The sequence below is a fragment of the Sphingomonas sp. RIT328 genome (assembly GCF_000632225.1).
GTDB classification, from domain to species: domain Bacteria; phylum Pseudomonadota; class Alphaproteobacteria; order Sphingomonadales; family Sphingomonadaceae; genus Sphingomonas; species Sphingomonas kyungheensis.
Genome location: NZ_JFYV01000012.1, coordinates 112,181 through 331,094, shown reverse-complemented (window position 1 = coordinate 331,094; position 218,914 = coordinate 112,181). Strand labels below are relative to the sequence as shown.

Sequence of the window (218,914 nt, the reverse complement as noted above, 5' to 3'; positions counted from 1 at the left end):
GGTGATTGGTGGCTGGCCGCTGGCCGCTGGCAGTTAGCAGTTAGCAGGAGGAGGCGCAGTGCGACGAACGGGAGGCAGGAGCCAGAAGGCGAAGACGAGCGGCGGCGGCGCGGCGGGCGGAAAGCCGCTTGCAGCCGTTGAGAGACGCGGGCCTTCGCCTACGTCAGCCCGCCTCCCGTCCTGTCGCTCTTTGCCACCCAGTCCCCCACTCTCGTCATCCCGGCGCAAGCCGGGATCCATGGAGGCGGGACGCGAATGCCAGCGCGCCGACGCCGGTCCACCGTGTCCATGGATCCGGGCTTGCGCCGGGATGACGAATGGGGGTGAGGGAAAGATCACTCAACGAGGCGGTGGACGCGCCTGCACGATCGCAGCGAGGTCCCGTCGAGCCGTCCGCCCCTCATCGCATCGGGCTGCCCAGCACGCTGCGCGGCACTCCCATCACCGCATCAGATTGCCCAGCACGCTGCGCAGCACCGTCCCCATCAGACCGCCGCCGGCCGACCCGCGGCGCGAGCCGCTGCCGAACACCTGTTTGCCGATCTCATTGGCGACCTGCCGACCGATCGAGGCGCTCGCGGCGCGGGTGGCGGAGGTCATCGCCTTGGCCCAGGGCGAGTTGGCGGCCTCGCGCGCCTGCGCCGCCTGGGCGCGCGCGGCCTCCTTGGCCGCCTGCGCGTCGGCCTTGGCCTGGACCGCGGCAGCCTTGGCGGCATCGTCCTGCGCGCGCGTCGCGGCCGCCGCCGCGGCGGCCTCCTGCGTCTTGGCGGCGAGGATCTCTTCCGCCGATTCGCGGTCGACCGCGGTGTCGTAGCGGTCGCCGATCGCATCGGTCTGGATCATCACGCCGCGCTCCTGCGGCGTCACCGGCCCGACGCGGCTCGCCGGCGGCTTGATCAGCGTGCGTTCGACCGGCGACGGCGCGCCGTCCGCCTGCAACAGCGACACCAGCGCCTCGCCGACCTTGAGCTCGGTGATCGCGGTGGCGACGTCGACGCCGGGATTGGCGCGGAACGTCTCCGCCGCCGACCGCACCGCCGCCTGATCGCGCGGGGTGAAGGCGCGCAGGGCATGCTGCACCCGGTTGCCGAGCTGCCCGGCGATCGTATCGGGCACGTCGATCGGGTTCTGCGTGATGAAATAGATGCCGACCCCCTTCGACCGGATCAGCCGCACCACCTGTTCGATCTTGTCGAGCAGCGCCTTGGGCGCGTCGTCGAACAGCAAATGCGCCTCGTCGAAGAAGAAGACGAGCTTGGGTTTGTCGGGATCGCCGACCTCGGGCAGATGCTCGAACAATTCGCTCATCAGCCAGAGCAGGAAGGTGCTGTAGAGCTTGGGCGCCGCCATCAATTTGTCGGCGGCGAGGATGTTGACGATCCCCCTGCCCTTGTCGTCGGTGGCGATCAGATCGGCGATGTCGAGCGCCGGCTCGCCGAAGAAATGATCGCCGCCCTGCGTGCGCAATTGCAGCAGCGCGCGCTGGATCGCACCGATCGACTGTTTGGAGACATTGCCGTAGCTGGTGGTGAGCTCGTCGGCGCGGGTCGCGCAATGCGCCAGCATCGCCTGCAGGTCGTCGAGGTCGAGGAGCAGCAGCCCCTCCGTGTCGGCGACATGGAAGGCGATCGTCATCACGCCCTCCTGCACCGTATTGAGGTCCATCAGCCGCGACAGCAGCAGCGGCCCCATCTCGCTCACCGTGGTGCGGATCGGATGGCCCTGCTCGCCGTACAGGTCCCAGAATTGCACCGGCGTGTCGGCATAGGCCCAGTCGCTCTCGCCGATCTCGGCGGCGCGGGCGGCGAAGGCCGCGTGCGTCTTCGCCTGCGGCGATCCGGCCATGGCGAGGCCGGACAGATCGCCCTTCACGTCGGCGACGAAACTCGGCACGCCGGCCCTCGAAAAGCTTTCGATGATCCCCTGCACCGTCACCGTCTTGCCGGTGCCGGTCGCGCCGGCGATCAGCCCGTGGCGGTTGGCGCGCCTCAGATCGAGGGTCTGCGGCTTGCCACCGCCCAGTCCGATGAAGATGCCGTCGCTCATGTCCGTTCCTGTCCCTTGTCCCGAGCAGACCTACCGCGGCTGACCGGGAAAAGGAAAGGGCCGCCGCTCCGATGGGAGCGACGGCCCTGACGGCGTCCGGATGGCGGCTTACTTGACCTTCAGCGCCAGGAACTGCGGCACGCCGCGGCCGCGCTGCACCAGCAGCAGCACCTGCGGGCGACCCGCCGCCTTGGCCTGCGCGACCAGTCGCGCCATGTCCGCAGTGGTGCGGACCGGCGTACCGTTGATCGCCTGGATCACGTCACCGCGCTTCAGCTTGCCGGCCGCGTCGCTGTTCGAATCGACGGTGGCGATCACCAGCCCCTGCACGCTCGAATCGACGCCGATCGCGCGCGCGATCCCCGGCGTCAGCGGCTGGACGTTGAGCCCGAGCGGGGCGGTGCTGCCCTGCGTCGTGCCGTCGCTGTCGTCGTCGCCGTCCGTCTGCGGATCGTTCGGCCCGAAGCCGCCCGAATCCTCGCCGCCGTTCGCCAGCGCGCGGATCTGATCGTTCGACGGGCGGGTCGCGACCGAGATGTTGACCGACACCGGCTGACCGGCACGCAGCACCTCGAACCGGGCGGTGGTGCCCGGCTGGAGGTTCGAGACGAGGCGCGTCAGCGTCTGGTCGGGGGTCACCTGCTGGCCGTTGATCTTGGTGACGACGTCGCCGGCGCGCAGGCCGCCCTTCGCCGCCGGACCGGCCGGCTCGACGCGGGCGATCAGCTCGCCCTGGTTCTTGGGGATGCCCAGTGCCGCGGCGGCATCGTCGTTGACCGCGCCGCCGATCGTCACGCCGATATAGCCGCGGGTGATCTTGCCGCCCTTCATGAACGTCTCGATGATCGGCTTGGCGGTCGCCGCCGGGATGGCGAAACCGATACCGATATTGCCGCCCGACTGGCTGAAGATCTGCGAATTGACGCCGATCACATTGCCGTTGAGGTCGAACATCGGGCCGCCCGAATTGCCCTGGTTGATTGAGGCGTCGGTCTGGATGAACTGATCATAGGCGCCGCCCTGGCCGGTGACGCGGTTGATCGCCGAGATGATGCCCGCCGTGACGGTGCCGCCGAGACCGAACGGCTCGCCGATCGCCAGCACCCAGTCGCCGACGCGCGCACGGCTCGAATCGCCCCATTTGACGAAGGGCAGGCCGGCGGCGTCGATCTTGAGCAGCGCTAGATCGGAATCCTGGTCCTTGCCGATCACCCGCGCGGTATATTCCTTGTTGTTGCTCAGGGTGACGGTGATCGAATTGACCGTCGCCCCCTCCGCACCCGGCGCGATGACGTGGTTGTTGGTGACGACATAGCCATCGGGCGAGATCAGGAAGCCCGACCCCAGCGACGCGCCCTCGCGCTTGACCGGCGCACCGCCCTGCCCGCCGCCCATGCCGCCGAACAGATCGCCGAACGGCGTGCCCGAGAAGGGGTTGGCCGGCTGGCGCTGGACGATCGTCTGCTTGGTCGAGATGTTGACCACCGCCGGCTGCAACTTGGCGACCATGTCGGCGAAGCTCATCGGCGCGCCGGCGCGCGGCACCGCCGCCTGGATCGCGCCGGGCTCGTTCTGCGCCTGCTGCGCGGTGCTCGGCTGGAGCGCCAGGGTGGCGGTCGCGCCGCCGAGGAGAAGCGCACTGGTGATGGCGTAAGCGTAGCGCACTAGGAGAAGATCCTCTTGATAAGGGGCATTCGGACGTGGTGCCTTACTGCGACCAAACGCCTGAACGCCGCTTGAATGTTCATACTGCCGAAAGTTGGGGGCTCATTTCCCGCGGATCAACGCCCCCGCCCTTCGAACTCACGCAAGTAACTGTTTCCGGGCGACAGGATGATCGACGTCGACCCGCTCGGCGGGGTGCCGCCATCCGCGCCGAAGGTGTGGCGGTAGGACTGCATCGCCCGGTAGAAATCGTAGAAGTCGGCGTCCTTGGTGAAGCTTTGCGCATAGATGCGCGCCGCCGCGGCATCCGCCTCGCCACGGATGATCTGCGCTTCCTTCTGCCCCTGCGCGCGGATGGTCGTCGCCTGCTGCTGGCGCGCGGTCGCCATCCGGGCGAGCGCGCGGTCGAGCGGGCTGCCGTCGGGCAGGTCGGCATGTTTGATCCGCACGTCGACGATCTGCACGCCATATTGGCTGGCGAGCCGCTGCATCCGCGTCTGGATATTGTCCATCACCTGATCGCGCTCGGGGCTGAGCAGCGTCGCGAACGGCTGGTTGCCGAGCTCGTTGCGGATCGAGCTGCCGAGCAGCGGGCGCAGCGCCTCGGTGATCGCGCTTTCCGTCTGCGAGGTGCTGCCGGTGGCGTTCACCGCCTTCAGCGGATCGATGATGCGGAAGCGCGCATAGGCGTCCACCTCCAGCCGCAGCTGGTCGGAGGACAGCACCTGCTGATTGTCGTAATCGACGTCGAGCACGCGCTTGTTGAGCCAGACCAGTCGGTCGATGAACGGGATGCGCAGGATCGGCCCGGCGCCGGTGCGGCCGAACTGCTCGTTGGGCCGCCACGCGTTGACGGTGCGCACCGGCTGTTCGAAGCGCAGGATCACCGCCTGCTGCGTCTCCGGCACGATGGTGATCGTCGCCGACAGCAGGATGACGAGGATCAGCGCGCCGAGGCCGAGCGCGATCGGATGCCGCCAGAGGCCGGTCACTGGCCGCCTCCCGCTGCCGAGACGGTCGGCTCGGTGGCCTGCACCTGCGGCGGCTGCGTCGCGTCGGGCAGGCGACGCGCATTGCCCATCGGCAGATAGGGTACGACGCCGTTCGGCTCGACGATCGTCTTGTCGGACTTGGCCAGCACGGCCTCCATGGTCTCGTAATACATGCGGCGGCGGGTCACCTCGGGGGCGAGGCGATATTGTTCGTACACCTTGTCGAACTGCGACGCTTCGCCTTCGGCGCGGGCGACGACCTGCTTGGCATAGGATTGCGCCTGGTTGCGCAGGCCCTGCGCATCCTGTTGCGCGGCGGTGACGTCCTTGAACGCATCGTTGACGCGCGCGGGCGGATCGGCCTGTTTGATGCCGACGCCGACGACGACGATCCCCGACTTATAATCGTCGAGCACCTTCTGCATCCGCTCCTGCACCTGATTCTCGATCAGCGCGCGGCCCGGCCCGAGCGCCGAATCGAGGCTGACGTTCGCCACCACCTCGCGCATCGCGCTCTCCGCGGTGGCGCGCACCGTGTCGCGCGGGCGATCGATCTGGAAGACGTAATTCTGCGGGTTCGAGATCTTCCAGCGCACCGCATAGGCCAGATCGATGATGTTCTGGTCGCGGGTCAGCATCAGATTCTCGGTGCCGCTCTCGGGGAAGTTCTCGATGCGGATATTCTGGACGTCGACCTTGACGACGCGGGCGATCGGCGCGGGCATCGTCATCGCGATGCCGGGATCGAGCGTCCCCGAATAGCGGCCGAGATAGGTGACGACGCCGCGTTCCTGCGGCGCGATCGGGTGGATCGAGGTGTAGAGGATCCATACCAGCAGGATGATCCCCGCCCCGATCAGCCACAGCGCGCGCGGGTTGGACGATCCGGGCAGGCCGCCGAGCCCGCCGCCATTGTCCCCGCCGCCGCCGCCGCGCGCCTTCTTGAGGAACTCGTCGAGCGCGGTCGGTTTCACGCCGGGCTTGCGTGCGCCGGGGGGCAGCGACCAGGGATTGCGCGGGCCGCCGCCGTTGGCGTCATCACCCTGTCCCCAGGGCCCCTTGGGCGTTTCGGTGGCGAGAATGGGAGGGCGCGATCGGCGACCCGGCAGAATTGTCATCCGTTCCTTATAAGAAGGCGAACGCGGAAAAACAGTGGCAAGCCGCCGCCGCGGGCCTATCTGGTGCGCGATGACACAAGACGTAACGAAAGCCGCGGTGCGCGCCGCCGCGGGCGACCGCGCGACGCTCCGCTTCGACGGAACGCGCGCCGGCATCGTCCTCGACGCGACCGGGCTCGGCGGCGCGGAACGCGACGCGCTCGAGGCGAAGGTGCGCGCGGCGGCGGAAGCGGCCTGGTCGGGCGAGGTGCGGCTGGTCGTCACCGCCGAGCGGATCAACCGCCGCATCATCGCGGTGGCGAGCGGCAAGGGCGGTGTCGGCAAGTCGACGCTCGCCGCCAATCTCGCCATCGCGCTCAAGGCGCGTGGTCGCCGCGTCGGATTGGTCGACGCCGATATCTACGGCCCGTCGCAGCCGCGGCTGATGGCGGCGGAGGACGAACGGCCGACCGCCAAGGACAAGGTGCTCGATCCGGTCGCCACCCCGTTCGGCGTGCCGATGCTGTCGATGGGCCAGCTGATCGCGCCCGGCAAGGCGATCGCCTGGCGCGGCCCGATGGCGGCGGGCGCGCTGACCCAGCTGGTCGACGCCGACTGGGGCGCGACCGACACGCTGGTGCTCGACCTGCCGCCGGGCACCGGCGACGTCCAGCTGACCATGGTGCAGAAGCACAAGCCGGCGGGCGCGGTGATCGTCTCGACGCCGCAGGATCTCGCGCTGATCGACGCGACCCGCGCGATCGACCTGTTCGACAAGGCCGGCATCCCGATCATCGGACTGGTCGAGAATATGGCGGGCTATATCTGCCCGCATTGCGGCGAAGCCTCCGATCCGTTCGGCAACGGCGGCGCGCAGGAGACGGCGGCGCGGCTCGGCCTGCCCTTCCTTGGCCGGGTACCGCTGGCGATCGGCATCCGCACCGCCTCCGACGCGGGCGCACCGCCGGCGGCGGGGAACGGCGCGGACGGCGTGGCGTTCCACACGATAGCCGCAGCGGTCGACGACTGGCTGCATCAGCATTGAGGAGACGGGCATGCCGCTGACCGACGACGCCGCGATCAAGGCGCTGCTCGAAGGCGCGCGTACGATCGCGATGGTCGGCGCCTCCGATCGTCCGGACCGCCCATCCTATGGCGTGATGGCGATGCTGCAACGGCACGGCTATCGCGTCATCCCGGTCAATCCGCAGATCACCGGCGAGCACGTCCATGGCGAATTCGTCTTCCGCGACCTGCACCAGCTCGGCGACCCGATCGACATCGTCGACATCTTCCGCCGTCCGGAGGCCGCCGGCGAGGCGGTCGACGAGGCGATTGCGATCGGCGCCAAGGCGGTGTGGCTGCAGCTCGGCGTCGTCAACACGGCCGCGGCGGCGCGGGCCGAGGCGGCAGGCTTGCAGGTGGTGATGGACCGCTGTCCAGCGATCGAGATCCCGCGGCTGGGGGTCGCACCGATCGCGGCTTGATTCGCGCCGGCGGCTGGACGACACTGGCGGCATCACCCGTCGTGGGAGCCGATGCCGATGCTTGCGCTGCTGTTGCTCCTGACCGCCGCCGACGACGATGCCGCGACGATGCTCGCCCGCTCCCAGTCGATGATCGCCGGCGAGCGCTGCGCCGCGGACCGCGACCATACCGACATCACCGTCTGCGGCCGTCGCCGCGCCGACCGCTTCCGCGTGCCGTTCGTCGGCTACGAGCCCGGCGATCCCAAACATGAGGCGGTGGCGGTCGAACGCGATCGGTTGCTCCACCGCACCAACCCCGTCGAGGAGCTGACGCCGTTCCTCGTCGGCGGCGGCATGGCCGGCGCGACGATCAGCAGCCGCACCGGCGTCGGCGGGATCCGCGACCGGCCGCTCGCGCCATGATCGGGCTGGCGCTGCTGATCCAGGCCGCGACGGCCGCGGCGACTCCGGCACCGGGGTCCGAACGCTGGTCGATCCTCGCCCCGCAACCCTGCCCGACCCGCGACGACAGGAGCGACATCGTCGTCTGCGGCAACGGCAGGAGCGCGCAGCGGCTGCCGCTTCCCGACGAGGTCGATCCGCCGGCGGGCCGCGGCGCCAATCCCGACCGGTCCACCACCAAGGTCTTCGCGCTCCAGGCGCCACCCTGCGCCGCCCGCCTTGAGGGCTGCACCGTCGGCGTCGCGCCACCGATCGTGCCGATCGTGACCGCGTTGGTGAAGGTCACGCGAGCCACCTTTGCCAAGAAGCCCGATACGCGCGGCCGGGTGCCGATCGATCTCGGCGAGCCGGCGCGGTGACCGGCTGGAAGGAACGCCAACGGTCGCCCGACCAACTGCGCACCACCCCGGCGCAGGCCGGGGTCCAGTTGGGTAAGATGCAGCGATAAGACGCGACGATCTCCCAACTGGACCCCGGCCTCCGCCGGGGTGGTAAGGGAGATATCTGTCACACGTAATTGCACAGGGAGGTGTCTCGGCCACGCTCGGCAGGCGCGCAGGGCGTCGGACCATGCCCCCCGCCTGCACGGGAGCACGGAACCAATTCTGGCGACTGACCCGGCGGCCGACAATCTCAGCGACAATCGTCGACGGGCCACCCGACACGCCCCTCACCCCAGGATCGGCATCCACAACGGCTGTCCCGACAGGCTCTGCGAACCGCGTAGTTTCTCCAGCGCCTGCGCGACCGACCGCTCCGGCCCCTCGTGGGTGACGATCGCGACGATCGCGCCGCCCTCGGCGGTGACGCCGCGCTGGATCAGGCTCTCGATCGAGACGCCGGCGTCGCGCATCGCCGCGGCGATCTCGGCGAGCACGCCGACGCGATCCTGCACGGTGAAGCGCAGATAGGCGCGCGAGCGGCGTTCGCCAGTGTCGGCGGCGGGCTCGGCGGTGAGCGCCGCGGCGGGCATCGCATAAGGCGCGCCATATTCGCCGCGCGCGATATCGATCAGGTCGGCGACCACCGCGCTCGCGGTCGGCCCCTCGCCCGCGCCGGCGCCCTGGAAGAACAGGCGGCCGACATAATTGCCCTCCGCGACCACCGCGTTGAGCGAACCGGTGACATGCGCGAGCGGATGGTCGATCGGCACCAGATGCGGGTGGACGCGCTGGAACAGGCCATGCGCATCCGCCTCGGCGACACCGACCAGCCGCACCCGATAGCCGAGCGCCGCCGCCTCCGCGATATCTGCGGCGATGACGTGGCGGATGCCGGTCGCCGACACGTCGCCGAACGCGGGCCGCGTGCCGAAGGCGAGGCTGGCGAGGATCGACAATTTGTGCGCCGCATCGACGCCGTCGATGTCGAAGCTCGGATCGGATTCGGCATAGCCGAGCGCCTGCGCCTCGGCGAGCACCTCCGCGAAATCGCGGCCTTCGGCCTCCATCTTGGACAGGATGAAATTGCAGGTGCCGTTGAGAATGCCGTAGACGCGGCCGATGCGGTTGGCGGCGGCGCCCTCGCGCAGCCCCTTGATCACCGGCACGCCGCCCGCCACCGCCGCCTCGAACTTGAGCGGCACGCCCGCCGCTTCCGCCGCGGTCGCGAGCTCCAGGCCGTGATGCGCGATCATCGCCTTGTTGGCGGTGACCAGCCCCTTGCCCGCGGCGATCGTCTGCCGCGCCAGCGTCAGCGCCGGGCCGTCCGAACCGCCGATCAGCTCGACGACGATATCGGCGGCGGCATGGCCGGCGAGATCGCGCATATCGTCGACCCAGGCGAAGCGCGTCGCGTCGAAGCCCCGATCCTTGCTGCGATCGCGCGCGGAAATCGCAACGATTCCAATCGGACGGCCGGCGCGGCGGGTGATCAGATCGCGGTTGCCGTCGAGCAGACGGACGACGCCGCCGCCGACCGTACCGAGCCCGGCGAGGGCGACGCGCAAGGGAGTGTTGGTCTTCATGGCTGCCGCCTAGCGGAAAGCCGCGTCATCTGTCGAGCCGGCGCAGCTTTATGTCGTTCACGCCGCAAGCATTGCCCGACCGGTTCGCCTCGTGCCACAACCCGCCGCCTGTTCCCTTTGCCAGCGAGCGCATTACCCCCATGGCCACCGCCCCCAGCCCCGCCGCGCGGCCCGTCGCCGAACTCACCGTTCGCGGCATCCTGCTCGGCGGGCTCATCACCTTGCTGTTCACCGCCGCCAACGTCTATCTCGGACTCAAGGTCGGGCTGACCTTCGCCACCTCGATCCCCGCCGCGGTGATCTCGATGGCGATCCTGCGCTATCTGCCCGGCGCGACGATCCTCGAAAACAATATCGTCCAGACGGTGGCGTCGGCGGCGGGCACGCTCGCGGCGATCATCTTCGTGCTGCCGGGGCTGGTGATGATCGGCTGGTGGCAGGGCTTCCCCTATCTGCTCACCGCCGGGATCACGATGACCGGCGGCATCCTCGGCGTGATGTTCTCGGTGCCGCTGCGCCGCGCGCTCGTCGTCGATACCGATCTGCCCTATCCCGAAGGCCGTGCCGCCGCCGAGGTGCTGATGGTCGGCGCGGGCAGCCGCGCCGGTGAGGCGGAAAGCAGCCGCGGATTGCGGCTGATCGTCGTCAACGCCCTGGTTTCAGCCGGCTTCGCGATCCTCACCCAGACCAAGCTGGTGGTCGCCGAGGCGGCGCATTTCTTCCGCGTCGGCGGCGGTGCCACCGCGATTTCGGGCGGGCTCTCCTTCGCGCTGATCGGCGCCGGCCATCTCGTCGGCCTGTCGGTCGGGCTGGCGATGTTCGCCGGTGTGATCATCGGCTGGTGGATTGCGCTGCCGATCCTCACCGGCCTGTCGCCCGCCGCCGCGGGTGTGGGCCTCGAGGACTGGGTCGGCGGCGTGTTCCGCACCGACGTCCGCTTCCTTGGCGCGGGCGTGATCGGCGTCGCGGCGATCTGGACCTTGCTCAAGATCATCGGCCCGGTGCTCGGCGGCATCCGCTCGTCGATCGCGGCGAGCAAGGCGAAGCGTGGCGGCGCGGTGCTCGAACTCGGCGAGCGCGACCTGTCGATCGGCCTCGTCGTCGCGGTGACGCTGGCGACGCTGGTGCCGATCGCCGGGCTGCTCTGGTCGGTGATCGCGGGCGGGCCGCTGGCCGGCTCGGCACTGGTGCTGATCGCCGGTGCTTTGGTCTTCGTGCTGGTGCTCGGCCTGATCATCGCCGCGGTCTGCGGCTATATGGCGGGCCTGATCGGCGCGTCGAACAGCCCGGTGTCGGGGATCGGCATCCTGTCGGTGCTCGCCGCCAGCCTGATGCTGGTCGGCCTGTTCGGCCGCGGCGCGGGCGCGGACACGACGCAGGCGCTGGTCGCCTATGCGCTGATCGTCACCGGCATCGTCTTCGGCGTCGCGACCATCTCCAACGACAATCTGCAGGACCTCAAGACCGGCCAGCTGGTCGGCGCGACGCCGTGGAAGCAGCAGGTGGCGCTGATCTTCGGCGTCATCTTCGGCAGCCTGGTGGTGCCGCCGGTGCTCGAACTGCTCGCGACGACGCTCGGCTTCCAGGGCGCGCCGGGCGCCGGCCCCAATGCGCTCGCCGCGCCGCAGGCGGCGCTGATCTCGGCGCTCGCCAAGGGCGTGCTCGGCGGTGATCTCAACTGGGCGATGATCGGCTATGGCGCGCTCGTCGGCGTCGCGGTGATCGCGCTCGACGAGGCGCTCGGTCGGGCGGGCAAGCTGCGGCTGCCGCCGCTCGGCATCGGCCTCGGCGTCTATCTGCCGATGGCGGTGACGCTGCCGGTGGTGATCGGCGCGGTGATCGGCGCGATCTACGATCGCTGGGCGGAGCGGACGGCGGATGTCGAACTCGCCAAGCGGATGGGCGTGCTGACCGCGACGGGCATGATCGTCGGCGAAAGCCTGTGGGGCGTCGGCTTCGCGGTGATCGTCTACCTCACCAATTCGGACGCGCCGCTGGCGATCGCGCCGGCCGGCTTCGCGCCCGCCGCGCTGATCGGCGGCACGATCGCCTTCCTCGCGCTGATCGCAGGCCTGTATCGCTACACCCGGCGCTCCGTCGCGGCGTGAAATGCGGCCAACCGTTGGTCGCGGTGGGAACGCGGTCGGACATCGTCCGTTTGACCGACTGAACCCGGTGATCGCCCCGCCATCCCCCCCCTCGGCCGGCGATTGCCGGGTTTGCCGTTTGCGTCTTGTAGGGTCAGTCGTGACATCGTCAGCAAAAGAGCAGCGTGACCGCCTGTCGCGCGTCGGCGAGGCGTTACAGTCGAGCGTCGCGGTGCCGACCGATACCTTCATCACCGACGACATCCCGCTGCTGTTGACGAAATTGTCGCGGATACCGGCGAAGCGGAAGGGCAAGGGCAAGACGGACGAAGGCAAGGGCTAGACCCGCCGCGGCGCAGTCGGGGTCGTCACTCGTGCGACTGTCATCCCCGCCTGCGCGGGGATGACATTAATAGGTTATACCAAAGCGGCCGATGCCGAGCCGCAGGACTGGGCGCCCGCCGGACGCCCGCCTCCTCACACCATCGCGGCCAGCAGATCCGTGATCTTGACGAAGGCAAAGCCCACCGAACTGTCGGCGATGCCATAGGGCAGGAACAGCGTGTCGCCATGGCGGATCGCGCCGCAGCTGTAGACGACGTTGGGCACATAGCCCTCGCGATCCTGGTCCTTCGCGGCGAGGATCGGCTCGCGCGTCCGCCCGAGCACCTTGGAGGGATCGTTCTTGTCGAGCAGTGCCGCGCCGATCGAATATTTGCGCATCGCGCCGACGCCATGGGTCAGCAGCAGCCAGCCCTCGTCGAGCTCGATCGGCGGTCCGCAATTGCCGATCTGCACCAGCTCCCAGGGGAAGACCGGCGTCAGGATCTTCTCGCCCTCGTCCCAATGTTCGAGGCTGTCCGACTTGAGCAGGAACAGGTTTTCGCCGTCCTGCCGGCCGATCATCATATACTGGCCGGCGACCTTGCGCGGGAACAGCGCCATGCCCTTGTTGCGCGCCGCCGGGCCCGACATCGGCACGAGATCGAATGCGCGGAAATCGCGCGTGCGCAGCAGCTCGGACTGGATCACCGAGCCGTTATAGGCGGTGTAGGTGCCGATCCACTCGATGGTGCCGTCGTCATGCTGGAAATGGACGATGCGCAGATCCTCCAGCCCCTTCGACTGCGCCTGGGTGATCGGGAAGATCACCGTGCCCGACAAGGTCGAATCGCGATGTCGCCAGACCGTCACCGGCCCTTCCGGCATCTCGTCCTCGCCGGCGCCGACGACGTCGGTCGCGGTGGCGAAGGGCGGCTCGGGCGCGAGTTTCAGTTCATGGTCGCTGGTGATGATCCCCTCGCGGAAGGCGACCGAGGAGATATGCCCCTCACCCACCGACCGCAGGCTCATCAGGATGCGCATCGATCCTTCCGGCATGCCGGTCTGGTCGAAATGCGGCACCGCGCTGGGATTCATCAGCGCCGCGGCGGCATAGCTGTATTCGTGGCAGAAATAGGCGCCGATCAGCTGGCGCTTCTCGTCGCTGATCTCCGCCCCGTCGAGGCCGAGCAGATCCTCGATCTCGTCATAGCGGGTCATGAACACGCGCCGCGTCTGCCAGTGGCGCGCCTCGAAGTCCTTGAGCACCTCGGACAGCTGCTCGCGCGCTTCGCTCGTCGACATGGCGAGCACCTCGCCGACCAGTCGCTCGGTACGGTTGGGCGGGCCGCCCTTGCCGCCCCACGCAATGTGGAACGGCCGGACGACGACGCGGGACGGATCGGCATGAAGCCGCAAGCGGTGGGTGAACAGATCCATCGCGATTGTTAAGCCTCGCCGGTCGGGTCGTTGACTGAGCGGTCGCCCGAACCGATCAGGCGACGCGGGTCGTCCCTGCCACGCCTTGGACCGACTTTGAAAGCCCCGAAATCGCGCAGCTGGCGAGTTGCAGCGCCAAAATCGACTCGGCGCCCTGATTGCGGTTGAGCCCGGTCGGCATCAGACCGTCGAAACAGCCGCCGTCCGCCGGGCTGGCGAGCGGCAGATCGAGGTCGTTCTGACCGAGATACCAGGCATAGGCACGCTCCGCCTCGGCGACCCAGCGCGCATCGCCCGTCGCCTGCCACGCGGACAGGCAGGCATCGACCGTCGCCTGCGCCTCGAGCGGCTGCTGGTCGAACTGCAGCGGATCGGCATAGGGCCGACCGAAGCTCTCGGTCCCCACCGCGCGGAACCGCCCCTCGGGCGAGGTCTGCTTGGCGACGATCCAGTCGAGCGTCTCCAGCCCGCAGTCGATCAGGTCCTTGCGGCCCAGCGCCTTGCCGGCGACGATCAGCGCCTGCGGCAGGCGCGCATTGTCATAGGCGAGGACGATCTCGAACCACTTCCACTCCGGCCGGCGCGCCTCGGCGAGCAGCGCGAGCTGGTCGTCGGGAAACCGCTCGAGGATCGACCGCGCGAGATCGTGGCCGGGCGAGGCTTCGAGCATCGCCGCCGCGCCGAGCATCGCGAACGACTGCGCGCGCAGCGAGCCGAGGTCGAGCGCGAGGCTCGCCGTCGCGTCGAACATGTTGCGCGCCCAGTCGCGATGCTTGGCATCCTTGCCGTCACGTGCGGTGACACCGAGCGCCCAGATCGCGCGGCCGTTCGAATCCTCCGAACCGACGTCCTCGCACCAGGTGCGATCGAAGTTCATGAAGTTGCGGAAGCGGCGCTCGTCCGGGTTCCACGCATATTGCACGAAGGACGCATAGATCGTCGTCCATTTGTCGCGCTCGACCGGGTCGAGATCATCCATCGCGCTCATCAGCATCAGCGCGCGGGCGTTGTCGTCGATACAATAGCCGTGGCGTCGATCCGGCACCGAATAGATCGAATGCTGGAGCATGCCGGTGGCATCGCTCATCCGCTCGACCGCGGCGAAATTGGGCTTGAGCGCCCGCACCCCCTGCGGCTGCGCCTGCGCCAGCCGCCTAGGGCGGGCGGCGACGGCGACCTCGGTCTCGTGCAGCGTCGCTTCGGCGAGGCGCGGCCAGATCATCGTGCGGCCGCGGTCATAGGCCCGCTGCGCCAGCCGGTTGCGATCGCGCGCGCTGGTCAGCAGCCGGTCGATCTCGCGCGCGAAGGCGGCGACGTCGCGGAAGTCGACGAGCACGCCGTGCCCGTCGGCAAGGATCTCGGTGGCGTGAACATAGGGGGTGGAAATCACCGCCTTGCCGACGCCGACCGCATAGGACAGCGTGCCCGAGGTGATCTGCGCCGGGTTGAGATAGGGCGTCGCGTAGATATCCGCCGCCTGCAGATAATCGATCAGCTCGTTATGCTCGACGAAGGCGTCGATGAAGGCGACATTATCGGCGACGCCGCGCTCGGCGGCAAGCGCCTTGAGCCGGTCGCGATACGCCTCGCCCTCATGCGCGACGAGATTGGGGTGCGTCGCGCCGAGCACGACGTAGAGCAGATTGGGGTGCCGTTCGGCGACCGCGGGCAGCGCGTCGATGATCGTCTCGATCCCCTTGTTCGGGGCGAGCAGGCCGAAGGTCAGCACGACGTCGCGCCCCTCCCAGCCGAAGCGCGGCTTGAGCGTCTCGGGATCGACGAACAGACGGTCGGGCACACCATGCGGGATCATCGCGATCTGGCGCGGCGCGGCGCCATAGACGCGGCGGAGGATATCGCGGCCACGCTCGGCCATCACCACGACCTTGGCGGCGCGGCGCAGCAGGCCTTCAAGCACGCGGCGTTCGTCGGCATTGGGCTTTTCGAGCACGGTGTGCAGCGTCACGATCACCGGCAGCGTCGTGCGGTCGAGCAAGGCGAGCAGATGCTCGCCCGCCGGGCCGCCGTAGATGCCATATTCGTGCTGCACCCAGATCGCCTGCGCGCCGCTCGCCTCGATCGTCCGGGCGGTCGACAGATAGGCGGACAGCTCGTTCTGCGGGATCGTACCGGTCACCGCCGGCGGATAGTCGTAGCGCCCGGGATGATCGTCCATCGCATAGACGTCGACCTGCACGCCGGGGAAGCGATCGCGCATCGCCTGATACACGTCCGTGGTGAAGGTCGCGAGACCGCACTGGCGCGGCAGGAAGTTGCCGATCATCGCCAGATGCTGGATTGCGTCGCCATTCCCCGCCGTCGTGACCATGCCCGTCCCTTCATTGATGCCGATCAGGGCGCACCCATGACCTTGCAACAGGATGAACACGCGCCCGGCCCAAAGGTTGCATGGTTGTTGCAGTGCAACCAAAGGATCGGGCTGATTTGGATCAACCTCGCCCGCGGTACGGCGCAACCCCCTGATCGGGCAGCCAGAGGTCAGCGGGCGGCGCGCCCGATTGCCAGAAGACGTCGATCGGGATGCCGCCGCGCGGATACCAATAGCCGCCGATGCGCAGCCACAGCGGCTTCATCTCGCTGAACAGCCGCTGGCCGATGCCGACGGTGCAATCCTCGTGGAAGCCGGCATGGTTGCGGAACGCGCCGAGGAACAGCTTGAGCGACTTCGATTCGACGATCGTCTCGCCGGGCGCATAGTCGATGACGAGATGCGCGAAGTCGGGCTGACCGGTCACCGGACAGAGCGAGGTGAACTCCGGCACCGCGAAACGGACGAGATAGGTCGTGCCGACGCGCGGATTGGGAACATAATCGAGCACCGCCTCTTCGGGAGAAGCGGGCAGCTGGCTGGTCTGGCCGAGATGCTTGGGGGTCATGCCCCGCCATGTAGGACGTCGACCCCGATATGAAAACGCTCGTTCCCGTACTCGGCGATCAGCTCACCATGACGCTGTCGTCGCTGCGCGACGCCGATCCGGCGGAGACGGTCGTGCTGATGATGGAAGTCGGCGACGAGACGACCTATGTCCGCCATCACAAGCAGAAGATCGCCTTCATCCTTTCGGCGATGCGGCATCACGCCGCGGCACTGCAAAACGCCGGCTGGACGGTCGATTACGTTCGCCTCGACGATCCCGCCAACAGCGGCTCCTTCACCGGCGAGATCGCCCGCGCGGTGCAGCGCCACGCCCCCGACCGGATCGTCGTCACCGAGGCGGGCGAATGGCGCGTCGTCGCGATGATCGACGGCTGGCAGACGCTGTTCGGCATCCCGGTCGAGATCCGCGGCGACGACCGCTTCGTCTGCGACCATGCCGAGTTCGAGGCCTGGGCCAAGGACCGCAAGCAGCTGACGATGGAATTCTTCTATCGCGTCATGCGGCGCAAGACCGGGCTGTTGATGGACGGCAAGGACCCGGTCGGCGGCCGCTGGAACTTCGACAAGGAGAATCGCAAGCCCGCCAAGGCCGACCTGTTCATGCCGCACCCGCATGTCGTCAAGCCCGACGTGACCACCCGCGAGGTGCTCGCGCTGGTCGCCGAGCATTTTGCAGATCATCCCGGCACGCTCGACGGCTTCGGCTATGCCGTCACCGCCGCGCAGGCGGAAAAACAGGCCGCCTATTTCCTGGACCAGGCGCTGCCCAGGTTCGGCGACTATGAGGATGCGATGCTGACCGGCGAGCGCTATCTGTGGCACTCGATCCTGTCGCCTTATATCAACGCCGGCCTGCTCGATCCGCTCGACCTCTGCCGCCGTGCCGTCGCCGAATATGAGGCGGGCCGCGCGCCGCTCAATTCGGTCGAGGGCTATGTCCGCCAGATCATCGGCTGGCGCGAATATATGCGCGGCATCTATTGGCGCGAGGGGCCGGACTATGTCAGCCGCAATTTCCTCGACCATCATCGGCAGCTGCCCGGCTGGTATTGGACCGGCGACACCGACATGCATTGCCTGAAAGAGGCGATCGGCCAAACGATCGCCACCGCGCATGCCCATCATATCCAGCGGCTGATGGTCACCGGCAATTTCGCGCTGCTGATCGGTGCCGACCCCGCCGAAGTGCATCGCTGGTATCTCGAAGTCTATATCGACGCCTATGAATGGGTCGAGCTGCCCAATACGCTCGGCATGAGCCAGTTCGGCGACGGCGGCCTGCTCGGGTCGAAGCCCTATATCTCGTCGGGCGCCTATATCGACCGGATGAGCGACTATTGCGGCCATTGCCGCTACGACGTGCGCAAGCGGGTCGGCGAGAACGCCTGCCCCTATAACGCGCTCTACTGGGATTTCCTGCACCGCCACCGCGACAAGCTCGGCGACAACATGCGGCTGCGGATGCCCTACAGCACGTGGGACAAGCAATCTGCGCAATCTCGTAACGAAACGCTAGGTCAGGCCGAAACATTCTTGCAAGCACTGGACGCATCGGGTCCGGCCGGCTATTGACCGGCGGCGGGCATTCCTCCCCAGTCGTTCGCCCGGTCAAGCTATGTGCAGGAGGAATGCTATGGACGCGTTGGTGACCACCGAATGGCTGGCGACGGAGATGGGCGCAAGCGATCTGCGGATCGTCGATGCCACCTATTTCGCCAACTTCCCCGGCGAAGCGCCGCGCGACGCCGCCGCCGAATATGAGGCGGCGCATATCCCCGGCGCGGTGTTCCTCAACCTCGGCGAGTTGCGCGATACCGACAGCGACCTGCCGATGATGCTGCCCAGCGCCGAGAAATTCGCCAGCCGCATGCAGAGCCTCGGCCTCGGCGACGGCAGCCGCATCGTCCTCTACGACAATTCGCCGCATCACACGGCGGCGCGCGCCTGGTGGATGCTGCGCACCTTCGGCGCGCACGACGTCGCGATCCTCGACGGCGGCCTCGCCAAATGGCAGGCGGAGGGCCGGCCGACGGCGAGCGGCCGGGAGACGCTGCGCCACCGCCATTTCACCGTCTGGTCGGATCGCGGCAACGTCCGCACGCTCGACCAGATGAAGGCCAATATCGACAGCGGCGCCGAACAGGTGGTCGACGCCCGCTCGGCCGCGCGCTTCACCGGCGAGGAGCCCGATCCGCGCCCCGCGACTCACGCCGGCCATATCCCCGGTTCGCGCAACCTGCCGCAGGGCAAGCTGTTCAATGCCGACGGCACGTGGAAACAGGGCGACGCCCTGCGCGAGGCGTTCGCCGCGGCGGGGGTCGATCTCGACCGGCCGATGGTCGCGACCTGCGGCTCGGGCATCACCGCGGCGGTGCTCGCCTTCGGCGCGCATCTGGTCGGCAAGGCGATGCCGATCTATGACGGCAGCTGGTCGGAATGGGGCGCCGATCGCTCGACCCCCAAGGCCATGGGAGCCAGAGAGACAGTTGACGGATAAAGCGAGCAAGGACCGTGACCTGGCCGACGCGACCCGCGTCGTCCAGGCCGGGCGACGCGCCGAATGGACGCAGGGCATCGTCAATCCACCGGTGTGGCGCGCCTCGACGATCCTCTACGACAGCATCGCCGATCTGCGCGCCAATGCCGGGCGCGACACGCATCACCGCCTGTACTACGGCCGCCGCGGCACGCCGACGCAGTGGAGCCTCGCCGATGCGCTGACCAGCCTCGAACCCGGTGCGGAGGCGACCTTCCTCTATCCGTCGGGCGTGGCGGCGATCGCCGCGGCATTGCTGTCGGTGCTGTCGCCCGGCGACGAGCTGCTGCTGGTCGACAGCGCCTATGACCCGACCCGCGGGCAGGCGATGCAATTGCTCAAGCGCTTCGGCATCACCACGCGCTTCTACGATCCGCTGATCGGCGCGGGGATCGAATCGCTGATCGGCCCGGCGACCCGGGCGATCTTCATGGAAAGCCCGGGCAGCCTGACCTTCGAGGTGCAGGACGTGCCGGCGATCGTCGCCGTCGCCAAGCGCCACGGGCTGGTCACCCTGCTCGACAACACCTGGGCGACGCCGCTGTTCTTCCCCGCGATCGAACAGGGCGTCGACCTCACCATCCTCGCCGCGACCAAATATGTCGTCGGCCACAGCGATGCGATGCTCGGCTCGGTCACCGCCGCGCCCGGCCATTTCGCGCGGCTGCGCGACATGAGCTTCCAGCTCGGCCAGGTCGCCTCGCCCGACGACAGCTGGCTCGGCAGCCGCGGCCTGCGGACGATGGCGGTGCGGCTCGCCCAGCATCAGCGCAGCGCGCTGGCCGTCGCGCGCTGGCTGGAAACGCGGCCCGAGGTCGCGCAGGTGCTCCATCCGGCGCTGCCCGCCTGCCCCGGTCACGCGACATGGGTGCGCGACTTCAAGGGATCGAGCGGCCTCTTCTCCTTCGTGCTCGACGGCGGCGGCGAGGCGCCACGCGCGGCGCTGATCGACGCGTTGGAGCTGTTCGGCATCGGCTACAGCTGGGGCGGGTTCGAAAGCCTCGCCATCCCCGCCGACCCGGCGCGCATCCGCACCGCCGCACCGCGCGACTATGCCGGCCCGCTGGTCCGCCTGCAGATCGGCCTGGAGGATGCGGACGACCTCATCGCCGACCTCGACCGCGGCCTGGCGGCGTTCCGCGCAGCCTTGTAGAGGGGGCCTTCGTCAGACCCGGCGGGGGTTCCTGCGGACGCAGGAGCCCAGGGTCGCGGAGCGTCCGGCTTCGCTCTGCTGCGATGTGGCCCTATCTTCGCAGATCGTCGGACACGACAATCCTTTGTGCTATCCTGAGCCCCACCCCGGTGAAGGCCGGGGTTCGGTTGGATCAAGCTCCGTGACAGCTCGCGACTGCTTTCCCACCTAGACCCCGGCCTCCGCCGGGGTGGGGATAAGAAATCGGCAGCGGCTTCGTGCCCGCCGAAATGCACGCCAACCTACCACCAAGCTCAGTCGGTTATCCCGCCCGCGGCGTTACTGCGCAGACGCGCGGGCGTCCTGACCGTCGCCCTCGGGCGCCGCGACGATGTCGCGCGTCGTCGTGCCCTTGTCGACGACGTTGGTCGCCGGATCGCCGACCGACGAGCGGATGCCGGTATCGGCGACGTCGCCGCCGGCCTGGTTGACGACGCCATTCTCGGCGGCGCTGCGCTGCGTGTTGCCGCCGAACAGCGCGTCGAGAGTCTGGGCGCTGTTGGCATTGTCCTGCGGGCGGGCGGCGCCCGGCTGCGGCGGGACCAGCGCATAATCGGGCGGGATCACCAGCGGCGCCTGACGGGCGACGGCGAATTCGTCGGGACGCGCCCGGTCATAGCCACGCTTGCCGCAGCCCGAGAGGAGGACGACGCAGGCGAGGCCGGCGAGAATCGGAACTGACTTACGCATGGGGATTCTCCGAGGGAATGTCGCGCTTGTCGCGCATCAGGAGCGCGCGGACAAGCAGCACCAGCACGCCGAGGGTGATCGCCGCATCGGCGACGTTGAAGACGAGGAACGGCCGCCAGTCACCGAAATGCAGGTCGGCAAAGTCGACGACATAGCCGAACCGCACCCGGTCGACGATATTGCCGAGCGCGCCGCCGAGCACCGCGCCCAGCGCCATCTGATCGCCGCGCTGCGGCTCGCGCGTCATCCAGATCGCCACCGCCAGCGCGATCGCCCCGGTCATCGCGACCAGCCCCCAGCGCATCGTGTTGCTGTCGGCATGGAGCAGCCCCAGCGAAATGCCGTGATTGGCGACGAAGCGCAGGTTGAAGAACGACGTCACCGTCCGCTCCGCGGTCAGCTCGTTGAGCTGCAACACGTCGGTGATCGTCACCTTGGTCAGCTGGTCGACGACGAACAACACGGCGGCGGTGGCAAGGCCTGCGATCGGCAGCTTACGCATGCTGGACGACCTCGGCGCAGCGGTCGCACAAGGCGCCGTCCACCGTCACCTCGGGCAGGTGCCGCCAGCAGCGCCCGCATTTGTGGTAATCGGTCCGCGTCACGGTGACGTCCTCGCCCTGCGCGACATCGGCGACGATGAACGTCTCGGCGAGCGCGGCGGCGGACAGCGGCAGCGCCGGCACCGTCACCTCCGCCTCCAGGCTGGAGCGCACCGTCTTCGCACGGCGCAGCGGCTCGATCGCCTCGGTCACGGTCGCGCGCAGCCGGCGGACGTCGGCCCAGTCGGTGGCGAGCGGCTGATCGCCGGGCAGCGCCGGCAGCTCGGGCCATTCGAGGAAATGGACCGATCCGTCCTCGCTCGGGAAGCGCGCCTGCCACACCTCTTCCGCGGTGAAGCAGAGGATCGGCGCGGCATAGCGGACGAGCGCGTGGAACAGCGTGTCGAGCACCGTCCGATACGCCCGCCGCTTGGGATCGTCCGCGGCGTCGCAATAGAGCGAATCCTTGCGGATATCGAAGAAGAAGGCCGACAGATCTTCGTTGGCGAAATCGGTCAGCCGGCGCAGATAGCGGTTGAACTCATAACCGTCCGCCGCCTCGCGCAGGTCCATGTCGAGCTGGCCGAGCAGGGTCAACACATAGCGTTCCAGCTCCGGCATCGCCGCGACCGGCACCCGCTCCGCCTCGGTGAATCCGTCGAGTGCGCCGAGCAGATAGCGGAAGGTGTTGCGCAGCTTGCGATAGGCGTCGGACGCGGTGCCGAGGACCTCCTTGCCGATCCGCACGTCGTCGAAATAGTCGGTCGATGCGACCCACATGCGCAGGATGTCGGCGCCGCTCTCGCCGATCACCTTGAGCGGATCGACGACATTGCCGAGGCTCTTCGACATCTTGCGCCCCTGCCCGTCGAGCGCGAAGCCGTGGGTCAGCACCGCATCATAGGGCGCGCGGCCGCGCGTGCCGCAGCTTTCGAGCAGCGACGACTGGAACCAGCCGCGATGCTGGTCGCTGCCTTCGAGGTACAGATTGGCGCGGACGTCCGCGCCATAGCGCGCCTCGACGGTAAAGACGTGCGTCGAGCCGCTGTCGAACCAGACGTCGAGAATGTCGTTCTGCGGCTCGTAATCGGCGAGGTCATGATCCGCGCCGAGCAACGTCTGGTGATCGGCGGTGAACCACGCATCCGCCCCGCCGTCGCGGAAGGCGGCGATGATGCGCGCGTTGACCGCGGGATCGTTGAGATAGTCGCCGGTGGCGCGATCGACGTAGAGCGCGATCGGCACGCCCCAGGCGCGCTGGCGGCTGATCACCCAGTCGGGCCGCCCCTCGACCATCGAGCGGATGCGGTTCTGCGAGCGCGCCGGCACCCAGCGCGTATGTTCGATCGCGTCGAGCGCGGTCTCGCGCAGCGTCGCGCCGTTGCTTGCCCCCTCGCCGCCGTTGAGGACCGGCCGGTCCATCGGGATGAACCATTGCGGCGTCGCGCGGAAGATCACCTTCGCCTTCGACCGCCACGAATGCGGATAGCTGTGCGCGAAATCGTCCGACGCCGCGAGCAGCGCGCCGACCTCGCGCAGGTCCGAACAGATCGGCCCGTCGCTGCCGACGAACTTCTTGTTGATGACGCTGCCCTGCCCGCCCAGCCACGGCCAGTCGGCGCGGTACATGCCGGCGCCGTCGACCGCGAACACGGGTTCGAGCCCGTTCGCCTTGCACAGCAGGAAATCGTCCTCGCCATGGTCGGGCGCCATATGGACGAGGCCGGTGCCCGCGTCGCTGGTGACGAAGTCGCCGCTGAGGAACGGCCGCGGCCGCGCGAAGAAGCCGCCGCGCGCGTGCATCGGATGCCGTGCGGTCGCGCCCTCCAGCGCGCTGCCCTTGACCAGCGCGACGACGCTGTCGACCGTAAGGCCGGTGCGCTTGCCGAACGCCGGCAGCAGGTTTTCCTCGACGAGGAAGCGCCGCCCGCCGCTCTCGAACAGCACGTAATCGAGCGCCGGATTATAGGCGAGCGCCTGGTTGACCGGGATCGTCCACGGCGTCGTCGTCCAGATCACCGCGGTCGCGCCGACCAGCAGCTCGGCCTCCGGCGCGGAGGCGATCTCGAAGCCGACGTCGATCTGCGTCGAGACGACGTCCTCATATTCGACCTCCGCCTCGGCGAGCGCGGTCTTCTCGACCGGCGACCACATCACCGGCTTGGCGCCGCGATAGAGCTGGCCGCTCTCGGCGAATTTGAGCAATTCGCCGACGATCGCCGCCTCGGCGTCATAATTCATCGTCAGATAGGGATCGGCCCAGTCGCCCATCACGCCGAGCCGGGCGAACTGGTCGCGCTGCACGCCGACCCACCGGTCGGCATAGGCGCGGCATTCGGCGCGGAACTGCGCGACCGGCACCTCGTCCTTGTTCTGCTTCTTGGCGCGATACGCCTCCTCGACCTTCCATTCGATCGGCAGGCCGTGGCAGTCCCAGCCGGGGACGTAGGGCGCATCCTTGCCCATCAGCGACTGGCTGCGGACGATGATGTCCTTCAGCACCTTGTTCATCGCATGGCCCATATGGATGTCGCCATTGGCATAGGGCGGGCCGTCGTGGAGGATGAACCGCTCGCGCCCGGCGCGCTGCTCGCGCAGCCGGTCGTAGACGCCGATCCGCGCCCAGCGTTCGAGGATCGCCGGCTCCTTGGCGGCGAGGCCCGCCTTCATCGGGAAGTCGGTCTTCGGCAGGAAGACGGTGTCGCGCCAGTCTGGCGCGGTTGTTGGGGCGTCGGTCATACGGGGCGCGTCTTATCGTGAGTGTCGGTCAGCACAAAGCGCATAAACGCGAACGGTTAACCGCCCAGCAACGCCCGTGCCGCGGCGCAATCGCGCGCCATTTGCCGGGTGAGCGCGTCGAGGCTGTCGAATTTCGCCTCCGCGCGCAGATAGTCGATCAGTGCGACCTCGATCGGCTGGCCATAAAGATCACCTGAGAAATCAAAGAAATACGGCTCGAGCAGCTCTTTCGGCGGATCGAAGGTCGGCCGGATGCCGAGATTCGCGGCCCCGTTCAGCCGCCGCCCGTCGGCGAGCGTCGCCGTCACCGCATAGATGCCGTACGCCGGGCGGAGATATTTGCCCATGTCGAGATTGGCGGTCGGATAGCCGATCGTCCTGCCGACCTTGTCGCCGTGCTGGACGATTCCCTCGACCGCGAAGGGCCGGGTCAGCAGCCGCGCCGCCTCGCGCGGCTTGCCCGCGCGCAGCAACGTGCGGATGCGCGTCGACGAGACCGGCTCGCCGTCGAGCGTCACCGCCGCCACCGTCTCCGCAGTGAAGCCGTGCGCGCTGCCACGCGCGGCGAGCAGGGCGACATTGCCGCTCTTGCGATGGCCGAAGGTGAAATCCTCGCCGGTCACCACCCCCGCCGCGGCGAGGTTGCGGTGCAGCCCGGTCGCGATGAAGTCTTCCGCCGACAGGGCGGCGAGCGCCGCGTCGAAGTGGAAGACGACCATCGCATCGACGCCGGCCGCGGCGAACAGCCGCTGGCGCTGGTCGAGCGTGGTCAGCCGGAACGGCGGCGCGTCGGGCCGGAAGTGGCGCACCGGGTGCGGATCGAAGGTCGCGACCAGCGCCGGCCGCCCCTCGGCGCGCGCACGCGCGACCGCCCGACCGACCACCGCCTGGTGCCCGAGGTGAAAGCCATCGAAATTGCCGAGCGCGACGATCCCGCCCGCCAGATGCGACGGCACCGCCGAGCCACCGTCCAGCCGCTCCATCGCCCGCGCCTTAGGCCGCGCGCGGCGATCGGGCAACAGGGTGCAAACGCCCTCTTTCCGCCACCTCCCCGGCGCGGGTAGAAGGGCGGGCATGACGACCCTCCCCTCCCTCGGCAACGGCCTCGCCGCAGAGCCGATCGTCGCGCGGCTGCTCGCCCAGCCCGGCCTGCAGAAGGTGCCGAGCCCCAAGCTCGACCTGTTCATCGCGCGCGACTTCATCGGCGCCCTGCTGTGCGAGGCGCTGATCGAGCGGATCGACGCGGTGCGTCGTCCGTCGACGATCGCCGATGCGAACGGCGACGCCAGCTTCCGCACCAGCGAGACGGGCGACCTCTCCGCCACCGATCCGGTGGTGCAGGCGGTCGAGGCGCGCCTCGCCGCCTTCACCGGTCTCGACCCCGCTTATGGCGAGCCGTTGCAGGGCCAGCGCTACGCGGTCGGCCAGGAATTCAAGGGCCACACCGACTATTTCGACCCGCAGGGCGCCGACTTCGCGCAATATTGCTCGGTGGCGGGCAACCGCACCTGGACGGTAATGGTCTATCTCAACCAGCCCGAGGCGGGCGGCGCCACCCGCTTCAAGGCGGTCGACAAGATCATCCAGCCGGAAACCGGCAAGCTCGTCGCCTGGAACAACCGCCGTCCCGACGGCTCGCTCAACCCCGCAACCCTCCACCAGGGGATGAAGGTGCGCACCGGCGTCAAATACGTCATCACCAAATGGTATCGCGAGCGGGAGTGGGCGTGACGCGGGCGGCGTGACCGCAGGTACTTCCGACCGGCACGCCCCAAACCGAAGGGCCGCGACGCGGATCGCCTGATCGCATCCTAAAAGACAGATGGTCTCATCCTCATCTGCGCGGTCCTTTCATGATTGTCGGCATCGACCTCGGCACGACCAACAGTGCCGTCGCCTGCTTCCGGAACGGAGCGCCCGAGCTCATTCCGAACGCGCTCGGCGAGCTGTTGACGCCCTCCGCCGTCAGCCTTGCCGACGATGGGCAGCTGCTGGTCGGGCGGCCGGCGCGGGATCGCCAGTCGACGCACCCCGCGCAGACCGCGACCGTCTTCAAACGCCTGATGGGCACCGGCAGGACGACGCAGCTCGGCCGCCACACCTATCTGCCCGAGGATCTTTCGGCGCTGGTGCTCGCCAGTCTCAAACGCGATGCCGAGGCGTATCTCGGCGCAGCGGTCACGCATGCGGTGATTACCGTTCCGGCCTATTTCAACGATCGCCAGCGCAAGGCGACACGCCGCGCGGGCGAGATCGCGGGGTTCACGGTCGACCGGCTGATCAACGAACCCACTGCCGCGGCCCTCGCCTATGGCATTCACGACCGGCAGGATCGCGAGCCGTTCCTCGTCTTCGACCTGGGCGGTGGCACCTTCGACGTGTCGGTGGTCGAGGTGTTCGACGGGGTGGTCGAGGTGCGCGCCTCCGCCGGCGACAACCGGCTGGGTGGCGAGGACTTCAACGATGTCGTCATGCGGCTCGCGCGCGAGACGATCGATCCTGCCGACGGCTTGGCGGGCGGCGCGCGCGCCGATCGGTTCGAGGCGGTGTGGCGCGCGGCAGCCGAACGGTGTCGCCGCACGCTCAGCGAAGCCGAGGAGGCGCTCTTCCGGATCGTCTGGGACGGGAAGGAGCATGTCGCCACCCTCACCGCGCACGCCTTCGAGGCGGCGGCCGAGCCGCTGCTGCACCGCCTGCGCGATCCGGTGCTGCGCTCGCTCCGCGACGGCGGCCTGCGCAGCGACAGCCTGTCGGACATCGTCCTGGTCGGCGGCGCGACCCGCATGCCGATCGTCCGCCGCGCGGTGACGCGCCTGTTCGGCCGCTTTCCCAATGCGTCGCTCCACCCCGATCATGCCGTCGCGCTGGGGGCGGCGGTACAGGCCGGGCTGAAAGCACGCGATGCCGCCTTGGAGGAGGTGCGGCTGACCGACGTTTGCCCCTTCACGCTGGGTGTCGCCGCCGCCGACCACGATACCTTCGGCAACCTCCACCATGACGTCTTCGTGCCGATCATCGAGCGCAACAGCGTCGTGCCGCTCAGCCGGTCGCACGGGTTCCAGACGATCGTCGACCGGCAAACGAAGATCCAGTTCCAGATCTATCAGGGTGAGGCGCGACGGGCATCGGACAACGTCCTGCTCGATACCGTGGAGGTCGTCGTCCCACCCCGGCCCGCCGGCGAGGTGCGGGCGGACGTCCGCTTCTCCTATGATGCAAGCGGCCTGCTTGAGGTCGATGTCACGATCCCGATCACCCAGCAGACGTTCCAACGGGTGGTGAGCGAAGGGGATGGCGACGCCGACACGCTCGATGCGCGGCGGAGCGCACTGGCGGCGCTCAAGATCCATCCCCGCGAGGCGGCGCCCAATGCGGCGGCCATGGCCCGCGCCGAACGCTGCTACGAATCGTTCCTCGGCGACCAGCGCGAGCGGATCGGACAGATGGTCATGGCCTTCCAGGCCGTGCTCGACCGGCAGGAGCCACATGCGATCGCCGATCTGCGCCGGGAGCTTGAGGCGATGCTCGACGCCATGGAAGGCGAGCGCTTCCTATGAACGACGCGATCTGGGATCGCCTGCAGATCGCCGCCACGCGCGACGAGGCGAGCATCCGTCGCGCCTATGCCGTGCAGCTGAAGCGGATCGATCCCGAGGCGGAGCCGGCGCGCTTCATCGCCCTCCGCCACGCCTTCGAACAGGCGCGCGCCTTCGCCAGAGCATGGCCGGACGATGATGAGGCGGCGCCGTTCGATGCGTCGGACACCGACGCCGAGATCGCACCCGACGGGCCCGCCATCGCCACGGAGGTGCCGGATCGCATTCCGGAGCCTGCCTGGGCCCCGGCGCCGCTCGTCGCCGCAGCGCCGACCTGGATGGCGGACGTCGATGCCATCGAACGGCTCATCTGGAGCGATACGCCCGCGGCAGACATACGCGACGAACTGATCGCACGAACGACGCAGATCCTGCACGACCCCGCGATGCTCTCGATCGCTCATGCCGCCGAGATCGAACGCTGGGCGATAGACATCGCGATCGACGGCATGCCGCGATCGGACGCCCTGCTGATCCTCGCCGCCGACCATTTCGACTGGGTCGCCACGGCCGAGCGCTGGGATTGCCCGCCGCGCATCCGCGAGGTGATGAAACGCTATTGGGACATCGGCTGGGTCCAGTCGCTCGAGCGCGACGGCCGTGCGGACGAACGCTTTGACGAAGTCTATGCGCTCGCGCTGCTGCGGGATCCGAGCCTGCCGCCTCGGAGCGGCCCGGCCGCGATGGTCGCGGCGCTGCTGGGGGTCATCCGGCGCCATCACCCGACCGCGCTCCACGATGTGTCACCGGCCGCCGTGACGGCGTGGGACGCCTATCTCACCCGCCGCGACGCCCGCTGGTATCGCCGCGCCGGCCGGTGGCTGCTGAGCCTGTCGCCTGCCGCCTGGTACGACCGACGCCAGCCCGGCACGCAGGCGATCCTTGCCCGCATCTGGCAGTATCTGGTGTGGACGATCGGTGGCGCCGCTTTCCTGTTCCTGTGCCTGGTCCTCATCGCCATTGGGCCGATTGGCTGGGTGGCGGCCTATAATATGATGTCCCACCGGTCCGGCTATCGATCGTAGGACAAGCTGTCCGACCGGGGATAGCTCCGGACGCCGGGCGGGTGCCGGCCAGACGCCGCCCCCGCCCTGCCCCCATCAGAACGTCGTGCTCACCCCGAGGCTGAACACCCGCCCGAGGTTATAGCGGTTGATATAGACCTCGTTGCCGTTGCTGAACGTCTGGCTCTCGCGATAGCGGGTTCGCGTCAGGTTGCGCGCCTCCGCCTTGATCTCGAACTTGCCACCGATCAGCTCGAATCCCTGGCGCGCGACGAGGTCGAGCCGGATGCCGGGATATTCGACGATGTCGGGCTGGAAGCCGGTACCGCTGAGCAGCGACGGCCCGCGATTGGTGACGCGCTTGCTCGCATAGTTGAACAACAGCGTGATCTGCGACAGCGCCGCGCTGTCCTCGATGCCGAGTTGCAGGTTGACGAGATGATCCGACTGGCCGGTCAGCGGCGCGCCATCGCGGAACAGCGACGAGGCCGGCGCGAAGCCGACCGGGCAGCCGCCGACCGCCTGCGTCGACGAGGCGACCGAGGGGGCGCATTCGCCGTTCGCGGTGATCCGCGACTTGGTATAGGTGTAATTGGCGATCAGCAGCGCCCGCCGCGTCGCAAAGAAGTCGCCGCCGAAGACATTGGCGAGCGGGAAATATTTCTGCACCTCGACCTCGCCGCCGTATAGCGTCGCCTTCGGCAGATAGGTGAAGCCGGTCTGCAGCCGGTCGTCGGCGCCGGTGTAGAAGCCGACCTGCTCGATCGGATTGTCGATCCGCTTGTAGAAGCCCGCGAGCGTGAAGCGCTGGTCGCGCTTGAAGAACCATTCGTAGCGCGCTTCGAGATTGTAGAGCTTCGAATCGCGGAGCAGCGGGTTGCCGAAGAACAGCCGGTCCGAATCGGGGTCGCGGAACTGCTGCGGCGCGAGCTCGCGGAACTGCGGGCGCGAGATCGTCTTGGCGGCGCTGGCGCGCAGCTGCATGTCGGCGGCGAAATTCCAGGTCAGCGTCGACGCCGGCAGGAAATAATCGTTCTTGAGCCGGGCCAGCCCGGTGGTCACCCCGAATGGCGTCACGCGCTCGTCGCCGCGCTCGTAGCGCACACCGACCACCGCGCGCAGCCCGTCGAACGCCTCGCCCTCCGCCTGCACATAGCCGGCATGGACGTCGAGGCTCGCGTCATAGCGATAGGCGCCCGCCGCGGTGTTGAACTGCAACTGGATCGTGCAGGGCGCGGTATTGGCGGTCAGCGGACAGGCGTTGTTGAGCACGTCCGGGCTGAGCAGATAGTCGGGCCGCAGCAGATTGTACGGATAGCCCGGCGCGGTGCCGCCGCCGTTCGAGGTCTGATAGTTGAACTGCAACCGCGACGAGGTGCGGTCGGTACCCTGGTAGAAATAGCCGGTCGACAATGTGATCGGCCGGTCGCCATCGATCTTGTACGAGGCGTCCGCCTGGCCGGTCCACAGATTCTCGTTCAGCTCGCTGAAGATGATCGAGGCGAACGGCGTGAAGCGCTGCGTCACCTGATATGCGCCGGCGCATTGATAGCCGCTCGCCTGCTGCTCGCCGTCGCTGGTGATCGGCAGGCCGGTGGTGGTCGTCGCCGAGCAGAGATAGTCGAACTGGCGCTCATAGGGCGCGTTGCGCTTCGAATTGGCATAGGCGCCGCGTGCGTCGATCTTCAGCGCGTCGCTGAGCTTGAACTCGCCGACCAATTGCGTCTCGATCAGCTGGCGCTCGAACCAATTGGTGTTCTGCTGGAAACGCAGCCCGCTGGCGTTGTTGTACAGCGTCGCCGCCGAGCCGCGGCCCTGTTTGAGCGTGTCGTGGATATAGACGTTGGTCCAGCGGATCGTGTTCTCGCCGAATTCCAGCCCGACGCCGACCAGCGCATTGGCGACGATGCGATTGTCGGTGATCAGCGTGGTGAAGTCGTTGCGCAGCGTGCCGTCCGCCGACACGCTGTCCTGCTGGTTGGCGAAGCGGGTGCGGAAGGTGTTGCTCGCGCTCAGCGAGGCGATCACGCCGAGCCGCGAGCCGCCGATGTCATAGACCGAGCCGCCGCTGATCTCGCCCGACCAATTGGCCGGCAGCTGGTTGTTGCGCTGGAGCAGCGTCGTCGAGGCATTGGAGAGCTGCGCCACCTGTTCGGCGGGGATGATGCCGCTGCCGTCGGGGGCGTTGCGGATGAAGGCGGGCACCTTGCGCGTGCCGTCGTCATAGCCGATCCAGTCGGCGTCGCCGCCGGCATAGGTATAGCCGAGCTCGCTGGTCGTCGCATCGTCGGCGGCGATCGTCGCGCCGAACGAGAGGAAGTTCTTGTCCGGGATGGCCTTGGTGGTCAGGTTGATGACGCCGCCGCCGAATTCGCCGGGATAATTGACCGAATAGGTCTTCTGCACCAGCGCCGAACCGACGATCGTCGTCGGGAAGATGTCGAGCGGCACCGACCGGCGCAGCGGCTCGGGGCTCGGCAGCGGCGATCCGTTGAGCAGCGACGACGAATAGCGGTCGCCGAGGCCGCGGACGTAGACGAAGCCGCCGCCGACCACCGACAGGCCGGTGACGCGGGTCAGCGCCCCGGCGATGTCGCCCTCGCCCGTGCGCGCGATATCGGCGCTCGACAGGACGGAGACGATCTGCGGCGTCGCGCGGACGACGTTGGGGATGTTGCGGCCGACGACGACGATATCGCCGGCATCGCCGTTCATGCCGGGCGCGGACACCTCGACCGGCGCCTCCTGCTGGTCGTTGGCGGTCGGCTCGGCACTTTGCGGATCGCTCGCGCCGCCGGGCTGCGAGGTGGCGGGGGTCGAGGTCTGCGCCGGCGGCGGCGTCGGTGCCGCGGTGCCGCCCGCGGTCTGCGCAAGCACGGCGGGCGCGACCAGCATCGAGGAAAGTGAAAGAAGGGTGGCGAAAGCGAGCCGCTGCGGCATGACCGTCAATCCCGGATCAGAAGTCTGGATACAGGTGTCCGCAGGTGGCGGGATCGCCACCTGCGGCACCGATGCTGGGTCGGGGCACCGTCAGGCGCCCCATCGCCTCAGCGGCCCTGGCAGGCGAAATAGACCGAGTTGAACGACGGCGGGCCGAAGTCCTGCAGCGTCGTATCCGCCGGGCGCACCGTGGTCCGGCCGCCGCTGGTCTGCTCGCCGGCGATGATGTTGACGCAGGCGACGTTGCTCACCGTCTTCACCACGCCGTTGACGAAGCGCATGTCGCTGCCGCCGCGCTGACGGATCGCGGCGGGGGCCAGCGCGGTCTGGACGAAGGTGAAGTTGGCATAGGTCGCGAAGGTCCGCGGCAGCAGGTCCTCGGCGTTGTTCGAGTCGATCTCGGTCGAGAAGCTGTCGACGGTCGCGCCGCTGGTCCGCTGCGCGGCGATCATGAACTGGATGAAGCCGCGATAGCCGTTGTCGATGTCGAAGCCGTCGTCATCCGCGCCGGTGATCGCGATATACTTCAGGTTGCTGGTGCCGCCGAATATCTCGATGCCGTCGTCTGCCGAATTGTGGCTCTGGATATGGTCGAGTACGGTGCCCGAACCGGTCGCGCCGAGCGTCAGGCCCTGCAATTCGTTGCCGTCGCTGATCGCGATGCCCGAATAGCGGATCTGGACATAGGACATCTGGCCGCTCGAGTCGGCGGTGTTAGTGCCGCCGTAGAAGCGGCCGGTGACGCCCTCGATCGCGAGCTGGCACGGCGTCGGGTTGCTGCCGCCGCTGCCGGTCGCGCACACCGCGGTCGGCGCACGGCCGAGCAGGATGATGCCGCCCCAATGGCCCTGGCTGGTTTCCGATTCGCCGGTCGCCGAGCTGACGTTCTGCTGCGAGGTGAAGATGATCGGCGCATCGCGCGTGCCGATCGCATTGAGCTTCGAGCCGCGGTTGACCAGCAGCAGGTCGTTGGTCGACTCATTGGCATTGGCGAAGACGGTGACGCCGGGCTCGATCGTCAGCGTCACGCCGCTGCCGCCGGTCGCGCCGAGATCGGTGCCGACCTCGGTCTGGCCGGTGAAGCGATAGGCGATGCCGGCGATGCGCGGCAGCGTCAGGCTGGAAGTGATCGCCTGCGGGAGGTCGCAGATCTTGAAGCCGCCGATCGTCGCCGCGGTCGCGCTGCCGCTGCCGCCGGTCGCGGCGGTGGTGCCGCTCGGGCAGGCGGCGCCGCTCGCCAGCGTGCCGATCGCCGGCACCGCGGTGCAGCGCGCGCCGCTGCCGCCGAATTCGGCGGCGGTCGAATTGCAGGTCCAGCCCTGGAAGCTGGTATCGGTCGGCCCGCTCAGCGCGCCGACATAATTGGTGCTGGTGAAGAAGCTGTTGATCGTCGACGGATCGATCGCGGTTGTCAGCGACGTCGCCGAGGTCGGATAGACGCCGTTCAGCACCGAGCCGACGCCGTTGACGTTGTTGTTCGACCCGGCGTTGACGATCGCGAGCTGCTCGTCGGCGGTGACCGAGATGCCGTTGACCGTGGTGACCGCAGCGAATTGCGCGGCGGTGATCGCGCTCGGCGTCGCCGACGGGGTCGGGGTCGCCGCCGGGGTCGGCGTCGGCGAGACGATCGTCACGCTGCCCGCGCCCGGCGAGGCGACGCTGTCCGCGCCGCCGCAGCCGGCCAGCGCGAGGCAGGCGCTCGACGCCATGAGGATGGTACCGATGCGCATGTGGCTCGCCATGATCGAAAGCTCCCGGTCGTATATCGTGTCGGCCGGCCGAGGCTCCCCCTGCGGCCGGTCCCTGAGAGCCGCGGTACGAGCGGTAAATGACTCCTGAATGAGATTCGGGAGACAGAATGATGACGGTGATGTGATGCTTTTGTTACGACGGCGGCGGAGGGCGGCATCCAGGCCCTGCCCGCCGCTTCAATCCGCGCTGCATCGAAGGAATCATGCCGCCGGCCACCCGGCGGAGGCCGGGGCCCAGTTGGGTTTAGGCCGCTATTGCTCGCACAGCGTCACCGAACTGGACCCCGGCCTGCGCCGGGGTGGTCCGGAGGGGGGGAAGGATCGTCGCCCCCAACGCAAAACGGGCGCCCCTCTCGCGAGGGACGCCCGTCGAAACGCCGATCTGGCGAAGCTTACTTGTCGCCGTCCTTGACGCCGACCGCAGGCACCGAGATCGTTTCCTTCTTGGTTTCGACCTTGGGAACCTCGACCGTGGTCTCCTTGGTGCCGACGACGACCTTCTTCGAATCGAGGTCGACCTTCGGCAGCGAACCGCCCTTGGCGCTGACGTCGACCGACGGCAGCGAGCCCTTCTTGGTCACGTCCGCGCTCCAGAAGCCGGTCAGGAACAGCAAGGCGACGATGATGATCGCGATCACGGCGATGATCGCCAGCACGCGGCCCGCGCCGCCGCGACGCTCGACGATGACACGATCGCCATTCCGGTCGGTGGTGTATTCAACCATGATCACTCTCCCTTTGAACTGAGGAAGGTAATCCGGTCAGCAACATATTGTTCCCTGCCCGCAACGACCGGGCGATCGGCGATGGCCCGCGGCGGGACGGCGCCGGAGACCAAAAAGCCCGCCGATCGGTGGATCGGACGGGCTGATATGGTGGGCGCGACAGGGATTGAACCTGTGACCCCACCCGTGTGAAGGGTGTGCTCTACCGCTGAGCTACGCGCCCGAAACTGTTCGGAGGCGCGCCTTTACGGAACGCCGCCGCCGCTGTCCAGCCTCAGTTGACCGAATCTTTGAGGCCCTTGCCCGCCTTGAACTTGGGCTGGTTGGACGCCTTGATCGTCATCGGCGCCAAGGTGCGCGGATTGCGGCCCTGCGAGGCCTTGCGCTTCGTCACCGAAAAGGTGCCGAACCCCACCAGGCGCACTTCGTCGCCCTTCTTCAAGCTGTCGGTGATCGCTTCGAAGACCGCCTCGACCGCCTTGATGGCATCGCCCTTGGCGAGCCCGGACGTATCGGCGACGGTCGCGATCAGCTCTTGCTTGTTCATGAAATGCAGCCCCCTTCGGTATTCCTGGAGAATCATTGCCGAGCCAGAACGATCAGTAACGCGCTCCGGCCCGGCCGAGTCAATCGATATGCCGCCTATGAAGGCAATGTGGTTTCAAAACCTTAACCGCCGTGCTCGGCAGCAGCTGGTCAGTGATGCAACTCGCCGCCGGCCGGTGCAACCCCCGCGGGCGGCAGCGCGGCGAGTTCGTCGGCGTCGGTCCATTCGATCGCGGCGAGCGGTTCGGTCAGCGCGAGCGTCAGCACCTCGTCGACATGGCTGACCGGCACGATCGTCAGCCCGTCCTTGATGTTCTGCGGAATGTCGGCGAGATCCTTCTCATTCTCCTGCGGGATGAGCACCGTGGTGATGCCGCCGCGCAGCGCCGCGAGCAGCTTTTCCTTGAGCCCGCCGATCGGCAGCACGCGACCACGCAGCGTCACCTCGCCGGTCATCGCCACATCCTTCTTCACCGCGACGCCGGTCAGCGTCGAGACGATCGAGGTGACGAGGCCGATGCCCGCCGACGGACCATCCTTGGGCACCGCGCCTTCGGGCAGGTGGATGTGGATGTCCTTGCGGTGGAACAGCGACGGCTTGATGCCATAGCTCGGGCTGCGCGCCTGGACGAAGCTGAAGGCGGCCTGCACCGATTCCTTCATCACGTCGCCGAGCTTGCCCGTCGTCTTGACCGCGCCCTTGCCGGGCACGGTGACGCTCTCGATCGTCAGCAATTCGCCGCCGACCTCGGTCCAGGCGAGACCGGTGACCGCGCCGATCTGATGCTCGGTCTCGCCGAGGCCGTGGCGGAACTTCTGCACGCCGGCGAACTCGTGGAGATTGTCGGGCGTGATCGTCACGCTGGTCGCCTTGCCTTCGAGGATCTGGCGCAGCGCCTTGCGCGCCAGCTTGGCGATCTCGCGCTCGAGCGTCCGCACCCCAGCCTCGCGGGTGTATTTCTGAATCAGCGCGCGCAGGCCCTCCTCGGTCAGCGTGAACTCGCCGGCCTTCAGGCCATGCGCCTCGATCTGCTTCTCGATCAGATGGCCCTTGGCGATCTCGACCTTCTCGTCCTCGGTATAGCCCTCCAGCCGGATGATCTCCATCCGGTCGAGCAGCGGCTGCGGCAGGTTGAGCGTGTTGGCGGTGCAGACGAACATCACGTCGGACAGATCGATGTCGATCTCGAGATAATGGTCGTTGAACTTGCCGTTCTGCTCGGGGTCAAGCACCTCGAGCAGCGCCGAGGCGGGATCGCCGCGGAAATCCTGGCCGAGCTTGTCGATCTCGTCGAGCAGGAACAGCGGATTGCCCGTCCCCGCCTTCTTGAGGTTGGTGACGATCTTGCCCGGCAGCGAGCCGATATAGGTGCGGCGGTGGCCGCGGATCTCGGCCTCGTCGCGCACGCCGCCGAGGCTCTGACGGATGAACTCGCGTCCCGTCGCCTTGGCGATCGACTTGCCGAGGCTGGTCTTGCCGACGCCCGGCGGGCCGACGAGGCACAGGATCGGCCCCTTCAGCTTGTTGGTGCGCGCCTGCACGCCGAGATATTCGACGATCCGGTCCTTGACCTTCTCCAGCGCGTAATGATCCTCGTCCAGCACCGCCTGCGCGGCGGCGATGTCCTTCTTGATCTTCGACTTCTTGCCCCACGGCAGGCCGAGCAGCACGTCGAGGTAATTGCGCACCACCGTCGCCTCGGCGCTCATCGGCGCCATCGTCTTGAGCTTCTTCAGCTCCGACGTCGCCTTGCTGCGCGCTTCCTTGCTCAGCTTGAGGCCGGCGATCTTCTGCGTCAGCTCGGCGATCTCGTCGCCGTCGCTCTCGTCGTCGCTATTGCCCAGCTCGCGCTGGATCGCCTTGAGCTGCTCGTTGAGATAATATTCGCGCTGCGTCTTCTCCATCTGGCGCTTGACGCGGCTCTTGATCTTCTTCTCGACGTGGAGGACGCCGAGTTCGCCCTCCATCAGCGCATAGGCCATCTCCAGTCGCTTGACCGGATCGGGCTCGACGAGCAGCGCCTGCTTGTCGGCGACCTTGACCTGGACGTTGGCCATGATCGCATCGGCGAGCTTGGACGCCTTGACGATCTCGCTCAACTGCTGCGCGGTCTCGCTCGGCAGCTTCTTGTTGAGCTTGGCATAGGTTTCGAACTGCTCCACCGCCGAGCGCATCAGCGCCGCGACCTCGACACCCTCCGCCTCGCGCTCCTCGAGCATCTCGACGGTCGATTGCAGATAGCCGTCCGCCTCGGTCAGCTCGCCGAGCCGGCCGCGCGCCTTGCCTTCGACCAGCACGCGCACCGTGCCGTCGGGCAGCTTGAGCAATTGCAGCACCGTCGCGGTGACGCCGACCTCATACAGGTCCTCGCGCGCGGGATCGTCCTCCGCCGGGTCGAGCTGCGCGACGAGGAAGATCTCCTTGTCGGCTCCCATCGCCGCTTCCAGCGCGGCGACCGATTTGTCGCGGCCGACGAACAGCGGCACGATCATATGCGGAAAGACGACGATGTCGCGCAACGGCAGTACGGGAAAACTGGTCATGGATACTCCGGCGCCGCCTCGAACGGGGCGGCTGTGACCCTCTATATGGGGTCGGAGGCCTATCCATCAATCGTTGCGCGCACGGCACGGCGGGACTTGTCTTCGCTCCGCCGAGCGTGGAAACCCGCCGCTTCCACCCGGGAGTATCGAATGTCGCCTCGCCTGCCGTTTGCCGCCCTGCTGCTGCTGTCGACCGCCGCTTATGCCGCCGAGCCGGGCAAGCCGCCGCTCAGCGCACAGACCGCGGCCTCGGGCGGGCCGCTCGATCCGGCGCAGAAGAAGGTGACGTTCGACACCGCCGATCTGCAGATCGAGGTCGATCCGGTGCGCGAGGTGATCAACGGCACCGCGACTTTGGTGTTCACCGCCAAGGAGCGTACCGACCGGCTGGCGATCGACCTAGACAAGAATTTCACCGTCACCGCGGTGACGGTCGACGGCGTCGATCCGGCGAGCTTCGCCAATCCCGAAGGCCGCATGACGATCAAGCTCGCCAAGAAGGTCGCCAAGGACGCCAAGCTCACCGTCAAGATCACCTATGGCGGCCGTCCGCATACCGCCGTCCGCGCGCCGTGGGACGGCGGCTTCGTCTGGGCCAAGACCCCCGCCGGCGCGCCGTGGATCGCCACCGCGGTGCAGGGCGAGGGCTGCGACCTGTTCTGGCCGTGCATCGACTATCCGACCTACGAGCCGCAGAAGGTGACGCTGCACATCACCGTGCCCAAGGGGCTGAAGGCGCCGTCGAACGGCAAGTTGCTCGGCGTCGATCATCTCGACGACGGCCGCACCACCTGGAACTGGGAGGTGGCGCACCCCAACCCCTATACGATTGCGCTCAACGTCGGCCCCTATGAGGAGCTGTCCGGCACCTACAAGAGCCGGTTCGGCAACGAAATTCCGATGTTCTACTGGTATCTGCCCGGCGAGAAGGACAAGGCGGAGAAACTGTTCGCCGAATTCGCCCCGACGCTCGACTTCTACGAGAGCGTCGTCGGCCCCTACCCCTGGGCGGACGAGAAGGTCGGTGTGGTCGAGACGCCGCACAAGGGCATGGAGCATCAGACGATCAACGCCTACGGCAACGACTATGCCAAGGCGCCCGAGGGGTTCGACTGGCTGTTCCAGCATGAGTTCGGCCACGAATGGTTCGCCAACCAGATGACCGCGCCCAATTGGGACGACTTCTGGATGCACGAGGGTTTCACCGAATATATGCAGCCGCTCTACGGTCGCTGGCGCGAGGGCGAGGCCCGCTATGCGGCGATGATGCTCGAGATGCGGCCGAAGATCCTCAACCAGTCGGCGCTGGTCGCCGGCAAGCCGCAGACCGCCGAGGAGGTCTACAAGACCGCGCCCGGCCGCGGCGGCGACATCTATTACAAGGGCGCCTGGGTGCTGCACACCTTGCGCAATGCGATCGGCGACAAGGCGTTCGACGAGGTGCTGCGCTGGACCGTCTACGGCCGCGCCGATCCCGCGCCGGGCAATTTCCAGCCGCTGTTCCGCTCGACGCCTGAATTCATCGGCTATGTGAAGCAGGTGACCGGGCAGGACTGGCAATGGTTCTTCGACGTCTATCTCTATCAGGCGGCGCTGCCCAAGCTGACCGTGACGCGCAACGCGACGCAGCTGTCGCTCAAATGGACGACGCCGACCAACAAGCCCTTCCCGCTGCCGGTCGAGGTATCGGTCGACGGGAGCGTCCAGACGGTGCCGATGAGCGGCGGGCTGGCGACGATCACCGTGCCGGCCGCAGCGCATGTGATCGTCGATCCGATGGCGCGCGTGCTCAAACAGGATGACGCGATCGACGCCTATCAGGCGTGGCGCGCCGCCCAGCCCAAGCCGAAATGAGCGGAGGACGCCCGATGACCGACCAGCCCTGGACCGCCCGTGCCGCCGAGATGGCGGCGATCTTCATGGTCGGCGACGGCCTCGTCGGCCTGCTCCAGCCCACGCGCCACGTCGACCTGTGGAAGGACGAGGCGCTCGGTGCCGAGGCGACGGTGCGCCCGTTCGTCGGCCGCCCCGGCCGTCGGCGGCTCTATGCGCTGGCGCAGATCGCCGGCGGCCTGTGGCTGGCGAGCCGCCAGCGGCCACGCGCCGGTCAGGGCACGATCGTCGTGAACAGATAGGCCGCGAAGATCACCAGATGCACCACCCCCTGCAACACGGTGGTGCGTCCGGTGCCGAGCGAGATCGTCGTCACGAACAGCGACAGCGCGAGCAAGGTCATGCTCTTCGCGCCGATGCCGAGCGTGAGCGGCAGGCCGAGCATCAGGCTGACGATCGCCACCGCCGGGATGGTCAGCCCGATCGTCGCCAGCGCCGATCCGAGCGCGAGGTTGAGGCTGGTCTGCAGCCGGTCGCGCCGCGCGGCATTATAGGCGGCGAGGCTCTCCGGCGCGAGCACCAGCGCGGCGATCACCACGCCGACGATCGCCAGCGGCAGCCCGGCGGCAAGGATCGCCGCCTCGACCTGCGCCGACAGCCCCTTGGCGAGCAGCACGACGACGACCAGTGCGACGAGCAGCACGCCGAACGCGGTCCAGGCGGTGCGGTCGCTCGGCGGCGCGGCATGATCGTCGGGCTCGACGTCGCCGGCGGGGAGGAAATAGTCGCGATGGCGCACGGTCTGCACCAGCACGAAGGTGCCGTAGAGGACGAGGCTGACGATCGCGACGAAGACGAGCTGCGACGGCGCATAGGTCGGCCCCGGCGCGGTCGTCGTGTAATTGGGCAGGATCAGCGACAGCACGGCGAGCGCCGCGAGCGTCGCCAGCGCCGCGCTGATCCCGCGCAGCGTGAAGCGCTGCTCGCCATGCGCGATCCCGCCGGTGAGCAGGCACAGGCCGATGATGAAGTTGAGGATGATCATGATCGCCGCGAACACGGTATCGCGCGCCAGCGCCGCGACGTCGCCCGATCCCGACAGCATCAGCGACACGATCAGCGACACCTCGATCACCGTCACCGCGATCGCCAGCACCAGGGTGCCGAACGGCTCGCCGACGCGATGCGCCACCACCTCGGCATGATGCACCGCCGCGATCACCGCGCCGATCAGCACCACCGCCGCGACGATCGTGCCGACCAGCCCCATCGCATAGACCGATCCCAGCACCGCCGGCACGCCCACCGCCGGAAAGAGGATCGCCCAGCGCGGCAGGCCGACCCAGCCTTTCGTCTCCGTCATTCCAGTCCCCGTCCGATCGTTACGGCACGCCAATGCGCCGTCGCCGCGAAAGGTCCGGTCCGTGCACATTCCACTGCCGCCGTTCACATTTTGACACAGGCGCATGATCTGCGGACATGCCGGCAAACAGTCAGGTTAATGATGTAAGTTACTACGATTGCTGGCCTTTGTTTTGGCCGCGCAATAAACTCTGATGCGACATCGTCGGTTTGGGACAGGTCGGTGCGACGCCGGCCTCGACCCCGAAAACCAGGAGACGCCGCCATGTATTACCACGACAAACGCCTGCAATTCCCCGTCACCGTCAGCAAGCCCGATCCGCAGTTCGCGCGCATCCTGCAACAGGCGATCGGCGGCGTCGAAGGCGAGATCCGCGTCTGCATGCAATATTTCTTCCAGGCCTGGGGCAATCGCGCGCCCGACACGCGCTATCGCGACATGCTGCTCCACACCGCGACCGAAGAGATCGGCCATATCGAGATGCTCGCCACCGCAGTGGCGCTCAACCTCGACAAGGCGCCGGCCTCGCTGCAGGAAGAAGGCGCGGCGGACGGCATCGTCGGTGCGGTGATGGGCGGCGAACGGCCGCGCCACGTCATCGAAGGCATGATCCACAAGAACCTGCTGTCCGGCGGCCTGTCGGCGATGCCGATCGATTCGGACGGCGTGCCGTTCAACATGAGCCACATCTATGCGAGCGGCAACATCGCCGCCGACATGTACGCCAACGTCGCCGCGGAGAGCACCGGCCGCGTCCTCGCCGTCCGCATCTTCAACGCCGCGCATGACGAGGGCATGAAGAAGATGCTGCATTACATGATCGCCCGCGACACGATGCACCAGAATCAGTGGCTCGCGGTGGTCGAGGAACTCGGCGGCATGACGGCACAGGCGCCCATCCCCAACAGCTTCCCGCAAAGCGAGGAAGACAATCAGAACAACTATAATTTCTACGTCACCTCGCTTGACGGCAGCTATCCGGAGGGACGCTGGACGCAGGGCCCGTCGGTCGACGGCAAGGGCGAATATACCGTCTTCCGCAACGAACCGCTCGGCGAGGAACCGATCCTCGGCCCCGCCCGCCCCGACAGCGGCGCGCAGACCGACCAGATCGGCAAGGCCTGACCACCGGCCACCGGCCGCTCCGTTTCCCCGGAGCGGCCGGTGGCGAAGGACGCATCATCCGTCGTCATCCGCGCAACCGCCAACCGCGTAACCGCGTAACCGCGCAACGTTGGTGAAGGCCGCCCGCCCCTCCCCAAGAAAACACCACCCCGGCGAAGGCCAGAGTCCAGTGGGGTGGAAGCATCTTGATGGACAGCGACGCCCGCCTGAGCTGAGTCCTGCCTCCGCGATACGCTTGCAAGGACGTCACAAGTGCTCCCGCGAAGGCGGGAGCCCAGTATCTTCTTGCCACCAGCCGTTCCGCTGCCTGGTCACTGGGTTCCCGCCTGCGCGGGAACACAGGCGCCTCTGATAGGTCGACGGCCTGCACACCGCCGCCCCGTCGCCGGACGCGTTCGCCGAGCGCTACTCGACTCTCGCGGACGGCACCGAACCCACGCTCCGGCCGCCCACCGCTACGCCGCTCCCCGCCGCCTCACCGCCCCTGCGCCGCCCGGGCCTGCGCCGGCCGGTCGAACGCCTGGTCCTTGTAGCGCCCGTCCTTCTCCACCCAATGCAGGAAGAGATGCGCCGACCAGCTGTTGGGATTGGGGTCGAGCCGGCCATGCCGGTGATGCGTCCCCTGATAGAGCACGCCATCCCCCGCCGCCATCGCCACCGATCCATAGGGCTGGCCACCGAAATCATCGCTGACCTCGGGCTGCGGCACCGCGATACGGTCGCGTCCCACCGACAGCGCCCACGGCTTGTCCTCGCCATAAGCGATGGTCAGCGACAGGCTGTGCTCGCACGCCTGCCGGTCGGAATGGATGCGGCAGACATCGCCCTGCCGATAGGCGCGGAAATAGGCATAGGTCGGCAGCAACGTCGCCCCCACCACCTCGGCGACACGCGGCGTCAGCCCCCAGAGGAAGGTGAGCATCGGCGCATATTGAAACGCATAGACCTCGATCGCCGGCTGGCGCAGCAACGGTCCGCGCGCCGCGAAGCTCTGCAACGGCCGCCCCGCCGCCTGGAGATCGGCCTGCATCATCCGGTAGAAAGCGAGCAGCACTTCCGGCGCGAACAGCTGCGGCAGCGCGACATGGCCCTCGGCGCGATAGGTGTCGGTCGCGGTCACGGCTGGAGAAAGCTCTGCATCTCCAGCGACCTAGACCGATTCCTCGGTCATCGCCACGACCGATCGCGCCACCGCCTCACTGGCCGAACACCATCAGCAGCGCCGGAAACAGATTCTGAAGGACGTGCACCGCGATGACGACGCCGACCGCCACCCAGAAGCCGCGCGGCCGCCAGGTGACGTAGAGCGTCGAGAAGATCAGGAACGGCCACCAGATCACCGCCCCCCACAGGGGCGTGGCGAGGCTGTGCGCGATGCCCCACAGCAGGCTGCTCGCCAGCACCGCCTGCCAGCCCTTGAGGACGTAGAGCAGCAGCGTCAGCACCGCCGCCATGATCAGCGTCTCGACCACCGGACTGAAGCCGGCGACGAGGAACAGCTTCATCGGCCCCGAGGTATCGCCGAGGTCCGGCCCGGGATGGCCCGGTGCGAGATGCTCGATGATCCAGCTGAGGATGAGGCTGCCGCCGATCGTCAGCAGCCAGCCGACGAGGATCGCCAGCCACGCCCGCCGGTCGCGGAACAGCAGCGCCGGCAGCACCGCCAGTGGCCCCCGCCCCGCCTGCCACGCCGGACTGCGCTCCACCGCAGGGTCTATTCGTGTCGCCATCATCGCTCCGTCGCTTGCCGCCCCGCTGTGCGGCGCGCCGGGTTAACGCGCGATGAGGGAAACGCGATGCGCGAGGAGCGGCGTTACGGCGCGAGGCGGGGATGCGGCGCGACGTGGCCGCGGCTTGGCGCTCGCGTGGGGGTTGTTCGAAGGTCGCTCAGCCAGCGCAGGATAGCATCGCCTTCGTCCCGTCGAAACGGGTGCGAAGTCGTTCCGCTAGCCAGAGCCCCAGTGTTCCCGCGCAGGCGGGAACCCAGTGGCCCAGCAGAACAACGGCGGCGCGAAAGCAGAAACGGAGCTCCCGCCTCCGCGGCAGCACTGGCGGTACGGCAAACGCCCCGCCCCGTCGCGGAAAGCGCATTGGCGGCACGAAAAGACCACAAACCGCGTAAACCCGCCGCCTCCGACCGCCCGCACGAAAAAAGGGCGCCGCTTCCGCGACGCCCCTTCCTCAACCCAGACCCAACCGATCAGGCGGCGGCGCCGGCGCCGTCCTTCTTCTTCTCGGCATAGACGCGGATCGGCTCCTTGCGGCCCTCGATCACGTCCTTGTCGATCATCACCTCGTCGACGCCGTCCATGCCGGGCAGATCGAACATCGTGTCGAGCAGGATCGCTTCGAGGATCGAGCGCAGCCCGCGCGCGCCGGTCTTGCGCTCGATCGCCTTCTTGGCGACCGTGACCAGCGCATCGTCGGTGAAGTCGAGCTCGACCTGCTCCATCTCGAACAGCTTCTGATATTGTTTGACCAGCGCGTTCTTCGGCTCGGACAGGATCTTGACCAGCGCCGGGATGTCGAGGTCCTCCAGCGTCGCGATCACCGGCAGACGGCCGACGAATTCGGGGATCAGGCCGAACTTGAGCAGATCCTCGGGCTCGGTCTGGCGCAGCAGCTCGCCGGTGCGCTTCTCCTCGGGCGCGGCGACATAGGCGCCGAAGCCGATCGACTTGCCCTGCAACCGGTCGCCGATGATCTTCTCGAGACCCGAGAACGCCCCGCCGCAGATGAACAGGATGTTGGTCGTGTCGACCTGGAGAAATTCCTGCTGCGGATGCTTGCGCCCGCCCTGCGGCGGCACGCTCGCGGTGGTGCCTTCCATCAGCTTGAGCAGCGCCTGCTGGACGCCCTCGCCCGACACGTCGCGGGTGATCGACGGGTTCTCCGCCTTGCGGCTGATCTTGTCGATCTCGTCGATGTAGACGATGCCGCGCTGCGCCCGCTCGACGTTATAGTCCGAGGCCTGGAGCAGCTTGAGGATGATGTTCTCGACATCCTCGCCGACATAGCCCGCCTCGGTCAGCGTCGTCGCGTCCGCCATGGTGAACGGCACGTCGAGGATGCGCGCCAGCGTCTGCGCGAGCAACGTCTTGCCGCAGCCGGTCGGCCCGACGAGCAGGATGTTCGACTTGCTCAGCTCGACGTCGGCACCCTTGGCGCCGTGGTTGAGCCGCTTGTAATGGTTGTGCACCGCCACCGACAGCACGCGCTTGGCGCGCTTCTGGCCGATGACGTAATCGTCGAGCACGTCGCAGATCTCCTGCGGCGTGGGGACGCCGCCGTCCTTCTTCGAGACGAGCGCCGACTTGGTCTCCTCACGGATGATGTCGTTGCACAGCTCGACGCACTCGTCGCAGATGAACACGGTGGGTCCGGCAATCAGCTTGCGGACCTCGTGCTGCGACTTGCCGCAGAACGAGCAGTAGAGGGTGCTCTTCGAGTCGCCACCGCTCAATTTCGTCATTCACACTTCCTTGTCGCGGGTGAGGCCCCGCTGGTGAGGCCGACCATGGTAGACCGGCCATTACGCAAACCACAACGCCCAAACGATCTTAACGGATCGGCCGGGCGCGTTACCGCGCCTTTATGCCGACGGCGCGGTCTCGTCCGCCGGCGTCGGGCGCTTGTCGAACACCTCGTCGACGAGGCCGAAATCCTTCGCCTCATTCGCTTCGAGGAAGGTATCGCGATCCATCCGGCGCTCGATCTCCTCGAGCGGCTGGCCGGTGTACTGCGCGTACAGCTGGTTCATCCGCGCCCGAATCCGCAGGATCTCCTTGGCCTGGATCTCGATGTCGCTGGCCATGCCCTGCGCACCGCCCGACGGCTGATGGATCATGATCCGCGCATTGGTCAGCGCCACGCGCATCCCCGGCTCGCCGCTGGCGAGCAGGAAGCTGCCCATCGACGCCGCCTGGCCGATGCACACCGTGCCGACGCGCGGACGGATATATTGCATCGTGTCGTGGATCGCCATGCCCGCCGTGACGACACCGCCCGGCGAATTGATGTACATGAAGATGTCCTTCTTCGGGTTCTCGGACTCGAGGAAGAGCAGCTGCGCGGTGATCAGGCTGGCCATGCCGTCCTCGACACCGCCGGTGACGAAGATGATCCGCTCGCGCAGCAGGCGGCTGAAGATGTCGAACGAACGCTCGCCGCGGTTCGACTGTTCGATGACGATCGGCACGAGGCCGGCTTGGGTCTGCTGCAAACCAAGGCCGGCGTGGGCGATCGGGCTCATGAAGTCGCCGGTCTCGAACGGATTGTGCATGGAAATCTCTCTATAGGCCCCGAAGATCGCCAACATCGGCGCTCCGGCGGGGGAGTTCAAGCCCCGCCGGACGGGGCGGGGTGGGTCAGATAGGCGAGCCGGCGCACCTCGCGCCGCCCGCGCACCACGGTATCGAGGATCAGCCCGGCAAAGCCGCACAGCGCGGCGATGATCATCAGCCCGGTGATCAGGATCGCGGTCGGGAAGCGCGGCACCAGATGCGTGTGCATATAGGTGATCGCCAGCGGCACGCTCAGCCCCACCGCCAGCGCGGCGAGCAGCGCGCCGATCGCACCGAAGAACAGCAACGGCCGCTCGATCCGGTACAGCGTCAGGATGGTCCTGAGGATGCGGAAACCGTCGCCATAGGTGCTGAGCTTCGACTGCGATCCCTCGGGCCGCGCGAAATACGGCGTCTCGACCTCGGCGCAGGGCATCTTGAGTTCGAGCGCGTGGACGCTGATCTCGGTTTCGATCTCGAACCCCGCCGACAGCGACGGGAAGCTCTTGACGAAGCGGCGCGAGAAGACGCGATAGCCGGACAGGATATCGGTGAAGCTGCGCCCGAACAGCCGCGCCAGCATGCCGGTGAGCAGCGCATTGCCGAAGCGATGGCCCCGGCGATAGCTTTCCTGCACCTGGCTCACCCGGCTGCCGACCACCATGTCGCACGGTTCGTCGAGCAGCCGCGCGACCAGCGCCGGCGCGGAGGCGGCGTCATAGGTCGCATCGCCATCCGCCATCACATAGACGTCGGCATCGATATCGGCGAACATCCGGCGGACGACATTGCCCTTGCCCTGGATGCGCTCGCTGCGCACCACCGCGCCCGCGGCGCGGGCGACCGCGATCGTGTCGTCGCTCGAATTGTTGTCGTAGACGTAGATCGTCGCGTCCGGCAGCGCGGCGCGAAAGCCGGCGACGGTCTGCGCGATCGCCGCGGCCTCGTTGTAGCAGGGTAGCAGGACGGCGATCGTCGGTGGCGTCACGTTGGTCTGCGTCCCAAGTTATGCAAGCCTGAGCGTTTGTTCATTCGTCATCCCGGCGAAAGCCGGGACCCACGGTCACGGAACGTCTGACGCAAACGTCATCGCGAGCCCGCGCGCGTCCATGGATCCCGGCTCGCGCCGGTATGACGAAGCAAAGGAGGGGAGCCGATGCCCCCCTCCCCGTCGATCAACCCTCGGTCGGCGCTGCGGCCTTCTTGGCGCGCGGCTTCTTCGCCGGTGCGTCGGCCGCCTCGGTGCCCTCCGCCGCCTCGGCCGCGACCGGCGACGATTCGGTCACCGCCGTCTCGGCCTCGACCGGCGCGGCCTTCTTGGCGCGCGGCTTCTTGGCAGGCGCCTCCGTGGCGGCCTCGTCGGTCGCAGCCTCGGCGGCCGGCGTCTCGGTCGCGGCATTGTCGCCCTCAGCGACGGGCTTCTTGGCGGCGGCCTTCTTCGGCTTGGCCGCGCCCTCGCCGGCGGCCTTCTTGGCGCGCGGCTTGTGGTTGTCATGGTCGTGCGAGTGCGTGCCGGTGGCGAAACCGTCCTCGCTCTCGATCGCCGCTTCCAGCTCCTCGCGGGTCGCTTCGCGATCGGTCACTTCGGCCTTATCGAACAGGAAGTCGACGACCTTGTCCTCGTAGAGCGGCGCGCGCAGCTGGGCAGCCGCCATCGGCTCCTGCTGGATATACTGGATGAAGCGCTGCTGGTCCTCGCCGCGATATTGCTGCGCGGCCTGGCCGATCAGCCGGTTCATCTCCTGCTGCGACACCTCGACGCCGTTCGCCTGGCCGATCTCGGAGAGCAGCAGGCCGAGGCGGACGCGGCGCTCGGCGATCTTGCGGTAATCGTCGCGCTCCGACTCCATCTCGGCGAGCGCCGCGGCGGGATCTTCCTCGTGCGTCGCCTCATGCTCCAGCTGCTGCCAGATCTGCGCGAACTCCGCCTCGACCATCGACGGCGGCACTTCGAAATCATGGCCCTCGGCGAGCTGGTCGAGCAGCTTGCGCTTCATGTGCGTGCGGGTGAGGCCGTTATGCTCCTGCTCGATTTGACCCTTGATCAGGCCGCGCAGCTGCTCGAGGCTCTCGAGGCCGAGGTTCTTGGCGAGATCCTCGTCGATCTTGCTCTCGCCGGCGACCTGGATCTTCTTGACGGTGATCTCGAAGGTCGCGGGCTGCCCGGCGAGATTCTTGGCGCCGTAATCCTCGGGGAAGGTCACGTTGAGCACCTTCTCCTCGCCGACCTTGGTGCCGACGAGCTGCTCCTCGAAGCCGGGGATGAGCCGGCCCGAGCCGATCTCGACGCCCATGTCGGTGCCGGTGCCGCCATCGAAGGCGACGCCGTCGGCGGTCTTGCCGACGAAGTCGACGGTGACGAGGTCGCCGGTCGCGGCGGCCTTGTCCTCGGGCGCATCGTCCCACTTCTTCGACTGGTCGGCGAACTTCTGCAGCTGCTCGTCGACGAGATCGTCGGCGACCGGCACGGTCAGCCGCTCCAGCTTGAGCGAATCGATCGCCGGCGCCGGCACGGTCGGCAGCACTTCCAGCTCGACCGTCACCGCGGCATCCTTGCCCGGCGCATAATCCTCGTTGAGCGCGACCGAGGGCTGCATCGCCGGACGCAGCGCCTTGTCGGCGATCAGCTGCTGCACGCCCTGCTGGATCGCGCTGTTGAGCGCGTCGGCGGCGAGCGCCTCGCCGTGCATCTTGCGGACGAGGTTGACCGGAACCTTGCCGGGGCGGAAGCCGGGCATCTTCACCTGCGGCGCGACCCGCTTCACCTCGGCATCGACCTTCGCGTCGATGTCAGCGGCGGTGATGGTCAGCGTGTAGGCACGCTTCAGGCCCTCGTTCAACGTCTCGACAGTCTGCATGTTCGGCCTTCAATCTTGAGAAATCTGACGGAAAATCTTCTAAGGCTGTCGTCCCGCCCACAGGAGCGCGGGACTGGTGCGGGCGAAGGGACTCGAACCCCCACATCTTGCGATGGCAGGACCTAAACCTGCTGCGTCTACCAATTCCGCCACGCCCGCACGAAGGACCCGCCGTTGGGCGCGCGTCTATACCAGCCTGACGCCCGGGGGCAAGCCAAGAGGCAACCGGCGCGCACCCGGAACGTTGGGTCATATGAAGGAGAGACCGACATGGCAACCCAGCCGCCACCCGAAAGCCCCGTTCCCGATTTGCAGCCGGTGCAGCCGAGTGCCCCGCCGCCGGAGATCCAGACGCCGGCACCCGATATCGACGTGCCGTCGCCCGCGACACCGGCGACCGATCCTGGCACCTCGCAACCGGCGGAGATCTGACCCATGGCCGATTCCATCCCGGCCGGCGCGCCGGACAGCAACCCCGACGATCAGCGTGACGACGATCGCAGCGACATCGAACAGGCGGTCGAGGCGCGCGCCGACGCCGTCGCTCGCGGTGAAGGCGGCGAGGAGCCGTCGCGCTTCACCGATACCGGCGCGTTCGACGGCAACAGCGGCACCGGCGGCGAGGTCAAGAATCAGGATCTGACCCAGCAATGACCGGCGGCCCCGCGGGGCCGCCCCTTATGGGACGATCCGCGCCGTGCGGATCGTCACCTTGCTCGCCGGCACCTCGCCCTTGAACGAACCGCCGATCGTCTCGGTCGGCGACACCGGCGCGTCGAGGATATGGACGATCACGTCCATCCCCTCGACGACGTGACCGAAGGCGGCATAGCCGAGATTGTCGCCCGGCTTGGCGGGATCGGCGTCGAGCGACGCGCTCTGATCGCCGACGCTGATCGTGAAGTCGCCGCGTGCGCTGCCCGGCGCGAACCGCGCGACCGAAATCGCACCGTCGGTATGATGCAGCCCGGTCTGCGTCGTCGGCTCGTGCCTGATCGGCGGCAACGTCCGCTTGGCGTCACCATTGGTGCCGAACTGGACGAAGCCGAACCGGTCGGCGACCTTGACCGTGCGGTAGAAGACGGTGCCGTCGAGCCGCTTGCCCGCGACATATTTGAGGAAATTGCCGGCGGTGATCGGCGCATGCTGCGTATCCGCCTCGATCACGATCCGCCCGGCGCTGGTGTCGAGCGCGACGCGCGGCAGCGCGGATGCGGGCGTCGACGGCGCGGGCGCGGGCGCCGGCACCGGTGGCGCCGTCCCGACTGCCTGCTGCGCCATGGCTGGCATCGCGAGCGACACCATCATCATCAGACCGACCATCCGCTTCATCGCCACTCTCCTTCGGCACATGGCCTTACCCGACCTGCGTCGACCCGTCGCCCCGGTGATGGGCCGGGGCTGCGGAATAGGCTGCTCGCTCGAAGGCAAGGCGCCCCGGCGCATCCCTCGCCGCGCGGGCGTGTCCCGGCATCCTCCGCTCCGCGAGGCGAAATCCGCCCCACCACCCTCCTGACCGCCCCGGCGAAGGCGGGGGCCCAGTTGGGAGACCGTCGTAAGTCACGACGAAGCTTCCCCCATCTGGACCCCGGCCTTCGCCGGGGTGGTGCGTGGGGTGCGATGGTGGCCGCATAGGGGCCGTGCGGGCCTGAGGCTCCCGAAACCGCTCCGAAATCCCTCCGCGCTTGCTGAACTCAGCCGAACCGCCTGCCAAATCCCCAGTATTCCCGCGCAGGCGGGAATCCAGTGGCCAAGCAGAGCAACGGTTAGCGGCCAAAGGAACACTAGGCCCCCGCCTTCGCGGGAGCACTGGTGAAACTTACTGCCCTGCCCCGACCACTATCCGGTGACGACGCCGCTCAGACGACGACAGCCTCCGCTCTCGCACCCCCACAAAAAAGCCCAAAGCCCCCTCGCCTCAGCTCAGCGCCTTCTTCAGCAAGTCGTTGACCACCGCCGGATTGGCCTTGCCGCCCATCGCCTTCATCGTCTGGCCGACGAAGAAGCCGAACAGCGTCTCCTTGCCGCCGCGATATTGCGCGAGCTGGTTGGGGTTCTTGGCGATCACCTCGGCGATCACCGCCTCGATCGCGCCGGTGTCGCTGGTCTGCTTGAGACCGCGGTCCTCGACGATCTTGGCCGGGGCGTCGCCCGTCTCCAGCATCACCTCGAACACCTGCTTGGCGAGGCTGCCCGACAGCGTGCCGTCGGCGACCAGCGCGAGCAGCTCGGCGGCCTGCGCGGGCGACACCGGCGACTGGGCGATGTCGTGCCCGCCGCGGTTGAGCGCGCCGAACAGTTCCGACGTCGTCCAGTTCGCCGCCGCCACCGGCTTGGCCCCCGCCTCGAGCAGCGCGTCGAACCAGCGCGCCGCCTCGACCTCGGCGGTCAGCACGTCGGCCTGATAGGCGGAGATGCCGAGCGCCTCGTAGCGCTTGCGCTTGGCGTCGGGCAGTTCGGGCAGGCTCGCGCGGCATGCGGCGAGGAATGCCTCGTCGAGTTCAAGCGGCAGCAGGTCGGGATCGGGGAAATAGCGGTAATCGTGCGCGTCTTCCTTCGACCGCATCGACCGCGTCGTGCCGCTTTCGACGTTGAACAGCCGCGTCTCCTGCACGACGCGGCCGCCGTCCTCGATCAGCTCGACCTGCCGCTTCGCCTCATATTCGATCGCCGCCATGACGAAGCGCACCGAATTGACGTTCTTGGTCTCGGTGCGCGTGCCGAGGTCGTCGCCGGGCTTGCGCACGCTGACGTTGACGTCGGCGCGCATCGACCCCTCCTCCATATTGCCGTCGCACGAGCCGACATAGCGCAGGATCGCGCGCAGCTTGCGCAGATAGGCCCCCGCCTCCGCCGGCGAGCGCATGTCGGGCCGGCTGACGATCTCCATCAGCGCGACGCCCGAGCGGTTGAGGTCGACATAGGAGCGCGTCGGATGCTGGTCGTGCATCAGCTTGCCGGCATCCTGCTCGACGTGGATGCGCTCGACGCCGATCGTCTTGGTCGCGTCGGGGTTCTTGTCGTCGGGGCTGATCTCGATCGCGCCCTCGCCGACCAGCGGATGGTAGAGCTGGCTGATCTGATAGCCCTGCGGCAGATCGGCGTAGAAATAATTCTTGCGGTCGAACCGCGACCAGCGGTTGATCTCCGCGTCGATCGCCATGCCGGTGCGCACCGCCTGGCGGATGCACTCCATGTTCGGCACCGGCAGCATCCCCGGCATCGCCGCATCGACCAGGCTGACCTGCGTGTTCGGCTCCGCGCCGAAGGCGGTCGCCGCGCCCGAGAACAATTTGGCGTTGGAGGTGACCTGCGCATGGACCTCGAGGCCGATGACGACCTCCCACTCGCCGGTGGCGCCCTGGATGCGGTAGCTGGATTCCGTCATTTCGATTCCTGCCGATCAATTCGTATCAGGGCTGGCACCCGTCCGGCCATCATACCGACGTTCCTGCCCCATGATTTTGTCCTAGGGCGATTACTCGGCTCTGCCGGGCAAGCGCCTCCACGTCGCCTGGCTGGCCGATCATCATTCCGACGGCGAAGCTTGCCGGCGCGACCCTCAAAAATGCCGAGAACCTCGCAAATGCCTGCGACGATCTCTGCAACATGCATCACCTACCACCACGTCTGCGGCCGCGCGGTGAAGCCGGCGCGCTGCTCGATCGCCAGTCCGGCGTTCAGCACGCCCTGCTCGTCGAGCGGCTTGCCGATGATCTGCAACCCCAGCGGCAGCCCTTGCTTGTCGAGCCCGCCCGGCACGCTCATCGCCGGCAGGCCCGCGAGGCTCGACGGCACGGTGAACACGTCGTTGAGATACATGGCGATCGGATCGGCCGACTTCTCGCCGAGCGCGAACGCCGCCGACGGCGCGGTCGGGGTCAGCAGCACGTCGCAGCTCTCCCACGCCCGCTCGAAATCGCGCGCGATCAGCGTCCGCACCTTCTGCGCCTGCGTGTAATACGCGTCGTAGAAGCCCGCCGACAGCACATAGGTGCCGATCATGATGCGGCGCTTCACCTCCGGTCCGAAGCCGGCGGCGCGGGTCGCGGCGTACATGTCCTGCAACCCCGCCCCCTCGGGCAGCTCACGCAGGCCGTAACGCACGCCGTCATAGCGCGCGAGGTTGGACGAGGCCTCCGCCGGCGCGATGATGTAATAGGCCGGCAGCGCGTACTTCGTATGCGGCAGCGACACGTCGACGATCTCCGCGCCCGCATCGCGCAGCCAGTCGATCCCCGCCTGCCACAGCGCCTCGATCTCCTCGGGCATCCCGTCGACGCGATATTCCTTGGGAACACCGACGCGCTTGCCGGCGAGACTGCCCGACAGGCCCGCCTCCCAGCGCGGCACGTCCTGGCGCAGCGAGGTCGCGTCCTTGGCGTCGAACCCGGCCATCGCCTCGAGCAGGATCGCGCAGTCGCGCACGTCGCGCGCCATCGGCCCGGCCTGATCCAGCGACGAGGCGAAGGCGATCGTCCCCCAGCGCGAGCAGCGGCCATAGGTCGGCTTGATGCCGCTGATGCCGGTGAACGCCGCCGGCTGGCGGATCGAGCCGCCGGTGTCGGTGCCGGTCGCGCCGGGGCACAGCCCCGCCGCCACCGCCGACGAGCTGCCGCCCGACGATCCGCCCGGCGCGAGCGGCGCATCGCTGCCCGGCCGCCGCCACGGCGAGATGACGTTGCCGAACGCGCTCGTCTCGTTCGACGAGCCCATCGCGAACTGGTCCATGTTGAGCTTGCCGAGCATCCCCGCGCCCGCGTCCCACAGATTCTGCGACACGGTCGATTCGTAGGTCGGCACGAAGCCTTCGAGGATATGGCTCGCCGCGGTGGTCGCGACGCCCTTGGTGCAGAACAGGTCCTTCATCCCGATCGGCACGCCGGCGAGCGGCTTGAGCGTCTCGCCGGCCGCGCGCGCGGTATCGGCGGCGCGTGCGGCGGCGAGCGCCGCGTCGGGCGTCTCGACGAGGAAGGCGTTGAGCGGCTTGGCCTTGGCGACCTTGACGATGAAGGCGTCGGCGACCTCCACCGCGGAGAAGGCGCCACTGCGCACGCCGTCGCGGATCGCGGCGACGCCGAGGTCGGTCAGGTCGGCCATTATTCGATCACCTTGGGAACGGTAAAGAAGCCATGTTCGGCCTGCGGCGCATTGGCCATCAGGCTGTCGCGGATGCCGCCGCCGGTCAGCGGATCGGCATCGACGACATCGTCGCGCAGCCGCAGCTGGTTGGGGATGACCGCGGTCATCGGCGCGACGCCGGCGGTGTCGACCCCCTCCAGTTGCTCGATCCAGCCGAGGATGTTGCTGAGTTCGGGGGCGAGGCGGCTCGCGTCCTCGTCGGTGATCGCGATGCGCGCGAGCGCGGCGACCTTCTTCACGGTGGCGGTGTCTACGGACATGAGGTTGCGGCTAGCAGAGGCAGCTTCGCCGATGCAACCTCGTGTTGCCAGTTCGGCGGGGCTCGTCCATCAGAAGCGCTCCCTGCCCTGCCCGGACACCGACACGCTTGGCCCGCAAATTCCTCTATGTCTTCGCCGCGCTGATCGCGCTCGTCATCGCCGGGGCGCTCGCCTATCGCCTGTACGGCGTCGAGATCCTGCGCATGGCGCTGGTCCCGTCGGAGGCGTTCAGGGCGCAGCCGCGCGTCGACGCCCAACGCTATGAAGCGCGCGCGATGTGGATCGCCCGGCCCGACATCGCCGGCAATCCGGCGCTGTGGACGCCCGCCGGCTACACGCCCGCGACCGCGCCCAGGGCGGCGGTGTTCTTCATCCACCCGACCTCCTACATCGGCCGCGACCATTGGAACGCCGCGCTCGACGATGCCGAGACCAACGCACGCGCCGCGATCTTCCTGCGCGGCCAGGCGAGCGCGTTCAACGCCGCCGGCGAGATCTGGGCGCCGCGCTATCGCCAGGCGACGTTCGGCGCCTTCCTGACCAGCGTCGCCGATGCCAATCGCGCGCTCGACCTCGCCTATGGCGACGTCGCCGCCGCCTTCGCCGCCTTCGTGGCGCAGGTCGATCCCAAGCGGCCGATCATCCTCGCCGGGCACAGCCAGGGCGCGCTCCACCTCACCCGCCTGCTGCGCGAGCAGATCGCCGGCAAGCCGATCGCGCGGCGCATCGTCGCCGCCTATGTCGTCGGCTGGCCGGTGTCCGAGGCGCACGATCTCGCCGCGCTCGGCCTGCCGCAATGCACCCGCCCCGATCAGGTGCGCTGCCTGCTGTCGTGGGAGAGTTTCGCCGAGCCCGCCGATCCGCGCCAGATCACCGACATCTACGATGCGACGACCGGCTTCGACGGCGCGCCCCGCAAGGGCAGCGACATGGTCTGCACCAATCCGCTGACCGGCACCGCCGATGCCGCCGCGCCGGCGAGCGCCAACCAGGGCACGCTCTACCCCAGCGCCGACCTCAGCAGCGCGACGATCGCCAGCGGCACGGTGCCCGCGCGCTGCGGCCCGCGCGGCTTCCTGCTGATCGGCACGCCGCCCGATCTCGGCAGCTACGTGCTGCCCGGCAACAATTACCACGTCTACGACTATAGCCTGTTCTGGGCCAACGTCCGCGCCGATGCGCAGCGCCGCCTCGCCGCCTTCGGGGCGTCGCGATGATCACCCCCGACCGCGCCGTCTTCCGCGAGGCGCTGCCGGACGGCGGGCGGCTGCTCGGGCTCGACCTCGGCAGCAAGACGATCGGCACCGCGCTTTGCGACGCCGGCTGGAGCTTCGCCAGCCCCGCGACGCTGATCCGCCGCGCCAAGTTCACGCAGGACAAGGCGGCGCTGGTCGCGCTGATCGCGGCGCAGCAGGTCAAGGGGCTGGTGCTCGGCCTGCCGCTCAACCTCGACGGCAGCGAGAGCCCGCGCAGCCAGTCGACCCGCGCCTTCGCGCGCAATTGCACCGACCTCGGCCTGCCGATCCTGCTGTGGGACGAACGCTGGTCGACGGTCGCGGTGGAACGCGTGATGATCGAACAGGACATGAGCCGCGCCAAGCGCGCCGAGCGGGTGGATAACCTTGCGGCGGCGCATATCCTGCAGGCGGCGATCGATGCGCTGGTGATGGTGTAGAAAAAAATCCTATAAGCAACTCTGCCTTCTTAGTTTTAGCCAGCCACTTCACAGGGTCCCATCACATAAGTGTTGCAGTCGCTTGGATCTCATGGACCCTGTGATAATACCCCTTGAAGCGCAAGCCGAACCTTTAGGCTGGCACCAAAGCTCCGGCCCCTTGCGCCACCTTTCCGATTAGTGTCCTAACAACGTCCGGATTGAATTGGGCCCACAAAGTCGTGAATGCGGATGCAACTGTATATCCCGGGATAAGTCCGAGCTTCTCACCGACTTGTGAGAATAGTAAATGGGTGTCTTTATTAGTTCTTCTCACTGACCTGCATACATCTAACACACTCGAGCTGTCTTCAAATTTTTGAAGTAGAGCCACTGATAGCTTACCTCCAATTTCGTCCCACCTATCAATACAATCGTCAAAAACGTAGGCTTCAGGGGCCTCGCCCGGCAGGCGGTAAACACGCTTCTCGTCACTGTCCTCCTGACGTGAATCTCCATCAATTACGCAAACAGATGGAACAGTGATTGCCGGATTGCTGTTATGATATTTGTTCATAGCGACAGCAGTACCATCACCTGACATTGCGTGCACTTGGAAATGGTCAATAATGGAGCGAGCACTCTGTCGCAGTATTGCTTCCACCCATATCTTTGCAAACTCATCTTCGACAAAGACAACCGAGGCAGTCTCGATTTGCCCCGTGATAGCTCGCAGCGAGGCAACGTCGAGCTTCCCTTGGAAGAGCTTGTCCTTCGTTGCGGACCACACCGCCTTGCTCGGAAGAGGATGCAATGCTTCATTAGAGTGCGTCGTAAATATTACTTGAATTTTTTTCCTCTCAGCCGCCCAAATTAAGTATTCTACCAGCCGAATTGTAGCAACCGGATGAAGTCCGTTCTCAATTTCTTCGATAAGAACCAAAGCATTATCTTTTGCTGCCTCAATGGAGGCAACCATCCTAATGATGCTAGACTCCCCGGCGCCAAAATGAAACTCGGAATAGCCAACCCCCGTCGACGTTTGTCCCGTCAAAAGCGTGACAGTTCCGCTGGGATGCACCTTGATCTCTTTAAACCCGGAAACATCCTTACCAAGTATCCTTGAAACCGCATCATTGATATCCGCTGAAAACGGTGCAACCCGCGCATCTGGAACCGAAAACTTTCGTGAGGTACAGCTAAGCAGCTCCTTTCTTTCGCTCGCGGGGACCGTCCTTGAAACCCCAAATAAAAGCGCTTGACGATTTAAAGCATCTCTGTTCCATTTGAGACTTTTGAAACTTGCAGTTCTTTGAAGAGAATTGCGCGTCACAATTTCTCGGTCAACGATATCATATTCGATTGACCAGTCCTGCATCCCGCTGTCGTACTTACCACTTTTGGAGAAAAAAGCTCGTGGCGGAATATCGCGGTATATGATTCCTGCCGCACCAAGCACGGTAGTTTTGCCGCCGCCGTTTGGGCCAATGATAGCAGTGACCGGAAAATCAAAAGATATTGGCTCATCTACAAAGCCACGAATCTTTTTTAGGGTTAGTTTTGCCAGATACTGCTTATAACTTTTTTCCGCTGCCTTTTCGAGCAAAGCATTGATCGTGCTATCGCGGACTTCGCTTTTAAATGCCACGAACATCCTCTCCCAAAAAGGTCCTCATGCCGCCGCGACATTAATAAATTGTGGAAGAAGCACAATGGTCTAGCTGTACACGCCCTTTTTATGAGTGCTCGCAAACGAGCTAAGAGGCAGGCACGAAGCTCTCGGGGTTTAATAGCCTCGCATGGCAATGAACTACGGTAGTTCGACTGCTGGCCGAGTACCCCTGTCCTACGTCCCTCCCCTCTGCTACACTCCACCCGGCTCTTTCACATCGCGAGTCCCACCACCACAAAATCCGAAACGATCCCCCCGGATCGTTTCCGTCAAGGTGTCCAACTTGTCCATGTTGCCGCATTGCTGCCACAATCCGTCGGCGGCAGCGGCCCCGCTTGCTCCCGCCCGCCCTGCGCGCTAACCGGCGCGCTTGATGAACCGTTCGGACCACCGCCCCGCCGCCCTGATCGAGGGCGGCGCCGTCTTCCCGCACCGGCACCTCACCGGCATCGACGGGCTCCAGCCGCATGAGATCGCCTTCCTGCTCGACGAGGCGGAAAGCTGGGTCGCGGCGAACCGCAGCCATGCCGCGCCCGACAAGCGGCTCGCCGGCCTCACCCAGATCAACGCCTTCTTCGAAAACAGCACGCGCACGCTGCTGAGCTTCGAGATCGCCGGCAAGCGGCTCGGCGCCGACGTCGTCAACATGCATGCGGCGCAGTCGAGCGTGAAGAAGGGCGAGACGCTGATCGATACCGCGCAGACGCTCAACGCGATGCGCGCCGACGTCATCGTTATCCGCCATATGGCGAGCGGCGCGGTGCGGCTGATCGCCGACAAGGTCGATTGCCCGGTGCTCAACGCCGGCGACGGCCGCCACGAACATCCGACGCAGGCGCTGCTCGACGCGCTCACCATCCGCCGGCGCAAGGGCAGCATCGCCGGCCAGCGCGTGGTGATCTGCGGCGACGTGCTGCACAGCCGCGTCGCGCGCTCGAACATTCTCGCGCTGACCGCGCTCGCCGCCGAGGTGCGGGTGTGCGCGCCCTCGACGCTGATGCCCGCCGGGATCGAGCGGATGGGGGTGGCGCCGTTCACCGATTTCGACGCGGCGCTGGTCGGCGCCGACGTGGTGATGATGCTGCGCGTCCAGAACGAGCGGATGGCGGGCGGCTATATCCCGTCGAGCCGCGAATATCGCCTCCGCTACGGGCTGACGCCGGAGCGGCTGGCGCGGCTGCCGGACGCGCTGGTGATGCATCCGGGGCCGATGAACCGCGGCGTGGAGATCGATTCGGTGGTGGCGGACGGGCCGCAGTCGGCGATCACCGAACAGGTGGAGATGGGCGTGGCGGTCCGGATGGCGTGTCTCGACGTGCTGACGCGGCGCGCGCGCGGCGTGGAGGGCTGGGCATGAGCACGATCGCCTTTCTCGATGCGACGCTCGCCTGCCCGGTCGGCGGGGTGACGCGCGGCGGGCTGCTCGTCCGCGACGGCGTGATCGTCGCGCGCGGCACGTTCGATCTGCCGGGCGATGCGGTGACGGTCGCCTGCGACGGCGCGACGCTGGCGCCGGGGATCGTCGATCTCGGCGTGTTCAAGGTCGATCGCGCCGCCTTCCGCGCCGGCGGCATCGTCCGCGTCGCGCTGATGCCGGACGGCAATCCGGTGCTCGACGATCCCGGCGTCGTCCAGCGCGCGGCGCTGATCGGCAAGCCCGACCTGTGGATCCACCCGATCGCCGCCGCGACGCAGGGGCTCGCCGGCACCGACATGGCGGAGATGGCGATCTGTCTGTCGGCGGGGGCGAAGGCGGTCGGCACCGGGCGCGGCTGGATCGCCGACACCGGCGTGATGCTGCGCGTCCTCGCTTATGCCCGCGACCTCGACATCGCGGTGATCGCGCATGGCGAGGACGGCACGCTCACCGCGGGCGCGGTGGCGACCGACGGCGAGACGGCGACGCGCCACGGCCTCCCCTCCGCGCCGGCGATCGCCGAGGCGCTGGCGGTGGCGCGCGACCTGATGCTCGCCGAGGAGACCGGCGCGCGCCTCCACATCCGCCAGGCGACCACCGCCGCGGCGTTCGACCTGATCCGCGCCGCCAAGCGCCGCGGGGTGCGCGTCACCTGCGGCATCACGCCCGCGCATCTCCACCTGTCGGACATCGCGATGAGCGACTTCCGCACCTACGCCCACCTCTCGCCGCCGCTGCGCAGCGAGGGCGACCGGCAGGCGGCGCGGGCGGCGGTGGCGGACGGCACGATCGACGTGCTGTGCTCGGGCCACGACCCGCACGGGCCGGAGGCGAAGCGGCTGCCCTTCGTCGATTCGGCGGCGGGGATGGCGGGGGCGGAAACGTTGCTGCCCTTGGGGCTGCTGCTGGTCCGCGACGGCGTGCTGCCGCTCGACCGGCTGCTGGCGATGCTGGCGGCGAATCCGGCGCGGGTGCTCGGTCTCGACACGGGGACGCTGGAGGTCGGCAAGCCCGCCGATCTGATGCTGTTCGATGCCGACACGCCGTGGCAGGTCGACGGCATGGCCTTCGCCTCGGCGGGCAATACGCCGTTCGACGGCCTGCCCGTCCAGGGCCGCGTGCTGCGCCTCTGGAAGGCCGGCCGCGAGATCTAGCCGGTCAGCGCGACGCCATCTGCACCGGCGTCCGCAGCCATTGCGCGATGCGGTCCCCCGCCTCGCGCCGGACGAAACAGGTGCCGCCCTCGGCGCGGAAGCGGTCGCACATCCGGTCGGCCTGGTCGCGGTCGAACCCGCCGATCGACAGGCGGTAGAGCGATCCTTGCGCGGCGGCGACGGTCGTCCCGGTCGGGCGATGCCCGGTCAGCGCGGAGAACCGTCGCTCCGCTCTGTCCCAGCCGGCATGCGCCGCCGCGGCGCTGCTGTACGCGCCGATCTGGACGTACCAGTCGCCCTCGCCCCGCTCGGCTATCGGGGTGACCGTCGCGCGGCGCACCGTGCGGCTGTCGACCCGCGCCATCATCGTCGGCAGCGGCTGCACCACCTCGCGTGCCGGCGCGAAGACGATCTTGGCGAAGGCGGCGCGGCTCGCATCCGGTGCCGGCGCGACCATCGGCGCGGCCTCTGCGAGCTGCACCGGCGCCTCCGCGGCCGGCATCACCGGCGCCGGCGCGTTGAGCGCCAGCGCGACCGGCCGGCCGGCATCGGGCGCAGGCGTCACGCCGAGCAGGCTCGCGACCTGGTCCGACGCCGATTTGGGCTGCGCGAAGGCAGCCCATTGTTCGAGCCGCGCGTCGACGTCGGCCACGGACATGTCCGCCGCCGCCGCCACCCGCGCCATGTTCCACTGGCCGGCGAGCGCATAGCTCAGCGCGAGATTCTGCCGCACCTTGGCATCGGCACCCGGCGCCCGCGCCGCAGCGTTGAGCGTCGCGATCGCCGCCGCCGGATTGCCCGCCAGCGCCGTGGCGAGGCCGAGATCGCCGATCGGGATCACCGCCTGATACTGCGCCAGCGTCGCCTGCGCCGCCGCCCAGTCGCCGGTCGCGATCTGCGCGAGCGCGAGGTTGAGCGCGGCCTTGCCGTTGCCGGGGGCGAGCTGCACCACCTCGGCAAAGGTATCGCGCGCCGAGGCGAACCGCCCCGCCTGCTGATAGGCTTGCCCCAGCAACAGGCGATAGCCGGCATCGCGCGGCGCCAGCGCCACGGCGCTTTCGGCGAGCTCGATCGCCTGGGTGGCATCGCGGCGGGCGAGCGCCTTGCCCGCTGCGGCGGCATCGCGCGCGGCGGTCTTCGCCTGCACCTTGGCGCTGCGATCGCTCGCCGCGGCGATCCGGTCACCGCCGCCCGCGCAACCGACGACCGAGCCGCCCAGCATCAGGGCCGACAGGCCGAACGACAGGATCAGACGGGCACGCATCGCGGAAGCTCCATGAGGTGGTCGGGCGGTAAGGGCATGCGTCATCCGGCGGTCACCCGCCGGCCGAAGCCGCCGGTCGCAGGACGCGCACCGAAGCCGCCGCCGTTGACGGTCGGCACGCTGAACACGGTGCGGCGGAAATTCTTTTCGAGCCGGCCGCAGATATGCGTCCACAGATGCGCGATCTCCCCGGCGGGATCGCCGTCGGGGTCGCTCTCCATGACGGTGCCGCCGTCGATCATCGCTGCGGCATAGTCGGCACGCTGGTGGACGGTGACCGGCGCGACGCTGCCGTGATGCGACAGCGCGACGGTCGTCTCGGCGTTGAGCGGCGCATCGGGAGTCGCGCCGTTGAGCACGAAGACCAGCGGCTTGCCCGCACGCTGGCAGAGATCGACGGTGGCGGCGGCGGCGCGGACGTCATGCGGCGAGGGCCGCACCGGCACGACGACGAGCTCGGCGACATGGACGACGCCCTGCGTCACCACCGCATTGCCGGGCGGCGTGTCGATCATCGCCAGCTTGAACCCCTGCTGCCGCAGCACGTCGAGATCGGCGGACAGACGCGTCGCGCTGGTCTGGGCGAAGGCGGGGCGGTCGCCGCTGCGATCGTCCCACCAGTCGGACAGATTGGCCTGCGGGTCGAGATCGAGCAGCACGACCGGGCCATGGCCGGCGCGCTCGGCCTGCACCGCCAAATGCCCGGCCAAGGTCGTCTTGCCCGAACCTCCTTTTTGCGATGCCATCGCGAGAACGCGCATAGGGCCCCTTGAATTGCTGTCGCCACCCGTCAGCATGACTGCCACGACAGCGCTAACAAGCAGTTAAGGGACCCCTTCGCGCCGATCCCTCTTTGCGGCGGCAAGCGTCCGGGGCATGGTGCGGTGGATGGTGAAAAGGGTGACAAGCATGCGGAACACCGGTTGGATCGCAGGCGCGCTGCTCGCCTGTCTCGTGGCTGCGCCGGCCGTGGCGCAGGACGTCAAGGCGGGGGTCGACGCCTGGGGCCGCGGCGACTTCCCCGCGGCGGTGGCGCAGTGGCGCGGTCCGGCGATGTCGGGCGACGCCGACGCGCAGTTCAATCTGGGGCAGGCCTATAAGCTCGGCCGCGGCGTGCCGCTCGATCCGGCGCTGGCGGAAAGCTGGTTCCGCAAGGCGGCGCTGCAAGGCCACCCCCAGGCAGAGGACAATTACGCCTTCGCGCTGTTCCAGGCCGGCCGCAAGGCGGAGGCGCTGCCCTGGCTGGAGAAGTCGGTGAAGCGCGGCGAACCGCGGGGGCAGCTCGTGCTCGGCACGATGCTGTTCAACGGCGACGGCGTGCCGCGCGACTATCCGCGCGCCTATGCGCTGATGACGCTGGCGTCGCAGGCGCGGCTCAAATCGGCGTCTGAGACGCTCGCGCAGATGGATCAATATATCACACCGGCGGACCGCGAACGCGGCATCGCGCTGGCGCGGCGCTATTCTGCGGACCTGGATGCTGCGCCCGCCGCCGCCGCGCGCGACGTCGCCGCCAGCGAACCGCGCCCGCCCGCCGCCAAATCGGCCCCCTCGCCCGCTCCGACGGCAACGCGCAAGCGTGCGCCGGCCGAACTGTCGCCCGATCGTCCGGTCGCCGACCGCATCACGCCGCTCGCCAAGACGCCGCCCCTCCCCGCCGTCGCGCCGGCGGCGACCGGCGGCGCGTGGAAGATCCAGCTCGGTGCCTTCAGCACGCAGGCCAATGCGCAGACGCAATGGTCGCGCGTCCGCGGCAAGCTGTCCGGCGCGCAGCCCATCTATGCCAAGGCGGGGAACGTCATTCGCCTGCAAGCCAGCGGGTTCGGCTCCCGCGCGGCGGCGCAGAAGGCATGCGCGGCGTCCGGCGTCTCCTGCGTCGTCGTCGCGCCGTAACTCACTCGACCCATTCGGTGCGGCGATAGCCCTGCGCGTAGAGCAGCGCGGACAGGTCGCCATGATCGATCCGCGCGGCTGCCGCCGCGGCGACGATCGGCTTGGCATGATAGGCGACGCCCAGCCCGGCGCGTCCGATCATCGCCAGGTCGTTCGCGCCGTCGCCCACCGCGAGCGAGAGCGCGCGTTCGATGCCGCGCTCGACCAGCCAGTCCCCCAGCGTCTGCTCCTTGGTCGCCGAACCGACGATCGGCTTGGTCACCGTGCCGGTGAGGCGACCGTCGGCGACCTCCAGCACGTTGGCGATCGCGCGATCGAAGCCGATCTCCGCAGCCACCGGCTCGGCGAACCGGGTGAAGCCGCCGGAGACCAGCACGGCCGCGGCGCCATGCGCCCGCATCGTGCGGACGAGCGACTTGGCCCCCGGCATGATCCGCACCCGTTCGGCGAGACATTGCGCGATCACCCGTTCGTCCAGCCCCGCGAGCAGCGCCACCCGCGCATCGAGCGCGCCCTCGAAGTCGAGTTCGCCGCGCATCGCCGCCTCGGTCACCGCTGCGACCTGCGCCTTGATGCCGGCATAATCGGCTAGCTCATCGATACATTCGACCGTGATCATCGTCGAATCCATATCGGCGACGAGCAGCGCCTTGCGCCGCCTAGCGGTCGGCTGAACGATCACGTCGGTGCGTGCGAATGCCCCCTCCAGCGCCGCCCGCGCCGCGTCGGGATCGGCGGCGAAGGCGAGGTCGGCGGCGACCTCGGGCTCGAGCCATGTCGTGCCGGCCGGTGCGCACCCCGCCGCCGCGAGCCGATCGCTCGCCGCCGACAGATCGCCTGCGCCGATCGTTTCGCCTATAAGCGTCGCGGTGAACATCGCAGTCTCCAACCCCAAGCCGAAGGTCGCGCTCATCGCAGGGCCGACCGCGAGCGGCAAGTCCGCCGCGGCGATCCGCCTGGCCCAAACGCACGACGGCATCGTCATCAATGCCGACGCAAGCCAGGTCTATGCCGATCTGCGCATCCTCACCGCCCGCCCCGATGACGCCGACATGGCGGGCGTACCCCACCGCCTGTTCGGCCATGTCGATGCCGCCGACGCAGGCTATTCCGCCGCACGCTGGGCCGCCGAGGCGCGGACTGCGATCGCCGCAGCGCATGCCGAGGGCCGCGTGCCGATCCTCGTCGGCGGCACCGGCCTGTATCTGCGCACCCTGATCGACGGTATCGCGCCGGTGCCGCCGATCGACCCGGCGGTGCGTGCCGAGGTGCGCGCGCTGCCGGTGGTGGTCGCGTACCGCATGCTCGCCGAGGAAGACGCCGCCGCGGCGGCCCGGCTCGCCCCCGCCGATACGACCCGGGTCGCGCGTGCGCTGGAAGTGGTGCGTTCGACCGGGCGACCACTGGCGGCGTGGCAACAGGATCGTGCCGGCGGCATCGGCGACGCGATCACGCTCGCCGCCGCGGTCCTGCTGCCCGACCGTGACGCGTTGTTCGACCGTATCGACACGCGCTGCATCGCGATGATCGCCGAGGGCGCGGTCGATGAGGTGGCGGCGTTGCTCCGCCGCGACGATATCGCCGACGATGCGCCGATCCGCCGGGCCATCGGTGTGCCGCCGATCGCCGCCCTGCTCTCCGGGACGATCGACCGGACCGAAACGCTCGCCCGACTCCAGCTCGACACGCGCCGCTATGCCAAGCGGCAATATACCTGGTTCCGTAATCAACCTCCCAGCCAATGGGTGCGAGAGACAGATTCATTCGCTTTAACATCATCAATAGCAACTTTATTGCTTGATTAGGGTTGACCCTACTGGAGCCGGGCGCTAACCGCACCGCACCATTTTTCGAGGTTGGAGACATACCGTGGGCGAAAAGAGCGGAGCAGACATCCTGGTCGAGGCGCTGTGCGATCTCGGCGTGGAGGTCGTGTTCGGCTACCCCGGTGGGGCGGTCTTGCCGATCTATGACGCGATGTTCCGCTCGGGGCGGATCAAGCACATCCTCGTCCGTCACGAACAGGCCGCGACGCATGCCGCCGAAGGCTATGCCCGCTCGACCGGCAGGCCCGGCGTCGTGCTCGTCACCTCCGGGCCGGGGGCGACGAATGCGGTCACCGGAATCACCGACGCACTGCTCGATTCGATCCCGATGGTCGTCATCACCGGTCAGGTGCCGACCGCGCTGATCGGCACCGACGCCTTCCAGGAGGCGGATACGGTCGGCATCACGCGGCACTGTTCGAAGCACAATTATCTGGTCAAGGACCCGGCGCTGCTCGGGGCGACGATCCACGAGGCGTTCCATATCGCCACCTCGGGCAGGCCCGGGCCGGTCGTGGTCGACATCCCCAAGGACGTCCAGGTCGCGACCGCGCGCTACAGCAAGCCCGGTCCGATCCAGCACAAGACCTATCGCCCGCAGCTCAAGGCGCCGCAGACGCAGATCGAGCAGGTCGTCGACATGCTCGCCGCCGCCGAGCGGCCGATCCTCTATACGGGCGGCGGGATCATCAATTCGGGTCCGGCCGCGTCGCAACTGTTGCGCGAACTGGCGCGGATCACCGGTGCGCCGGTGACGTCGACGCTGATGGGTCTCGGCTGCTTCCCCGCCTCGTCCGACCAGTTCCTCGGCATGCTCGGCATGCACGGGACCTACGAGGCTAATATGGCGATGAACCAGGCCGATCTGATCGTCGCGATCGGCAGCCGCTTCGACGACCGCGTCACCGGCCGGCTCGACGCGTTCAGCCCGAACAGCCGCAAGGTCCATATCGATATCGACCGGTCGAGCGTGAACAAGAACGTCCGCGTCGACCTCGCGATCATCGCCGATGCCGGCCATGCCCTCGAGGACATGGTGCGCATCTGGAAGTCGCGCCAGCATCCGCGCCCCGATACGCGCGCATGGTGGGACCGTATCAACGGCTGGCGGGCGAAGCAGAGCCTCAGTTTCCCGGAGACGGGCGAGGCGATCATGCCGCAGCGCGCGGTGCGCGCCTTGTGGGAGGCGACGCATCACCGCGATCCGATCATCACCACCGAGGTCGGCCAGCATCAGATGTGGGCGGCGCAGCATTTCGGCTTCGAGAAGCCCAACAAATGGTTGACCAGCGGTGGGCTGGGCACGATGGGCTATGGCCTGCCCGCCGCGATCGGCGCGCAGCTCGGCAATCCGCGCGCGCTCGTGATCGACATCGCCGGCGAAGCGTCGATCCAGATGAACATTCAGGAGCTCGCCACCGCCTCACAATACCGGCTGCCGGTCAAGATCTTCATCCTCAACAACGAATATATGGGGATGGTGCGCCAGTGGCAGGAGCTCACCTATGAGAGCCGCTATGCCGAAAGCTATTCGGATTCGCTGCCGGACTTCGTCCGGCTGGGCGAGGCCTATGGCTGGAAGGGCATCCGCATCGACGCCCGCGCCGATCTCGACGACAGCATCCAGGCGATGCTCGACCATGACGGGCCGGTGATCGTCGACTGCCGCGTCGCCAAGCTCGCCAATTGCTTCCCGATGATCCCGTCGGGCGCCGCGCATACCGAGATGATCCTGCAGGCGAACGAAGTGTCGGGCACGATGGACGACGAGGCCAAGGCACTGGTTTGACCCGATTCTCCCCGGCACGGGGAGTAGGACCATGCGGAACATGGTGGAGGGGGAATGCGGCAGGCGGCGACGCGGGTGGAGGTCCCCCTCCACCACTCGCTGCGCGATCGGTCCCCCTCCCCGTTCCCGGGAGGAATGACATTGCATATCAAGACCGAAGCTGCCGAACGCCACACGCTGGCGGTGATCGTCGACAACGAGCCGGGCATCCTCGCCCGGATCGCCGGCCTGTTCACCGCGCGCGGCTACAATATCGAGAGCCTCACGGTGTCGGAGATCACTGCCGACAAGTCGGTCAGCCGCATCACCATCGTCACCAGCGCGTCGCCGGCGACGATGGAGCAGATCATCGCCCAGCTCGACCGATTGGTGCCGGTGCACAAGGTCACCGACCTGACGGCTCAGGGCGCGCACGTCGAGCGTGAGTTAGCCCTGATCAAGGTCGCGGGCAGCGGCGATCACCGGATCGAGGCGCTGCGCCTCGCCGACGTCTACCGCGCGCGGGTGGTGGATGCGACCACCACCAGCTTCGTCTTCGAGGTGACGGGCTCGATCGAGAAGATCGACAAGTTCGTCGAGCTGATGGCGGAGGTCGGGCTGATCGAGGTCGCCCGCACCGGCATCGTCGCCATCGCCCGCGGCCGCGAGGCGGCGTAAGGCACCGCGATCGTCTTCGTCATCCCCGCGCCGGCGGGGAACCATCATCACTGACCGCAGCGGGTATGGATTCCCGCCTCCGCGAGAATGACAAAGGGACCGAATACCATGAAAGTCTATTATGATCGCGACGCCGATCTGAACCTGATCACCGACAAGAAGATCGCCATCGTCGGCTATGGCAGCCAGGGTCACGCGCATGCGCAGAACCTGCGCGACAGCGGCGTCAAGGATATCGCGATCGCGCTGCGCGAGGGTTCGGCGACGGCGAAGAAGGCGATCGACGCCGGCTTCAAGGTGCTGTCGAACAAGGAAGCGGCACAATGGGCGGACATCGTCATGATCCTCGCCCCCGACGAGCACCAGGCGGCGATCTGGGACGCCGACCTGAAGGGCAACATGAAGCCCGGCGCAGCGCTGGCCTTCGCGCACGGCCTCAACGTGCATTTCGGCCTGATCGAGCCGCCCGCCGACATCGACGTCATCATGATCGCGCCCAAGGGCCCCGGCCATACGGTGCGCAGCGAATATGTCCGCGGCGGCGGCGTCCCCTGCCTGATCGCGATCCATCAGGATGCCAGCGGCAATGCGCATGACGTCGCGCTCGCCTATGCGAGCGGCGTCGGCGGCGGCCGCTCCGGGATCATCGAAACCAACTTCCGTGAGGAATGCGAGACGGACCTGTTCGGCGAGCAGGCGGTGCTGTGCGGCGGCATCACCCACCTGATCCAGGCCGGGTTCGAGACGCTGACCGAGGCCGGCTACGCGCCGGAGATGGCCTATTTCGAATGCCTGCACGAGACCAAGCTGATCGTCGATCTGCTGTATGAGGGCGGCATCGCCAACATGCGCTATTCGATCAGCAACACCGCCGAATATGGCGACATCACCACCGGCCCGCGGATCATCACCGACGAGACCAAGAAGGAGATGAAGCGCGTGCTCGCCGACATCCAGTCGGGTCGCTTCGTCAAGAACTTCGTCCTCGACAACCGCGCCGGCCAGCCCGAGTTGAAGGCGGCGCGCAAGCAGGCGGCGGCGCATCCGATCGAGAAGGTCGGCAGCGACCTGCGCGCGATGATGCCGTGGATCGGTGCCAACAAGCTGGTCGACAAGGCAAAGAACTGACCTGACGCGAGGGGCCGCCTGTCCGGGCGGCCCTTTTCCGCCGCAGCCGACCCGGACTCGCTTCGCGAACGATCCGTTTCGGCTTTGCCTCTTCCGCTCCGATCGGCGTCATGGTTTAACCTCCGAAACAATTCGGAGCTTCCCATGCGTCTTCTTCTCGCCGCCCTGATCGCCACCGCCGCCGTGCCGGCCATTGCGCAAGCCCCCGCCGGACTGCCCGGTGCGCCGAACAAGGCTCTCGTCACCGCCGGCACCTATGCGGTCGATCCGGCGCATACGCAGGTGACGTGGACGCTCAACCACATGGGCTTCAGCATGCTGAGCGGCCAGTTCGGCGCGCAGGGCGGCACACTGACGATCGATCCCGCCAAGCCGGCGGCGACCAAGCTCGACGTCACCTTCGCGATCGACCAGCTGTCGGTTACCGCCGAGCCCTTCTCCCATCACCTGAAATCGAAGGACTTCTTCGACGTCGCGACCTACCCCACCGCCCGTTTCGTCTCGACCGGCGTGGTCGCCAACAGCACCAGCGCCAGGATCACCGGCAATCTGACGATCAAGAACGTCACCAAGCCGGTGACGATCGACGCGACCTTCGTCGGCGCCGGCACCAATCCGATGAACAAGAAGCTAAACTTCGGCTTCCGCGGCACGGCAACGATCAAGCGCAGCGATTTCGGCCTCGGCTATGCGACGCCGATCGTTGCCGACGACGTCAAGCTCGACATCAACGCCGCGTTCACGGCGCAATAAGCGACGGGCGCGTCGCCGCTCAGGCGGCGCGCCGGACCTTGGCGAAGCCGGCGAAGGTCGCCTGGACCATCGGATCGGCCTGCGCGGTCAGTTGCTCGATTCGCGCCATCGCCGCCTCGCCGTCGTTCGCCTGCGGATAGGCCATCGCCCATTCGCCGAATTCGCGTTGCTCGATCTGACGGTTGGACAGGATGACCAGCGCATGATGGCGGTCGTCCGCCTGGATGCGCGCGAAGGTGGCGTCCACCGTCGCCGGATCGCCTTCCAGGACTTGCAGAAAGCGTTTGCCGTCGAAGAACAGCAGGCCGGTGATACGCGCCCGCGCATTGTTGCGGCGCGATTGGGCGAGGATCGCGGCAGGATCGACTGTCGCCTGGCGCCGAATGCTGCTGATATAGACGAGTTGCTGCACCATAAGCCTTTCGAAACCACCGCGTTCCCACAGATCACGGAGCATGTCCGGCTAGCCTGAGCAGCCTTAACGACCCGTCAACGGCGTTTCCCGGTGCCATCACGGCTGGACAAGCGCATCCGCCTCCGCCAAGACTGCGTCCATCATGGACCGCACGACCCTTCTCCTGCGACTTATCCGCCCTTAGGGCGGCCGTTGCTCGTGCACGCTTCCCTAAGGGCCGGATAGAGCTTCAGCGCCCCATCAGCCGCGCCTCGTCCCGACGATGCGCCGCGCGACCAGACGGAACCGAGACATGCTGCGCGATCCCGCGACCAAATACCGCCCCTTCCCGACGATCGACCTGCCCGATCGGCAATGGCCCTCCCGCGTCATCACCCGCGCGCCGCGCTGGCTGTCCACCGACCTGCGCGACGGCAACCAGGCGCTGATCGATCCGATGGACGCGGAGAAGAAGACGCGGCTGTTCGACCTGCTCGTCAAGGTCGGCCTCAAGGAGATCGAGGTCGGTTTTCCCAGCGCCGGCGCGACCGAATTCGACTTCATCAGCGGGCTGGTCAAGACCGGCCATATCCCCGACGACGTCTTCGTCCAGGTGCTCACCCAGTCGCGCCGCGACCTGATCGAGACGAGCTTCGCCAGTCTCGACGGTGCGAAACAGGCGATCGTCCATCTCTACAACGCGGTGTCACCGGCGTGGCGCAAGATCGTGTTCGGCATGACGCGCGACGAGGTCAAGCGGATCGCCGTCGAGGGCGTCAAGGTGCTGCGCGACGAGGCGGCGAAACGCCCCGACACCGACTGGCGCTTCCAGTACAGCCCGGAAACCTTCTCGACCGCCGAACTCGATTTCTCGCTCGACGTCTGCGTCGCGGTGATGGACGTGTTGCAGCCCACCCCTGAGCGGCCGATCATCTTCAACCTGCCGGCGACGGTCGAATGCGCGACGCCCAACGTTTATGCCGACCAGATCGAATGGTTCGCGCGCAATATCCCCAATCGCGACGCGGTGGTGATCTCGCTGCATACGCATAACGATCGCGGCACCGGCGTCGCGGCGGCGGAACTGGGGCTGATGGCGGGCGCCGACCGCGTCGAAGGCTGTCTGCTCGGCAATGGCGAGCGCACCGGCAATTGCGATCTCGTCACCGTCGCGCTCAACATGTACACGCAGGGCGTCTCGCCCGAACTCGACCTGTCCGACATCGACGGGATCGTCAACACGATCAATTATTGCACGAATATTCCGGTGCATCCGCGCACCCCCTATGCCGGCGATCTGGTCTTCACCGCCTTCTCGGGCAGCCATCAGGATGCCATCAAGAAGGGCTTCGCCGCACAGGCCGCGCGCAACGACGAACTCTGGGAAGTCCCCTATCTGCCGATCGACCCGGCCGATCTCGGCCGCAGCTACGAAGCGGTGATCCGGGTCAATTCGCAGTCGGGCAAGGGCGGCGTCGCCTGGGTGATCGAGCAGGACAAGGGATTGAAGCTGCCCAAGCGGCTGCAGGCCGACTTCAGCCGCCACGTCCAGGCGCTCGCCGACGAGACCAGCCGCGAGCTCGGCGCCGCCGATATCTGGGCGCGGTTCGAGGCGACCTATCTGCCGCGCGACGGCGACCGCTTCGTGCTGCGCGACTATGAGGAAAGCGGCGGTGCGGGCGAGCGCCTGTTCGTCGGCCGCGTCGCCATCGACGGCGAGGAACGCTCGCTCAGTGGACGCGGCAACGGCTTGATCTCGGGCGTGATCGCCGCGCTCGGCGACACCGGGCCGCAGCTCGACGTGGTCGACTATAGCGAACATGCGATCGGCCATGGTGCCGACGCGCAGGCCGCCGCTTACGTCGAATGCCGCACCGCGGACGGCCGCACCGTCTTCGGCGTCGGGATCGACAGCGACATCGCCACCGCGAGCGTCCGCGCAGTGCTCAGCGCCGCCAACCGCGCCTGACGTGCTGGCACTGATCGCCCTCGCGCTCGCGACACCGCAGGTCTGCACCGAGCAGACCAGAATATGTCGCGCGTGCACGACGCGGCTCGGCAAGCCGGTGTGCTCGACGGTCGGCATTGCCTGCCAGCCGCGGGTGCGGCGTTGCTCCCCTCCCCCGCCTCAGCATGACGGTCGGTCGGTACGTCCAGATCACCGCCGGCCTTCATGACGGCACCGGCTGCTAGCGCGAGCGGACGATCTCACAGCCGACCGCCGCATCGGGATAGACGTCGGGCTTGAGCGAGCGGACGCGCACCGATCGCACGCGCGGATCGGCGAGGCACAGGCTCGCCACCGCCTCGACCAAAGTCTCCTGCAGGGCGAAGCCGGGGCCGGCCGCCATCGCGCGGATGCCGTCGCGCAGGAAATCGTAATCGAGCACCGCGTCGATCGTATCGCCGTCCGGCACCGCGGGATAGGCCACCGTCATCCAGACCGACAGGCGCACGCGCTGCGGCTCGGCCTCATGGGGATGGATGCCGAGCCGCATCGCCACCTCGAGCCCCTCGAGGATCGTCGTATATTCAGCCATGCCGGCCTGCGAACATCACGTCGCCGTCGCGGCGGATGAACCGCTGCCCGCAGTCGACGTAGAGCGTCTGCCCGGTCACGCTGCGCGCATCGAGCAGATAGACCACCGCCGCGGCGACCGCGTCCGCCCCCACCGGGTGCCGCAGCAGATTGTCGGAGGCGACCGCGGCGAACTCGGCCTCGCTCTGGTCGCCGCTCGGCAGGGTGATCCCCGGCGCCACCGCATTGACCCTCACCTTGGGGGCGAGCGCCTGGGCGAGCATCTCGGTCGCACCGGACAGCGCATATTTGCTCATCGTATAGCTGAAGAAATCCGGATTGGGGTTGGCGAGCTTCTGGTCGAGCAGATTGACCACTGCCGCATCCTCGACGTCCGGCTGCGCCGCGAGCGCCGCGGCGAGCCGCGCCGGTGCCACCGCGTTGATGCTGTGGAGCCGGGTGGCGAGCGCCGGATCGATCGCCTCAGGCCGGTCGAAGGCGAAGAGCGACGCGCTGTTGACCAAGGCGGTGATCGCGCCGCCTGCCGCCTCGCGCGCCTGCGCGATCAGCGTATCGACCACGGCGGCATCGGCAAGGTCGCCCTGCACCATCGTGCCGCCCAGTTCGCCGGCCAGCGCCTGCCCCGCTTCGGTCGAGCCATGGCAATGCACCACCACCCGCCATCCGGCGGCCGCGCAGGCCCGCGCGATCGCCGCGCCGAGCCGTTTCGCACCGCCGGTGACAAGCACGGTGCGGCTCAACATCCCATCAGCGCCAGCACTTCCTTGCGGCTGCGGTCATCGTCCCGGAACACGCCCATCATCCGGCTCGTCACCATGCTCACCCCCGGCGTGCGGACGCCGCGGGCGGTCATGCAGGCGTGGCTCGCCTCGATCACCACGGCGACGCCCTGCGGCTTGAGATTGTCCCAGATGCAATCGGCAACCTCGGCGGTCAGCCGCTCCTGCACCTGCAACCGACGGGCGAAGCCGTGCAGTACGCGGGCGAGCTTGCTGATCCCGACGACGTGATCCTTGGGCAGATAGGCGATATGCGCCTTGCCGATGATCGGTGCCATATGGTGTTCGCAATGCGACTGGAACGGAATGTCCTTGAGCAGCACGATCTCGTCATAGCCGCCGACCTCCTCGAATACCCGCGACAGGTGGCGCGCGGGATCGTCGGCATAGCCGGCGCAATATTCCTTCCACGCCTTGGCGACGCGCCGCGGCGTATCGACCAGCCCCTCGCGCGTCGGATCGTCCCCGGCCCAGCGGATCAGCGTGCGGACCGCGGCCGCGACCTCCTCGGGGACGACCGCCGCCTCACCGGCGGGAAGATCGCCCTCGTCGGGGGCGTCGTGCTCATCGATCATCTGCGTTCCTTTGCCTCGCCGTCACCGCGCTCGCGCCATCCTTAAATACGATTCGACACCCCGTCCAATCGCGGTTTCTCCGCCGATGCAACCGTTTGACGCGGCTACGCGCTGTTGCCGTCACCAGCGATGGAGAGAGACGATGACCGAACTGAAGAAGGGCGACGAAGTGACCTGGAAGAGCCATGGCGGCACCGCGCATGGCAAGGTCGAGAAGAAGCAGACCAGCGATACCGAGATCAAGGGCCACACCGTCCGCGCATCGAAGGACGACCCCCAATATATTGTAGAGAGTGACAACGGCGGAAAGGCAGCGCACAAGGCGGCCGCGCTGAAAAAAGCGTAACGTTCACCGCGCCCGGGCTGGACCGGGCGCGAGCAGGAAGGAATGCGATGGCTACGACTACCAAGACCGGCGGCATCCACGCGCCCGTACAGCCCTCCCCGGAGCTGAGCGCGATCGTCGGCAACGAGAAGCTGCCGCGCAGTCAGGTGATCAGCAAGGTGTGGGACTATATCAAGTCGAACAACCTGCAGAACCCTGAGAACAAGCGCGAGATTCTCGCTGACGACAAGTTGCAGAAGGTCTTCGGCCGCGACAAGTGCACGATGTTCGAGATGAACAAGTACATCTCGCAGCACGTCAAGGCCTGAGCTTTACGGTTCGTCAAGCGGGGGCATCGCGCCACAGGGCCGGCGATGCTCCCGCACTGACGGGAACCGCGAACCGTCTAGCCTAACGCCTGTCGATCGCGACGAACGGCAAGGCGATCGCGGAGGCGATGATCATCACCACACCGACGAGGACGTAGAGCCAGAAGGCGAGCGGCTTGCCGCGCGAGCCGGCAACCGGCGCGGCTTGCGCCGGGTCGACGGCCACCGGCGTCGTCACAGAAATCGTCTGACTCACCACGTTGGTCCCGAAATATGATCCGCTCGATAACATAGCGTGGCTATGTTGCTGCTGTTTTACAAGGTCGGCAGCCTGCGCCGCCCGCTGCCGGGGGCACGATCATCAGGCACGGCGCTATGCCTTGCCCGGTGTAGTCAGGCAAGCCGGACCGCTTCAGGACAGCAGGATGGTGACCCCGGCGCGATTCGAACGCGCGACCTACAGATTAGGAATCTGGCGCTCTATCCGGCTGAGCTACGGGGCCACTGCGCGCCTTGATACCGGGCGGCGCGGGGCGGGTCCAGCGGGTCAGTTGGTCTTTTCGGGTGGCACGACCGGGCACAGCAAGGGCGCGACCGGGACGCCGTCGTCGACGAGCGCCTTCGCCTCGGCGAGGCTGGCCTGACCGTGAATCGGCCGCACCGTCTCGGCGCCATCGTGCATCGCGCGGGCGCGGCTCGCGAAATCGGTGCCGACCCAGGACGACCCCGCAAGCGCCTTGGCCTGTTCCGCAGCGATCGACTGAAGCGCGGCCTTGATCGCCTCCGGAGCGACATCGCGGCGCCGGTTGCCCTTGGCGGCGATGCTCGGCGCCATCAGCGCCTTGCCGATCGTGGTATCGCCGCACATCGGACAGACGAGCTGCCCGGCCGCGCGCTGATCGTCATAGGCGCTGGTCGAGGCGAACCAGGCCTCGAAGACATGGTCGCCGCTGCACCGCAGATCGAAGACGATCATGACCGCGTCACAGGCGGGATCGTCCGCGCATGGTCGAGCACCGGGATGCGCGCGCGGACGTCGGCGACACGGGCCGGATCGATCTCGGCGAGGCCAAGCCCCCGCGCCTCGCCCATGTCGAGCAGCACGTCGCCCCACGGATCGATGACCAGCGAATGGCCATAAGTGGTGCGGCCATCCTCATGCGCGCCGGCCTGCGCCGCGGCGATGACGTAGCAGCCGGTTTCGATCGCCCGGGCGCGCATCAGGGCATGCCAATGCGCGGCTCCGGTCGGGCGGGTGAACGCCGCCGGGATCGCGATCATCTGCGCGCCGGCCTGCGCCAGCGTCGCGAACAGCGCGGGAAAGCGCAGGTCGTAACAAATCGACAGGCCTAACGGCCCGATCGGCGTATCCACGACCACCGCATGATCGCCGGGCGCGTAGGCCGCCGATTCCCGCCACGACTCGCCGTTCGGCAGGTCGACATCGAACAGATGCAGCTTGTCGTAGCGTGCCCGGATCGCTCCGCTTCCGTCGATGACGAAGCTGCGGTTGGCCAGCTTGCCGTCGTCACGGCGTACCGCGAGCGAGCCGATATGCACCCAGATACCGGCGCCCGCCGCCGCCTGTCGCGCCGTCGCAAGCACCGGATCATCGGCCTCGCCGCGGATCGACGCGGCGGCGCGCGCCCGGTCGCGATCGATCAGCCCGGCCATTTCGGGCAGGAAGAGCATGCCGGCGCCATTCGCCGCCGCGGCAGCGATCCCGTGGCGGATATCCGCGGCATTGACGGCGGGGTCGATCCCGCTCGTCATCTGCAGCAGCGCGATCTTCATGCCGCGAGCAGCGGATCCAGTCCTCCGCGCGCGTTGAGCGCGGCGAGATCGTCCGAGCCGCCGATATGCTTGCCGTCGATGAAGATCTGCGGCACCGTGGTACGGCCATGCGCGCGCTGGATCATCTCCTGCCGCTGCGGCCCGCCCATCGAGATATCGTGTTCCTGCGGCGCCACGCCCTTGCTCGCCAGCAGCGCCTTGGCGCGCGTGCAATAGGGGCAGAAGGCTTTGGTGTAGATTTCGATATGTGCCATGCCAAGGAGGTGCGGGCTGATGCGCGGCTTGTCAATCGCCGCCCGATCCCACCACCCGCGCCCAGCAGACGATCGTCACCGCGCTCGCCCCCGCCGCCAGCAGCACCTGCGTACAGGCCGCAGCGGTAGCGCCGCTGGTATAGACGTCGTCGACCAACGCGATGCTGCGGCCGGCGATCCGCGTCGGGTCGGGGACCGCGAACGCGCCCGCCACCGCCGCGCGGCGCTGGCTGCGGCCGAGCGACCGGAGCGGCACGGTGGCGCGGCGGCGGCGCAGCGCGAAGGGATCATGCGGAATGGCGGTGCGGCGGTGGATCGCCGCGGCGATCAGCGCCGCCTGATTATAGCCGCGCTGCCACAGCCGCCAGCGGTGCAGCGGCACCGGCACGAACAGATCGACGCCCGGGGGGACGACCGCCGCCACCCGCCCCGCCACCGGCGCGGCGATGCCGCCCCGCCCGCCATATTTAAGCTTGAGCGCCAGCCGCCGCGCGATCGCGCCATAAGCCACCGCGGCGCGGATGCCGGCGTGGCGCGGCGGATCGATGCGGCATCGCTTGCAGACCTCCGCTCCCCGCTCCTCCGGCAGCGGCCGGTTGCACGTCGCACACCAGGGCGGGGTCAGCCAGCGCAGCTCGCCCCAGCAGCCTCCACAGAAGAGATGATCCGCCGCGACCGGCGTGCCGCAGCCGGGGCATCGCGGCGGCAGCAACGCCGCCACGACCGTCGCGATGCCGGCGCTGATCATCCGCCATGCCAGCGCCCTGCCCGCCCGTCGCCCCCCGATCGACCGCATGCCTGCTTGTCGCGCACGCCGCTAACGGGCACAAGCCTGCGGGTGACCGCCGACATCTTCGATCGCTCCGCCCGCCGCCTGCGCCGCGACCGCGCCGCCGCGCATTATCCCGATCATGCCTTCCTGCGCGACGTGATGGTCGAAGGGTTGCTCGAACGGCTCGACGCGGTGAAGCGCGACTTCCGCGACGTGCTCGACATCGGCGCCCCTGATTGCAGCCTGACGATCCCCGGCGCCCGCATCGCGCGGATCGATCCCGGCTTCCGCTTCGCGCAGGCTGCCGGCGGCATCCAAGGCGAAGAGGATCATCTGCCCTTCGCCGACGCCAGTTTCGATGCGGTGCTGAGCGCCGGGGTGCTCGACCAGGTCAATGATCTTCCCGGCGCGCTGACGCTGATCCGCCGGGTGCTGCGCCCCGACGGCCTGTTCCTCGGCGCCTTCCTCGGCGGCGGCAGCCTGCCGGCGCTGCGGGCAGCCTTGCGCATCGCCGAGGGCGAACGGCCGGCAGCGCGGCTGCATCCGCAGATCGACGTGCGATCGGCGGGCGATCTGCTGATGCGGGCCGGGCTGACCTTGCCCGTCGCCGATATCGAGACGTTCGATGTCCGCTATGCAAGCTTCGGGCGGCTGCTCGACGACCTGCGCGGCATGGCGGCGAGCAACATCCTCGCCGCACGCTCCGCCATGTCGCGCGAGACGCTCGCGCGCGCCGCCGCCGCCTTCGCCGCCGCGGCGGGCCCGGACGGACGGACAACCGAACGGTTCGCGATCGTCTTCGTCACCGGCTGGGCCCCCGATCCGTCGCAGCCCAAGCCGGCGCGACGCGGCAGCGGCACCTCGTCGCTCGCCGCAGCGCTGCGGGTCCCGACCAGCCCGCCCGACGCCTAGACGGCGCCCACCGCTCCCCGGGCGGCGAGCAGCCCGGCTTCGAGGCCGCGCAACTCGGCGAGCCCGCGCAGCCGCCCGATCAGCGAATAGCCCGGATTGGTCTGACGATAGAGGTCGTCGGCCATCTGATGGCCGTGGTCGGGCCGCATCGGCAGCGATCGTCCGCTCCGCTGCTGAAGATCGAGCACCGCCGCCATGATCGCCGGCATGTCGGCGTCGCCCTGCAGATGCTCCGCCTCGTGGAACGCGCCGTCCGGCTCGCGCTGCACCGAGCGCAGATGCAGGAAACCGATCCGCTCGCCCAACCGATCGACGATGCCGGGCAGATCATTGTCCGCGCGCACGCCGAGCGAACCGCTGCAGAAGCACAGGCCGTTGGCCGGTGACGGCACCGCCGCGAACAGTGCCGCGAGATCCGCTTCGGTGCTGACGACGCGCGGCAGCCCGAAGATCGGGAACGGCGGATCGTCGGGATGGACGACGAGATGGACCCCTTCCGCTTCGGCGACCGGGCAGACGGCGGCGAGGAAGGCGTGGTGATGCGCGCGCAGCCGGTCGGCGTCGATCGAGGCATAGCTGCCGATGTGGCGCAGGAAGTCGGCGGAGGTGAAGCTTTCCTCGCTGCCCGGCAGCCCGGCGATGATCGTTCGTTCGAGGCGGGCCCGCCCGGCTTCGTCGAGGCTGTCGAAACGGCGCGCCGCCGCGTCGACCACGTCGGCGGCATAGTCCTGCGCCGCGCCGGGCCGGCGCAGGATGTGAATGTCATAGGCGGCGAGCGCGACCGGCTCGAAGCGCAGCGCACGGGCGCCGTCGGGCAATTCCCAGCCGAGGTCGGTCCGCGTCCAGTCCAGCAGCGGCATGAAGTTATAAGTGACGACGTGAATCCCCTGCGCGGCGAGCCGGCGCAGGCTGACGATATAGGCTTCGATCAGCTGGTCCCAGTCCGCCGACCGTGTCTTGATGCCCTCGGCCACCGGAAGGCTTTCGACCACTGTCCAGTCGAGCCCGGCATCTTCGATCATCGCCTTGCGCGTGGCGATCGCCGCCTCCGGCCAGGCCTCGCCATTGGGGATGTCATGCAGGGCGGTGACCACGCCGGTCGCGCCCGCCTGACGGATCGCGGCGAGCGGCACCGGATCGTTCGGGCCAAACCACCGCATGGTCTGGGTCATTGTCATCTGTGCCTCGCCCCATCTGTTATCGGACCGGGCGTAGCAGCGCAATGATTGGTCTGACAACCTTTTAAAGGTGGTAAGCCACGCGTCTTACGCCGCCGGCGCGACGCCGAAGCGCTGACGCGTCGTCGCCAACGAGCGCCGGACCTCTTCGACCGCCAGTTCCTCGGTGCGGAACAGCAGGTGATCCATGACGGCCGACAGATGGGCCCGCATCGCCGCCCGCGCCGCATTGGCATCGCGCGCGCGCAGGGCGTCGATGATCGTGATATGCTCCTCGACGACCGGCCGCACCTTGGCGTTCCGCGCCTTCGCATGGAGCAGGGCGCATTCCGGCGAGGTCGATCGCAGATGCCAGAGATCCTCGATCGTCCGCAACACGCCGGCATTGCGTGTCGCGCCGGCGATGGTGAGGTGGAAATCGCGGTCGGCCTCCTCGGTCACCTCGGGAAGCAGATTCTCCGTCTTCATCGCGGCGACGAGCGCATCGAGCCGGTCGATCTGCTCATCGGTGATGTGCAAAGCAGCGAGCGCCGCGGCCTCACCCTCGAACAGGAGACGCGCTTCGGTCAATTCGAAGGCGGTGATCGCGAAGCCCGGCTCCTCGCCCTGCCCCGGCAAGCGGCAGACATAGGCACCCGACCCGACCCGGACCTCGATGAACCCCTGTACCTCCAGCGCGATCAATGCCTCACGGACTGCGGGCCGGCTCGCGCCATAGGTGATCGCGAGCTCGCGCTCGGCAGGAAGGCGATCGCCGACCAGATAGGCACCCGATGCGATCTGATCGAAGAGCTTGCGGGCCAGCCGCTGATAGAGGCGGTCGCTGGCGGCGTCCGCTAAGGGTTCGTCCTTTGCCGGCCGGCGGATCATCGTCTTGGACATCGGACTTACCAATCAGTAGGGTAGAGGAATCCTTCTACACCGACAAATACGGCGATTGGAAGTGCGCTCAATTCAGAACCGCGCCGTCGGCGTCGCGCGCCATGATCCGGCCCATCGCCTCGAACAGGGCGTCCATCGCCACCGGCTTGAACAATACGTCGTCGGCACCCGCAGCCAGGCAGCGTTCGCGCAGATCGAGCGCCGTATCGGCGGTGATGACGATGATCGGCACGCTCGCCTTGGCATCCTGTCGGGCGCGGATATGATGGATTGCGGTGATGCCATCCATGCCCGGCATCCGCAGATCGATCAGCAGCATATCAAACGACTGGGACTCGATCGCCGCGAGGCCGACCTCGGCATTCTCGGCCTCCATCATCGTCACGCCGGCGACATCGAGCATGTCCCGAACCACGCGGCGGTTCATACGGTCATCCTCGATGAACAGAACGTTCATCGCGGCGGCCGCAGGGTCGATGGATTTTGCAAGAACATGTCTTTGTGTCTACGCCTCAAGCCGCCCGTGACACAAGCGGCTCATTGGTCGGCGCATAGACGAAATCGACTAATGCCGCACCCGTTATCGGCTTGACGATGCTGCGGAAATCGCGGTTCGTTTCGCAAACGACATGATTTGTTTCACTATGCGCGGGCCATAGCAGAACCATGTCCGATGCATCGGCTACCCCGGCGATCCGCCCCAATGCCTCGCTCAGCGCATCGCCCTCTCCGAGCGCCGCCACGTCGATCAGCAGATGATCGAAACGCGTCGTCGTCAGGCTCGCCAGCGCTTCGTCCAGGGTCGCGACCGACGTGATGTCCGTGGCATGCGCAGCCATCAAGGTGCGCAGCATGCTTCGTGTGATCGGGTTGCGATCGAGGATCAGCAAACCCGCGGCGGTCGCAGCATCCTCGCTTATCGCGGGCGCGACGCCGAGGGTCAGCGGCAGGTCGACGATGAAGCGCGAGCCTTCGCCGATCGTGCTGGTGACGGTGACGTCGCCGCCCATCGCCCGTGCCAAATTGCGGCAGATCGAAAGCCCGAGCCCGGTGCCGCCGAAGCGCCGTGTCGTGCTGGTATCGGCCTGACGGAAGGATTCGAAGATCGTCTCGCAGGTATCGGCGCTGATCCCGATGCCGGTGTCGGCGACGGTGATGCACAGGCGCGCGTCGTCGCTCGCGGCGGCGCGCAGGGTGACGCTGCCGGTCGAGGTGAATTTGAGAGCGTTCGACATCAAATTGAACACGATCTGCCGCAGCCGCGCCGCATCGCCGACGATCATGCCGGGGCAGTCGTCGATCTCGCGATGGAAGGCGATCCCCTTGGCCGCCGCCTGATCCTGCCACATGCACGTCGACTCCGCGAGCATCGCGCGCAGGTCGAACGGCGCCTCCTCGACGGTGAGGTGGCCCGTCTCCATCTTGGCGACGTCGAGGATATCGTCGACCAGCGCGCGCATGGTCACGCCGGCGCTGTGAACGACGCCGAGCCGGTCGCGCGTGCTGCCGACGACCTTCGTATCGGCCAGCATCACCTGCGTCATGCCGAGGATGCCGTTGAGCGGCGTACGGATTTCGTGGCTCGTCGTGGCGAGGAACTCGGTCTTGGCGGCGAGCGCCTTGCCGAGCGCGGCATTGGTGACGGCGAGGTCGTTGTTGGCGGCGCGCACCTCGTTGCGACTCCGGCGCAGCGCGAGAATGCCGAGGCCAAGCAACAGGATGGCGATCAGCGTCGACGCCACCACGCCGATGAAGACATTGCGCTGGGTCCGCGCGCGCGCCTGCTCGAAGGCGACGTTGCGGCGTGCCTCGTCCCGTTGCAGGCTGGCGATCTTCAGCTCCTGATTGGCGAAATCGAACCGCGCCGCCATCAGCGCCGCACTGGTCGAGCGTGCGAGCGCCGTCGATTCGTCGTCGAGCCGCTTCAGCGCGACGAGATGTTGGAGGGCGCGATCGGGCTGCCCGGCCGCACGATACACGGTATAAGCGGTGCGATGCGCCTCGCGATCGACCAATGTGGTACGGTCGAGCGGCTCGTCGTCGAACCGTTCGGTAATAAGCGCGACAGCGCGGGACAGATCGCCGCGCTGATAAGCGGCCTGCGCGGCGAGTCCGATCAACGTCTTGCGAAAGCCTGCCGCCTCGCCGCGCGTCGACAGCGTCAGCCCCTGATCGATCGCCCGCTGCGCGCCTGCGACGTCTTTGCCCATCAGCCGCGCCTCGGCGATATTGCCGAGGATAAGGACGCGCAGCAGCGGGCTGTTCATCCGCTCGGTGAGGGCAAGGCCGTTGCGGAACTGCTGGACGGCCTCCTTAAACCGTCCAAGCGATTTCAAGGCGATGCCTCGATTGTTGTACAGCGCCACCGCCAGCATGGGGTCGGCGCGATACAGTGAGAGGGCTTGGTCATAATAGCGCAGCGCGCTGAGATGATCGTTCGCCTCGCCATAGAGGGAGCCGATCGATTGAAGTGCCTTCGCCTGACTGCGCGTGTTGCCGAGCCGTTGGAAGATGCGGTGGGCATGTTGGTAGGCGCCAAGCGCATGGGAAACGTCGGCATGTACGGTGGCAATCCAGCCACTCGCGAGCAAGGCGTCGCCTTCGAGGTTTGACCCCGGGGCATATCGAGAAGCTACCGCGGCGGCGTGCTTGATCAACGGTTCTGCCGCAGCGACATCGTTCAGTCGCAGCAATGCCTCGCCCCGAAGCCAATCGGCGGTGGCCTCGCGAACGATGCGCTGACGTGAAGGTGGCTCCTGCTTCGCAAGCCGTGCCGCCGCTAAAGCTCGGTCGGCGGTAACGTTCGGGTCGCTGAGCATCGCTGCCTTGGCATCGGCAACGAGTGAGTCGAAAGCATCCGCCGATGCCGCGGTCGGCGTGAGGGCAAGCAGCCCAGCTGCGAGCCACGACCAGCGGACAGACAGGCGCATGGTCAGACGACGCGACGCGTCGCAGCGAACCCCCCGAAGCCGGCGAGCGGATCGGGCGCGGGCGCACGATGCCGCCCCTCGTCGAGATATTGGATCAGGGACTCGAGCACGACCGGTCGGCTGATCAGGAAGCCCTGCACCATGTCGCACCCCATCACCGTCAGCAGCGCAAGCGCCGCATGCGTCTCCACTCCCTCCGCGACCACTTCCATCTCGAGCGCATGAGCGAGATCGATCGTCGACCGCACGATCAACGGATCGCGGTTCGAGCTGGTCAGCTGCGTAACGAACAATTTGTCGATCTTGAGTTCGCGCGCCGGCAATTGCTTCAGATAGGCTAGGGACGACAGGCCGGCACCATAATCGTCGATCGCTATCGTAATGCCGAAATCAGCAAAGATCTGCAGATTGGCGATCGCGCTGGCGGGATCACGGATCACCGACGTTTCGGTGATCTCGAACCCGAGCTTGGCATCGCTGCCGCCGACCAGATCGCAGGCCGCCCGGACGAAGGCGCTGTCGGCGAGCAACTGCCCGGCGATATTGATGAACAGGCGAAGGTCGTGACCGCGGGCGGCGAGATCGCGCTGATCCTCGATCGCACGGCGGATCGTCCACAGCGTCATCCGGTCGATCAGCATACATTCTTCGGCGACCGAGATGAAGTCGTTCGGCATGACCAGCCCGCGCTCGGGGTGGTTCCAGCGCACCAAAGCCTCGGCGCTGCGGATTTCCTGATGCCGGACGTGGATCTTGGGCTGATAGTGGAGGACGAGCTCGCCGCGATCGATCGCAAGGTCGAGATCGCGCGCGACGCGCAGCACATCGCGGGTCGCGCGGGGCGCCACCGCGTGCGTCACGGTGCGGGTCGCCATTCGCGCCTCGGCTAGCGCATTTTCCGCTTCCTCGACCAGCGCAACTTCGTCGAGTGCGGTCGCCGGTGCCGCGGCGGCACCGAACGTCAGGCGGACCTCGACATGCTGATCGTCGATCGTGACGGGACGTTCGAACGCGTGCTCGATCGCGCCGACGTAGCGATCGATGGCGCTGCGGTCCGCGTCGCGGAAGCCGCTGGCGATCTGCGTGCGGCTGAGGATGGCGACGCTGGCACCAGGAATCACCCGCGCGACTCGGTCGGCGACCAGACCGGCAAGCAGTTCGGCACGCGCGCAGCCGAGGCGACGGCGCAGCTCGGCAAAATTAGCGATCTCGGCGATGAGCTGAAACCGATAGGCGGGCTTGGCGGCGCGGCGTGCCTCTTTGATCGCCCGAGAGGCCAGCGTTTCCACGGTTTCCGAGCGGTGCGCGACGGTCATGCAGCCTGGGGTACGGGCCAGGATTGAAGATAAGATTAATCGCGCATGAGCCATTCAACCCGTTGCGAGCCCGATTGTTTAATTCTTAACAATCCGTTAAGATCGACCTGCATCCTGGAGATGCCACGATAAGGGAGATTAGCATGTCGGTAGTTTTCGCACTCGTCCTCGCGACCATCTCGGTTTACATCAAGCCCTGGTAATCAGGTCCGCGGTTCGGTCCGTATCGGCACCTACAGCCTCACGCTGGTGCCGGTCCGGGCCGGATCGTATTGCGGGGATCGCGTCCTCCCCGCCCGTCGCAAGTGACCGGGCGAACGGACTGCTCCAGCGCCGTCATGATCCGCGCCGATGCCGAGGGCATCGCCGTGCTGCCGATCCGGCGCTTCCATCGATTTCACCTTTGACCTGACCGGAACCGCGCCGCCCATCGGGGCAGCGCGGCCGTGTTCAATAGTCCTTGGAATATTTGAGGCGGGCGTCCGAGCCACCCGCCGACCCGGTCGAGGTCAGCAGGCTCAGCGCCTTGGTCAGCGCGATCTCGAGCTGGGTCGCGGTATAGCCGCGTGCGTCGGTGACGATCTCGACATAGATGTTGTCGGTCAGGTACTTGCCCGCGGCGAGGCTGGTGCCGCGCCCGCTCGCCTCGTCGGCGCCCAGCACGCGCAGGCGATCGAAACCGGTCGCCGAGCGCAGTTTGCCGAGCGGATTGAGCCCGCCGCCCGAGCCACGCAGCGAGTTGAGCGCGCTCGCCAGCTGGATCGCCTCGGTCGCCGACAGATTCTCGGGGTTGGTGCCGAACAGCAGGCGGCTGAGCACCTCGTCCTGCGGCAGCGCCGGCGTCGAGGTGAAGGCGATCTGCGGACGCTGGCCGGTGCCGGTGATCGCGATCACGGCGGTGATGCCATTGACCGTGGTCGACGCCTGGATGTTGATGTCCGGGTCGGTCAGCTGACCACCACGGAAGCGGATCGTGCCGCGCGTTACGTCGAACCGCTTGCCGGCGAACGAATAGGTGCCGCGCACCAGATCGAGGCCGCCGGTGATCTGCGGCGCGACCGAGGTTCCGCCGATCTTGAGGTTCATCTCCCATTCCGACTCGAGGCCCATGCCAGAGACGAACAGCTGGTTGTTGGCGCGTACCGTCAGGTCGAGACGGATCGTGCTGACCGGGGCCGGCTTGGGCCGATCGGTCGGGCGCGGCGTGACGATCTGGCTTTTGCGGCGGATGCCGGTGAGTTCCGGGACCTCCGCCGAACCCTGACGGATGATCTCGTAGCGCGCCTCGGGCACGATCAGATTGCCCTGCAGCAGCCCGCCGTCCCGACCATAAGTGAAATGCAGGTCGCCGGTGGTGGTGGCGGCAAGGGCATCGCTCTTGGCGAGCTGCGCGTTGGCGAGCCGGGCGCGCAGGTCGATCGGGAAGCCGCTGTCCGCGGCGAGGCCGACGCTGCCCTGCGCCTGCACCGTGCCGTCACCGGCACGCGCACTGAGGCTGGTGAGATCGAGTCGGTCGTTGGTGAAGCGCGCCGCAATTTTCATCTGCGACAGGCGCGTGCCGTACGTCTCATTGTCATAGGTCAGATTGTCGGCGCGGATCAGCCCGTTGAGCTGCGGTGCGGAAACCCGGCCCGAGAAATCGGCGGCTACCGCAATCGGTCCGCTGAGCTGCTGGTTGGGCAAGGCAGCGAGGCTGAACAGCACGCCGGACGGACCGTTGTAGCGGATACCGCCCGACAGCGGCGCCTGCATCAGCCGCGTCATCCACGATCCCGATCCCGGCGGCAGCGGCCGCAGCGTCGCGAGCAGGCGGCCGACCGGGGTCGCACCCCGTTTGATCAGCGCCCGCGCCTCGCCGCCATCCGGGACGAGCCGCCCGACGAACTGGACGTCAACGGGCTCCGACACCGCGGCGAGCCCGGTGCGCTGGAAATTGGCGATGGTGATCCGGGCATCGGCCTGGGGAATGGCATTGCCCTGCTGGCGATAGTCGAGGCTGCCGGTCACAGCGCCTGACAGGCCGAGGTTGGGCATGAACGCCGACAGCATCGACAGGTTGAGCCGGTCGAGTCGCGCCTGTGCCGCGGTGACGCCGCCGCCGAACGATCCGGCGACCCGCGTCGAGCCGGCGGTCGGTCCCTGACCGAAGTCGATCCGCGTCGCGGCGAGACGGTAGCTGCCCCCGGCCTTGGTGATATGCGCCGGATTGACGGTGCGGAACGGGATGTTGTTCGCCTGCCCCTGGGCGGCGATCAGATAATCGTCCGGCGCCAGTCGCGCGTTGACCGCGACGCGCAGCGGCACGCCGCTCGATCCGGTCAGCAGCGCCTGCGCGGTGCCGCGACCGCCGACATAGTTCACCTTGGCCCGCATCGCCTCGATGACAAAGGCATTGTAGCGGGTGTCGCCGATCTGGACGTCGGCGACCACCTGCGGCGCCTTGGGCGTCATCACCACGCTCGCGTTGACGATGGCGCGGCCGATGGTGAAGTCCGCATAACCCGGGATCGTCGCGTTGGAGGCACGCGCGGCGACATCGGCGCGCTGATAGCCGCCCTGATCCGCGAGGCGGACGTTGCCGGTGATGCCGCGGCCGCCGAATTGCAGCGCGCCGGCGAACGGCCCGGCTGGCGTGGCGGCGATCCGGCCACGTCCGGTGATGCCGGCGAAGACGAGGCGGTTGACGTCGACGGTCAGGCGCGGGCTCGGCCGGACCAGCACGTCGGCGGTGAACGGGCCGTAATTGGTGCCGCCGCTCGCCGTGACGGCATAGGCGCCACCGCGTCCGACGATACGCGCGTCGAGATTGACGAGACCGACGCCGACGCCGGGTTTCGCCGCGCGCAGCACGACGACGGGCGCATCGGCGCTGCCGGTGACCCGCGCGGTCACCGGCCCATATTGCGTCGAATAGGCATCCGCCGACACCGCGACCGCGCCGCTGGCAGGATCGAACCGTCCCTCGCCGCGGGTGATGCGGAATTGCGGCGCGTTCATCCGCAGGTTGCGGAAGGTGACGATGCCCTCGGGGCTGTAGCCGATGTCGCTGCGCACCACCGCATTGCCGCCGAGGAAGTCGCGGACGCCGCTGTTGAACAATTGCTTGGTCTGCGCGACGACGCGTCCGGTGATGCCGAAGCCGCCGCGGGCGCCGGGGACGAGCTTGGCGTCGGTCGACAGGTCGATGATGCCGATGCTCTCGAGCCGGTAATTGTTGACCCGCCCCTTGAGCGCACCGGTGTAGCGGCCGGTCGCGGTATTGGCGACGACGATCGCGGTCGCATCGATGTTGTCCGAGCGGATGCGCAGATTGTCCGACAGGATGGTCGGCATCGCGATCGCGAAATCACCCTGGATGCGGACGTTGTTGGCGAGGCCGCCGACCGCGGCGTTGAGACCGGTGATGCGCCGCGCACGGGCCTTGACCGGCACGAGGATCCGGTCGCTGTTCACCCGCGCCAGCCCTTCGGCATAGACGTTCTCGACCATCGTCGTGCCGAAGCCGAGCGCCGCAGCGCTGATCTTATAGTCGACCGTCGGGGTCGCGAAGGCGCCGTCGAGCACGACGCGCGCCATCACGTCGCGACCGCGCACGTTGGGGGCGATCGCACCGGGGGTGAGCAGTCGCGCATCGACCGCGAAATTGCCGAACTTGCTCGCGGCAAGATCGAGCAGCCCGCCCGCGTCGACCGCAAGCGCGTCCGACTTGAGCTTGATCCGCGTATCCGCCTTGCGATCGTTGAGCGTCGTGTCGATCGCGAGATCGAGCCGCGGTGCGGTCAGGCGCTCGACCGGCCCTTCGAGATACAGGCCGGGCGTCGCGAAGCCGCGCAGCGCGATATGGCCGCTGCGGGCATCGATCGCGATATTGGCGAGCTGGCCACCGCCGAGCGTCGCGAGGGCGCGGCCCTGCCACGCCTGCCAGCTGCCGCGACCGTCGACCGAGGCGGTCAGCGGCGCCTTGAGCGAGGCCATCGACGCGACCACCCCGCCGACCGGCGCGTCGAGCTTCAGATTGACGTCGAGCTTGTTCTGCGCCGGCACCGCGTCGAGCCGCAGGCGGAGGCGATCGCCGCCGGCCACCCCTGCCCCGCGCAGCGCTGCCGCGTCGGTGACGAGCTGCGCGCGGCGGTCGGCGATATGGACGGCGCCGTCGATGCGGACGATATGCGTCTGCCCGGTGACCGGCTTGGCGATCACCAGCCGGCCGACGTGCAGGCGGTTGACGTCGATATCGAGATCGGGGAGCAGCGGCGCGTTCGGATCGCTCGGCGTCTGCTTCAATTCGGGCTTGCGCGCCAGCGTCACCAGATCGGTCGACAGGCTGCGCACATCGACATGGTTGCTGGCGAAGGCGAACGGCCGCCAGTCGACGTTCAGGCGCGGACTGGTCAGGAACACGCCCTTGGGATCGGCGACGCGGACGTCGGACAGGATCATCTGGCCGTAGAGCGAACCGTCGATTCGCCCGACCTTGATGTTGAGGCCCGACGCCGTCGTATAGCCGCCGATCCGGTTGGCGACGAAACGGCGACCGGGATCGGTGTTGATGCCGAGGACGACGACGCCCACCAGCACGACGATCGCGAGGATCGCGAACAGCACCCATTTGAGGATACGCTGCCAGAGCGGGCGCCGCGTCACGACCGCGGCAGTTTCGACGTCATGTTCGGGCTGCGCCATCAGAATGCCTGCCCGATCGAGATGTAGAGAGCGACCTTGCCGTCACCCGGCCGAGGATTGAGCGGCGTCGCCACGTCGATCCGCATCGGCCCGAAATTGGTGTAGAACCGGCCGCCGATGCCGGCGCCGAACCGCAGGTCGGACGCGCTCGGCAGGCTCGATTCATAGCTGTTGCCGGCGTCGAGGAACGGCACGATGCCGAAATTGCCGAACCGGTAGCGCGCCTCGAGCGCGAACTCGTTGAGGCTGCGCCCGCCGACCGGATTGCCCTGCGGATCGAGCGGCCCGAGCCGCTGATAGCCATAGCCGCGCACCGAGCCACCGCCGCCGCCATAATAGCGACGCGACGGCGCGAGGTCGTCGCGTTCGATGCCCTGGATCGACCCCGCCTTGGCGCGCCCGGCGATCACCAGCTTGGCCGAGACGGGATAATAGAAGGTGCCCTCGACCATCGTCCGCACATAGGGGCTGATGCCGCCGTTGACCGACGTCTCCGGGCTGACATTGAGCCGCAGCCGATAGCCGCGGGTCGGATTAAGCAGGCTGTCCGACGTGTCCCATTCGACCTGGCCGGGAAGCGCGACGATGCCGTAGGTGCGGCGCACGGTATCGCCGCGGGCGAAGTCGTAGACGCTCTCGTTGGTGCCGACGAGCTCACCGCCGTAATAATAGGTGAAGCGCTTCTGCCAGATCGGCGTCGACACCCGGCTCCAGCGCGCCGACAGCGTGCCGGTGAAGGCATCGAAGGCGTCGTAGCTCTGGTGGACCGCACTGGCGATCGCGGTGAAGGTCTTGTCGCGCTGCCCGGCGTTGGAGCGGCGGAACGTCCCCGACAGCCCCTGCTCCTGCGTGCCGGCGACGACGGTGCCGATCAGCGCGCCTTCGGGCGGGAACAGGTTGCGATGCGTCCAGCTGCCTTCGGCCTTGAACCCCTGCCCGGTCGAATAGCCGGCACTGCCGGCGAGGCTGCGCGGCGGGCCTTCGGTCTGGCGGACGAGCAGGTCGACCGCCTCGGTGCCATCGGCATCGACGCGGCCGGTGCGCTGCGGTTCGACTGCGACGCTGCGGAACAGGCCGGTCGCGACCAGCGCGTCGCGCAGATCGTCGGTCTTGCGGCTGTCGTAGATGTCGCCGCTCTTGAAGCGCGGGAAGACGTTGAGATGTTCGACGCCGAACACCGGATCGCCGGTGGTGACGAGCTGGCCGAAGCGGGCGCGCGGCCCCGTATCGACCGGCAGCGTATAGGCGCCGGTCGCCTGTCCGGACACGTCGTCGAGCAGGATGTCGCGTTCGCCGACCTTGACGAAGGGATAGCCCTGCTGCGGCAGGACGAGACTGACATTCGCCTCCGCCCCCTGGATTCGCGCCGCCTCGATCGGGTCGCCGACGCGCAGCGGCAGATTGTGCGTAACGAGATCAGGCGGCACGACCGGCTGCGCATCGACCTTGATCGACGACAGATGATACAGGCGGCCGGGCGTGCCGGTAACGGTGGCGATCAGCTTGCCGGGCGTCTTGGCGTCGGCACCCGGCTGCGACTCGATCACCGAGACGGCGGTCGCGTCATAATAGCCGAGCGACTTCATCAGCCGCACCGCCAGCGCCTCATCCTCGCGCGCCCGCGCCGCGACCTGGGTGGCGTTGGCGGCCTTGCCCTTGCCCTGCTTCAGCGCGGACAGGCTGTTGAACTGGCCGGCGAGATTGAGCGACTCCAGGCCCTTGAGCGCGGTCTCGTACCGGATCTCCGGCGCGTCCTTGTCCTTGACGTCGGCGGCGGTCTGGAGCGGCGTGGTGTCGAAGCTGCTGAGCGGAACCAGCGGCTGCGCCAGTTCGGGGCTTTCGGCTGCGGCAGGCGGCAGCGTGCCGTCGGGCTGAACCGGTGCCGTATTGACGGTCGCGGGGGCGTTCGGCTGGGCGCTGATCGGTTCGAGCGGTGCGTTGATGTCGCCGCTGATCGGCGGCAGGCTGACGTTGAATTCGCTGTCCGGGACGATCGGCGCGTCGCCCTGCTGCACGGCCGGGTCCGTTTTGGGGGCGTCGGGACCGCGCGCCGGGGCGCGGCCCTGCTGCTGGTCGAGCTGGGCGGCTGCGGGGCTGGTCGCAAGCAACGCCACCGCCAGCCAATAATGTCGTCCGGTCAAACCTCGCACGCGTTCCCGTCCCCTTTGAGAGAGCGTTCGCGTTCGAAATCACCCCCAAGCCCGTTCATAACGGCGCAAGCACCGTTTTGGTTGCACCGCAGCGTCCGCCTTGCCGCACGGCCGCCATGAAAATCACTGATCTACATGGTTTATCGCTCAGTCGCGGAGCAGATCGTTGATGCTGGTCTTGCTGCGCGTCTGGGCGTCGACACGCTTGACGATGACCGCGCAATACAGGCCCGGCTTGCCGTCGCTGCCGCCGGTCGTGCCGGGGACGACCACCGCATAGGGGGGCACTTCGCCCTTGAAGGTCTCGCCGGTGGCGCGGTCGATGATCTTGGTCGACGCGCCGAGATAGACGCCCATCGACAGCACCGCGCCCTCGCCGACGCGCACCCCCTCGGCGACCTCGGAGCGGGCGCCGATGAAGGCGCCGTCGCCGATGATGACCGGATCCGCCTGCAGGGGTTCGAGCACCCCGCCGATGCCGGCGCCGCCGGACAGATGGACGTTGCGGCCGATCTGCGCACAACTGCCGACCGTCGCCCAGGTGTCGACCATCGTCCCCTCGCCGACATGGGCGCCGATATTGACGAAGCTCGGCATCAGGATTGCGCCCGGTGCGACATAGGCGCCGCGACGGACGACGCTGCCCGGCACCGCGCGGAAGCCGGCGGCGCGGAATTCGGCCTCGCTCCAGCCGCTGAACTTGAACGGCACCTTGTCGAACCAGTGGCCGGCACCCGGACCATTGTCGATCAGCGCATTGTCGTTGAGGCGGAAGCTGAGCAGCACCGCCTTCTTGAGCCACTGGTTGACGCGCCAGCCGCCGGCGCCGTCGGGCTCGGCGACGCGCGCCTCACCCGCGTCGAGCAGCGCCAGCGCGCGATCGACCGCGAGCCGCACCTCGCCGGTGGTGGTGAAGCCGAGCGCGGCGCGATCCTCCCACGCCTGATCGATGACGGTGCTGAGATCCTGGCTCATGATGCCTCCATGATATGGGTCAGCCACGATGCGAGATCGTGGACGGTGAAGTCGATGAAATCGCGTGCGGCGTCCGGCCCCTGCTCGGAGCCGTTGTCGATCCACACGGTGGTCATGCCGATCGCCTTGGCCGGCGCGAGGTTGCGCGCCATGTCCTCGACGAAGACGGCGCGGGCCGGCTCGATCGAGAGGCGCGCGCACAGATTGGCATAGGCGGTCGGGTGCGGCTTGGGCACGAGGTCCATCGCATGGATGTCGTGGATCGCCTCGAAATGCGTGCCGAGGCCAAGGCGGTCGAGCACGCGCAGCGCATAGGGCTTGTCGCCGTTGGTGAAGACCAGCTTGCGCCCCGGCAGCGCCGCGATCGCCGCGGCGAGCGGCGCGTCCACTTCGAGCACGTCCATCTCGATATCGTGCACTTCGGCAAGGAAGGCATGCGGATCGACCCGATGCTCCGCCATCAGGCCGGTCAGCGTCGTGCCGTGCCGGTGGAAATAGTCCTTCTGCAACACGCGCGCCTCGTCCCACGGCAGGTCGAGCAGCCGCGCGATGTAATCGGTCATGCGATGATCGATCTGCGCGAACAGATTGGCGCGTGCCGGGTACAGCGTGTTGTCGAGATCGAAGATCCAGGTGTCGATGGAGGCGAGCCGCGGGTGCATGCCGGCGCGTCTAGGCGGCGATCGCCGCATGTACAAGCAAGCGGCGGTTTGCACCGCCGCGCGTCTTCGGTAAGGATTTCGAAGGGCGAGCGACTTAGGGGGGCGCCGCCAGGGGGTGGGTGTGCGTATCAGGATCGGAACACGGGTCGGGGCAGCATTGGTCGGGCCGCTGTTCTCGGCAGGCGGCGGCGGGGGGGGGGGCGGCGGGATCAATGCGCCGCCGACGCCGCCCGCCGCGCAGGTGCCGACGCCCGTCGTCACGCCCGCGCCCGCCCCGGCGCCCACGCCGACCCCGGCCCCGACGCCGACCCCGACCGCGACCGATTACGACACCAGCGAATATCGGGCGACGGTCGGCGCGGTGTCGATGAATGCGCTCGCCGCCTACAACAAGGGCGCGACCGGCGCGGGCGTCAACATCGCGATCATCGACAGCGGCATCGATCTGACCAGCCAGGAATTCGGCGGCCGGGTCAGCACCGCGTCGCAGGACGTCGCCGGCAACAGCTCGATCGCCGACGAGGGCGGTCACGGCACCGCGGTCGCCTTCACCGCCGCCGGACGCCGCAACGCCGCCGGATCGCAGGGCGTCGCCTTCGATGCGACACTGACCGTCCTGCGCGCCGACCGGCCGGGATCGTGCGCTGCCTCGACCGATGCCAGCACCGATACGTGCAAATTCGGCACGGATGCGATCACCAAAGGCGTCGATGCGGCGCGACTGGCGGGGGCGCGGGGGATCAACCTGTCGCTCGGCGGCGCGACGATGCCGCAGGGACTGATCGACGCGATCGGCCGCGCCACCGCACGCGGCATCATCGTCGTCATCGCCGCCGGCAATGACGGCGCCGACAATCCCGATGCCTTTACCTCGGTCGCCGGCGACGCGGCGGCACGAAACCTGGTGATCGTCGCCGGTTCAGTCGGCGCCACCGACGCCATCTCGACCTTCAGCGACAAGGCGGGGACCGGCGCCGCCCATTACCTCGCCGCGGTCGGCGAGCGGGTGCGCGCGCCCAACCAGAGCGGCACCGCCTATCTCTGGTCGGGCACCTCCTTCGCCGCGCCGCAGATTTCGGGCGCGATCGCCCTGCTGGCGCAGGCCTTTCCCAATCTCACCGGCGCGCAGATCGTCGACCTGCTGTTCCGCACCGCGCGCGACGTCGGCGCGAGCGGCGTCGACGCGATCTACGGCAACGGCGTGCTCGACCTCACCCGCGCCTTTCAGCCGGTGGGCACCGCCAGCGTCGCCGGATCACATATCGCGGTGTCGCTGAGCAGCAACGCGACGCTGTCCGCGCCGATGGGGGACGCCGCGGTCGGGCAATTGGGCGCGGTGGTGCTCGACAGCTATGCGCGCGCCTTCGCGATCGACCTCGCCGGCACGATCAACCGCGCCGGACCGACGCCGGTGCTGGTCGGCGCGTTGCAGAACCGCCAGCGCAACATCGCGCTGGCGGCGGGCGACACGGTTGTCTCGCTGACGCTCGCGCCGCGCGCCAACGGCGACGTCGCGCTCGAGCGCAGCCGGCTCAGCGCCGGTCAGGCGATGACCGCGCAGGCGATCGCCGGCGCGGTGACGCAGCGGCTCGGCGCCGGCACCAGCTTTGGCTTCGCCTTCTCGCAAGGCAGCGGCAGCCTGACCGCGCAGATGACCGGACAGGCGCAGCCCGCCTTTCTCGTCGCCGGCCAGAGTGGCCTCGGCTTCGACAGCGTCGCGCGCTCGGCGGGCGCGTTGCGTCAGGAGCTCGGCGGCATCGGCGTCACCGCGACGATCGAGAGCGGCGACATTCTGGCGCGGCGCGATGCGATGCTCGCCGGCCTCAACACCTATCGGCGTGCGCCTTACGACCGGGTGACGCTGACCGCCGATCATCGCTGGGGCGGGCTGGCGACGACGCTGGCGGTCAGCTCCCTCAACGAGACCGCGTCGCTGCTCGGCGCGCGCTTCGATGGCGGGCTCGGCGCGGCGCGGGCGCGCACCCTGTTCGTCGATGCCGATGCGCGCTGGAGCATCGGCGCGGGCTGGACCCTCGGCGGGTCGTGGCGCCGCGGCTGGAGCGCCGCCCAGCTCAGCGGCGGCATGGCGGGCAGCGGCCGGCTGCTCACCGAAGCGTTCGCCGCGGATGTCGGCAAGGACGGCCTGTTCGGCCGCGACAGCCTCGGCCTGCGCCTCGCGCAGCCGCTGCGCGTCGCGCGCGGCGGGCTCGATTACCGGTTGCCGACCAACTGGGACTATACGACGCTCACCGTCACCGACTGGACGACGCAACGGCTCAACCTAGCGCCCCAAGGCCGCGAGATCGATGTCGAGGCGCGCTATCGCATCCTGCTCGGCGACGGCGATCTGCAGACCAATGTTTTCTGGCGACGCGATCCCGGCAATTACGCGGCCTTGCCCGCGGACGTCGGCGGAGCGGTCCGCTATACGGTCGGCTTCTGATTGCAGGCGCGGCGGGGCGTTCCCATCTTGCCTCGCATGACACGCTTCTCCCTGCTCGATCTGGTGCCCGTCGTCGAAGGCGGCACCGTGGCGCAATCGCTGGCCAATGCCGCCGACCTCGCCCGCCATGCCGAGACGCTCGGCTTCCAGCGTTACTGGGTCGCCGAGCATCACGGCATGCGCGGCATCGCCAGCGCCGCGACCGCCGTGGTGATCGCGCATATCGCCGCTGCGACCAGCCGCATCCGCGTCGGCGCCGGTGGCATCATGCTCCCCAACCATGCGCCGCTGGTGATCGCCGAGCAGTTCGGCACGCTCGACGCGCTGTTTCCGGGGCGGATCGATCTCGGCCTCGGCCGCGCGCCGGGATCGGATCAGCGCGTCGCCCGCGCGATGCGACGGACGCTGGAGACCGACCCCAACGCCTTCCCGCAGGACGTGATGGAGCTGCAAAGCTATTTCGCCGACGACGGCCGCACCGGCATCGCCGCGACGCCGGGTGCGGGCGCCAATGTGCCGCTGTGGATCTTGGGGTCGAGCACCTTCGGCGCGCAGCTCGCCGCGGCGCTCGGCCTGCCCTATGCCTTTGCGTCGCATTTCGCGCCGGACGCGCTCGACGCCGCGCTGGCGATCTATCGCCGCGACTTCCGGCCGTCGGCGCAGCTCGACAGGCCTTATGCGATGGCAGGGTTCAACGTCTTCGCCGCCGAGACGGATGCGGAGGCGGAACTGCTGGCAAGCTCGCAGCAGCAGTCGTTCGTCGCGCTGCGCACGGGCAATCCCCGCCAGCTGCCGCCGCCGGTCGAGGGCTATCGTGCCGGCCTGGGGGTGCAGGGCGCGTCGATCCTCGACCATGTGCTGCAATGTTCGGCGGTCGGCTCACCCGCCACCGTCGCCCGCCAGACCGCCGCCTTCATCGAGCGGACCGGGGTGGACGAGGTGATGATCGCGAGCGCGATCTACGATCACGACGCTCGCAAGCGCAGCCTGGCGATCACCGCCGAGGTGATGAGCGGACTGACCGTTCCCGCCTGATCGCGGCGTGACGCGCGGCGGCGGCGAGCAGCGCGTCGAGGTCGGCGCGGGCGATGTCGAAGCTGTCGTGCATATCGGCAAGTGCCGCGTCGACGTCTTCGGGCGCGAAGACCGAAGGCGGCGCCGGCACGGGGCGATGCGGATAGGCGTGCCCCGCCAGCCGATGAAAGAGGATGCCGCTGCCGACCAGCAGTGCCGAATCGAGCGCGACCGGCAGGAAGGGATAGAGCCAGCCGAGCGGGGTATGCGCCGCGGCGAGCGCGACGCCGAGCGCGACCGCGCCGCCCGGTGGGTGGAGGCAGCGCGCCAGCGACATGACGATGATCGCGAGTCCGACCGCGACCGCCGCCGCCGCGACCGGATCGCCGATCAGCCGCACGACGATCAGTCCGCAGATCGCCGACAGCATATTGCCGCCGATCACCGGCCAGGGCTGTGCGAGCGGGCTCGCCGGCACCGCGAAGACGAGCACGGTGCTCGCGCCGATCGGCGCGACGAGCAACGGCGCGGCGCTATGACCGAGCAATGCTGCGATGAGGCCGGTCAGCGCCACGCCGATGATCGCGGCGACGCCGGCGACCAGCCGGTCACCGAGCGCCGCACCGGCGAGAATGGGGCGAAAGATCTGCATCGCCGCCGGCGCTAGCGGGTGCGCCCGCCCCCCGGCAAGGCCCGAGTGACAAGCCTCTACCCGCGCGACATTATCAGCCGCGACTCAATTCGCCGCGGGCAGCCGTAGTCGCACCAGCAGACCGCCGAGATCCTCGCTTTCCTCAAGACTGACGGTGCCGCCGTAGATTTCCGCAACGTCGCGCACGATCGCGAGGCCGAGACCGGTGCCCGGCTTGCCGGTATCGAGACGCACGCCGCGGTCGAAGATGCGGACGCGGTCCTCCTCCGGGATGCCGAGTCCGTCATCCTCGATCAGCAGCTCGACGAAGCCCGCATCGGCACCGACCGTGACGAAGACGCTGCCGCCGCCGTATTTGGCCGCATTCTCAATGAGGTTGCCGAGCATCTCGTCGAGGTCCTGCCGCTCGACATGGACCTGCAGGTCGCGCGGCCCGGTCACGTCGATACGGATGTGGCGGTATAGCCGCGCGACCGCCCGTTCGACCGATTCGAGGCTGGGCCAGACCTCGGCGCGACTGTGCGCCGAGCCGCGGCGGCCGACCGCGCGGGCGCGGGCGAGATGGTGATCGACCTGCCGCCGCATCGTCCGCGCCTCGCGGATCACCGTGTCGGCGAGATCGTCGGCCTGCGCGGTGGCGGCGTTCATGATGACGGTGAGCGGCGTCTTGAGCGCATGGGCGAGATTGCCGGCATGGCGCCGCGCCTCCTCCGCCTGCCGTTCGTTATGTTCGATCAGCGCGTTGAGCTCCTCGACCATCGGCGCGACCTCGTCGGGCATCGGCACCGTGATGCGGTTCGATTGCCCGGCCCGCATCCGTGCAATCTCGTCCCGGACGCGGCGGAGCGGCCACAGGCCGTAGAAGGTCTGCAACCAGACCAGCACGACCAGACCGAGGCCGAGAAGGGCAAAGCTGCGGATGAGGGTGCGACGGAGGATGGTGATCTGCGCGTCGAGGTCCCGTCGCGTCTGCGCCACCTGAAAGCGCCAGTGGATTTTCGATCCCGGGATTTGCGCGTCGCGCTCGGCGATCCGCAGCCGCTCGTCCGGAAACTGATCGCTATCGTAGAAATGGATGTTGCGATCATTGTGCCTGTCGCCGAAATCAAGGCGACGATCCCAGAGCGACCGCGACGGAAAGGCCTCGGTAACCGGCCGACCGGGTGCCGAAATCTGCCAATAGAGACCCGAATTGGGCTCGAGGAACAGCGGGTCGCCCGTCGCATCGCGACTGAGAATCACTTCGCCCTCCGGCCCGATCTCCGCCGACACGAGCAGCGATCGGATGACGTTCTGCATCTGCGCGTCGAAATTGTCGGTCACCGCATTGGTCAGCACGCGGTCAAGCGCGAAGCCGCCACCGAACAGCAGCAGTCCGATCCACGCCGCCGCGATCAGGATCATCCGTCGCGACAGCGATCCCGTCGTTCTGGCCCGCTCACGTGGCACGACTTCGGCGAGGGGCGGCGTGTCCATGCGCGCGACTCCCGCCGATCAGGCGTCCGGATCTTCGAGGCTGTAGCCGAGCCCGCGGATGGTGGTGATGACGTCCTGGCCGAGCTTCTTGCGGATGCGCGTGACGAACACCTCGATCGTGTTGGAGTCGCGGTCGAAATCCTGATCGTAGATATGTTCGATCAGCTCGGTGCGGCTGACCACCTTGCCCTTGTGATGGAGCAGATAGCTGAGCAGCTTATATTCCTGCGCGGTCAGCTTGACCGGCTCGCCTGCCTTGGTCACCTTGCCCGAGCGGGTATCGAGCCGCACGTCGCCGGCGGTCAGCTCGGACGAGGCATTGCCCGAGGCGCGGCGGATCAGCGCCCGCAGGCGGGCGATCAATTCCTCGGTCTGGAACGGCTTGGCGACGTAATCGTCGGCGCCCGCGTCGAGCCCGGCGACCTTGTCCGACCAGCTGTCGCGCGCGGTAAGGACGAGCACGGGCATCGTCTTGCCCTCCTTGCGCCAGCGGTCGAGCACGGTCAGCCCGTCGATCTCGGGCAGGCCGAGGTCGAGCACGATCGCATCGTAATTCTCGGTCGAGCCGAGGAAATGCCCCTCCTCGCCGTCGGTCGCGAGGTCGATCGCATAGCCGGCGCCCTCCAGCGTGTTCTTGAGTTGCTGGCCGAGGTTCGGCTCGTCCTCGACGATCAGAACGCGCATGCAGATCCCCTCTTAATTACCGGTACGGCCGATGATCTGGCCGGAACGGCCATCGACGTCGACCCAGACGATGACGCCATCGCGCATGAACTTGAGCGTGTAAACCGCAGTGCTGAAATCGAGATCGAAGCCGAGATATTCATAGCCCTTCATCGTCGGGATGACGCGCGCCTCGATGGCGCGCGGCGACAGCACTTCCCCCTTGCGGCGCGCATCATAGGCGCGCGCCTGATCGCTGCGCCGTTGGTCGGGCGCCTGGGCAAGCACCGGAGAGAGCGCGGCGGCCATCGCTAGCAACATCGGAACGACCATCTTCATGACGACTGGCATAGGCGGAAGGCATTGAACAGCCTGTGAATGGAGCGGGTGGAAAGCGTCCGCGCGACAATGGGTTCCCGGCTGCGCTTGCCGCGGGCGTGCGCGCCGCCTACCTGCGGCGGCCATGGCTGCCCCAATCCTTGCATACGAAGACCTTGGCGTGATCCAGGGCCACGGCTGGCTGTTCCGCCACCTCGACATCCATATCGGCGCGCGCGACCGCCTCGCGCTGATCGGCCGCAACGGCGCGGGCAAGACCACCTTGCTCAAGCTGATCGGCGGGCTGATCGACAGCGACGAAGGCCGCCGCGTGATCGTGCCGGGCACCCGCGTCGTGCTGCTCGAACAGGAACCGAGCCTCGCCGGATGTGCGACGCTCGCCGATTATGTGCTAGGCGGCGAAGGCGCGCCCGAGCGGCACGAGGCCGATGCGATCGCCGACCAGCTCGGCATCGACCTGTCGCGCGAATCGGCGTCCGCCTCGGGCGGTGAGCGCCGCCGCGCCGCGATCGTCCGCGCGCTGGCGCAGGACCCGGACGTGCTGCTGCTCGACGAGCCGACCAACCATCTCGACATCGGCGCGATCGACTGGCTGGAGGACTGGCTCGGCCGCTTCCGTGGCGCGTTCGTCGTCATCAGCCATGATCGCACTTTCCTCACCCGGTTGACCAAACAGACCTTGTGGATGGATCGCGGCGCGATCCGCCGCGCGGAGATCGGCTTCGGCGGGTTCGAGGCGTGGACCGAACAGGTCTATGCCGAGGAGGAGCGCAACGCACAGCGGCTCGACGCCAAGCTCAAGATCGAGGAACACTGGCTGCAACGCGGCGTCACCGGGCGGCGGCGGCGCAACCAGGGCCGGCTCGCCAAGCTCAAGGACATGCGCGCCGAACGCGCGGCGATGATCGGCCCGCAGGGCGCGGCCAACCTCGTCACCGCGGCGGACGACAGCAAGACCAAGGTGGTCATCGACGTCAAACATGCCTCGAAGAGTTTCGGCGACCGCACGATCATCCGCGACCTGACGCTGCGCGTGACGCGGGGCGACCGGATCGGCATCGTCGGCCGCAACGGCGCGGGCAAGACGACCTTGCTCAAGCTGCTCACCGGCGAGCTGGCGCCCGACGAGGGCGAGGTCAAGCTCGCCAAGACGCTCGACGGCGTCATCATCGATCAGCAGCGCAGCCTGATGGCGCCGACCAAGACGGTGCGCGAGGTGCTGGCGGACGGCGGCGACTGGATCGACGTGCTCGGGGTGCGCAAGCACATCCACGGCTATCTCAAGGAGTTCCTGTTCGACCCGTCGCTCGCCGAGGCCAAGGTCGGCACGCTGTCGGGCGGCGAGCGGTCGCGCCTGCTGCTCGCGCGGGAATTCGCGCGGGAGTCGAACCTGCTGGTGCTCGACGAGCCGACCAACGACCTCGACCTCGAAACGCTCGACCTGTTGCAGGAGGTGATCGCCGATTACGCGGGCACGGTGCTGATCGTCAGCCACGATCGCGACTTCCTCGATCGCACGGTGACGGTGACGCTGGGGCTCGACGGATCGGGCAACATCGACGTCGTCGCCGGCGGCTATGAGGATTGGGAGCGGCAGCGGCGCAAGCCGGTCGAGGCCAAGAAGGCCGCCACCGCCAAGGCCGCCCCGCCGCCGCCCGCCCAGGCGAAGACCAAGCTGAGCTACAAGGATCAGCGCGACTATGACCAATTGCCGGCGCGGATCGAAACGATCGACGTGGGTATTGCGCGGGACGAGGCGCTTTTGGCCGATCCGGCGCTGTACGTGCGCGATCCCAAGCGCTTCGACGCGCTGACCAAGGCAATCGAGGCGGCGCGCAGCGAGAAGGAGGCGGCGGAGATGCGCTGGCTCGAACTCGCCGAGCAGGTCGAGGGGCTGGGTTAGGCCGGCAGGTCCATCGTCACCGTCGTACCCTCGCGACCGCTCTCGGTGGTCAGCGTGCCGCCCGCCTGACGCGCAAAGGCCGGGATCAGCCGCGATCCCAGGCCATGGTCGAGACCGGCCGGCGCCGCGGCGGCCGGCATGCCGACGCCGTCGTCGCTGACCAGCAGCGTCCAGCCGCCGGGTCGCTGGCGGAAACCGACGGTGATCCGGCCGCCGGCGCGGCCACCGAAGGCGTGTTTGGCGGCGTTGGTGACGAGTTCGTTGACGACGAGCCCGATCGACACCGCCCGGTCGCGCGGCACCTCGACCTCGTCGCTTGAACAGGCAAGCGTGATGCCGCCGCGCAGCAGCAACGCATCCGCCAGCGCCGCGCACAGATCGCCGAGATAGCCGCGCATCTGCACCGCATCGCTCTGACCGACGCCGCGATAGAGGTGGCGATGCGCGCGCGCGATGCTCTCGACGCGGGCGAGCGCGGTGCCGAGGGCATCCGCCGCCTCGCCGTCCGCGCGGCGACGCTGGATGTCGAGGATCGACGCGACGATCGCGAAATTGTTCTTCATGCGATGGTCGATCTCCTGCAACAGCAGGTCGCGGTCGGCGATCTGCTGCTCGCGCTCGCGCGTCGCCCGCTCGACCGCGCGGCAGAAAAGTTCGGCTGTGGCGATCGTCAGCACTACCGCGAGCAGGATGAAGATCAACGTCACCCAGGCGGTGGCATCATCGCGGACGCCGAGCATCCCCGGTACGGTGACCGTCCAGGCATAACCGATGCCGAGCAGCGCCGAGATCGCCCCCGCCGGCCAGCGCGCGAGCAATGTCGCCAGCAGCATCATCGGGAAGCACAAGGCGAAGGGCGCCCCCTTCCCCACCGTGATCCGATCGAGCGCGCTGTACAGCAGGATCGCGAGCACGGCGCTGACCAGACCGACCGCACATTGCGTGACGATGCGCGGTATCCGCGGCGCGAAACGCGTCGTCAGGTCGAGTTGGCGGAACCGTTGCACGCGCGAATTGAGCCGCGACGGACCAATGCTGTCAAGTACAATAGAACCTAGATGACAAAGTGTTTACCTGATCTGCCGCAAGTCGCGCCCCGCACGGCCGGCGAGTTCGACGATATATTGCCACGCCACACGGCCCGATCTGCTGCCGCGGCGCGTCGCCCAATTGATCGCCTGCACAGCGTCGAAGGGAAGATCATAATGTCCGGCATAGGCCGCGACGATCGCGCAATAGGCGTCCTGATCGAGGACGTGAAAGCCAAGGCTCAGCCCGAACCGGTCGGCGAGCGCGAGCTGGTCGTCGATACTGTCGCGGGGGTTGATCGCCTGTGCCTCGCTGCCGGCGCTCGCCGCGGCGCCCTGCTCGACCATGTCGCGCGCGACGAGGTGGCGGCGGTTGGCGGTGACGAGCAGACGGACATTGTCGGGCCGCGCCTCCGCACCGCCCTCGAGCAACGAGCGCAGCGTCCGCGCCTCCGCCGCGCCGTCGAAGCCGAGATCGTCGAGGAACAAGGCGAACGCCCGCGGCACGCCGGCCAGTCGGGCAAACAGCTGCGGCAGCGTATCGATCGCAGCGACCTCGACCAGTGCGATGTCGCCGCCCTCCGCCTGCACCGCGCCGATCGTCGCCTTGACCAGCGCCGACTTGCCGGTGCCGCGCGCGCCCCACAGCAGCACGTCCTGCGCCGCCGCACCGGCGGCGAGCCGGCGGAGATTGACGAGCAATGCGTCGCGCTGCCGCTCGACGCCGATCAACAGCTCGAGCGGCAGCGGCGCAAAGGCGCGCGCGGCGATCAGCGCGCCGTCACGCCAGACATAGGCGGGATGCGCGCGGGGATCGTCCCCGACGGGCGGCGGCGGGGCGAGGCGTTCGAGCGCGGCGGCGATACGCTCAAGAGGATCGGTCATGCCGCGCTCATGACCCCGCCCCGCCGCCGGCGCAAGGCGTCAGGCGGCGATACGGCGGGCGTGCGCGGCGATGACCGGGTCGGCGGGGGCAAGGCGCACCGCCTTGGCGGCGAGCTGGCGGGCGCCGTCCAGATTGCCGGCGGCGGCGAGCGCAACCGCATAGGCATCACAGACGGCGGCATTCATTGGCGCGAGGCGATAGGCCGCGCGACCGTAGCGGCTGGCGACCGCGCCGTCGCCATCGGCGTCGCTGCCCGCATAGGCGAGCGCGAGATCGGCGAGCAATGCGGCATCGCGGTTGCCGGCGATCCGGCGCACCGCCTCCAGCGTCTCGATCGCGGCGTCCTCGTCGCCGCCTTGCACCTGCAGCCGACCGAGCAGGCGTCGTCCGACGAGGCTCTGCGGATTCTGGCCGAGGTAGAGCGACAGCGCCGCCGCGGCATCGCGCGGGCGATCGGCGCGTCCCCAGGCATCGACCAGCCGCAGCATCGTCGGTTCGTCGAAGCTCAGGCTCGCGGCGCGGGCGTAGCTCTGCGCGGCATCGGCATAGCGCCCGGACACGGCGAGCGCATCGCCGAGCGCGATCTGCGCGGCGGGAGCGCCGGGACTGGCGGCGACGAGCGTCCGGGCGCGCGCTATCGCCCCCGCGGTATCGCCGGCGGCGAGCTGCGCGCGGATCACGCCCAGCAGGTAATTGGGATCGCCCGGCGCCTGGCGGGCGGCGGCGAGCAGGGTCGCGGCATCGTCGTCGCTGGTGAAGGCGATCGCGCCGCCATGCGCGCCGATCGCGGCACGGTCAAGGAAGCGCGCTGCCGCGACCCGGTCGCCGCGCGCCTCAAATCCACGCGCGACCAAGGTCAGCGTATAGGCGTCGGCATCGTCGCGCAGCGCGATCGGACGAAGCTGATCGAGTCCGCCCTGGATATCGCCCGAGCGCAGCAGCGCGGCGCCGAGCAGGCGGCGGAGGCTGACGTTCAGCGGCTGATCCTCCGCGAGCGGACGCCAATCGCCGATCGCCCGCTCGGTCTGGCCGCGTGCGTAATCGAGGCCGCCGGCGAGCAGCGCCGCGCCCGGCAGATCGGCCACCGCATCCCCCGCCCGTTGCAGCAGATCGCGGGCCAGCGCGCCGCGTCCGGCACGCGCGGCGAGCACCGCCTGAAGATAGAAGGCCTGCGGGCTGCCCGGCCGGGCGGCGAGCGCGCGGCGGGTCGCGGCGAGCATGTCGACGTTGCGCCCCACCTCGCCGAGCGTCGCGGCATATTCGATCAGCGCCGGATGGTAATACGCGTCGCGGGCCAGCGCCGCCTCGAACCAGGGCAGCGCCGCGATCGGGCCATAGCGCGTGCGGACCACTTCCGCCTGCAACGCGAGCGCGACCGGATCGCCCGGCGCGAGCCGCTGTGCGCGGGTCGCGGCGTCGGCGGCGGCGGCGATCTCGCCCGCATCGAGCCGGATGCGGCCGAGGTCGGTCCAGGCCCCGGCGTCGCGCGGCGCGCGGGCGAGCCATGCGAGCAAATCCTGCGCGGCGGTGGCGCTGCCGCCCTGCATCGCGCGCGCGCGGGCAGCGGCGCGGATCGCCTCGCCATCGCCGGGTGCGGTCGCAGCGGCATCGAACGCGCCCGGCCAGTCGGACTGGAGGAAGCGCGCCCGCGCCCGCAGGCCCGCCAGTCGCGCCGCCGGCTCATGCAGGGCGGCCGCCCGGCTCAGCGCACCCTCCGCGGCCAGGCCGTCGCCAAGTTGCAGATAGCTGCGCGCGAGAAGCAGCAACGCCGGCTGCGACTGCGGTCGGCTCGCCAGCGCGGCCAGCGCGTGATTGCGCGCCGCGCTATAGTTGCCAAGCCCGTAAGCGGTCCGCGCATCGCGCAGGGCAACGACCGGATCGGCGCGGGGCGGCGGGCGCAGCGCCAGCCATGCCGCCAGCAGTGTGGCGAGCAGCAGCACCGCCAGCGCGACCGCCTGCCCCCGTCGCAATCGCGGCGGGCGGGGCAGCCGCAGCCGGCGACGCCGCCCCGGCAGCAGCGGATAGCGCCGCTCAGCCATGCAGATCGTAGCTTTTGAGCAGATCGTAGAGCGTCGGCCGGCTGACGCCGAGCAGCCGCGACGCGCCCGAGATATTGCCGTCCGACTGCGCCAGCGCCTGCCGGATCGTCCGCCGGTCGACGCTTTCACGCGCGCTGCGCAGGTTGAGCGGCAACGCGACGTCGGGATCGGCGAGATCGAGGTCGGCGGCGGTGACGAGCTTGCCGTCGGCCATGATCACCGCGCGCTTGATGCGATTCTCCAGCTCGCGGACGTTGCCCGGCCAGCGCCACGCCTCGATCGCGGCGAGTGCGTCGGGGGCGAGGCCGGTGACGGCGAGGTTCATCGCCTCGGCGTGGCGACGCAGCAGCGCACGCGCGAGCAGGCTGGCATCGCCGGGCCGCTCGGCAAGGCTCGGGATGCGCACGACGATCTCGGCGAGGCGGTAATAGAGATCCTCGCGGAACCGACCATCGACGACCATCGCGGCGAGGTCCTGATGCGTCGCGCAGACGATGCGCGTATCGACCGGGATCGGCTTGCGCCCGCCGATCCGCTCGATCACCCGCTCCTGCAGAAAGCGCAGCAGCTTGACCTGCAACGGCAGCGGCACGTCCCCGATCTCGTCGAGGAACAGGGTGCCGCCGACCGCCTGTTCGATCTTGCCCGGCGTCGTCTTGACCGCCCCGGTGAAGGCGCCCTTCTCATGCCCGAACAGCTCGCTTTCGAGCAAGGTTTCGGGAATGGCGGCGCAGTTGATCGCGACGAACGCGCCGCGGCCGCGCGGCGAATGATCGTGCAGCCCGCGCGCGAGCAACTCCTTGCCGGTGCCGCTCGCGCCGAGCAGCATCACCGATACGTCGGCGGGGGCGACGCGCTCGACGGTGCGCACCACCGCCGCCATCTCGTCCGATGCGTAGAGCAGCCCGCCGAACCCGGCAGCGGGCGCGGCGCGCGCCGCGAGGCGGCGGTTTTCGGCTTCGAGCGTATGGACGTGAAAGGCGCGCGCGACGATCAGCGCGAGCGCGTCGATGTCGATCGGCTTGGCATAGAAATCCCACGCGCCGAGCGCGATCGCCTGCAACGCGCTCTCCCGCGCGCCATGCCCCGAGGCGACGATGATCTTGGTGTCCGGCTTGAGCGCGAGCATCTCGGCCAGCGTCGCAAAGCCTTCGCTGGTGCCGTCGGGATCGGGCGGCAGGCCGAGGTCGAGCGTCACCACCGCCGGCTCGTGCAAACGCAGCGCCTCGATCGCCTCGGCGCGGGTCGCCGCGGTGACGATCCGATAGCCCTCGAACGCCCAGCGCAACTGGCGTTGCAGCGCGGCATCGTCCTCGACGATCAGCAGGACGGGCGTGTCGGTCATGCAGCATGCTCCAGCAGGCGGGCGGCAGGCAGAGTGAGGCGGAAGCAGGTGCCCTCGCCCTCGCGGCTGACGACGGTGAGCGTACCGCCCATATCGTCGGCGAGCTGGCGCGCCTCATAGGCGCCGATGCCGAAACCGCCGGGCTTGGACGAGGCGAATGGGCGGAACAGCTGGTCGCGGATGAAGGCGGCGCTCATCCCGCAGCCGTGATCGATGACCTCGACGAAGGCGGCCTGCGCGTCGCCGCCGGCAATCAAAGCGATCGCCGCCCCCGCCGGACTCGCCTCGATCGCATTCTGGAGCAGATGGCCGAGCAATTGTTCGAGCCGGCCCGGCTGCGCCATGGCGACTCCCGAGCCCGAGACCTGCACCGGATGCTGCGCGCGCCGCGCCGCGGCGAGGCGCAGCGCGAGTGCGGCGAGGTCGACCGGCTGGACCGGCTCGGCGCTGGCGCGGTGATGCTGCGACAGGCGGGCGAGCAGGCCGTTCATCCGGTCGGCGGAGTCGCGCAGGGTGGCGACCATGTCGGCGCGGAAGTCGGGATTGTCGGCGTGGCGCTCGGCATTGCGCGCGACGAGACTGAGCCCGCTGACCAGATTCTTGATGTCGTGCATGATGAAGGCGAAGCGGCGGTTGAATTCGTCGAAGCGCGCGGCGTCGGCGAGCGCCGCATGGGCGCGATCCTCGGCGAGATAGCTCGCCGCCTGTCGCCCGGCGACGCGGAGCAGGTCGAAATCCTCCCAGTCGAGCGCACGGTCGATCGGCGGGCGGGCGAGCAGGATCGCGCCGATCAGGCTGGCGCCGTGGATCAGCGGCACCAGCGCCCAGGCGTCGGCCGACTCGCGCATCCAGTCGGGGATCACCGCCGCTTCGTCGGCGGGCGCGTCGCCGCGGCGGACCTGATCGAGCTCGACGATGCGCGCGCTGGTCGCGAGATGGTCGCGCAACGCCGCCTCGCCGCCGCCGGCCTCCTGCCATTGCCACGCCGCGCCGACGCCGAGGCCGTTGCCGTCCGGAACGAGCAGCAGGCCAGCGGGCGAGCCGGTGAGGTCGGCGATTGCCCGGACGATGCGGCGGTCGAGCGGGTCGGCGCCGGGCGCGCCGAGCGTCGCGGTGAACCGCTGCCATTCGGCCCGATAATCATAGCGGTGGCGGAAGAAATGTTTGGCGACCTTCACCTTGAGCCAGGCGCGCAGCCACGGCGTCGACAGCAGGGTAATGAGCGCGGTGGTCGCGCCGAGGATGATCGCGGTCTGGACGAGGCGGACGGCGTCACCGGCATAACGGCCGGCGAACTGGGTGAGGAGCACCGTCGCGCCCGCATAGGAGAGGATCGCAAGCAGCGAGATCCCGCGCAGCACCACGCCATGCGATACGGCGAGCCCATGCACCCGGCGACGCACGGCGAGGACGAGCGCGACGCCGGTGACGGCAAAACCGCGCATCGCGATTGCCTGCGGCGGCGCCGCGCCGAGGCCGTAGGCGAGCATCGCGACGATCAGGTCGATCCCCCACAACCCGCCGAGCGCGACCGCGAGCGGCAGCGCCGGATGCGGCGTCGCGCTTTCGCTGCTCGCGACGTGATGCGCGAGCATCAGGCCGGCGACCGCGGCAAGCATCACCGCGATCAGCCGCAGCTCGCCGATCGCCTCGCGTGCGGCATGCGGCAGCGGCAGCACGCCGAGCATCGCGAGCAGCCCCGCCGCGGCGGTCAGCGTCGCCGCCACCGCATAGACGGCGTAGAGCGACAGCCCGCCGCTCCGCCGCCCGCGCACCGCGGCGAGCAGCACCGCGAGCCAGGCGAGATCGCGCAGGCATTCGGTCACCCGCGCGGCGACGTCGCCCGCGCCGATCCCGGCGACGGCGAGCGCCCACAAGGCAGTCAGCAACGCGGCGAGCGTGACGCCGCGATCCTTCTGCGCCGGCGCCGCCCGCAGCGCGCCGAGCGCAAGCAGCCCGAAAGCCAGCGCGGCAAGCGCATGGCCCCAGAGGATCAGCGCCGCCATCGGCTCAGCGCGCGCCCGTCGGCCACAGCACGACGCGCAACGTCTGCAACAGGATCAGCAGGTCGAGGAAGGGCGAATAGTTCTTGGCGTAATAGAGGTCGTATTCGAGCTTGTGGCGCGCATCCTCGATCGAGGCGCCATAAGGATAGTTGATCTGTGCCCAGCCAGTGATGCCGGGCTTGACCATGTGGCGCTCGGCATAGAACGGCAGCTGGCCTTCGAGCTGCTCGACGAATTGCGGGCGTTCCGGACGCGGGCCGACGAAGCTCATCTCGCCCTTCAGCACCGCCCAGGTCTGCGGCAGCTCGTCGATCCGCACCATGCGGATGATCCGGCCGATGCGGGTGATGCGCGGATCGTCCTTCTCCGCCCAGACCGCCTTGCCCGCGACCTCGGCATCCTGCCGCATCGAACGCAGCTTCACGATGTCGAAACACTGGTTGTACAGGCCGACGCGGCGCTGACGGTAGAAGGCCGGCCCCTTCGATTCGAGCTTGATCGCCGCGGCGGTGAGCAGGATCAGCGGCAGGGTCAGCACCAGCAGCAGCAGGCTGACGACGACGTCGAACGCACGCTTAAACACGCTCGACAGCATCCGCCCGGAGGCGAAGCCGTCGGAGAAGATCAGCCACGACGGATTGACCGAATTGAGATCGATCCGCCCGGTCTCGCGTTCGAGGAAGGTCGAGATCTCGCTGACCGCGACGCCCGTGGTGCGGACGCGGAGCAGGTCCTTGAGCGGCAGCGCATTGCGTCGTTCCTCGAGCGCGAGCACCACCTCGCCCGCGCCATGATCGACGACATGCGCGGCGAGATTGGGAATGGCGTCACGCGGCACCGCGCCGGCGACGACCGGCGGGCCTTCGCCCATCGCCACATAGCCGGCGACGATGACGTTGGCGCCGGGCTGGTCGGCGAGCGCGCCGATCCGCGCCGCCCGATTGCCGGCCCCGAGCACGATGATCCGCCGCTTGAACGTATCACCGCCGAGCGTCCGCCCGAGCAGCGCGCGCACCACGACGAGCAGCAGCGCCGCGATCAGCGTCGCATAAGCGAGGTTCGACCGCCACAGCGCGACCGGCGGGATCAGGAAGAACAGGATCGACAGGAAGGCGACGCCGATCAGCAGCGCGACGACCAGCCGCGCCGCGGCGAAGCGCAGCGACAGGAACGAGCCGACGCCATAGGCGCCGACCGCGATCAGCGCGATCTGCAACGCGGCGGCGAAGGCGAACAGCTGCGGCAGCCGCGTCGTCACCGGCAGCACGTCCATGCCGATCTGCCGCGCCCGAATCACCCAGCCGAGCTCCGCCGACACCAGCAGCAGCATCGCATCGACCACCCCGAGCAGCAGCACGGCATAGGGGACATAGTGCTTGAACAAGCGGATCATCCGAGCGCCTCCCCCTGTCGGCCTGTAAGCTTTTCCGACAGACGGGTAGGCAGGTGACACAAAAAGGGAAAGAAAAGTTGAACGACGCGCCCGCGACGGTCGTTTCGCCCTTGCCTCAATTCGGATAGGAAGACCTGTCCCCAAGGAGTTAAGCGACCATCATGACGATCGTACCTGTGATCCTTTCCGGAGGGTCCGGCACCCGCCTGTGGCCGATGTCGCGGCCCGAAATGCCCAAGCAGCTGCTCGCCCTGACCGCCGAGGAGACGATGCTCCAGCTGACCGCGAAGCGCACGCACGGCGAGGCCTTCGCCGCGCCGATCGTCGTCGCCAATGCGCGCCACGCCGATCACATCGACGAGCAGCTCAATGCGGTCGGCGCGACGCCGCAGGCGGTGATCCTGGAGCCGGTCGCCCGCAACACCGCGCCGGCGATCGCGCTCGCCGCGCTCGCCGCCAAGGGCGAAGACGCGCTGCTGGTGATGCCGTCGGATCACGTCATCGCCGACGTGCCCGCCTTCCATGCCGCGATCGAGGCGGCGCTGCCGCTGGTCAACGACGGCTGGCTCGTCACCTTCGGCATCGCGCCCGACGCGCCCGAGACCGGCTATGGCTGGATCAAGGTCGGCGAGGCGCTCGCCGACGGCGTCCATCGCGTCGCGCGCTTCGTCGAAAAGCCGATCCGCGAACGTGCCGAAGAGATGCTCGCCTCGGGCGATCATGCCTGGAACGGCGGCATCTTCCTGTTCCGCGCCGACATCTTCCTCGGCGCGCTCGCCGCGCACGCGCCCGGCATGCTGACCGCGACGCAGGACGCGATGACCAAGGCGCACCGCGACGGCGTGCGCATCTACCCGGACGAGACCGCATTCGGCGCCTCGCCGTCCGACTCGATCGACTATGCGGTGATGGAGCGCGCCGAGCGCGTCGCCGTCGTGCCGGTCGCGATGGGCTGGAGCGACGTCGGCAGCTGGGATGCGCTGCACACGATCAGCGCGCGTGACGCGCAGGGCAATGCGCATCGCGGCGAGGTGCTGGCGATCGACACGCACGATTGCCTGATCCGGTCGGACGGGGTGCGGATCGCCGTGGTCGGCGTCAGCGACCTGATCGTGGTGGCGAGCGGCAACGACGTGCTGATCCTGCCGCGCGGCCGCAGCCAGGAGGTCAAGAAGCTGATCGAAGCAATGAAGGACCGCTGACTCAGCGGACCGACAGCGTCCACGCCAGCAGCCCGGCGAGCCCCGCCGCGCCGATCAGCAGCTGGCGGGGACGCAGCCGCGCGAAATAGGCGGGCGCATTGCCCGCCAGCGCGGCACGACGATCGACGAAGGCGGCGAGGACATAGCCGAGCGTCAGCGGGATCAGGGCGAGCCACGGCACGACGATCACCAGCCCGAGGCCGGCGAGCGTGAAATAGCCGATGCTCGCCGCGATCTCGACCGGCTTCGAGGCGTGGCGATTGCCGAAGCCGAAACCGCGGCGGACGCCGGCGATGAAGGCGAGCACCAGCGCCGCCCAGATGATACCGAGCCGCACCGCCCAGACCGGCCACGGCATCGGCAACAGCCACGCCCCCGCGCCGGCCGCGACCAGCGGCAGCATCGGGCCATAGCCGAGCAACAGGCCGTCGGCGGGGACGTCGGGGCGATCGGCATCATCGTTCATGACGCCGCCAACGAGCCACGCCGCGGCGGGTTGCGTCAGGGCAGCACCAGCCGCACCCCGTCGAGCCGCCGCGCCCGCAGCGCCATCGCCGCGGGCAAGGTACGATCGTCGGTGACGACGTAGAGCCGGCCCGGTACGCGCGTGCCGCGGCGAAAGGCGTCGGCCTCGGCGCGCAGGCGGGTGACCGCGGCGCGATCGGCGCGCGCGGCATAGACGTTGGTGACCGGGCGGTGCAGCTTGGCCGCCTGCCATGCGATCTCCTGGAACAGGCCGAGGTCGCGGGTCACGTCGCCGGGCATGAAGGCGATGCTGCGCGCCGAGGCGATCGTCCCGATCCAGCGCGGATCGCGCAGCCGCGACGCCGGCGCGCGCGCCGCAGCATCACTCTGCGCGCGGATCGCATAGGCCATGGCGTCGAGATCGACGATCTGGATGGTCAGCACCGCCACCAGCAGCAACGCGGCCCGCTCGGCCGAAAGGCGGTAGACGGCGAGCAAAGCGACGAGGATGAGGACATAGCCGACCGGCCAGAACAGCCGCCCCGACGCACGCACGGGATCAAGCACCAGCCGCACCGATTCGGGCAGCGGCAATCGTACCACCGCGATGATGGCGAGCACGATCAATGCCGGCGCGAGGCCACGCAGCCGATCGAGCGTCTCCCGCTGACGCGCATCGGCGGGCAATCGTAGCGCGGCGAGGATCGCGGCGGCGACGAGCAGCAGACCGCCCGCGCCGAGATAATGGAAGCCTTCGAACCCGCGCCCCGGGCTGGTCTCATGCGCCGGCAGCAGATTGGTGAAGGACGGGATCGCCGGGTTCCACAGAGCGTCGAGCGGCATCGAGTAGAAACCGAAATTGCCTGCCGGCAGCTGACCGCCGACGCCCAGCCAGTGCGCCAGCAGCGCGACGAGCACCAGCACCGCCGTGCCCTGCCCCAGCACCGCGATCCGCTCCGGGCGCGGTCCTTGCGTAAAGCGCACCAGCAGCGCCGACGCCCAGATCGCACCGACCATGACCAGCAGATAGCTGTGGATCAGCGCGGCGAGCACGATCAGCGGCCCCCACCAGCGCAGGGTACGGCTGCGCACGGGATCGAGGAACAGCCAGAGCGCGGCGAGGATCAGCCAATGCGCCATCAGATTGGCGTGGACGAAGCGGTTGAACAATGTCGGCGGGAAGGCGAGCAGCGCGACGCCGATCCACAGCGCCACCGGCCCCGGCGCATGACGGCGGAGCAGCGCCCAGGCGAACAGCGTCTGCGCGATCAGGCAGAGCAGGATGAACGGACCGATCAGCTGCGCATCGCCGGGAAGCAGCGGCGATGCCAGCTTGGCGGCGAGCGTAACGAGCGGGTTGCTGTCGGTGAACAGCACCGGCACCCCCTGCGGCGCATTGAGCAGATATGTGCGCAGCGACAGGCCGGCGGCGGGATCGTAGCGATAGGCGTGCAGTCCCAGCGCATTCTCGCCCGCGTCGCTGCCGTTGAGCAGCCAGCCAACGTTGCCGATATCGAGGGTCTCGACATGGAAGAAGGCGAGAAACGCCAGCATCGGAAGCAGCAGCAGCAAGACGGGGGTGACGGAGCGGCGCATGGCCGCAGTCTGCCCGCACGACGGGATATTTTTGGTTAATGACGCCACGATGCAAAAAGGGACCGGCGGTCGCCCGCACGGTCCCTTCGCGTAGGTCGTGGCTGGTGCGGACGGGTTCGGCCGGGCCGACCCGCCGGACGCTCCGATGCCGGTGTCGGGGCAGGCAGCGCCCGCCCCGATGCCGGATCAGAAGTCCATGCCGCCCATGCCGCCCATGCCGCCACCGCCGGGCATGGCCGGAGCCTTGTCCTCGGGCAGTTCCGACACGGTCGCTTCCGTGGTGATCAGCAGACCGGCCACCGAGGCGGCGTTCTGCAGCGCGGTGCGGACGACCTTGGTCGGGTCGATCACGCCGGCCTGGACCAGGTTCTCGTAGGTGTCGGTCGACGCATTGAAGCCGAACGACGTGTCGGTCTGGTCGAGCAGCTTGCCCGAGACGACGGCGCCGTCGTGGCCGGCGTTCTGCGCGATCTGACGCACCAGTGCGGTCAGCGACTTGCGGACGATGTCGATACCGCGGGTCTGGTCCTCGTTGACGCCGTTGACGCCTTCGAGCGCCTTGGTCGCGTAGAGCAGCGCGGTGCCGCCACCGGGGACGATGCCTTCTTCGACGGCCGCGCGGGTCGCGTGCAGCGCATCGTCGACGCGGTCCTTGCGCTCCTTGACCTCGACCTCGGTCGAACCACCGACCTTGATCACGGCCACGCCGCCGGCGAGCTTGGCGAGACGCTCCTGGAGCTTCTCACGGTCGTAGTCGCTGGTGGTGTTCTCGATCTGCGCACGGATCGCCTCGGTGCGGCCCTTGATCGCATCGGCTTCACCCGCACCGTCGATGATGGTGGTGTTGTCCTTGTCGATCGTAACGCGCTTGGCGGTGCCGAGCATGCCGACGGTGACGTTCTCGAGCTTGATGCCGAGGTCTTCCGAGATCATCTCGCCCTTGGTCAGGATCGCGATGTCCTCGAGCATCGCCTTGCGGCGATCGCCGAAGCCCGGAGCCTTGACCGCTGCGACCTTGAGGCCGCCGCGCAGCTTGTTGACGACGAGCGTGGCGAGCGCCTCGCCCTCGATGTCCTCGGCGATGATCAGCAGCGGGCGACCCGACTGGACGACGGCTTCCAGGATCGGCAGCATCGCCTGCAGGTTGCTGAGCTTCTTCTCGTGGATCAGGATGTACGGATCGTTGAGCTCGACCGTCATCTTCTCCGGGTTGGTGATGAAGTAAGGCGACAGATAGCCGCGGTCGAACTGCATGCCCTCGACGACGTCGAGCTCGAAATCGAGGCCCTTCGCTTCCTCGACGGTGATCACGCCTTCCTTGCCGACCTTCTCCATCGCTTCCGCGATCTTCTCGCCGACTTCACGGTCGCCGTTGGCCGAGATGATGCCGACCTGCGCGACTTCCGACGAGCCCGAGACGGGCTTCGAGCGCGCCTTGATGTCCTCGACGACCTTCAAGACGGCGATGTCGATGCCGCGCTTGAGATCCATCGGGTTCATGCCGGCGGCCACCGACTTCATGCCCTCGCGGACGATCGCCTGCGCCAGGACGGTCGCGGTGGTCGTGCCGTCGCCGGCGATGTCGTTGGTCTTCGAGGCCACCTCGCGCACCATCTGTGCGCCCATGTTCTCGAACTTGTCCTTGAGCTCGATCTCCTTGGCGACGGTGACGCCGTCCTTGGTGATGCGCGGTGCGCCGAAGCTCTTGTCGATCACGACATTGCGGCCCTTGGGGCCCAAGGTCACCTTCACCGCATCGGCGAGGATGTCGACGCCGCGGAGGATGCGCTCACGCGCGTCGCGGCCGAATTTTACGTCCTTGGCTGCCATGGTGGCTACCCTTTCAAATGACGAATGTGGAAACTAGCGACGGTAAGCGGACGTCTCAGCCAACGATGCCGAGGATGTCGCTTTCCTTCATGATGAGCAGGTCTTCGCCGTCGACCTTGACCTCGGTGCCCGACCACTTGCCGAACAGGATCTTGTCGCCGGCCTTGACGTCGAGCGGGGTGATCGTGCCGTTCTCGGCGCGCGCGCCGGTGCCGGCAGCAACGACCTCACCCTCTTGCGGCTTTTCCTTGGCGGTGTCGGGGATGATGATCCCGCCAGCCGTCTTCTCTTCCGCCTCAACGCGGCGAACGAGGACGCGGTCGTGCAACGGACGAAAGTTCATTGCGAAGTCCCTCTTCAGGTCAGTGTTACAGATTTCTGGCACTCCCGGATGAGGAGTGCCAACGCCGCGGATATGTGCCGCGACCACGGGATCGTCAAGACCGTCGATGCCGCAAAATGACAGCGATCGGCGGCAGACGGTGCGCGCGACGGGGCGGAGGGTGACCTATCCTGCCGTTCCCCACCCCGCTGCCGTTCACGCTGAGCCTTGTCGAAGCTCCTTCATTCCCGAACGTTACGCCCGCGGGAAGGCCCGTTTCGAGACGCTCAGCGCGCGATCACCACGTCGCGATAGCGCGGATTGAGCAGATGGAAGGCGAACAACGCGACGAGATAGGCGAGCCCACAGGCGACAAAGAACGGGCCGTAGCTGCCGACCGTATCGAGCAGCAATCCCAGCGTCTTGGAGGCAATGAAGCCCCCCGCCGCACCGGCGAAACCGCCGAGGCCGATCAGCGTCCCCTGCGCATAGCGGGGAAACTGGTCGCCGGGCAGCGCGAACAAATTGGTCGAGAAGCCCTGATGCGCCGCACAGGCAAGCCCGATCATGCCGACCGCGATCCAGATGCTGCTCGCCTGCGCGGCGAACATCACCGGCAGCGCGAACAGCGCGCAGACGAACATCGCGCGCTTGCGGGCACGTCCCGTCGCGACGCCGCGCTTGAGCAGGCGCGACGAATACCAGCCGCCGGCGATCGCGCCCAGATCGGCGAGGATATAGATGGCGACCAGCGGCGGCCCGAAATTCTTGAGGTCGTAGCCATAACGGCTGTGGAAGAAATCGGGCAGCCAGAACAGGAAGGTCCACCAGACCGGGTCGATCAGGAAACGCCCGGTCATATAGGCCCAGGCCTCGCGATGGCGCAGCACCGCGAGGAAGCCCGCGCGACCGACGTCATCGGCCGGCTCCGCCTCGATCCAGGCGCGCTCCTCGGCGGTGACGCGGGGATGCGCATGCGGCGGATGGTACAGCCGCCACCAGGCGGCGAGCCAGACGAGGTTGAACAGGCCGGTGATGATGAATGCCCAGCGCCAGTCGAGCACCATCCGCACGACGATGAAGCTGATCAGCAGCGGCGTCACCACCGCGCCGACATTGGCGCCGGCGTTGAAGATGCCGATGGCGAAGGCGCGCTCCTTGCGCGGAAACCATTGCGAGGCGGCGGCGAGCGCGGACGGATAGGTGCCCGCCTCCCCGAACGCGAGCGGGATGCGCGCGATCGCGAAGCCGGTGGTCGAGGTGACCAAAGTCTGCGCGAAATGACCGATCGTCCAGCTGCCCATGGCGAGCAGATAGCCGTTGCGCGCGCCGATCCGGTCGATCAGCCAGCCGAACAGCAGGAAGCCGAAGCCATAGGCGACCTGGAAGTAGCCAGTGATGTCGCCATAGCCGGCATTGCTCCAGTCGTAGAGCGAGGTCAGCTGCGGCTTGAGCACACCGAGCACCAGCCGGTCGATATAGCTCAGCACCACCGCGGCGAAGAGCAGGCCGCAGATCAGCCAGCGGATCCGCCCGCGCGGCGACGGCACCGCGTGGACGGCGGTTTCGGGGGCGGTGGCCGCCGCGTCGCCGATCGCGCTCATCTCACCAGCTCCACAGCGTGCCGTCCTCGAGCCGGTTCACCGGCAGATAGGCGCGTTTATAGGCATGGGCGGCGGCACGGTCCTCGTCGATCGAGACGCCGAGGCCGGGCGCGTCGCCGGGGTGCATCGTCCCGTCGGTGAAGCGATAGCCGTGCGGGAAGACCGCGTCGGTCTCCGCATTGTGCGGCATATGCTCCTGGATGCCGAAGTTCGGCACCGACAGGCCGAAATGCAGCGCCGCCGCCATCGCCACCGGCGACAGATCGGTCGCGCCATGGCAGCCGGTCCGCACCTGATAGAGGTCGGCGAGCGCGGCGATGCGGCGCAGATGGGTGATGCCGCCGGCATGGACGACGGTGGCGCGGATATAGTCGATGAGCTGGTTCTCGATCAGATGCTTGGCGTCCCAGATCGAGTTGAACACCTCGCCGACCGCGAGCGGCGTCACGGTGTGCTGGCGGATCAGGCGGAAGGCGTCCTGGTTTTCGGCCGGGGTCGCATCCTCGATCCAGAACGGGCGATAGGGTTCGAGATCCTTGCCGAGCCGCCCCGCCTCGATCGGGGTTAGGCGATGGTGGACGTCGTGGAGCAGGTGCACGTCCCAGCCAAGCGCCTCGCGCGCGGCGGCGAAGAGTTCGGGGACGACGCGCAGATATTTCTCGGTCGACCAGACGCTCTCGCTCGGCAGGTCGCCGTCGGCGGGCTCGTAGCGCTGGCCCGGCTTGGCGACGCCATAGGTCGCGGCGAGGCCGGGGACGCCGCATTGCAGGCGGATCGCGCGATAGCCTTCGTCGCGATGGCGGATCGCGGTCTCGATCGTGTCGGCGATCGTCGTGCCATTGGCATGGCAATAGACGAGGCAGGAATCACGCGCCGCGCCGCCGAGCAACTGATAGACCGGCAGGCCGGCGACCTTGCCCTTGATGTCCCACAAGGCCATGTCGACCGCGGCGATCGCGGTCATCGTCACCGGGCCGCGCCGCCAATAGGCGCCCTTGTAGAGATATTGCCAGATATCCTCGATGCGATGCGCGTCGCGGCCGATCAGACAGGGTACGACATGCTCCTCGAGATAGCTGGCGACGGCGAGTTCGCGGCCGTTGAGCGTCGCGTCGCCGAGGCCGGTGGTGCCGTCGTCACAGACGATCTGGAGTGTGACGAAATTGCGTCCCGGCGACGTGACGATGACGCGGGCGGCGGTGATGATCGGCATCGGGCGTCCTTCAGGCGATATCGAGGGCGACGGACTGGACGTCGCGGCTGTTGCTTCCAGTCATGATAGAGAAGCGGCCGGGTTCGACCACTTCGCGCATGTCGCGATTCCACAGTCGGAACGCCTCCGGGCCGAGGTCCATGCGCACGGTGCGGGTCTCGCCCGGCTTGAGCGTCACCCGCGCGAAGCCGCGCAGCGATTTGACCGGGCGGGCGACCGATGACACCTCATCCCGCACGTAGAGCTGGACGACCTCGTCGCCGGTCCGCTCGCCGATATTGGCGACATCGACCTCGACGGTGACGCTGCCGCCGGTGCCGATCCGCGCCGCCGACAGCCGCGGCGGCGACAGACGGAATCGGGTGTAGCTGAGACCGAAGCCGAACGGGAACAGCGGCGCGTCGTCGTCGAACAGATAGCCGCGCCGGGCCGAGGGCTGGTGATCGTAATAGAAGGGCACCTGCCCGACGTCGCGGACCACCGTCACCGGCAGCTTGGCGCCGGGATTGACGTCGCCCCACAAAGCGTCGGCCATCGCATGCCCGCCCTGCTGGCCCATGTACCAGCATTCCAGCATCGCATTGGCGCCGGCGACGACGGCCGGCCAGCTCGGCGGGCGGCCGTTGATCGCCACCACCACTACCGGCTTGCCGGTCGCCTTCATCGCCTCGAACAGCGCATTCTGTTCGCCGAGCAGATCGAGCGAGGTGCGGTCGCCGAGATGCGTCTTGGCATAGCCTTCGCGGCTGGTCTGTTCGGTGTCGCCGATCGCGAGCAGGATGACGTCGGCGGTGGCGGCGAGCGTCGCCGCCTCGGCGATCAGCGCGCGGTTGCGCGCCGGATCGGCGAGCAGCACCTCGTTCGCCGAGCGATCCTCGCTCTGGGTGATGAATACGCCCTGCGCGTGGACGACCTCCGCCTTGCCCTTCATCTTGGCGCGGATGCCGTCGAGGAGCGAGACGGGATCGGTCGGCAGCGACGAATAGCCGCCGAGCCGCGCCACCGCGGCATTGGGGCCGATCACCGCGACGCGGCGATGGCGATCGGGCGACAGCGGCAAGGTGCCGTCGTTCTTGAGCAACGCGATCGATCGCGCCGCCGCCTCGCGGGCCAGCGCCAGCGCCTCGGCATTGGCGGTCAGGCGCGCGGCGGCGCGCGGATCGATGCGCGGCGCCTCGAACAGGCCGGCGCGCATCTTGAGCGTCAGCATCCGCGTGCAGGCGGCATCGACATGCGCGAGGGGCACGCGGCCGGCGCGCACCTGATCGGCGAGCGTCCGATAGGCGACGCCGTCCGGCAGATCGCTGTCCACCCCGGCGGCGAGCGCGATCCGCGCCGCATCGCCGGTGTCGGCCGCGATGTGATGGAAATACTCGAGCTCGGGGATCGCCGCATAGTCGCTGACGATCGCCCCGTCGAAGCCCCATTCGCCGCGCAGCACGTCGCCGAGCAGCCATTGGTTGGCATGGCTCGGCACGCCGTCGATCTCGTTATAGGACGGCATCACCGCGCCGATGCCGGTCCGCTCGACCACCGCGCGGAACGGCGGGAAGTAACTCTCGCGCAGCTCGCGCTCGCCGATCTGCGCGGGGGCGACATTGTTGCCTGCCTGCGGCTGGCCGTGGCCGGTCATATGCTTGAGCGTCGCGAACACCTTGCCGGGCGCCAGCTCCTTGCCCTCGCCCTGCAGGCCGTGGACCGCGGCGACACCCATCTCGCCGCACAGATAGGGATCTTCGCCGAACGTCTCCTCGATCCGGCCCCAGCGCGGATCGCGGGCGATGTCGACCACCGGCGACAGCGCCAGCACGGTGCCGTGCGCGCGCACCTCGCGGCCGATCACCGACTGGACGCGCGTCATCAATGCGGGATCGAAGCTGCCGGCGAGCGCGATCGCCTGCGGAAAGCTCGTCGCCTCGGGTGCCATATAGCCGTGCAGCGATTCCTCGTGGAACAGCACGGGGATGCCGAGCCGCGTCCGGGTCCGCGCCCACTCCTGCGCGGCGTTGACGAAGGCGATCGTATCGGCGGGCTTGCGCCAGCGGCCGGTGACGTCGGTGCCGGTGTTGGTGGCGGTCGCCGCGCCGCCACGATCCGACGGCCGGGCGATCTGGCCGATGCCGTCGGGATAAGCGGTGCTGGCGCGCGCCGGATCGAACGCGCGCGCGTCATCCATTACGTCACGCTTGGTGGTCGACAGCGTGATCAACTGCGCGACCTTCTCGTCCAGCGTCATCCGCCCGAGCAGATCGCGGACGCGCAGGTCGACCGGCGCGCGCACATCCTTGTACAGCGGCTGCGCAGGCCGCGCCGCCGCGGGCAGGAAGGCGAGCATCGAGGCCCCGGCGCTCCAGCGCAGCAGGTCACGACGGGACGATAGGACACGCGCGGTCAAGACAGTCTCTCCAGAATTGGCAGACCAGTACGATGCGGCTTGCCTGTTATGTTGATAGCGATAACAAGACCGGCGAAGCGCGGACTTGTCAATCGGTCGCGACGGGAGAGAGCCATGAAACACTATCGCGCGCTGATTGTAACATTAGGTGTCAGCTGGCTGGCGATCGCTGGTCCGGCCTGTGCCGATGACTGCTATGACCTGTGGCTGCGCACGCCCAAGGCCGTCGCCGGACCGGCGGCGGTGACGGCGATCGGCGACAGTGCGACGATCCGGCTGGCCGCCGACGCGCTGCGCCGCGCGCTGCCCGCGGGGACGCCGGCGGTGACCGTCGCCACGGCGGGCGATCCGCAGGTCGCAGCGCTGCGCCTGCCCTTCGCCGGGCTCGGCGACGAAGGCTATCTGGTGCGGCGGGTCAGCCTCGGCGGGCGGCAGGTGCTGCTCGTCGCGGGCAACAGCGATCGCGGCGCGCTCTACGGCGCCTTCGCGCTGTTGCGCGCGGTGGGTGACGGCGCGGACGCCGCGGCGGTGACGTTGCGCTCGGCACCCAAGGTCAAGCTGCGCGTGCTGGACCATTGGGACAATCTCGATGGCACGGTCGAGCGCGGCTTTGCCGGCCAGTCGCTGTGGGATTGGTGGTCGCTCCCCGACTTCGACGATCCACGCTACACCGATTATGCGCGCGCCAATGCCTCGATCGGCATCAACGGCACCGTGCTCAACAACGTCAACGCCAAGGCGGACAGCCTGACCGCGCCCTATATCGCCAAGGCGGCGAAGCTCGCCGCGGTGTTCCGGCCGTGGGGGATCAAGGTCTATCTGTCGGCGCGCTTCTCGGCGCCGATCGAGCTCGGCGGGCTGAAGACCGCCGATCCGCGCGACCCTGCGGTCGCCGCCTGGTGGAAGGCGAAGGCGGACGAGATCTACCGCGCCATCCCCGATTTCGGCGGCTTCCTGGTCAAGGCGAACAGCGAGGGTCAGCCCGGCCCGCGCGATTACGGCGCGAGCCATGCGGACGGCGCCAACATGCTCGCCGCCGCGGTGCGCCCGCATGGCGGCATCGTCATGTGGCGGGCGTTCGTCTATGCCGAAACCGACCCCGAGGATCGCGCGAAGCAGGCGTATAGCGAGTTCAAGCCGCTCGACGGCAAGTTCGCCGACAACGTGCTGGTGCAGGTCAAGAACGGCGCGATCGACTTCCAGCCGCGCGAGCCCTTCCACCCTTTGTTCGGCGCAATGCCCAAGACGCCGCTGATGATCGAATTCCAGATCACCAAGGAATATCTCGGCTTCGCCACCCACCTCGCCTATCTCGGCCCGCTGTTCGCCGAGACGCTGCACGCCCGCACCGGACGCAAGCCCGGCGAGACGGTGGCCGACGTGGTCGACGGATCGGCGGAGGGGCACCGGCTGACCGGCATGGCGGGGGTCGCCAACATCGGCCGCGACCGCGACTGGTCGGGGTCGACCTTCAACCAGGCCAATTGGTATGCCTTCGGCAGGCTGGCGTGGGACCCCGATCTCGATCCTGCGGCGATCGCCCGCGAATGGGCGGGGCTGACCTTCGGCAACGATCCGCAGGTGATCGCCACCACGACCGCGATGATGGCGGGATCGCGGGAGGCGGTGGTCGACTATACCGGCGCGTTCGGGCTCGCGCATCTGATGGCGACGGGGCATCATTACGGGCCGGGGCCGTGGGTCGCCGATCTCGCCCGCCCCGAATGGAATCCGACCTATTACCATCGCGCCGACCGCGGTGGCATCGGCTTCGAGCGCGGCGCGAGCGGAAGCGATGCGATCGCCCAATATGCCCCGTCGGTCGCGCGACAACTGGCCAAGCCGGAGACGACGCCGGAGCGCGAATTGCTCTGGTTCCACCATGTCGCCTGGGACCGGCGGATGGCGGACGGGCGGACCTTGTGGGAGGATCTGGTCGCGCATTACGACGCCGGTGTCGCCTATGTCGCGACGATGCAGAGCCAGTGGCAGAGCCTGCGCGGCAAGATCGACGCCGAACGCTGGCAGAAGACCGCGACCTATCTGTCGATCCAGCATCGCGAGGCACGCTGGTGGCGCGACGCCAGCCTCGCCTATTGGATGTCGGTCAACCAGCGCGCGCTGCCTGCCGGCGTCGCGCCGCCCGAACACGACCTCGCCTGGTACAAGGCGCAGAGCTTTCCCTATGCGCCGGGGCACACCTCCTGAACGCCGCCGAAGCGGGGTGCCCGGCGGCACCCCGCCGCCCGTGACACGCCTGTCGTCCCGACAAATCGGTCAGGCCAGCTGGCACTGCATCCGGAAAGACACACCCCGAAACACAATGACATGAATTCATTTGGCCTAACCGGATTGGCATTGACTTGCTGACCAATTCGACGAAGATAGCGCTATCAAGACCGCTGAGACGGGCATGACGAGGACGGGGATGATGATGGCATCGCTGACATTGCTGACGGCCCCCTGCCCCCGAGCGGCTCACGCCCGGCGACCTATCGCCGCGGGCTGAGCCCGCCGCTCCTGCCCTGCCGGCGGTGCGTGCCGCCGGCGACGATCATGACGCGCATCGCCGCAACGAACGGCAGCGCTCCACCAGAGAGGATATTCCAGCCGTGACCACCCGCACCCTTCGCCTGCGTCGCATCGCCCTGTTGTGCGCTACCACGCTCGGCACGCTGAGCGCCCAGATGGCCGCGGCGCAGGCGGTCCCGCCGCCCTCCGAACAGACCCCCGCCGACGGTCAGGACAACGGCCCCGCGGTCGCACCGGCGCCGCAGACCGACGAGACGCAGGGCACGCCGGGTGAGGACATCGTCGTCACCGGCTATCGCTCCAGCCTTGCCAAGGCGACCGACTCGAAGCGCGCCTCGACCGGCTTCACCGATTCGATCTTCGCCGAGGATATCGGCAAGTTCCCCGACACCAACATCGCCGAATCGTTCAACCGCATCCCCGGCGTGACGATCACCCGCGACGTCACCGGCGAAGGCACCAACGTCGCGATCCGCGGCCTCGGATCGAACTTCACCAACGTGACGCTGAACGGCGCGACGATCGCCGTCGCCTCGTCGGGCGCGACCGATGCGCAGGGCACCGACCGTTCGGTCGACCTCAGCTTCTTCCCGACCGACCTGTTCACCAAGCTGACCGTCAACAAGAGCTATACCGCCGACCTGCTCGAAGGCGGCGCGGCGGGCAATATCGACCTGCGCTCGGCGCGGCCGTTCGACCGCAACAGCTCGTTCCTCGCATATAATATCCAGGGCACCAAGCAGACGCCGGAAGACCGGATCGGCGCGCGCGGCTCGCTGATCGGCAGCTGGCGCAACGATACGTTCGGCATCCTCGCCGGCGTATCGGCACAGCGGCTGTTCACCGAAACGCGCGGGTTCGAGACGATCGGCTACACCAACCCGGCGCTGACCGCGGCACAGTGCGGCGCGACCTCGGGCTGCAACACCACCGGCGGCGGCAACTGGACGATCCCGGCGACGGTGCCGGTCGGCGCCGGCGCAGGTCTGGTCGCCGGCACGACGATCGACCGCGCCTTCCTGCTCGCCAACAATCCCGGCGCGACGATCCAGCAGATCGACAACGGTCTGATCCCGCGCCTCGGCCGCACCGCCAACATCCGCGGCCCGCGCGATCGCCTCAACGCGATCCTCAGCGCCGAATGGCAGCCGACCGACACGCTGCATTTCTATATCGATGGTCTGTACGGCTATAAGAAGAACGACCTGATCCGCGAGGACATGGCGTGGATCGGCCGCAACGGCGCGACCATCCCGACCAACCTGACCTTCGACAAGAGCGATTGCAGCGCGGGCTGCACCGTCACCGGCGGCACCTTCGCCAATGCGCAGTTCTTCGACGAATTCCGCCCCTATATCGAAACCACCAAGCTGTTCAGCGTCAATCCGGGCGGTGAATGGGAGATCAACGACAAGCTCAAGCTGACGCTGCAGGGCAATTACGCGCGTTCGACCTTCCACCGCGAGAACCCCACCGTCGGCATGACGACGCCGCTCGGCGTCGGCAACACCGTCACCTATTCGAACACCGGCGGCATCCCGACGATCACCAGCTCGCTGGACCTCAACGATCCCAACAACTTCGGCTGGTACACCGGCAGCCGCGTCAGCGTGAACGACGAGCGCCGGCTCAACGTCAACAAGGGCTTCCGTGGCGACCTCGTCTGGGGCGACAAGTCGCTCAACCTCAAGGTCGGCGGCTCGTTCGACGACATTTCGCGCCGGATCAGCAGCTTCGATGCGTCGCAGCAGTGGCAGAACGCGGTCTGCGGCAACAATCCGAGCGTCTACGTGCCCTCGCCGAACACCCAGCCGCCCTGCGAAGGCCTGTATGCGCCGGGTGCGGCACCGGCCGGCTATCCGACCTATCCGGGCCTCGGCACCGGCTACAGCAGCGGCCTGACCGGTCCGGTCACCTATGGCGGCTCGCTCGTGCCGAACAGCGCCGCGCCGACCTATCTGAAGCCCGGCCCCGCCGGTTTCGTGACGGTCGACTTCCCGGCCTTTGCCGCAGCGACCAACTACAACTTCTACCACGACAATGCGCCCGAGAGCGGCTCGTCGACGACGGGTGCGAGCGGCGGCACGATCCGCGAGGTCAACAAGGGCCTGTTCGCCACGATCAACGGCGCGCAGGAGCTCGGCGGCAACACGCTGCGCTTCAACGTCGGCTTGCGCTACGTCAACACGATCCAGACGATCTCGGGCCGCGTCTCGGTTCCCGATCCGCGCAACACCACCGCGACCGGCGGCACGCTGCCCGACGGCAGCCGCTATCCGAACATCGTCAACATCGCCGAGACCCGCAACGTCTATTCGGAGTGGCTGCCCGCAGCGACCTTCGCCTATGACGTCAGCGAACATGCGGTGGTCCGCGTCGCCGGATCGCGCACGATGACCCGCCCCGATCCCTCGGCGCAGCTGCCGGGCGTCAACTTCAGCGCACCGTCGGCCGACCAGGCGTCGATCGGCAACCCGGCCCTCGCCCCCTATCTGTCGACCAACCTCGACCTCGGCTTCGAATATTACACCGGCCGTGAGGGTGTGATCAGCTTCAACGCCTTCCGCAAGTCGATCGAAGGGTTCACCACCACCGCGATCAACACGGTGCCGTTCGCGAACCTCGCGCAATATGGCATCACCTACGATACGCTGAACCCGACGCAGCAGATCGCGCTCAACTCGCGTGGCGGCCCGACGGCGGCGCAGGTGCAGGTGACCTCGCAGGTCAACGTGCCCAACAAGCTGACGATCAACGGCCTCGAATTCCAGTGGGTGCAGCCGCTCGACTTCCTGACCCGCCACATCGGCATCACCGGCTTCGGCTTCAACGCCAATGCGACGGTGGTCGATCAGCGCAGCGACGGCCCGGCGACGGCGTTCGGCGTGGCACCGTTCACGTATAACATCACCGGCTATTACGAGAAGAATGGCGTGATGCTGCGCGTCTCGACCACCTCGCGCGAAGGATCGCAGAGCAGTGGCCTGGCGCAGAACGGCATTCCGGCGGCGGCGCTGTACGGCACCGACTATACGACCTACGACTTCTCGTCGTCGTTCGACCTCGACAAGATCTTCGGGTTCGCCGGCGCGCCGCAGCTTACCATCAACGTCGCCAACTTCACCAATGCGACGCTGCGGTCGTACTTCCAGTTCGAGAATGCGACCTTCACCCAGTACAAGCCCGGCCGTCAGTTCCTCGTCGGCCTGCGCGGCACCTTCTAGGTCGCGACAGAGAGGTACCGGCATGGCGATCACCAGACGCGATTGGATCGGCGGGGTGATCGCCGCCGGGCTGCTCGACGGCCCGCTCGCCGCAGCGGTGCGGTTCGACCGGCGCACGGCGGGGTTCGACATCACCCTGGCGGGCGGCGGCGTCACGCCCGTCTTCGTCGATGCGGAAGACTGGGCCGGCGTGCGGCGCGCCGCTGCCGATCTCGCCGCCGATATCGGCCGGGTGACCGGCACCGCGGCGCCACTGCTGACCGATCCTGCAAGGTTGGCGCCGCGGATCATCCTCGTCGGCGCGCTCGGCCAGTCGCCATTGATCGACCGGCTCGCCGCCGCCGGGACGATCGACGTCGCCGACGTGCGCGGGCGCTGGGAGGCGTTCGCCGTCCAGACCGTCGCCCATCCCTTTCCCGGCGTCGCCGAGGCGTTGGTCATCGTCGGCAGCGACAAGCGTGGCGCGATCTACGGTGCCTATGATCTGTCGCGGATCATCGGCGTCTCACCCTGGTATTGGTGGGCGGACGTGCCGGTGACGCGCCGTGCGCATGTCAGTGTCGCCCGCGGCCGCTATGTCGAGGGGTCACCCGCGGTCAAATATCGCGGCATCTTCCTCAATGACGAGGCGCCGTGCCTGTCGGGCTGGACGACGGAAAAGTTCGGCGGGATGAACGCCGACTTCTACGGCCGGTTGTTCGAACTGCTGCTGCGGCTGCGCGCCAATTACCTGTGGCCGGCGATGTGGAACAACGCCTTCGCCGTCGACGATCCGCGCAACGCGCCGCTCGCCGACGAATATGGCATCGTCATGGGCACCTCGCATCACGAACCGATGATGCGCGCGCACAAGGAATGGACCGACCACCGCGCCAACTATGGCAACGGCGAGTGGAATTACGCGACCAACCGCGACGGCGTCCGCCGCTTCTTCGACGAAGGCATCGTCCGCAACGGCGCCAAGGAATCGATCGTCACGATCGGCATGCGCGGCGACGGCGACGTCGCGCTGGAGAGCACCGGCAACCTCCAGTCCGACATCCATCTGCTCGAAACGGTGATCGCCGACCAGCGCGCCATCATCGCGCAGCGCACCGGCAAGCCCGCCGACCAGACGCCGCAGGTGTGGGTACTGTTCACCGAAGTCTACAAATATTACGACGCCGGGCTCAAGCTGCCCGACGACGTCACGCTGATGTTCGCCGACGACAATGTCGGCAATCTGCGCCGCCTGCCCCTTCCCGCCGAGCGCGGCCGGCGTGGCGGCTTCGGCATCTATTTCCACATGGACATGCACGGCGGTCCGTTCGCCTATCAATGGATCAACTCCAATCCGCTGCCCAAGATCTGGGAGCAGATGAACCTCGCCAACCGCTATGGCGCGAACGAGATCTGGATCGCCAATGTCGGCGACCTGAAGCCGCTCGAACTGCCGATCGACTTCTTCCTGGCGATGGCGTGGAAGCCGGCGAAGGTCGACAAGGACAGGATCGCGCAATGGACGCGCGACTGGGCGGAACGGCAGTTCGGCCCCGATCATGCCGCCGAGATCGCCGACCTCGTCACCCGCTACGCCAAATATAACGCGCTGCGGAAACCCGAGCAGCTCCGCCCCGACACCTTCAGCCTCGACCAGTATCGCGAGGCCGAGCGCGTGGCCGACGCCTGGACCACGCTGCTCCGCCGCGCCGACCGGCTCGAGCCGTTGCTCCGCCCCGATCAGCGCGACGCTTATTACCAGCTGGTGCTCTATCCGGTGCGCGCCTGCGCCAATCTCACGCTGATGTACATCGCCGCGGCGCGCAACGCCCGCAACGCGCGGCAGGCGCGCGCCAGCACGCGCGCCGAGGCGGAGGAGGTCCGGCGGCGCTTCCTCTACGATCATCAGCTGCGCGACACCTACAATCACGTCCTGGCCGGCGGCAAATGGAACCACCTGATGGACCAGACGCACATCGGCTATTTTGACTGGTATCCGCCCGAGAACGACATCATGCCGCCGGTCGCCGATCTCGACCTCACCGGGGTCGCGGGGTTCGGCGTCGCGGTCGACGGTGACGATCGGTCGTGGCCCGGCTTCTACCTGCCGCCGGTGCTGCCGACGCTCGACAGCCTGACGCGGCGGCCGACCTATCTCGAAGTCTATCCGCGCGGGGCAGCGCCGATCGCGCCGGTCGTGCGCGCGGACCAGCCGTGGGTGACGCTGCGCGAGGGACCGGCGTTCGGCGTCTCGCCGCGCGAACGGCGCTATTGGATCGACATAGACTGGGCACACGCGCCGGTCGGCCGGTCTGAGGCGGCGGTGACGGTCAGCGACGCGGGCGTCACGATCACCGCCAAGCTGACCGCGATCCGCGCCACCGCGCAGCAGGAGCGCGACGCGCGCGGCGCTTACGGCGGGCTTGCCGGCACCTTCGCGGTGCCGGTGACCGCCTCCGCGAGGCGGACGGTCGTCGACGGCGTGCGCTGGGAGGCGATCCCCGATTACGGCCGCGTGGCGGCGGCGATGTCGGTCTTCCCGGTCGATGCGGCTCCGGTCAGCGACCCGGCCCGCGCGCCGCGCCTGGAATATGACGTCTACCTCGCCGCGGCCGGGGCGTATCACGTCGATCTCGTCACCGGCGCGACGCTGGAGACGATCCCCGGTCGCACGCTCGGCGTAGCGGTGGCGCTCGACGACGGGCCGTTCGCCGTCAAATCGGTGTTCGGCGGGCCGGAGGGCGTGGCGCAGGATTTCCTCGGCGACCAACACCCGGTGACGACCGCGAACAACGCGCGGACGATGCGCTTCACCGTCACCGCGCACCGCGCGGGACGCCACCGGCTGGTCGTCGCGATGATCGACCCGACGATGGTGATCCAGACGATCGCGGTGTCGCAAGGGCCGACCAAGCCCAGCTATTTCGGACCGCCCTCGCCCGATCATATCTAGCCGCCAGCGGCGGGAGCGATGCGGCGCCTGGTCGGTGGCGCGCCGTAATCGACGGCAACGTGGTTGACGCTTTCTAATCCTCTATAATGAATCCGTGATCGACGAGGTGCGCCGCATCTCGCCGACCGTCGAACTTCAAATGGCGCCACCCACCGGTGCCATGACGATGCCTGCTCCGGCAGCGGAGGGGGCATTCCTGCATTGCACAAGGCTGACTTATGCGCGTCACCATCCGGGCGAAGCTCGTCTGCGTCTTTTCCGTCCTCATCCTGCTGTTGCTGGCGATCGTCGGCATCGGCATCTCGCGGTTCGAGATCATGGATCGGGCGATCAGCGACGTCATCGCCGGGCCGACGACACGCGCCATTCGCGCCTTGAGCTTTGACGAAGCCCTGCATGACGTGATGCTGGATGCGCGCGACATGACGCGATCCACCGACGATCTCGGCAGCCAGCACCGGTATGAGACGATGAAGCAACAGCGCGTCGTGGCGCAGCGCCTGCTCGATACCGCGCTCGCGCAGGCAACGCCGCTCAACCGGTCGCGATGGACCGGGATCGCCGATCGCTGGGCGCGTTATGTCGTCGTCAATGACGCGGTCGCCCATCTGGTGCTGGCGCATCGCAATGCCGAGGCGGCGACACTGGCGGCCGACAAGGGCAGCCGGCTCGGCGGCGAGATGATCGCGATCTCCAAGGAGCTGGTCCGGATCAACCAGAAGCGGCTCACCAATGCGAGCAGCAGGATGCATCGGCTGCGCAGCAGCTCGCGCCTGACGTTGCTCGTCGCAGCGGTGCTCGCGCTGCTCGTCGCGATCGGCGGCGCCTTGTGGGTGTCCTCCTATATCATCACCGGGTTGCGCCGGGTGCGCGGGCTGATCGACGCCGTGGCGGTCGGCGACCTCGACCGTCAGGTGCATCTGGGCGGCAACGACGAGATCCGCGATCTGGCCGACGGCGTCGCGAACATGACGACCGCGCTGCGCCAGTCCGCCGACCTCGCCGACCGGATCGCCAGCGGCGATCTCACCGTCGAGCATCGGCCGCTGTCGGAGCGGGACCGGCTCGGCAAGGCGCTGGTGACGATGATCGCGACGCTGCGGGAGGTGGTCGGCCGGACGCATCGCGCCGCGGATCAGGTCGCGGCGGGAAGCCAGACGCTGTCCGCCTCGTCCGATCAGCTCAGCCAGGGCGCGACCGAACAGGCCGCCGCCGCCGAACAGGCCTCCGCATCGATGGAGCAGATCGCCGCCAATATCCGCCAGAATACCGACAATGCCGGCCAGACCGAAGACATCGCCCGCCATTCGGCGCGCAACGCCGAGACGACCGGCGCCGCGGTCCAGCGAGCGGTCGCGGCGACCCATGCGATCGCGCAGAAGATCCGCATCGTCCAGGAACTGGCGCGGCAGACCGATCTGCTCGCGCTCAACGCCGCAGTCGAGGCGGCGCGCGCCGGCGATCACGGCAGGGGCTTTGCGGTGGTCGCCGCCGAGGTCCGCAAGCTCGCCGAGCGCAGCCAGCAGGCGGCCGGCGAGATCGACGGCATGGCGACCGACACCGTCGCCGCCGCGTCGCAGGCGGAAGAGATGCTGACGCGCCTCGTCCCCGACATCCGCCGCACCGCCGAGCTGATCGCGACGATCAGCGCCGCCTGCCGCGAACAGGATGTCGGCGCGACGCAGGTCAGCCAGGCGATCCAGCAGCTCGACACAGTGACGCAGCAGAATGCCGCCGCCTCGGGGGATATCGCGGCAACCGCCGAAACGCTCGCCACGCAGGCGGAGCAGTTGCAGCGGGCCATCGGCTATTTCCGCCTGCCCTCCGACACCGCCACGCGCCGGAGCGACGTGCCGGCCATCGTCCGTCGCACCGTGGCGCCCCCGGCGCGCACGTTGCAGGCGGTGTCGTCATGGTGATCGTATGCGACGGGGCCGGTGCTGGCGTTCGGGCCGCTCCGCTACCCCTCAACCTCTTGAAGACGTAACGGGACACTGCAGAAGTCTTGGCGTTGTTCGATACGCGTCGTCACCCCCGGCTGTGTGCGGGACCTTTGCAAAAGTCGCTTGGCGTGATTCAGTGTCCTGACGTGAGGTTTGGGAGATGTGGCGATGCATCGGGCTGAGGGCACGGGCGGTTTTGCCGAGGCGCTGGTCGTGGGGGGCGGCAATGCGCGGCTGGAACGGATCGGGGTGCTGATGGACTGGTCGCGGGTGGAGGCGTTGCTGGCGCCGATCCATGCGCACCGGACGACACGGCCTGCCTTTCGGCCTTTGTCGCTGTTCAAGGTGCTGTTGCTGGAGGGATGGCACGGCCTGTCGGACCCGGCGATGGAGGAGGCGTTGGGCGACCGCCTGTCGTTCCGCAGGTTCTGCGGCCTGCCGCTTGATGAAGCCGTGCCGGACCACAGCACGATCAGTCGCTTTCGCAGCCTGCTGTCGCGAGACGGGCTGATCGAGCAGCTGTTCGATGAGGTGGTGCGCCAGCTCGACGCGCATGGATTGGTGGTCAAGGCGGGTACGATGGTGGATGCCACGCTGATCGCCTCGGCGGCGGCCGAGCCGCCGCGCCAGCGCGGTGGGGGCCGCTCGGTGGTGGATCCGGATGCGGCCTGGCAGAAGCACGCCAGCGGCAAGGCGTGGTTCGGCTACAAGCTGCACGTCGGGGTCGACCGGCACAGCCTGATCGTGCGCCGGGCGCTTCTCACTCCGGCCAACATCGCCGAGGTCGAGCATGGTCATGACCTGGTGTCGGGCGACGAGGCGGCGGTGTGGGCGGACAAAGGCTATGTCGGCCCGCGGCTGCGCGCGCGTCTGGCCCGGGACGGCATCCGCGACCGGACCCAGCAGCGCGCGCAGCGCGGCCATCCGCTTACCCCCCGCCAGAAGCATCGCAACGCCCTGATCGGGCGGGTGCGGGGCCGGATCGAGGGCGTGTTCGGCACGCTCAAACGATCCTACGGCCTGCGGCGCATGCGCTTTCTCGGTCTTGCGCGAAACCGCTGCGCCACCTTGCTTACCCTGATCGCCTGGAACCTCAACCGCGCCGTCGCACGCGCCTGAGCCCCGCCGGCCCGCAGGCCCGCAGGCCCGCAGGCAGATCAGAGCTCCTCCTGCGCCCTGGCATACCCGCGCCAAAATGCTGCTGCCGGCGCGCTTTGTTCCACTCGTAAGATACCGCCTCAGACGAACCGTCACGGCTTTCGCAAAGGTCCCGCTGTGTGCCGGGGTCCACCGTATCGCTCAATCGACGGCTTACGCCCGCGCCGAACCGCCAAGGCCGGAACCTGTCCGGCATGGCGGAGGGGGTTTGCAGACGTTTCCCATGCTCGAGACTCCCATAGCCTGTTGGAACAAGGTCCGCATTCCGCGCGCCGCGCAAAGCGCACCTTTTCCCCGGCAACGGCCATTCGAGCGAACCGACGGGTTGTCTGACCGCGCGCAGGCCCGATACTGAGCCCTCCCCTCCCCAGAAGGACCCGTGTTGGAAGCCGTATCGATCGTCCTGTTCCTGTTGCTCGCCGTGGTGATGAGCGGCGCCTTGTCGCGGATGCTGCCGGTGGCGGTGCCGACGCCTTTGGTGCAGATCCTGCTCGGTGCGGTGATCGGCCTGTCGACCTCCTACCGGGTCGCGCTCGATCCCGAGCTGTTCCTGCTGCTGTTCCTGCCGCCGTTGCTGTTCCTCGACGGCTGGCGCATCCCCAAGGACGAATTGCTCAAGGACCTGTCGACCGTCGTCGAGCTGGCGCTCGGCCTGGTGCTGCTGACGGTGCTCGGCATGGGCGTGTTCATCCACTGGATGATCCCGGCGATGCCGCTCGCGGTCGCCTTCGCGCTCGCCGCGGTGGTGTCGCCGACCGATCCGATCGCGGTGTCGGCGATCGCCGCGCGCGTGCCGATCCCCAAGCGGATGATGCACATCCTGGAGGGTGAATCGCTGCTCAACGATGCCTCCGGCCTGGTCTGCCTGCGTTTCGCGATCGCCGCGGCGCTGACCGGCACCTTCTCGCCGACCGCGGCGGCGACGAGCTTCCTGTGGGTTGCGGGCGGCGGGCTGGCGATCGGCGTCGGCGTCACCCTGGTGGTGACGCGGATCAAGGCGTGGGTGTCGCGACGCTTCGGCGAGGAGCCGGGGTCGCAGATCCTCGTCAGCCTGCTGATCCCCTTCGGCTGCTATCTGCTCGCGGAGCATCTGGAAGCCTCGGGCATCCTCGCCGCGGTGGCGGCGGGCATCACCATGACCTTCGCGGAGATTTCGCGGCAGGCACTGGCGACGACGCGGATGCGCCGTCATTCGGTGTGGGACACGATCCAGTTTGCGCTCAACGGCATCATCTTCGTGCTGCTCGGCGAGCAATTGCCCGGCATCCTGGCCGGCGCGCGCGCGACCGTGCTGCTGACCGGGCATCACGATGCGGGCTGGCTCGGCCTCTACGTGCTGGCGATCGTCGCCGGGCTGGCGCTGCTGCGGTTCGGCTGGGTGTGGGTATCGCTGCGGCTGACGCTGCTGCGCCGGCAGCGGACGAGCGAGGCGACGCTGCACAGCCCGAGCTGGCGGCTGGTCGCGGCAATGTCGCTTGCCGGCGTACGCGGCGCGATCACGCTGGCGGGCGTGCTGACCATCCCGCTGATGCTGACCGACGGCAGTCCCTTTCCGGCCCGCGATCTCGCCATCTTCCTCGCCGCGGGGGTCATCATCGTCTCGTTGGTGCTGGCCAGCATCGCCCTGCCGATCCTGCTCAACGGCCTGACCATGCCGGCCGAACCCTCGCGCCAGGCGGAGGAGGATGCGGCCCGCGTCGCTGCGGCGGAGGCGGCGATCATGGCGATCGAACGCGCGCAGCACGCGCTCGCCGAACGCGACGGCCATGCCGATGTCTATGCCGCGGCGGGAACGCGGGTCATGGACGTGTATCGCGAGCGGATCGAGAGCCGCAGCAAGGGCGCGCGCGTCGCGGCGGCGGCGCGACGGCAGGACCAGCTCGAACGCGACTTCCGCCTCGCCGGGATCAAGGCGGAGCGCGCCACGGTGGTCGCCCAGGTGCGCGAACGCGCGATCGGCAGCGCGACCGCGCAGAAGCTGATGCGCGAGCTCGACCTGCTGGAGGCCCGATACCAGAATTGACGCGCGGCGGGTGCGGATCGTCGGCGACCTGACGTGTCGGGGCTCGCGCTAGCGGCTCGGGGTGTCCGCCCGCCCGATGCCGCCGCCATTCTGCTTGGCCTGATAGAGCGCGGCATCGGCGCGCGCGACGAGTTCGTCGAGGTCGCTCGCGCCGCCATCGGCGGTGACGAAGCCGAGGCTGACGCCGATCTCGATCTGATGCGCGTTGATCTGATAGGGCGCCATGATCCGGCGGACGAGCGTGCGGGCGAACTGGTCCGCCTCGCTGGCGGTGCGCACGTCGGACTGGAGGATGACGAATTCGTCGCCGCCGACGCGCGCCGCCGTGTCGTGCGGATGCAGCACCGACCGGACGCGGTCGCCGACCGCGGCGAGCAGCGCGTCTCCGGTCGGGTGGCCGTAGTGATCGTTGACCGGCTTGAACGCATCGAGGTCGATGCAATGGATCGCGATGTCGCGGGCGGCGCGCGGGCGGCTGACGAACGCCTCGCGCAGCCCGAGCCGGTTGGGAAGAAGGGTCAGCGGATCGACGCGCGCCAGCGCCGCCATCGCCTGACGGGTGATGATCTGCTGCCGGGTCGCCCGGTAGAGGTGGCGGATGCTCTGCATCGCGGCGAGCATGAAGCAAAGCAGCGCGACGGCGAGCAGCCGGTACGCGCTATTGTCATGCTGCGCCGCGGCGGCGGCGATCGGCAAGGCGCTGCCCACGAGGCAGGCGGCGGCGAGCCACGGCCGGATCGAGGTATGCGCGACCAGACCCGAGCAATAGCCGAACAGCAATCCCATCGCGAGCATCTGCAACAGCACCGCATCGAACGTGAAGGCGCGGGCGCCGAGCAGGCCGAGGGCGAGCGCGGTGCCGAGGCTGAGGACGGCGAAGGCCTGCGCCCAGCCGGAATGCGCCTCTGCCGCCTCTCCGGCCCAGACGTGGTGCGCCGCGATCAACGCCAGCTTGGCGAGCAGGCAGGCGACGGCGACACTAAGCGCCGCCGTGGCGAGGCGATCGGAAAGCTCCCAGGCGATCCGTCCGCCGAGCGCGGCGAGGATCGCGCCCATCGCCGCATTGGGCAAGGCGGTGGCAAACAGAGCGTGACGCAGCTCGTTCCGCACCGATTCGGTAGCAGCACCGCGGGGGGAAGGCATGGTCATGATCGTGACGTACCGTCGTCCACCAAAAAAATATATTAAACTTGATACGGGTCTTTTCCGCTCGGCAAGCAAACTCCGCGGGCGAAAGTATGTCAGTTACGGACATGAAAGATTGCCGGCGGTGCGATTAGCCGCGGTCGGCGCCGATTTGTTCGCTACTTCTATACCATCTTGGGCGCATGGTCGCTGCATGACCGGCCTAATCTTCCGCTTGCGACGGCTGCGCCATTCGGATCAGGCGATCGCCGCCGCGGTGCGCGAAACCCTGGTCGAATCGCTCTATGCCTCGCCACAGTCGCTGGTGATCGGTGCGCTAACCAGCAGCGCGATCGTCGGCATCGTCGCGGCGGTGAGCCGTGCGCCAGTGCTGATCGCCTGCGCCGTCGCGGTGACGATGCTCGCTGCGATCCGCATCGCCGATGCGGTGCGGCTGTATCGCCGCACCGCGACGCTGTCGCTGCCGAGCGGCGTGTGGGCGCGGCGGCAGGAGCTGATCTACCGCCTCGGCGCGCTCGGCTATTCGGCGCTGCTCGGCGGCTTTGCGATGCTGACCCTCGTCCAGAGCGACAATGGCGTGCTCCACCTGCTCGCGGTGACGATGTCGATCGGCTATGCCGCCGGCATCGCCGGGCGCAACGCCGGGCGGCCGTGGATCGCGCTCGCGCAATTATGCTTCGCGTCGTTGCCGATCGCGATCGGGCTGATTGCCTCGTTCGATCCGCTCAAGATCGCGCTGGCGGTGGTGATCCTGTTGTTCATCGTCGCGATGATGGACATCACGCTTCAGACCTATGGCGTCATCCTCAAGGCGACGGTGGCGTCGCGCGAGAAAGCGGCGCTCGCCGAACATCATGCCGCGATGGCACGACGCGACGACCTGACCGGCGTCGCCAATCGCACCGCCTTTCGCGAACAGTTCGAGACTCGGTTGCAGCGGCTGGCCCAGGGCGACCGGCGCCTGGCGATCCTCTGGATGGACCTCGACCGATTCAAGGAGATCAACGATTCGTTCGGCCATCTCGCCGGCAATGCGCTGCTCGCCGGGGTCGCGCGGCGGCTGGACACGGCCTTTGCGGAAGAAGGTATCGTCGCGCGGCTCGGCGGCGACGAATTCGCGGTGGTCTGTGCGGTCGCGCAGGATGACGAGGCGCTCGCGCTCGGGCGGCAGATCCTCGACCTGGTGTCGCGTCCGGTCGAGCACGGCGGGCGGATGCTCCATGTCGCCGCCTCGCTCGGCATCGCCATCGCCCCCGCCGACGGCAGCGACGCGGATACGTTGCTCAAGAACGCCGATCTCGCGCTGTATCGCGCCAAGGATGGAGGGCGGGGACAGATGTGCCTCTACGAACCGTTGATGGACGAGAAGATCGAACGCAGCCGCACGCTCGCCGCCGAGATGCAGGACGCGCTCGAACGCGGGGAATTCCACCTCGTCTTCCAGCCGATCTACGACCTGTCGGGGCAGCGCATCCTGTCCTGCGAGGCGCTGCTGCGCTGGACGAGCCGCAATTACGGGCCGATCTCGCCCGCGGAGTTCATCCCCATCGCCGAGGACAACGGCCTGATCGTCGCGATCGGCAGCTGGGTGATCCGCGAAGCGTGCCGGCTGGCGAGCCGCTGGCCGGCCGAGGTCAAGATCGCGGTCAACCTGTCGCCGATCCAGTTGCGCGCGCACAATCTGCCGAGCGTCATCGTCGGCGCGCTCGCCGCAAGCGGGTTCGCCGCCGACCGGCTCGAACTCGAAGTCACCGAATCGGTGCTGCTCGAAGATGTCGAGGCCTCGCTTGCCGCGCTCGACGCGATCAACCGGCTGCACGTCCGCACCACGCTCGACGATTTCGGCACCGGCTATTCGTCGCTGAGCTATCTCACCCGCTTCCCGTTCCAGACGCTCAAGATCGACCGGTCGTTCATCGCCGACCTCGAACAGAATCCGGCGTCGGTGGCGATCGTCCAGACGGTGATCGACCTCGCCGCCAAGCTCGGCATGCGCACCGTCGCCGAGGGGGTGGAGACGCAGGCGCAGCTCGATCAGCTGCGGCGGACGCGGTGCGATGCGGTGCAGGGCTTCCTCCTCGCACGTCCGATCCCCGCCGAGCAGGTCACGGCGCTGTTCGCCGAGGCGGCGGGGGGTCGCGACGAAGGGGTCAGGGCGCAGGCGCGGCCCTGACCCGCGCCCGCGCCTAGACCGCGGCCTTGTCGCGCAGCCGGGACTGCGCACCGACGAGCCGGCGCATCAGCTTGAGGTCGGTGTCGGTGAGCCGCAACGCCGCGTCCGCCCACAGATCGACCACCGCCTCCAGCTCGGCGAGGTCGAGCGGGTTGACCGAACGCGATGCCTCGTAGATCGCGCAATGGCCGCTGTGCCGCCGCCGGTTCTGGCGGATATAGGTCTCGACCTCCGCCCTGCCCTGTCCCGGCGCGGCGAGGCCGTGGACGATGCCGAGGTCGTACAATTCCTCGGCGCTGTACGACCGGCCGCTGAGGATCATCTGCTCGGCCCGCGCTGAGCCGAGCCGCCGCGACAGGAAGCAATGCGCGCCCATGCCGGGAAACAGCCCGAAGTTGGTCTCGGGCAGGCCGAAATAGGTGCCGCGTTCGGCGATGACGACGTTGAACGACAGCAACGCCTCGAACCCGCCGCCGAGCGCGTCGCCCTCGACCAGGCCGATGGTGATGATCGGCCGGTCGAGGCTGCGCATGTTGCGGTGGAGGATATGGACGCAGGCCCGGCCGTAGCGGACGAGCGCGTCGCGATCGCCGCGGCGGATATGACCGGCGAACAGGTCGAGGTCGCCGCCGAGCGAGAAGACGCCGGGAAAGCGCGAGCCGAGCACCAGGTACCGGATCGGCATCGTCCCCGCGTCATGCGCGGTGATGATATCGTCCTGCCAATGCGCGAAGGCGGCGAGGAGTTCGGGGTTGAAGCTCGGCCGCGTGCGCTGGTCCATATAGGTCCAGAGCGTCCCGGTCGCCGGATCGAAGGCGGTGGCGAGGTCGGTCAGCTCGAACGGTGCCCGCCGCGCCGATCCCTGCGGGACGATCTGGGCGGACGTGGCGCAATCGGCTGCCTTGACGCCCTGGGTTATCGCGACGGGGGGGGATTCGAGGGGCATGACGACGTCCTTCTGCACGTACAGCCTGGCGCTGCGGTGGCATTCTACGTCTGTTTTGCGTCGGTTCAGTGGTTAATTGAACATCAATCCTGTCACATTCGGGGACGCGCGAATCACATCCGGAACCGCACCGTCCCGCCGATCGTGCGCGGATCGCTCGGCGAACCGAGGATCAGTCCGGAATTGCCGGCCTGCACGGTCAGATTCTGGATATAATCCGCATCGAGCAGGTTGCGCGCCCAGACGATCAGCTCGGTACCGTCGGCGAAGCGATAGCCGATATTGGCGTTGGTGAGATTGTACGCGTCGATCGTCGTGTAGCGCGACAGGCTGGGATCGCCGTTATAGCCGCTGCGCGAGGCGGTATCGACATGCACCACGACCGCACCGCGGCCGATCGGATGCGTATAATCCAGCCCGGCGGTGATCGCGAAGCGCGGCAGCGAGGCAAGCCGGCGCCCGGTCAGACTGCACCGCGTCGTCGCGGCGGTCTGCACCTCGAGCGGGCATGGTCCGGCAGGATAATCGGTGTAGCGCCCGTCGGCATAAGCGACATTGGCCCGCGCGCTGAGGCCCGGCAGCAGCAGCGCCGTAACATCGGCCTCGACGCCCTTCACTGTCACCTCGGGTATGTTGGAGAGGTAGCCGCGCAGCTGCACCGTCTGGGTCAGCGAATTCTCGACTACCGTTGCCTGGAAGTCGTGCACCTTGGTGTAGAAGGCATCGAGGTTGAGGATCAGCCGCCGGTCGAACAGATCGTTCTTAAGTCCGACCTCATAGGTTTCGTTACGCTCGGGCCGCACCACGGCGGTGGCGAGCACCGGCTGGTTGCTGTTGTCGAGCGGCAGGCCCGACATGTTGATCCCGCCCGATTTGAAACCGCGCGCATAGCTCGCATAGGCCAGCGTCGCGTCGCTGACCTGCCAGGCGAGATTGCCGCGCCCCGACAGGCTGCCGTCGCTGTCATGCGCCCGATAGCTTTGCGGCCGCAGCACGCCGAGCCGCGCGCTGATCAATGCCGCATTGGTGACGACGGGCCCGCCGGAGACGGTGGTGGCATAGGAGCCGTCCTTGTCCTCCTGCGTGTAGCGCAGGCCGAGCGTCGCGGTCAGCCGCGGGACGATGCGGTAATTGACTTCGCCGAACGTCGCATAGCTGCGGCTGCGAAAATCGGTGCGGCCGTCCTGACCATAGCCGTCGAGCAGATTGGCCGGGACGGCGGTGTTGTTCGCGCCCGTCGTAATGCCGATCAGATAGCGCGCCGCGGCGGGACCATAGATGCTGATCGGCCGGCCGGTGATCCGCTGACGAAAAGCGTAGAGGCCGACGACATAGGACAATGGTCCGGCGCCATTCGAGGCGAGGCGCAACTCCTGGCTGTATTGATCCTGCCGCGACGGGATATGCTGCGAAAGCTGCACCGGCAGGCCGGTATAGTCGCGATCGTTCTCCGCATCCCAGTTCCAGAAGCGCCAGGCGCTGACCGAGGTGAGCGTCGCGAAGCCGAGGTTCCAGTCGGTGATCGCGCTCACCCCGCCCTCGTTGGTGTCGGTGCCGAGCGGACCGTCGATATCGGTGACGCGGTCATAGGGGTTGGTGCTCGCCGGCGTATAGCCGAACTGCGCGGCAAGTCCGGCGGCGCCGCCGAACTGCCGGTTGGCCGCACGCAGCGAGGTGCCGGTGCGCAGATAGACCTGACCGCAGCAATAGGCCTGGAAGTTGGTGAAATCCGCGATGACGCGCATCTGGATCGCGTCATCGGGCTTGAACAGCAACTGGCCGCGGACCGCCTGCGTCCCGAGCGTGTTGGTGTCGCGCCCGGTGCGGATATTGGCGATCACGCCGTCGCGGCGGGTCGATACCACGGACAGGCGATAGGCGACGCTGTCGCTGATCGGCCCGGAGACCCAGCCCTTGGCCTGGACGAGGTCGTGACTGCCATAGGATAGTTCGGCGAAGCCTTCGCGGGTGAAGCTCGGCGCGCGCGTCGTGATGTTGATCGCGCCGGCGGTGGTGTTCTTGCCGAACAGCGTGCCTTGCGGGCCGCGCAACTCCTCGACCTGCGCAATGTCGGCGAAGTCGAAGGCGGCGGTGGCGGGACGCGCATGATAGACCTGGTCGACGTAGAAGCCGACGCCGGATTCGAGCCCGTCATTGGCCTGACTCACCGCCACCACGCTCGAACCGAGGCCGCGGATGGTGAAGGCGGTGTTGCGCGGATTGGCCGAGCTGTAATTGAGGCTGGGGATCAGCGTCGTCAGCCCCTGCGTGTTGACCGTATAGCTCCGGTCGAGCAGCGCACCGCCGACCACAGACAGCGCCGCGGGAACGCGCTGCTCCTCCTCCGCACGACGCCGGGCGGTGACGATGACCGGGGCGATGCCGTCATCGGCCGTCTCGACCCGCGTCGGATCGCCAGCGGTGGTGGTCTGCGCGGCGAGCGGCGTGGCCAGCGCCGGTACAACGATCGTCGCCAGCAAGCCGGCCAACCTTCTCGACATCGTCACGCACCCCTTTGGCGCGGACACTCCGCGCTCTCTATATCGGGCCGTATATCGACGATGTATTCGTGCGTATATAGAGGTTTATTCGGGCGGCGGCAGCGGCTCGGTGCGCAACAGATCGCGTAGCTGATGATAAGCGGAATGGTCGGCGAGCGTCGCCGCCTGCGCCTCGAGCGCGAGATAGGCCGCGATCACCGCCGCGCCGGTTTCGGTGATGCGCGCACCACGCTCCTGCCCGCCGCCGCGCAGCGTCTCGACCACCGGCGGATCGAAGCAGCGGTTCATTTCGTCGACCAGCATCCAGGCGCGCCTATAGCTCATCCCCATCGCGCGCGCCGCCGCGGAGATCGAGCCATGCGTCCCGATCGCGGCGAGCAGCTCCGCCTTGCCCGGGCCGAGCGCGAGGGCATCGCCACAGGCCAGCTGCAGCTTTACCCAGAGCGGGCCGAGCTTCATCTCACTTGCCGATCATCACGTCGCTCGCCTTGACGATGACGGTGACCGTATCGCCGATCGCAAGACCGAGGTCGGCGATCGCCTCTTCGGTGATATTGGCGGTGACGATCGTGCCGTTGCCGATGTCGACCTTGATCGCGCCGTTGACCGCTCCCGGCGTGATCGCCGTGACGGTACCGGCGATCTGATTGCGTGCGCTGATTTTCATGGCGGATCCTGCAAGGGTGGTGCGGGCCACGCTACAGCGTTCGATCGAAGGCGGAAACCCGGGACTGGCGGTCGCCCCCGCCGCCCCGTCGGTCAGACCTGTTCGACGCGGAACCGGAAGACGTGCCGCTCGCCGTTGGCCTCGACCGCGAGCGCGACGAATTCGCCGATACGCTTTGGAAACATGCCGATGCACGCTCCCTCGTCGCACGATGGGAGGGAGACATATCGTTAGCCGGTGATGTTTGATGGTGCCGCTTACAGGACTCGAACCTGTGACCCCCGCATTACGAATGCGATGCTCTACCAGCTGAGCTAAAGCGGCACGGGGTGAAGCGACGCGAAGCGCCGTTCGGGGGTGCGCCTAACAGGTCGCATCGCGGCTGACAAGCATCGTCGCGAAGCGAAATTGCTGATCGGCGGCTTTACGACCCGTTTACCACGGAGCGTGCACAAGCGTCGCGACGGGGGCTGGCCCGGCGAAGGAAGGTATGCTCATGGGTATCGCGCGCGGCTATGAGGACGAGCGGGTCGATGGTGACGGCACGATCGATTCGGCCGTCGGCCAGGGTGGCGATGAGGGCGGCGTCGATGAAGGCGGCGTCGGCGATGCGCTGTTCGATCTCGGCGGCGACGAGCGGCGGATGCACGTGCGCGCTTACAATCACTGGGTGTCGCTGCTGAAAGGCCGCCCCTATCCCGGCATCGCCGATCTCCACCCCGAAAGCATCGACGATTTCGGGCCGCACAGCGTGCTGATCGACTTCACCGGCGGCAGCGACGATGCGACCATCGCCTTCCTCGGGCAGGCGCTGCGCGAGGAATGCGGGCTCGACACCGCCATCGTCCGCGTCGCCGACGTGCCCGGGCGCTCGCTGCTGTCGCGGCTGACCGATCACTATTTGCAGATCATCGCGAATCGCGCGCCGATCGGGTTCGAAGCGGAGTTCGTCGGCACGCGCGGCCGGACGACCCTGTATCGCGGCATCCTCATGCCCTTTTCGTCCGACGGCGACGTGATCGACTTCATCTACGGCGTGATCAACTGGAAGGAGATGGTCGACGACGCGACGCAGGCGACGCTCGACGCGGAGCTCGATGCCGCGGTGCGCGCCGCGCCGCGCCCGCCGATCGCGACGCCGGCCTGGGCGGATGGCCCGAGCGGCGGTTTCGACAGCCCGCGCGACGCCGGGGGACGCGGCCACCGCGCCCGCGCCGCGTGGCGGACGCTGCCGGCGCTCGCCTCGGTCGCACTGCCCGCGAGCGATGCCGAATTCGTCGTGCTGCTCGCACGGACGCGCGCCGACGGGACGCTCGATGTGATTCGCCGCTTCGATGATGCGGCGGCGGTCGAGGCGATCGCGGACGCGACCGCCGACTGATCGCCCTGCCCGCATGAATATTGCTTGACCGCGTAATTTTTGCACTGCGGCAAGCCTTGAGGTCCGCGACCCGCGGGAGCATAGGCGATTCATGGCCGACCATAATCAGACCATGGCCGAGGCGCTTGCCGCCCGGCTGACCAAGGGCGCGCTACCGGGAGAGCTGACGGGCTTCGGCGATGCCGAACGCGCCGCCGCCGCCGCGTTCGTCGCGCAGACCGCCGCGCAGCGCCTGCCGGGCACACCGGCGATCGCGCTCGAACCGCTGCCGTCGGACGACGTCCGCCGCCGGATGCGACTCGCGATCGTCAACGACGACATGCCCTTCCTGGTCGATTCGATCGCAGCGTCGATCGGCGAGCAGGACCTCGACATCGATCGCGTCATCCACCCGGTGGTGCGGGTGACGCGCGACGCCGATGGCGTGATGACCGATATCGGCGGTGCCGGCGCACCCGAATCGATGATCTATATCGAGCTGGAACGCGCCGACGCGCGCGACCGGCGCGGGCTGGTCGAGGAGCTGACCGCGGTGCTCGCCGACGTGCGGGCGGCGGTGACCGACTGGCCGCTGCTCCAGCGCGCGATGGCGCGCGACGAGGCGGCGTTGCCGCAGGGCGAAGGCGCGGCGCTGCTGCAATGGTTCCTCGACGGCCAGTTCACGCTGCTCGGCCATCAACTGTGGCGGCGCGACGGCAGCGCCGGTGACGCGCTCGGCATCGCCCGCCATCCGCACCAGACGCCGATGCTCGCCGAGGCGAGCCGCGCGCTGGCGATCGAATGGTTCGAGGCAGGCAATGACGCGCCGCTGCTGCTCAAGTCGAGCCTGATCTCGACGGTGCATCGCGCCGTGCCGCTCGATCTGGTGATCGTGCCGATCGGCAGCGACGGCACGGTCGAAGGCCTGTCGATCCATGCCGGACTGTGGACCAGCGCCGCGCTCAGCGTGCGGCCGCGCGACGTGCCGGTGCTGCGCGCCCGACTCGCCGCGCTCGAGGCGAAATTCGGCTTCGATCCCAAGGGGCATACCGGCAAGGCGCTGACCCATGCGCTGACCGCGCTGCCGCACGACCTCGTCGTCGCTTTCCCGGCGCCGGCGCTGGAAGAGGTGGTGCTGACCGCGATGAGCCTCGCCGACCGGCCGCGGCCGGCGCTGGTGCTGGTGCGATCGGCGCTGGGGCGGCACATGTTCGCCTTCGCCTGGCTGCCGCGCGACGACCTGACCACCGCGCGTCGCGTGCAGATCGCGCAGATGCTGAGCGAGGCGTCGAACGGCGTCGTGCTCAACTGGTCGATCAGCCTCGACGACGGCGTCGTCGCCCTGCTGCGCTATACGATCGACCTGCGCGGCGACGGCCGCATGCCGGAGACCGAGCCGCTCGCCGAGCGCCTGCGCCGGATGGTGCGCGGCTGGGTGTCGGACGTCGAGGCGGCGCTGGCCGAGCAATTGCCCGCGGCGCGTGCGGCGCGGCTGGCGCTGCGCTGGGCCAATGCCTTCCCCGCCAATTACCGCAACGTCAGCACCGCGAGCGAGGCCGCCGCCGACATCCTGCGCATCGCGACGCTCGACGATCCCGCGGCGCGCTCGGTGCGCATCTTCCCGGCAGTGCCCGGTGAGGACCGGCGGCTCAAGATCTACAAGCTCGGCGGCGCGCTCGCGCTGTCCGACGCGGTGCCGGTGCTGGAGAATTTCGGCTTCCGCGTGATCGGCGAACTGCCGACGCGGCTGCGCGAGGACGCCAATACCTTCGTCCACGAATTCGTCGTCGAGATCGACGCGACCGCCGAGGCGCAGGACGCCGCGGTGCTGGAGGGCGCGATCGCCGCGGCGCTGGAAGGCGCGGCGGAAAACGACGCGTTCAACCGGCTGATCGTCGATGTCGGGCTGGCGCCGCAATCGGTGGTGCTGCTGCGCGCCTGGTTCCGCTATCTGCGGCAGGCGGGGCTGCCCTATGGCCTGACCACGGTGGTCGATGCGTTGCGGCGGGCGCCCAAGCTGACCAAGGCGCTGATCGCCCGCTTCGCCGCGGCGCATGACCCGGCCGTTGCCGGCGACGTCGCCGCGGCGGACGAGGTGATCGAGCGCGGACTCGATGCGGTGTCGGCGATCGACGACGATCGCATCCTGCGCGCCTATCGCAACCTGATCGCCGCCTGCCTGCGTACCAATGCCTTCGCTCCCGCCGCGGCAGAAGCGCTGGCGTTCAAGCTCGACAGCCACCTCATCCCCGGCCTGCCCGCGCCAGTGCCGTGGCGCGAGGTCTGGGTCTATTCGCCGCGCGTCGAGGGCATCCATCTGCGCGCCGGCCCGGTCGCGCGCGGCGGCCTGCGCTGGTCCGACCGGCGCGACGATTTCCGCACCGAGATTCTCGGGCTGATGAAGGCGCAGCGCGTCAAGAACGCCGTCATCGTGCCGACCGGCGCCAAGGGCGGTTTCTATCCCAAGCAGCTCCCCTCCCCCGCGCTCGACCGCGACGCGTGGCTGGCCGAGGGGACGGAGAGCTATCGGATCTTCATCCGCTCTTTGCTGTCGATCACCGACAATATCGTCGAAGGCCGCGTCGTCCATCCGGCCGGCGTCCGCGTGCTCGACGGCGAGGACCCCTATTTCGTCGTCGCCGCCGACAAGGGCACCGCGACGTTCAGCGACGTCGCCAATGCGCTGGCGCTGGAGCGCGACTTCTGGCTCGGCGACGCCTTCGCCAGCGGCGGCAGCGTCGGCTACGATCATAAGGCGATGGGCATCACCGCCAAGGGTGCCTGGGTTTCGGTCCAGCGGCATTTCGCCGAGCGTGGCGTCGACGTGCAGAGCCAGCCGATCACCGTCGTCGGCTGCGGAGACATGTCGGGCGACGTGTTCGGCAACGGCATGCTGCTGTCCAAGGCGTTGAAGATCGTCGCGGCGTTCGACCATCGCCATATCTTCCTCGATCCCGATCCCGACCCGGCGGCGAGCTGGGAGGAGCGTGCGCGCATGTTCGCGCTGCCGCGGTCGAGCTGGGCGGATTATGACGCGGCGCTGATCAGCGAAGGCGGCGGCGTCTGGGCGCGCAGCGAAAAGGTGATCAAGCTGTCGCCGCAGGTCCAGGCGGCGCTCGGCGTCACCGCGACGCAGCTGGATCCGGCCGCGCTCATTTCGGCGATCCTCAAGGCCCCTGCCGACCTGCTCTGGTTCGGCGGCATCGGCACCTATGTGAAGGCGGCGGCGGAGAACAACGTCGCGGTCGGCGATCCGGCCAACGACCGGTTGCGCGTCAATGCCGAGGAATTGCGCGTCACCGCGATCGGCGAGGGCGCCAATCTGGGCGTGACGCAGGCGGCACGCATCGCCTTCTCGACCCGCGGCGGGCGGATCAACACCGACTTCATCGACAATTCGGCCGGCGTCGATTGTTCGGACAATGAGGTCAACATCAAGATCGCGCTCAACCGCGAGATGAACGAAGGCCGGCTCGGCTTCGAGGAGCGCAACACGCTGCTCGCCAGCATGACCGACGATGTCGCGCACCTCGTACTCGAGGACAATCGCCTGCAGACGCTGGCGCTGTCGATCGCCGAGGCGGACGGTGCGGCGGCGATCCCGAGCTACGTCCGCGTCATCGAGATCTTCGAAGCCAGCGGCCGGCTCGACCGCGCCGTCGAAGGGCTCGCCGCCAACGAGGATCTGCTGCGCCGTGGCCAGGAGGGCCAGGGCCTGACGCGTCCGGAGCTCGCGGTGCTGCTCGCCACCGCCAAGCTGGCGTTGCAGGACGGGATCGAACATGCGTCGCTGGCGATGGCGCCCGAACTCGCGCCCTATCTGCACGGCGCCTTCCCGCCGGCGATGCAGCGCGACTTCGCGCAGGCGATCGACACGCACCGGCTGCGCGGGCAGATCGTCGCGACCAAGCTCGCCAATCGCATCGTCAACCGGCTCGGCATCCTGTCGCCGTTCGAACTCGCCGAAGAAGAGGGCGCGGCGATCGCCGATATCGCAGCGATGTTCGTCGTCGCCGAACGCATCTTCGGGCTCGACGCCTTGTGGGCGGAGATCGAACGCGCCGCGATCAGCGAGGGCGCGCGCATCGCGCTGTTCAACGAGGTGGCGGTGGCGACGCGTTCGCATATCGCCGATCTGCTGCGCGCGTCGGCGCCGGGAACCTTGCCGGGGGCGGTGCTCGACCGGCTCGGCAGCGGCGTCGCGCAGCTCGAACGGCAGACTGCCTCGCTGCTGCTCGAGGAAGCCAGTGCGCAGAGCGCGCGCATCGCCGCGCAGCTGGAAGCGGCGGGTGCCCCGACCGATCTCGCGCAGCGGGTGGTGCGCCTGTTCGACCTCGACGGCGCGGTCGGTCTGGCGGCATTGGGCGAACAGCTCGGTTTCGACGAGATCGAACTGACGCGGGCGTTCACGCATCTCGGTCAGGCGCTCGGGCTCGACTGGGCGCAGGCGACCGCGGCGCGGATCGTGTCGAGCGATCCGTGGGAGCGGCTGCTGCTCGCCGGCCTCGCCCGCGATTTCCAGCAGCAACGGCTGGAGTTCCTCGCCCGCAACGGCGGCGGCGATCCGCGCGGCGCGGTCACCGCCTGGCTCACCGCCAATGCGGCGCGTGTCGGCCAGTTCAAGGCGGTGATCGATCGCGCCCGCCATGCGGCACAGCCCAATGCGGCGATGCTCGCGCAGATCGCGGGTCAGGCGCGGGTGCTGCTCGGCCGCTGACGCTGATCCAAGGGGGCTTCCGCGACCGGTTTCGATCGCGGAAGTCCCCTTTGTCACCGCGTCGCGGTGCGACCGCCGCGAGCCGAGGCGGCCTTGCTGCGCCATTCGCGGGCGCGCCACCACATGATGATCCCGGTCACCGCCAGCACCGCCGGTGCGATGCCGCCGAGGAAGATCACGATCTGCCAGACGATCCCCATCCCGCCGCCGTCGTGGAGGCGACGCATCGTCCGCGCCAGCCCGCCCGGCCGCCGCGCCGGCGCCGCGACCGCGACGCCATTGTCGTCGGCGATCTTGACCACCTGTCCGTTCGCGTAGGTCACCGTCCAGTCGGCGCTGGCGCTGGTCGGCCAGGCGATGCTGCGCAACGCGCCGCGCCGGACGCTGGCCGCCCGCGCCACGACGAGGTCGAGCGGCTGGCCCGGTTCGGCGAGGGGCACCGCGCGCTGGCCGCCGCGATCCGGCCCGCCGCGACCGCCGCCGAACACGCCGGGGAAGCTGATCCACACGCCGGTCAACGACAGGACGAACAGCGGCAGGGCGATCCAGAAGCCGATCATATGGTGGAGATTGCTGTCGGTATTGCGATGCCGCCGCCAGCGCAGGCCGCGCGACCATGATCCGACCGTCGGCCACCACAGCCACAGGCCGGTCATGCTCGACAGCAGCATCGCGACGCCGATCCAGCCGACGATGGTGCGGCCGAGGCCGGGTATCTGCAAGCTGCCGTGGAGGATGTGGAGAAAGCGCACCAGCCCCGCCTGGCTGCCCGCGACGTCAAGTACGCGCGCGGTCGGCGGATCGAGGTAGATCATCGTCCGCGGCAGCGGGCCGCGGCGGCCGGGATCGGCGCTCGCCGGCGCGGCGGCGACCGTGATCGGGCCATGCCCCTCCGGCAGGCTGAGCTGCGCGATCCGCTCGCCCGGCCTGAGCGCCGCGCGCGCTGCGTCGGCATAGACGTCGGGGGTGCGCTGCGTCGTCCCGCTGATCTGGTAGCGCGCCGGATTGACGATCCGGTCGAGCGCGTCGTGCCAGACCAGGGCCGCGCCGGAGAGCGACAGCGGGATGATCAGGATCGCGAGGATCAGCCCGATCCATTTGTGGATCTGGAACCACGTCCTGCGCCAGGCCAGTTTCGTCATCGCTTGCTCCACCAGGGGTCGGGCGCGGCGTGGCATGGCGCCCCGCGCACGGTCAACCGGCTCAGACCTGCGCCCAGCGGCGCAGGAGATTGTGATAGACGCCGGTCAGTTGCACCACCGCCGGGTCCCCTGCCCCGAGCGACGCCGCCGCCGCCTGCACGCCCGCGTCGAGATCGAACAACAGCCGCCGCGCGCCATCGTCGCGCACCATCGATTCGATCCAGAAGAAGGAAGCGACACGGCAGCCGCGCGTCACCGGCGTGACATGGTGCAGGCTGGAGGCGGGATAGACGACGCAATGCCCGGCGGGCAGCTTGATGCGCTGCGGACCGAAGCGATCCTCGATCACCAGCTCGCCGCCGTCGTAATCGGCGGGGTCGCTGAGGAAGAGGGTCGCGGACAGATCGGCGCGGATGCGGAAATCGCTGCCGCGGCGGATGCGGATCGCGGCATCGACATGCGTCGCGAAGGTCGCGCCCTCGGCATAGCGGTTGAACAGCGGCGGAAAGACCTTGAGCGGCAGCGCCGCGGCGACGAACAGCGGCGCGGCGGCAAGCGCATCGAGGATCAGCGCGCCGCTCTCGCGCGCCGCCGGACTGTCTTCGGGCAATTGCTCGTTGCGCTTGGCGAGCGCCGACTGATGGCCCGAGGTCGCATTGCCGTCGATCCACTCGGCCGCGTCGATCCGCGCGCGCAGACGGGCGACCGCGGCGGCGTCGAGCAGATCGGGGATGGCGATCAGCATGGCCATTCCCGTGCCACCGCCGCGGGGCCACGGCTGCGCAGCGCCGGATAGGGGCAGTCCGCCAGCCAGCCGCGCATCTGCGCGACGAAGCGTGCATGGCCCGTCGCCGTCGCGCGTTCGATCCAGAGAAGGGCCTCATCCATCCGGCCTGCTTGTGCCAGCATCCGTGCGTGGTTGAAACAGCCTCGGAAATCACCGCCGGCGGCGGCGCGACGGTAGCAGTCCGCGGCCTTGGCCATGTCCTGCGGATGGACCCAGCCGTCCTCGGCGAAGCTGCCGACGAAGTTGATCGCCTTGGCATTGCCCAGGACTGCCGCGCGTTCGAGCCAGCCGAGCGCCGCCGGCCGATCCGGGTCGACACCCTCGCCGAGCGCGAGCAGGGTTGCGTAATTGTACATCGCCCAGTCGAGCCCGCGTTCGGCGGCGACACGATAGCAGGCCGCGGCGCGCGCCTTGTCGACCGCCGTGCCCCAGCCGAGATCGTAGCAGCGCCCGACCATGTTGAGCGCCATCAGATGCTGCTGCGCCGCCGCGCGGGTGAACCAGGCGAGCGCCGCGCCCTCGTCCCTATCGACGCCATTGCCGTCGAGCAGCAGCTGGCCGAGCATCGCCTGTGCCTCGGCCAGCCCCGCCTCCGCCGCGCGGCGGATCAAGGCGGCATCCGCTGCGGTGATCGCGGTCACAGCCGCACGCCGCGAAGCATCAGAACCGCAGCCCGAGCGTGCCGAACACCGTCCGCCCCGCCGCGACCTGCGCGAAATGCGTGGTGTAGAGCTGCGTGTAATAGACCTTGTCGGTCAGGTTCTGCGCGTTGACGCTGATGTCGACCCGATCGGTCAGCTTGACACTGGCGCGGGCGTCGAAGCGCCAATAGGCCGGCGCCTCGCGCACGACGAGCTTGGTCGCGACCAGCCGCGTCGCGCTGCGGTCGTCGGAATAGCCGGCGATCTGCCTGCCCATATAGATGGCGGTGCCGCCGAGCTCGAGCCGGTGCCACAGGCTGACGTTGCTGGTCGCGGTGAAGCTGTTGCGCGTCGTCTGCGGCATCTGCCGGCCGGTGTTGACCGAAGGGACGGCGACGGTGCCGAATACCGTCGACCCGCCGTCGATCACCTTCGGGTCGAGATGCGTATAGCCGCCGAAGATCGTCCAGCCCGGAAGGATCGTGCCGGTCGCGCCGAGTTCGATGCCGCGGATGCGCGATTCGCCGATGAATTCGACGGTGTTGTTGGGACCGGTAACGCGGGCATTGTCGATCTGCGTCTGGAAGGCGGCGGCGGTGAGCAGCAGCTTCTCGCCGAGCAGCGTCGCCTTGGCGCCGACCTCGTAGGATTTGGTCTTCTGCGGCTTGAGCAGGTCGAGGATCGCCGCGGTCTGCGCCGTGGTCGGCAGCGCATTGTCCTCGCGCCCCTCGCCGAGCAGGCTGTTGGGCGGCGTCGCCGCGGTGGCGTAGCTGGCGTAGAGGCTGGTGTCGGGCGTCGGCTTGAAGACCAGGCCCGCCTGCCAGTTGAACAGGCTGTCGGTCCGCCGGAACCGCACCCCCGCGGTGCCGGGCAGCCGCGTCGTCGAGGCGAACCGATCGTAGCGCGCGCCGAGGTTGAGGATCAGCTGCGGCACGAGCGTGATCGAATCGAACGCATAGAGCGCCCGCGTATTGGCATCGTTCTGCGTCTCGCCGGCAAGGCCGATGCGCGCGACCGGCAGAACGTTGGTCGCGGTGTCGCTGGCATAAGCGACCCAGGGGTCGTTGGGATCGGGCGAGAACAGCGTCGTGCAATAGCTCCGCGCGAGCGTGGCGGTGTTGCAGCGCGGCGTGATCGTGCTGCCCGAGGCGAGGATCGCCGTCCCGGCCGCGTTGAACAGACCCGGCGTCACATAGGTGCCGCGTCGCGCCTGCTCCCAGCTCAGCTCCGCGCCCGCAGCGACGCTATGCACGATGCTGCCGGTGTGGAACTGGCCGTAGAGGTCGGTCTGATTGACGATGCTCTGGGTATAGCCGTAGCGCGTGTTGGTGCGGCGCCAGACGTAGCCGCCGCTGGTGCGATCGCCGCGCAGCCCGGCCGCGCCGGTCGTCGGATCGGACGCCGCGGTGCCATAGACGTTGCCCTGGCTGTCGTCGGGCATCGACATGATGTAATTCTGCTCGCTGCGGGTGAAGCGCGCGGTGTTGCGCAGCGTGATCCCGCCGAAATCATGTTCGGCGCGCACCGTCGCCTGATGCGTGTAGCTGTCGCGGAAGTCGCGGCCGGTCAGCCCGTAGAAGACCGACCGGTCGACATAGCCCGTGGTGCCGCCCGCGGTGGTGATCGTGCCAAGCGCCGGGCGCGAGGCGATCGTCCCCGTCCCAGGCGCATTGCCGATCGTGTAGAGATAGGGGATGCCCGCATCGGGCAGCTCGTGGCTTTCCAGATAATAATAGCTCACCGTCAGCCGCGTTGGCGTGCCGAGCCCGAGCGACAGCGACGGCGCGACACCCCAGCGGCGCGCATAGAGCGCATCGCGACCGGCGATATCCTGATCATGCCACAGCCCTTCGATCCGGAACGCCGCCATCGCGCCGAGCCGCAGATTGACGTCGGCGGTGACGCGCTTGAAGTCGGCATTGCCATAGCTGCCGGAGATGCTGCCGAAGTCGTCGAGTTGCGGCAGCTTGGAGATGATGTTGATCGTGCCGCCCGCCGAACCGCGACCGCCGAGCGTCGAATCGGAGCCGCGGACGATCTGGATCGTCTCGGTGGCGAAGACTTCGCGGCTTTGCGCGCCGAGGTCGCGGACGCCGTCGACATAGATGCTGCCCTGCGTATCGAAGCCGCGGATGAACGGCCGGTCGCCGAGCGGATTGCCGCCCTCCGCCGCGCCGAAGGTGATGCCCGGCACGGTGCGCAGGGCATCCTGCAGGCTGACCGATCCGGTCTGCTGGATCACCTCCTTGGGAATGAGCACAATCGAGCGCGGCGTATCGAGCACCGGCGCGACCGCCTTGGGATCGTCGCTGCGCCGGAGGCGCTCGCCGGTGACGAGGATGTCGTCGTCGCGGCGCTGGTCGGGATCGCCGGCGACCGGCATCCTGGGCAGATCGTCCGCATAGGCGGGCAAGGTATGGAACGCTCCGACACATGACAGAGCCAGAAACGAGACCGACGATTTCGACATGAAGCCCCCTTATTTTGGGAACTCGCTATTGAGAGTCGTTCGCACTGTCAACGTTAATGCGTGGCATTCTCAACATTGGCGCTGCCGGCGAAGGCGAACAGCCAGGTCCGCAACGCGCTGGCCAGATTGGGCGGATCGTTGGCGGCGATGCGCAGCACGTCGATCTCGGCGACCAGCGCCGACAGCGGCAGCGCGCGCGCCTGCGCCGCCGTCTCGAGCGCCGTCCAGAAGACGGGCTCGAGACTGATCGAGGTCGGGTGGCCGGCGATCGTCATCGATCGTTTGACGGGCCCGTCGAACCCGGACGGCGGCGGCTGGATCGGCGGCATAGCGCCTTGTCGCGCGACCGCCCGCCACCGGCAAGCCCCCGCCTCAGGCGGGCTGGCCGACCGCGGCGCACAGCTGTTCGAGCAGCCGCCGCGATTCGCGCACCTCGGTCTCCAGCGTGGTCAGGCGACCGTCGAGATGATGGTCGTTGCCGGACAATTCGCGGTGCGAGGCGATCTGGATCGACTGGACCTGGCCACGGACATGCTCCGCGTTCTTCAGCAGATTGACGACGAGCCCGAGCTGGGTCGGATCGCGATCGAACAGCGCGCGCAACAGGCCGTTGCGATAGAGGATGTCATAAGTGTGATAGATCGGCTGCCATTCGGTGATGGTGTTGGCGTAATCGCCGGCATCCGCCGTGATGCGCAGGTGATAATTGGCCAGCGCGTCGGGCAGCAGCGCGATGTCGGCGATCTGCAGGCCGCGCATGATCAGATCCCAGTCGTCGTAGATCGGCAAATGCGGATTGAGGAAACCGATATGATTGACGACGCTGCGCCGCCACAGCAGCGCGATCGGCGGAATGCGCGGCGTCCGGATGACTTCGAGGAAGTCGAGCACGGAGCCGTCATAGCCGTCGACCAACGCCTCGCGCAGTTCGACATGGCTGCCGTCGAACACCTCGCCGATCTTGTTCCATTTGGTCAGCACGCCGCCGAAACGGCGGTTCTCCGGCGCGAGCAGATGGCCGGTGCAGCGGGCCAGATAGGTTTCGTCCCAGCTGTCGTCGTCGTCATGCGCCGCAACGAAGGCGGCGGTACCGAGCGTCATGCCGCGATTGGCCGCGGCGGCCATGCCGAGGCTGTCCGGATGATGCACGACGGTGACGCGGCCGGCGAGCTCGTCGGCGAAGGTGGCGACGAGCTGGTCGACCGGCGCGGGATCGCCGCCGTCGTTGATCAGGTACAGGTTCCACTGGCGATGCTGTTGATTGACGACGCTGCTCAGCGCGCGGCCGAGCAGCGCCGGACGGTTCTTGGTGCGCATGACGATGTCGACGCTGTCATCGCTGCGATCGTCGCGCAGCTTCGCCATGCTGTTGGGGAAGATATGGGTCATGGACGTGGCCGGATCCTTCGAACGGGTCTCCGTATCATAGGAACGAGAGTGCCGTTGCACGTCGCGCCCTGCACAATTGGCTGCCGGGCGGCGTCGATGGCATGGCAGGCATCAGGAGAGTGCCTCGGACGGCAAGCTTCGCTCGATCGCCTCTCACGGATCACCAAGAGGCGTGACGCGCCGGCACCGCCGCGACGCGGAACAGGGAGATCCTCCCCCGCCACTCCTTCCGCATGATAGCGGCACCCGCCGCCACTCCTGTATTGCCACGCTAATACGGACCGTTGCGTGCCGCCTCCGGCTGTTCTAGCGCTGGTCGGCAACACAAGGAGCATCGGGTGAAGCTGGTTCGGGGCGCATGGAAGCTGCTGGTGGCGATCAAGGACGGATTGGTCCTGATCGCGATGCTGTTGTTCTTCGGCCTGCTGTTCGCGGCGCTCAACGCGCGGCCGGGATCGAAGGCGATCGTGCCGGGCGCGCTGGTGCTCGACCTCAAGGGGACGATCGTCGAACAGCCGGAGGAGCAGACGCCGTTCGCCGCCTTCTCCGGCCGGGCGATGCCGCGCGAATATCGCGCGCGCGACGTGCTGCGCGCGATCGACACGGCGCGCACCGATGACCGCGTCAAGGCGCTGGTGCTCGACCTCGACAGCTTCGCCGGCGGCTATCCCGCGACGCTCAACGAGGTGGCCGAGGCGATCCGCCGCTTCCGCGACACCAAGAAGCCGGTGCTCGCTTATGCCACCGCTTATACCGACGCGGGCTATCGCCTCGCCGCCAATGCCAGCGAAATCTGGGTCAATCCGCTCGGCGGCACGATCTTCACCGGGCCGGGCGGCAACCAGCTCTACTATAAGGGGCTGATCGACAAGCTCGGCGTCACCACGCACGTCTATCGCGTCGGCAAGTTCAAGAGCTTCGTCGAACCCTATACCCGCGCCGACCAGAGCCCGGAGGCACGCGAGGCGAGCCAGCAGCTGCTCGGCGCCTTGTTCGGCCAGTGGCGCGAGGCGATCGCCAAGGCGCGGCCCAAGGCGCAGGTCGCGCAATTCCTCGCCAGCCCCGACCGGATGATCGTCGCCGCCAACGGCGATATCGCCAAGGCCAATCTGTCCGCCGGCATCGTCGACATGCTCGGCGACCGCATCGCCTTCGGCCGCCGCGTCGCCACTTTGGTCGGCAGCGACACGAACAAGCCCGTCGGCACTTTCAACACGATCAAATATGATGCCTGGGTCGGCGCCAATCCGCTCGCCAAGACCGGTGACAATATCGGCGTGGTGACGATCGCCGGCGACATCGTCGACGGCGAAGGCGGCCCCGGCAGTGCGCACGGCGACACGATCGCCAAGCTGATCCTCGACGGGCTCGCCAAGAAGAACCTCAAGGCGCTGGTCGTGCGCGTCGATTCGCCGGGCGGATCGGTGCTCGCCTCCGAGCGTATCCGCCTCGCCATCCTGGAGGCGAAGAAGAAGGGGCTGCCGGTCGTCGTTTCGATGGGCGGGCTCGCCGCATCGGGCGGCTATTGGGTGTCGACGCCGGGCGACGTGATCTTCGCCGAGCCGGGGACGATCACCGGCTCGATCGGAATCTTCGGCATCATCCCGACCTTCGAGAAGACGCTCGCCAAGATCGGCATCACCGCCGACGGGGTGAAATCGACGCCGCTGTCGGGCCAGCCCGACGTCTATGCCGGCACGACGCCGCAGCTCGACACCATCCTGCAGGCGGGGATCGAGAACGGCTATCGCCAGTTCCTCGCGCGCGTCGCCCAGTCGCGCGGCATGACGCCGCAGCGCGTCGATGCGATCGCGCAGGGCCGGGTGTGGGACGGCGGCACGGCGCGCCAGCTCCACCTCGTCGACCGGTTCGGCACCCTGCAGGACGCGGTCGGCGAGGCGGCGAAACGTGCCAAGCTCGATCCGGCCAAGGTCCATGCCGAATATCTCGAGAAGGAGCCGAGCGTCGCGGCACAGCTCGCCGCGAGCTTCGCCGATCGCGACGACGACGACGCGACCGAGCAGGCCGGCGGCGACGTCTTCGCGCGGATCGCGGCCGAGCGGCGCGGGCTGCTCGCCCAGGCGATCGGCGACGTGCGCCGGCTGGCGAGCGCCGGATCGGTCCAGGCGCGCTGCCTCGAATGCGGCGGGCTCGGGCCGAGCGACAGCGGCGCGGCAGATGCGCGGCTGCTCGACCTGATCCTCGCCCGCGTCGGACTGTAGATGATCGCGCTGCGACCGGCGACGGGCGACGATGCCGCGGCGATCGCGGCGATCTATGCCCCGCACGTCCTCGCCGGCACCGTGTCGTTCGAGGTCGAGGCGCCCGATCCGCAAACGATGCAGGCGCGGATGGCGCGCGCCGACGGGCTCTATCCGTGGATCGTCGCGACCACAGGCGCGGATCAGGGCGGCGTGCTCGGCTATGCCTATGCCACGCGCTTCTCGGAACGCGATGCCTATCGCTGGGCGGTCGAAACGACCATCTACGTCGCCGATGTCGCGCAGCGGCAGGGCGTCGGCCGGCTGCTCTACCAAGGGCTGATCCACACGCTGCGCGCGCAGGGCTTCACCCAGGCGATCGCGCGCATCGCCCTGCCCAACAATGCCTCGATCACCTTGCACGAGCAGGTCGGTTTCCGCCGCGCCGGCGTGTTCCGCGCGATCGGGCACAAGCACGGCCAGTGGATCGACGTCGGCTATTGGCAGTGCATGCTCGCCGAGCCCGCCTCACCCCCGCTCGAACCGCGCCGCTTCACCGACATCGGCGTCCGCCGCAGCTGAGGCGCCGCGCTCAACCGGCGGTGTCGCGGCCGGGATAGGCGGGCAGCGCAAGCCGGAAGCGAATCGCCACCGCGCGCAGCGTGAAGCCCGCCGCCGCCGCGATCACCGCCGCGGGCGCCGGCGCCACCCCGATCAGCCCGAGCGCGACGTACAGCGATGCGGCAAGGGCAGCGGCGGTGACGTAGAGTTCGGGCCGCATCAGGATCGACGGCTCGCCGGCCAGCACGTCGCGGATGATGCCGCCGACGCAGGCGGTCATCACCCCCATCAGCGCCGCGGGCACCGGCGGCACGCCATAGCCGACCGCCTTGGCCGCGCCATAGACCGCATAAGCGGCCAGCCCGACCGCATCGAACCAGGCGAGCGCGCCGTCCCGCCACCAGTGTTCCGGCGTCACCCACACCACCGCTGCCATCAGCAGGCAGACGGTCGCGGCGCGCGGATCGTGCACCCAGAACACCGGCGCGTCGATCAGCAGGTCGCGCACGGTGCCGCCGCCGACCCCGGTGATCAACGCGAAAAAGGCGAGCGTCACCGCGGTCTGCCCGCGCTTGGCGGCGGCGAGCGCGCCGGAGACGGCGAACACCGCCAGCCCCGCTACGTCGAACCATGGCGCGAAGGCGGGCAGCAAAAGGTCAGGATTGGGCAAGGGCAGCATGGTGTCCGCCTAATATAGGACGGTCGCCGCCGAAAGCGCCGCGCTCAGAAGCGGCGACCGATGACGAGCTGGACGACCGGATTGACCGGGTCACCGCCGTCGCGCTCACCGCGCAGCCGCCGCGTCGAATCGGTGGCGGTATTATAGGCGCGGCCGAGCATCGCCCCGGCCTCGACGCCGACGTGCAGATGGTCGCTGACCTCGTCGCTATAGCCCATCGTCAGCGCCGGCGTACGGCGCAGCGCGACTCGGCCGCTGGGGATATTGCTCTGCCGCGGCGCGCCGACCGGCCCGCGATTGCCCTGCTCGGCCAGTCTCGTGTCATAGATGCGCGTCCCCGCCGACATATGGAAACCGCTCGTATCCGAAGGATAGAGGTCAATCATCGATCCGCCGACGCGCTCGCGCATCTTCTCGCGTGGGCCGGCGGCGGTGGTGACGGTGGTGACGCGCAGCCGTAACCGGCTGCTGAGCCGCGTATCGCGTTCCACGCCGCTGCCGAGCGCAAGCGGGTGCAGTGGCGCGGTTTGCGCGGATGTCTGCTGCCCGATGCCCTGCGCCGCCGCGGGGAGCATCGCCCCCAGCGCCACTGCCGCGATCACCCCCATGATCCGCACCTTCGCTCCCCCTCCCGCCGCACGGGCGGTCTGTCCTTTCGCCACATGCTATCAGTTATTCACACCAGGTACAGGTTCAATTCGGTCCCTTGCCGGGAGCGGCGACACGCTGCCGCGGCGGCGTCTGGTCAAATCCGATCCCGGACGGTAAGGCGCGCGCTTTCCCCACCATCAGAATAGAGCGCATCATGGGTTTCCGCTGCGGCATCGTCGGCCTGCCCAACGTCGGCAAGTCCACCCTCTTCAATGCTTTGACCGAGACGGCGGCGGCGCAGGCAGCCAATTATCCGTTCTGCACGATCGAACCCAACGTCGGCAACGTCGCGGTGCCCGATCCGCGCCTCGACCAGCTGGCCGCGATCGCCGGATCGGCCAAGATCATCGAGACGCAGCTCGCCTTCGTCGACATCGCCGGGCTGGTGCGCGGCGCGTCCAAGGGCGAAGGGCTCGGCAACCAGTTCCTCGGCAACATTCGCGAAGTCGATGCGATCGTCCACGTGCTGCGCTGCTTCACCGACGGCGACGTCACCCACGTCGAGGGCAAGGTCGACCCGATCGCCGATGCCGAGACGGTCGAGACCGAGCTGATGCTCTCCGACCTCGAAAGCCTCGAGAAGCGCGTCCCCAACCTCGTCAAGAAGGGGCAGCAGGGCGACAAGGAGGCCAAGATCGGCGCGGCGGTGCTCGGTCAGGCGCTCGAGCTGCTGCGCGACGGCAAGCCGGCGCGGCTCACCCAGCCCAAGGACGCCGAGGAAGCGCGCGTCTTCGCCCAGGCGCAGCTGATCACCGCCAAGCCGGTGCTCTATGTCTGCAACGTCGACGAGGCCGATGCCGCCAACGGCAATGCCCTGTCCGCCAAGGTGTTCGACAAGGCCAAGGCGGAAGGGGCGGAGGCGGTCGTGGTCTCCGCCGCGATCGAGGCGGAGATCGCGACCATGCCGGTCGAGGATCGCGCCGAATTCCTTGCCGAGCTGGGTCTGCAGGAGACCGGCCTCGCCCGCGTCATCACCGCCGGTTACAAGCTGCTCGACCTACTCACCTTCTTTACCGTCGGCCCGAAGGAAGCGCGGGCGTGGACGGTGCATGCCGGCGCCAAGGCGCCGCAGGCGGCGGGGGAGATCCATACCGATTTCGAACGCGGCTTCATCCGCGCCGAGACGATCGCCTTCGCCGATTACATCGCCTGCAAGGGCGAGGCGGGTGCGCGAGATACCGGCAAGCTGCGCCAGGAAGGCAAGGACTATGTCGTCCACGACGGCGACGTGATGCTGTTCCGCTTCAACGTCTGAGGCTTGGAACGGGGTGCGCGCCGACTTGTGGCAGCACCCCTGCCCCGCGTAGAGGAGCGGCGCCCTCCACGTTCGGGATGATCCGCCTGTGAGACTGATTCCCACCGCGCTTGCCTTCGCCCTGTCGGCGCTCGCCGGCTGCGCCCTTCCCTATACGCCGCCGGCGCTGTCGCCGGTGACGCGGCCGGAACCGGCCGGCGCGACGGCCAGCCTGCCGCCGGCGCCGCTGCCGCGGATGCAGACCGCGCCGGTCACCATCCTCGTCTCGATCGACGGCTTCCGCCCCGACTATCTAACCCGCGGCGTCACGCCCAATCTGTCGGCGCTGGCGGCGAACGGGGTGAGCGCGGCGATGCGGCCCTCCTTCCCCTCGGTCACCTTCCCCAACCACTGGACGCTGGTGACGGGCAAGGTGCCCGATCATCACGGCATCGTCGGCAACCGGATGGAGGACCCCACCCGCCCCGGCGAGACCTTCACGATGGCGAGCGACGATCCCTTCTGGTGGAACGCCGCCGAGCCGATCTGGGTGACCGCCGAAAAGGCCGGCATCCGCACCGCGACGATGTTCTGGCCCGGCGCCAACGTCGGCTGGGGCGGGACGCTGCTGCCCAACAGCCACGGCACCGTCGCCAACGCGACGCGGCCCGAGGACTGGCAACAGTTCAACCAGGCGGTGAGCGGCGCGCAGCGCGTCGATGCGGTGATCGACTGGATGCGCCGACCCGCGACGATGCGCCCGCGCTTCGTCACGCTCTATTTCGATACGGTCGACAGCGCCGGCCATGCCAATGGCCCGCAGGCGGCGGCGACGACGCAGGCGGTCGCCGCGGTCGACGTCCAGATCGGCCGGCTGGTCGAGGGGCTGCGCGCCTTGCAACAGCCCGCCAATCTGGTGATCGTCGCCGATCACGGCATGGCGGCGACGGACAGCAGCCGGACGATCGCGCTCGATACGATCGCCGATCCCGCGGATTACCGCCTGCTGTCGGAAAGCGGCCCCTATGCGACGATCTACCCCGTCGCCGGGCATGAGGCGGCGCTCGAGGCGCGTCTGCTCACACCGCGGCCGCATATGCAATGCTGGCGCAAGGCTGAGGTGCCGGCGCGCTTCCGCTACGGCACCAACCTGCGCATCCCGCCCTATATCTGCCTGGCCGAGCCCGGCTGGCTGATCGTCAAGTCCGCCCCGACCGCCCCCTTCCATGGCGGGGCGCACGGCTATGACAATCGCGCCCCCGACATGGCGGCGCTGTTCATCGCCAACGGTCCCGCTTTCGTCGGCGGCAAGCGGTTGGCGAGTTTCGACAATACCGACGTCAATCCGCTGCTGCGCGATCTGCTCGGACTTCCGGCAGGCAGCGGCCTCGATGGCGACGACGCGCCCTTCCGCGCCGTGCTGCGGCGCTGACCGGATGCGCTATTTCGAGGACATCGCAGTCGGCGAGACCGCGCGCTTCGGCGATTATCCGGTCGAGCGCGACGAGGTGATCGCCTTTGCCGAGCGCTTCGATCCGCAGCCCTTCCATTTGTCCGACGAGGCGGCGGCACAGACGCATTTCGGCCGGCTAGCGGCGAGCGGCTGGCACACCTGCGCGATGACGATGGCGATGCTGGTCGGCCATCTCAAGGCGGACGAGCAGGCAGGGCTCGGTTCGCCGGGGATCGATGCCTTACGCTGGCTGGTGCCGGTCTATCCCGGCGACCGGTTGCGCTGCGAGACCGAAGTGATCGAGGCGCGACGCTCGACGAGCCGGCCCGAGATGGGGATCGTCAAGAGCCGGATGACGGTGTTCAATCAGGACGATGTCGCGGTGATGACCTTCGTGTCCAACGGACTGATCGCGACCCGTCACCCATAGGCTTATGGTGGCGCTGCGCCGGCAACGCCACCGCGCCGCGCAGCGCGGCTCAGCGCCGTCCGCGCCCGCCGCCGTGGAACCCGCCGCCACGCGGCCCGCCCATGCGGGCGCCGCCTCCGCCGCGATAGCCGCCCCAGGTGCGTGGCTGCCCGGTTCCGGCGGGCGCGACCGCCTGCGGCGTCGCCTGTGGCACAGCCCCCGGCGTACCGGAGAAATTCTGGCGACCACGCCAGCCGCCACGATCGCCGCGCACCCCGTCCCCGCGCACCCCGGGACCACGGTCGCCGCGGACACCCGGGCCGCGATCGCCACGGAAGCCAGGACCGCGATCGCCGCCGAACCCATTCGGACGACTGCGGTCGAAGCCGTTCCAGTCGTTGCGGAAATTGCGATCGCCTCGCCAGCCGTTGCGGCGCTGCTCCCAATAGCGGCGCTGGCTGTCGTTCCAGCGATACGGCCGGCGATACTGATCGTAGACGTAGATGCCGGTGCCGGGATAATAATAATCGCCGTACCAGCCGAAATAGCTCGGATAGCCGCCATAGCCGTAGCCATAGCCCGGCGCATAACAGTAGCCGCCATAACCGCCGTCATAGTAACCGCCGCCGCCATAGCCGACCGCGACGCCGCTATAACCGTAACCATCGGTACAGGCGGAGGTGGCGAGCCCGGCGCCGAACAACAGGCCCACCAGGGCAAGACGCTTGAGCAACATGATGCTCTCCCAAAAGACGGGCGCGAGCTTCAGGCCGATACGCGCCAACTCGTCGCTCAACGAGGGCGTGTTATCGCAGGTTCCGGCTGAACCGTTAATGACCGGCGAAGCTAAGTAGCGAATCTACCTGTATCTTTTCGGCACGCAGGGCATCGGCGCCGCCCAGCTCGGGCAGGTCGATGACGAACTGCGCCTGACGCAGTTCGGCGCCCGCCTTGCGCAGCAGCCGCACCGCGGCGCGCGCGGTGCCGCCGGTGGCGATCAGATCGTCGACGAGCAGCACGCGCTGTCCGGGCACCAGCGCATCCTCATGCATCACGATCCGGTCCTCGCCATATTCGAGCGCGTAATCCTCGGCGATCGTCGCGCCGGGCAGCTTGCCGTCCTTGCGGAGCAGCAGCACGCCGGCGTTGAGCGGTGCCGCCAGCGCCGCGGCGAAGATGAAGCCGCGCGCCTCGATCCCGGCGATCAGGTCGACCGGCCCGAGCGTCGCCGCCGCCATCCGCGCGATCGTCTGCGCGAAGCCGCCGGCATCGAGCAGCAGCGTGGTGATGTCGCGGAACTGGATGCCGGGCTTGGGAAAGTCCGGGATGGTGCGGATCAGCGCCTTGAGATCGTCGTTCATCGCCGAGCGATTGCCGCTCCCACCCGGCGGGGTCAATGCGCTTGTCGACGGGACCGGTCGCCCCCTGCGCACCGGTCCCGCCCGATCAATGTTTCACGTCGCGCCAGACGTTCTGATACGCGCCCCAGGCGAGGAAGCAGAAGATCAGCAGGAAGATGCCGGCGGCGAGCCCGGCGGCGTGACGCGCGTTGAGGTTCGGCTCGGCGGTCCAGGTCAGGAAGGCGGCAACGTCGCGCGCCATCTGGTCCTTGGTCGCCTTGGTACCGTCCGAATAGGTCACCTGCCCGTCCGAGGTCAGCGGCGGCGGCATGGCGATGTTGAGGTTGGCGAAATAGGGATTGTAATGGAGGCCCTGCGGCGTCTTGGCGCCGGGGAATTCCTTGAGAAGCGCCGCCGGCTGCGGGCGATAGCCGGTGATCAGTGCGTGGATGTAATTGGGGCCGTCCTCGCGCGCCTTGGTCATCAGCGACAGGTCGGGCGGCAGCGCATTGTTGTTGGCGGCGCGGGCGGCGACCTCATTGGCGAAGGGCGACGGGAAATGATCAGACGGCACGTTCTTGCGCGTCGCCGCCTCGCCCGTCTCCGGATTGATCGACGGCTGTTCGATCACCCACTGGTTGGCGATCGCCTTCACCTCGGGATCGGTATAGCCGATCTTGGTCAGGTCGCGGAAGGCGACGTACTTCAGGCTGTGGCAGGCCGAGCAGACCTCCTTGTAGACCTGAAAACCGCGCTGCAGCTGGCGATTGTCGAACTTCCCGAAAAAGCCGTTCGACGGCAGGTGGATATTCTCCGGACGGAGGTGGAAGACGTGTTCGGCGGACTCCGCGGCCGGATCCTGGATCGCGGTCTTGGCGGTGCCGAACAGCGCGATCGCCAGCACGAAGACGAAGGCGGCACCGATCAGCGAGGCAATGATGCGAGGCATGATGTTCTGTTGTCCCCCAGGTCGGTTCAGGCGTGCGCCGCGGTTGCGACCGCTGACTTCGCCGGGCTGGTGCCGCCATGTTTCGCAAGCACGGCTTCGGTGATCGAATTGGGCAGCGGGCGCGGCCGTTCCGAACGGGCGACCCACGGCAGGATGATCAGGAAGTGCGCGAAATAATAGGCCGAGGCGAGCTGGCCGAGGATGACGTTGCGCGCATTCGCCTCCGCCCCGCCGACATAGCCGAGCACGAGCACGTCGAACAGCAGGATGCCGAGGAACATGCGGTATTTCGGCCGGAAGTTGGCCGAGCGCACCGGCGAGCTGTCGAGCCACGGCAGGAAGAACAGCAGCAGGATCGAACCGAACATCGCGAGCACGCCCCACAGCTTCGCCGGCAGGATGAAGTCGGCGGTGAAGCTCTTGAGGATCGCGTAGAACGGCAGGAAATACCATTCGGGGACGATATGCGCCGGCGTCGAGAGCGGGTTCGCCTCGATGTAATTGTCCGGGTGGCCGAGCAGGTTCGGGCTGAAGAAGATCAGCGCCGCGAACACCAGCAGGAACACGCCGAGGCCAACCGCATCCTTGGCGGTGTAATAGGGGTGGAAGGGCACGGTATCCTGCTCGCCCTTGACCTCGACCCCGGTCGGGTTGTTCGAGCCCGGGATGTGCAGCGCCCAGATGTGCAGGATGATGACGCCCGCGGTGACGAACGGCAGCAGGTAATGGAGCGAGAAGAAGCGGTTGAGCGCGGCGTTATCCGGCGCGAAGCCGCCGAGCAGCCAGATGCGGATGGTATCGCCGACGAGCGGTATCGCCGAGAAGAAGCCGGTGATGACCTGCGCCCCCCAGAAGCTCATCTGACCCCAGGGCAGCACATAGCCCATGAAGGCGGTTGCCATCATCAGCAGGAAGATGACGACGCCGAGCAGCCACACCATCTCGCGCGGCGCCTTGTACGAGCCGTAATAAAGGCCGCGACCGATATGGATGTAGACGACGAGCAGGAACATCGACGCGCCGTTGGCGTGCGCATAGCGCAGGAACCAGCCGGCGTTGACGTCGCGCATGATGCTCTCGACCGAACCGAAGGCGACCCCGGCATTGGCGGCATAATGCATCGCCAGCACGACGCCGGTGATGATCTGGATCGCCAGCGCGGCGCCGGCGAGCACGCCGAAATTCCAGAAGTAATTGAGGTTGCGCGGCACCGGATAGCCCGCGCCGACGGCATTGTAGACGAGGCGCGGCAGCGGCAGCTTCTCGTCCAGCCAGCGCATCAGCGGCTGCTTCGGTTCGTAATGTTTGGCCCAGGGAAAGCTCATGATCCGGATCTCCCTCAGCCGACCGTGACGGCGGTGTCGGAATTGAACGTATAGTCGGGGACGAAGAGGTTCTTCGGCGCCGGTCCCTGGCGGATGCGCGCCGCGGTGTCATAGGCAGAGCCGTGACACGGGCAGAAATAGCCGCCGAACGGCCCCTTGTTCTCGCCCTCGCCCGCACCGAGCGGCACGCAGCCGAGATGGGTGCACACGCCGAGCGTGATCAGCCAGTTTTCCTTGCCGGGCTTGGTCCGTTCGGCGAGCGTCTGCGGATCGCGCAGGCTGGCGACGTCGACCTTGTTCGCCTCGGCGATCTCGGCGGGGGTGAGATTGCGGACGAACAGCGGCTGTTTGCGGAATTGCGACTTGATCGCCTGTCCCGGCGCGATCTTCGACAGATCGACCTCGGTGGTCGACTGGGCGAGCACGTCGGCCGAGGGGTTCATCTGGTTGATCAGTGGCAGCACGATCGCCAGCGCACCGACTCCGGCGAAGGACACGGCGGCGATATTGATGAAATCGCGACGGCGGGGATCGTGGACTTCCTCGTGGAACGGTTCCGGTGATTCACCGGGTGGTACCATGCTGTCAGTCGCCATTCGTCTCTGCCCTCGTCTCTCTCGTTATTGCGGAGGAACCGGTCATGCCGCGCCACCGAACCCCGCCGTCCCCACGGCGAGCCACAGGACTGATAGACGGCGGGCCGGCGCTTTGCCAACAGCATTTTGACCTCGGTGGGCGCGCCGCTAAGGAAGCCGGCCATGACCCCGCCGCTCCGCATCGCCCTCTATCAGCCCGACATCGCCGGCAACGTCGGCGCGGTGATGCGCACCTGCGCCTGTTTCGGCATCGGCCTCGATTTGATCGAACCGATGGGCTTCCAATGGGATGACAAGCGCGTCGCGCGCGCGGCGATGGACTATATCGATCACGTCGCGATCACCCGCCATGCCGACTGGAGCGCGTTCCTCGCCGCCTTGCGCGGGCGGCTGGTGCTGTCGACGACGCGGGGCGCGACTGCCCTGCCCGCCTTTGCCTTCGCGCCAGGCGACGTGCTGCTGTTCGGCCGCGAAAGCGCCGGCGTCCCCGATGAGGTGCACGCCCGCGCCGACGCGCGCGTCGTCATCCCGATGGCGCCGCCGCTGCGCTCGCTCAACCTGTCGGTCTCCGCCGGGATCGTCGCGGCGGAGGCGTTGCGGCAATTGGGCGGGTTCCCCCAAAATGTGTAGAGCGCGATAAAACGCGAAGACGCCAAGAGGATGCGGGCATTGCGGGCCCGTACGGCAGACGCGGCCCGCTCTTGCCCTGCGGGATCCGAAGGGCTGCGCCGGCCTGGACGATGTTCGCGCGTGCACGCCTTTGGGTGAGCATCATCCGCCGACCGCTCGCACCGCCGCGAGCACATGGGCGAGCAACGCGGCTTCGTCATGGTGGATGTTATGGCCGCCGGGCATGCCGATGACATGCGCGCCGGGCACGCGCAGCAGCGGGCAGAGGCTGTCGTCTTCCTCGACGCCATAGATGCAGGTGAGCGGCGCCCAGGTCAGCGTGTCGGCGGTGGCGACGGCGCGGCTGTCGGGATGGTCGCCATAGGACCAGCCCGTCGGGTCGGCGCGGAAATAGACCGAATCGCCGGGCAGGACGAGGATGATCGCCGCGACCTTCGCGCGCAGGTCGGCGGGAAGGTGCGCCAGCCCGGTCTGGACGATATCGGCGCCATAGGACTGTCCCATCACCACGACGCGCGACGCGCCGGTGCGCGCGAGCGCGGTGCGGATCGTTCCGGCGACGATGCGGTCGACATCGGCGGCGCTGCGGTGCCGGCGGAACAGCACCGGCGTCGCGATGCCGACCACCGGGATATGCGCCGCGGTCAGCCCGTGCGAGGTCGAGGCGCCGAGCAGGAAGCGCAGCCCCATATCGCCCGAAACGTTGACCACCGCCACCCGCGCCGCCGCGGGCGGTCGTGCGGCATAGACATGGACCGGGTCGACGTCGAAATAGCCCGCCGCCCAGACGAACGCGCAGACGAAGGCGGAACTGACCGCGGTGACGCGCAGCCCGCGCAGCAGCGATTGGCGGGTGACGCGACTCATCACCGCCGCTTGCCAGCCCGGCGCGCGGATGACCAGCGCTCGACTTCCGACGAGGCTCTTGCCACAAGCCCGCCATGCTGACCCTCGACGCCGAACAGACCGCCGCCCGCACCTGGTTCGAATCACTGCGCACGCGCATCTGCACCGAATTCGAGGCGATCGAGCGCGAGGCCGGGTCCGACGCGCGATTCGACTACCTCCCCTGGGACCGCACCGACCCCTCGGGTGCGCCGGGCGGCGGCGGGGTGCGCGGGCTTATGAAGGGCAAGGTGTTCGAGAAGGTCGGCGTCAACGTCTCCACCGTCGGCGGGCTGCTCGACGGCGAGTTCGGCAAGTCGATCCACGGTGCCGGCGACGATCCGCGCTTCTTCGCCACCGGGATCAGCCTCGTCGCGCATATGGCCAATCCGCGCGTGCCCGCCGTGCATATGAACACCCGCTTCCTCGTCACAACCAAACGCTGGTTCGGCGGCGGCGCCGATCTCAACCCGCCGCTGCCGGTCGTCGAGGACACCGCCGATTTCCACGCGACGCTCAAGGCGGCCTGCGATGCCTTCGACCCGGCGTATCACCCCCGCTTCAAGGCGTGGGCGGACGATTATTTCTACATCCCGCATCGCAAGGTGCATCGCGGCGTCGGCGGCATCTTCTACGATCATCTCGAAGGCGACTTCGCGCCGAACTTCGCCTTCACCCGCGCGGTCGGCGAGGCGTTCCTCGACACCTATCCGCGCATCGTCCGGCGGCGGATGAACGATCCGTTCGACGCCGCCGATCTGGCGACGCAGCGGGCGTGGCGCGGGCGCTATGCGGAATTCAACCTCGTCTACGATCGCGGCACGTTGTTCGGGCTCAAGACCGGCGGCAATATCGATGCGATCCTGATGAGCCTGCCGCCGGTCGCGACATGGGATTGATCGCGGTCGCCCCCGACCAGCTGGCGACGATCGTCACCACGCTGGAGATGACGCGGCGGCCGCCGTTGCGCCCGCTGCCCGCCTCTCCGCTGCGGCTGGTGCGCTGGGCCGAGCCGCAGCCAGACCGCTATCGCACGCTGTTCCGCCGTGTCGGGGGCCCGTGGCTATGGTATTCGCGGCTGGCGATGGACGATGCGACGCTTACCGCGATCATCCATGATCCGCAGGTGCAGGTCCATGCGGTCGTCGACCGCGCCGGGATCGAGATCGGCCTGCTCGAGCTCGACTTCCGCCACGCCGGCGCCTGTGAGCTCTCCTATTTCGGGCTGGTGCCCGAGCTTGCCGGCCAGGGCCATGGCCGCTGGCTGATGGCGGAGGCGATCGCGCGCGCCTGGCTGCCCGGCGTGACACGCCTGTGGGTGCATACCTGCACGCTCGATCACCCGTCGGCGCTCAATTTCTATCGCGCGCAGGGGTTCACCGCGGTCAAGCGGACGATCGAGACCTTCGCCGATCCGCGGGCGATCGGCCTGCTGCCGGTCGAGGCCGGCGCGCACGTACCGTATCTGGCCTAGTCGCCGCGCCTAGGACGGAGTTTGGGCGCGGACGATGCGCCGATAGGCCGCCACCGCGAGCAGACCGCCGGCGAGCTGGGTGCAGGTCGCCACTCCCGCGGCACAGGCTTCGGCGAGCGCGACGCCGAGGGGATTACCGCCGCCGTCGCCGCGCAGATAGTGCGACAGCAGCATGAACGGCTGGCCGGCAAGGATCGCGGCGAGATAGACGGTGACCACCGCGCCGAGCAGGCCCAGCTGGCCGCGGCGGGTACGCCGCCACGACCCGCCGACCGCCTGCATCGCGCCGAGCTGCGGCTCGGCGAACAGCATCGGCCCGGCGAGCATGAAGCGGCTCATCAGCCACAGGCCGGGCAGCAGCAGCACGTACATCCCCGCCCCCGCCGGAATCGACACCACCACCATCGCGAGAATGAAGCGCGGGAACCGCCGCGCCGCGCGTTGCAGCGCCGTGGCGAGAGTCGGCCGCTCCGCATCGAGCAGCAGGCAGAAGATCACCGCCAGCCCGAGATAGGTGATGGCATAGGCGCCGACCGAGCCGAGCCCGTAATCGCCGACCCAGCCGTCGAGCGCGGTCATCCACGCCTGCGCACGCGCCTGCGTGTCGACGATCGTCTCGTCCGGGGTGGGCAGCGGAGCGGTGAGCAGCAGCAGCGCATAGGTCGGCACGAAGAAGAACAGGCCGGCGATGCGCAGCAACAGATCGGCGTCGCGCCGGAAGATCGCCCAGGCATCGCTCAGCAGGGCGGCAAGGGTCAGTCTCATACGTCGGTCCAGGTCCGTGCGGCCTTGTCGCGCAACAGCTGTTCACGGGCGACCAGCGCGACGTAAAGCTGCGCCGAAAAGACGATCGCCATCAAGGTCAGGGCGGTGGACACCCCCTGCGCGATGCTCGCCGACAGGAAGCCGACCGTCGCCGCCGAATCGGCGCCGAGCGCCAGCCGCAGGACAAGCCCGCTGACCGACTGCGCCGCCATCGTCGCGACGAGCAGCACGATCAGGAACAGCAGCACCGCGCCGATCAGTCGCCACGTATGCCGCCGCGTCAGCCGCCAGCTGCGCGCGATCGCGCCCAACCCGAGCCGTTCGTGCAGGACGACCGCATAGAGCGGCAGGAACCGCACCGCGACGAACAGCACCACGATCAGCATGACCACGGTGTACAGCCCGCCCGCCCCCGCCGCGCCCGGCGACGACACCACCGGCGTCGCCCGATCCCCCAGATGGGTCACGTCGATCCCGGCATAGGAGAACAGGAGGGCCGCCGGCAGGAACAGCAACGAGAAAGCGAGCGCCAGTACGAGCGCGACGAGCAGCGCCGGGCCGAACCGCACGCGCGCCAGCCGCCCCGCGGCGGGCCGGTCGAGGGCGGGATCGGAGGCGGCGGCGGTGATGACCAATTGTCCCCACAACGCCGCGACGGTCACCAGGATCTGTATCACCACGGCGATCACGACCTTGGCGGTGCTTGGCGCGGCATAGGCCGTGTAGGCGGCGGCGATCACCTGCGGCACGAACAGCGTCAGCGCCGCGACGCCGGCGAGCATGCCGCCGCGCCCGTCGAGCACCGCGACGCTGCGGTCCCACACATTGCCCATCTTGACCATCGGCACCCCCTTATGACGGCGTTTGCGACCGGTTACCGCAGCCGCGCCGACTTGGCCACTCGCCAACGCGTGGAACTTGCCAGCGCCGGGCGACCGGTTCACAGCGCCGGCGATGGACGATCTCGACGGCATCGAATGGCGCGTGGCGCCGGGGCTCACGCCCTATGACGAAGCCCTCGCCGCGATGCAGGCCCGCAGCGAGGCGGTGCAGGCGGGCGAGGCGCGCGAGCTGATCTGGCTGCTCGAACATCCGCCGATCTACACCGCCGGCACCAGCGCGGTCGCCAGCGATCTGATCGACCCGCGCTTCCCGGTGGTGGCGACCGGGCGCGGCGGCAAATATACCTATCACGGTCCCGGCCAGCGGATCGTCTATCTGGTGCTCGACCTCAACCGGCGCGGGCGCGACGTGCGCTGTTTCGTCCATGCGGTCGAGGGCTGGGTGATCGCGGCATTGGGACAGCTCGGCGTCGCCGCGTTCCGCGCAGAGGGACGCGTCGGCATCTGGACGCGGGACGGCGGCAGCGAGGCGAAGATCGGCGCGATCGGCGTGCGCGTCCGCCGGTGGATCACGATGCATGGCCTGGCGGTCAACGTATCGCCCGATCTCAGCCACTTCGGCGGGATCGTCCCGTGCGGCCTGCCCGAATATCCGGTGACCAGCCTCGCCGCGCTCGGCCGCGATGCGGGGCTGGAAACCTTCGACGCAGCCCTTGCGTTGAGCGCTCCGGCGTTCCTCAAGTCCCTCTCTTGTCCGACAGAAACGAGCGGGAAAGAAAACGAGGCTTGAGGGCCGGGCATTATGCGATTAATGTCCACTGCGATTTGGGTATTAAAGGGCCAGCAAGCCGTCCAAATCCTATTCTAGGGAGCTTCCAATGCGTGCACTCATCTCCAAGGTCCTGACCGGCTCGCTGATCGCCGGCGCCGCTCTCGCGGTTTCGGCGTGTGGCCCGAAGACCGAGACGACCACCGACAACACGATGGTCACCGACATGAACACCACCGACGACATGGGCACCATGAGCGACAACATGACCGCCGTTGACGGTGCGTCGAACGGTGGCATGATGGCCAACGACACGATGATGTCGAACGACACCATGATGTCGAACGACACCATGACCACGAACGCGATGTAATCTCCCCTTCGGGATATTACGTACGTGAAACGGCCGTCCGGGCAACCGGGCGGCTTTTTCTTTGGCTTCGGCGCCGGAGCGCAGTTCATCGGATTTTATGCTGTCCGCCTTCGATCGGGGATTGGGTCTTCGCCCAAAAGCGTCTAGAATCGCGACACATTACCCCCTCGGTGAGGATGACGAGAGATGACTGTGTTGCGTATCGCGCTGGCGCTTGGCGGCGCCGCGGTCGGTTTGGTGGCGGCCGCGCCCGCCTCGGCCCAATTCTTCTTGCGCTCACACGATTTCCGCGGCGAAACCGTCAAGGGTCATGAGGACGGGCTCGGCCAGGTGCTGCCCGGCGCGAACGAGGCCGAACTGCGCGCCGCCATGGCTTGGAACGTCCGCGCCGGGCTCAACGTCGCCGCCCTGCAATGCCAGTTCGAGCCGACGCTGCTCACCGTGCCCAACTACAATGCGGTGCTCAAGGACCACGAGGCCGAGCTCAAGACCTCGTTCGACACGCTCACCAAATATTTCACGCGGATCAACAAGACGCCCAAGGCCGGCCAGGCCGCGCTCGACCAGTTCGGCACGCGCACCTATTCGGGCTATGCCACGGTCGCCGCGCAATACGGCTTCTGCCAGACGGCGAGCGCGATCGGCCGCGACGCGACCTTCGTGCCGCGCGGCAGCTTCGGCGACTTCGCGATGGATCACGTCCGCGAACTGCGCAACAGCCTGACCCCCTATGGCGAGCAGCAGTTCACGCGCTACCTGGGCCGCGATTATGCCTCGCAGCCGCGGCTGGATGCGATCTGCTGGAACAAGAAGGGCGAGTGGGTCACCAAGAAGTGCGGCGCGTTCAACTGGCCGCCCGCCGCGCCGGCGACCGCGACCGCCGCTGCCGATGTATCGGCGACGCAGACCGCGCAGCGGTGATCGACGGGCGCCGCGGGGGTTTCTTCGCGGCGCCGGTTGACTGTCGTGCACCGCTCCGGCGCGGGCTTCGGGGCGGTCACCGAACCTAGACCGGGATCGAGCGCAGCCGGCGATCGAATATTACGTGTGACAGCGGTTTAGCCGGGCCACTGGATTGCCGCCCATGCGACACCCCTGCGAACGTCCCGCCCTCGCCCATCACGCGCCATCACCCCAAACTGGGTCCGGGGCCCACCGTGCCACGAAATGATCGGCTGAAACCCCTGCGGAACCGTCGATGCCGGAACGGGCCCGGCATGGAGGGTGTTTTGCAGAGGCCTCGCCCCTAAGTGGGCACCAGCCCCGCTCGGCCTAGCGCAGCCCCAGAAGCTTGTGCGTCTGGAGCGACAGCCGCCACTGCGGCCGCGCCATCACCACGGCGATCGCCGCTTCGATATTCGCCGCCCCGCGCGCATCGTCCATCGGCTGCAACAGGCGGTGGGTGAAGTCCCAGGCCTCGACCGCGTCGATGTCGCTGCCGGGCTGCGGCCAGACCAGCTTGAGCTCGTCGCCCGAGCGCTGCACGACGTGACTGCCCGCCTTGGGGCTGACGCAGACCCAGTCGATCCCGGGATGCACGGCCAGCGTGCCGTTGGTCTCAATCGCGATGCGGAAGCCCGCGGCATGGAGCGCCTCGACCAGCGCATCGTCGACCTGCAACATCGGCTCGCCGCCGGTCAGCACGACGAAACGGTCGCCCTGCCCCGCGCCCCAAAAGCCGATCACCGCCGCGACGAGCGCATCGGCATCGGCGAACTTGCCGCCGCCGAGCCCGTCGACGCCGACGAAATCGGTATCGCAGAAGCGGCAGACCGCGCTCGCCCGGTCCTGCTCGCGTCCGCTCCACAGGTTGCAGCCGGCAAAGCGCACGAACACCGCACGCCGCCCGGCGTTGACGCCCTCGCCCTGCAGGGTGAGGAACATTTCCTTGACCGCATAGGACATCGGATCAGGGCCGGACGGCGTAGACCGTCGGGTCGGCGATACCGGCCTCCTCGAAGCCCTTGGCGCGCAGCCGGCAGCTGTCGCAATCGCCGCAATGCACGCCGCCCGGTGCGGGATCGTAGCACGACCAGCTCAACCCCATGTCGACGCCCAGTCGGGTGCCCTCGCGGACGATATCCGCCTTGGTCATATGCTGGAGCGGCGCGTGGATCTTGAACGGCTCGCCCTCGACCCCCGCCTTGGTGGCGATCTCCGCCAGGCCTTCGAAGGCGGCGATGAATTCGGGGCGGCAATCGGGATAGCCGGAATAATCGAGCGCGTTGACGCCGATGAACAGGTCGCGCGATCCCGCCGCCTCGGCCCAGCCGAGCGCGAGGCTGAGGAAGATCGTGTTGCGCGCCGGCACGTAGGTGACGGGGATGCCCTCGCCGACGCCGTCCTTCGGCACGGCGATATCGTCGGTCAGCGCCGAGCCGCCGAAGGCCGACAGATCGAGCGGCAGCACGATATGCCGTTCCGCGCCAAGCGTCGCGGCGACACGGCGCGCGGCGGCGAGTTCGACCCGGTGACGCTGGTTATAATCAACCGACAGCGCGAGCAGGCGATAGCCCGCCTCGCGCGCGCTGGCGGCGGAGATCATCGAATCGAGCCCGCCCGAGACGAGCACGACGGCCAGAGGGGCCTCGTTGGACATGGTCATGATCTCCGCGGCGCTAGGCCAAAGCGGAGCAAAAGAAAAGGGCCGCGGATCAGGCGGCCCTTTTGAAGGAGAGGGACGCGACCAGCATCCCCAAGGAGAAAAGCGTACCGGTAGAAACTGGTACACCCCGTCATTAGGCCGCCCGCCCTAAAAAGAGATTAACGCCGCGGCGTCAGGCGACCGGGTCCGCCTCGGCGGGCACCGGGAATTTGACCGCGCAGAAGGCGCAATCGACGTGGATCAGGCCATTCTCATCGGCCATCTCGCGCCGCTCCTCCGGCGAGAATTTGGCGATGACGCTGGCGATATAGTCCCCGTTGCAGCGGCAGCCGCGCGACAGCGGGGTCGCGGCGAGAACGCGCACGTCGGGTTCCTCGTTGAACAATCGCCAGATCAGCGTTTCGAGCGACAGCGACGGATCGGCAAGTTCGTCGGCGCCCATCGTCTGCCCGAGCGCCTCGACATGCTCCCATTCGGGATGATCGAGCCGCGTGTGCAACCGCTCGCGGCCGACCTCGCCCTCGGGCAGATGCTGGAGGAACAGACCGCCGGCGACCGTGCGCCCTTCCCCGTCGCGACCGATGCCGACGCGGACGAGGCTGGGGATCTGCTCCGACTGGACGAAATAGCTCTGCGCCGCCTCGGCCAGCGTCTCGCCGTCGAGCGGGACGATGCCCTGATAGCGTTCGCCGGTGGCGGCGAGATCGAAGGTGATCGCCAGATAGCCCTGACCGAACAGGGCGAACAAGGTCGGCTGTTCCGGCGCGGCCGCGAGCCGATCGGCGTCGTAATCGATATAGCCGCGCACCTCGCCGCCGCGATAGTCGCAGACCATCAACTGCACGACGCCCTGTTCGGTGCGCGTCTGCATCGTCAGCTGCGCGGTCGGGTCCTTGAGCGTCGAGCCGATCAGCGCGACCAAGGTCAGCGCCTCGGCGAGCAAGGCCTCGATCGCCGGCGGATAGGTGTGCGCGGCAAGCACCGCGTCGAGCGCCGGCCCGAGCCGCACGATCCGTCCGCGCGCCGAGCGGGAGGGAATCGCGAAACCGAGCGCGCGATCGATATCATGGGGTTGTTGCATAAGCGGAAAATGGGGGGTCGATGCGGATCGGTCAACCGCGGGCACTGGCCTGCCCCGCCCCCGCCGCGTCAGCCGATCTGGCCGAACACCCAGCGCAGCACCGCCTTCTGGGCATGGAGGCGATTGCCCGCTTCCTGCCAGATCAGCGACTGCGGACCGTCGATCACCGCGTCGACCACCTCCTCGCCGCGATGCGCGGGGAGGCAGTGGAGGAAGCGCGCATCGGGCTTGGCGCGCGCCATCAGCGCTTCGTCGACCTGATAGGGCATCATCGCCGCGAGTTTGGTTTCGGCATGCGCCTGGCCCATCGAAATCCAGGTGTCGGTGACGATCACGTCCGCGCCCTCCACCGCCTCCTGCGGCGAGGCGACGACGCGCGCGCGGCCCTGTCCCAAGGCGACATCCGCCTCGCTCGGCATGAAGCCCTGCGGACAGGCGGCGACGACGTCGAACTGCATCAGCCCCGCCGCCTCGATCAGCGAGGCGAGCACGTTATTGCCGTCGCCGAGCCACGCCATCTTGAGCCCGGGCAGCGCTTTGCCGTCTTCCAGGATGGTCTGGAGATCGGCCATGATCTGGCACGGATGCGATTGATCGGTGAGGCCGTTGATCACCGGCACGGTCGCATGCCGCGCCATGTCCTCGATCTTGGCATGATCGTCGGTGCGGATCATGATCGCGTCGACATAGCCCGACAAGACGCGTGCCGTATCGGCGATGCTCTCGCCGCGGCCGAGCTGCATCGATCCCGCATCCATGACGATCGAGCTGCCGCCAAGCTGGCGGATCGCCATGTCGAAGCTGACGCGGGTCCGGGTCGAATTCTTCTCGAAGATCATCGCCAGCACATGGCCGGCGAGCGGCGCGTCGGCATCGGCCCGTCCCTTGGGAAAGCCGGCGCGTGCCGCCTTGCGGTCGATCGCCTCGGCGAGCATCGCGGCGACGCCATCGGCCCCGGCGGCGGTGAGGTTGAGGAAATGGCGCATATCGGTCCTTCCGTCCCTCTCCGGCGGCGGAGAGGGGATCGTCTCAATCGTCGCTGGCGGGGACGAACACCCGCGCGGCGGCGCTCAACTTGTCGATACATTCGCTGACGTGCGCATCCTCGATCACCAGCGGCGGCAGCATGCGGACGACATTCTCGCCAGCCGCGACCAGCAACAGCCCGTGATTGTCGCGGGCATGCGCGACGAACTCGCGCGGCTCGACCCCGGCCTTGAGCTTGAGGCCGAGCATCAGCCCCTTGCCGCGCACGCTGTCGAAGATCTCGTCGTGATTGGGGATCATCTGCTCGAGCGCGCCGCGCAGCCGCTCGCCCATCGTCTCGACCCGGGCGAGGAAACCGTCGGCGAGCATGACGTCGAGCACCGCCTGCCCCGCCGCCATCGCGAGCGGGTTGCCGCCATAGGTCGAGCCGTGCGTACCGATCACCATGCCGCTCGCCGCCTTTTCGGTGGCGAGGCAGGCGCCGAGCGGGAAGCCGCCGCCGATGCCCTTGGCGACCGACATGATGTCCGGCTCGATGCCGTAATGCTCATAGGCCCACATCTTGCCGGTGCGCCCGTAGCCGCATTGCACCTCGTCGAGGATCAGCAGCAGACCATGCTCGTCGCACGCCTTGCGCAGCCCGGTGATGAACTCGGGTGTGCCGACCGAGACACCGCCCTCGCCCTGGATCGTCTCGACCATGAAGCCGGCGGTGGTGTCGTCGATCAGCGCCAGCGCGGCGTCGAGATCGTTGAACGGCGCATAAGCGAAGCCGGGCAGCAGCGGTTCGAAGCCGTCGCGCATCTTCGGCTGGTTGGTCGCCGAGATCGCGCCCATCGTCCGGCCGTGGAAGGCGTTGTTGAAGGTGATGATCGTCGTACGCTGCGGATTGCCTGCGGCATAATGATAGCGGCGCGCGGTCTTGATCGCGCATTCCACCGCCTCGGTGCCCGAATTGGTGAAGAACACCGTGTCGGCGAAGCTGTTCGCGACGATCCGCTCGGCGAGCGCCTCGCCCTGCGGCGAGCCGTAGAGATTGCTGACGTGCATCAGTGTCGCCGCCTGTTCGGCGATCGCCTTGACGAGATGCGGATGGCCGTGGCCGAGCGCATTGACCGCGATGCCTGCCGCCATGTCGAGATAGCGGCTGCCGTCCTCGCTGATCAGATAGCAGCCTTCGCCGCGGACCGGACGCACCCCGCACCGTGGGTAGACGGGCATCAGCGGGGTCATGGTCACGGGACGTCTCCTGTCTCTCGAAACGAGAAAGGGCGGCCCTTGCACGGACCGCCCGATTTCGTCTTACCGGTGGCGACCGGGCCGGGTCAACACCCGCCCGACGCGCGCATCGTCAATGACCGCGGCTGAGTTCGTCGACCTCACCCATGATCGTATCGAGCGCGGTCTTGTTGACGTCGGTCTCATGCTCGCGACGCGACGGCAGCGAGCCTTCGCTGAGGATCGCCTCCAGCGCGACGCGACCGCGCGCGACTCGGCTCTTGATCGTGCCGACCGCGACCTGACAGATTTCCGCCGCTTCCTCATAGGCGAAGCCGCCGGCGCCGACGAGGATCAGCGCCTCGCGCTGCGGCTGCGGCAGATGGAGCAGCGCGCGCTGCATATCGCCCAGTTCGACATGGCGGTCCTGGCTGGCCGGCGCGGCGAGGATGCGGTCGGCGACGAGATCGTCCCACTCGCCCTTGAAACGCGCACGCCGCATCTGCGACAGGTAGAGATTGCGCAGGATGATGAAGGTCCAGGCACGCATATTGGTGCCGGCCTGGAACCGCTGCCGCGCCGCCCAGGCCTTGAGCAATGTTTCCTGCACCAGATCGTCGGCGAGATCACGGCTGCCCGACAGCGAACGGCCGAACGCGCGCAGGTGCGGAATCACCTGGGCGAGCTGTTTCTTGAACTCCGGATCAGACAGCGCGACATGTTCCACCGGCGCCACGGGTGCGTCGTCGTCTTCGTAATCATCGGTACGCGTAGCGGGCTGGGTCATGCAATTCCGTTCAAAGCCGGGGACATCATCGCCGCCTCGAGGGGCAAGATAAGGGTCCGCGCCGGCAAATGCCAGTGAGACGGGGTGAGCCGTTTTACCGCAAGATAAGAAAGGCGAAGATCACGATGATCAGGACGAGCGAGATCGCCAGGACGTAGCGGGTAACCCCCGGCGTCGACCCCGCCCGCGCTTCGGTTTTGGAGACGTGGATGGGTTCATCGGGATCAGCCATGAACGTCAAACACATGACATCCGTTTTGGGTCCGAAACTTTCTGCGGCGACGGCCTGCCGGCGCTCCCGCCAAATCTGGACGCCTGCGAAAAGCTCGACGTCACCCCAGACGAGCCGTCACTCCGGATCTGGTCCGAGGTCCACCGCGTCGCACAACCAAAGGCTTATGCTCCTGCGGAACCGTGGATGCCGGAACGGGCTCGGCATGACGGAGGGCGTTGCGTAGAGGTATCGCCGAGGCGGAAGCCAGGCCCTCCGCCCACCGCCTGCCGTCGTTCGGCTTGACCACCGTATTTCCGCCTGCGCGCGAATACGGGTCCTGAGGGCGGCACCCTTTGCAGAGATCTCGTCTGCGAAGAAGCACACGTGGACGGAGCAAAGCCCCGACCACGCGCACCTCCAATTGTCAGACGGCCGCCTGCGGCACCGTCGCTTCGTCGAAGAACAGCGCCTGGCTGATCGCCGCCTTCACCGTCGAACGCTGGAACGGCTTGGTGATCAGGAAGGTCGGCTCGGGCCGTTCGCCGGTGAGCAGACGCTCCGGGAACGCGGTGATGAAGATCACCGGCACTTCGAATTCGGCGAGGATGTCCTTGACCGCGTCGATCCCCGAACTGTCGTCGGCGAGCTGGATGTCGGCGAGCACCAGACCCGGGCGATCCTCCATCGCCAGCGCCACCGCCTCGTCGCGGGTGACGGCGACGCCGGTGACTTCGTGACCGAGATCGCGGACGATCGTCTCGATGTCCATCGCGATGATCGGCTCATCCTCGATGATGAGCACGCGCGCGCGCGTCTGCTTCTCGATCTCGGCGAGCGCTTCCGACACGAGCGATTCGACTTCGCTGGTATCGACCTCGATCAGATAGGCGGCATCCTCGGGCGTGAAACCTTCCATCGCGGTGAGCAGCAGCGCCTGACGCGACAGCGGAGTCATCCGCGCGAGGCGCGCGCGGGCGACCGCTTCGGTGCCCTCGGCATCGCTCTGCGAGGTCTGCTCCTCACCATCGGAATTGGCCGAGGCCCAGATGCCCTGGAACATGCGGTACAGGCCGAGCCGCGGATCGACGTCGCGGGGAAACTGGTCCGGCGCCGCGACGATCGCTTCGAGCGTGGCGCGGACATATTTGTCGCCCTGCTGCTGGCTGCCGGTCAGGGCCCGGCCATAGCGCCGCAGGAAGGGAAGGTGCGGTGCGAGTTGCTGTCCAAGCGACATGGGTGGTGATCACTCCCTGAAGATTTGCCCGAGGGGGCTGAGAATCGAGCGGACGCCTGATCTGTGCGGGCGGCGACCGCTTTGCAACGCTGTTTGTCGAAGAGCCCGGCGGCTACGGTGGCCGCCTGGAAAATTCGCGCTATGATGGAACTAACGAAGGCGAATTTGGTTTCATCGCCGTTCGAATGGGTCCGTCGCAGCCGCGAGGGCCGTGTTCATCCGTAATGCGTCGATTGCCCGGCTTCAGCGGGCCACCAGGGGGACAGGTTGGAATTGCCCAGCGACAAGGACAAGAAAACGTCGTCCAAAAAGTCTCCTGCGAAGGTCCAGAGCAAGGATCGTGATATGGGCGCGGCGCTTCGCTCCGCCTATCAGCGGACGATTGACGAAAGCGTTCCGGACGAGATGCTCGACCTGCTGAACAAGCTCGCCTAACAGCGGGCATGGCCACCTCGCACGCCGCCGCCTCCACCACACGACGCGCGGCGATGGCCCCGGTGTCGGCGCTGTCGCGCTTCCCGACCGGCGCCAAGCTGTTCGTCATGCTCAGCGTCGCGCTGCTGCTGCTCGCGCTCATCGCAATCGGCGCCACCTTGCAGACCGGGCGGACCGCGGACGCGGAGGCGCGCGCACGACTGCGCATCGCCGCAAATGAAAGCGCTCGCAGCATTGCGATCGAGCTGATCGGCGACATGACCGCGTTGCGCGTCGCGGTGAATGCCTTGGAAGCCGATGCGGGGGATGCGCCGAGCTGCGCCCGTGCGCAGGGCGTGTTCGCGCAACAGGCGACGACCGGCACGCGCTTTTCGATCATTGACCGGCGCGGCCGGCTGTTGTGCGGCGAGGCTTTCCATTCCGACGTGCCGATCGACACCAGCACCGCGGTCGGCGCGGCGATCGTCCCCGATCAGGGCCTGATCCTGTCGGTCGCCGGGCCGCGTCGCGGGCCGAGCGCGCGCGTCTTCTTCCCGCGTGCCTTCCTCACGCGCCTCGCCACCCCGACCAGCCGGGCGGTGCCGCTCGCCAGCGCGCTGGTTCACGACGACACGACGCTCGAACTCGCCGCCATTCCGGACCTCGGCCCGCTCGACCGGCTCGATACGGTCGAGACCGATCTCGGCCTCGGCGGACTGACGTTGCGGACCAGCACCCGCAGCGCGCCGATCACCTCGTCCTTCCTCGTCGCGCTGATGCTGCCGCTGTTGATGTGGGCGGCAGCCGCGGGCCTGTCGTGGTTCATCGTCGACCGGCTGCTGATCCGTCCGCTGCGGCTGCTGCGCGCGAGCGTCGCCGCCTATACGCCCGGCGAGGTGATCGATCCCGGCAAGCTCGGGCCGCTCCCCGCGCAGGAGATCCGCGAGCTCGGCGACACCTTCCGCGCGATCAGCCGCACCGTCGCGCTGCACGAGGCGGGGCTCGCCGAAGCGGTGGTGCGGCAGACCAAGCTGACGCGTGAGGTGCATCATCGCGTCAAGAACAACCTGCAGGTCATCTCCAGCCTGATCAACTTCCACGCGCGCGGCGCGCCCAGCGCGGATGCGACCGCGGCCTATGCCTCGATCCAGCGCCGCGTCGATGCGCTGGCGGTGGTGCACCGCAATCATTTCGCCGAGATGGAAGACAATCGCGGGCTCAACCTGCGCGCGGTGATCGGCGAACTCGCCTCCAACATCCGCGCCACCGCGCCGGAGGGTGCGTCGAGCCTGTCGATCGCGCTCGACGTCGACCCCTATCTGGTCAATCAGGACGTCGCGGTCGCGGTCGCCTTCCTCGTCACCGAGACGATCGAACTGGCGATGAATTGTGACCGGGCGGCGCAGATCCGCGTTGCCGTCAAGCCGGGCGACGATACGCAAAAGGCCAAGCTCCGGGTGGTCAGCCGCGCCTTCGTCGCCAGCGAGGCGCTCGAAACGCTGCTCTCGACCCGCTACGGCCGCGTGATCGAAGGGCTGTCGCGGCAGCTGCGCGCGCCGCTGCATCACGATCCGATGACCGGCGCCTATGAGATCGCGATCGCCGTCCTGGGACGCGACTGAGAGCGGACGAAAATAATCGTCCGACCGTGCGATTTATTGCGGAACCAAGCCCGCGGGTCAGGGTTGAGCAGTACGGATCGCGACTTTATGCCCCCCCGCTTTCGCGATCCACGACATAGGCCCGAAAGCGCTCCCCCTCCCCCCCCCCCCGGTGATCGCTTTCGGGCCTTATCCTTTTCTACCCAACGCCGCTGTTTGTTGCCGCCATCGGTTCCGCGTCCGGAACGAATGGCGCGTCCGATCATTCGAGCTAGCGGTATTCATGCCCAGGAGGTTTTATGCGTAAGGTTCTCGGAATGGTGGTGGTCGCGGGTGCGCTGATGGTCAGCGCCTGCAACACGGTCGAAGGCGTCGGCAAGGACGTCAAGTCGGCCGGCAGCACCGTCGCGAAGACTGCCGACGACGCCAAGTAAGCAAAACCCGTTTGGGTGAACGAGCCCCCGTCGGTCATCCGGCGGGGGCTTTTTCGTGGCTGCGATCGGCGGCGCGCGACGCGCCCGCCGTCAGACCTCGACGATGTCGGTGCCCGCCTCGCGCGCGCGTTTGCGCTCGGTGAACCAGATGCCGATGATCGCGATCTCGTAGAGCAGGATCAGCGGCACGGCGAGCAGCACCTGGCTCATCAGATCCGGCGGGGTGAGCACCGCGGCGACCGCGGTCGCGCCGACGATCGCGTAGCGGCGCGCGCCAATCAGCTGCTTGCGGGTGACGATGCCGGCACGTTCGAGCAGCATCAGCAGCACCGGCAGCAGGAAGGCGATGCCGAAGGCGAAGAGGAACTGCATGACGATCGACAAGTAATTGCCGATCGCCGGCAGCGCCTGCTGATGCACGCCGCCGACATCGCCCTGGAAGCCGAGCAGGAAATGCAACGCCATCGGGATCGCCATATAATAAGCGAGCGCCGCGCCGCAGATGAACAGCACCGGGGTCGCCAGCAGGAACGGTAGCAGCGCCCGCCGCTCCTTGCGGTAGAGACCCGGCGCGACGAACTGCCAGAGCTGGTTGGCGATCACCGGGAAGGAGATCATCACCGCGGCGAAAAAGGCGACCTTGAGCTTGACGAGGAACGCCTCGAACAGCTGCGTGTAGATCACCGTCTTCTGCCCGGCGTGGAGCAGCGGCTGGACGAGGAAGCCGAAGATGTCCTCGGCGAACCAATAGCTCACCCCGAAGGCGACGACGATCGCGGCGATGCAATAGAGCAGCCGCCGGCGCAGTTCGATGAGATGGTCGAGCAGCGGCGCGCGGCTGGCGTCGATCTCGTCTTCGACGATCGGATCGCTCATGACGGCGTCACGTCGGTCGGCGGCGTCGAGAGATGCGGCGCCGGCCGCGGCTCGGCGGCAGGCACAACGACGGGCTTTTCGACCATCACCGGCGCATCATGCTCCTGATGGTCGGGCGCGGCGTGATCCGGCAGCGGCGTCGCCGGCTCCGCGGCGGCCGCGGATTCCGCGTCGGAGGTGGCGGGATGCTCGGCCATGATCCGCGCATTCTCCGCCGCCCAGCGCTTCTCCATCTCTTCCAGCTCGGCCTCGCGCACCATATTGTCGAAACCCTGGCGAAAGCTGCGCGACACACCGCGCGCCTTGCCGACCCAATAGCCGACGACGCGCATCGCCTTGGGCAGGTCCTTGGGGCCGATCACCACCAGCGCCACGATGGCGACCAGCAGGAACTCGCTCGAATCGATGTTGAACATCGGATGCGGTCAGGGGATCGCGGGATTTAGCGGTCGTCGCGGACGCGCTCGCCGTCACGATCGAACGCCGGCTCGGCGGCCTTCTGCGCCTCGATCCGCGGCGCCGGCTTGGCAGGACCGTCGCCGTCTTCCTCAGCCATGCCCTTCTTGAAGTTCTTCACGCCCTTGGCGACATCGCCCATCAGGTTGGAGAAGCGGCCACCGCCGAGCAGCAGGATCGCGACGACGGCGAGGACGAGCAGATGGATCGGGCTGAAGCTGCCCATGGCGTATCTCCTAGAATGTCCCCTTATCTAATCGCTATCCGCCGCCTTTGCCACCTCCAATGCTTCCTCGAGCGCGAGGTCGACGGGATCGAGCAAGCCGGCGGCGCGCAGATCGTCGATCCCGGGCAGATCGCGGCGGCTGGAGAGGCCGAAATGGGTGAGGAAGTCGGGCGTCGTCGCATAGAGCAGCGGCCGGCCGGGCAGTTCGCGCCGCCCCGCCGGGCGTACCCAGCCGGTCTCCATCAGCACGTCGAGCGTCCCTTTGGCGGTGGCGACGCCGCGGATCGCCTCTATCTCGGCGCGGGTGACGGGCTCGTGATAAGCGATGATCGCCAGCACCTCGATGCCGGCCCGGCTCAGCCGTCGCACCTCGTCGCGGTCGCGGCGGAGGAGATGGGCGAGGTCCGCCGCCGTCTCGAAATGCCAGCGCTCGCCCCGCCGCACCAGGGCGATGCCGCGCCCGGCATAATCGCGTTCGAGCTGTGCCAATGCGGCACGGACGTCGACGCCGCCGACATAGGCGCGGATCGAATCGACCGACAGCGGCTCGGCCGCGGCGAACAGCAGCGCCTCGACCGCGCGCACCGCATCGTCGGGCGGGGTCATCGCACCGCGCGGAGCAGGAGCGGCGCGAACGGCGCCTGCTGGCGCAATTCGACCCGTCCCTGTTTGGCGAGTTCGAGCGCGGCGAGGAAGGACGAGGCGAGCGCCGACTTGCGCAGCCGCCCCGACCCGTCGGGCAAAAAGCTCTCCAGCGTCGCCCAGTCGAGCGTCATCCCGACCAGCCGCGCGACCCGCGCCAGCGCCGCTTCGAGCGTCATCACCTCACGATCGGCGACGACGTGCATCACCGGCCGGGTCCGCGCGCTCACCCGGCCATAAGCGGCGATGAGGTCATAGATCTCCGCCCGCCATTGCGCATGGCGGATCGTGCGCAGCCCCTCCGGCGCGGCGCGCGGGAAGACGTCGCGGCCGAGCCGATCGCGCGCCATCAGCCGCGCCCCCGCCTCGCGCATCGCGGCCAAGCGTTCGAGACGCAGTTGCAGGCGCAGCGCGAGTTCCTCGGGATCGGGCTCCTCGTCGTCGGCGACGCGCGGCAGCAACAGCGCCGACTTGAGGTAGGCGAGCCACGCCGCCATCACCAGATAATCGGCGGCGACCTCGAGTTGCAGCGTCTGCCGCTGCCGGATGAAGGCGAGATATTGCTCGACCAGCGCGAGAATCGACAGCTTGCGCAGATCGACCTTTTGCGCGCGGGCGAGCGACAGCAGCAGGTCGAGCGGCCCTTCCCATCCCTCCAGATCGAGCGTGAGTTGCTCGGGCTCCGCCATCGCCGCCGGATCAGACCAGGGCGAGGAAGGCGTCGCGGCGCGCGATCAGCTCGGCGAAATCACCCTGGCCCGGCGTCACGCTCGCCATCGCGCGGTCGAGGCGGCGACGCGCGGCGTCGGTGATCTCGGGCAGACGGTCGGCGATCGCGACCATCTCGTCCATCCGCGCCCAGCAGTCGAGCACGAGGTCGCAGCCCGCGGCGATCGACGCCGCCGCCTTGTCGCCGGCGCTGCCCGACAGCGCCTTCATGTCGATATCGTCGGTCATCAGCAGCCCGTCGAAGCCGATCGCGCCGCGGATCACCTGCTCGATCACCACCGGCGACAGCGTCGCGGGACGCTCGCGGTCCCACGCCTCGAACACGATGTGCGAGGTCATTCCCATCGGCGCGTCGGCGAGGGTGCGAAACGGTTCGAGGTCGATCTCCAACTCGTCGGCGCTGGCGGTGACGGTGGGCAGCAGATGATGGCTGTCGACCCGCGCGCGACCATGACCGGGCATATGTTTGACGACGCCGACGATTCCGGCCGCGGCCAGCCCCTCAAGCATCGCGCGGCCGAGCGCGGCGACCGGCATCGGGGCGCTGCCATAGGCGCGGCAGGCGATCGCCTCAGTCGTGTCGGACTGCGCGACGTCGAGCAACGGCGCGCAATCGACGGTGATGCCGACCTCGGCCAGCATCAGCCCGAGCGCCTCGCCATTGGTGCGCATCGCCTGGATCGCCGACATCGGCGCGACCTCATAGAGCGCGGCGAAGGCGGGTCCGGCGGGGAAGGCGGGCCAGTGCGGCGGCCCCATCCGCGCGACCCGTCCGCCCTCCTGATCGATCAGGATCGGCAGATCGTCCCGCCCGGCGAGCGCCCGCAGCGAATCGGTCAGCGCGCGCAACTGGGCGCGATCCTCGATGTTGCGCTTGAACAGGATATAGCCGGCGGGCGCCGCCGCGGCGAAGAAGGCGCGCTCGTCGGGGGTGAGAACCGGACCGGCGAGACCGAAGATGACGGGCTTCATCGTCGCTGGTTAGCGCGCGCAGGCGGAAGAAGCGAGTGGGGGTTCGGGGGAGCGGCGCGACGCCCCTGCCCCACTCGACCGTAAATCGCGACGGCAGCGAGCCGGCCGGCGGGATCGGAGGAGGGCCGTCCCGACCACCACACCACCCCGGCGGAGGCCGGAATCTAATTGGGTGAACGCCGAGGAAGCCCGGCGACGGTCATCCAGCTGGGCCCCGGCCTCCGCCGGGGCGGTAACGAAATCGAGAAGACTAGCGCCATCGCCACGCTGGCGAGGAGACATCATCCTCCCGCATGATTGCCACGCCGCCCCGTCAACTCGCGACGAAGCAGCTTTCCCCGGCGACGCGCAGACGGCCGCAGATGTCGGCCGCCTGATTGGCGCTGCCGGCGTTGACGCGCAGGCGATAAAGCGTGCGGCCACCGGTGGCGACCGACTGGACCGACTTGCCGAGCGGCGCGAGGTAGCTGAACCGCTTGAAGAAGCCGTCCCACGCACTGTTCGCGAGCGCTTCGCTGGGATAGGCGCCGAGCTGGACGAGCGAGCCGCCGCCGCCGCTGGCGACCGGCCGCGCCTGGACGCTGACCGGCGGCGCGGCGACGAGCTTGCCGCTCGACGCCGGCACCTGCGCGACGGCGTTGCTGCCGCCCGGCCCCGCCGGCTTGGCGCTCGGGGTGACGCGGTGGCCGTCGATCGGCTTCTCGGGCACCGCCGACAGGTCGATCGAGCCATTGCCCGCCTTGCCGGCGCTGGTCGCGATCGCGGCATCGCCCTCGCCCTTGACCTTGAGGCCGCCCGGTTCCTCCGGACGCACCTTATAGTCGCCCGGCTGCGCGGCGATCAGCTGACCGTCGGCGGAGGCGCGCATCTGCACCTTGTAGATGCCGAAGATGATCGCGGCGAGCGCCGCCAGGCCGACGACGACGAGCGCGATCGTCTTGCCGATGGGGGCGCGACGCTCCTCATCCGGCTCGACCGTTTCGAGCCACGGCAGCCGATCCTCGTCGCGTAACTCCAACCCGTCCCCCATCACTTCATCTCCGAAACCGCGACAACACCCATGATGCTGAGACCGTTACGAATAATCTGTGCAATCGCCGTCGCCAAGGCGAGACGCGCAGCGGTGACGGCGGCGTCGTCGGCGACCAGGAAGCGGCGCTCGGGCCGGTCGTTGCCGACATTCCAGGCAGCGTGGAAGGCTGCAGCTAAGTCATACAGATAGAAGGCAATTCTATGCGGTTCGCGTGCTGCCGCGGCGGTTTCGACGATACGTGGGAATTGCGCGGCGAGCTTCACCAGCGCCAGCTCTTCCGTATCAAGCCGGGACAGGTCGGCCGCCTCCGCAACGATCCCCGCCTCTTCGGCGCGGCGGTGCAGCGAGGCGACGCGGGCATGGGCATATTGGACGTAGAAGACCGGATTGTCCTTCGACGCCTCGACCACCTTGGCGAAGTCGAAGTCCATCTGCGCGTCCGACCGGCGGGTCAGCATGGTGAAGCGGACGACATCCTTGCCGACCTCGCGCACCACGTCGGCGAGCGTGACGAAATTGCCGGCGCGCTTCGACATCTTGACCGGCTCGCCACCGCGCAGCAGCCGCACCATCTGGACGAGCTTGACGTCGAAGCGCGTCTTGCCGCCGGTCAGCGCCGCGACCGCCGCGACGATCCGCTTGACGGTGCCGGCATGGTCCGCGCCCCAGATGTCGATCAGCTGGTCGGCGCCCTGCGCCTTCTGGAAATGATAGGCGAGATCGGCACCGAAATAGGTCCACTGGCCGTTCGACTTCTTGATCGGCCGGTCCTGATCGTCGCCGAAGGCGGTCGAGCGGAACAGCGGCAGCTCGACCGGCTCCCAATCCTCGGGCGTCTCGCCCTTGGGCGCTTCGAGCACGCCGTCGTAGACGAGGCCGCGCGCGCGCAGCTCCGCCTCCGCCGCCTCGGGCTTGCCCGCCGCCTGCAAGTCCGCCTCGGACGCGAACAGATCGTGGTGGATGCCGAGCAGCGCGAGATCGTCCTTGATCATCACCAGCATCGCCGCGACCGCGCGGGTGCGGAACAGCGCGAGCCATTCGCTCTCCGGCGCGTCGACGTAGCGATCGCCATATTCGGCGGCCAGCGCCTGACCGACGGGGACGAGATAGTCGCCGGGATACAGGCCTTCGGGAATGGTGATCGTCGCGCCGAGCGCCTCGCGGTAGCGCAGGTGCACCGAGCGCGCGAGCACGTCGACCTGCCCGCCGGCGTCGTTGACGTAATATTCGCGGATCACCGTATGCCCGGCGAATTCGAGCAGGGCGGCGAGCGCATCACCCACCACCGCACCGCGGCAATGGCCCATGTGCATCGGCCCGGTCGGATTGGCCGAGACATATTCAATGTTGACCGTGACCCCCTGCCCCTGCGTCGAGCGGCCGTAATCGTCGCCCGCCGTCCGGATGGCCGCGAGTTCGTCGCGCCAGGCGGCGTCGGTCAGGCGCAGGTTGATGAAGCCGGGGCCGGCGACGCTCGCCTCGGCGACCTCGGGCAGCTTGCCGAGTTCGCCGGCGAGCGCCTCGCCCAGCGCGCGCGGGTTGAGCCCGGCGGGCTTGGCGAGCACCATCGCCGCATTGGTCGCGAGATCGCCATGCGACGCGTCGCGCGGCGGCTCGACCGTGACGTTGCGGCGATCGATCCCCTCCGGCAGCAGGCCGGTGGCGGTCAGCGTGTCGAGGGCCGCGGCGACATGCGCGGCAAAGCGGGTGTAAAGCGTCATCAGCGTCCGTTCGGTGGAAGGGGATCGCTCTAGCTTAGTCGCGGGGATGGTTCAAATGCGGGCGTTATCGCGTGCGTCGGCGCGGCTCTTCGCCCGGCACCGGGCTGACCCATGACAGCGGTCCTAGAAGCCTTCCGGCAGTGCGATGTCGCCGATCAGCGCGCGATAGCGGGAAATCGCATAGCGGTCGGTCATGCCGGCGATGAAGTCGGCGATGTGGCGGCTTCGGTCGGGTTCGGCATTAGGCACCTCCTCCGCCCATTCGGGGCTCATCGCGCTCGGGTCATCGCGATAGACGGCGAACAGGCCGGCGACGATGCCATGCGCCGCCTCCGCCGCGGCGAGCTGGCGCGGATGATGGTAGAGATTGGCGTACATGAAACGTTTGAGGTCCCGCTCCTCCTCGCGCATCGTCGCGGAAAAGCCGCAGAGCGCGACGCCCGCCTGACGCACGTCGTCGGCGCTGGTCACGCCCGAGGCGGCGATACGGGCGCGCGTCTCCTCGATCAGGTCGTTGACCATCGTGCCGATCTGGCTGCGGATCAATTCGCTCGCCAGCCGCTTGGGCGCGACGTCGGGGAAGCGTGCGCACGCCGCCCGCCAGCCGCGCGCCACCACCGGTACCTCGAGCAGCTGGTCGAGCGTCAGCAGCCCGGCACGCAGACCGTCGTCGATATCGTGATTGTCATAGGCGATGTCGTCCGCCAGCGCCGCGACCTGCGCCTCGAGACTGGCGTGGCTGGTGAGATCGAGCGGGAAGTCGGCGTCCGCGGCGCGCAGCGCCCAGCCGGGATGCCGCACCGGCCCGTTATGCTTGGCCAGTCCTTCGAGCGTCTCCCACGTCAGGTTGAGCCCGTCCCAGCGCGGATAGGGCCGTTCGATCCGCGTCAAGGTGCGCAGCGTATGGCCGTTGTGATCGAAGCCCCCGGCCTCGGCGAGCGCCGCGCGCAACGCATCCTCGCCGGCATGGCCGAACGGCGGATGGCCGATATCGTGCGCCAGACACAGCGCCTCGGTCAGATCCTCGTTGAGCCCGAGCACGCGCGCGATGGTGCGGCCGATCTGCGCGACCTCGAGACTATGGGTCAGGCGGACGCGGAAGTGATCGCCGTCCGGTGCCATGAACACCTGCGTCTTGTGGCGCAGCCGGCGGAAGCTGATCGAATGGATGATGCGGTCGCGGTCGCGCTGGAAATCGTCGCGTGGGCCGCGCACCGGCTGCGGCGCGATCCCGTTCTGTTCCTCGTGAAGGCGACCTCTGCTGCGCGCCGGGTTGGAAGCCCAGGGCGCGCGCACGCTCACTTGCCCGATGATCCGCCGCTGCCGAGCCGGCTCACCACCTGCCCGGCGTCGCTGGTGAAGGTGAAGGTCGACACGCCTTCCTTCTTGAGCTGGTTGACGAAGCTGCGCGCCTCCGCATCGGTCTTGAACGGGCCGACGAGGACGCGATTGGTCGCGCGCAGCGGCGTCGTCCAGGCGCTGCGGCTGCCGAACACCGCCGGCGCCTTGGCCTTGACCGCGCTATAGGCCTTGGCGAGATCATTCTCGTTCGCGCCGCCGGCGACCTGGACCCAGATCCGTGCCGGATTGGCGCGGGCGAGCCGCTTCTCCTCGGCAGCGGCCTTGCGCTCCTCCGCCGCGGCCTTGGCGTCGACGGCCTTCTTCTCGTCGGCGAGTTTCTTGGCGGCGAGCGCCTTCTTGTCCGCCGCGGCCTTGCGGTCGGCGGCGCGCTTGTCGGCCACGGCCTGCGCCGCGAGCGCGCGCTCGGCGGCGGCGTCGCGCTCCTCCTTGGCCTTGGCTTCGGCGAGGACGCGCGCGGCGGTGTCGGCGGGCGGCACCGTCGCTGGCGCGGCGCGGGCCGGCTCGACCACGCCCAGTTCCGACGCCGGGATCGACAGGCCGGCGACGATCCGCGCGAGCACGCTGTCCGCCTCGGCGCGCGAGGGCGGCGCGGTGAAGTTCGGCGCGGCTGCCGGGGTCGTCGCCGGTGTCGAGGCGGTTTGCGTCGTCGCCGTCGCAGGCGCGCTGACGAAGCCGGGTGCGGGCGTCGGCTTGATTGACGCAGCCGGTGCTGGCGACGGCGTGACGGTCGCGGCCGGCGTGCTCGTGAAGCCAGGCGCGGGGGCGTTCGTCACCGCGGTGGCGGTGGCCGGCGCCGCGGCTCCTGCGGCGGCCGGCGTATAACTGGTGGCGGGCGCGCGCGTTGGCGACGGCACCGCGGCGGGCAGCGTCGTGCGCGGCTGCACCGCCGCGAGTTGCACCGGTGCGGTGGTCGTCGCGGGGGTCGGCGTCGGCGTCGGGGTAGCGCTGCGCACCGGAACGGCCGGCGCGTTGCCGGCATAGGTCACCGGCGCGCGCGTCGTCGTCGGCAGCGGCTGGATGCGGGTCAGCGCGGCGGCCGCCTGCTGGTAGCTCGGCGGCGGCGCGACCGCAGCAGCCGCCACAGGCGCCGGCGTGGGTGTGGGCGCGGGTGTTGCACTGCGCGCCGTCCGGCTGTTGGCGGCAAGCGCCACCCGCTCGTCACGACCATTGCTGCGGCGGCGCTTGCCGGTCTGCACCGCAGGCGCGGGCTGCGCCGCGGCCACCGCGACCGGTAGGACTTCGGGCGCGAGATAGGGCAGCGCCGGCGCGAGCCGCGCATCGGCGATCCGCTCGGGCGTGCTGTGCACCTCGCCGAAATGGACCGCAAAGGCGCGGTCGGCGGCGGGCAGCGTCGGCAGCCGCTGGAAGAAGGGCAGCAGACCCTGCGCCATGCCCGCCGGCAGCATCGTCGTCGCGATCTTCTCGGCGCCGGCCTGATCGCCGCCCATCGCGAGGATGAAGGCGCGGATGCGCCAGGCGCTGCGATCGGTCTTGCGAAGCAGCGGATCGAGCTGTTCGAGCGCGGCGTCGCGCTTGCCCGAAATGCCGAGCGACAGGGCGTAGCGCTTGACGATCTCGTCGTCCGGGCGCGTCTTGAGCGCGAGCCGATAGTCGCGTTGCGCGCGCTCCTGCTGGCCGATCAGATCGTAGGCGAGGCCGCGATCGCCTGCGAAGCCGCGCGGGTCCGCCCCCGCCGCCTCGGCCTGCGCGAAATAGCGCAGCGCCTCGCCGGGCCGTTCGGAGCGGACCAGGATCGCGCCCTCGCCCACCTTGATCCGCGGATCGCTCGCCGCGATCTTCTCGGCGCGCGCATAGAGCGAGGCGGCGCCGCTGAGATCGCCGAGCGACAGCGACAGATCGGCCGCGGCGATCAGTGCGTTGAGGTCGCGTGGATTGGCGGCCAGCGCGCGCATCTGCTCGGCGAGCCGGTCGGCATCGGTGGTGCCGGGCAGCGCCTGCACCACTTCCTGGGCGGACAGAGCGGCAGGCGCTGTCGCCAGCACGCAGGCGACGGACGCGAGAAGGGCGAGGATCGAAGGGCGCATGGGGTCTGGGCGACTAGAGCCGAGCGGTGCTGAACCGGCAATGTCCGGGCCGCGCCGCCGCGGCGAACGGTGGCTGCGCGGCGACGAACCCTCGCCTGTGGGCGCTGCGGGGGGATGGGACCAGCCCGACGCCGCCCCGCCCGATCCCGAACGGATCGGCGGCGCGGAGTCGGGGAACAGCGTTACTGGTTGTTCTGGCGATGCAGGAAGCGCGGGATGTCGATCGGGTCCTTGGCCTCTTCGCCGCTGTCGTCGCGCGCCGGTCCGCGCGCGGCATTGGACATCCGCTCGAACAGCGTGCCGCCGAGCTTGACGCGCGGCTGCGGCGTGACGTCGGGCGTTGCCGCCTCGCTGCCGGGGGCGATATAGCGGCGTGCCGGCTCGGGCGCGGCGGCGCGCGCATAGGGCTCGCCGTACGGCTTGGGCTGCGGCGCCGGGGGCACGATCGTCTCGGCGCCGAGCACCAGCTCGTCGTCGCTCGCCGCCGGCTCCGGCTTGACCGCATCGGTCTGCTGGAGGTCGAGCGGCGCGGGCGCCGGTGCGGGCGCAGCGACGGGCGCGGGCGCCGCCGGGGCTTCGGGCGCGCTCGTGCCGGTCGGGCGGAACGAGGTGCTGTCGTCGGTCTTGCGGCCCATGCCGAAGCTGAACGACTTGGTCGCTTCCGGTGCCGGCGCGGCAGCGCCCGGCTTGACCTCCGAATCGATGCCGGTGGCGACCACCGACACGCGGATGCGGCCTTCCAGCTCGGGATTGAACGCCGAGCCCCAGATGATGTTGGCATCGGGATCGACCAGATCGCGGATGTGATTCGCGGCTTCGTCGACTTCGAGCAGGCGCATGTCGTCGCCGCCGGTGATCGAGATGATGACGCCCTTGGCGCCCTGCATCGACACGCCGTCGAGCAGCGGGTTGGCGATCGCCTTCTGCGCCGCCTCGAGCGCGCGATTGTCGCCGCTTGCCTCGCCGGTGCCCATCATCGCCTTGCCCATCTCCTGCATCACCGAGCGGACGTCGGCGAAGTCGAGGTTGATGAGTCCGGGCATGACCATCAGGTCGGTGATGCCGCGCACGCCCTGCTGCAGCACCTCGTCCGCCATCTCGAACGCTTCCTTGAAGGTCGTGTTCGCATTGGCGATCAGGAAGAGGTTCTGGTTGGGGATGACGATCAGCGTATCGACGTACTTCTGCAGCTCCTCGATGCCGCCGTCGGCACTCTTGGCGCGGCGGTTGCCTTCGAAGCTGAACGGCTTGGTCACGACACCGACGGTAAGGATGCCCATGTCGCGCGCCGCCTTGGCGATCACCGGCGCCGCCCCCGTACCGGTGCCGCCGCCCATGCCGGCGGCGATGAAGCACATGTGCGCGCCCTCGAGCCGCTTGGCGAGGTCGTCGATCGTCTCTTCCGCCGCGGCGCGGCCGATCTCGGGCCGCGAACCGGCGCCGAGGCCCTGGGTGATCTTCGCGCCGAGCTGGATGCGGTGCGGCGCGATCGACGACTTGAGCGCCTGCGCATCGGTATTGGCGACGAGGAAGTCGACGCCCTGCACGTCCGCCCGCATCATGTTGGCGATGGCGTTGCCGCCGGCGCCACCGACGCCGATCACGGCAATACGGGGGGTCAGTTCGTCGACCTCGGGAGTGATGAATTCGATGCTCATGGCCTAACTTTCTCCGCCCCATCCGGGAAAACGCGCCGGGACACTGATTTAACCTTTTGCCTCAACGACTCATGCGGTGCCACTGAAAACGCGCCTAAGCCGTCATCGGCGTTCAATAATTTGCCCGCGCCGCCTGGATGAGCTTGCGCATCATGCCCATGCCACGCTGGCGATGAACCGTAGTTTGCTGGGGCGCGACCCCGCGCAGATCGATCGGATCCGCCGCCGCGTAGAAGGCGAGCCCGGCCAGCGTCGCGAAGGCCGGGCCGCCATGCGCCTCGGGCAAGGCGGTCAGCCCGCGCGGGCGGCCGATCCGCACCGAGCGGCCGAGCGCCTGCTGCGCATAATCGGCGATGCCCTTCAACTCGGCGCCGCCACCGGTCAGCACCACCTGCCGCCCGACCGGCCCTTCGAACTTCAACTGGGCGAGCGATTTGCGAATCTCGTCCATCTGATGCTCGAGCCGCTGGCGGACGATGCCGATCAGCTGCGCCTTGGTGATCTGCATGCCGCCGTGCACGTCGTCCTCGGCGGCGATCGGCATTACCGGGATCATCTCGTGATTGTCGCGCGGGCTCGCATTGGCGGAGCCGTGGAAGCACTTCATCCGCTCGGCCTGCGCGCGGCGGGTGCCGAAGGCGGAGGCGATGTCGTCGGTGATGTCCTGCCCACCCATCGGGATCGAGCAAAGGCCGACGAGCATGCCGCCCGCGAACAGCGAGACGTTGGTGATCCCCGCCCCCAGCTCGACCAGGGCGACGCCGAGTTCGCGCTCCTCGTCGGACAGGCAGGCGAGCCCGGTCGCGACCGGCGAGGCGATGATCGACTTGACCTCGAGATGCGCCGAGCGGACGCACAGATCGAGGTTGCGCACCGGCGATCCGTCCGCCGCGACGACGTGGATGTGGACGCCGAGCCGGTCGGCATGGAGGCCGAGCGGCTTCTTGACGCCGGTCAGCCCGTCGAGCGTGTAGAGCGCCGGCTGCGCGTGCAGCACCATCCGCCCCTGCGGGTCGATCGAATTGCGTCCGGCCGTGAGCAGCGCGTCGATGTCCTGCTGTTCGACGCGATGGCCGCCCAGTTCGAACTCGACCTCGGCGACGTCGCTGACCAGCCCGCCGGCGGAGAAGCCGACCCAGACGTTCTCGATGTTGATGCCGGCGATCCGCTCCGCCTGCTCGACCGCCTCGCGCACCGCCGCCTCGGTCGCGCCCATGTCGGCGATATAGCCGCGCTTGACGCCGCGGCTCTCGCGCTGGCCGGTGCCGAGCACGATCAGCTCGCCGCCGTCGCCCTTCTGCGCGATCATCGCCGAGACCTTGGACGACCCGATGTCGAGCGCCGTGATCAAACCTTCCGGTGCAACCTTCGCCATTACCCCTCAGCCCCCGCTCGCGTGTTGGTCGTGTCGGTCGATGGTGTCGCCACCTCGCTCGGGTCCGGCACGTTATGCGCCATGCTCGCCCCCGGCTTGCGTGCGACCAATTTGCTCGGATCGCGCATGTCGAACCGGATCCAGCCGCGCCCGAGCAGCGGCCGTGCGCCGTCCAGCTCGGCGAATTTGAGCAGTGCCGCGGGCGCGCCATCCTCGGGCAGCGCGAGCGTCTCGCCGCTGTCGAAGGTCAGGTCCCAACGGCGGTTGCCGATCCAGGTCGCCGCTTTGACGCGCGGCTTGAGCGCGGGCGCGGCGGCAAGCAGCGCCTGATAGCCCGCCTCCTGCCGGTCCGCGCCGGGGCCGATCACCAGCGGCAGGTCGGGAATGGCGTCGGGCCGCACCGGTTCGAGCAGCACGCCGTCCTTGTCGATCAGCGTCAATTGGCCATTGTCCTGCCACACCGCCGCCGGGCTGCGCTCGACGATGTCGACCAGCAGCGTATCGGGCAGCCGGCGCGAGACGTGCGCGTCGGCGATCCAGCCGTAGCGCAGCAGCTTCTGGCGCACCGCCTCCAGATCGACGAGCGGCATCGCGCGGCTCTGCTGATCGAGCGCGACCGCATAGACGCTCATCCGGTCCATCCGCTTGAGGCCGGTCACCTCGATCTGCTCGACGCGGAAGCCCGCCTGCCCCGCCCCTTCGGCGATGGCGGAGCCGATCATGCCGGGGATGCCGATCCACGTCACCGCGGCGAGCGCGAGCGCGATGCCGCCGCCGGTGATCGTCCAGGTCGCCGCCTTGCGGATCGTCTCCTCGCTGACCGGCACGGCGGCGACGGCGCGCTCGAACAGCGACGCCTTGCGCACCGGCTGCTTGCGCCGGCCGGTCGGCCGCTTGGGCGGCGGCCCGCGTTTGATCGTCCGGCTCATCCCGCACGGACCTTGAGCGCGCCGTCGCGCAGCGCCTCGTCGACGATCGCCTGGACGAGCTCGGCATAGCTCATGCCGATATGCCGCGCCTGTTCGGGGACGAGGCTGAGCGGCGTCATCCCCGGCTGGGTATTGACCTCGAGCAGGAACAGGCCGTCGACGCCGCGTTCGTCGTCCCAGCGGAAATCAGAACGCGACGCGCCCTTGCAGCCGAGCAGGCGATGCGCTTCGAGCGCGAGGCTCTTGCAGGCGTCGGCGATCACATCGGGAATGTCGGCGGGGCAGACGTGTTCGGTCAGGCCGTCGGTATATTTGGCGTCGAAATCGTACCAGCCGGTCTTGGGCTTCAACTCGGTGACGCCGAGTGCCCGCTCGCCAAGCACCGCCGTGGTCAGCTCGCGGCCGCGGACATAGGGTTCGGCGAGCAATTCGCTGAATTCCTGCCACGGACCGGCGACGTCGCGCCCGATCGGATTGCCGTAATTGCCGTCGTCGGTGACGATCGCGACGCCGACCGACGAGCCTTCGTTGACGGGCTTGAGCACATAGGGCCGCTGCAACGGATCACGCTCGAAGATCTCGGCGGAGCGGACGATGCGGCCGCCGGGCATCGGCACGCCGGCGGGGACGAGCACCTGCTTGGTCAGCACCTTGTCGATCGCGATCACCGACGTGGCGAGGCCCGAATGGGTATAGGGGATGCCCATCAGGTCGAGCATGCCCTGCACGCTGCCGTCCTCGCCCGGCGAACCGTGCAGCGCGTTGAAGACGAGATCGGGCTTCGCCTCGGCGAGGCGCAGCGCGACATCGGCCTGCATGTCGATCCGGGTGACGCGATGGCCGAGCGATTCGAGCGCGTCGGCACAGCCGTTGCCCGATTGCAGCGACACCGGCCGTTCGGCGGACCAGCCGCCCATCAAGACCGCGATGTGCATCACTTCGCCACCCCGACCCGCTGAATTTCCCATTCCAGCGTCACCCCCGAATGCGCCTTCACCTTGTCCCGCACCTCTTCGCCCAAGGCCTCGATTGCCGCCGCGCTGGCGGTGCCGAGGTTGAGCAGGAAATTGCAATGTTTCTCCGACACCTGCGCATCGCCGCGGGTGAGCCCGCGACAGCCGGCGGCGTCGATCAGCGCCCAGGCCTTGTGGCCGGGCGGGTTCTTGAAGGTCGATCCGCCGGTCTTCGAGCGCAGCGGCTGCGACGCCTCGCGCTCGGCGGCGATCCGGTCCATCTCCGCGGCGATCGCGGCGGGTTCGGCGGCGTGGCCGCGGAAGGTCGCGGCGACCACCACCGCGCCGGGCGGCAGTTCGCTGTGCCGATAGGTATAGCCGAGCTGGCCAAGCGACAGCGTCCGGCGTTCGCCCGAGCGCAGCACCACCTCTGCCTCGACCAGCACGTCCTTGACCTCGCGGCCATAGGCGCCGCCGTTCATCCGCACGAAGCCGCCGACCGTGCCGGGGATCGAGCGCAGAAATTCGATCCCGCCGATCCCGGCATCGCGCGCCGTCGACGAGACGAGGATACCGCTGGCGCCGCCGCCGCAGCGCAACGTCGTCGCGTCGATCCGCTGCACCTGCGCGAACGCCTTGCCGAGCCGCACCACCACGCCCGGCACGCCACCGTCGCGGACGATCAGGTTCGAACCCAGCCCGAGCGGCATCACCGGCACCGCCGGGTCGCAGTCGCGCAGGAAGGCGGCGAGATCGTCGGCATCCTGCGGCTCGAACAGCCATTGCGCCGCGCCGCCCGCCTTGAACCAGACGAGCGGCGCCAGCGGCGCGCGCTCGGTCAGGCGCCCGCGCACGGCCGGCAGGTCGATCACCACGGGCCGACGCCCCATAGTCGCGTCCACGCCTGGAAGGCGGCGAGATTGGCCTCGGCGGCCTTGCGCGTCGCCTCCTGCGCCTGGACGAGCGCCTCGCCCGCGCCGACCGCCTGGCCGCTCGCCTCGAGCGTCTTGCGCTGCGCGTCGAGCATCTGCTTCTGCAGGGTGATTCCCGCGTCGAACCAGTCCTTCATCGCCGCTCTCCGATCGCCTTGGCCAGCCCCGCCGCCCATTTGGTGATGTCCCCCGCGCCGAGGCAGACGATCATATCGTCCGCCTGCACGGTCGCGGCGAGCTCCTCCGCCAGCGCGGCGGCATCGGCGACCGTCGCCGCAGAGCGGTGGCCGCGGCGCTTGAGGCCGTCGACCAGCGCCTGCGCGTCGACTCCCGCGACCGGCGCCTCGCCTGCGGCATAGACCGGCGTGACGAGGACGCGGTCGGCATCGTTGAACGCGGTCTGGAAGTCTTCCATCAGATTGCCGAGCCGCGAGAAGCGATGCGGCTGGACGACCGCGATCACCCGCCCCTTCGCGCCCTCGCGCGCCGCGGCGAGCACCGCGCGGATCTCGACCGGATGATGGCCGTAATCGTCGATGATCGTGACGAAGCCGCCGTCGACCGCGACCTCGCCGACCTTGGTGAAGCGGCGCTTGACCCCGCCGAAGGCGGAAAAGCCCTGCTGGATCGTCGCATCGGGGATGCCGAGCTCGAGCGCGACGCCGATCGCGGCCAGCGCGTTCTGGACGTTGTGGCGACCGGGCATCGGCAGTTCGATCCCCTCGATCGTGCGCACGCTGCCGTCGCGCTCGCGCACCACGCAGGCGAAGCGGTTGCCGCCCGGCACCGGCGTCACGTCGACGCCGCGGATATCCGCCTGCGCCGAGAAGCCATAGGTGACGACGCGGCGGTCGCGCACCCGCGGCAGCACGTTCTGCACCTCGGGGTGATCGAGGCAGAGCAGGGCCGCGCCGTAGAAGGGCACGTTCTCGACGAATTCGACGAAGGCGTCCTTGACCGCGTCGAAGCTGCCATAATGATCGAGATGTTCGGGATCGATATTGGTGACCACCGCGATCGTGCCGTCGAGGCGCAGGAAGCTGCCGTCGCTCTCGTCCGCCTCGACCACCATCCAGTCCGACGCGCCGAGCCGGGCGTTCGAGCCATAGCTGTTGATGATGCCGCCGTTGATGACGGTCGGATCGACTCCGCCCGCGTCGAGCAGCGCCGCGACCATCGAGGTGGTCGTCGTCTTGCCGTGCGTCCCCGCCACCGCGACGGTCGATTTGAGGCGCATCAGCTCGGCGAGCATCTCGGCGCGGCGGACGACGGGGATGCGCTTCTCCATCGCCGCCTCGACCTCCGGGTTCGAGCGGGTGATCGCGGTCGAGACCACCACCACCGCCGCGTCGGCGACGTTGCCGGCGGCATGGCCGATCGACACGGCGATGCCCTTGTCGCGCAGGCCCTGCACGACATAGCTTTCGGCGACGTCGGAGCCCTGCACGGTATAGCCGAGGTTCTTCATCACCTCGGCGATGCCCGACATGCCGATCCCGCCGATCCCGACGAAGTGGATCGGACCGATGTCGGTGGCGACGCCGCGGATCATGCGAATGCCTCCTGCCGCGGGGCGGCCTTGCCGACCGGCAGGCGCGCGCGCGGCGAATCGAGGCTCTCGACCAGATCGGCGAGGTCGCGCACCGCATGCGGGCGACCGACACTCTTCGCCCGCGATGCGGCATTTTCGAGCGCGAGCGGGTCTAGCCCGAGCTTCTGCATCTGCTTGGCGAGTTCCACCGCGGTGAACTCCGGCTGCGGGATCGTGCGCGCGCCACCGGCGCGGGTGATCTCACGCGCATTGGCTGTCTGGTGATCGTCGGTCGCGCCGGGCAGCGGCACCAGGATCGCCGGCCGACCCGCCGCGGTCAGTTCGGCGATCGTCGACGCTCCGGCGCGGGCGATGACGAGATGCGCCCAGGCGAGCTGTTCGGGCATGTCGGGCAGATAGGTGGCGAGCTCGGCCGGGATCTGATGCTCGGCATATTGCGCGCGCACCGCGTCGATATCCTCGATCCGCGCCTGATGCGTCACCTGCAGGCGGCGGCGGAAGGTGATCGGCAGCATCGCCAGACCGTCGGGCACGACCTGGCTGAGGATGCTCGCCCCCTGGCTGCCGCCGGTGACGAGGACGCGGAAGATGCCGTCCTCCTCCAGCAGCGGATAGGGCCGGTCGCGCAGCGCGAGCACCGCGTCGCGCACCGGATTGCCGACGAGATGGACCTTGCCCTCGTGCTTGGCGGCGAGCCGCTCGGTCGTCGCATATGAGGTGGCGATCGCATCCACCTTGCCGGCGACGAGGCGATTGACGCGGCCGAGCACCGCATTCTGTTCGTGTACCGCGGTCGGGATCTTGTCGGCGAAGGCGGCGAGCAGCGCCGGCATCGCCGGATAGCCGCCGAAGCCGATCACCGCCGCGGGCTTGAACGTCCGGTACAGTTCACGCGCCATCGCCCGGCCGCGCAGCATCTCGCGCACCGCCGACGGCCAGCCCTGCGGCCGCTTCGCCTGGAAGCGCCCGGCCGGCAGCACGTGCGTCTGGATGCCGTCGAACAGGCCGGGGAAGCGCACGCCGCGCTGGTCGCTGATCAAGGCGACGCGATGGCCGCGACGCGTCAGTTCCTCGGCCAGCGCCGCGGCGGGGACCATATGCCCCCCCGTGCCACCTGCGGCGAGGACGTAATGCTTGCTCAATTGGATCCCCATCTCACCACATACGGGCTGCGCGTCAGGAACGGATTGCGCCGCGTGAATGCGAGCAGCAGCCCCATGCCGATCGACAGCGCGATCATCGACGATCCGCCATAGCTGATGAACGGCAGCGTCATGCCCTTGGACGGCGCCAGCCCGGTATTCACCGCCATCGACACCAACGCCTGCGCGCCGAATTGCACCGCCAGCCCCGAGGCGGCAAGCAGTTTGAACTCGTCCTGCTCGTCGAGCAGCTTGACGAACACGCGCACGACGATGGCGAGGAAGACGATGGCGATGATCGCGCAGGCGATCAGCCCGAATTCCTCGCCGATCACCGAATAGATATAATCCGTATGCGCTTCGGGCAGGCCGAACTTGACCGTGCCGCCGCCGGGTCCGGTGCCGGTCCAGCCGCCGCTGGTGATCGTCGCATGCGCGGCGTTGGTCTGGAAATGGTCGCTCGCCCCCTCGCCCTCGACGCTCGGGAACAGGAAGGCGTCGATGCGATTGCGCGCGGTGCCGTAGAACATGTAGGCCGCCCCCAGCCCGATCGGGACCAGCGCGATGATCCCGCCGAGCACGCGCATCGACGTGCCGGCGATCATCAACAGCGCCATCCATACGGTGCAGAAGATCACGGTCTGGCCGAAATCGGGCTGCATCATCAGCAGCACCGCGATCAGCCCGGTCAGCGCGCCGGTGATCGCCACCGTCGGCAGCTCCGGGTCCTTGGCCTTCAGCGACAGCAGCCAGGCGACGGTGACGATGAACAGCGGCTTGAGGAATTCGGACGGCTGGAACTGTGCGAAGCCGTAACCGACCCAGCGCCGCGCGCCGTTGATGCTGTTGCCGACGAAGGGTGTCAGCGCGAGGCAGGCGATCAGCACGATCGCCCCGCTGATCGCCAGCCGCCGCGCGAGCGGCACCGGCAGCATCGACACGCCGAACAGCACCGGCAGCGACACGCCGACCCAGATCAGCTGCCGCCAGAAATAATAAAGCGGGGTGAACTGGTGATGCTCGCCCGAATAGCGCACCGCGGTGGCGGGGCTCGCCGCGGCGACCGCGACCAGCCCGATCGCGATCAGGAACAGGGTGAGCAGCAGCAGCATCCGGTCGATGTCCCAGAACCAGGTGCCGAGCGGCGACCGATCGCCGCGGCCGCCGCGCCGCTTGACCTTGGCGATCAGGCTGTCGCGTGGAGCCTCGGTCGTGCCGGCACTGGTCATGCGAGAGCCTCCACCGCAGCACGGAACGCGGCGCCGCGCTCCTCGTAATCGCGGAACTGGTCGAAACTAGCACAGGCCGGCGACAAGAGCACGACATCTCCCGCCCGCGCCGCCGCCGCCGCCTGCGCGACCGCGGTGGCGAGATCGCCGCTCTGCGTCACCGCCGGAACCCGCCCGTCGAGCAGCGACGCGAACAGCGCCGCCGCCTCGCCGATCGTATAAGCGGCGACGATCCGGTCGAAATAGGGAGCGCAGGCGTCGAGGTCGTCGCCCTTGCGCTTGCCGCCGACGATCCAGTGGACGCGATCGAACGCGCCGAGCGCCGGGGCGGCGCTTTCCGGATTGGTCGCCTTGCTGTCGTCGACGAAGCGCACGCCGTCGCGGATCGCCACCGTCTCCATCCGGTGCGGCAGGCCGGTGAAGCTGGCGAGGCCGGCGTCGATCGCCACCTCCGCCACGCCGAGCGCCTTGACCGCGGCGATCGCGGCGAGCGCGTTCTGCGCATTGTGCGGGCCTTGCAGCGCCGGCCAGCGCGACTGGTCCATGCACACGCCCGGCGCGATCTTGGTGAGATGCTCGCCGCGCGCCGACAGGCTTCGGGCGATGCCGGCGGAGGCGGCGTCGCCGATGCCGATGATCGCGTCATGTCGCGGCGACTGCATCGCGAACAGCCGCGCCTTGGAGGCGGCATAAGCGTCGAAGCCGTCATAGCGGTCGAGATGGTCGGGGGTGATGTTGAGCAGCACCGCCACCTCGCAATCGAGCCGCTCGGTCAGGTCGAGCTGATAGCTCGACAGTTCGAGCACGTAGACGCCGCCCTCGGCGAGCGGCTGTTGCGCGAGGACCGGCAGGCCGATGTTGCCGCCCATCAGCGTCGGCACGCCCGCGCCGGCAAGGATATGGTGGACGAGCGCGGTGGTGGTCGACTTGCCGTTGGTGCCGGTGATGCCGACGACGCGGTGCGGCGGCAGGTCGCCGCGCGCTTGCGCGAACAGCTCGATATCGCCGATCACCGGCACCCCCGCCGCGCGGGCTTGGGCGACGAGCGGATGCGTGTTGAGCGGCACGCCGGGCGAGACGACCAGCCCCGCCGCCCCGGTCAGGTCGAGCAGGGCGATGTCGTGGACGATGACGCCGTCGATCTCGTCGGCGCGCGCGCGTGCGGCCGGATCGCTGTCCCAGCCGACGACGAAGGCACCGCTCGCCGCCAGCGCGCGCGCGGTCGCGAGGCCCGAGCGGGCGAGACCGAGCACCGCATAGCGGCGGCCGGCGAAGGCGGGGCTGGTGATCACCGCAGCTTCAACGTCGACAGGCCGGCGAGCGCCAGCACGAGGCTGATGATCCAGAAGCGGATCACCACCGTCGGCTCGCTCCAGCCGAGTTGCTCGAAATGATGGTGGATCGGCGCCATGCGGAAGACGCGCTTGCCGGTGCGCTTGTAGAAGAACACCTGGATGATCACCGACAGCGCCTCGACGACGAACAGGCCGCCGACGATGCCGAGCACGATCTCGTGATGCGCGACCACCGCGATCGTGCCGAGCGCGCCGCCGAGCGCGAGGCTGCCGGTATCGCCCATGAACACCGCCGCGGGCGGCGCATTGAACCACAGGAAGGCGAGCCCCGCGCCGATCACCGCGCCGCAGAAGATCGCCAGCTCGCCTGCCCCCGGCACGTGCGGGATGCCGAGATAGGTGGCGAACTTCACGTTGCCCGCGAGGTAGACGATCAGCATGAAGGCGACGCTGGCGATGATCACCGGCATCGTCGCCAGGCCGTCGAGCCCGTCGGTAAGGTTCACCGCATTGCCGAAGGCGACGATGGTGAAGGCCGCGAACAGCGGGAAGGCATAGCCGAGATCGAGGTACAGCCGGTCGGTGAACGGCAGATAGAGGTGCGGCCCGTTCTGCCCCATGATGATCCACGAGGCGATGCCGGCGATGGCGAATTCGAGCAGCAGCCGGGTACGACCGGAGACGCCGGCGGTGCTGGCTTTACGCACCTTGTCGTAATCGTCCATGAAGCCGATCGCGCCGAACCCCAGGGTCACGAACAGGCACGACCAGACATAGGGGTTGCTGAGGTCCATCCAGATCAGGATGGCGAGGCTCATCGCGGTGAGGATCATCAGCCCGCCCATCGTCGGCGTGCCGCGCTTGGCGAGATGCGTCTGCGGCCCGTCGGCGCGGATCGGCTGGCCCTTGCCCTGGCGGACGCGCAGCCAGCCGATGAAGCGCGGGCCGATGATCAGGCCGAGGAAGAGCGCCGTGGCGACCGCCGCGCCGGTCCGGAAGGACTGGTAGCGGATCAGGTTCAGCAAACCGGTGAACCCCAGATGCTCGGCGATCCAATACAGCATTACGTTCCGATCCCCCGCGATCGTTCATCGCCCGCGGCGGCAAGACCCGCGATCACCCGCGACAAGCCGACCCCGTTCGATCCTTTGACGAGCACCGCATCCCCGGCGCGGGCCAGGGCGTGCAACCGGCCAAGCGCGGCAGCGGCGTCGGCCACATGGACGACTTGTGTCCGTCCCTCAAGGGCCTTGGCCAGCGGCGCCATCGCTTCACCGACCAGGACGGCCGCTTCGACCTGCGCGGCGAGCACCGGTTCGGCGAGCGCGGCATGGTAACCGGCGGACGCATCGCCGAGTTCGCGCATCTCGCCGAGCACCGCGATATGCCGTCCCGGCTCCTCGGCGAGGACCGCCAGCGTCGCGCGCATCGAGGCGGGATTGGCATTGTAGCTCTCGTCGATGACGAGCAGGTCGCCGCCGTCATGCGGTGCGAGGAAGCGCGCACCGCGCCCGGCGAGCCCGCCCAGTTCGGCGAGCGCGAGACCGGCGCGGGCGAGATCGGCACCCGCCGCATCGACCGCGGCCAGCACCGCGAGCGCGTTCGACACCCAGTGCATCCCCGACTGCGACAGCGTGAACGACAATTCGCGTTCGCCGATCCGCGCGGTGACGAACGAGCCGCCGGTCGGCAGCCGCATCGCCTCGATCGCGCGGACGTCGGCGCCCTTGGTGAGACCGAAGGTGACGGTGCGCGCCGCATAGGGTGCGGCGGCGGCGATCAGCCGGTCGCGATGGGGGCTGTCATAGGGCACGATCGCGGTGCCGCCGGGTTCGAGGCCGCGGAAGATCTCGCCCTTGGCGTCGGCGATCGCGCTTTCGTCGGGGAAGAATTCGGTGTGCGCGGGCGCGATCGCGGTGACGATTGCGATATGCGGCCGGACCAGCCGGGTCAGCGTATCGAGCTCACCCGCATGGTTCATCCCCATCTCGAACACGCCGACGCGCGTGTCGCGCGGCATGCGCGCGAGGCTGAGCGGCACGCCGGTATGGTTGTTGTAGCTCTTCACGGAGCGATGCACCGCGCCGGGCAGCGAGCGGTCGAGCGCGGCGAACAGGGCTTCCTTGGCGCTGGTCTTGCCGACCGATCCGGTGACGCCGATCACCGTCCCCGCCATCCGCGCCCGCGCCGCGCGGCCGAGATCGTTGAGTGCGGCGAAGGTATCGGCGACTTGGACATGGGGGTGCTCGCTCGCCGCGGAGACGATCGCCCCCGCCGCCCCTTGCGCGAACGCCTGCGGCAGGAAGCGATGGCCGTCGGTGCTCTCGCCGGTCAGCGCGACGAACAGATCGCCGGACCCGACCTCCCGGCTGTCGAAGGCGACGCCGGTGACGGCGAAGTCGGCCGAGGCGGTACCGACGGTCGCGGCGGCGATCTCGGCGGCGGTCCAGAGGGTCATCCGATCCTCCCCGGCACGCGGAGGATTGTCACCCCGCTCACGCCGCATACTCCCGCGCCACCGCGACGTCGTCGAACGGCAATTCCATGTCGCCGACGATCTGGCCCTGTTCGTGGCCCTTGCCGGCGATCAGCACGATATCCTGCGCTCCGGCCTCGCGAACGGCGGCGGCGATCGCGGCGCGGCGATCGCCGATCTCCCACGCCTTGGGCGCGCCTTTCAGGATCGCGGCGCGGATCGCGGCGGGGTCCTCGGTGCGCGGGTTGTCGTCGGTGACGATGGCGATATCCGCCTGCATCTGCGCCACCTGCCCCATCGTCTCGCGCTTGCCGGGATCGCGGTCGCCACCGGCGCCGAAGACGACGATCAGCCGCCCGCCGGCATGCGGCTTGAGCGCGGCGATCGCCGCCTCCAGCGCATCGGGCGTATGGGCATAGTCGACATAGACCGGCGCGCCGCTGCGCGCGATCGCGGCGCGTTCGAGCCGGCCGCGCACCGGCTGCAACCGCGCGAGATCGGCGATGGTGCGCGCGACGTCGCCGCCGGTGGCGATCACCAGCCCCGCCGCGACGAGCGCATTCGCCGCCTGATAGCCGCCGATCAGCGGCAAGGTCACCCGATGCGTCCGCCCCTCCGCCTCGATCACCAGCCCCTGGCCGAGCAGGGTGGGGTCGCGGCCGACCAGCCGCAGCGTCGCGCCGCGTTCGCCGACGGTGATGAGCGTGTTGCCGCGCGCCTGTGCCAGATCGATCACCCGCCCCGCCTCGACATCGTCGGCCCAGACCACCGCCGTTCCGGCCGAATCGAGCACTTCGGAGAACAGGCGCAGCTTGGCGGTGAGATAGGCGCCCATGTCGCCATGGTAATCGAGATGGTCGCGGCTGAGGTTGGTGAAGGCCGCGGCGGCGACGGTCAGCCCCTCGGTGCGATATTGGGTCAGGCCGTGGCTCGACGCCTCGAAGGCGAGATGCGTGATCCCCTCCCGCGCGAGGCCGGCGACGTTGGACAGGAAGGTGACGACATCGGGCGTGGTGAGGCCGGTGGTGACGCGCTCGTCGGCGGTGGTGACGCCGAGCGTGCCGATCGATGCCGCCGACGCGCCGGCCATCCGCCACAATTGCCGGGTCATCTCGACGGTGGAGGTCTTGCCGTTGGTGCCGGTCACCGCGACCGCCACCTCCGGGAAGGGTGCGAAGAAGGCGGCGGCGGCGCGGGCGAACCGCTCGCGGGGATTGTCGTCGACGATCGCCACCGCGCCCTCGACCGGCACGCCGGGGCGGGTCACCACCGCGACCGCGCCGGCGCGCACCGCCTCGGCGATATAATTCTCGCCATTGACGCGCGCGCCCTGGAATGCGCCGAAGACGGTGCCGGGCGCGACCTTGCGATGATCGATCGCGAAGCCGGTGACGATCGCCGCCTCGCCGCCGCCGGTCAGTGCGCCCAGTCTCACGCAGCCCTCCTTAATTACCCGTGACGGGCTTGCGCGTCGGGTCCTGCCAGATCAAGGGCATGAGGTCCGACACGTCGATGTCCGCCCGCTCGTCCGGCACCACGCCGAGCATCGCACCGACGCGCGAGATGGTCCGGCCGACCACGGGTGCGGCGTTCCATGCGGCAGTCTTCCACCCTCCGGTCTCCTTCGTGCCAAGCGGCGAATCGAGCATCGCCAGCACGACATAGCGCGGAGCGTCCATCGGGAAAGCCGCGGCGAACGTCGCGACGTTGCGCGAATGATCGTATCCGCCCGCCACCGCCGCCTCGGCGGTGCCGGTCTTGCCGCCGACGCGATAGCCCGGCGCCTCCCCCTTGCGGCCGGTGCCGCGCAGCACGATCAGCCGCAGCATCTGGCGCATCCGCGCGCTGGTCGCCTCGCTGATGACGCGGCGGCCGACCGGCGCCTGCCCCGGCGCGACCTTGAGCAGCGTCGCCGGCCGCCAGATGCCGCCGTTGACCAGGGCGGCATAGGCGCTGGCGAGGTGCAGCGGCGTCACCGCGATGCCGTGGCCGTAAGCGGTGGTCATCGTCGTCGTCCGCGCCCAATAGGTTGGCATCAGCGGACGCCCCTTCTCGCGCAGCTCGATGTCGGGCTTGGTGTCGAAGCCCAGTTTGCGGAACATCGTCTGCATCTTCTGCGGGCCGATCTCGTCGGCGATACGCGCGGTGGCGATGTTGCTCGAATAGATCAGCGTCTCGGGCATCGACAGCCAGCGCTTGGGATCGCCGCGCTCGTCGTGGATGGTGAAGCCGCCGACTTTCAGCGGATGCGTCGCGTCGAACTTGCGGTTGAGCCCGATCGTGCCGGTATCGATCGCGGTGGCGACGGTGATCGGCTTGAAGGTCGATCCCAGCTCGAACACGCTCTGCGTGGTGATGTTGCGCAGCTCTTCCGAGCCCGCCATGCCGACGCGATTGGGGTTGAAGGTCGGCAACGACACCATCGCGATTACCTCGCCGGTGGCGACGTCGAGGACGATGCCGCCGGCGCCGCGCGCGGAGAAGGTGTTCATCGCGCGGCTGAGCTCGCTCTCCATCGCCGCCTGGACGCGCACGTCGAGCGACAGCGCGACCGGCTGACCCGCCTTGGTCGGATCGAGCAGCCGTTCGTCGAGCACGCGCTCCATCCCGCTCATGCCGTGGCCGTCGGTGGAGAGGAAGCCGAGCGCATGGCTCGCCATCGTCGATTGCGGGTAGAGCCGCTGCGTCTCGCGCGCGAAGACCAGCGCCGGCTCGCCGATCGCATTGACCTGCTCGACCAGCGCCGGGCTGGCGCGGCGCTGGAGATAGACGAAACTGACCGGGCGGGTGAGCTGGCCGTAGAACCACGTCTGATCGCCGCGATCGGGCATCAGCGCGGCGAGGCGGGCGGCGATCTCCATCTTGTCGCCGATGATCTGCTTGGGGTGGACCGCGATCGTCCAGGCGTCGATCGTCCGGGCGAGCGGCGCGCCGTTGCGATCGACGATATCGCCGCGCGCGGCGAGCGCGGCGACGCGCGCCTCCGCCTCGCCGCCCGACATCAGCCCGAGCATGACCAGCCGGCCGATCACCAGGGTCACCGCCGCGGCGAACAGCATCAGCAGCATCATCAGTCGCATATGCGACGTCGCCACCAGCGCATGACGCTGGGTGGCGTTACGCCGCTGCTGTGCGGGCCGAGCGACGATGACGGTCAACGCTTGCGTGCCTCCGCGCGGGCGCTGCTGAGGATGTCGCCGAGCGTCGTGTCGGAAAGCAGCTTGCGGTCGAGCATCGCCACCGCCTGCGGCCGCACCTTGGCGACCGCCGCCTTGGCGCGCGCCGCCTCGGTCAGCTTGGCAAGCATCGGCGCACTTTTCTCGACGGGGGCGACCTTGATGACCGCGCGCTTGGCGGCGGGGAGCGCGGCGGCGACCTGGATGACCGCGGGCGCCGGCGTCGCAGCGGGAGCGGCGACGTTGACCGTGGCGAGCGACGGCACGACCAGCGCCGCCATCTTGGTGCCCGGCGCGGGCGTGCCGATGCGCGTCACGTCGAGGCTGGCGAGCGCGCTCTCGTCAGTGACGAACTGGCCGGCGACCGGCGCGGCGAGCGCCAGCGTTTCCCCGTTCCACTTTTCGAGCTGCGCGAGATTGGCCCGCGTCTCGAACTCGGTCTCAAGCGCGCGGATGTCGCGCTGCGCGGTCTCGATCCGGCGATCCATGATGTCGAGCTTCTTGCGCTCCGCCGCGACCTGCAGCGAGACCAGATAGAAGCCGAGGACGATGGCGACGCAGCCACCGAACCACCCGATCCCCTTCAGCCGATACGCCGCCGTCATGCCGTCACCTCCGCCTGATTGCCGTGGGTCCATGCCGGCGCCGCCGTCCGCCGTGCGGTGCGCAGCGTCGCCGACCGCGCCCGCGGGTTGCGCGCGACCTCCGCCTCGCCGGCGCGGATGCCGCGACCGACCGATTCGAAACTGGGCGCGACGCCGCTGTCGGCGAGCGGCAGATGCCGCGACCCGCCCGGCGCCTTGCCCGACCGGTCGCGCAGGAAGCGCTTCACCAGCCGGTCCTCGAGACTGTGGAAGGTGACGATCGCCAGCCGCCCGCCCGGCTTGAGCACGCGCTCCGCCGCGGCAAGACCCTGGGCCAGTTCGTCGAGCTCCCGATTCACATGGATGCGGATCGCCTGAAAGCTGCGCGTCGCCGGATCCTTCTTGTCGTGCGGCCGGTGGCCGAGCGCCTTGCGCACCACCTGCGCAAGTTCGCCGGTGCGGGTCAGCGGCCGCGCCGCGACGATCGCGCGGGCGACGCGGCGCGACTTGGGCTCGTCGCCATATTGGTAGAGGACGTCGGCGATCGCCGCCTCGTCGGCGGTGTTGAGGAAGTCGGCGGCGCTCGGGCCGTCCTGGCTCATCCGCATGTCGAGCGGGCCGTCGGCCTGGAACGAGAAGCCCCGTTCGGCCTGGTCGAGCTGCATCGACGACACGCCGATATCCATGGTCAGCGCATCGACCGGCGCGTCGAGCGCCGCTTCGAGCATAGAGAAATCGCTGTGCACCAGCGTCAGCCCGGGGAGCGCCGCGGCACGGCCGGCGCGGATCGCATCGGGGTCGCGATCGAAGGCGACGACCTCAGCGCCCGTCGCGAGGATCGCGCGGGTGTAGCCGCCGGCGCCAAAGGTCGCGTCGACGATCCGCTCGCCCGGCTGCGGCGCCAGCGCGGCGACCACCTCGTCGAGCAGCACCGGGATGTGCGGGGCATCGCTCGCCATGTCGCTCACAGGGCGATCCCCTTTTCCTGGCAATAATACCGGCAGGCGGCGACCATCTGCGGGGCGATGTTGGGCGTCGACAGCAGCGTCTTCGGGTCCCAGATCTCGATATAGTCGAGCGTCCCCCAGAAGAAGGCGTGCGCCCCGATGCCGGCATAGAAGCGCGGAAAGCCCGGCATGATGAAACGTCCCGATCCGTCGAACGGCACGGCTTCGCCATTGGCGCCGCCACGCTTGATGTTGTGGTCGATCTTGCCGTCGGGACCGCGCGACAGCGCGACCCGCTCGTTGAGCTCGCGCTTGAGCTCGGCAAGATAGGCGGGATCATAAGCGATCAGACAGGGCTGATCCTCATGCGCGGCAATGATCACCGTGCCGCCGTCCTTGCCGTCGGCGCGCGGTGCATTGTCGGCAAGCGTCGATCGAAGCGCATTGGGGATGGCGACGCGACCCTTGTCGTCGACAAGGGCAAGTCCGCTTCCCTGATAATCGCCCCTTTCCGACACGCCTGTCTCGCACCCTGACGTGCACAGCTCACCGTTCCGGCAAACGACCAAAATCGTCCGCCAGCCCGCTGCGATGAATCGCAACCGGTGATGCCTGCCCCGTTGACGCTGTTGGTATCAACAGCCCCTTGGGGACGCAACGGGATTTTTGGGGAAAACCGGGGAACGAGCCCCGGTTCGTCGCTACGCGGGCGGGGGCGCACCCGCGCGCACGTAGACGCATCGATCGAACATCGACGAAATAACATTGAGTGTCATTAGCTTCGCCGAAATCCCCGAAATTCCCCGGCGGCGGGGCATCAGTGCGGCGCTTGCGCGTTGCTGGTCGAAGGCGCGACGCCCAGTTCGGCGAGCGGCTCGCCCGAAGCGCCGGCGGCCGCCGCGGCGGCGGCACCGGCGTTGGTCATCGCGATATTGGCGACGACATCGGCCTGCGCCGATCCGGCGGCGGCGATCGGCCGCTCGCGAGTCGCGGAGCCGAGGATCGCGCTGGCGACGACGATCAACAGCACGACGGCGACAAGGCCGATCACGCCGACCTTGATCCGTTGCATCGTCTGCTGAGTGTCTCGCGCGGCTCTCATCCTACCGCGCCGCTGTAACGCTTCGTCACCGCTTTGTCGAACAAGCGGTTCGGATCAATTCAGGAAAGACCTTTGGCGGCGCGCCACGCGGGATCGTAGAGCGTCGACAGGTAGCGAAAGCCGGTGTCGCACAGGATCGTGGCGATGCGCCGGCCCGGGCCGAGATGCTCGGCGAGCCGCACCGCACCGGCGACGTTGATCCCCGAGGACAGGCCGAGGCACAGCCCCTCCTCGTCGAGCAGCCGCCGCACCCAGCGATAGCCCTCCGCATCGGAGATGCGGAATTGCGTGTCGATCGGCGCACCGTCGAGATTGGCGGTGATCCGCCCCTGGCCGATCCCCTCTGCCACCGACGATCCCTCGGCGCGCAGCTCGCCATGCGCATAATAGTCATAGAGCGCCGCGCCGTGCGGATCGGTCAGCGCGATACAGATGCGCTCGTCCTTCGCCTTGAGGCCGAGCCCGACCCCGGCGATCGTGCCGCCGGTACCGGCGGCGCAGGTGAAGCCGTCGATCCGCCCGTCCATCTGCTGCCAGATCTCCTCGGCGGTGCCGACGATATGCGCGCGGCGATTGGCGACATTGTCGAACTGGTTCGCCCACAAGGCGTTATCGCGCTCCTCGGCGATCCGGCGGCTGGTGTGGACGAAATGATAGGGGCTGGCATAGGGCGCGGCGGGGACCAGCACCAGCTCGGCGCCGAGCGCGCGCAGCGTATCCATCTTCTCGCGGCTCTGCGTCTCGGGCATGACGATGATCGTGCGATAGCCCTTGGCATTGGCGACGAGCGCCAGCCCGATGCCGGTATTGCCCGCCGTGCCCTCGACGATCGTGCCGCCGGGGTGGAGCAGGCCGCGCGCCTCCGCATCCTCGACGATGCCGAGCGCGGCGCGATCCTTGACGCTCGCCCCGGGGTTGGCGAATTCGCATTTGGCGAAGATGTCGCAGCCGGTCGCCTCGCTGGGCCCGCGCAGACGGACGAGCGGGGTGTTGCCGATCAGGGCGAGCGTATCGGGCGTGGTGTGCATCGTCGCTAGATGGCGTGGGACGGCGTCAGCGGCAAGCGCAGCTGAGCTTGGCCGCGAGCAAGATCGGCACGCAGGTGCGGCAGCCCGGCCCGTCGCAATTTACCCTGCCTTTGCATGAACGTGGGTCATCTTGCTTGACGCTTGTTGCTGCATGCGCGAAGCGTCGCGCCGCTATGAAGAGCCCCCTCCTCCTCTCCGCCACCGCCGCGCTGCTCGCGCTGGCCGCCTGCAACTCCAAGCCCAATTCGGCCGAAGTGCTCGACTCGAATCCGGACCCGATGGCGAATGCGCTCGCCAACCGCGGCCCGGTCGAGCTGCCGCCCGCGATCAAGGCGGACAAGACCTTCCGCTGCAAGGACAACAGCCTGCTGTATGTCACCCTGTTCGAGGGCGACAAGCTGGCGCTGATCAAGACCAAGAAGGACGGCACGGCCACCCGCCTGACCGCCGCGACCACCGGCGAGCCGCTCACCGCCGAGGGCGGCTGGAAGCTGACCGGCGATGCCAAGACGATCACCGTCACCCAGCCCGGCAAGCCGTCGCAGAGCTGCAAGTCCTGATCTTCGCCTAACTCTTTCCGAAGCCGGTGGCTGAGCCGCCGGCTCCGGTCCTCCGCATGACGCGGATGTTGCCGATTTATGTCCATTATGGTATCGGCGGCTGATGGCGACCATTGCGATCTACAGTTCCAAGGGCGGCGTCGGCAAGACGACCTTGTCGGTGAACCTCTCCTATTGCAGCGCGGCGATCTCGAAGCGCCGTACCATCCTGTGGGATCTCGATCCGCAGGCGGCGAGCAGCTGGGTGCTCGGCCGCACGCCGGTCGGCGATGCCGCGCGCGCGCTGTTCACCAAGGACGCCAAGCCGCAGGCGCATGCCCGGCCGACCGATTATCCGCTGCTCGACCTGATCGCCGCGGATGAATCACTGCGCACGCTCGACGTCGTCCTCCACGATATTGGCAAGCGCCGCCGGCTCGACCGGCTGATCGAGGGCGTCGGCGATTACGACCATGTCCTGCTCGATTGCCCGCCCGGCGTGACCGAGACGAGCGAACAGGTGATCCGCGCCGCCGACCTGATCGTGCTGCCGGTGATCCCCTCGCCGCTCGCGCAGCGGGCGCATCTCGAAGTGGTGCGGCATCTCGGCGGCAAGGTGCCGGTGCTGCCGGTGCATATGATGGCGGACCGCCGGCGCCGCCTCCATGCCGAGGCGCTCGCCGCGCATCCCGACTGGCCGGTGATCCCGATGGCGAGCGCGGTCGAGGCGATGGCGGAGCATCGTGCCCCGGTGGCGACCTTCGCGCCGCGCACCGCCGCGGCCAAGGCGTTCGCCAAATTGTGGACGGCGATCGAATGTCGGCTGCGCACCGTCTAGGAGAGACGGACGACGAGGTTTTTCGAAGGAAGTGCGATGCGTCTGATCGGCCGGCTCGATTCCCCCTATGTGCGGCGCGTCGCGATATCGATGCGGATGATGGGCCTCGATTTCAATCACGAACCGCTATCAGTGTTCCGCGACGTCGAGGCCTTCGCGGCGATCAACCCGGTGATCAAGGCGCCGACGCTGGTGACTGACGACGGCACGGCGCTGATCGATTCGACGCTGATCCTCATGTATCTCGACAGCCTCGTCCCCGCGGACCGACGTTTGCAGCCGGAGGCGGCGGACGCGCTGCTGACCGTCCAGCATGCGGTCGGCCTGGCGCTCGCCGCCTGCGAGAAGACCGTGCAGATCGTCTACGAGACCCAATTGCGCCCGGCCGACAAACAGCATGCGCCGTGGCTCGATCGGGTGCGCGGGCAGGCGCAGGCCGCCTATGATCTGCTCGAACAGGCCTATCGGCCCGTAGACGACTGGCTGCTGCCCGACCGGATGACGCAGGCGGACATCACCGCCGCGGTCGCGTGGCGCTTCACCAACGGCATGCTCGCCGATCTCCTCGCGCCGGACCGGTATCCCGCGCTTGCGGCGCTGTCCGCGCGCGCGGAGGCCACGCCGGTGTTTCAGGCGCTGCCGTTCGGCTGAGCCCCTCCCCTTGCACCGCCGCGGCGGCTGCGCCACCTCAGCACGGATGGAGATGCTCGATCCGAAGACCGTGCTCGGCGCCTATGCGGTCGGCGTGTTCCCGATGGCGGATCATCGCGATGCGGCGAGCGTCTATTGGGTCGAGCCGCGCAAGCGCGCGATCCTGCCGATCGACGGGCTGCATCTGTCGCGATCGTTGCGCAAGACGATCGCGCGCGACCGCTTCCGCGTCACTGCCGATACGGCGTTCGAACGGATGATCCGCCTGTGCGCGGCGAGCGCGGCGGACCGGCCGGAGACGTGGATCAATTCGGGCATCGAGCGGGCCTTCGTGGCGCTCCACCAGCTCGGCTTCGCGCATGCGATCGAATGCTGGGAGGGCGACGAGCTGGTCGGCGGCCTCTACGGCCTCGCGCTCGGCCGCGCCTTCTTCGGCGAATCGATGGTCAGCCGGCGCACCGATGCCTCGAAGGTCGCGCTCGCCTGGCTCGTCGCGCGGCTCAAGGCCGGCGGTTTCACCCTGCTCGACTGCCAGTTCCAGACCGCGCACCTCGCCTCGCTCGGCGCGGTGGAGATCGACCGCAGGGATTATTGCGCGTTGCTTGCCGCGGCGCTGGACGGCACGATCGGCGCGTCGGGGATCGTGTCGCCACTGGCCGCGACGCCATCGGGCGACTTCTTCGCGCTCGACCGTTTGGCCGCCGGCGCGCCGCCATCGAGCGATACGGTGTCGGGGCCGGTCGCCGGCCACGACATCGTGCAGCTCTTGGTCCAGACGTCATAGACCGGGTGCTGGACGACGTTGAGCGACGGCCGCTCCTTGTACAGCCAGCCGGAGAATGCACGACGCCAATGCCGGTCGCTGCCGCGCACATCGAGCTGGACGAAGGCGCCGGTGAGCTGATCCTGTTCCCAGGAGGCAGTCTGTTCGCAGGCGCGCAGCCGGACGATCGCATCGCCGACGCGGGTCGCCTGCCCCGGCTTGAGCGTCACCTCGCGGCTGACGCCGTTCCGCTTGTTGAGCAGGCCGATCACCGCGATCCGTTCCGCCATCGGCGTGCCGCCGGTCGGCAAGGTGACGTCGCTGGTCGCGACGGTCTCGATCGCCTCGCCGCGGTTGCCGTCAGACGGTGCGAAATCCTGCACCGCGACGGGGCGATCGGAATCCTCCGACGGCCGCAGCGCGCGATAGCCGAACACCGCCGCCAGCCCCAGCACCACCAGCAGCACGCCGGCGGCGAGCCAGCGTCGCATCACCCTTCGGGCGTCCACGCTTCATAATCGCCGGTCGCGGCGGCGCGCTTGCCGCCCTTCTCCAGCGCACCCGACGGGCGATAGGCCAGCGGCGTGCCCGTCATATTGGGCATCGCCGGCTTCTGCCACGGACGCGCCGGGGGCATCGCGCGATCGGGGATGTCGTCGATCTGGTGATGCAGCCAGCTGAACCATTCCGGCGGCACGCGGCTCGCGTCATTGGCGCCGTCGTAGATCACCCAGCGGCGCACGCGGCCGCTGCCGTCCTTGCCGCCCTGGTAATAGACGTTGCCGAGCGAGTCGGTGCCGACCTGCGTCATGCCGCGCAGACCGTAGAGCATCGTGCCCCAGGACGCGCCATTCCACCAGGTAAAGGGATTGAGGTTGATGCCCATGATGCGCCTGCGCTTACCCGTTGCCGCCCTGCCCTTCAACCGCGGATCGCATCGCGGCGGCGGGCGGCGTCATTTGGCCCAGGCGACCCGATCGCCCTCGGCGATGCCGAGATCTGCGGTGCGGCCGCCGACGAGTTCGAGCACCGCGGCGATCGGCTCGCGCGACGACACCGGCGCTTCCGAGAAGGGCACGGTATTTTCGGCGATCGTCGCGATCGTGCCGTCGGCGCGGATGAACAGGATGTCGAGCGGCGTCGGCGTGTTCTTCATCCAGAAATTGGCGACCCTCGGCGCGCCGCCTTCGGGCGGATAGGGCCAGAACAGCATGCCGCCGTCGGGCTTGAGATCGGTGCGGTACATCAATCCGCGCGCCTGCTCGGCGCTGGTCGTCGCCCGCTCGACGTCGAAGACGTGCGCGCCCTGTGCACCGGTGATCGTGACGGCCAGCGTCCGCTTCGCCGCAATCGCTGCCGGCGGTCCGGAGAAGACGCCCTGCTGAACCGCGACGCCGGCCGCGCCGACGCCGAGCACCGCCACCAGCACCAGCGCCGCCTTGCCGCCGATCATGAGGCGGCGTCGACCTCGACCGCGAGCGGCCCCTTGCGCCCGGCGACGATCCGCGCGCGCAGCCGCTGGTCGGGCTCGATCGCGAGGATGCCGGCGCGACGCAGCGTCTCCATATGCACGAAGACGTCGCTGCCGTCGCTATAGCGGACGAGGAAGCCATAGCCCTTGAGCCGGTTGAACCATTTGACCTCGACCGCCTCGAACGGGCCGGCGTCGTCGATCAGCGGCACCGGATCGACGCGATCGGCGGGACGCGGCGCACGGGGCCGCTCCTCGACGGCGTTCGACGTATCGACGGTGAGCACCTCGCGCGCCTGATAGCCGCGCCCGCGCTGCACGGCGAGCGTGGTGACGCGCGTGCCTTCGGGCAGGCTGCGCCGGCCATGCGACTGAAGCACCGAGAAATGGATCAGCACGTCGCCGAACGCGCGATCGTCCGCCACTGCGAAACCGAAACCGCGCGTCACGTCGAACCATTTGATGACGCCCGACACGACCGTCGCCGCCTCGCCCGGATCGGTGGCGGCGGACAGAACCGCACGATCGCCGGGCATCACCCCGTCGTCGCGCTCGTCGCCCTCCCATTGCGGCTCGCTACGCATCACTGCACCCCTGTTGGCGCTACGCTAGCACGGTTCATCGCTGCTGCAATTGCGAAAGGAGGGTTTACCCGGATTCTCGCAACTCGGCTTCGTCCCGACATGCGACAATCTTGCGCGCGATTTCCATCGCATGGCCGGCGCGCAGCAGGGCCGCGAGCTGCTTGTCGCGCGCCCCCCGGTCGGCAGGCGGTGGCCCGAACGGGCCGATCCGCTTCCGCCGCGCAAAGGCCAAAGCGGTCGCCATCGCCGCCTCCCCGTCCGCCGGCGCGAGGCCGGCGCTCTCCGCCTCGCCGATCCCCGCCTGGCGCAGCGCCATCGTCACCCGCCGCGCGCCGAGGCCGCGCCGGGTGAGTGCCGCCGCCTTGCTCTCGGCATAGAGATGATCGTTGACATAGCCCAGGTCGGCCATCCGCTGTGCCAGCGCGGCCGGATCGGCGGCCTCGCCCTGCCAGCCGCGCTCGCGGATCTTGCGCTGGAGATAATCGGCTAGCCGCCCGCGCGTCGTCGCGAACCGCTCGACATAGCGCAACGCCATTCGCTCCAGCGCGGCGGTGTCGAGCGGCGGAAGCGGACGACGTTCGTGCCTCATGGCCATGTTGTTGCCACACTGGCACCGGATTTAGAACGATGATCGTGCGTTAAAGCGCATAGTGACGATGGTTTCGCCGGTTTGGCGACTGAACAGGAATACGTGATGACCGAGCAGTCCGCGCCTTCGCCGACGCCCCAGCCGACGGCCACGCCGACGCTGGACGCCCTGCCGCGCCGGTATGCCGACTTCGATACGCTGGGCGAGGCGCTCGATTACGCCGCGCGTGGCGTGCGCGGCCTCAACTTCCACGATGCGCGCGGCATGTTGACCCGCCCCTATCCCTTCGCCGAGCTGCGCCACGACGCGATCGCCATGGCCTATCGGCTGATCGCCGCGGGCGTACGGCCGGAGGACCGCATCGCGCTGGTCGCCGAAACCGGTCCGGAATTCGCCGCCTTGTTCTTCGGCACGATCTACGCCGGCGCCTGGCCGGTGCCGCTGCCGCTGCCGACCTCGTTCGGCGGGCGCGATTCCTACATCGAGCAGCTCCGCGTCCAGCTCGCGAGCTGCGAGCCCAAGATGCTGATCTTCCCGCCCGAACTCGCCGCGATGGCGGCCGAGGCGGCGCAGCTCGCGGGCACGCAGGGGATCGACTGGTCCGACTTCGCGCGCGCCGACGCGCCGGCCGTGACGCTGCCGCAGGCGGAGGGCAGCGCGATCGCCTATCTGCAATATTCGAGCGGCTCGACGCGCTTCCCGCACGGCGTCGCGATCACGCATCATCAATTGCTCAACAATCTCGCCGCGCACAGCCACGGCATGGAGATCGCAGCGGAGGGCACCGATCGCTGCATCAGCTGGCTGCCCTGGTATCACGACATGGGGCTGGTCGGCTGCTTCCTGTCGCCGATCGCCAACCAGGTGTCGACCGACTATCTCAAGACCGAGGATTTCGCCCGGCGTCCGCTGGCGTGGCTCGACCTGATCAGCCGGCACGACGGCACCGCCCTCTCCTATTCGCCGACCTTCGGCTACGACATCTGCGCGCGTC

The 218,914-nt window shown here is 68.4% G+C and carries 192 protein-coding genes, 4 tRNA genes and 1 pseudogene (1 of these 197 only partly in view); 63 read left to right on the top strand and 134 right to left on the bottom strand.

What is annotated here, in order from left to right; genetic code table 11:
* Positions 1-441: 441 nt before the first annotated feature.
* From BW41_RS07850 to hflK, 4 genes are all read right to left on the bottom strand, one after another.
* On the bottom strand, positions 442-2,046 hold the full coding sequence (locus tag BW41_RS07850; protein WP_037533188.1) for a helicase HerA-like domain-containing protein: 1,605 nt from the start codon (positions 2,044-2,046) through the stop codon (positions 442-444).
* 108 nt (positions 2,047-2,154) lie between these two features.
* Positions 2,155-3,711, bottom strand: a complete 1,557-nt coding sequence (locus BW41_RS07845; protein WP_037533186.1) for a Do family serine endopeptidase — start codon at positions 3,709-3,711, stop codon at positions 2,155-2,157.
* A gap of 116 nt (positions 3,712-3,827) precedes the next feature.
* On the bottom strand, positions 3,828-4,703 hold the full coding sequence (gene hflC / locus BW41_RS07840; RefSeq protein ID WP_200870370.1) for a protease modulator HflC: 876 nt from the start codon (positions 4,701-4,703) through the stop codon (positions 3,828-3,830).
* Entirely contained in the window at positions 4,700-5,821 is a 1,122-nt protein-coding gene (gene hflK, locus BW41_RS07835; RefSeq protein WP_037533185.1) for an FtsH protease activity modulator HflK, read from the bottom strand. Before hflK ends, hflC begins: the two co-directional genes overlap by 4 nt.
* 70 nt (positions 5,822-5,891) lie before the next feature.
* On the opposite strand from hflK, the gene BW41_RS07830 reads away from it, so the two are divergent.
* The 4 genes from BW41_RS07830 to BW41_RS07815 are packed head-to-tail and all read left to right on the top strand — an operon-like array spanning position 5,892 to position 8,090.
* Positions 5,892-6,845 (top strand): Mrp/NBP35 family ATP-binding protein, encoded by a 954-nt coding sequence (locus BW41_RS07830; RefSeq protein ID WP_037533183.1) that lies wholly within the window; start codon positions 5,892-5,894, stop codon positions 6,843-6,845.
* Positions 6,846-6,855: 10 nt separating this feature from the next.
* Complete coding sequence (locus tag BW41_RS07825) at positions 6,856-7,287, top strand: CoA-binding protein (protein ID WP_037533178.1); 432 nt, start codon at positions 6,856-6,858, stop codon at positions 7,285-7,287.
* A 51-nt stretch (positions 7,288-7,338) separates the two neighbouring features.
* On the top strand, positions 7,339-7,692 hold the full coding sequence (locus BW41_RS07820) for a hypothetical protein (RefSeq protein ID WP_235199683.1): 354 nt from the start codon (positions 7,339-7,341) through the stop codon (positions 7,690-7,692).
* On the top strand, positions 7,689-8,090 hold the full coding sequence (locus BW41_RS07815; RefSeq protein WP_037533175.1) for a hypothetical protein: 402 nt from the start codon (positions 7,689-7,691) through the stop codon (positions 8,088-8,090). Before BW41_RS07820 ends, BW41_RS07815 begins: the two co-directional genes overlap by 4 nt.
* A gap of 311 nt (positions 8,091-8,401) precedes the next feature.
* On the opposite strand, the gene BW41_RS07810 is transcribed toward BW41_RS07815, so the two are convergent.
* Positions 8,402-9,697 carry a homoserine dehydrogenase gene (locus tag BW41_RS07810; RefSeq protein ID WP_037533173.1) on the bottom strand — a complete coding sequence of 432 codons (1,296 nt, stop codon included), beginning with the start codon at positions 9,695-9,697 and terminating at the stop codon, positions 8,402-8,404.
* Between the two features lie 140 nt (positions 9,698-9,837).
* Between BW41_RS07810 and BW41_RS07805 the strand changes: the two genes are divergently transcribed.
* Together BW41_RS07805 and BW41_RS21525 are read left to right on the top strand one after the other, a co-directional pair.
* Positions 9,838-11,805, top strand: a complete 1,968-nt coding sequence (locus BW41_RS07805) for an OPT family oligopeptide transporter (RefSeq protein ID WP_037533171.1) — start codon at positions 9,838-9,840, stop codon at positions 11,803-11,805.
* Positions 11,806-11,944: 139 nt separating this feature from the next.
* Positions 11,945-12,127 carry a hypothetical protein gene (locus tag BW41_RS21525; protein ID WP_152542174.1) on the top strand — a complete coding sequence of 61 codons (183 nt, stop codon included), beginning with the start codon at positions 11,945-11,947 and terminating at the stop codon, positions 12,125-12,127.
* Positions 12,128-12,261: 134 nt separating this feature from the next.
* On the opposite strand, the gene BW41_RS07800 is transcribed toward BW41_RS21525, so the two are convergent.
* The 3 genes from BW41_RS07800 to queF all read right to left on the bottom strand — a co-directional run bounded on the left by BW41_RS07800 (position 12,262) and on the right by queF (position 16,442).
* On the bottom strand, positions 12,262-13,545 hold the full coding sequence (locus BW41_RS07800; RefSeq protein ID WP_037533169.1) for a glycoside hydrolase family 130 protein: 1,284 nt from the start codon (positions 13,543-13,545) through the stop codon (positions 12,262-12,264).
* Between the two features lie 55 nt (positions 13,546-13,600).
* Positions 13,601-15,874: a glycosyltransferase gene (locus BW41_RS07795; RefSeq protein ID WP_037533319.1), complete on the bottom strand. Its 2,274-nt coding sequence runs from the start codon at positions 15,872-15,874 to the stop codon at positions 13,601-13,603.
* A gap of 121 nt (positions 15,875-15,995) precedes the next feature.
* Positions 15,996-16,442, bottom strand: a complete 447-nt coding sequence (gene queF / locus BW41_RS07790; RefSeq protein WP_037533167.1) for a preQ(1) synthase — start codon at positions 16,440-16,442, stop codon at positions 15,996-15,998.
* Positions 16,443-16,471: 29 nt separating this feature from the next.
* Between queF and BW41_RS07785 the strand changes: the two genes are divergently transcribed.
* The 3 genes from BW41_RS07785 to metC all read left to right on the top strand — a co-directional run bounded on the left by BW41_RS07785 (position 16,472) and on the right by metC (position 20,133).
* Complete coding sequence (locus BW41_RS07785; RefSeq protein ID WP_037533165.1) at positions 16,472-18,016, top strand: cryptochrome/photolyase family protein; 1,545 nt, start codon at positions 16,472-16,474, stop codon at positions 18,014-18,016.
* Between the two features lie 61 nt (positions 18,017-18,077).
* Entirely contained in the window at positions 18,078-18,941 is an 864-nt protein-coding gene (gene sseA / locus BW41_RS07780) for a 3-mercaptopyruvate sulfurtransferase (protein WP_037533163.1), read from the top strand.
* Positions 18,931-20,133 (top strand): cystathionine beta-lyase, encoded by a 1,203-nt coding sequence (gene metC, locus BW41_RS07775; RefSeq protein ID WP_051583328.1) that lies wholly within the window; start codon positions 18,931-18,933, stop codon positions 20,131-20,133. The genes sseA and metC overlap by 11 nt, the downstream gene beginning before the upstream one ends.
* Positions 20,134-20,451: 318 nt before the next feature.
* On the opposite strand, the gene BW41_RS07770 is transcribed toward metC, so the two are convergent.
* From BW41_RS07770 to BW41_RS07755, 4 genes are read right to left on the bottom strand one after another with little or no spacing between them, the layout of a single operon-like run.
* The gene (locus BW41_RS07770) at positions 20,452-20,862 is read right to left on the bottom strand and encodes a DUF3035 domain-containing protein (protein ID WP_037533161.1); all 411 of its coding nucleotides are present in this window, start codon (positions 20,860-20,862) and stop codon (positions 20,452-20,454) included.
* A complete protein-coding gene (gene lspA, locus BW41_RS07765; protein ID WP_037533159.1) occupies positions 20,855-21,364 on the bottom strand; it encodes a signal peptidase II in 510 nt (169 codons plus the stop codon). Before lspA ends, BW41_RS07770 begins: the two co-directional genes overlap by 8 nt.
* Positions 21,357-24,143, bottom strand: coding sequence for an isoleucine--tRNA ligase (gene ileS / locus BW41_RS07760; RefSeq protein WP_037533157.1), 2,787 nt, complete (start codon positions 24,141-24,143; stop codon positions 21,357-21,359). Before ileS ends, lspA begins: the two co-directional genes overlap by 8 nt.
* 56 nt (positions 24,144-24,199) lie before the next feature.
* On the bottom strand, positions 24,200-25,126 hold the full coding sequence (locus BW41_RS07755; RefSeq protein ID WP_037533154.1) for a bifunctional riboflavin kinase/FAD synthetase: 927 nt from the start codon (positions 25,124-25,126) through the stop codon (positions 24,200-24,202).
* A gap of 91 nt (positions 25,127-25,217) precedes the next feature.
* Between BW41_RS07755 and BW41_RS07750 the strand changes: the two genes are divergently transcribed.
* From BW41_RS07750 to BW41_RS07740, 3 genes are all read left to right on the top strand, one after another.
* Positions 25,218-25,874, top strand: a complete 657-nt coding sequence (locus tag BW41_RS07750) for a prolyl hydroxylase family protein (RefSeq protein ID WP_037533152.1) — start codon at positions 25,218-25,220, stop codon at positions 25,872-25,874.
* A gap of 122 nt (positions 25,875-25,996) precedes the next feature.
* On the top strand, positions 25,997-27,700 hold the full coding sequence (locus BW41_RS07745) for a molecular chaperone HscC (RefSeq protein ID WP_037533149.1): 1,704 nt from the start codon (positions 25,997-25,999) through the stop codon (positions 27,698-27,700).
* The gene (locus tag BW41_RS07740; RefSeq protein WP_037533147.1) at positions 27,697-28,764 is read left to right on the top strand and encodes a hypothetical protein; all 1,068 of its coding nucleotides are present in this window, start codon (positions 27,697-27,699) and stop codon (positions 28,762-28,764) included. Before BW41_RS07745 ends, BW41_RS07740 begins: the two co-directional genes overlap by 4 nt.
* 75 nt (positions 28,765-28,839) lie before the next feature.
* On the opposite strand, the gene BW41_RS07735 is transcribed toward BW41_RS07740, so the two are convergent.
* From BW41_RS07735 to lon, 6 genes are all read right to left on the bottom strand, one after another.
* A complete protein-coding gene (locus BW41_RS07735; protein WP_037533146.1) occupies positions 28,840-31,683 on the bottom strand; it encodes a TonB-dependent receptor domain-containing protein in 2,844 nt (947 codons plus the stop codon).
* Positions 31,684-31,790: 107 nt separating this feature from the next.
* Positions 31,791-33,413: a hypothetical protein gene (locus tag BW41_RS07730; RefSeq protein WP_373276501.1), complete on the bottom strand. Its 1,623-nt coding sequence runs from the start codon at positions 33,411-33,413 to the stop codon at positions 31,791-31,793.
* A gap of 413 nt (positions 33,414-33,826) precedes the next feature.
* The gene (locus BW41_RS07725; protein ID WP_037533141.1) at positions 33,827-34,159 is read right to left on the bottom strand and encodes a hypothetical protein; all 333 of its coding nucleotides are present in this window, start codon (positions 34,157-34,159) and stop codon (positions 33,827-33,829) included.
* Positions 34,160-34,307: 148 nt separating this feature from the next.
* Positions 34,308-34,382, bottom strand: a tRNA-Val gene (locus BW41_RS07720).
* A gap of 51 nt (positions 34,383-34,433) precedes the next feature.
* Complete coding sequence (locus BW41_RS07715; RefSeq protein WP_037533138.1) at positions 34,434-34,706, bottom strand: HU family DNA-binding protein; 273 nt, start codon at positions 34,704-34,706, stop codon at positions 34,434-34,436.
* A gap of 149 nt (positions 34,707-34,855) precedes the next feature.
* On the bottom strand, positions 34,856-37,249 hold the full coding sequence (gene lon, locus BW41_RS07710; RefSeq protein WP_037533137.1) for an endopeptidase La: 2,394 nt from the start codon (positions 37,247-37,249) through the stop codon (positions 34,856-34,858).
* A 150-nt stretch (positions 37,250-37,399) separates the two neighbouring features.
* Between lon and BW41_RS07705 the strand changes: the two genes are divergently transcribed.
* Both BW41_RS07705 and BW41_RS07700 read left to right on the top strand, forming a co-directional pair.
* The gene (locus BW41_RS07705) at positions 37,400-39,103 is read left to right on the top strand and encodes a M1 family metallopeptidase (RefSeq protein WP_037533136.1); all 1,704 of its coding nucleotides are present in this window, start codon (positions 37,400-37,402) and stop codon (positions 39,101-39,103) included.
* Positions 39,104-39,117: 14 nt separating this feature from the next.
* On the top strand, positions 39,118-39,384 hold the full coding sequence (locus tag BW41_RS07700) for a hypothetical protein (RefSeq protein ID WP_235199682.1): 267 nt from the start codon (positions 39,118-39,120) through the stop codon (positions 39,382-39,384).
* Here BW41_RS07700 and BW41_RS07695 read toward each other — a convergent pair.
* Positions 39,357-40,445, bottom strand: a complete 1,089-nt coding sequence (locus tag BW41_RS07695) for a calcium:proton antiporter (RefSeq protein WP_037533133.1) — start codon at positions 40,443-40,445, stop codon at positions 39,357-39,359. The genes BW41_RS07700 and BW41_RS07695 overlap by 28 nt on opposite strands.
* A gap of 264 nt (positions 40,446-40,709) precedes the next feature.
* Here BW41_RS07695 and BW41_RS07690 point away from each other — a divergent pair, with 264 nt between their 5' ends.
* Positions 40,710-41,570, top strand: a complete 861-nt coding sequence (locus tag BW41_RS07690; RefSeq protein WP_037533131.1) for a manganese catalase family protein — start codon at positions 40,710-40,712, stop codon at positions 41,568-41,570.
* Between the two features lie 475 nt (positions 41,571-42,045).
* On the opposite strand, the gene BW41_RS07685 is transcribed toward BW41_RS07690, so the two are convergent.
* The 7 genes from BW41_RS07685 to BW41_RS07655 form a co-directional block, all read right to left on the bottom strand.
* On the bottom strand, positions 42,046-42,690 hold the full coding sequence (locus BW41_RS07685) for a hypothetical protein (RefSeq protein WP_037533129.1): 645 nt from the start codon (positions 42,688-42,690) through the stop codon (positions 42,046-42,048).
* 76 nt (positions 42,691-42,766) lie between these two features.
* Positions 42,767-43,300, bottom strand: a complete 534-nt coding sequence (locus BW41_RS07680) for a hypothetical protein (RefSeq protein WP_235199681.1) — start codon at positions 43,298-43,300, stop codon at positions 42,767-42,769.
* A gap of 470 nt (positions 43,301-43,770) precedes the next feature.
* Entirely contained in the window at positions 43,771-45,042 is a 1,272-nt protein-coding gene (gene clpX, locus BW41_RS07675) for an ATP-dependent Clp protease ATP-binding subunit ClpX (RefSeq protein ID WP_037533125.1), read from the bottom strand.
* Positions 45,043-45,162: 120 nt separating this feature from the next.
* A complete protein-coding gene (locus tag BW41_RS07670; RefSeq protein ID WP_037533123.1) occupies positions 45,163-45,852 on the bottom strand; it encodes an ATP-dependent Clp protease proteolytic subunit in 690 nt (229 codons plus the stop codon).
* Between the two features lie 56 nt (positions 45,853-45,908).
* The gene (locus tag BW41_RS07665) at positions 45,909-46,841 is read right to left on the bottom strand and encodes a glycosyltransferase family 2 protein (protein ID WP_037533121.1); all 933 of its coding nucleotides are present in this window, start codon (positions 46,839-46,841) and stop codon (positions 45,909-45,911) included.
* Between the two features lie 187 nt (positions 46,842-47,028).
* A complete protein-coding gene (tig, locus tag BW41_RS07660; RefSeq protein WP_037533120.1) occupies positions 47,029-48,711 on the bottom strand; it encodes a trigger factor in 1,683 nt (560 codons plus the stop codon).
* 74 nt (positions 48,712-48,785) lie between these two features.
* Positions 48,786-48,870, bottom strand: a tRNA-Leu gene (locus BW41_RS07655).
* A 111-nt stretch (positions 48,871-48,981) separates the two neighbouring features.
* Here BW41_RS07655 and BW41_RS21520 point away from each other — a divergent pair.
* Positions 48,982-49,143 (top strand): hypothetical protein, encoded by a 162-nt coding sequence (locus tag BW41_RS21520; RefSeq protein WP_200870369.1) that lies wholly within the window; start codon positions 48,982-48,984, stop codon positions 49,141-49,143.
* Between the two features lie 3 nt (positions 49,144-49,146).
* The gene (locus tag BW41_RS07650) at positions 49,147-49,365 is read left to right on the top strand and encodes a hypothetical protein (protein WP_037533119.1); all 219 of its coding nucleotides are present in this window, start codon (positions 49,147-49,149) and stop codon (positions 49,363-49,365) included.
* A gap of 24 nt (positions 49,366-49,389) precedes the next feature.
* Here BW41_RS07650 and BW41_RS07645 read toward each other — a convergent pair whose 3' ends face one another.
* From BW41_RS07645 to gatC, 4 genes are all read right to left on the bottom strand, one after another.
* Positions 49,390-50,043, bottom strand: a complete 654-nt coding sequence (locus tag BW41_RS07645) for a peptidylprolyl isomerase (protein WP_235199680.1) — start codon at positions 50,041-50,043, stop codon at positions 49,390-49,392.
* A gap of 586 nt (positions 50,044-50,629) precedes the next feature.
* Positions 50,630-52,099: an Asp-tRNA(Asn)/Glu-tRNA(Gln) amidotransferase subunit GatB gene (gatB, locus tag BW41_RS07640; RefSeq protein ID WP_037533117.1), complete on the bottom strand. Its 1,470-nt coding sequence runs from the start codon at positions 52,097-52,099 to the stop codon at positions 50,630-50,632.
* 230 nt (positions 52,100-52,329) lie between these two features.
* Complete coding sequence (gene gatA, locus BW41_RS07635; RefSeq protein WP_037533114.1) at positions 52,330-53,811, bottom strand: Asp-tRNA(Asn)/Glu-tRNA(Gln) amidotransferase subunit GatA; 1,482 nt, start codon at positions 53,809-53,811, stop codon at positions 52,330-52,332.
* Positions 53,811-54,113, bottom strand: a complete 303-nt coding sequence (gatC, locus tag BW41_RS07630) for an Asp-tRNA(Asn)/Glu-tRNA(Gln) amidotransferase subunit GatC (protein WP_037533111.1) — start codon at positions 54,111-54,113, stop codon at positions 53,811-53,813. The genes gatA and gatC overlap by 1 nt, the downstream gene beginning before the upstream one ends.
* Positions 54,114-54,220: 107 nt before the next feature.
* Here gatC and BW41_RS07625 point away from each other — a divergent pair, with 107 nt between their 5' ends.
* Positions 54,221-55,330 (top strand): DUF3089 domain-containing protein, encoded by a 1,110-nt coding sequence (locus tag BW41_RS07625; RefSeq protein WP_037533100.1) that lies wholly within the window; start codon positions 54,221-54,223, stop codon positions 55,328-55,330.
* The gene (ruvX, locus tag BW41_RS07620) at positions 55,327-55,788 is read left to right on the top strand and encodes a Holliday junction resolvase RuvX (protein WP_037533098.1); all 462 of its coding nucleotides are present in this window, start codon (positions 55,327-55,329) and stop codon (positions 55,786-55,788) included. The genes BW41_RS07625 and ruvX overlap by 4 nt, the downstream gene beginning before the upstream one ends.
* Before the next feature lie 133 nt (positions 55,789-55,921).
* Here the strand turns inward: ruvX and BW41_RS20475 are convergent, their stop codons facing one another.
* Positions 55,922-57,415: an ATP-dependent nuclease gene (locus BW41_RS20475; RefSeq protein WP_200870368.1), complete on the bottom strand. Its 1,494-nt coding sequence runs from the start codon at positions 57,413-57,415 to the stop codon at positions 55,922-55,924.
* 397 nt (positions 57,416-57,812) lie between these two features.
* Here BW41_RS20475 and BW41_RS07615 point away from each other — a divergent pair, with 397 nt between their 5' ends.
* Both BW41_RS07615 and BW41_RS07610 read left to right on the top strand, forming a co-directional pair.
* The gene (locus tag BW41_RS07615; protein WP_037533096.1) at positions 57,813-58,796 is read left to right on the top strand and encodes an aspartate carbamoyltransferase catalytic subunit; all 984 of its coding nucleotides are present in this window, start codon (positions 57,813-57,815) and stop codon (positions 58,794-58,796) included.
* Entirely contained in the window at positions 58,793-60,010 is a 1,218-nt protein-coding gene (locus BW41_RS07610) for a dihydroorotase (RefSeq protein ID WP_037533094.1), read from the top strand. Before BW41_RS07615 ends, BW41_RS07610 begins: the two co-directional genes overlap by 4 nt.
* Positions 60,011-60,014: 4 nt before the next feature.
* Here the strand turns inward: BW41_RS07610 and BW41_RS07605 are convergent, their stop codons facing one another.
* Positions 60,015-61,274, bottom strand: coding sequence for a tetratricopeptide repeat protein (locus BW41_RS07605; RefSeq protein ID WP_037533089.1), 1,260 nt, complete (start codon positions 61,272-61,274; stop codon positions 60,015-60,017).
* Between the two features lie 41 nt (positions 61,275-61,315).
* Positions 61,316-62,035, bottom strand: a complete 720-nt coding sequence (locus BW41_RS07600) for a ParA family protein (RefSeq protein WP_037533086.1) — start codon at positions 62,033-62,035, stop codon at positions 61,316-61,318.
* 148 nt (positions 62,036-62,183) lie between these two features.
* On the opposite strand from BW41_RS07600, the gene BW41_RS07595 reads away from it, so the two are divergent.
* Entirely contained in the window at positions 62,184-63,167 is a 984-nt protein-coding gene (locus BW41_RS07595; RefSeq protein ID WP_037533085.1) for an SPOR domain-containing protein, read from the top strand.
* 1 nt (position 63,168) lies between these two features.
* On the opposite strand, the gene serB is transcribed toward BW41_RS07595, so the two are convergent.
* Positions 63,169-64,044, bottom strand: coding sequence for a phosphoserine phosphatase SerB (serB, locus tag BW41_RS07590; RefSeq protein ID WP_037533084.1), 876 nt, complete (start codon positions 64,042-64,044; stop codon positions 63,169-63,171).
* On the opposite strand from serB, the gene miaA reads away from it, so the two are divergent.
* The 5 genes from miaA to BW41_RS07565 all read left to right on the top strand — a co-directional run bounded on the left by miaA (position 64,043) and on the right by BW41_RS07565 (position 69,320).
* Entirely contained in the window at positions 64,043-64,972 is a 930-nt protein-coding gene (gene miaA / locus BW41_RS07585; RefSeq protein ID WP_037533310.1) for a tRNA (adenosine(37)-N6)-dimethylallyltransferase MiaA, read from the top strand. The two genes, serB and miaA, sit on opposite strands and share 2 nt — an antisense overlap.
* A gap of 64 nt (positions 64,973-65,036) precedes the next feature.
* A complete protein-coding gene (locus BW41_RS07580; protein ID WP_037533083.1) occupies positions 65,037-66,782 on the top strand; it encodes an acetolactate synthase 3 large subunit in 1,746 nt (581 codons plus the stop codon).
* A 141-nt stretch (positions 66,783-66,923) separates the two neighbouring features.
* Positions 66,924-67,439, top strand: coding sequence for an acetolactate synthase small subunit (gene ilvN, locus BW41_RS07575; RefSeq protein WP_037533082.1), 516 nt, complete (start codon positions 66,924-66,926; stop codon positions 67,437-67,439).
* Between the two features lie 108 nt (positions 67,440-67,547).
* Complete coding sequence (gene ilvC, locus BW41_RS07570) at positions 67,548-68,567, top strand: ketol-acid reductoisomerase (protein ID WP_037533080.1); 1,020 nt, start codon at positions 67,548-67,550, stop codon at positions 68,565-68,567.
* A 144-nt stretch (positions 68,568-68,711) separates the two neighbouring features.
* Positions 68,712-69,320 (top strand): YceI family protein, encoded by a 609-nt coding sequence (locus BW41_RS07565; RefSeq protein WP_037533077.1) that lies wholly within the window; start codon positions 68,712-68,714, stop codon positions 69,318-69,320.
* 19 nt (positions 69,321-69,339) lie between these two features.
* Here the strand turns inward: BW41_RS07565 and BW41_RS07560 are convergent, their stop codons facing one another.
* A complete protein-coding gene (locus BW41_RS07560; protein ID WP_235199679.1) occupies positions 69,340-69,777 on the bottom strand; it encodes a BLUF domain-containing protein in 438 nt (145 codons plus the stop codon).
* Positions 69,778-70,027: 250 nt separating this feature from the next.
* On the opposite strand from BW41_RS07560, the gene leuA reads away from it, so the two are divergent.
* Complete coding sequence (gene leuA, locus BW41_RS07555; protein ID WP_037533071.1) at positions 70,028-71,683, top strand: 2-isopropylmalate synthase; 1,656 nt, start codon at positions 70,028-70,030, stop codon at positions 71,681-71,683.
* A gap of 220 nt (positions 71,684-71,903) precedes the next feature.
* On the opposite strand, the gene BW41_RS07550 is transcribed toward leuA, so the two are convergent.
* Genes BW41_RS07550 through folE form a run of 3 tightly spaced genes read right to left on the bottom strand, consistent with a single transcriptional unit; the run spans position 71,904 to position 73,607 of the window.
* The gene (locus BW41_RS07550) at positions 71,904-72,254 is read right to left on the bottom strand and encodes a dihydroneopterin aldolase (RefSeq protein ID WP_037533069.1); all 351 of its coding nucleotides are present in this window, start codon (positions 72,252-72,254) and stop codon (positions 71,904-71,906) included.
* Positions 72,247-72,996, bottom strand: a complete 750-nt coding sequence (locus BW41_RS07545; protein WP_037533066.1) for an SDR family oxidoreductase — start codon at positions 72,994-72,996, stop codon at positions 72,247-72,249. Before BW41_RS07545 ends, BW41_RS07550 begins: the two co-directional genes overlap by 8 nt.
* Positions 72,990-73,607, bottom strand: coding sequence for a GTP cyclohydrolase I FolE (gene folE / locus BW41_RS07540; RefSeq protein ID WP_037533065.1), 618 nt, complete (start codon positions 73,605-73,607; stop codon positions 72,990-72,992). Before folE ends, BW41_RS07545 begins: the two co-directional genes overlap by 7 nt.
* A gap of 142 nt (positions 73,608-73,749) precedes the next feature.
* Between folE and BW41_RS07535 the strand changes: the two genes are divergently transcribed.
* Together BW41_RS07535 and BW41_RS07530 are read left to right on the top strand one after the other, a co-directional pair.
* Entirely contained in the window at positions 73,750-73,953 is a 204-nt protein-coding gene (locus BW41_RS07535) for a DUF2945 domain-containing protein (RefSeq protein ID WP_037533063.1), read from the top strand.
* 47 nt (positions 73,954-74,000) lie between these two features.
* Positions 74,001-74,261 carry an SWIB/MDM2 domain-containing protein gene (locus BW41_RS07530; RefSeq protein WP_037533059.1) on the top strand — a complete coding sequence of 87 codons (261 nt, stop codon included), beginning with the start codon at positions 74,001-74,003 and terminating at the stop codon, positions 74,259-74,261.
* An 82-nt stretch (positions 74,262-74,343) separates the two neighbouring features.
* Here the strand turns inward: BW41_RS07530 and BW41_RS21515 are convergent, their stop codons facing one another.
* From BW41_RS21515 to BW41_RS07505, 6 genes are all read right to left on the bottom strand, one after another.
* Positions 74,344-74,499, bottom strand: a complete 156-nt coding sequence (locus BW41_RS21515) for a hypothetical protein (RefSeq protein ID WP_153810792.1) — start codon at positions 74,497-74,499, stop codon at positions 74,344-74,346.
* A 188-nt stretch (positions 74,500-74,687) separates the two neighbouring features.
* Positions 74,688-74,764, bottom strand: a tRNA-Arg gene (locus BW41_RS07525).
* Positions 74,765-74,808: 44 nt separating this feature from the next.
* Positions 74,809-75,237, bottom strand: coding sequence for a DUF1178 family protein (locus BW41_RS07520; RefSeq protein WP_037533056.1), 429 nt, complete (start codon positions 75,235-75,237; stop codon positions 74,809-74,811).
* Positions 75,234-76,055: a carbon-nitrogen hydrolase family protein gene (locus BW41_RS07515; RefSeq protein ID WP_037533053.1), complete on the bottom strand. Its 822-nt coding sequence runs from the start codon at positions 76,053-76,055 to the stop codon at positions 75,234-75,236. The genes BW41_RS07520 and BW41_RS07515 overlap by 4 nt, the downstream gene beginning before the upstream one ends.
* Complete coding sequence (gene grxC, locus BW41_RS07510; RefSeq protein ID WP_037533051.1) at positions 76,052-76,309, bottom strand: glutaredoxin 3; 258 nt, start codon at positions 76,307-76,309, stop codon at positions 76,052-76,054. Before grxC ends, BW41_RS07515 begins: the two co-directional genes overlap by 4 nt.
* 31 nt (positions 76,310-76,340) lie before the next feature.
* Positions 76,341-77,057, bottom strand: a complete 717-nt coding sequence (locus BW41_RS07505; protein ID WP_200870378.1) for a ComF family protein — start codon at positions 77,055-77,057, stop codon at positions 76,341-76,343.
* A 90-nt stretch (positions 77,058-77,147) separates the two neighbouring features.
* Here BW41_RS07505 and BW41_RS07500 point away from each other — a divergent pair, with 90 nt between their 5' ends.
* A complete protein-coding gene (locus BW41_RS07500) occupies positions 77,148-77,993 on the top strand; it encodes a class I SAM-dependent methyltransferase (protein WP_200870367.1) in 846 nt (281 codons plus the stop codon).
* Here the strand turns inward: BW41_RS07500 and uxuA are convergent.
* The 9 genes from uxuA to BW41_RS07455 all read right to left on the bottom strand — a co-directional run bounded on the left by uxuA (position 77,990) and on the right by BW41_RS07455 (position 92,769).
* Positions 77,990-79,153, bottom strand: coding sequence for a mannonate dehydratase (gene uxuA / locus BW41_RS07495; protein WP_235199678.1), 1,164 nt, complete (start codon positions 79,151-79,153; stop codon positions 77,990-77,992). The two genes, BW41_RS07500 and uxuA, sit on opposite strands and share 4 nt — an antisense overlap.
* 105 nt (positions 79,154-79,258) lie before the next feature.
* On the bottom strand, positions 79,259-80,053 hold the full coding sequence (locus tag BW41_RS07490) for a FadR/GntR family transcriptional regulator (RefSeq protein ID WP_373276496.1): 795 nt from the start codon (positions 80,051-80,053) through the stop codon (positions 79,259-79,261).
* Positions 80,054-80,120: 67 nt separating this feature from the next.
* The gene (locus BW41_RS07485; RefSeq protein ID WP_037533044.1) at positions 80,121-80,510 is read right to left on the bottom strand and encodes a response regulator; all 390 of its coding nucleotides are present in this window, start codon (positions 80,508-80,510) and stop codon (positions 80,121-80,123) included.
* Positions 80,511-80,565: 55 nt separating this feature from the next.
* A complete protein-coding gene (locus tag BW41_RS07480; RefSeq protein ID WP_037533043.1) occupies positions 80,566-82,983 on the bottom strand; it encodes an ATP-binding protein in 2,418 nt (805 codons plus the stop codon).
* A gap of 2 nt (positions 82,984-82,985) precedes the next feature.
* On the bottom strand, positions 82,986-84,299 hold the full coding sequence (locus BW41_RS07475; protein ID WP_081792963.1) for an EAL domain-containing protein: 1,314 nt from the start codon (positions 84,297-84,299) through the stop codon (positions 82,986-82,988).
* A 450-nt stretch (positions 84,300-84,749) separates the two neighbouring features.
* On the bottom strand, positions 84,750-88,982 hold the full coding sequence (locus tag BW41_RS07470) for a translocation/assembly module TamB domain-containing protein (protein WP_037533041.1): 4,233 nt from the start codon (positions 88,980-88,982) through the stop codon (positions 84,750-84,752).
* Positions 88,982-91,123, bottom strand: a complete 2,142-nt coding sequence (locus BW41_RS07465; RefSeq protein ID WP_037533038.1) for an autotransporter assembly complex protein TamA — start codon at positions 91,121-91,123, stop codon at positions 88,982-88,984. Before BW41_RS07465 ends, BW41_RS07470 begins: the two co-directional genes overlap by 1 nt.
* Positions 91,124-91,279: 156 nt before the next feature.
* Positions 91,280-92,107, bottom strand: a complete 828-nt coding sequence (gene dapD / locus BW41_RS07460; RefSeq protein ID WP_037533035.1) for a 2,3,4,5-tetrahydropyridine-2,6-dicarboxylate N-succinyltransferase — start codon at positions 92,105-92,107, stop codon at positions 91,280-91,282.
* On the bottom strand, positions 92,104-92,769 hold the full coding sequence (locus BW41_RS07455) for a pyrimidine 5'-nucleotidase (protein WP_037533033.1): 666 nt from the start codon (positions 92,767-92,769) through the stop codon (positions 92,104-92,106). The genes dapD and BW41_RS07455 overlap by 4 nt, the downstream gene beginning before the upstream one ends.
* A gap of 121 nt (positions 92,770-92,890) precedes the next feature.
* Between BW41_RS07455 and BW41_RS20055 the strand changes: the two genes are divergently transcribed.
* Positions 92,891-95,212 (top strand): S8 family peptidase, encoded by a 2,322-nt coding sequence (locus tag BW41_RS20055; RefSeq protein ID WP_235199677.1) that lies wholly within the window; start codon positions 92,891-92,893, stop codon positions 95,210-95,212.
* 36 nt (positions 95,213-95,248) lie between these two features.
* On the top strand, positions 95,249-96,247 hold the full coding sequence (locus BW41_RS07445) for an LLM class flavin-dependent oxidoreductase (protein WP_037533031.1): 999 nt from the start codon (positions 95,249-95,251) through the stop codon (positions 96,245-96,247).
* Here the strand turns inward: BW41_RS07445 and BW41_RS07440 are convergent.
* From BW41_RS07440 to BW41_RS07425, 4 genes are all read right to left on the bottom strand, one after another.
* The gene (locus BW41_RS07440) at positions 96,207-96,878 is read right to left on the bottom strand and encodes an HPP family protein (protein ID WP_037533029.1); all 672 of its coding nucleotides are present in this window, start codon (positions 96,876-96,878) and stop codon (positions 96,207-96,209) included. The two genes, BW41_RS07445 and BW41_RS07440, sit on opposite strands and share 41 nt — an antisense overlap.
* Before the next feature lie 84 nt (positions 96,879-96,962).
* Positions 96,963-98,282, bottom strand: coding sequence for a sensor histidine kinase (locus tag BW41_RS07435; RefSeq protein ID WP_037533027.1), 1,320 nt, complete (start codon positions 98,280-98,282; stop codon positions 96,963-96,965).
* A 90-nt stretch (positions 98,283-98,372) separates the two neighbouring features.
* Positions 98,373-99,038 carry a response regulator transcription factor gene (locus BW41_RS07430; protein ID WP_037533025.1) on the bottom strand — a complete coding sequence of 222 codons (666 nt, stop codon included), beginning with the start codon at positions 99,036-99,038 and terminating at the stop codon, positions 98,373-98,375.
* 12 nt (positions 99,039-99,050) lie between these two features.
* Complete coding sequence (locus tag BW41_RS07425; protein ID WP_235199676.1) at positions 99,051-99,356, bottom strand: hypothetical protein; 306 nt, start codon at positions 99,354-99,356, stop codon at positions 99,051-99,053.
* 124 nt (positions 99,357-99,480) lie between these two features.
* Here BW41_RS07425 and BW41_RS07420 point away from each other — a divergent pair, with 124 nt between their 5' ends.
* A complete protein-coding gene (locus BW41_RS07420) occupies positions 99,481-101,259 on the top strand; it encodes an ABC-F family ATP-binding cassette domain-containing protein (RefSeq protein WP_037533021.1) in 1,779 nt (592 codons plus the stop codon).
* On the opposite strand, the gene BW41_RS20050 is transcribed toward BW41_RS07420, so the two are convergent.
* From BW41_RS20050 to BW41_RS07390, 6 genes are all read right to left on the bottom strand, one after another.
* A complete protein-coding gene (locus BW41_RS20050) occupies positions 101,256-102,266 on the bottom strand; it encodes a sensor histidine kinase (protein WP_051583327.1) in 1,011 nt (336 codons plus the stop codon). The two genes, BW41_RS07420 and BW41_RS20050, sit on opposite strands and share 4 nt — an antisense overlap.
* Before the next feature lie 63 nt (positions 102,267-102,329).
* On the bottom strand, positions 102,330-103,172 hold the full coding sequence (locus BW41_RS07410) for an ATP-binding protein (protein WP_037533020.1): 843 nt from the start codon (positions 103,170-103,172) through the stop codon (positions 102,330-102,332).
* A gap of 39 nt (positions 103,173-103,211) precedes the next feature.
* Complete coding sequence (locus BW41_RS07405; protein WP_037533017.1) at positions 103,212-105,212, bottom strand: tetratricopeptide repeat protein; 2,001 nt, start codon at positions 105,210-105,212, stop codon at positions 103,212-103,214.
* On the bottom strand, positions 105,205-106,557 hold the full coding sequence (gene prsR, locus BW41_RS07400; protein ID WP_037533014.1) for a PEP-CTERM-box response regulator transcription factor: 1,353 nt from the start codon (positions 106,555-106,557) through the stop codon (positions 105,205-105,207). The genes BW41_RS07405 and prsR overlap by 8 nt, the downstream gene beginning before the upstream one ends.
* On the bottom strand, positions 106,554-108,563 hold the full coding sequence (gene prsK / locus BW41_RS07395; protein WP_037533011.1) for an XrtA/PEP-CTERM system histidine kinase PrsK: 2,010 nt from the start codon (positions 108,561-108,563) through the stop codon (positions 106,554-106,556). Before prsK ends, prsR begins: the two co-directional genes overlap by 4 nt.
* A 4-nt stretch (positions 108,564-108,567) precedes the next feature.
* Positions 108,568-109,956, bottom strand: coding sequence for a TIGR03013 family XrtA/PEP-CTERM system glycosyltransferase (locus BW41_RS07390; RefSeq protein WP_037533008.1), 1,389 nt, complete (start codon positions 109,954-109,956; stop codon positions 108,568-108,570).
* A 161-nt stretch (positions 109,957-110,117) separates the two neighbouring features.
* Here BW41_RS07390 and BW41_RS07385 point away from each other — a divergent pair, with 161 nt between their 5' ends.
* Positions 110,118-111,158 (top strand): mannose-1-phosphate guanylyltransferase/mannose-6-phosphate isomerase, encoded by a 1,041-nt coding sequence (locus BW41_RS07385; RefSeq protein ID WP_081792961.1) that lies wholly within the window; start codon positions 110,118-110,120, stop codon positions 111,156-111,158.
* A gap of 1 nt (position 111,159) precedes the next feature.
* Here the strand turns inward: BW41_RS07385 and BW41_RS07380 are convergent, their stop codons facing one another.
* From BW41_RS07380 to BW41_RS07350, 7 genes are all read right to left on the bottom strand, one after another.
* Positions 111,160-111,624 carry a DUF3429 domain-containing protein gene (locus BW41_RS07380; protein ID WP_037533298.1) on the bottom strand — a complete coding sequence of 155 codons (465 nt, stop codon included), beginning with the start codon at positions 111,622-111,624 and terminating at the stop codon, positions 111,160-111,162.
* 35 nt (positions 111,625-111,659) lie between these two features.
* Positions 111,660-113,219 (bottom strand): DUF6311 domain-containing protein, encoded by a 1,560-nt coding sequence (locus BW41_RS07375; protein ID WP_037533004.1) that lies wholly within the window; start codon positions 113,217-113,219, stop codon positions 111,660-111,662.
* A 186-nt stretch (positions 113,220-113,405) separates the two neighbouring features.
* Positions 113,406-115,049, bottom strand: coding sequence for a chaperonin GroEL (gene groL, locus BW41_RS07370; protein ID WP_037533000.1), 1,644 nt, complete (start codon positions 115,047-115,049; stop codon positions 113,406-113,408).
* 55 nt (positions 115,050-115,104) lie between these two features.
* Positions 115,105-115,392, bottom strand: a complete 288-nt coding sequence (gene groES / locus BW41_RS07365; RefSeq protein WP_037532998.1) for a co-chaperone GroES — start codon at positions 115,390-115,392, stop codon at positions 115,105-115,107.
* Positions 115,393-115,658: 266 nt separating this feature from the next.
* Positions 115,659-116,975 (bottom strand): MFS transporter, encoded by a 1,317-nt coding sequence (locus BW41_RS07360; protein WP_051583326.1) that lies wholly within the window; start codon positions 116,973-116,975, stop codon positions 115,659-115,661.
* Between the two features lies 1 nt (position 116,976).
* Positions 116,977-118,188 carry a D-mannonate dehydratase ManD gene (gene manD / locus BW41_RS07355; protein WP_037532996.1) on the bottom strand — a complete coding sequence of 404 codons (1,212 nt, stop codon included), beginning with the start codon at positions 118,186-118,188 and terminating at the stop codon, positions 116,977-116,979.
* 10 nt (positions 118,189-118,198) lie between these two features.
* Positions 118,199-120,523 (bottom strand): glycoside hydrolase family 3 N-terminal domain-containing protein, encoded by a 2,325-nt coding sequence (locus tag BW41_RS07350; RefSeq protein WP_051583325.1) that lies wholly within the window; start codon positions 120,521-120,523, stop codon positions 118,199-118,201.
* Between the two features lie 174 nt (positions 120,524-120,697).
* Between BW41_RS07350 and BW41_RS07345 the strand changes: the two genes are divergently transcribed.
* The 6 genes from BW41_RS07345 to BW41_RS07320 all read left to right on the top strand — a co-directional run bounded on the left by BW41_RS07345 (position 120,698) and on the right by BW41_RS07320 (position 134,395).
* The gene (locus BW41_RS07345; protein WP_037532992.1) at positions 120,698-122,791 is read left to right on the top strand and encodes an alpha-glucuronidase family glycosyl hydrolase; all 2,094 of its coding nucleotides are present in this window, start codon (positions 120,698-120,700) and stop codon (positions 122,789-122,791) included.
* Between the two features lie 479 nt (positions 122,792-123,270).
* The gene (locus BW41_RS07340) at positions 123,271-126,339 is read left to right on the top strand and encodes a TonB-dependent receptor (RefSeq protein ID WP_081792960.1); all 3,069 of its coding nucleotides are present in this window, start codon (positions 123,271-123,273) and stop codon (positions 126,337-126,339) included.
* 22 nt (positions 126,340-126,361) lie between these two features.
* Complete coding sequence (locus tag BW41_RS07335) at positions 126,362-129,271, top strand: glycosyl hydrolase 115 family protein (protein ID WP_037532986.1); 2,910 nt, start codon at positions 126,362-126,364, stop codon at positions 129,269-129,271.
* Positions 129,272-129,489: 218 nt separating this feature from the next.
* On the top strand, positions 129,490-131,190 hold the full coding sequence (locus tag BW41_RS07330; RefSeq protein WP_051583324.1) for a methyl-accepting chemotaxis protein: 1,701 nt from the start codon (positions 129,490-129,492) through the stop codon (positions 131,188-131,190).
* 192 nt (positions 131,191-131,382) lie between these two features.
* Positions 131,383-132,333 carry an IS5 family transposase gene (locus tag BW41_RS07325; protein ID WP_037532984.1) on the top strand — a complete coding sequence of 317 codons (951 nt, stop codon included), beginning with the start codon at positions 131,383-131,385 and terminating at the stop codon, positions 132,331-132,333.
* A gap of 421 nt (positions 132,334-132,754) precedes the next feature.
* The gene (locus tag BW41_RS07320; RefSeq protein ID WP_200870376.1) at positions 132,755-134,395 is read left to right on the top strand and encodes a Na+/H+ antiporter; all 1,641 of its coding nucleotides are present in this window, start codon (positions 132,755-132,757) and stop codon (positions 134,393-134,395) included.
* Between the two features lie 48 nt (positions 134,396-134,443).
* Here BW41_RS07320 and BW41_RS20045 read toward each other — a convergent pair whose 3' ends face one another.
* A complete protein-coding gene (locus tag BW41_RS20045) occupies positions 134,444-135,544 on the bottom strand; it encodes a GGDEF domain-containing protein (protein WP_081792975.1) in 1,101 nt (366 codons plus the stop codon).
* A gap of 190 nt (positions 135,545-135,734) precedes the next feature.
* Between BW41_RS20045 and BW41_RS07310 the strand changes: the two genes are divergently transcribed.
* Positions 135,735-137,714: a putative bifunctional diguanylate cyclase/phosphodiesterase gene (locus BW41_RS07310; RefSeq protein ID WP_051583322.1), complete on the top strand. Its 1,980-nt coding sequence runs from the start codon at positions 135,735-135,737 to the stop codon at positions 137,712-137,714.
* 13 nt (positions 137,715-137,727) lie between these two features.
* Here the strand turns inward: BW41_RS07310 and BW41_RS07305 are convergent, their stop codons facing one another.
* The 5 genes from BW41_RS07305 to BW41_RS07285 form a co-directional block, all read right to left on the bottom strand.
* A complete protein-coding gene (locus BW41_RS07305; RefSeq protein ID WP_081792974.1) occupies positions 137,728-138,660 on the bottom strand; it encodes a crotonase/enoyl-CoA hydratase family protein in 933 nt (310 codons plus the stop codon).
* Between the two features lie 113 nt (positions 138,661-138,773).
* Positions 138,774-141,161: a TonB-dependent receptor gene (locus BW41_RS07300; RefSeq protein ID WP_037533285.1), complete on the bottom strand. Its 2,388-nt coding sequence runs from the start codon at positions 141,159-141,161 to the stop codon at positions 138,774-138,776.
* A gap of 84 nt (positions 141,162-141,245) precedes the next feature.
* Entirely contained in the window at positions 141,246-141,620 is a 375-nt protein-coding gene (locus BW41_RS07295) for a winged helix-turn-helix domain-containing protein (protein ID WP_037532981.1), read from the bottom strand.
* A gap of 1 nt (position 141,621) precedes the next feature.
* Positions 141,622-141,828, bottom strand: a complete 207-nt coding sequence (locus BW41_RS07290) for a TOBE domain-containing protein (RefSeq protein WP_037532979.1) — start codon at positions 141,826-141,828, stop codon at positions 141,622-141,624.
* A 248-nt stretch (positions 141,829-142,076) separates the two neighbouring features.
* Positions 142,077-142,152 (bottom strand) — tRNA-Thr (locus BW41_RS07285).
* A 172-nt stretch (positions 142,153-142,324) separates the two neighbouring features.
* Here BW41_RS07285 and BW41_RS22040 point away from each other — a divergent pair.
* A complete protein-coding gene (locus BW41_RS22040; RefSeq protein WP_037532976.1) occupies positions 142,325-143,209 on the top strand; it encodes a PAS domain-containing protein in 885 nt (294 codons plus the stop codon).
* Positions 143,210-143,300: 91 nt separating this feature from the next.
* Positions 143,301-147,905, top strand: a complete 4,605-nt coding sequence (locus BW41_RS07275) for an NAD-glutamate dehydrogenase (protein ID WP_037532973.1) — start codon at positions 143,301-143,303, stop codon at positions 147,903-147,905.
* 53 nt (positions 147,906-147,958) lie between these two features.
* Here BW41_RS07275 and BW41_RS07270 read toward each other — a convergent pair whose 3' ends face one another.
* The 6 genes from BW41_RS07270 to BW41_RS07245 all read right to left on the bottom strand — a co-directional run bounded on the left by BW41_RS07270 (position 147,959) and on the right by BW41_RS07245 (position 154,334).
* Positions 147,959-149,047, bottom strand: coding sequence for a PepSY-associated TM helix domain-containing protein (locus BW41_RS07270; RefSeq protein WP_037532970.1), 1,089 nt, complete (start codon positions 149,045-149,047; stop codon positions 147,959-147,961).
* Between the two features lie 61 nt (positions 149,048-149,108).
* The gene (locus BW41_RS07265) at positions 149,109-149,792 is read right to left on the bottom strand and encodes a Fe2+-dependent dioxygenase (RefSeq protein ID WP_037533284.1); all 684 of its coding nucleotides are present in this window, start codon (positions 149,790-149,792) and stop codon (positions 149,109-149,111) included.
* Entirely contained in the window at positions 149,786-150,475 is a 690-nt protein-coding gene (locus BW41_RS07260; protein WP_051583321.1) for a tetratricopeptide repeat protein, read from the bottom strand. The genes BW41_RS07265 and BW41_RS07260 overlap by 7 nt, the downstream gene beginning before the upstream one ends.
* Positions 150,476-150,494: 19 nt before the next feature.
* Positions 150,495-152,945: a TonB-dependent receptor gene (locus BW41_RS07255; protein WP_037532967.1), complete on the bottom strand. Its 2,451-nt coding sequence runs from the start codon at positions 152,943-152,945 to the stop codon at positions 150,495-150,497.
* Between the two features lie 53 nt (positions 152,946-152,998).
* Positions 152,999-153,274: a ribbon-helix-helix domain-containing protein gene (locus BW41_RS07250; protein ID WP_037532965.1), complete on the bottom strand. Its 276-nt coding sequence runs from the start codon at positions 153,272-153,274 to the stop codon at positions 152,999-153,001.
* Positions 153,275-153,317: 43 nt separating this feature from the next.
* On the bottom strand, positions 153,318-154,334 hold the full coding sequence (locus BW41_RS07245; protein ID WP_037532964.1) for a glycosyltransferase family 2 protein: 1,017 nt from the start codon (positions 154,332-154,334) through the stop codon (positions 153,318-153,320).
* A 338-nt stretch (positions 154,335-154,672) separates the two neighbouring features.
* On the opposite strand from BW41_RS07245, the gene sppA reads away from it, so the two are divergent.
* Complete coding sequence (gene sppA / locus BW41_RS07240; protein WP_037532962.1) at positions 154,673-156,556, top strand: signal peptide peptidase SppA; 1,884 nt, start codon at positions 154,673-154,675, stop codon at positions 156,554-156,556.
* Positions 156,557-157,117, top strand: coding sequence for a GNAT family N-acetyltransferase (locus BW41_RS07235; RefSeq protein WP_037532959.1), 561 nt, complete (start codon positions 156,557-156,559; stop codon positions 157,115-157,117). It begins immediately after the preceding gene.
* A 10-nt stretch (positions 157,118-157,127) separates the two neighbouring features.
* On the opposite strand, the gene BW41_RS07230 is transcribed toward BW41_RS07235, so the two are convergent.
* Positions 157,128-157,775: a trimeric intracellular cation channel family protein gene (locus BW41_RS07230; protein WP_037532957.1), complete on the bottom strand. Its 648-nt coding sequence runs from the start codon at positions 157,773-157,775 to the stop codon at positions 157,128-157,130.
* A gap of 44 nt (positions 157,776-157,819) precedes the next feature.
* Positions 157,820-158,437: a hypothetical protein gene (locus tag BW41_RS07225; protein ID WP_152542172.1), complete on the bottom strand. Its 618-nt coding sequence runs from the start codon at positions 158,435-158,437 to the stop codon at positions 157,820-157,822.
* Between the two features lie 143 nt (positions 158,438-158,580).
* Here BW41_RS07225 and ychF point away from each other — a divergent pair, with 143 nt between their 5' ends.
* The 3 genes from ychF (at position 158,581) to BW41_RS07210 (ending at position 161,543) form a co-directional block, all read left to right on the top strand.
* Positions 158,581-159,681, top strand: coding sequence for a redox-regulated ATPase YchF (ychF, locus tag BW41_RS07220; RefSeq protein WP_037532956.1), 1,101 nt, complete (start codon positions 158,581-158,583; stop codon positions 159,679-159,681).
* Positions 159,682-159,769: 88 nt separating this feature from the next.
* The gene (locus BW41_RS07215; protein ID WP_037532954.1) at positions 159,770-161,092 is read left to right on the top strand and encodes an alkaline phosphatase family protein; all 1,323 of its coding nucleotides are present in this window, start codon (positions 159,770-159,772) and stop codon (positions 161,090-161,092) included.
* 4 nt (positions 161,093-161,096) lie between these two features.
* Positions 161,097-161,543, top strand: a complete 447-nt coding sequence (locus BW41_RS07210; RefSeq protein WP_037533277.1) for a MaoC family dehydratase — start codon at positions 161,097-161,099, stop codon at positions 161,541-161,543.
* A 49-nt stretch (positions 161,544-161,592) separates the two neighbouring features.
* On the opposite strand, the gene BW41_RS07205 is transcribed toward BW41_RS07210, so the two are convergent.
* The 5 genes from BW41_RS07205 to petA all read right to left on the bottom strand — a co-directional run bounded on the left by BW41_RS07205 (position 161,593) and on the right by petA (position 165,717).
* Positions 161,593-162,258, bottom strand: a complete 666-nt coding sequence (locus tag BW41_RS07205) for a hypothetical protein (protein WP_037533275.1) — start codon at positions 162,256-162,258, stop codon at positions 161,593-161,595.
* 94 nt (positions 162,259-162,352) lie between these two features.
* Positions 162,353-162,883, bottom strand: a complete 531-nt coding sequence (locus tag BW41_RS07200) for an adenine phosphoribosyltransferase (protein WP_037532952.1) — start codon at positions 162,881-162,883, stop codon at positions 162,353-162,355.
* Between the two features lie 85 nt (positions 162,884-162,968).
* Positions 162,969-163,811, bottom strand: coding sequence for a cytochrome c1 (locus BW41_RS07195; protein WP_037532950.1), 843 nt, complete (start codon positions 163,809-163,811; stop codon positions 162,969-162,971).
* A 26-nt stretch (positions 163,812-163,837) separates the two neighbouring features.
* Entirely contained in the window at positions 163,838-165,136 is a 1,299-nt protein-coding gene (locus BW41_RS07190; protein WP_037532949.1) for a cytochrome b, read from the bottom strand.
* A 14-nt stretch (positions 165,137-165,150) separates the two neighbouring features.
* Positions 165,151-165,717 carry a ubiquinol-cytochrome c reductase iron-sulfur subunit gene (gene petA, locus BW41_RS07185; RefSeq protein ID WP_081792972.1) on the bottom strand — a complete coding sequence of 189 codons (567 nt, stop codon included), beginning with the start codon at positions 165,715-165,717 and terminating at the stop codon, positions 165,151-165,153.
* Between the two features lie 177 nt (positions 165,718-165,894).
* On the opposite strand from petA, the gene BW41_RS07180 reads away from it, so the two are divergent.
* Positions 165,895-166,362 (top strand): tRNA (cytidine(34)-2'-O)-methyltransferase, encoded by a 468-nt coding sequence (locus BW41_RS07180; RefSeq protein ID WP_037532946.1) that lies wholly within the window; start codon positions 165,895-165,897, stop codon positions 166,360-166,362.
* Positions 166,363-166,503: 141 nt separating this feature from the next.
* Here BW41_RS07180 and BW41_RS07175 read toward each other — a convergent pair whose 3' ends face one another.
* Positions 166,504-167,229 (bottom strand): AcvB/VirJ family lysyl-phosphatidylglycerol hydrolase, encoded by a 726-nt coding sequence (locus tag BW41_RS07175; RefSeq protein ID WP_051583319.1) that lies wholly within the window; start codon positions 167,227-167,229, stop codon positions 166,504-166,506.
* A 74-nt stretch (positions 167,230-167,303) separates the two neighbouring features.
* Between BW41_RS07175 and hemF the strand changes: the two genes are divergently transcribed.
* Together hemF and BW41_RS07165 are read left to right on the top strand one after the other, a co-directional pair.
* Positions 167,304-168,146, top strand: coding sequence for an oxygen-dependent coproporphyrinogen oxidase (gene hemF, locus BW41_RS07170; RefSeq protein ID WP_037532945.1), 843 nt, complete (start codon positions 167,304-167,306; stop codon positions 168,144-168,146).
* The gene (locus BW41_RS07165; protein WP_037532944.1) at positions 168,137-168,721 is read left to right on the top strand and encodes a GNAT family N-acetyltransferase; all 585 of its coding nucleotides are present in this window, start codon (positions 168,137-168,139) and stop codon (positions 168,719-168,721) included. The genes hemF and BW41_RS07165 overlap by 10 nt, the downstream gene beginning before the upstream one ends.
* 9 nt (positions 168,722-168,730) lie before the next feature.
* Here BW41_RS07165 and BW41_RS07160 read toward each other — a convergent pair whose 3' ends face one another.
* Together BW41_RS07160 and BW41_RS07155 are read right to left on the bottom strand one after the other, a co-directional pair.
* A complete protein-coding gene (locus tag BW41_RS07160; RefSeq protein WP_037532942.1) occupies positions 168,731-169,486 on the bottom strand; it encodes a hypothetical protein in 756 nt (251 codons plus the stop codon).
* A complete protein-coding gene (locus tag BW41_RS07155; RefSeq protein ID WP_037532940.1) occupies positions 169,483-170,328 on the bottom strand; it encodes a glycerophosphoryl diester phosphodiesterase membrane domain-containing protein in 846 nt (281 codons plus the stop codon). Before BW41_RS07155 ends, BW41_RS07160 begins: the two co-directional genes overlap by 4 nt.
* A gap of 112 nt (positions 170,329-170,440) precedes the next feature.
* Between BW41_RS07155 and lipB the strand changes: the two genes are divergently transcribed.
* The 3 genes from lipB to BW41_RS07140 all read left to right on the top strand — a co-directional run bounded on the left by lipB (position 170,441) and on the right by BW41_RS07140 (position 172,391).
* A complete protein-coding gene (gene lipB, locus BW41_RS07150; RefSeq protein WP_037532938.1) occupies positions 170,441-171,118 on the top strand; it encodes a lipoyl(octanoyl) transferase LipB in 678 nt (225 codons plus the stop codon).
* Positions 171,119-171,206: 88 nt separating this feature from the next.
* Complete coding sequence (locus BW41_RS07145; protein WP_037532936.1) at positions 171,207-171,470, top strand: hypothetical protein; 264 nt, start codon at positions 171,207-171,209, stop codon at positions 171,468-171,470.
* A gap of 186 nt (positions 171,471-171,656) precedes the next feature.
* Entirely contained in the window at positions 171,657-172,391 is a 735-nt protein-coding gene (locus tag BW41_RS07140) for a hypothetical protein (RefSeq protein WP_037532933.1), read from the top strand.
* A 351-nt stretch (positions 172,392-172,742) separates the two neighbouring features.
* Here the strand turns inward: BW41_RS07140 and queE are convergent, their stop codons facing one another.
* The 8 genes from queE to BW41_RS07100 all read right to left on the bottom strand — a co-directional run bounded on the left by queE (position 172,743) and on the right by BW41_RS07100 (position 179,596).
* A complete protein-coding gene (gene queE, locus BW41_RS07135; protein ID WP_037532932.1) occupies positions 172,743-173,375 on the bottom strand; it encodes a 7-carboxy-7-deazaguanine synthase in 633 nt (210 codons plus the stop codon).
* Between the two features lie 4 nt (positions 173,376-173,379).
* Complete coding sequence (gene queC, locus BW41_RS07130; protein ID WP_152542170.1) at positions 173,380-174,069, bottom strand: 7-cyano-7-deazaguanine synthase QueC; 690 nt, start codon at positions 174,067-174,069, stop codon at positions 173,380-173,382.
* Positions 174,070-174,247: 178 nt separating this feature from the next.
* Positions 174,248-175,156 (bottom strand): Hsp33 family molecular chaperone HslO, encoded by a 909-nt coding sequence (gene hslO, locus BW41_RS07125; protein WP_037532923.1) that lies wholly within the window; start codon positions 175,154-175,156, stop codon positions 174,248-174,250.
* A gap of 68 nt (positions 175,157-175,224) precedes the next feature.
* On the bottom strand, positions 175,225-176,142 hold the full coding sequence (gene argF / locus BW41_RS07120) for an ornithine carbamoyltransferase (RefSeq protein ID WP_037532921.1): 918 nt from the start codon (positions 176,140-176,142) through the stop codon (positions 175,225-175,227).
* A 43-nt stretch (positions 176,143-176,185) separates the two neighbouring features.
* Positions 176,186-177,382: an aspartate aminotransferase family protein gene (locus BW41_RS07115; protein WP_037532919.1), complete on the bottom strand. Its 1,197-nt coding sequence runs from the start codon at positions 177,380-177,382 to the stop codon at positions 176,186-176,188.
* A gap of 112 nt (positions 177,383-177,494) precedes the next feature.
* Positions 177,495-178,148, bottom strand: coding sequence for a sigma-70 family RNA polymerase sigma factor (locus tag BW41_RS07110; protein WP_037532917.1), 654 nt, complete (start codon positions 178,146-178,148; stop codon positions 177,495-177,497).
* 94 nt (positions 178,149-178,242) lie between these two features.
* On the bottom strand, positions 178,243-178,380 hold the full coding sequence (locus tag BW41_RS21510) for a hypothetical protein (protein ID WP_037533272.1): 138 nt from the start codon (positions 178,378-178,380) through the stop codon (positions 178,243-178,245).
* 406 nt (positions 178,381-178,786) lie between these two features.
* Positions 178,787-179,596: a response regulator gene (locus BW41_RS07100; RefSeq protein WP_037532915.1), complete on the bottom strand. Its 810-nt coding sequence runs from the start codon at positions 179,594-179,596 to the stop codon at positions 178,787-178,789.
* Between the two features lie 267 nt (positions 179,597-179,863).
* On the opposite strand from BW41_RS07100, the gene BW41_RS21755 reads away from it, so the two are divergent.
* The 3 genes from BW41_RS21755 to BW41_RS07090 all read left to right on the top strand — a co-directional run bounded on the left by BW41_RS21755 (position 179,864) and on the right by BW41_RS07090 (position 182,045).
* A complete protein-coding gene (locus BW41_RS21755) occupies positions 179,864-180,031 on the top strand; it encodes a NepR family anti-sigma factor (RefSeq protein ID WP_161773120.1) in 168 nt (55 codons plus the stop codon).
* Between the two features lie 53 nt (positions 180,032-180,084).
* A complete protein-coding gene (locus tag BW41_RS07095) occupies positions 180,085-181,632 on the top strand; it encodes a sensor histidine kinase (protein ID WP_037532913.1) in 1,548 nt (515 codons plus the stop codon).
* Positions 181,633-181,910: 278 nt separating this feature from the next.
* Positions 181,911-182,045 (top strand): entericidin A/B family lipoprotein, encoded by a 135-nt coding sequence (locus tag BW41_RS07090; protein WP_037532911.1) that lies wholly within the window; start codon positions 181,911-181,913, stop codon positions 182,043-182,045.
* 90 nt (positions 182,046-182,135) lie between these two features.
* Here BW41_RS07090 and tatC read toward each other — a convergent pair whose 3' ends face one another.
* The 29 genes from tatC to BW41_RS06945 all read right to left on the bottom strand — a co-directional run bounded on the left by tatC (position 182,136) and on the right by BW41_RS06945 (position 212,485).
* Entirely contained in the window at positions 182,136-182,921 is a 786-nt protein-coding gene (gene tatC, locus BW41_RS07085; RefSeq protein WP_037532909.1) for a twin-arginine translocase subunit TatC, read from the bottom strand.
* A complete protein-coding gene (gene tatB, locus BW41_RS07080; protein WP_037532906.1) occupies positions 182,918-183,337 on the bottom strand; it encodes a Sec-independent protein translocase protein TatB in 420 nt (139 codons plus the stop codon). Before tatB ends, tatC begins: the two co-directional genes overlap by 4 nt.
* Positions 183,338-183,363: 26 nt before the next feature.
* Entirely contained in the window at positions 183,364-183,603 is a 240-nt protein-coding gene (locus tag BW41_RS07075; RefSeq protein ID WP_037532905.1) for a twin-arginine translocase TatA/TatE family subunit, read from the bottom strand.
* Positions 183,604-183,630: 27 nt separating this feature from the next.
* Positions 183,631-184,209, bottom strand: coding sequence for an SMC-Scp complex subunit ScpB (gene scpB / locus BW41_RS07070; RefSeq protein WP_037532903.1), 579 nt, complete (start codon positions 184,207-184,209; stop codon positions 183,631-183,633).
* Positions 184,206-184,934 (bottom strand): segregation and condensation protein A, encoded by a 729-nt coding sequence (locus BW41_RS07065; protein WP_037532901.1) that lies wholly within the window; start codon positions 184,932-184,934, stop codon positions 184,206-184,208. Before BW41_RS07065 ends, scpB begins: the two co-directional genes overlap by 4 nt.
* A gap of 10 nt (positions 184,935-184,944) precedes the next feature.
* Positions 184,945-185,946: a beta-N-acetylhexosaminidase gene (nagZ, locus tag BW41_RS07060; RefSeq protein WP_037532899.1), complete on the bottom strand. Its 1,002-nt coding sequence runs from the start codon at positions 185,944-185,946 to the stop codon at positions 184,945-184,947.
* Between the two features lie 313 nt (positions 185,947-186,259).
* The gene (locus BW41_RS07055; RefSeq protein ID WP_037532898.1) at positions 186,260-186,976 is read right to left on the bottom strand and encodes an SPOR domain-containing protein; all 717 of its coding nucleotides are present in this window, start codon (positions 186,974-186,976) and stop codon (positions 186,260-186,262) included.
* Positions 186,976-188,700 carry an arginine--tRNA ligase gene (argS, locus tag BW41_RS07050; protein WP_037532897.1) on the bottom strand — a complete coding sequence of 575 codons (1,725 nt, stop codon included), beginning with the start codon at positions 188,698-188,700 and terminating at the stop codon, positions 186,976-186,978. The genes BW41_RS07055 and argS overlap by 1 nt, the downstream gene beginning before the upstream one ends.
* A gap of 123 nt (positions 188,701-188,823) precedes the next feature.
* Positions 188,824-190,002 (bottom strand): deoxyguanosinetriphosphate triphosphohydrolase, encoded by a 1,179-nt coding sequence (locus tag BW41_RS07045; RefSeq protein ID WP_037532896.1) that lies wholly within the window; start codon positions 190,000-190,002, stop codon positions 188,824-188,826.
* Positions 189,999-192,107: an SPOR domain-containing protein gene (locus BW41_RS07040; RefSeq protein WP_037532894.1), complete on the bottom strand. Its 2,109-nt coding sequence runs from the start codon at positions 192,105-192,107 to the stop codon at positions 189,999-190,001. Before BW41_RS07040 ends, BW41_RS07045 begins: the two co-directional genes overlap by 4 nt.
* Positions 192,108-192,289: 182 nt before the next feature.
* Entirely contained in the window at positions 192,290-193,765 is a 1,476-nt protein-coding gene (gene ftsZ, locus BW41_RS07035) for a cell division protein FtsZ (protein ID WP_037532892.1), read from the bottom strand.
* 112 nt (positions 193,766-193,877) lie between these two features.
* Positions 193,878-195,140 (bottom strand): cell division protein FtsA, encoded by a 1,263-nt coding sequence (ftsA, locus tag BW41_RS07030; protein ID WP_037532891.1) that lies wholly within the window; start codon positions 195,138-195,140, stop codon positions 193,878-193,880.
* Positions 195,140-196,069, bottom strand: a complete 930-nt coding sequence (locus tag BW41_RS07025) for a cell division protein FtsQ/DivIB (protein ID WP_051583318.1) — start codon at positions 196,067-196,069, stop codon at positions 195,140-195,142. The genes ftsA and BW41_RS07025 overlap by 1 nt, the downstream gene beginning before the upstream one ends.
* Positions 196,066-197,004 carry a D-alanine--D-alanine ligase gene (locus BW41_RS07020; protein ID WP_037532890.1) on the bottom strand — a complete coding sequence of 313 codons (939 nt, stop codon included), beginning with the start codon at positions 197,002-197,004 and terminating at the stop codon, positions 196,066-196,068. Before BW41_RS07020 ends, BW41_RS07025 begins: the two co-directional genes overlap by 4 nt.
* Positions 197,004-197,912: a UDP-N-acetylmuramate dehydrogenase gene (gene murB, locus BW41_RS07015; RefSeq protein WP_200870366.1), complete on the bottom strand. Its 909-nt coding sequence runs from the start codon at positions 197,910-197,912 to the stop codon at positions 197,004-197,006. The genes BW41_RS07020 and murB overlap by 1 nt, the downstream gene beginning before the upstream one ends.
* Positions 197,891-198,091, bottom strand: coding sequence for a hypothetical protein (locus BW41_RS07010; RefSeq protein WP_037532888.1), 201 nt, complete (start codon positions 198,089-198,091; stop codon positions 197,891-197,893). The genes murB and BW41_RS07010 overlap by 22 nt, the downstream gene beginning before the upstream one ends.
* The gene (gene murC / locus BW41_RS07005) at positions 198,088-199,503 is read right to left on the bottom strand and encodes a UDP-N-acetylmuramate--L-alanine ligase (RefSeq protein WP_200870373.1); all 1,416 of its coding nucleotides are present in this window, start codon (positions 199,501-199,503) and stop codon (positions 198,088-198,090) included. Before murC ends, BW41_RS07010 begins: the two co-directional genes overlap by 4 nt.
* Positions 199,503-200,660, bottom strand: coding sequence for an undecaprenyldiphospho-muramoylpentapeptide beta-N-acetylglucosaminyltransferase (murG, locus tag BW41_RS07000; protein WP_037532883.1), 1,158 nt, complete (start codon positions 200,658-200,660; stop codon positions 199,503-199,505). Before murG ends, murC begins: the two co-directional genes overlap by 1 nt.
* Positions 200,645-201,877: an FtsW/RodA/SpoVE family cell cycle protein gene (locus tag BW41_RS06995; protein ID WP_037532882.1), complete on the bottom strand. Its 1,233-nt coding sequence runs from the start codon at positions 201,875-201,877 to the stop codon at positions 200,645-200,647. The genes murG and BW41_RS06995 overlap by 16 nt, the downstream gene beginning before the upstream one ends.
* Positions 201,874-203,169: a UDP-N-acetylmuramoyl-L-alanine--D-glutamate ligase gene (gene murD, locus BW41_RS06990; RefSeq protein WP_037532879.1), complete on the bottom strand. Its 1,296-nt coding sequence runs from the start codon at positions 203,167-203,169 to the stop codon at positions 201,874-201,876. Before murD ends, BW41_RS06995 begins: the two co-directional genes overlap by 4 nt.
* Positions 203,166-204,236, bottom strand: a complete 1,071-nt coding sequence (gene mraY, locus BW41_RS06985; RefSeq protein ID WP_037532876.1) for a phospho-N-acetylmuramoyl-pentapeptide-transferase — start codon at positions 204,234-204,236, stop codon at positions 203,166-203,168. Before mraY ends, murD begins: the two co-directional genes overlap by 4 nt.
* Positions 204,236-205,630 (bottom strand): UDP-N-acetylmuramoyl-tripeptide--D-alanyl-D-alanine ligase, encoded by a 1,395-nt coding sequence (locus BW41_RS06980; protein WP_037532871.1) that lies wholly within the window; start codon positions 205,628-205,630, stop codon positions 204,236-204,238. Before BW41_RS06980 ends, mraY begins: the two co-directional genes overlap by 1 nt.
* A 37-nt stretch (positions 205,631-205,667) precedes the next feature.
* Positions 205,668-207,083 (bottom strand): UDP-N-acetylmuramoyl-L-alanyl-D-glutamate--2,6-diaminopimelate ligase, encoded by a 1,416-nt coding sequence (locus BW41_RS06975; RefSeq protein WP_037532867.1) that lies wholly within the window; start codon positions 207,081-207,083, stop codon positions 205,668-205,670.
* A gap of 10 nt (positions 207,084-207,093) precedes the next feature.
* Positions 207,094-208,806, bottom strand: coding sequence for a peptidoglycan D,D-transpeptidase FtsI family protein (locus BW41_RS06970; RefSeq protein ID WP_037532864.1), 1,713 nt, complete (start codon positions 208,804-208,806; stop codon positions 207,094-207,096).
* Positions 208,803-209,429 carry a hypothetical protein gene (locus BW41_RS06965; RefSeq protein WP_037532862.1) on the bottom strand — a complete coding sequence of 209 codons (627 nt, stop codon included), beginning with the start codon at positions 209,427-209,429 and terminating at the stop codon, positions 208,803-208,805. The genes BW41_RS06970 and BW41_RS06965 overlap by 4 nt, the downstream gene beginning before the upstream one ends.
* A complete protein-coding gene (gene rsmH, locus BW41_RS06960) occupies positions 209,426-210,367 on the bottom strand; it encodes a 16S rRNA (cytosine(1402)-N(4))-methyltransferase RsmH (RefSeq protein WP_037532859.1) in 942 nt (313 codons plus the stop codon). Before rsmH ends, BW41_RS06965 begins: the two co-directional genes overlap by 4 nt.
* A gap of 5 nt (positions 210,368-210,372) precedes the next feature.
* Positions 210,373-210,873 carry a division/cell wall cluster transcriptional repressor MraZ gene (locus BW41_RS06955; RefSeq protein ID WP_037532856.1) on the bottom strand — a complete coding sequence of 167 codons (501 nt, stop codon included), beginning with the start codon at positions 210,871-210,873 and terminating at the stop codon, positions 210,373-210,375.
* A 299-nt stretch (positions 210,874-211,172) separates the two neighbouring features.
* Positions 211,173-211,427, bottom strand: coding sequence for a hypothetical protein (locus tag BW41_RS06950; RefSeq protein ID WP_051583317.1), 255 nt, complete (start codon positions 211,425-211,427; stop codon positions 211,173-211,175).
* Positions 211,428-211,516: 89 nt separating this feature from the next.
* Complete coding sequence (locus BW41_RS06945; RefSeq protein ID WP_037532851.1) at positions 211,517-212,485, bottom strand: cysteine synthase A; 969 nt, start codon at positions 212,483-212,485, stop codon at positions 211,517-211,519.
* Between the two features lie 173 nt (positions 212,486-212,658).
* Here BW41_RS06945 and BW41_RS06940 point away from each other — a divergent pair, with 173 nt between their 5' ends.
* From BW41_RS06940 to aat, 4 genes are all read left to right on the top strand, one after another.
* Positions 212,659-213,045, top strand: a complete 387-nt coding sequence (locus BW41_RS06940; protein WP_037532850.1) for a hypothetical protein — start codon at positions 212,659-212,661, stop codon at positions 213,043-213,045.
* Positions 213,046-213,148: 103 nt separating this feature from the next.
* Positions 213,149-213,862, top strand: coding sequence for a ParA family protein (locus tag BW41_RS06935; protein WP_037532847.1), 714 nt, complete (start codon positions 213,149-213,151; stop codon positions 213,860-213,862).
* Positions 213,863-213,898: 36 nt separating this feature from the next.
* On the top strand, positions 213,899-214,513 hold the full coding sequence (locus tag BW41_RS06930) for a glutathione S-transferase (protein WP_037532844.1): 615 nt from the start codon (positions 213,899-213,901) through the stop codon (positions 214,511-214,513).
* A gap of 46 nt (positions 214,514-214,559) precedes the next feature.
* Positions 214,560-215,297, top strand: a complete 738-nt coding sequence (gene aat / locus BW41_RS06925) for a leucyl/phenylalanyl-tRNA--protein transferase (RefSeq protein WP_037532842.1) — start codon at positions 214,560-214,562, stop codon at positions 215,295-215,297.
* 35 nt (positions 215,298-215,332) lie between these two features.
* Here aat and BW41_RS21750 read toward each other — a convergent pair.
* The 5 genes and pseudogenes from BW41_RS21750 to BW41_RS06905 all read right to left on the bottom strand — a co-directional run.
* Positions 215,333-215,566: pseudogene (locus tag BW41_RS21750) on the bottom strand (DUF2155 domain-containing protein); the annotation flags it as partial.
* 200 nt (positions 215,567-215,766) lie between these two features.
* Entirely contained in the window at positions 215,767-216,162 is a 396-nt protein-coding gene (locus BW41_RS06920; RefSeq protein ID WP_037532840.1) for an NADH:ubiquinone oxidoreductase subunit NDUFA12, read from the bottom strand.
* A gap of 69 nt (positions 216,163-216,231) precedes the next feature.
* Positions 216,232-216,729: a DUF192 domain-containing protein gene (locus tag BW41_RS06915; protein ID WP_037532836.1), complete on the bottom strand. Its 498-nt coding sequence runs from the start codon at positions 216,727-216,729 to the stop codon at positions 216,232-216,234.
* Positions 216,726-217,331 carry a cold-shock protein gene (locus tag BW41_RS06910; RefSeq protein ID WP_037533264.1) on the bottom strand — a complete coding sequence of 202 codons (606 nt, stop codon included), beginning with the start codon at positions 217,329-217,331 and terminating at the stop codon, positions 216,726-216,728. The genes BW41_RS06915 and BW41_RS06910 overlap by 4 nt, the downstream gene beginning before the upstream one ends.
* 64 nt (positions 217,332-217,395) lie before the next feature.
* The gene (locus BW41_RS06905; RefSeq protein WP_443027641.1) at positions 217,396-217,920 is read right to left on the bottom strand and encodes a regulatory protein RecX; all 525 of its coding nucleotides are present in this window, start codon (positions 217,918-217,920) and stop codon (positions 217,396-217,398) included.
* A 105-nt stretch (positions 217,921-218,025) separates the two neighbouring features.
* Between BW41_RS06905 and BW41_RS06900 the strand changes: the two genes are divergently transcribed.
* On the top strand, positions 218,026-218,914 hold the 5' portion of the coding sequence (locus BW41_RS06900; RefSeq protein ID WP_037533261.1) for a fatty acyl-AMP ligase. 887 nt of this gene lie beyond the right edge of the window; only the first 889 of its 1,776 coding nucleotides appear in the window; it begins with the start codon at positions 218,026-218,028; its stop codon lies off the right edge, out of view.

Excerpts from the sequence above, each read along its gene's own strand:
- BW41_RS07850 (WP_037533188.1), bottom strand. The coding sequence starts at position 2,046 with ATGAGCGACGGCATCTTCATCGGACTGGGCGGTGGCAAGCCGCAGACC.
- hflK (WP_037533185.1), bottom strand. The coding sequence starts at position 5,821 with ATGACAATTCTGCCGGGTCGCCGATCGCGCCCTCCCATTCTCGCCACC.
- BW41_RS07830 (WP_037533183.1), top strand. The coding sequence starts at position 5,892 with ATGACACAAGACGTAACGAAAGCCGCGGTGCGCGCCGCCGCGGGCGAC.
- BW41_RS07825 (WP_037533178.1), top strand. The coding sequence starts at position 6,856 with ATGCCGCTGACCGACGACGCCGCGATCAAGGCGCTGCTCGAAGGCGCG.
- BW41_RS07820 (WP_235199683.1), top strand. The coding sequence starts at position 7,339 with ATGCCGATGCTTGCGCTGCTGTTGCTCCTGACCGCCGCCGACGACGAT.
- BW41_RS07815 (WP_037533175.1), top strand. The coding sequence starts at position 7,689 with ATGATCGGGCTGGCGCTGCTGATCCAGGCCGCGACGGCCGCGGCGACT.
- BW41_RS07810 (WP_037533173.1), bottom strand. The coding sequence starts at position 9,697 with ATGAAGACCAACACTCCCTTGCGCGTCGCCCTCGCCGGGCTCGGTACG.
- BW41_RS07805 (WP_037533171.1), top strand. The coding sequence starts at position 9,838 with ATGGCCACCGCCCCCAGCCCCGCCGCGCGGCCCGTCGCCGAACTCACC.
- BW41_RS07800 (WP_037533169.1), bottom strand. The coding sequence starts at position 13,545 with ATGGATCTGTTCACCCACCGCTTGCGGCTTCATGCCGATCCGTCCCGC.
- BW41_RS07795 (WP_037533319.1), bottom strand. The coding sequence starts at position 15,874 with ATGGTCACGACGGCGGGGAATGGCGACGCAATCCAGCATCTGGCGATG.
- queF (WP_037533167.1), bottom strand. The coding sequence starts at position 16,442 with ATGACCCCCAAGCATCTCGGCCAGACCAGCCAGCTGCCCGCTTCTCCC.
- BW41_RS07785 (WP_037533165.1), top strand. The coding sequence starts at position 16,472 with ATGAAAACGCTCGTTCCCGTACTCGGCGATCAGCTCACCATGACGCTG.
- sseA (WP_037533163.1), top strand. The coding sequence starts at position 18,078 with ATGGACGCGTTGGTGACCACCGAATGGCTGGCGACGGAGATGGGCGCA.
- BW41_RS07770 (WP_037533161.1), bottom strand. The coding sequence starts at position 20,862 with ATGCGTAAGTCAGTTCCGATTCTCGCCGGCCTCGCCTGCGTCGTCCTC.
- lspA (WP_037533159.1), bottom strand. The coding sequence starts at position 21,364 with ATGCGTAAGCTGCCGATCGCAGGCCTTGCCACCGCCGCCGTGTTGTTC.
- ileS (WP_037533157.1), bottom strand. The coding sequence starts at position 24,143 with ATGACCGACGCCCCAACAACCGCGCCAGACTGGCGCGACACCGTCTTC.
- BW41_RS07755 (WP_037533154.1), bottom strand. The coding sequence starts at position 25,126 with ATGGAGCGGCTGGACGGTGGCTCGGCGGTGCCGTCGCATCTGGCGGGC.
- BW41_RS07750 (WP_037533152.1), top strand. The coding sequence starts at position 25,218 with ATGACGACCCTCCCCTCCCTCGGCAACGGCCTCGCCGCAGAGCCGATC.
- BW41_RS07745 (WP_037533149.1), top strand. The coding sequence starts at position 25,997 with ATGATTGTCGGCATCGACCTCGGCACGACCAACAGTGCCGTCGCCTGC.
- BW41_RS07740 (WP_037533147.1), top strand. The coding sequence starts at position 27,697 with ATGAACGACGCGATCTGGGATCGCCTGCAGATCGCCGCCACGCGCGAC.
- BW41_RS07735 (WP_037533146.1), bottom strand. The coding sequence starts at position 31,683 with ATGCCGCAGCGGCTCGCTTTCGCCACCCTTCTTTCACTTTCCTCGATG.
- BW41_RS07730 (WP_373276501.1), bottom strand. The coding sequence starts at position 33,413 with ATGCGCATCGGTACCATCCTCATGGCGTCGAGCGCCTGCCTCGCGCTG.
- BW41_RS07725 (WP_037533141.1), bottom strand. The coding sequence starts at position 34,159 with ATGGTTGAATACACCACCGACCGGAATGGCGATCGTGTCATCGTCGAG.
- BW41_RS07715 (WP_037533138.1), bottom strand. The coding sequence starts at position 34,706 with ATGAACAAGCAAGAGCTGATCGCGACCGTCGCCGATACGTCCGGGCTC.
- lon (WP_037533137.1), bottom strand. The coding sequence starts at position 37,249 with ATGACCAGTTTTCCCGTACTGCCGTTGCGCGACATCGTCGTCTTTCCG.
- BW41_RS07705 (WP_037533136.1), top strand. The coding sequence starts at position 37,400 with ATGTCGCCTCGCCTGCCGTTTGCCGCCCTGCTGCTGCTGTCGACCGCC.
- BW41_RS07700 (WP_235199682.1), top strand. The coding sequence starts at position 39,118 with ATGACCGACCAGCCCTGGACCGCCCGTGCCGCCGAGATGGCGGCGATC.
- BW41_RS07695 (WP_037533133.1), bottom strand. The coding sequence starts at position 40,445 with ATGACGGAGACGAAAGGCTGGGTCGGCCTGCCGCGCTGGGCGATCCTC.
- BW41_RS07690 (WP_037533131.1), top strand. The coding sequence starts at position 40,710 with ATGTATTACCACGACAAACGCCTGCAATTCCCCGTCACCGTCAGCAAG.
- BW41_RS07680 (WP_235199681.1), bottom strand. The coding sequence starts at position 43,300 with ATGGCGACACGAATAGACCCTGCGGTGGAGCGCAGTCCGGCGTGGCAG.
- clpX (WP_037533125.1), bottom strand. The coding sequence starts at position 45,042 with ATGACGAAATTGAGCGGTGGCGACTCGAAGAGCACCCTCTACTGCTCG.
- BW41_RS07670 (WP_037533123.1), bottom strand. The coding sequence starts at position 45,852 with ATGCACAATCCGTTCGAGACCGGCGACTTCATGAGCCCGATCGCCCAC.
- tig (WP_037533120.1), bottom strand. The coding sequence starts at position 48,711 with ATGCAGACTGTCGAGACGTTGAACGAGGGCCTGAAGCGTGCCTACACG.
- BW41_RS21520 (WP_200870369.1), top strand. The coding sequence starts at position 48,982 with ATGGCAACCCAGCCGCCACCCGAAAGCCCCGTTCCCGATTTGCAGCCG.
- BW41_RS07650 (WP_037533119.1), top strand. The coding sequence starts at position 49,147 with ATGGCCGATTCCATCCCGGCCGGCGCGCCGGACAGCAACCCCGACGAT.
- BW41_RS07645 (WP_235199680.1), bottom strand. The coding sequence starts at position 50,043 with ATGAAGCGGATGGTCGGTCTGATGATGATGGTGTCGCTCGCGATGCCA.
- gatB (WP_037533117.1), bottom strand. The coding sequence starts at position 52,099 with ATGACGGAATCCAGCTACCGCATCCAGGGCGCCACCGGCGAGTGGGAG.
- gatA (WP_037533114.1), bottom strand. The coding sequence starts at position 53,811 with ATGGCCGACCTGACCGACCTCGGCGTCGCCGCGATCCGCGACGGCGTG.
- gatC (WP_037533111.1), bottom strand. The coding sequence starts at position 54,113 with ATGTCCGTAGACACCGCCACCGTGAAGAAGGTCGCCGCGCTCGCGCGC.
- ruvX (WP_037533098.1), top strand. The coding sequence starts at position 55,327 with ATGATCACCCCCGACCGCGCCGTCTTCCGCGAGGCGCTGCCGGACGGC.
- BW41_RS07615 (WP_037533096.1), top strand. The coding sequence starts at position 57,813 with ATGAACCGTTCGGACCACCGCCCCGCCGCCCTGATCGAGGGCGGCGCC.
- BW41_RS07610 (WP_037533094.1), top strand. The coding sequence starts at position 58,793 with ATGAGCACGATCGCCTTTCTCGATGCGACGCTCGCCTGCCCGGTCGGC.
- BW41_RS07605 (WP_037533089.1), bottom strand. The coding sequence starts at position 61,274 with ATGCGTGCCCGTCTGATCCTGTCGTTCGGCCTGTCGGCCCTGATGCTG.
- BW41_RS07600 (WP_037533086.1), bottom strand. The coding sequence starts at position 62,035 with ATGCGCGTTCTCGCGATGGCATCGCAAAAAGGAGGTTCGGGCAAGACG.
- BW41_RS07595 (WP_037533085.1), top strand. The coding sequence starts at position 62,184 with ATGCGGAACACCGGTTGGATCGCAGGCGCGCTGCTCGCCTGTCTCGTG.
- serB (WP_037533084.1), bottom strand. The coding sequence starts at position 64,044 with ATGTTCACCGCGACGCTTATAGGCGAAACGATCGGCGCAGGCGATCTG.
- ilvC (WP_037533080.1), top strand. The coding sequence starts at position 67,548 with ATGAAAGTCTATTATGATCGCGACGCCGATCTGAACCTGATCACCGAC.
- BW41_RS07565 (WP_037533077.1), top strand. The coding sequence starts at position 68,712 with ATGCGTCTTCTTCTCGCCGCCCTGATCGCCACCGCCGCCGTGCCGGCC.
- BW41_RS07560 (WP_235199679.1), bottom strand. The coding sequence starts at position 69,777 with ATGCTCCGTGATCTGTGGGAACGCGGTGGTTTCGAAAGGCTTATGGTG.
- leuA (WP_037533071.1), top strand. The coding sequence starts at position 70,028 with ATGCTGCGCGATCCCGCGACCAAATACCGCCCCTTCCCGACGATCGAC.
- BW41_RS07550 (WP_037533069.1), bottom strand. The coding sequence starts at position 72,254 with ATGGCTGAATATACGACGATCCTCGAGGGGCTCGAGGTGGCGATGCGG.
- BW41_RS07545 (WP_037533066.1), bottom strand. The coding sequence starts at position 72,996 with ATGTTGAGCCGCACCGTGCTTGTCACCGGCGGTGCGAAACGGCTCGGC.
- folE (WP_037533065.1), bottom strand. The coding sequence starts at position 73,607 with ATGATCGATGAGCACGACGCCCCCGACGAGGGCGATCTTCCCGCCGGT.
- BW41_RS07535 (WP_037533063.1), top strand. The coding sequence starts at position 73,750 with ATGACCGAACTGAAGAAGGGCGACGAAGTGACCTGGAAGAGCCATGGC.
- BW41_RS07530 (WP_037533059.1), top strand. The coding sequence starts at position 74,001 with ATGGCTACGACTACCAAGACCGGCGGCATCCACGCGCCCGTACAGCCC.
- BW41_RS07520 (WP_037533056.1), bottom strand. The coding sequence starts at position 75,237 with ATGATCGTCTTCGATCTGCGGTGCAGCGGCGACCATGTCTTCGAGGCC.
- BW41_RS07515 (WP_037533053.1), bottom strand. The coding sequence starts at position 76,055 with ATGAAGATCGCGCTGCTGCAGATGACGAGCGGGATCGACCCCGCCGTC.
- grxC (WP_037533051.1), bottom strand. The coding sequence starts at position 76,309 with ATGGCACATATCGAAATCTACACCAAAGCCTTCTGCCCCTATTGCACG.
- BW41_RS07505 (WP_200870378.1), bottom strand. The coding sequence starts at position 77,057 with ATGATCAGCGCCGGCATCGCGACGGTCGTGGCGGCGTTGCTGCCGCCG.
- uxuA (WP_235199678.1), bottom strand. The coding sequence starts at position 79,153 with ATGCGGTGGTTTGGCCCGAACGATCCGGTGCCGCTCGCCGCGATCCGT.
- BW41_RS07490 (WP_373276496.1), bottom strand. The coding sequence starts at position 80,053 with ATGTCCAAGACGATGATCCGCCGGCCGGCAAAGGACGAACCCTTAGCG.
- BW41_RS07485 (WP_037533044.1), bottom strand. The coding sequence starts at position 80,510 with ATGAACGTTCTGTTCATCGAGGATGACCGTATGAACCGCCGCGTGGTT.
- BW41_RS07480 (WP_037533043.1), bottom strand. The coding sequence starts at position 82,983 with ATGCGCCTGTCTGTCCGCTGGTCGTGGCTCGCAGCTGGGCTGCTTGCC.
- BW41_RS07475 (WP_081792963.1), bottom strand. The coding sequence starts at position 84,299 with ATGACCGTCGCGCACCGCTCGGAAACCGTGGAAACGCTGGCCTCTCGG.
- BW41_RS07470 (WP_037533041.1), bottom strand. The coding sequence starts at position 88,982 with ATGGCGCAGCCCGAACATGACGTCGAAACTGCCGCGGTCGTGACGCGG.
- dapD (WP_037533035.1), bottom strand. The coding sequence starts at position 92,107 with ATGAGCCAGGATCTCAGCACCGTCATCGATCAGGCGTGGGAGGATCGC.
- BW41_RS07455 (WP_037533033.1), bottom strand. The coding sequence starts at position 92,769 with ATGCACCCGCGGCTCGCCTCCATCGACACCTGGATCTTCGATCTCGAC.
- BW41_RS07445 (WP_037533031.1), top strand. The coding sequence starts at position 95,249 with ATGACACGCTTCTCCCTGCTCGATCTGGTGCCCGTCGTCGAAGGCGGC.
- BW41_RS07440 (WP_037533029.1), bottom strand. The coding sequence starts at position 96,878 with ATGCAGATCTTTCGCCCCATTCTCGCCGGTGCGGCGCTCGGTGACCGG.
- BW41_RS07435 (WP_037533027.1), bottom strand. The coding sequence starts at position 98,282 with ATGATCCTGATCGCGGCGGCGTGGATCGGACTGCTGCTGTTCGGTGGC.
- BW41_RS07430 (WP_037533025.1), bottom strand. The coding sequence starts at position 99,038 with ATGCGCGTTCTGATCGTCGAGGACGAGCCGAACCTCGGCCAGCAACTC.
- BW41_RS07425 (WP_235199676.1), bottom strand. The coding sequence starts at position 99,356 with ATGAAGATGGTCGTTCCGATGTTGCTAGCGATGGCCGCCGCGCTCTCT.
- BW41_RS07420 (WP_037533021.1), top strand. The coding sequence starts at position 99,481 with ATGGCTGCCCCAATCCTTGCATACGAAGACCTTGGCGTGATCCAGGGC.
- BW41_RS07410 (WP_037533020.1), bottom strand. The coding sequence starts at position 103,172 with ATGACCGATCCTCTTGAGCGTATCGCCGCCGCGCTCGAACGCCTCGCC.
- BW41_RS07405 (WP_037533017.1), bottom strand. The coding sequence starts at position 105,212 with ATGGCTGAGCGGCGCTATCCGCTGCTGCCGGGGCGGCGTCGCCGGCTG.
- prsR (WP_037533014.1), bottom strand. The coding sequence starts at position 106,557 with ATGACCGACACGCCCGTCCTGCTGATCGTCGAGGACGATGCCGCGCTG.
- prsK (WP_037533011.1), bottom strand. The coding sequence starts at position 108,563 with ATGGCGGCGCTGATCCTCTGGGGCCATGCGCTTGCCGCGCTGGCTTTC.
- BW41_RS07390 (WP_037533008.1), bottom strand. The coding sequence starts at position 109,956 with ATGATCCGCTTGTTCAAGCACTATGTCCCCTATGCCGTGCTGCTGCTC.
- BW41_RS07385 (WP_081792961.1), top strand. The coding sequence starts at position 110,118 with ATGACGATCGTACCTGTGATCCTTTCCGGAGGGTCCGGCACCCGCCTG.
- BW41_RS07380 (WP_037533298.1), bottom strand. The coding sequence starts at position 111,624 with ATGAACGATGATGCCGATCGCCCCGACGTCCCCGCCGACGGCCTGTTG.
- BW41_RS07375 (WP_037533004.1), bottom strand. The coding sequence starts at position 113,219 with ATGCGCCGCTCCGTCACCCCCGTCTTGCTGCTGCTGCTTCCGATGCTG.
- groL (WP_037533000.1), bottom strand. The coding sequence starts at position 115,049 with ATGGCAGCCAAGGACGTAAAATTCGGCCGCGACGCGCGTGAGCGCATC.
- groES (WP_037532998.1), bottom strand. The coding sequence starts at position 115,392 with ATGAACTTTCGTCCGTTGCACGACCGCGTCCTCGTTCGCCGCGTTGAG.
- BW41_RS07360 (WP_051583326.1), bottom strand. The coding sequence starts at position 116,975 with ATGAGCGCGATCGGCGACGCGGCGGCCACCGCCCCCGAAACCGCCGTC.
- manD (WP_037532996.1), bottom strand. The coding sequence starts at position 118,188 with ATGCCGATCATCACCGCCGCCCGCGTCATCGTCACGTCGCCGGGACGC.
- BW41_RS07350 (WP_051583325.1), bottom strand. The coding sequence starts at position 120,523 with ATGCTCGCCTTCCTGCCCGCGGCGGCGCGGCCTGCGCAGCCGCTGTAC.
- BW41_RS07345 (WP_037532992.1), top strand. The coding sequence starts at position 120,698 with ATGAAACACTATCGCGCGCTGATTGTAACATTAGGTGTCAGCTGGCTG.
- BW41_RS07340 (WP_081792960.1), top strand. The coding sequence starts at position 123,271 with ATGGCCGCGGCGCAGGCGGTCCCGCCGCCCTCCGAACAGACCCCCGCC.
- BW41_RS07335 (WP_037532986.1), top strand. The coding sequence starts at position 126,362 with ATGGCGATCACCAGACGCGATTGGATCGGCGGGGTGATCGCCGCCGGG.
- BW41_RS07330 (WP_051583324.1), top strand. The coding sequence starts at position 129,490 with ATGCGCGTCACCATCCGGGCGAAGCTCGTCTGCGTCTTTTCCGTCCTC.
- BW41_RS07325 (WP_037532984.1), top strand. The coding sequence starts at position 131,383 with ATGCATCGGGCTGAGGGCACGGGCGGTTTTGCCGAGGCGCTGGTCGTG.
- BW41_RS20045 (WP_081792975.1), bottom strand. The coding sequence starts at position 135,544 with ATGACCATGCCTTCCCCCCGCGGTGCTGCTACCGAATCGGTGCGGAAC.
- BW41_RS07310 (WP_051583322.1), top strand. The coding sequence starts at position 135,735 with ATGACCGGCCTAATCTTCCGCTTGCGACGGCTGCGCCATTCGGATCAG.
- BW41_RS07305 (WP_081792974.1), bottom strand. The coding sequence starts at position 138,660 with ATGCCCCTCGAATCCCCCCCCGTCGCGATAACCCAGGGCGTCAAGGCA.
- BW41_RS07300 (WP_037533285.1), bottom strand. The coding sequence starts at position 141,161 with ATGTCGAGAAGGTTGGCCGGCTTGCTGGCGACGATCGTTGTACCGGCG.
- BW41_RS07295 (WP_037532981.1), bottom strand. The coding sequence starts at position 141,620 with ATGAAGCTCGGCCCGCTCTGGGTAAAGCTGCAGCTGGCCTGTGGCGAT.
- BW41_RS07290 (WP_037532979.1), bottom strand. The coding sequence starts at position 141,828 with ATGAAAATCAGCGCACGCAATCAGATCGCCGGTACCGTCACGGCGATC.
- BW41_RS22040 (WP_037532976.1), top strand. The coding sequence starts at position 142,325 with ATGGGTATCGCGCGCGGCTATGAGGACGAGCGGGTCGATGGTGACGGC.
- BW41_RS07275 (WP_037532973.1), top strand. The coding sequence starts at position 143,301 with ATGGCCGACCATAATCAGACCATGGCCGAGGCGCTTGCCGCCCGGCTG.
- BW41_RS07270 (WP_037532970.1), bottom strand. The coding sequence starts at position 149,047 with ATGACGAAACTGGCCTGGCGCAGGACGTGGTTCCAGATCCACAAATGG.
- BW41_RS07265 (WP_037533284.1), bottom strand. The coding sequence starts at position 149,792 with ATGCTGATCGCCATCCCCGATCTGCTCGACGCCGCCGCGGTCGCCCGT.
- BW41_RS07255 (WP_037532967.1), bottom strand. The coding sequence starts at position 152,945 with ATGTCGAAATCGTCGGTCTCGTTTCTGGCTCTGTCATGTGTCGGAGCG.
- BW41_RS07250 (WP_037532965.1), bottom strand. The coding sequence starts at position 153,274 with ATGCCGCCGATCCAGCCGCCGCCGTCCGGGTTCGACGGGCCCGTCAAA.
- BW41_RS07245 (WP_037532964.1), bottom strand. The coding sequence starts at position 154,334 with ATGACCCATATCTTCCCCAACAGCATGGCGAAGCTGCGCGACGATCGC.
- BW41_RS07235 (WP_037532959.1), top strand. The coding sequence starts at position 156,557 with ATGATCGCGCTGCGACCGGCGACGGGCGACGATGCCGCGGCGATCGCG.
- BW41_RS07230 (WP_037532957.1), bottom strand. The coding sequence starts at position 157,775 with ATGCTGCCCTTGCCCAATCCTGACCTTTTGCTGCCCGCCTTCGCGCCA.
- ychF (WP_037532956.1), top strand. The coding sequence starts at position 158,581 with ATGGGTTTCCGCTGCGGCATCGTCGGCCTGCCCAACGTCGGCAAGTCC.
- BW41_RS07210 (WP_037533277.1), top strand. The coding sequence starts at position 161,097 with ATGCGCTATTTCGAGGACATCGCAGTCGGCGAGACCGCGCGCTTCGGC.
- BW41_RS07205 (WP_037533275.1), bottom strand. The coding sequence starts at position 162,258 with ATGTTGCTCAAGCGTCTTGCCCTGGTGGGCCTGTTGTTCGGCGCCGGG.
- BW41_RS07200 (WP_037532952.1), bottom strand. The coding sequence starts at position 162,883 with ATGAACGACGATCTCAAGGCGCTGATCCGCACCATCCCGGACTTTCCC.
- BW41_RS07195 (WP_037532950.1), bottom strand. The coding sequence starts at position 163,811 with ATGCCTCGCATCATTGCCTCGCTGATCGGTGCCGCCTTCGTCTTCGTG.
- BW41_RS07190 (WP_037532949.1), bottom strand. The coding sequence starts at position 165,136 with ATGAGCTTTCCCTGGGCCAAACATTACGAACCGAAGCAGCCGCTGATG.
- petA (WP_081792972.1), bottom strand. The coding sequence starts at position 165,717 with ATGGTACCACCCGGTGAATCACCGGAACCGTTCCACGAGGAAGTCCAC.
- BW41_RS07180 (WP_037532946.1), top strand. The coding sequence starts at position 165,895 with ATGACCCCGCCGCTCCGCATCGCCCTCTATCAGCCCGACATCGCCGGC.
- BW41_RS07175 (WP_051583319.1), bottom strand. The coding sequence starts at position 167,229 with ATGAGTCGCGTCACCCGCCAATCGCTGCTGCGCGGGCTGCGCGTCACC.
- hemF (WP_037532945.1), top strand. The coding sequence starts at position 167,304 with ATGCTGACCCTCGACGCCGAACAGACCGCCGCCCGCACCTGGTTCGAA.
- BW41_RS07165 (WP_037532944.1), top strand. The coding sequence starts at position 168,137 with ATGGGATTGATCGCGGTCGCCCCCGACCAGCTGGCGACGATCGTCACC.
- BW41_RS07160 (WP_037532942.1), bottom strand. The coding sequence starts at position 169,486 with ATGAGACTGACCCTTGCCGCCCTGCTGAGCGATGCCTGGGCGATCTTC.
- BW41_RS07155 (WP_037532940.1), bottom strand. The coding sequence starts at position 170,328 with ATGGTCAAGATGGGCAATGTGTGGGACCGCAGCGTCGCGGTGCTCGAC.
- lipB (WP_037532938.1), top strand. The coding sequence starts at position 170,441 with ATGGACGATCTCGACGGCATCGAATGGCGCGTGGCGCCGGGGCTCACG.
- BW41_RS07145 (WP_037532936.1), top strand. The coding sequence starts at position 171,207 with ATGCGTGCACTCATCTCCAAGGTCCTGACCGGCTCGCTGATCGCCGGC.
- BW41_RS07140 (WP_037532933.1), top strand. The coding sequence starts at position 171,657 with ATGACTGTGTTGCGTATCGCGCTGGCGCTTGGCGGCGCCGCGGTCGGT.
- queE (WP_037532932.1), bottom strand. The coding sequence starts at position 173,375 with ATGTCCTATGCGGTCAAGGAAATGTTCCTCACCCTGCAGGGCGAGGGC.
- queC (WP_152542170.1), bottom strand. The coding sequence starts at position 174,069 with ATGTCCAACGAGGCCCCTCTGGCCGTCGTGCTCGTCTCGGGCGGGCTC.
- hslO (WP_037532923.1), bottom strand. The coding sequence starts at position 175,156 with ATGCAACAACCCCATGATATCGATCGCGCGCTCGGTTTCGCGATTCCC.
- argF (WP_037532921.1), bottom strand. The coding sequence starts at position 176,142 with ATGCGCCATTTCCTCAACCTCACCGCCGCCGGGGCCGATGGCGTCGCC.
- BW41_RS07110 (WP_037532917.1), bottom strand. The coding sequence starts at position 178,148 with ATGACCCAGCCCGCTACGCGTACCGATGATTACGAAGACGACGACGCA.
- BW41_RS21510 (WP_037533272.1), bottom strand. The coding sequence starts at position 178,380 with ATGGCTGATCCCGATGAACCCATCCACGTCTCCAAAACCGAAGCGCGG.
- BW41_RS07100 (WP_037532915.1), bottom strand. The coding sequence starts at position 179,596 with ATGTCGCTTGGACAGCAACTCGCACCGCACCTTCCCTTCCTGCGGCGC.
- BW41_RS07095 (WP_037532913.1), top strand. The coding sequence starts at position 180,085 with ATGGCCCCGGTGTCGGCGCTGTCGCGCTTCCCGACCGGCGCCAAGCTG.
- BW41_RS07090 (WP_037532911.1), top strand. The coding sequence starts at position 181,911 with ATGCGTAAGGTTCTCGGAATGGTGGTGGTCGCGGGTGCGCTGATGGTC.
- tatC (WP_037532909.1), bottom strand. The coding sequence starts at position 182,921 with ATGAGCGATCCGATCGTCGAAGACGAGATCGACGCCAGCCGCGCGCCG.
- tatB (WP_037532906.1), bottom strand. The coding sequence starts at position 183,337 with ATGTTCAACATCGATTCGAGCGAGTTCCTGCTGGTCGCCATCGTGGCG.
- BW41_RS07075 (WP_037532905.1), bottom strand. The coding sequence starts at position 183,603 with ATGGGCAGCTTCAGCCCGATCCATCTGCTCGTCCTCGCCGTCGTCGCG.
- scpB (WP_037532903.1), bottom strand. The coding sequence starts at position 184,209 with ATGACCCCGCCCGACGATGCGGTGCGCGCGGTCGAGGCGCTGCTGTTC.
- BW41_RS07065 (WP_037532901.1), bottom strand. The coding sequence starts at position 184,934 with ATGGCGGAGCCCGAGCAACTCACGCTCGATCTGGAGGGATGGGAAGGG.
- nagZ (WP_037532899.1), bottom strand. The coding sequence starts at position 185,946 with ATGAAGCCCGTCATCTTCGGTCTCGCCGGTCCGGTTCTCACCCCCGAC.
- BW41_RS07055 (WP_037532898.1), bottom strand. The coding sequence starts at position 186,976 with ATGGGGGACGGGTTGGAGTTACGCGACGAGGATCGGCTGCCGTGGCTC.
- argS (WP_037532897.1), bottom strand. The coding sequence starts at position 188,700 with ATGACGCTTTACACCCGCTTTGCCGCGCATGTCGCCGCGGCCCTCGAC.
- BW41_RS07040 (WP_037532894.1), bottom strand. The coding sequence starts at position 192,107 with ATGCGCCCTTCGATCCTCGCCCTTCTCGCGTCCGTCGCCTGCGTGCTG.
- ftsZ (WP_037532892.1), bottom strand. The coding sequence starts at position 193,765 with ATGAGCATCGAATTCATCACTCCCGAGGTCGACGAACTGACCCCCCGT.
- ftsA (WP_037532891.1), bottom strand. The coding sequence starts at position 195,140 with ATGGCGAAGGTTGCACCGGAAGGTTTGATCACGGCGCTCGACATCGGG.
- BW41_RS07025 (WP_051583318.1), bottom strand. The coding sequence starts at position 196,069 with ATGAGCCGGACGATCAAACGCGGGCCGCCGCCCAAGCGGCCGACCGGC.
- BW41_RS07020 (WP_037532890.1), bottom strand. The coding sequence starts at position 197,004 with ATGCACATCGCGGTCTTGATGGGCGGCTGGTCCGCCGAACGGCCGGTG.
- murB (WP_200870366.1), bottom strand. The coding sequence starts at position 197,912 with ATGGGGCGTCGGCCCGTGGTGATCGACCTGCCGGCCGTGCGCGGGCGC.
- BW41_RS07010 (WP_037532888.1), bottom strand. The coding sequence starts at position 198,091 with ATGAAGGACTGGTTCGACGCGGGAATCACCCTGCAGAAGCAGATGCTC.
- murG (WP_037532883.1), bottom strand. The coding sequence starts at position 200,660 with ATGGGGATCCAATTGAGCAAGCATTACGTCCTCGCCGCAGGTGGCACG.
- BW41_RS06995 (WP_037532882.1), bottom strand. The coding sequence starts at position 201,877 with ATGACCAGTGCCGGCACGACCGAGGCTCCACGCGACAGCCTGATCGCC.
- mraY (WP_037532876.1), bottom strand. The coding sequence starts at position 204,236 with ATGCTGTATTGGATCGCCGAGCATCTGGGGTTCACCGGTTTGCTGAAC.
- BW41_RS06980 (WP_037532871.1), bottom strand. The coding sequence starts at position 205,630 with ATGACCCTCTGGACCGCCGCCGAGATCGCCGCCGCGACCGTCGGTACC.
- BW41_RS06965 (WP_037532862.1), bottom strand. The coding sequence starts at position 209,429 with ATGACGGCGGCGTATCGGCTGAAGGGGATCGGGTGGTTCGGTGGCTGC.
- rsmH (WP_037532859.1), bottom strand. The coding sequence starts at position 210,367 with ATGGCGAGCGATGCCCCGCACATCCCGGTGCTGCTCGACGAGGTGGTC.
- BW41_RS06950 (WP_051583317.1), bottom strand. The coding sequence starts at position 211,427 with ATGCAACGGATCAAGGTCGGCGTGATCGGCCTTGTCGCCGTCGTGCTG.
- BW41_RS06945 (WP_037532851.1), bottom strand. The coding sequence starts at position 212,485 with ATGCACACCACGCCCGATACGCTCGCCCTGATCGGCAACACCCCGCTC.
- BW41_RS06940 (WP_037532850.1), top strand. The coding sequence starts at position 212,659 with ATGAAGAGCCCCCTCCTCCTCTCCGCCACCGCCGCGCTGCTCGCGCTG.
- BW41_RS06935 (WP_037532847.1), top strand. The coding sequence starts at position 213,149 with ATGGCGACCATTGCGATCTACAGTTCCAAGGGCGGCGTCGGCAAGACG.
- BW41_RS06930 (WP_037532844.1), top strand. The coding sequence starts at position 213,899 with ATGCGTCTGATCGGCCGGCTCGATTCCCCCTATGTGCGGCGCGTCGCG.
- aat (WP_037532842.1), top strand. The coding sequence starts at position 214,560 with ATGGAGATGCTCGATCCGAAGACCGTGCTCGGCGCCTATGCGGTCGGC.
- BW41_RS06920 (WP_037532840.1), bottom strand. The coding sequence starts at position 216,162 with ATGGGCATCAACCTCAATCCCTTTACCTGGTGGAATGGCGCGTCCTGG.
- BW41_RS06915 (WP_037532836.1), bottom strand. The coding sequence starts at position 216,729 with ATGATCGGCGGCAAGGCGGCGCTGGTGCTGGTGGCGGTGCTCGGCGTC.
- BW41_RS06910 (WP_037533264.1), bottom strand. The coding sequence starts at position 217,331 with ATGCGTAGCGAGCCGCAATGGGAGGGCGACGAGCGCGACGACGGGGTG.
- BW41_RS06905 (WP_443027641.1), bottom strand. The coding sequence starts at position 217,920 with ATGAGGCACGAACGTCGTCCGCTTCCGCCGCTCGACACCGCCGCGCTG.